This is a genomic window from Pseudomonas sp. MLB6B (genome assembly GCF_054508135.1).
Map to the genome: position 1 here is coordinate 2,952,310 of NZ_CP199313.1, position 230,686 is coordinate 3,182,995.

Here is a 230,686-nt window from a genome sequence, read left to right on the forward strand (position 1 = left end):
GCAGGCGTGCAGGCAATGTTGAAAATCGAAAGGGGCGGCGGGCTCGCTCAAGGTAGGTTCGGTCCTGGTCGTCGCGGGCAGTCGCGGAAACGGTTGCTGCTCAGGGTAGACCAGCGCTGGCAATCTGCCTGCCCGACGCACGCGGGCAGGCATTCGTTCGGCGTGTCAGAGGGGCGTGTGCAAATCTGCGCGGCCGGTCATTTGTCTGCCCAGAAGAGGTAGTCGGCCTGGTACTCGACCACCTGCTTTTCGCCCTTGTTCTGCGCCGTGCAGGCACTGGCCGGTGCGACCCCACCGCGGGTCGCCAGGCGCTGCACGTAGCGCACCGGCTGCATGGCGCCCTTGCCCTCGGCCGGGTTGGTCTTGACCAGTTGATAGGGGATGTCGCCTGTGCCGGCCGGCGCGATGGCTACCTGGGTGCCGGTGATGCTCGAGCCGTCGCTGGCCTTCCAGGTGGCGGGTGGGCCGAAGTATTCGCCGACCGGGTTGCCGCTGCGGTCCTTGAGGGTGGCCTTGGGCCCTACGAAGAACCATTCGGTCTGGCCGGGGGCGTTGGCTTTATCGCGGCACTCATAGGTGATTTCGCCGACCCCGGTGGTCTGGAGCACCATGACGTGCCCGGGCGGCACGGCGACGGCCGCCGGCACCGAGGTCTGGGCCTGGGCGGCGGGTAGGGCGATGCCCAGCGACAGGCCGCCAACGAGCAACAGGGATGCAGGTTTGAAGGTCATGGTGAATCTCCTTGATGGGCGACCGGCGGCTCATCCACCGGCGCTTGGGCATGCGCCTGAGCACGCTGCCTGTAGGGGATACCCGCCAGGATGAAATCTGGATGCAGGCACGGAGAAAAAAACCTTCGCCCAGGGTCAGAGCCTGTGCTTCGACCTGCTGCGCCTTGCGCTGGCGGGCCGCCTTTTCCCCTTGGCCTTCTCCGAGCTTCGCCCATGCCCGCAATCGACCCTGCCGTCGCCATCTGGACCCTTTCCGCCGTTGCCACCGCTGCCGTCATCCTACGCCCCTGGCGCGTACCGGAATGGGTCTGGGCGGTGGGCGGCGCTGTACTGCTGACGCTGTTGGGGCTGGTCCCGCTGAAGACGACCCTGGCGGCCGTGGCCGAGGGTCGCGATGTGTACCTGTTCCTGGTCGGCATGATGGTGCTCGCCGAGCTGTCGCGGCAGCAGGGCCTGTTCGATTGGCTGGCGATGTACGCGGTGCGCCATGCCAAGGGCTCGGGCCAGCGCCTGTTCGACCTGGTGTTTCTGGTCGGTACGCTGGTGACCGTGCTGCTGTCCAACGACGCCACCGCCGTGGTGCTGACCCCTGCGGTGTACGCCGCGTGCCGCGCGGCCAAGGCAGAGCCACTGCCCTATCTGTTCATCTGCGCCTTCATCGCCAACGCCGCGAGTTTCGTCCTGCCGATCTCAAACCCGGCCAACCTGGTGGTGTTCGGCGCGCAGATGCCGCCGTTGCTCGACTGGCTGCGCCTGTTCGGCCTGCCGTCGCTGGCGGCCATCGCCTTGACCTATCTGGTGTTGCGCCTGGCCGTGCGGCGACAGGTGGTACGCCCCTTGGCTACGCACATCGAGGTGCAGCCTCTATCCCGCGGTGGCCGCCTGAGCGCGATCGGTATCGGTGCCACGGCGCTGGTGCTGCTGTTGGCATCGGCCATGGGCTGGGAGCTGGGCCTGCCGACCTTCTGCGCAGGGCTGGCCACCGCCACGTTGATCCATGTGCTCGAGCGGCGCTCGCCGGTGCCGGTGCTCGAGCACGTGGCCTGGGGCGTGCTGCCGCTGGTGGCGGGGTTGTTCGTGCTGGTCGAGGCGGTGGCGCAGACGGGTGTCGTCGAGCGTCTGGCCCTGGCCTTGCAAACCCTGGCGCAGCATTCCCAGGCGCAGGCCAGCTGGACCGCCGGCATGCTGGCGGCCGTCGCCGGCAACCTGATGAACAACTTGCCGACCGGGCTGATCGCCGGGTCCATGGGCCAGTTGGCGGAGCTGCCCAGCCGTACCACCGCCGCGCTGCTGATCGGCGTGGACCTCGGCCCGAACCTGTCGATCACCGGTTCTCTGGCCACCTTGCTGTGGCTGGTGGCGATCCGTCGCGAGGGCGAGCAGGTCAGCGCCTGGGGCTTCATGCGTCTGGGGTTGCTGGTGATGCCGCCGGCACTCATCGCGGCGTTGCTGTTGTTGCAGCTGTGAGTCGCAGGTCTGGGTAGGGCTGGGCAAGACCCGCCCATATCGGTGGAACCCTGCCAGCGGCGCCAGGCTCATAGTCTTTGTGGGCCAGTTGCATGCCTGAAGCGTGCAGCTCGCGGTGGCCGATAGCCTTGAGCCACCCTGCGTGCTCTGGAGGATAAGAGCAAACGCCATAGCCATAGAACGACATGGAATAATCGATAACTTTTGGTTATTGGTAAAAGTTTTTATAGAACAGGAAACTTTGTCCCCCATCCATTCAGTTGATGCATGTCAAAGCCTTGCATTCAAAGGTGTGCCTCTTGAGTATTTCCCTGAGCGGGCAGTTGGCTGACGCGCTTTTACACACCCGACCACGGGACGAACAACGCCAGCAAGCACGCGAGGGTGTGGTCGATTACTTCGCGTGCCTGCTGCCGGTGCAGTTGGGCCTGCTCGACGACGCCAGCCTCGAAGCGGTGCGCCGAGCATTTCCTGCGCAGCCGGGCAGCGACAACCACGCGCTGCAATTGGGCTACATGAGCCATGCGCTGGATTTCGACGACTACCACGCCACCTTCCGCGGGCATCCGAGCACGGTGGTGCTCTCGACGCTGCTGGCGCTCGCGCCTTCGTCGCCGCGCCTGGACTGCGACGCTTTCCTCGATGCCTACGTCATTGGCGTGGAGCTGTGCGGGCGTCTGGGCAAGGCCATCGGTACCCGTCACTACGCCGCCGGTCTGCACAGCACGGCGACCCTCGGTGTCGTCGCGGCCACAGGCGCGGCCTGTCGCCTGCTGCGACTGAGCGTCGAACAGACGCAGATCGCCCTGGGACTTGCCGCCACGCAAGCGGCAGGGCTGCGCGCGCAGTTCGGCAGCGCCGGCAAGGCCTTGCACGCAGGCTTCGCGGCGCGTCAGGCCGTCGACAGCGCACGCCTGGCGCAGAACGGCTTCGCGGCGCAGCCCGATACCGTGTTGGAGGCCTTTCTGGACATTCTCGGGCTGGGCGCGGCGCGGCCCGACGACCTGCTGGCCGAATGGGGCGCACCCTGGCGGATCAGCACGCCGGGCCTGGAGTTCAAGCGCTACCCCACCTGCGGCGGCACCCACAGCGCCATCGAAGCGGCATTCGTACTGCGCGCGGCAGAGGGCTTTTCGCTCGACGCTATCGATGCCGTCGAAGTGAGCTTCCCGCCCGGTGCCGACACGGCGCCGTCGATCCGCCAAGCGCAGACCGGCGTACAGGGCCGTTTCAGCCTCGAATACGTGATCGCCGATGCCTTGCTCAATGGCGTCATCGCGCTGGAGCGCTACGGCGAGCAACCGGTGGAGCCGGCCATCGCCGCACTGGCCGCCAAAGTCCGGCGCGTACCCGACCTCAGCGCACCCGCCGACGAGCTCGACCCCGATCTGCGCTTCCATCGCGTCACATTGCATTTCGCCGATGGCCGCACCTCCAGCCACTGCGTGACCCGCAAGCAGACGGCCGCCGCGCCCACCGACGTCCTCGCCAAGCTGCGCAGCAACCTGCACGCCTTGCCCGCCGAGCGCCTCGATGCGCTGTGCGCCGACCTCCAGTTGGCCGACGATGCCGCGTTGCATCGCCTGGTCGCCCTCATTCGCTGTGATTAAGGAATTCTCCATGTCCCTGCAACAGACGCCACCCCGTCAACTGCGCCTGGGCCTGTTCGTGCAAGCCCTCGGCCATCACGTCGGCGGCTGGCGCGCCGACGGCGCCCAAGGCTCGCCCACCGACGTCCAATGGTTCAGCTGGATCGCCAAGACCGCCGAACAGGGCAAGTTCGACATGTTCTTCGTCGGTGACGCCCTGGCCACCAGCGTGCACCGTCTGCCGTCGACCATGTCGCGTCTGGAGCCGCTGACCCTGCTCTCGGCCCTGGCCGTGCAGACCCAGCACATCGGCCTGGCCGCCACCGCTTCGACCACCTTCGACGAGCCGTTCCACCTGGCCCGCGCCCTGTGCTCGGTCGACCACATCAGCGGCGGCCGCATGGCCTGGAACGTGGTGACCTCGTTCTCCGCCGACGCCGCGCGCAACTTCAGCCGCGAAGACCTGCCATCCCATGCCGATCGCTATGAAGTGGCCCGCGAGTTCCTCGACGTGGCCTTCAAGCTGTGGGACGGCTGGGAGGAGGGCGCCATCGTCCGCGACAAGGCCAGCGGCCGTTACAGCGACGAGAGCAAGATTCACGCGGCCAACCACAAGGGCAAGCACTTCCAGGTGCAGGGCCCGCTGAACATCGCGCGCTCGCCCCAAGGCCGCCCGGTGATCATCGAAGCCGGTTCCTCGCCGGCCGGGCAGCAGTTGGCCGCGCAGACCGCCGAAGTGGTGTTCACCGCCGCCGCTTCGCTGGAAGAAGGCCAAGCCTTCTACCGCAGCCAGAAGCAGTTCGTCCGCGAGGCCGGGCGCAACCCCGACCACCTGCTGATCCTGCCAGGGGTCATGCCCATCGTCGGCCGCACCCGCGAACAGGCCCAGGCGGTGTGGGACCAGCTCAACGAACTGGTGGACATCGACAACGGCATCGAGCAGCTGTCGGCCCGCTTCGGCACCGACATGCGCGCGTATCCGCTGGACGGCCCGGTACCGGAAATCAAGCCCACCGAGGGCAGCCAGAGCCGGGTCAAGCTGCTCACCGAGCTGGCCGCGCGGGAAAACCTCACCCTGCGTCAGCTGGCTGCCGTGGCCGCCGGCTCCCGGGGCCATCGCGTGATCGTCGGCACCGCCGAAGACATCGCCGACGACTTCCAGACCTGGCTCGAACAGGGCGGCGCCGACGGCTTCAACATCATGCCGGCCGTGTTGCCCGAGCAGTTGCAGCTGTTCGTCGAGCTGGTGATTCCCGAGCTGCAACGCCGCGGGCTGTTCCGCACCGAATACCAATACGCCACCCTGCGTGAAAACCTGGGCCTGCCCAGCGTCACCGACAACTTCGCCGCCGTCGCCCCGACGGCCGCCGACAAGGAATGAGCCATGAATAAACCTGCATTGATCAGCGCCGTCGCCGCGCTGCTGGCCGTTCCCGGCGCCTTTGCCGCGCCCGCGCCGGGCAGTGTGCCGTTCGACGCCACCGCCAAACCCGCAGCGGATGCAAAGCTGCACGCCAGCTTGCCCGAGGCGATCCAGAAGCGCGGCTACATCGTCGCCGGTACCAACCCCAACACGCCGCCGACCACCTTCTACCAGGCCGATAACAAGACCCTCGCCGGCCGTGAGATCGACATCATCAGCGCCGTGGCCGACCGCCTGGGCGTGCAGCTGCAACTCAAGGACACCGGCGGCTTCGACAACATCATTCCGGGCCTCAAGTCAGGCCGTTACGACGCTGCCCTGGCGAACATCGACGCCAACGCCAAGCGCCTGGAGCAGGTGGACTTCGTCGGCTACTACAACGCCTCCAAGCTGGCGCTGATCGGCCGCGCCGACGCCAACCTCGGGCCGTTCGACAGCCTCGACGCCCTGTGCGGCCAGACGGTCGGCGCCGGTGCCGGCACCTCCCAGGTGACGCGCCTGCAACAGGCCAGCGACGCCTGTGTGGCCGCCGGCAAGAAAGCCATCAACGTACCGATCTTCCCCGACCGTCCGGCCGGCGTGCAGGCCGTGATCAGCAGCCGCGTACCGATGTTCTTCGGCCCCTACGAGGGTCTGCGTTACCAAGCCAGCCACGTCAAGGCACTGACCCTGGCCGGCGAGATCACCATCGAGGACACCATCGTTTCCATCGCGCTGCCCAAGCAGTCGCCGCTGGGTAAACCGATCCAGGCCGCGCTCAACTCGCTGATCGCCGACGGCACCTACCAGCAGATCCTCGACAAGTGGGAAATCGGCTTCGGTGCGGTCAAATCGGCTGGCCTCAACGAAGAAAACATCAAATGAAGCCAGGGTTCGACGCCGACGGCGCCGGCCTGCGCATCGTCGCCAACCGCCATTGGGGGCGTTGGGCCAGCGCTGCGGTGGTGATCGCGGTGCTGGGTTTGGTGCTGCACTCGATGCTCGACAACCCGCGCTTCGAGTGGGACGTGGTGGCTGCCAACCTCACCGAAACGTCGATCCTCGACGGTGTGCTGATGACCATCAAGCTCACCCTGATTTCGGTGGTGTTCGGCTTCGCCGGGGGCACATTGCTGGCGCTGATGCGCCTGTCGTCCAACCCGGTGCTGGTGGCGGTGAGCTGGGCCTACACTTGGTTCTTCCGCGCGGTGCCGATGCTGGTGCAGCTGTTCCTCTGGTACAACATCGCCGCCCTTTACCCACGCTTGGCCCTGAGCCTGCCGTGGGTGGGCGAGGTGTGGAGCGCGGCCACCAACGAGGTCATCAGCCCGTTCAGCGCAGCGGTGTTGGCGTTGGTGATCCATCAGTCGGCCTATGCCGCTGAGATCATTCGCGCCGGCATCCAGAGCGTGGGCGTCGGCCAATTGGAGGCGGCCAAGGCACTGGGGTATCGCCCCGGGCAGATCTTCCGCCAGACCGTCTTGCCCCAGGCCATGCGCACCATCCTGCCGCCAGCCGGCAACGAGGTGATCGGCCAGTTGAAAACCACCGCCGTGGTCTCGGTGATCGCTTTGCAGGACGTGCTGTACTCGGCGCAGATCATCTACCAGCGCACCTATGAAGTGATTCCGCTGCTGCTGGTGGCCACTGCCTGGTACTTGCTGATGACCTCCGTGCTGTCGGTGCTGCAACACTTCATCGAAGTGCGCTTCAGCCGCGGCAACACCCAAGGCCGGCGCAACTGGCTGGGCCGTAGCGTCACCCGCCAGGAGTCCGAAGCATGAGCGAGTCGATCCACCTGCGCGGGGTGCGCAAACAGTTTTCCGGCAATACGGTGCTCAAGGACATCGACCTCGACATCGCGGCCGGTTCGGTGACGGTGATCCTCGGGCCTTCGGGCTCGGGCAAATCGACCTTGCTGCGCTGCATCAACCATCTGGAGAAGCTCGACGGCGGCACCATCCACGTCGGGGAGATCTTGATCGGCTACACGCGCAAAGGGCAGACGCTGCACGAACTGCCGGAAAAGCGCGTGGCCGCGCAGCGCCAGCGCATCGGCATGGTGTTCCAGCAGTTCAACCTGTTCCCGCACCGCACGGTGTTGCAGAACATCGTCGATGCACCCTTGCGCATCCTTGGGCAGAAACGCAGCGAGGTGCAGGCGCGGGCCATGGCCTTGCTGGAGCAGGTGGGCCTGGCTCACCGCGCCGATGCCTGGCCTCGCGAGCTTTCCGGCGGGCAGCAGCAGCGCGTAGCGATCGCCCGTGCCCTGGCCATGCAGCCGCAAGTGCTGCTGTTCGATGAGCCGACTTCGGCCCTGGACCCGGAACTGGTGGGCGAAGTGCTGCAGGTGATGAAGCAGCTGGCGCACTCGGGCATCACCATGGTGGTGGTGACCCATGAGATCGGTTTTGCCCGTGAAGTGGCGGACAATATCGTGTTCATGGATCAGGGAAAGATCGTCGAGCAGGGCGACGCCCGTTCGTTGCTGGACGACCCGCAGCACCCGCGCTTTCGCGAGTTTCTCGCCAGCGTGCTGTAAAGCCGACTGGCCCTATCTACGGGGTCGGTCATTTCTCACGATTGCGCTCAAGACTCGCCGGGCCTTACCGATAACCGGATAGGCCCTTTTTCTTGTCGCATGGAACGCGATCCCCATCGGATAACGTTTCCATGTCGATACGCAGTTTGAACATCGCCCCCCGCGCCCTGCTGGGCTTTGCTTTCGTCGGTCTGCTGATGCTGGGGCTGGGGATCTTTTCTCTGGTGCAGATGGGTGAGATCCGTCAGGCCGGGCTCAGAATCGAATCGGTCAGCATCCCCAGCATCAAGGCGCTCAACGAACTGACCAGCGTCAACCAGCGCCTGCGCACCCTCGGCTACACCCTGCTCAGCAATCGCGACCCGCAGGCACAGGCCGACACTCTGGCGCGCATGGACGAGCGCCACGCCCAGACCGACAAGGCCCAACAGGCCTACCAGGCCTTGGTGGAAGCGCCGAACGAACAGGTGATCTTCGACCATTTCGGCAAGCTGCTGGGTGAGTACCGGCAACTGGAAAGCCGCGCCCGCGACCTCAGCCGCAACGAGCGCCTCGACGAGCTGCGCGCGCTGCTCAACGGCGACATGCTGCACAACTCCGAAGCCATCAACCAGGTGATGGACGAGCTGGTGCAGTTCAACACGCAAATGAGCCGGCAGAGCAACGCCGCCGCAGAAAGCAGCTACCAATCGGCCATCGAACTGGTGATCGGTCTGTTGATCTTCGCGACCTTGCTGACCTTCGCCTTCGCCTTCCTGCTCACCCGCAGCATCGTCAAACCGGTCGAAAACGCCTTGCGCACCGCCGAATGGATCGCCTCCGGCGACCTGACCCACCCCATCGACGCCAGCGGCACCGACGAGCCTGCGCGCTTGCTGCAGGCCATGGCGACCATGCAGACGCAACTGCGCGACACCGTGCAGCAGATCGCCGGTTCCGCCACGCAGTTGTCGTCGGCTGCCGAAGAGCTCAACAGCGTCACCGACGAAAGCGCCCGGGGCCTGGCCCAGCAGAACGCCGAGATCCAGCAGGCCGCTACTGCCGTGACGGAAATGAGCAGCGCCGTGGAAGAGGTGGCGCGTAACGCCGTGAGCACCTCGCAGGCGTCGGCCGATGCCAACCGCACGGCCGGCGACGGACGCGACCTGGTGCTGGAAACCGTCAGCGCCATCGAGCGCATGAGCGGCGATGTGCAAGCCACTGGGCAACTGGTCGAGGACTTGGCTGGGCAGTCGCGCGACATCGGCAAGGTGCTGGACGTGATCCGCGGCCTGGCCGACCAGACCAACCTGCTGGCGCTCAACGCCGCCATCGAGGCGGCGCGGGCGGGCGAAGCCGGGCGCGGTTTTGCCGTGGTGGCCGACGAGGTACGGGCGCTGGCGCACCGCACGCAGCAGTCCACCAGCGACATCGAACGCATGATCGGCAGCATCCAGGGCGGCACCGAACAGGCCGTGGAATCGATGCGCACCAGCACCGAACGCGCCGAATCGACCTTGAACATGGCCCGCGGTGCGGGTCTGGCCCTGGACACCATCGCCAGCGCCGTCTCGCAGATCAACGAACGCAACCTGGTGATCGCCAGCGCCGCCGAAGAGCAGGCCCAGGTGGCGCGCGAGGTGGACCGCAACCTGGTGAACATCAACGACCTGTCGGTGCAGAGCGCCACGGGGGCGCACCAGACCAGCATGGCCAGTGCGGAGCTGTCGCGGTTGGCGGTGGATTTGAACGGGTTGGTGGGTAAGTTCAGGACGTGAGGGGACGGGGGCTCGGACCAGAACGGCGTTGCCGTCCTGGCACCTGACGTTAGCCTGGTCGACGTGCGTTCGCGGGGGTACTACCACTCGATCGGCGTGTCGTCCCAGGCCCAGAAGCTGCCGCTGTCGGCAGGCCCATGCCGGGCGATCACCTGCAACAGGCGGTCTGCGGTGTAGGCTGGGGTGAATAGTCGTTCGGCCGGCACGTTCGCCTGGAACGGCTGGGACAATGCTGTGTCGGTCGTCCCCGGATGCAACGAAAGCACCGTGGCCTGCGGGTTCAAGCGCTTGAGCTCGATGCTGGCGCTGCGCAGCAGCTGGTTCAGCGCCGCTTTGCTGGCCCGGTAGCTGTACCAGCCGCCCAGATGGTTGTCGCCGATGGAGCCGACCCGCGCCGACAGCGCCGCGAAGGTCGTGGGTTGCTTGCGCAGCAGCGGCAGCAGGTGCTTGAGCAGCAGGATCGGGGCGAAGGCGTTGCTGGCGAACGTGGCTTGCAGACCGGCCAGGTCGAGTTGCGCCAGTGACTTCTCTGCCCGGGCGCCTTGCTGGTGCAGGATGCCTAGCGTGCATACCACCAAATTCGGTGCTGCTCCGTCGGCCCGCAGTGCGGCGGCCAGATCGGCCAACGCTTGCTCATCGCGCGCATCGCAGTCGATGCGTTGCAGTTTCGCACCGTGGCGGACGCCTAGCTGCGCCAGATCGGCGTTGCCGGCCGCCGTCCGCGCGACCGCCCATACCCGCCGCACATCGTCGCGGTCGAGCAGGGCGCGGCACAGCGCCAGGCCGATGCCCTGGCTGGCACCGACGATCACCACTTCGGCAGGACCGTTCAGGTCGGGAATCAGGCTCATGGTCGGTCCTCGTTCTAAAGCTGCGCCGCTGGCAGGCGCCGGGGTGACGTAGCGTGAGGCCCGCGCACGCTGCAATCGTTCCCACAGGATTCCCCAAGCGCCGCGCTTTGCGGCATGCTGCACACCCGCCTGTCATGATTCGACACACCTTCATGTCCGTTTTCTATCTCAAGCTGTTGATCACGCCCATGCTCATGCTGGGCATTTCCCTGGCCGGCAAGCGCTGGGGCACGCAACTGGGCGGCCTGCTGTCCGGCCTGCCGCTGACCTCGGCGCTGGTGATGCTGTTCATCGGCCTGGAACAAGGCCCGGCCTTCGCCCTGCACGCGGTGCCCGGCGCGTTGGCGGGACTGGCCGCGGTGCAGGCGACCTACCTGTGCTATTTCCTCAGCACCCGGCGCTGCGCGGCCTGGCTGGCATGCTGCGTGTCGTTGCCGTTCTACGGTGTCGGCGCCTGGTGCATGAGCCAGCTGGGCGGCCTGGCGTTGCCCGTGGCGGTCACCGTGGCGATGTTGGTCGCCAACCTCGTCGCCACCCGGCCCCATCCCAGCCTTGGCAGTGCCCGCCTGGTGCCGACGCCACGCTGGGTGATCCCCCTGCGCATGGCCACCGCCACCTTGCTGCTGCTGGCCATCACCACCAGCGCCGAGCGGCTGGGGCCGGTGGCGAGCGGCATGCTGGCGCCGATTCCGGTGATCGCCTGGCCGTTGATGGTGTTTGCCCATGTGCAGGGCGGGCGTTTCGAGCTGGCGACCATCGTGCGCGGCAATGCCATTGGCGCGGTGGGGGTGATCGGTTTCTATCTGGCGATGCATGCCACGATCATGGCGTGGGGCACAGGGCCGGCGATCGCGGTGGCGGTAGTGCTGGCGGTGGCCAGTACCTTTGCGCTGGCGCGGGTGGTGAATCGACGTTGAGCGGCGTCGAAACTCCTAGCGACCGCTCGTGCAGCGCAGACCCCACGGCGCGCCCGCTTGCCTATGCGGGTCGATGCCTCGTACAGCGCAGGTTCAATGCAGCACCTGACTCAAGAACAATCGCCCCCGCTCGCTCTGCGGGCGCTCGAAGAACGCCTTGGGCGTCGCCTGCTCGACCACCTCGCCCTGGTCCATGAACACCACGCGATGGGCCACGGTCCGGGCAAAGCCCATTTCGTGTGTCACGCAGACCATGGTCATGCCGTCTTCGGCCAGAGCAACCATGGTGTCGAGCACTTCCTTGACCATCTCCGGGTCCAGCGCCGATGTCGGTTCGTCGAACAGCATGATCTTGGGTTGCATGCACAACGCCCGGGCGATGGCCACGCGTTGCTGCTGGCCACCTGACAGTTGGCCGGGATATTTGTGGGCCTGTTCGGGAATGCGTACCCGTTCCAGGTAATGCATCGCCAGGGCTTGCGCCTCCCGACGTGGCATCTTGCGGGCCCAGACCGGGGCGAGGGTGCAGTTCTGCAGGATGGTCAGGTGCGGAAACAGGTTGAAATGTTGGAACACCATGCCGACTTCGCGGCGGATGGCTTCGACCTGCCGGGCGTCTTGGGTCAGTTCGACGCCGCCGACGACGATGCGGCCTTCCTGGTGCTCCTCAAGACGGTTCAGGCAGCGGAGGGTGGTCGATTTACCCGAGCCGGACGGGCCGCACAGCACGATGCGCTCGCCCTGCTGCACGCTGAGGTTGATGTTCTTGAGCACCTGGAAGTCGCCATACCACTTGTTGACGTTTTCCATCTGGATCATGGGTTGTGGCTGCAGAGGGTTGCGGATCGCTTCGCTCATTTCGAACTCCTTGCCGTTCGCTCAGTGCAGGACGCTGTCCAGGAACTGCCGGGTGCGGGGCTGCTTCGGTGCGGTGAATATCTCGGACGGCGGGCCGCTTTCGACCACCCTGCCGGCGTCGAAGAACACCACGCGGTCGGCCACTTCGCGGGCGAATCCCATTTCGTGGGTAACGACGATCATGGTCATGCCTTCGGCCGCCAGGCCCTTCATCACGTTCAGCACGTCGCCGACGGTTTCCGGGTCGAGGGCGGAGGTGGGTTCGTCGAACAGCATCAGCTTGGGCCTCATGGCCAAGGCGCGCACGATCGCCACCCGCTGTTGCTGGCCGCCCGACAGCGCTGCCGGATAGTGCTCGGCCTTGTGCCGCAGGCCGACGCGGTCGAGCAGGGCGAGGGCATGGGCCTGGGCTTGCGCCTGGGTCGCGCGCCTGAGCTTGACCGGGGCGAGGGTCATGTTGGCCAGCACCGTCATGTGCGGGAACAAGGTGTAGTCCTGGAACACCATGCCCACGTCCTCGCGCAGCCTGGCCAGGGCCTTGCGGTCACCCGCACTGGCCTGGTCGCTACCGCCGATCACCACGCTACCTTGGGAGGGCGGCTCCAGGCTGTTCAGGCAGCGGATGAAAGTGGACTTGCCCGAGCCGCTGGGGCCGATGATGACCACCACTTCGCCTTGGCGAACATCCATGTCCACACCCTTGACCACCTCGTGCGTGCCGAACCGCTTATGCAGGTCGCGAACCGTCAGGATCGTGCTCATAGGCCCGCCCGCGCCCGGGTCAGGGCTTGCAGGTTGAGGTCGGCCGCGCTCATGCGCTCGCGGCGTTGCCGGTTAGCGGTGCGCTCGGCATCCAGGCGTTCGCTGGCGCGCACCAGGCTTGGCAGCAGGACGCCGAGCGAGGGGCCGCCTGCGGAGCGGCGGCCCTGCACATTGCAGACCGGGTCGAGGCACTCGCGCACGTGCTGCTCCGGCAGGTTCAAGGCATGGCCCAGTTGCTCGAGGGCACAGGCATCGACCATCTGCGTGGTGATCCGGTGGGCCGGTAGGCCCTGGTCCATGGCCATGCGCACCACGCCACCGACCACGTGGTGGGCCTCGCGGAACGACAGGTCGACGTTGCGCACCATCAGGTCGGCCAAGCCGGTGGCGGTGGAGAAGTCTTCGCCGGCACGGCGGGCTGCCAGGTCGACGTTGGGGGTGGCGGTGCGCAGCACCAGGTCCAGCAGTTTCAGGCAGCGCAGGCTCTCTTCGGCCGCCTCCCAGAAGCCACGGGTGCCTTCGCGGTTGCCGTCGCCGGTGTGGGAGAAGTTGGTGCCCTTGATGGTCACGCTCGCGCCCATCAACAGGCCGACGATATGCCCGCTGCGGCCTTTGAGGTACTCCAGCACGGTGGGGTTCTTCTTCTGCGGCATGATGCTGGAGGTAGCAGCGACGCTGTCGGGAAAGTCGATGAGGTTGAACTCATGGGTGCTCCAGACGAAGTAGTCCTGCGCGACGCGGCTCCAGAACACCGCCAGGTTGCTCAGGTGCGACAGGCTCTCGAGCAGGAAGTCGCGCGAGCCGATGGCGTCCAGGGCATTGTCCAGGTAGCCGTCGAAGCCCAGCAGTTCGGCGGTGCGCGCGCGGTCGATGTCGAAGGGTGTGCCAGCGAACGCGGCGGCACCGAGCGGGCACTGGTTCATCGAATCGAGGGTCTGGATCAGGCGCTTGCTGTCGCGCTCCAGCGCCTGTTCCACCGCGCTCAGGTAATAACCGTAGGTGATCGGTTGCGCCGGTTGCAGATGGGTGTAGCCGGGCATCACCACGTTGGCGTAGGTCTTGGCGCCGTGCAGGGCCGTGGCGCGCACCGTCGCCAGTTCGTCGATCAGGTCCATCAACAGGTCGCGGCAGCGCAGGCGGTCGAGGGTGGCGAGGATGTCGTTGCGGCTGCGGCCGGTGTGCAGGCGCCCGCCGATGTCGGCACCGATGTGCTCGATCAGGTGCGCCTCGTAGTTGAAATAGGCGTCCTCGCGGGAAGGATCGAGCTCGACCGCCTCCGGCCCGGCCTGCTCCATGTCCAGCACGCCCCTGGCCAGCACACTGGCATGCTCGCCACGGATCAGGCCCTGTTCGGCGAGCATCAGGATGTGCGCCTTGTTGACGTTGCCCAGGTTCGCAAAGCCACTGGCGAAGCCTTCCAGGCGTGGGCGGTAGATGTACTCGTTCACCTCGGGCGCAGTGCTTTCTTTCAGGCGCCGACTGACTTTGGATGCTTGCATTCTGGAACCTCTCCAAGTGAAGGACGTGCCGCCGGGCGACCCAGACGACGTTCGAGATAACGGCTGAGCCAGGTCAGTGCGGAGCAGATGACGAAGTACACCAGCAACACCACGCCGTAGACGGCGAAGGCCGGGCTGACGCCCGTCATGACGGTTTCGCGTTCGATGATGATTTGGCCGACCTTGAGGAATTCCCCCACGCCTACCAGTGCGCCCAAGGAGGTGGCTTGCACCAGGATCGTCAGCAGCCCGGTGTAGGCCGGCAGAATGGCCTTCATCGACTGCGGCACGATCACGTGCAGGTAGATCTGCCAAGGGCGCAGGCCCAGCGCCCAGGCGCTTTTCCACTGGTGCACGGACACCGATTCCAGCCCACCGCGGACGATTTCGATGCCGTTGGCGCTGCCCCACAGGGTCAGGCCCACGGTGACGGCGGCGAAGGGGCTCAGGTCCACGCCGAACATCGGCGCGCCGAAGAAGATGAAGAACACGTTGACGATCAGCGGAATCGAGCGGAACAGCTCGACATAGGCATGGATCGCCCACGCCAGCAGGCGGTGCTTGACCGTGGCCAGCACGCCGAGCACGGCCGAGATCAGCGTGGTGAACAGCAGCACCACCAGCGCCAGATACAGGGTCATCAACAAGCCTTTGCACACGAAGCTCCAGTTTTCGAGGATGAAGTTCATAGGTGCCTCACTGCCTGAAAGGACGTTGCAGGTGGGCGGACAGCCGCGCAGTCAACAGCGCCAGGGCACCGACCAGCACCAGGTACATGACGCAGATGGCGGTGAACATCTCGATGGCGCGAAAGTCCGTGGCGATGCGGTCCACGGCGACGAAGGTCAGCTCCGCCAGGCCGATGGCCTGCAGGTAGGACGAGTTCTTCAACAGCGAAATCGCAGTGTTGAGCATCGCCGGCAGGCTGGTGCGGAACGCGATCGGCATGGCGATCAGGGCGAAGTACTGCAGCGGTTTGAGACTCAGCGCCAGGCTCGCCTCGCGCATGCCGCGCTCCACGGTGGCCAGCCCGCCGCGGATGTTTTCGATCTGGTAGGCCCCGGCCCACAGCGACAGGCACACCACCCCCGACCAGAACAGCGATAGCCCCAAACCGATGGCCGGCAGGCCGTAGAAGATGAAGAACAGCTGCACCAGGATCGGCGTGTTGCGGATCAACTCCACATACAGCGCCGCGACCTGCGACAGCACCGGGATTCGCATGACGCGCACCGCGCCGCCCAGCACGCCGATCAGCAGCGAACAGAGGATGGCCAGCACCGTGACGCGCAGGGTCATGAGCACGCCGTCGAGCAGGGCCGGCCACTGCTCGATCAGGTAATGGATGTCGAAATCCATGGCGGCGGCCGGTCAGAGCGTTTCGGCAGGTTTGGCCTGCTCGAACACACTGATGTAGTAGCCCTGGATGTTCTGGGGCACGAACTGCTCGACCCAGCCGCGGTACAGGTGCTCTTGGCGCATGCGCAGCACCGCTGCGCTGAGGAAGTCGCGCCACTGCGCTTCGTTCTTGCGCACGCCGATGGCCGCATCGGAGATCTGGAACGGCTCGCCGATCAGCCGTGCGTCCTTGTCGTTGTCGGCGACCACCACCAAGGTGGCGGCATCATGGGTGTAGGCGTCGGCACGGCCCTGGCGGAAGGCTTGCAGCGCGTCGGCGGCGCTGTTCATGCGCAGGGTCTTGACGTCGGGCATGTGGTCCTCGAACCACTTGGCCTGCACCGAGCCCTTGAGCGTGGCGAGGGTCTTGCCTTTGAGGTCGGCGATTTTTTGTGCAGGGCTGTCCTGCTTCACCACCACGTCGCTGGCGCCCCAGCGGTAGGGCGTGGTGAAGTCGATCACCCGCTGGCGTTCCGGGGTGACGCCCAGGGTGGCGATCAGGAAGTCGACCTTGCGGCCCAGCAGCTGCGGCACGCGATTTTCAGCCGTTACGCAGGTGAAGCTGACCTTGTCCTTGGAGCCCAGGGCCCACAGGGAAATCTGCTTGGCCATTTCCACTTCCACGCCGGCGAATTCGCCCTTGTTGTCTTGATAGCCATAGGGGGGTTGGTCGCAACGCACGCCGGCCCGTATCTGGCCTGCCTCTTTGATGGCTGTGGGCACGGGCGGCAGGTCGGCGGCTTGCACGGTGCACACTGCGGCCAACGGCATGCACGACAGGGCCAATGCAGCGCTTAGTTTCTTATACGAGAACGACATGATGCCTCCTGATTACCGGTCTGCACCGCGCCAGTGGATCGGGGCGATGCGTGAGTACAAGGGCAGAGCTGAAATGAAGCTGGAGCACCGGTTTTTGTTCGTGTTGTGGCCGGTATGCGCTCGAGGGTATCGCGCCGCGTCGGGGCAGACGTCGATGTAGTGATAGTTATAAAATCTGCGCGTCATGCAATCAAATGACAATACAACAACCCGTCATGCAGAAATGATATGGCCATCAATTTCAAGCAGATCGAAACCTTCCGCGCGGTCATGCTCTGCGGCTCGATGACGGCAGCGGCGCAGGCGCTGCACACCTCGCAGCCCAACGTCAGCCGCCTGATCGCCCAACTGGAACGGGCCAATGGCTTCAAGTTGTTCGAAAGGGTAGGCGGGCGACTGGTCCCCACCGACGAGGGTGCGCAGTTCTTCGCCGACGTGGAGCGCGCGTTCATCGGGCTGCACAGCCTGGAAACCTCCGCCCAGCACCTCAAGCGCGGCGGCACTGGGCGTCTGCGCATCGGCGCGGTGCCCTCGCTGACCCATGGCCTGTTGCCGGCGATCATCCAGCGCTTCCGCCAGCAGAACCCGCACGTGCACATCTCCATCCACACCAACGACTCGCCGAACGTGGCGCATTGGGCGGCGACGCGGTTCTGCGACGTCTGCCTGGTGTCCTATGTGGCCGAGGACATGGCGGGTGTACGTTCGCAGATCATCTGCGACGTGCCTGGCGTGTGCATTTTCCCCAAGGGCCACCGGCTCGGTGCGCTGCAGGTCGTGACCCCTGCGGACTTGAAGGGCGAGGCGTTCATCTCGCTGTCGCACACCGACGGCGCCCGAACGCGGCTCGATCGGCTGTTCGCCGACGAAGACCCCCGCGTGCTCAACCTGGACGCGACCCATGCCGCCACCGTGTGCTCGTTGGTCGGACTTGGCTTGGGGGTGAGCGTGGTCAGCCCGCTGGTGGCCGCCGAGTACTTGCACACCGCCATCGACCTGCGGCCGTTCGCGCCGGAGTTGCGTTTCTATACGTACTTGCTGCTGCCTTCCGACCGACCCGAGAACGTATTGACCCAACGGTTTCGGGTGCTGGCCGAGGCGATGCTGAGGGAAGCGGCGCAAGGCGAGCCATTGGGGCAGGGTAGGGGCTGAGATCGAAGGCGCTCCAGAGGAGCGCTCGGCACCTAACGCCGAGCATTCGCAAAGACGACGGCCTGCCTCTCGCGGGCGAAGGGGTTTAAGCGGCCGGTACCTTAGGTTGGCACCAGTGGTGCGGCTGGTGGTGCTGGATCAGAAAGTCCACGAACACCCGCACCCTGGCCGGCATCGCCGCGCCGCCGACGAACACGGCGTGGATCGGCTCCAGGTCGCCAGGGTTGAAGTCCTCCAGCAACGGCAGCAAACGCCCGCTGGCCAAGTCGTCGGCCACCGAGAAACGGCCGATGCGGGCGATACCGGCCCCCAGCCGGGCGAATTGTGCCAGCGCCTCGCCGCTGCTGCAGGCGATGTTGCCGGCGATCTTCAGGCTGAAGGCCTCGCCGTCGCGGCGAAACGGCCAGTCAGGCGCGGCGCGGCGGAAATTGAAGCGCAGGCAGTTGTGCGCGGCCAGATCCTCAGGCTGCCGAGGCACGCCGCAACGCGCCAGATAATCGGGCGAGGCGACGATGACCTGGCCGGTGGCGCCGATTTGCCGGGCGCTCAGCGAGCTGTCGGGCAGCAGGCCGAAGCGTATCGCCACGTCGGCCTGGCCCCCGAGGATGTCGACCACCTCATCGCCCAAGGCCAGGTCCACCGTCACCTGCGGGTAGCGGGCGCTGAACGCTGCGACCAGCGGCACCACGCTCAAGCGGCCATGCCCGAGCGCCGCGCTGACCCGCAGCCGCCCGCGTGGCACGTCCTGGTCGGTGATCGCCTCTTCGACTTCCAGCAAATCCGCCAGAATGCGCCGCGCCCCGCGCAAGTAAGCCTCGCCTTCAGGCGTCAGGGTGATGGCCCGCGTGGTGCGCAACAGCAACCGCGTGCCCAGACGCTGTTCGGTCCGCGCCACGATCCGGCTGACCGCCGACGGGGTAAGGCCCAAGGCACGGGCGGCGGCGGAAAAGCTCCCCGCTTCGGCCACGCGCGCGAACACCTCCATCTCACCCGAGCGTCCATTGACTTCCATCTGTGCCTCCCATGCAAAAGTCTTTGGCCAAGGCGCCGTCTAGTGCGGCGCAGCGAGGGATCGTAGCATTCGCAGCAAAGATCAGGAGCTATTTCCATGCGTATCAATCCCCCTTTACTTGCCCTGGCCCTCGGTGCCTTCGGCATCGGTGTCAGCGAATTCGCGCCAATGGGCATGCTGCCCGGTATCGCCACCGACCTGGGCGTGACCATCCCGGCCGCCGGCATGCTGGTCAGCGCCTATGCCCTGGGCGTGCTGATCGCCGCGCCTTTGATGACCCTGGCCACTGCGCGGCTGGGCCGCCGCCAGTTGCTGATCGGGCTGATGGCGATCTTCACCTTGGGCAACCTCATGTCGGCGCTGGCCGACGGCTACTTCACCCTGCTTGCCGCACGCCTGGTCACCTCGATGAACCACGGCGCGTTCTTCGGCATCGGCGCCATCGTCGCGGCCAGCGTGGTGCCGGCGGACAAACGCGCTGGCGCGGTGGCGGCCATGTTCATGGGGCTTACGCTGGCCACCATCGGCGGCGTCCCGCTGGCGACCTGGTTCGGCGAGCTGCTGGGCTGGCGCGCTTCGTTCTGGGGCATCGCCGGGTTGGGCCTGGTGGCGATGACCGCCTTATGGTTCGCCTTGCCGTCGCTGCCAGCGCCGGCTGGCGTCGGGGTCAAGACGGAGGTGCGCGTGCTGTGCAAGCCCGAGGTGCTGGCCGCTCTGGCGCTGACGGTAGTGGGTTCGAGCGCGATGTTCACGGTGTTCACCTACATCGCGCCGATCCTGCAGGTCGAGGCGGGCGCGTCGACGGCCTTCGTCACGGCGATGCTGGTGCTGTTCGGCATCGGTCTGACCCTGGGCAACCTGTGGGGCGGCAAGGCGGCGGACCGCTCCATCGACCGCACCTTGATCGTGTCGCTGGTGGTGTTGATCGGCGTATTGCTGGTATTGCCGGCGCTGCTGGATTGGTCGGTGCCGACCGCCATCGCCGTGGTGGTCTGGGGTGCGGCCAGCTTCGCCCTGGTGCCGCCATTGCAGATGCGGGTGATGGAAGCGGCCAAGGACGCGCCCAACCTGGCTTCGGCGGTGAACATCGGTGCGTTCAACCTGGGCAATGCCGTGGGCGCCGCCGTAGGTGGCGGGGTGATTCAGGCAGGCTTTGGGTATGCCGCGCTGCCGGCGGCTGGCGCGGCGATGGCCGGCATCGGCTTGCTGATGGTGCTGGGCTTTGCGCGCCGACAACGGGCGCGCGCGCTGCGCGGCGCTCAGGCGTTGGATGCCTCTGCCTGATGATGAGGCGCTTGCGCCAGGCCCGATGCCGCGCCGGCCGCTGTGCTGCGCAGTGGGCAGGCCAGGGTGAGGCTGTGGCGCAGGGCATCGCGTAGGTGCTCTAGCGCCACCAGGCGTTGTTCGATCACTCCCAGCTTTTCTTGCAACAACAGCGCCACGGCCCGATCTGGGTCGTCGGCCTGCCAAAGGTGGCCGACGTTGCTGCCGATTTCGCCCAGGCTGAAGCCCAAGCGCTGGGCATTGCGGATGAAATCCATCAATTGCACCGTTTGCGCGGGATAGTCGCGGTAGCCGTTGGCCAACCGCTGCGACCGGATCAGCCCGCGTTCTTCGTAGAAGCGCAAGGTATCCCGGCTTACGCCACAGGCCTGCGCCAGTTCGCCGATACGCATCGAAACGTCCTTGTAGGGGGTTGACCTTGGAGCATACCCCAGGCTTTAGCCTGCCGGCTTCATTGATCGAGGAAGCGTGGATATGTGGAGCGAACGTGGTTATCTGAGGCTGGTGCAGGCCAGTGGCGTCTACGATCTGCTGGTAACGTTGGCGTTCGCCACGCCGTGGACGTTCGTGCTGCTGCAGGGGCAATTGTCGGCGCTGCACCAGGCACTTGGCTTGGCGGGCGAGATGCCAGCGTTCGGGCCGTTGCACATGCTGATGGCGAACCTGATGGGGTCGATCGTTTGCGTGTGGGCCTGGTTGCGTATCCGTCACCCGCAGCGGCGGTTCGGACGTTATGACGCGGCGGGGCGGGTGTTGTTCGCGTGCTGGCAGGGGTATGCGCTGGGGCAAGGGGCGACGCAGCTGGTGTGGGGGGTACTGGTGCTGGAGGTGGTGTGGGCGGTGTTGCAGTGGTGGCCAGTGAGAAAGGATGCAGGGGTCGTTGCCATGGCCTAACAGTAGGGCGGAGCGTTTGGTATTTGCGGAAGTTTCCCAGGTGAGGCGTCGATGGTTGCCAATACCCATGCGCTCAATTATCGTGCGCCCTCCTGGGTACCGCTGACATACGGTTTTTGGTGAGGCATTCGGTATAAATGCCTGCCGGAGGCTTCGCCATGTCGCATCGCACGTTCTGGTCAATCGCACTATTGGCGGTCACGGCCATCTGGGGTTGGAGCTTCGTCGCCAAGCACACGCTGCTGGGCAGCATGGCGGCCTCCACGCTGAACGCCTGGATGTTCACCTTGGCGGCGCTGGCACTGTTGCCGTTTTCTATCCGCTCATTCCACAACCTGCAGTGCCGCGATTGGGTGGGTGCTCTGTGTGCGGGTGTGGTGCTCTTCGCCGCGTTCTCGTTGCAAACTTCCGGAACGGCCCTCACCACGCCCTCGAACGCCGGATTCATCACGGGCTTGTGCACGGTCTTCACGCCGCTGTTCGTTTTTCTCATCGGCAGGGGGCGGCCCAGTCTCAAGCAAGCGGTGGGAACGGCCCTCGCCATGCTCGGCCTGGCCCTATTGAGCCTGGACGGGTTCGCCGTGCACCAGGGTGATCTGCTGATTCTGGGCTGTGCCGCCTGCTTCGCGATCCATATCGTGATCGTTTCGACCTTCACGACGCCTGACGTTGCGATGGCCTCGGCTGCCATACAGTTGGGCGTCGTCGGTGTGGCTTCCCTGGCCTGGAGCTTGGGCACCCATCAGTTTTCCTTGCCCGGTACGCTGCCTTCGACACTCACGATTCTGACCCTGGCGCTGGTGGCGACTGCCTTGGCCTACGCCATTCAAAACCGCGTCCAGGCAGTGTTGGCGCCGGAGAAGGTTGCGTTGATCCTTATCTGCGAGCCGGTCTTCAGCGGCGTGTTCGGTTACTTTCTCGCGGGCGATCGCTTGCCCCCTGAACGGCTGGCGGGGGCGGGTTTGATTTTGCTGGGGCTTGCCGTTACGGAGCTTCGGCTCGGGCGCTTGGCTTATTTCTCGTGGCGTCGTTCTTGAGTTCGCTTGGTGGGCGATACCCCTCCTTTTGTGCATCCCCATGCCTCGACCAGCCAAGGGAGTGGGTTCTGTCAGCGATGCACGTCCGCTCAGCTGTTGGCTCCAATAGGAATAGGCAAGGCTCAAATACGAACCGGCATAGGGGGTCGAGTTTTCGATAGCTACCATGGCCTCGTCCCTACTGACCGGAGTTGCCATGAACAGCAGTAAAACCCTCTTCATCACTGGCGTGAGCAGCGGCTTCGGCCACGCGCTGGCGCAAGAAGCGCTCGCAGCAGGCTACCGGGTCATCGGCACGGTGCGCAGTGATGCCGCTTTGCAAACTTTCGAGGCGCTCTGTGCCGAGCGCGCCCATGGGGTGATGCTGGATGTCACCGACTTCGCTCGGATCGACAGCGTAGTGGCGGCCGTCGAAGCGACCCACGGTCCGGTCGACGTGCTGGTCAACAACGCCGGCTACGGCCACGAAGGCGTCCTCGAAGAGTCGCCACTGGAGGAGATGCGTCGCCAGTTCGACGTCAACGTGTTCGGCGCGGTCGCGGTGATCAAAGCGTTTCTGCCTTATTTTCGCGAGCGGCGCGCGGGACGAATTCTGAATGTCACGTCCATGGGCGGCACCATCACGATGCCGGGTATCGCGTACTACTGCGGTAGCAAGTTTGCCCTCGAAGGGATCTCCGATACGCTGAGCAAAGAGCTGCTACCTTTCAACATCTTCGTGACCGCCGTGGCGCCTGGCTCGTTTCGCACCGACTGGGCCGGTCGTTCGATGCAGCGCACCCCCCGCAGCATCGCTGACTACGACGCCAATTTCGACTCGATACGCAAGGCCCGCGAAGAAAAGAGCGGCAGGCAGCTCGGCGACCCACGCAAAGCGGCGCTGGCGATGTTGCAGGTCATCGCCAGTCCGACGCCACCGGCGCATCTGTTGTTGGGTAGCGACGCCCTGGGGCTGGTGCGTGACAGGCTGAGTCGCGCGGCCAAGGAGATCGACCAATGGGAAGCGTTGACCCTGACCACCGATGGTTGAGCGAACAGCAGAGAGGACATCGATGAATCAGGCCGATCCCAGTACCTCGCGCATGGTGCACCTGATGGAAAGGCTAGCGCCCGTCGAGGGCTACAACCTCAGCGCGTTGGAAGACGTCCGCTTCTTGCGGTCGAACCGGGCATTGACGCGCACGCCAGTGCTATACGACCCCGGTATCGTGATCCTGTGCCAGGGACGCAAGCGTGGTTACCTGGGCGATGACGTGTATGTCTACGACGCCCAGCATTACCTGGTGGTGTCGGTGCCTGTGCCTTTCACCATGGAGACCGACGCCAGCGAGGCGCAGCCCATGCTGGCGGTCTACATGCGCCTCGACTTACAGGTCGCCAGCGAGTTGATCCTGCAAATGGACGAACTGCTCGGGCCGAACGATGCCCAGCCCAAAGGCATGTACGCCTCGCCGATGGACGATTCGCTGCGCGCTTCGACGTTGCGCTTTCTCGAGGCGATGAGCGATCCGGCCGAAGCGCACATACTTGGGCCGTCGCTGGTGCGAGAGATCTACTACCGCATTCTGACGGGCGAGCAGGGCGGCTCGATGCGCGCCGCGCTCGATCGCCAGGGGCACTTCGGCAAGATCACCCGGGCGATCCGCAAGATCCACAGCTGCTACCAGGAGCGCCTGGATGTGCTGTCCCTTGCCCAGGAAGCGAGCATGAGCGTGCCCAGTTTCCACTTGCACTTTCGCAGCGTGACGGACGCGTCGCCCATGCAATACCTGAAGTCGACGCGCTTGCATCAGGCGCGACTCCTGATGCTGCGCAATGCGATGAGCGCTTCCACAGCGGCATTCCAGGTGGGCTACGAAAGCGCCTCGCAATTCAGCCGCGAATTCAAACGGTTCTTTGGGCGCACGCCTCAGGCGGAGGTCGAGTGGATGAAGGCGACCTATGCACTGCCTGCGCCGTCCACGCCCTCTGTGTATGTCTCTTCACATTAGCCATGGGCCGATCCGCTGAGCATGCCGCGAACCCGGCTTGCGAGCTCCAGCATCAAGGGGCGATGTTCACGGAGTTACATCCAGGCGCGAGCTTCGCCACTTCGCCAACAGCCACCCCCCTTGGTTTTTGAAGTCGGTATCGAGGCGTGTCAGGGATCGAATTCGATCCAAAAGGAAGTGCCTGAAGTCCCCGCGCGTTTCACACCACGCCGCCAGGATTTCCATATCCTCGAAATAGCCAATTCCCAGCGGCCAAACCGTGCGCTCCGTCTCGACGGCTGTTTTACTCACATAGGCCAAACGCACTTTCTTCTCCAGGCGTATGGCATCGCGCAAGCACCTGCGCATCGAATCCATAGGCATCTCGAGAGTGAGCGGATGCAGCGAACAACGGCGTTTTGAACAATCCATCAGCAACGGCTGATGGCAACACCGCTTCTGCCTTGGACAGTACGCCGAGGGCGGCTTGAGCCAGCGACGTGTCAGGTTGCTGTGCCACCCAACGCATGCCGAGTATCAAGGCATCGAGCTCTTGCTCATTGAACATCAGCGGTGGCAGCACGAAGCCTGGACGAAGCGTATAGCCGATGCCGGCCTCACCCCGAATGTCGGCGCCTTGCGCCTGCAGCGTGGCGATGTCGCGATACACCGTGCGCAAACTGACCGACATCTCCTCCGCGAGCCGTTGCCCCGTCACGGGATGGCGGCGCGCGCGCAGGATTTGCAGGAGGGAAAGGAGTCGTTGAGTGCGGGTCATGCATAGATGCTGACATTTTCTGTCAGTAGCGTCGAATAGCATCGGGCTTTCACCACGCGAGGATATTTCCATGGCAAGCCCGAACTTGTTCCTGTTGTACGTTAAAGACCCTCAGCAAAGCGGCGCCTTTTATGAAAGGTTGCTCGACCGAAAACCGCAGTCGGCATTCCCCAGTTATGTGTCTTTCTTACTTGATGGGGGGACGGCTTTGGGTCTCTGGTCGACCGATGCCAAAGATTACAAAAGCGGCGGCAGCGGCCACCGTAGCGAAGTGGCTTTTCTGGTGGAGACGGAAAGGCAGGTGGAAGATCTGCATCGAAAGTGGGCGGCTGAAGGCGTGCGTATCGAGCAATCGCTTCACCGCGCAGTGTTTGGACTGACATTTGTGGCCCTCGATCCGGATGGCCATCGACTACGGGTGTGCATGCCTGATTGATCGGGTTCTCGGCAAAGGCTCGAGCACTGGCCATGCCTCGTTTCCCTGGCGCGTGCGTGAACGTACAGAAATGACGCACATAAAAGCTATGCGTCAGTTTTCGCTCAGCTGTGTGTTCGCTGGGCCTCTACTTATGGATTGGACTGAAAAGAGCGTTGTCCCGTCTCGAGCCCTATACCAAATGATCCAGCAGCAATCGCCGTACATTTTCCACTAGCGCAGACTCCTCCTTACGCGGAGGGAGTAGCAGGAACTTGGCTTGCGCCAACGCAGGCAAACCAGCCCTATAAGGCTCGACGCCAAGTGGTATGGCACTAGCGTTGAGACACGCAATGCCAAGTCCTGCTCTCAATGCCGATTGCAACCCCGCCACCCCTGAGGTCAAGTAGACGATCTCATAGCCGACACGGCCGCGTTCCAGCACCTGGCAACTGTATTCCGACAAGCCGCAATCGTTGATCGCAAGCAGAGGCAGCGGCCGCCCAGGTTCTGGAGCCCAGCCGGCAGCGGCTATCTAATCATCGAAGAGCCTGGGATTCACAGGCTTACACATCGGGCGTTTGCGTTGTGGATTCGATAAGGTGCTTGAGCTTCTTGCCGACTGCCGGTGTCGCGATCAATTTGGCCAATGCGTTTTCGAGAGAAGCTCGATCCTCACAAAAAACCTCGGAGTCCGGAAATTCTATGCGGCATGGATAGCCGCTGTCTGATACTTTCCATCTGGCCAACTCTTCCTGATGTTCGGGCTGCACAGGATTGAATGCGGTAAGCGCTTCGTAACGCGTGCCGTCAAACGCGTCTTCGATCTGGAATGTGAATCTGTTGATAGGTTCGTTCTGTTGCGTGATTTCGATTTTTATTTTTCCACTACTGGCAATTTCAACTTCATCGCTGAGTTGACTGATGACAGAACCTATTTCTTCGAGATTCCTGGCCGCTTGGTCCGCGGCCTGAATGCCTTGATTGAATGATTCGATGAATTTAGCCATGTTCAGTATTCCTTTTCACTCTGCCATAGACTGGCAAATGATCAAACTTGAATTCAGGGTGCGTGACCAGTTCCATGAGCGGTGCGGGCCCATAAACCAAACCACTGTCTTCCCTGTAGACCCATCTGTTCGAGGTGAGAAAAGCTTGAGAATAAATTATTTGATCGAACGTGCGCCACTTTGTGAGCGTGCCTCCCGCGTGAAAGTAGCTGCCGGCGCTTGAATGGGCTCCAGGTTGGCTGCACAGGTGACGCCAGAAAGGGTTGAAAAGCAGCGTGCGCTTTCGTCGGACCAGTTCTACGTCGCGGCTCGCCAAGACTTGGTCACTGAGCGATTGAGCGAAAGGCTCGTCATTGTAATCGCCTAGCATGATGATATACGGGCAGTCCTTATAGTGGGCGAACAGCTCTTCGACTGAGTCCCTCAATCTCAACCCATAGGTTTGGCGGTCTGCATGATTTTCGGGACACCACATTCGACTAGGCCAATGCGACACGAATATATGAAATACCGTGCCATCGACGAGGCTTGCAATTTCTACCCTTTTGGCAATTTTGAGCGTGGATTCGCTTTTGGTGGAAATGATGTCGGTCGTACGGATTACATCGATCTTGGCCGTGTTCACAAGATAGCAGGTATCGAAGCGCGATCTGCCTGCTCTTGTAAACCCTGGGTGCACACGGTATGAGAATTCCGCGCAGACTTGCGAGATATGTGCCAGGTCTTCTTCCGACATCTCGCCTAGGGCAATAAAGTCAGCTTGAACAATCGTAATTAATTCGATGACGATTCGGCAAGCTATCAGTTTTTCAGTGGCAGTGGATCTGGTTATGGCTGAAGGCGCCAAGCTGGTATTCCACCAAGAAAATACAAGATCATGTTCAGAAGGCACGGAGGTATGATCCCTGGTAAGCCGGTCATGGATGCGTGATATGTTTTGAGGAACGAGCTTACTCCCCTTAATGTCGCCTGTGAATTTATGCCCAGAACCGTATTTCATTACCAAAGATTTTTTATCGCTTGGAAAAAAGCGGCTAAAATCGCGCTTGCGCTTCCAATCAGACGAACCGGACAGAAAGGGCTTTTCAAATTGTGTATTTTTTTCACGCGGGGCGCGAAATATTCTTATGCGTATAGGTCTTCATCGTCGTGTTTAGGAAACGTCTTACGCAACCAGTACTGGTGCATCTGGGACCCATATGTGTCCCTGACATTCAGACCATACCGGCTGTTGAAAACATTAGCTGTCGATAAGACAGTTGTACGCAGAAATCCTTGGCACCTGGCGGCCGCCATTTCCGGTCTTTCCACCTTGCGCACCGCTGTCGTCCCACCGTGGTGGAGCTTTCGCGCTATTGGAACGCTCGCAAGAGCCGTTCTACAGCGGCCGTTTCGACAGATCCTTCGGTCCCGTTCAACGCATACACAGCACAACACGCTGACGCATCACCGATCTGCGCGCGGTAAACGGCAAATGTGCTGCCTGGTCCTTGACCCGTATGCCCGCACAGCGTGATACCACCATCGATCGAACCCTGCATCACACCGAGCCCATAGCCGGCCGTAAACCACGGACGTCCGGCGATGGGGCCTCCCAACATCCGTGCCGTACGCATTTCCCCAATGAGCGTTGGAGGGAGAAAGTCACTGGCGAGAAGTCGCTCCAGGCAAAGCACGGCTTGCGACAGGGGCCCGATAAGTAAGCCGTGGTAGACCCAGGCCGGGTCATAGTCCGGGGTGGCGCCGAGAGGGCTGCTTCGCATGTCTTCACGCGTTCTCGCGAAGCGAACGCTTTGTAGCCCAAATGGTGCCAGAGTGCGGCGATCCACGGCTTCATCGAGTGTCAGTGCTGTCAGACGCTCGATGAGCCGGCCCACCCGCCAGTAGCCGACATTGGAATAGCGCCAACCTGTTCCAGGGTCGTACCTGAGCCTGGTGCCGTCCAAGCGCTGCATCATGTCCTCGACCGGCCACGCGGACTCGCCGTTCGCGACAGCGGCATGGTAGGCCGGGAGCTCGCCGTAATCAGCGAATCCTGCCTCGTGCCTTAGCAACTGCCGCAAGGTGAAAGGCTCATCGGGTACGTGGTCGTCCAAGCCGTTCAACCCGTCTCGCACGAGCGACAGCGCCGTTGCCGCCAGGACCGTTTTCGTGAAACTCCACCAAGGTACGTTCGGTCCGGCTTGATCGGACCCCTGCAGTCGGCCATTGGAGACGAGCGAATAGAGCATTGGATTGTCGTGATAGGGCAGTAGAAGCCGACAAGATAACCCACCTCCAATGCATCTACATTTCCTACGTTAAGCTGGGCACATTCCTACGCCGGCCTGCTGTTCATCACCAGTCCTAGGAAATACCCTACGCAATCTGTCGACTCCCGTCTGATTGCCCACGGAACCCTTGCCCCCTAGGCTCTCTCGGTCGCTGAAACGTTCAGCGGCCGGGTGTGGAAACCCGCGCAAGCATTCAGAAATCGTCTTCAATGGCGGCTGTACGCGGGAGGCCTTGTGCCTACCGGGTTTCTGAATGCGCTCGGGTTTCCACCCCGTGTACAGCTGCCACCCAACGCGTGGAAACGGAAGGTGCAGCGTCCATCCTGCATTCAGGTGACCACATGAAGAAAATCGTCCCCGATCCGCCACGTTTTCCAGGCATCTCCCGCCTACGGAATATGGACTGCCGCAGTCAGTTTTTTTCAAACCGAGGGATTAGCCATGAATGATCCTCAGACCGGACATCCCGCCATAGATCAAGACCTCCGTTCGACGCCAGTCATGACAGTTTTGCCGGCGTTTCGGCTAGCCTCCAGCGTACCAATCACCTGCGCCCACGAGCACGCGTCCATCCTCCTGGGCTACATCACCCATCTGGTTGAGCAGGGCGATCTCGAAGACGACCACAAGCTGCTGGGCGCCGCGACCTATTTGAGCGCATTGGCCAAAACCCTCCTGGATGACGTCGAATTGACCGAGCTGCCTGCGCCTTAGCAATAGCATCACGTCGAGCCGGCCCAGCGACGTCCAGCAAATGAACGGTGGGTGAAAGCCTGGGCAACCATGCGGAGCGCATCGTTCGAGACATCTGCCCCCATCACGCCTGACGCCCTTGGCTTACCGGTACAAACCCACTAGCCTCCACGCTCCCGTGTTTACAGTGGAAACCCTCGCCATGTCCCTCGCTTTCAAGCGCCGCGCCTTGCTGCAAGGCGCCTTGGCCGGTTCGGCACTTCTGGCCTTACCCGCCTGGGCGACACGCTCGATCAACAGCCAGTTCGAGCAGCTCGAACACACCCACGGCATCACCTTGGGCCTCTACGCCCTGGACACCGGCAGCGGCCGCCACCTGGCCTACCGCGCCGACCAGCGCTTCGCGCTGTGCAGCACCTTCAAGGTCATGCTCGCCGGTGCGGTGTTGCACCTGAGCCAAAAACAGCCCGATTTGTTGGCCAAGCGCATCCGCTTCGATGCCAAGACGCTGGTGGTCTACTCGCCCATCACCCAACGGCACGTCGACGCCGGCATGACCGTCGCCGACCTTTGCGCGGCTGCCTTGCAACATAGCGACAACACGGCGGCCAATCTGCTTCTCGAGGTGCTCGGCGGCCCTGCAGCGCTCACGGCTTTCGCCCGGCGTCTGGGCGACGATGTGTTCCGCCTGGACCGCAACGAGCCGAGCCTGAACAGCGCCTTGCCCGACGACCCGCGCGATACCAGCACGCCGCAGGCCATGGCGACCAGCTTGCAGCGTCTGGCGCTTGGCGACGGCTTGCACGGGCCGGCCCAGCAGCAATTGCAGACCTGGCTAAAGGGCAACACCACGGGCGCAAAGCGCATTCGTGCTGGCGTGCCGGGGGATTGGACGGTCGGCGACAAGACCGGCTCGGGCGATTACGGCGTTGCGACCGATGTCGCCGTGATCTGGCCGCCGAACCGTGCGCCCTGGGTGCTGACGCTCTACACCCGCGCCGCTGAAGCGAAGTCGCCCTGGCGAGAGGCGGCGCTGGCCGAGGCCACCGCTATCGTGGTGCGAACCCTCGGTTGAGCGCCAACACCGAGCCACTGGCCCACACCACGGGCAAGGGCGACACACCGTGCGCCGGAAACTGGAACAGGTGCACCGCCGTCGCGGCAGCGCACCTCAAAGGCGGGAACGGGCGCGGGTCGAGATCCGCGCCCGGTTGCATCACTTGAACCCCGTCACCTTGTGCGGCACATACGGCGCTTCCAATCGGGCGATCTCCTCCGCAGTCAGCTTCAACTCGAGTGCTGCAATGGCATCGTCCAGCTGCGCCGGCTTCGACGCCCCGACGATCGGCGCCGACACGCCAGGGTTATTCAGCACCCAGGCCAACGCCACCTGCGCCATCGGCACGCCACGCTCCAGCGCGACTTGCTCGACCACATCGATCACCTTGCCGTCTTCCACTTCGCTGCCGGCGAAGAACGACGCGCCCGACTCGTCGCTGAGGATCCGCGCCGTCTGCTGCCCTTGGGGGCGGGTCAGGCGACCGCGCGCCATGGGGCTCCACGGCATCAGGCCGACGCCCTGGTCGCGGCACAGCGGGATCATTTCGTGCTCTTCCTCGCGGTACAGCAGGTTCAGGTAGTTCTGCATCGACACGAAACGGGTCCAGCCATTGGCGGCGGCCGTTTGCTGGGCCTTGGCGAACTGCCAGGCGAACATCGACGAGGCGCCGATGTAGCGCGCCTTGCCGGCTTTCACCACGTCGTGCAGCGCTTCCATGGTCTCTTCGATGGGCGTGTGGTAGTCCCAGCGGTGGATCTGATACAGGTCGACGTAGTCGGTGCCGAGGCGGCGCAGGCTGGCGTCGATGCCGTTGAAGATGGCTTTGCGTGACAGGCCCTGTTCGTTGGGGCGGGCGTCGCCTTGCCACATGTTGGCGGGGTAGAAGACCTTGGTGGCGATCACGGTTTCGTCGCGGCGGGTATAGGCCTTCAGCCATTTGCCGAGGATTTCCTCGGACGTGCCGGCCGAGTAGCTGTTGGCGGTATCGAAGAAGTTGATCCCCTGCTCGACGGCGTGGCGGATGATCGGCCCGCTGTCGGCTTCGCCCAGGGTCCAGGGGTGGGTGCCGGCGTCCGGTTCGCCAAAGGTCATGCAGCCCAGGCACAGCCGGGAGATGTCCAGACCGGTGTTGCCGAGTTTCACGTATTGCATGCGAGTCTCCTATTGCCAAATGCGCGCCCAGCGGGGGGGGCGTGGAAGTGCTGACTAAGTTAACGACGCGGAGCCTGTAAGGAAATTCCCCGTATGCGCAGATTCCATGTGCAGAAATTCACAAGCGCAACAGCGGCTGCAAACAGCTTTGGACGAAGTCGATCACGGCTCTGATGCGCGGAGTGTTGCGCGCGTCTTCGTGCACGGCCAGCCAGATTTCGATGCTCGTCGAGGCACCTGCGCAGCTGACCGCCTCAAGCTGGTGCTCCTCGGCCATGAACGCCGGCAAGCAGGCGATACCGGCGCCGCCGGCCGCCGCCTCGGCCTGGATGCGCAGGTCGTTGCTGTGCAACACGAAGGTGCCGTCGCCCGCTTGCTGGAGCAGCCAGCGTTGCTGAGGTGACTTGGCCTGGGACGCGTCGTAGCCGATATATACCGGCGTTTGCCCGCTGCGCAGGTAGGCGGGGGCGGCGTACAAACGGTATTCGAGGTGGCCTAGCAACTGCGCCACCAAAGTAGGCTCGGTAGGACGGGTGAGGCTGATGGCAAGGTCCGCCTCGCGACGCGCCAGGGAGGCGCGGGACTTGCTGCCGACCAGCTTCAGCGTCAGCGCGGGGTAGCGTGCGAACAACTCGCCGCAACGTCGGGCGATCAGGCTGCCGAGCAGGGCGGGTGGGGCGCTGAGCACCACTTGGCCCTCCACCTGCGCCTGCCCGGCGCTGGCGAAATGCTCCAGGGCGAAAGACGTCGTGAGCATCTGCTGGGCGAAGGCCGCGACGCGTTGGCCTTGCTCTGTGACCAGGTACACCCGCGCGCGGCGGTCGACGAGTTTGAGGTGCAACGAGGTTTCCAACGAGGCGATGCGCCGAGCCACGGTGGCGTGGTCCACGGCCAAGGCCTTGGCGGCAGCCGACAGCGATCCAGCGCTGACGAAGGCGGAGAAATAACGCAAATCTTCCCAATCGAACATGAGGTGCCCTTGAACGGTGAGCGTCGAGGGTAGCGGATTGATGAGGTCAGGCAAGGGGGGTTGGTTGCGCGGGGGGGCTAAGTGCCGGTCTCAGGAGGCGCCCCCTGGTGTGAAGCATCGTCGGGAAGTGGCCGTGAGTCGGCGGAGAAACGGCTTGGGGGAGGGTATTGACAGCGCACCGTGTGTCACACGGCACGCCATAGGCTAGGCAGGCGTTCAGCGCGAAGTCTTGGCCTCGACCTCGGCCAGACGCTCATTGATCTGGCGGGTCTGCTCTTCGAGTTCCTTGACTTCGGTCGGCGTGATGACCTTGTCGACGATCTTGGTGCTCGGGTCGCCCTGCTCGAGAACCGGATCTGGCGAGCCTTCGCCTTTTTGCGCCTGTTCGGAGGAAATCGGACGTGGGACTTTGTCGGCTGGGTTCGAATCGGTGGGTTTCATGGCGTCTCCTCAAAGATCAGGTGTCTGTTCAACAGAACGCGCACGGGCCTGAAAGTTTGATCGGATCGCGTGGCGTCAAGCCAGGACGACCACCTCAGCTCGCCCGCTGGCCAGGTCGTAACACACCAGCGCTTCATCATCGGTGCCTGCCTGACACAACACCTTGCCATCGCCGTCCCATACGCCGGAACCACCGGCGCAAACGAATCCTTCGACCGGGCCGACAGCGTTTGCCATCACCACCGGCATGGCATGCCGCTGGGCAATCAGTGGGTAATGCCGCAACGACGCCTGCACGCCCTCTGCGGATTTCGCGACGCTGGCCAGATACATCTGAGCGCCCAGGTCGGCCATCGCCTGAGCATGCTCAGGTTGCATCGACTCGAAGCAGATGGCCGGCGCCAACCGATAGCCGCCAGTTTCGAACAGCATCGCCGTATCGCCGGGCACGAAGAATGCCTGCTCGTCCGCATACAGCCATTGCTTGGCATAGCCGAGTCTCGGTCGATCCGGCTGGAAGAATACGAGGCTGATCTGCACACCCGACCCATGCCGGGTCGGCATACCAATGGCGATCGACATCCGATGGCGGTCGCTGGCGTACTGAAACACCTCCAGCCGCGCATCGTCCAGGTGCATGGCCTGTTGCGCCGCCCGGCTCGGAGCGTATCCGGTCAGCGACAACTCAGGGAAGAACAACGCTGCGGCGCCAAGGCCTGCGGCGCGCTCGATCACGGTCAGATGGCGTTCGACGCTGCTGCCGAACGAGCCAGGGGTACAAGCGATCTGTGCGGCCACAATGTTCATCGTCCAGCTCCTTGCAGGCTCTGTTCCCGGTCGAGCCTTCACACGTTGTGTTTCGCTGAAGAGCCATCAGCGTCGATCAGAGCGACGAGTCGGCCACTGCCGCAGGTCTGCTCAGTCCACCACTGGCGCCTGTACGGCCTCGGCCTCGAGCCTGGCGCGGTCCGCCTTGCTGACGTACTTGGGCTTGCTGCTGCGTGGCGCGAGCTTGGCGCTAGCCTTCTTGGCGTTGGCCTTGAGCAGTTGGTTGATTTTCTTGCGACGGTTCATGGCGGGCACTCGGTATACGGGGCATAGGCACCCAGCGCTGGGTGCCTGGGAGGGCGGCCATCATAGCAAAAGCCATCGGCCCGCCGGGCAAGACTTCCCCGGCAAAAATCCGGATAATCGCCGCCACTTTTGTTCAGACGGTACCCGGTAATCGCCCATGGAAATCAAAGTCAACTTTCTCGACAACCTTCGCCTCGAAGCGAAGTTCGACGACTTCACGGTGATCGCCGACCAGCCGATCCGCTACAAGGGCGATGGTTCGGCGCCGGGCCCGTTCGATTATTTCCTCGCGTCTTCGGCGCTGTGCGCGGCGTACTTCGTCAAGCTCTACTGCCAGACCCGCGACATCCCCACGGAAAACATCCGCCTGTCGCAGAACAACATCGTCGACCCGGAAAACCGCTATCAGCAGATCTTCAAGATTCAAGTGGAGCTGCCGGCCGACATTTCCGAGAAGGATCGCCAGGGCATCCTGCGTTCGATCGACCGCTGCACCGTGAAAAAGGTGGTGCAGACCGGCCCCGAGTTCATCATCGAAGAGGTCGAGAACCTCGACGCCAGCGCCCAGTCGCTGCTGATGCTCGACCCGAATTCCACCGCGCGCACGCTGATCCCGGGCAAGGACCTGCCGCTGGAGCAGACCATCGCCAACCTGTCCGGCCTGCTCGAAGGGCTGGGCATGAAGATCGAGATCGCCTCGTGGCGCAACATCGTGCCCAACGTCTGGTCGCTGCACCTGCGCGACGCCCAGTCGCCGATGTGCTTCACCAACGGCAAGGGCGCCACCAAAGAGGCCGCCCTGGCTTCGGCGCTGGGCGAGTTCATCGAGCGGCTGAACTGCAACTTCTTCTACAACGATCAGTTCTGGGGCGAGGAGCTGGCCAACGCGCCGTTCGTGCACTATCCCGACGAGCGCTGGTTCCAGCCGGGCCCCGACGATGAGCTGCCCGGCGAGATTCTCGACGCGCATTGCCTGGCCATCTACAACCCGGACGGCGAGCTGCACGGCTCGAACCTGATCGACACCAACTCCGGCAACCAAGCCCGTGGCATCTGCTCGCTGCCGTTCGTGCGCCAGTCCGACGGCGAGGTGGTGTACTTCCCGTCGAACCTGATCGAAAACCTTTATCTGAGCAACGGCATGAGCGCCGGCAACACCTTGGCCGAAGCCCAGGTGCAATGCCTGTCGGAGATCTTCGAGCGGGCAGTGAAGCGCGAGATTCTCGAAGGCGAGCTGTGCCTGCCGGATGTGCCCGAAGCGGTGCTGGCCAAGTACCCCGGCATCGTCGCCGGCATCAAAGGGCTGGAAGACCAGGGCTTTCCGGTGCTGGTCAAGGACGCGTCCCTGGGCGGCGAATTCCCGGTCATGTGCGTGACCCTGATGAACCCGCGCACCGGCGGCGTATTCGCCTCCTTCGGTGCGCATCCGAGCCTTGAAGTGGCGCTGGAGCGCAGCCTCACCGAACTGCTTCAAGGCCGCAGCTTCGAAGGCCTCAACGACTTGCCGGCGCCGACCTTCGAAAGCCACGCGCTGACCGAGCCCAACAACTTCGTCGAGCATTTCATCGATTCCAGCGGGGTGGTGTCGTGGCGTTTCTTCGGCGCCAAACCCGACTACGACTTTGTCGAGTGGGATTTCTCCGCCCAGGGCGAAGACGCCAACGTCGAAGAAGCCGCCACGCTGTTCGGCATCCTCGAAGCGCTCGGCCACGAAAGCTACATGGCGGTGTACGAGCACCTGGGCGCCCAGGCCTGTCGCATCCTGGTGCCGGGTTACTCGGAGATCTACCCGGTGGACGATCTGGTCTGGGACAACACCAACAAGGCCCTGTACTTCCGCGAAGACATTCTCAACCTGCACCGCCTGAGCGACCGCGAGCTCAAGGCCCTGGTCGAGCGTCTGGAAAACAGCGAGCTGGACGAATACACCGAGATCAAGACGCTGATCGGCATCGAGTTCGACGACAACACCCCTTGGGGCCAGCTCACCGTGCTGGAGCTCAAGCTGCTGATCCACGTGGCGCTCAAGCAGTTCGATCCGGCCAAGGAACTGGTGGAGATGTTCCTGCAATACAACGACAACACCGTCGAACGCGGCTTGTTCTACCAGGCGCTGAACGTAGTGCTGGAAATCGAGCTGGACAACGAGCTGCACCTTGCCGACTACGAAGCCAACCTGCGCCGCATGTTCGGCCAGGCGCGCATGGAAGCGGTGCTGGGCTCGGTACAAGGCAGCGTGCGCTTCCACGGCCTGACCCCGACCAGCATGAAGCTCGAAGGGTTGGAGCGACACCAGCGCCTGCTCGAGAGCTACAAGAAGCTGCACGCGGCGCGGGCGCGCATGTCAGCTCGACAAGGCTGACGCTGAGCGGCGGCGGTGCGGGCCATCGAGCTGACCTTGCTGTGCCACGGCGCGACCGAGGCGCAGCGGGTAGGGCGCTTCCATCGGCCAGACGATGCGCTGCGCGACCCGCCTGCGCCGCGTTCCTGGCCGCACGCCCTGCAATGCCTGGTCGCGCCGGAGCAGCGTGCGCTGCAGACTGCCTCGGCCTTGGGTTTGGCGGGAAAGGTGGAGGCGGCACTGTCCGACATCGACCTGGGGCATTGGTGCGGCCTGACGCTCAAGGACGTGGAGCTTGACGCGCCCGAGGCGTTGGAACGCTGGTTTGACGACCCGCTGGCCGCACCCCATGGCGGCGAGTCGCTCCGGCAGTTGAGCACCCGCGTCGGTGCCTGGCTCGACCAGGGTTTGCCGCCTGGGCAATGGCTGGCCGTTACCCACCCTTGGGTGATGCGCGCAGCCTTGCAGCATGTGCTGGGCGGTGCATTGTCGATGGCGCGGCGCGTCGATGTCCTGCCCTTGGCTGAGCTGCGTCTGAACTGGCACGGGTATTGGCGCTTGCGGGTCGAGTGACCCGCGTCGCCTGCGCCTGACTGCTGGCGCCATCGTTTCCCGGTCGTCAGTTGCACTGACCGACCGTGCACCAGTTCGTCCGCAGCGACGTGGTGCGCGACGTGCATCAGGCACTGACTCGCAGCGGCCTGCCAGCACACCGTCTAGAGCTGGAAATTACCGAAAACGTGATGCTCAACGACATCGAAAGCGCTTTGCAGACCCTCAACGCGCTCAAGGAACTGGGCGTGCGTCTGAGCATGGATGACTTCGGCACCGGTTATTCCTCGCTTGGTTACCTGCGCACCTATCCCTTCGACAGCATCAAGATCGACAAGCGCTTCATCCAGGCCTTGGCCAGCAATACCAACGATCGACGCGTGGTGCAGGCGATCATCAACCTCGGTACTGCGATGAACATGACGGTGACGGCCGAGGGGGTGGAGACGGCCGAGCAACTGGCCGTACTGCGCGCGGACCAATGCCATGAGGTGCAGGGATTCCTGCTCAGCCGGCCTATCGAGCATGAAAGCTTGATGACGCTGATGCTGGCGCGAGCGCCTTCGCGGCCTTGAGTACCGAACTTGCCCATGGGCGAGCGCCATCCGCCTCGGCATGGGCAAGGTCAAGGTCAAGCGGTATCGCCCTGCATGCACGGCAGTTGTGCCGAAGAGACAGCGCGCGATGTGCAGGGCAGGGCCTGAGCGTACAGGTTCAGAGGGCATTCCAGGCCGCCGTCGGGATTGCCGAGCAGCAAGCCGTGCAACAGCCGGCTGTACACCGATCTGAGCGACCCAGCCGTCTGCCGCGATCCGCGCGGCGCCCAGCGCTCGCCGATGGCGCGGCGGCCCAGATGGTTCAGTTTGCCGGGGAGGGTGCCGACCACGTGCATGGAATTAACGTTGCAGTGATCGGCGAATTGCAGTGCACCGTGCAGGGCGGTATTGGCCAGGTCCCAGACATGGCAGACCGAGAGGTGTTCGAGCAGTGACTCGGCCACCGCCTGGCTGCGTTCGCGGGCGCGGAAGGCCAAGCCATGTTCGGCGCAGCGGCGTTCGATCTGCCCGTAGACTTCCTCGACGGCCAGGCTGCGGATCAGTTGGGTCAGCTCGCGGTGCCATTCGGGCTTAGGGCCGCGGGCCAAGTCGCGATGCAGATGTCGATAGACCTCGGTGAGCGTTGCGCGTTGCTGGCCGTCGAGGGTGATGTTGCAGATCCAGTGTACGCGCCCGAGGCGCGGTACAGCGGGGTTGGGCACGAAGGCTTCGAGCGGCGAGTGCGGGTCGACCAGCAGCAGGGTTTGCAGGCGCACGCTTTCGAACAGGGCCGTGTCCATGGTTTCGCTAGGGCTCAACAGCAGGGCACCGTGCCCCGGCTCGACAGGCTCGATACGGTCGCTCCACGCACTGCCGCGCGCTTCGATGATGGCCATGAGTGCGAGTTTGCTGCCGATTCCGAGTGAGGCGTACGGCACCATCGACGCCGACCCGACCGCCCAATGGGCGATGATCTGCTCGCGCAGGCGCGCTTGCTGGTCATGCCGGGCGTGATCGCGCTCCTGACTGCAAGGCGCACAGATGCAGTAGCGTTGCAGCCGGTTGTAGGCGGGAAAGTAGTAGCGGTGCTCGCAGGTCAGGCAGAAGGCTTCGTTGACGCTGCGCGCCGGTTGCGACTTGCCGCGCCGACGGGTATGCAGCGGCCGCTCGCACCAGGGGCAGTTCAGGTCGGTACAGGGTAGGGGCGGGAAGGCCCTGATCAAACCGCTGGCTGGCACATCGACGGCGTACTCGACGAGCAGCGCGGCGATGGGTTCGCCGGCCAAGTAGCGCTGGTACAAGGTTTCGATGTCTTCAGCAGCGAGGTGGCTGAGCTTGTGGTGGTAATCCGTCAATGTCGTTCCCCTTGGGCGCGAGGCGTTTGCACGCATAGGGGGAATGATGGAAGCGGGTAAGGCGCGCAGAAAAGCGCAAGGCCTAGAGGTTTTTCTCTGTCGCTTGTAGTCCTTTTCGGAAAATGGTTGCGGGAAGGGAGACTTACGTCAGGGAGGCATTCAGCGGACTTGAATTGTGCGCCAGCGCGGGGCGGCCGACCTCGTCATGCGAGTTTCTCGGCTACCCGACGATTGCCACAAAAAAACTGCCCGCAGCGTACCGGACATCGTCCGGCGCACCACGGGCAGTTTCGTCTTGCAAGGCCTGGAGCCCACGCCATCGGGGCTCGCCGCTAGCCTTTAGACGGGTGCATCCCAGGCACGATCGCCATGCTCGTCCTTCACCCGGGTAGGCAGGCCCATCACGTCCAGTGCCTTGAGGAACGGCTCGGCCGGCAGCTCTTCGACGTTGACCATGCGCTGCACGTCCCACTCGCCACGGGCGACCAGCAGGGCCGCTGCGACGGGTGGTACGCCCGCGGTGTAGGAGATGCCCTGGCTGTCGGTTTCGGCGAAGGCGTCTTCGTGGTCGGCCACGTTGTAGATGAACACTTCGCGCGGCTGGCCGTCCTTGGTGCCTTTGACCAGATCGCCGATGCAAGTCTTGCCAGTGTAGCCGGGCGCCAGCGAGGCTGGGTCGGGCAGCACGGCCTTGACCACTTTCAGCGGCACGACGTCGAGGCCTTCGGCGGTGCGTACCGGCTGCTCGGAAAGCAGGCCCAGGTTCTTCAGCACGGTGAAGACGTTGATGTAGTGCTCGCCGAAGCTCATCCAGAAGCGCACGTTGGGCACGTCGAGGTTCTTCGACAGTGAGTGCACTTCATCGTGGCCGGTCAGGTACAGGTTCTGCTCGCCCACCACCGGCAGATCGTCGGTGCGCTTGACCTCGAACATGCTGTTGCTGGTCCACTGGCCGTTCTGCCAGCTCCACACTTGCCCGGTGAACTCGCGGAAGTTGATCTCCGGGTCGAAGTTGGTGGCGAAGTACTTGCCATGCGAACCGGCATTGACGTCGAGAATGTCGATCGAGTCGATGCGGTCAAAATACTGCTGCTGCGCGAGTTTCGCGTAGCTGTTGACCACACCCGGGTCGAAACCGACGCCGAGAATGGCCGTGATGTTCTTGTGTTGGCACTCTTCGGTGTGTTTCCACTCGTAGTTGCCGTACCAGGGCGGCGTTTCGCACACCTTGCCGGGTTCTTCGTGGATTGCGGTGTCCAGGTAGGCGACACCGGTATCGATGCAGGCACGCAGCACCGACATGTTGAGGAAGGCGGAGCCGACGTTGATGACGATCTGCGATCCGGTTTCGCGAATCAGCGCTTTGGTCGCTTCGACGTCGAGTGCGTTGAGCGAAAAGGCCTGGATGTCTGCGGGTACCTTGAGGCTACCCTTGGCCTTGACGCTGTCGATGATGGCCTGGCATTTGGAGATGTTCCGTGACGCGATCGCAATACGACCAAGCTCGTCGTTATGCTGTGCGCACTTGTGGGCCACCACCTTGGCGACACCTCCTGCACCAATGATAAGAACGTTCTTCTTCAATTTATCTGTTGCTCCTTACTGAATGCCGTCTTAGGACAGGCTGGAAACGTAGTCTTCAAAACCGAACTCACGGACGACGTCGATACTGCCATCGAGTTGCTTGACGACGATGGACGGCATCTTCAGACCGTTGAACCAATTCTTCTTGACCATGGTGTAGCCGGCCGCGTCGACGAACGAGAGACGGTCGCCGATGGCCAGCGGCTTGGCGAACTGGTATTCGCCGAAGATATCGCCGGCCAGGCACGACTTGCCGCAAATCATGTAGGTGTGCTCGCCCTCGCTCGGCGCCAGCTTGGCGTTGAGGCGGTAGATCAGCAGGTCGAGCAGGTGCGCTTCGATGGAGCTGTCGACCACGGCCAGGTGCTTGCCGTTGTACAGCGTGTCGAGCACGGTGACTTCCAGCGAAGCGCTCTGGGTGATGGCCGCTTCGCCAGGCTCCAGGTACACCTGCACGCCGTAGGTGTCGGAGAACGACTTGAGGCGCTTGCAGAAAGCGTCGACGTCGTAGCCTTCGCCGGTGAAGTGGATGCCGCCACCCAGACTGACCCACTGCACCTTGTGCAGCAGGTGGCCGAAGCGTTGCTCGATGTGCGTGAGCATCTGGTCGAACAGGCCGAAATCGCCGTTCTCGCAGTTGTTGTGGAACATGAAGCCAGAGATGTCGTCGATCACCGCTTCGATCTTTTCCGGGTCCCATTCGCCCAGGCGGCTGAAGGGGCGCGCCGGATCGGCCAGCAGGTAGTCGGAGCTGCTGACCTGCGGGTTGACGCGCAGGCCACGGGTTTTGCCGGCGGACTGCTCGGCGAAGCGCTGCAGCTGGCCGATGGAGTTGAAGATGATCTTGTCGCAGTTGGCGAGCATCTCTTCGATTTCGTCGTCGGCCCAGGCCACGCTGTAGGCGTGGGTCTCGCCGACGAACTTCCCCCGGCCGAGCTTGAGCTCGTAGAGCGAGGACGAAGTGGTGCCGTCCATGTACTGCTGCATCAGGTCGAACACCGACCAGGTGGCGAAGCATTTGAGTGCCAGCAGCGCCTTGGCGCCGGACTGCTCGCGCACGTAGGCGATCTTCTCCATGTTGCTGAGCAGCTTGGTCTTGTCGATGAGGTAGTACGGCGTCTTGATCATGGAAAAGGCCTCCCGGCCCGGCCGGCCAAAAAAAGACACGCATTGTGCCTTCACTGGCCTCGGATCGAAAGGGCGCGCGGCGCTTTTCGTCAGCTCGGGGCGAGTGGGGCTTTGAGAGCGTTGGCGTTGCCGTCACGGCGGGGCCGGTGGCAGGCAGTGTCGCAAGGGGGTGTGACGCAATGATGGCAGGTGGTTTGGGTGCCATGCCATCGGCACAGCCGCTCCCCTTTGCGGGTGCCAGGAGGTTTGCGGCGCGGGGATGGACGGCCCATGGCGCATCCCCTGTGGTAGCTCGGCCGAGATTTCCTGCGGTTAGAAACCGCCGCCCAGCGGGTATTCCACCGCCAAGCGCACCTGATTGCTGTCCAGTTCGGCCTGGGCGGTGTTGCCGCGGTGCACGTCGTGGCGCAGCGAGAAGGTCAGGCCTTTGGCCTGGCCCGACTGCACCACATAGCGCGCTTCCAGGTCGCGCTCCCAGTGCTTGCCGCCTTGACCATAGCCCAGATAGGCATAGCCGCCGCTGGAGTCGACATGGCTGCCGTCGATGTCGAAACCGCGCACGTACAACGCGCTCAGCAGCAGGCCAGGCACACCGACGCTGGACAGGTCGAAGTCATAGCGCGCCTGCCAGGATTTCTCATTGGGCGCGTTGAAGTCCGACAGTTGCACGGCGTTGGTCAGGTAGATGGCGCCGCGGCTGACGTAGTCGAACGGCGTGTCGCCGTGTACCTGCTGCCAGCCCAGGCTCAGGGTGTGGGCATCCTGACGATAGCGCGAGATCAGGCTCCAGGTGACGTTGTCGATGCGCCCGGACAGCGCCTTGCCGGTATCGCGGGTACGGTAAAGGTTCAAATCCAGGTTGAGGCTGCGGTGCGCGTCCAGCGCGTGGCTGAAGGTGCTGCCCAGGTATTGCTGGTTCCAGGTGTCGTCGTAATGCGAAGTATAGAGGCTGGCGCCGAACGCGGCCGTGGGGTTCCACACCGCGCCGGCCACATCGATGCTGTCGCCGCGCTTGCCGTTGGAATAGTTGACTACAAGGCCATTGCCGTGGCTCGACGCGTTGCGGTCGGCATCGTCTGTGAAGTGCCCGCCCACCAGTTTGAGGGTGTCGATCTCGTCACTGTTCAGCCACCAGCCGGTGAAGGTCTCCGGCAACAAGCGGCTGTCGGAGGCGCTGAACACCGGGGTCTTGAGGCGTTGCTCGCCGTAACTCAGGACCGTGTTGGACACGCGCATCTTCACCGCCGCCCCGGCGCGGTCGAAGCTGCGCTGCGGATGGCCGTCGTTGTCCACGGCCAGCAAGCGCACCTTGCCGGCACGGCCGCCGCCGCTATCGAGCCTGACGCCGAGCAAGGCGTGGGCGTCGATGCCGAAGCCTACCTGGCCTTGAGTGAAGCCCGACGTGAAGGTGCCGATCGCCCCATAACCCCATTCCTCGGCCAGGTCGCTGCGCTCGCTGCGAGGCTTGTAGGCGTTGCGCGCCGCGCCGTTGCGGCCTCCATTGTGGTAGTCGCGGCGGTCGTAGACGCTGCGGTTGAGCAGGCTCCAGCGGCTGTCTTCGACGAACCCCCTGGCGGCCGATTGCGCCGACTCGTCGGATTCGGCGGCGGCCAGCGGTGCGATACCCAGCAGCGGCAGGAGCAGGGCGGCGCGGGTCAGATGGCTCATCGTCCGGCCTCCAGCTTCGCGCGTTGCGCTTGAAGACGCGTTGCGGCGCGGGCCGGCAAATCGCTCGGCCATTGCGCCGCGCTCAAGTCGGCATCGCCCACCTGGATCAGCATGACCATGCCCATGGCCAGGTGCGGAATGCACTGAATGCCATACAGCCCCGGCTCGCTGAAGCGTTGTTCGGTGGCCTGATTGAGTTTGCCCTTGAACGGCTCGGTGCCCTTGGGCCAAAGCGCGGGCAGGGTGGCGGCGTTGTGGCTGGCGTGGGTGGGTATGAAGCGCACGCTGTCGCCCGGGGCGATGCGCAGGTGGTCGGGCTCGTAGACCATGGCGCCGTCGCCGCCGCGGTTGAGCATCTTCACTTCATGGATCTCGGCCTGGGCCTGGGGTGCGAACATCAGGCCGGCGAGGCACACGGCAGCGGTGAATCGGAGCATGGGTAGGTTTCCAGCGTCAGGGCGTGCGCAAGCGCAGGATGCGCGCGCCGTCGTAAGGGTCGGTGAGGTAATGGGCGTGCACGCCGAAGGTGCTCAGCAGGCGCGCGGGTGTGAGCACGTCGAAGGGTGCGCCGAGCGCCACCAGGCGGCCTTGGTCGAGTACGGCCAGACGGTCGCAGGTCAGGGCCTGGTTGAGGTCGTGCAAGGCCACCACGGTACTGATCGGCAACGCCTGCACGCAGTGCAGCAGGCTCAGCTGGTGCTGGATGTCGAGGTGGTTGGTCGGCTCGTCGAGCAGCAACACCTGCGGTCGCTGGGCCAGGGCACGAGCGATGTGCACGCGCTGGCGCTCGCCGCCCGACAGCGAGCCCCACACCCGTCGTTGCAGGTGCACGGCATCGACGTCGCGCAGCGCCCGCTCGACGATGGCGCGGTCGGTCTCGCCGAAGGGGGCCAGCGCCGACAGCCAGGGTGTGCGGCCCAGGGCAACGGCTTCGAAGACGCTGATGGCGTCGTGGGTGTCGGCCTGTTGCTCGACCAATGCCAGGGTTTGCGCGACGCGCCGCCGCGGCAAATCTGCGAGCGGCTCGCCGAGCAGTTGCACGCTGCCCTGGCTGGGCGTGCGTAACCCAGCCAGCAGCTTGAGCAAGGTGGACTTGCCAGAACCATTGGGGCCGACCACGCCGAGGGTTTCCCCGGCCAGCAGTTGCAGGTCGATGTCGTGCAGCAGCGGGTGGCCGCGCACGCTCAGGCCCAGACCCGCGCAGCTCAGCGGTGCCAGGCGCACGGCCGCGAGATTGCTCATGAGCGCCCCCGGCGGCTGACCAGAATCAAGGCGAACACCGGCGCGCCGATCAGCGCCGTGACCACGCCTACCGGAATCACCTGCCCAGGTAGCAAGGTGCGCGAGAGGATGTCGGCGCAAATCAGGAACAGCGCGCCGCCCAAGGCACTGGCCGGCAGCAGTCGCGTATGCCCCGGCCCGAGCAGCAGCCGCAGCGCATGAGGAATGACCAGCCCGACGAAGCCGATGGCGCCGACGATCGACACCATCACCGCCGTAACCAGCGCCGCGCAGCTGATCAATAGCAATTGCGTGCGGCGTACTGGCACCCCGAGCGAGGCCGCCGAATCGGCGCCGAAGGTGAAGGCATCGAGGCTGCGCCGATGCCACAGGCACACCGCCAGGCCCAGCAGCGCCACCGGAACCGCCAGGCCTACCGACGGCCAGCGCACCCCGCTGAGGTTGCCCAGCAGCCAGAACAGAATGCCGCGCGCCTGCTCGGCCGTGGCCGACTTGGTGATCAGGAAGGCGGTGATGGCGTTGAACAGCTGCGACCCGGCGATGCCGGCCAGGATCACTTGCGCGTTGTTGTGCGCAGGTCCGGCCGCACGGGACAGCAGCACCACCAGGGCGAAGGCCGCCAGCGCGCCGATGAAGGCCCCGGCCGACAGCGACAGCGCCGCGCCGCCGATACCCAGCAGGCCCACCGCTACCGCACCGGTGGAAGCGCCGGCCGACAAACCCAGCAGGTAGGGTTCGGCGAGGGCGTTGCGCAGCAAGGCTTGCAGGATCACCCCGCAGGTCGCCAGGCCCGCCCCGCACGCCGCTGCCACCAGGGTGCGGGTCAGGCGGTAGTTCCAGACGATGCCGGCATCGATCGGGTCGACCGCGTAGCCGGCTTGCCACAGGTGGTTGGCCAGTACTTGGTAGACCACCCGTGGCGCCACGCTGGTTTCGCCGATGCTGATGCCGGCCAGCAAGGCGCCGACCAGCGCCAGCAGTGCCAGGACACCGCCTGGTAGCAATCGCTGGCTCACGGCGCCGCTTTACCGCTGGCGAAGGCGTCCGACAGCGTCTCCAGCCCCCGGAACAGACGGATCCCGGCCTGCATAGCGTCGGCGTCGAGGATGATGATGCGTCCTTGCTTGACCGCGTCGAGGTTCTTCGCCACCGGGTCGGTGCGCAGGAATTCGAGTTTTTTCCGGTAGTCGTCGGCCGGGAAGCGGCGACGGTCCATGCGCGCGATGATCAGCCAGGTGGGATTGGCCTTGGCCAGAGTCTCCCAGCCGACGGTGGGCCATTCCTCTTGGGACTCGACCACATTGCGCACCCCGAGGGTTTGCAGCATGAAGTCGGCCACCCCTTGGCGCCCGGCCACATAGGGGTCGATGTCGAGGTCTGCGCTGGAGAACCAGAACAGCGCGCTGGTGCCCGACAGGTCCTTGCCGGCCAACTGCGCTCGGGCCTTCTCCAACTGCCCACGCAGTTGGGCATTGAGCGCCTCGCCGCGGGCCTGCACGTCGAAGATTTCGGCCAGCTGGCTGACGCTCTTGTAGATGGAGTCGACCTTGAACGGCTGCAAACGGGTGCCGTCGGCGCCGACCAGGTTGTCCTTGCCTTCGCAGTCGGAGGGCAGCAGGTAGGTGGGAATGTTCAGCTCGTGGAACTGCTGGCGCGTGCCGACCACGCCTTGCTCGCCGACCATCCATTCGAACTGCGCGGTGACCAGTTGCGGACGTTTGCCGACCACGGCCTCGAAGCTCGGGTCGTTGTCGGCCAGACGCGGCACCTTGTCGTTCTGCGCCTTGAACTCGGGCAACACATCGTTGAACCACAGCGAGGTGCCGGCCAGGCGTTCGCCCAGGCCCAAGGCGTAGAGGATTTCGGTGCCGGCCTGGCCGATGGTCACCGCACGTTGCGGCGCCTCGGCGAAAGTCTGCGGCATGCCGCAGTTGTCCACGGTCAGCGGGTAGTGCGTGGCGGCGGCCTGGGCCAAGCCGGAGAAGCCGAGGGCGGTGAGCAGGGCGGTGAAGCGTAGCATTGGAACGATCTCCTATCGTGGTGCAGCGGACCGCGCGCACGGACAGGCATCGTCTGCGCCGCCTGCGCGAGGCAGGCGGTGCCACCCTGGACAGGGTGCCGATGGCCGTCCCGGACACCCCGCCGGTCGGTGAATGTGTGCCGGCAGGTCTCCTGACTGGTGCGTCCTGGCCTGGCTCCGGCCTTCCCGGACAGGTCCAGTGGCATTCGAGGAGCAGGCTCGGCACCTACAGTTGCGGGGGCAGTTTCGTTTGGCCCGCGGCTGGGCGGGCGACGAATTCCCTATTAATTCCTGGGGGGAAACCGGCGGGCGGCATGGTAGACCATCACCCGCTGGCAGGGAACCTCTTCACAGGTATTTGAGCCAGGCGATGTCGCGGCGCCGGGCCTTGAGCCGGGCGAAGGCGCGCACCGGCAGGTACAGCGCCAGCGCCAGCAGGACCGCACACAGCCATACCGCGCCGATGCTGTCGAAGCCGAAGTATTGCCCTTGATTGAGGCCGAACAGCGCCACGCACACCAGATAGGCGAGCTTGAGCACGTACAGGTGCAACAGATAGAAGAACATCGGTGCTGCGCCCAGTACTGCCAGCACACCGATCCAGCGTGCCTGGCCGGCGCGCTCGAAGCCGCGTAGCAACAGCAGGCCCACGCCCAGGGTCAGGCACAGGAACAGCAGCGAAGGCGGGTACTTGGTGATGTTGAGCAGGCTCATGAGGGTTTGCAGGGCGCTAGGGTAGCTGCTCCAGGGCGCTTCGCCGTAACCGTTGAACAGCCGCAACGCGACGAACGCCAGCAGCGCCAGCGCTGCGGTGGTCAACAGCCGACGTTGACGCTGGGCCGCATCGCTACCGCGGGCGAACCAAGGACCCATGGCATAACCCAGGGCGATCACGCCGATCCACGGCAATACCGGGTACGAGGTGCGCAGACGCATGTGCTCGGACACCTCCAGCCAGCCACGGTCATGCAGGATCGCCCATAGCACGTGCAGCGCAGAGCCTTCGCCAAAATGCACGGCGTCGAGCAGGTTGTGCCCGACGACGATCACCAGGCCCAGCGCGATCAGCGCCGCACGCGGCAACCACACCAGCGCCGCCAGCGCGATCATGCTCACGCCGATGGCCCAGATCACCTGCAGGTAGACCACGCTCGGCGGCAGCTGGAAGGTCCAGGCGAAGTTGACCACCGTGAACTCCAGCACCACCAGGAACAGGCCGCGCTTGAACAGGAACGCTGCGACATCGCCCCGGCCCTGGTGTTTCTCACCATAGAGCCAGGCCGAAAGGCCTGTGAGCAGCACGAACACCGGCGCGCACAAATGCGCCAGGGTGCGGCTGAAGAACAGACCGGGTTCGGTCGTGGCGATCGCCATCGGGTCGCCGACCTGATGGTGCAGGAAGAAAGTTTCGCGGACGTGGTCCAATAACATGAACATAATCACCAGGCCACGCAGCGCGTCGATGCTTTGCAGGCGTTGGGTGATCGGGGTTGGGGTGGCGTGTGCGCTTGTCATGGAGGATCGCAGGCAAGGGGATGGGCTTGTAATGAAACGTTATCTTATAACAAATTTCATGTAAGCCACTACCGTTTTCATTTTTTGCCTGCATTGGAATGCGATCCAAATCAATCCGTCGCACCGTTTACGCTGCTACACCTGGGAACGCTATCCTAGGCGCAGCACTCCATACCTCACTCCCTGGAATCGAACGGACGCCATGCTGACCAACCTCGCCATCTTTCTGATCACCCTGGCCGGCATGGAAGTCGTCGCTTGGCTGGCCCACAAGTACCTCATGCACGGCATCGGCTGGGGCTGGCACCGCTCGCACCACGAGCCGCGCCATGGGTGGTTCGAGAAGAACGATCTGTACGCCGCCGTGTTCGCCGTGCTGGCGATCCTATTGATCGCCTTGGGCAATGCCGGCTGGCATCCCCTGGAATGGATCGGTGCCGGCATGACCGGTTACGGGCTGTTGTACTTCATCGCCCACGATGGGCTGGTGCATCGCCGCTGGCCGTTCCGTTACGTGCCACGTAACGGCTACCTCAAACGTCTGTACCAGGCCCACCTGATGCACCACGCGGTGCATGGCCGCGAGGGCTGCGTGTCGTTCGGCTTCATCTACGCGCCGCCCATCGAGCGCCTCAAGGCGCAGCTGCGGGCTCGGCACGACGGGCCGTTGCGTTCGGCATCGGCGCGCGCGTCCACAGCCGAGGGTCGCGCTGCGGATAGCGGCGCAGACGCCGCAGCAGACTCGTCCACAACCCCCCGCTGAGCGCGCCGAGCTTTTCCAGCTTGCCGGTCGAGGCGCGCGTGTCCCAGGCCTGGGCGCCGGCCGTCCGCACGCGGATACCGATACGCCGGTACACGGCCCCGGCGCTCGCCACGGCCCAGGCCGAACGCCAGGGCAGCGCCGCCAGGCCTGCCTCGGCGCTGGCGTAATAGGGCTCGGCCTGATCGATCAGGCGCGTGGCCAGCACCGCCAGCGCCGGTCGATGGCGTGGCTCGGCCAAGGTCGCCAGGGTGATGCCGAACTCGTCCAGCCACTGCTGGGGCAGGTAGCAACGGCCGACTTCGGCGTCGTCGACGATGTCGCGGGCGATGTTGGTCAGTTGCATCGCCAGCCCCAAGTCACAGGCGCGGTCGAGCACCTGCGGGTCCTGGGTGCCCATGATCCGCGCCATCATCAGCCCCACCACGCCGGCGACGTGGTAGCAGTACTGCAAGGTGTCGGCGAGGGTCTGGTAGTGCTGGCCATCGACGTCCATGGCGAAACCCTGCAACAGGTCGAGCGCTTCCTCGCGGGCGATGCCGTGACGCTGCACCACGGCCTGCAAGGCAGCGAAGGCCGGGTCGTCGATGGGTGAAGCGAGGTAGGCGGTCTGCGTGCGGGCGCGCAGCTCGGCCAGACGCAGGCGCGCTTCGGCCGGGCTTAGCGGCACTGCATCATGGCCGGCTTGCTGGCCGTCGATCACGTCGTCGCAATGCCGGCACCAGGCGTACAGCAGTACCGCGCTGCGCCGGGTGTCGGAGTCGAACAGGCGCGAAGCGCTGGCGAAGCTCTTCGAACCCACGGCGATGCTGTCGAGCGCATGTTGCAGCAGCGGATCGGTGGCCGGCTCGGTCATCCGTGCAGGTCCTCGATCATCAATTGCGCGGTGGCCTTGGCCGACGCGATCACGCCCGGTACACCGGCGCCGGGGTGGGTGCCTGCACCGACCAGGTACAGGTTCTTGACCTGCGCATCTCGGTTGTGGGGGCGGAACCAGGCACTTTGCTGCAACACCGGCTCCAGGGAGAAAGCCGAACCCAAATGGGCGTTGAGCTGTTCGCGGAAGTCCACCGGGCTGAAAGTGCGGCAGGTCACCAGATCGTCACGCAGTCCGGGCATGTAGTGCTGCTCCAGATAGCTGAAAATGCGGTCGCGATAACGCGGCGCCTCTTCGTGCCAGTCGACATCGGCATTGCCCAAATGCGGCACCGGCGCCAGCACGTAATGGCTCGAGCAGCCCGGTGGCGCCAGGCTCGGGTCGGTGGCACAGGGCGTGTGCAGGTACAACGAGAAGTCTTCGGGCAGCTGCGGCCCGGCGAAGATCTCCTTGATCAACGGCTTGTAGCGCGCGCCGAAGCAGACGGTGTGATGGCGCAACTGCGGCTGCTCGCGTTTGAGGCCGAAGTGCACGACGAACAGCGAATTGCTGAACCGCTTGCCCTTGAGCCGCTCGCCCTCGCTGCGCCCGCGTGGGTGGGTGCCGAGCAGGTCGCTGTAGGTGTGCACCACGTCGGCGTTGGAGGCGATGGTGTCGGCCGGCCAACGCTGACCGTCGGCGGTGCGCGCAGCGGTCAGGCGGTCGCCTTCGGTGTCGAAGCCGCTGACCTCGGCGTTGAGCACCAGACGCCCACCGATGTCCTCGAAGAGCTTGGCCATGCCTTGGACCAATGCGCCGGTGCCGCCGCGCGGGAACCACACGCCCCACTCACGCTCCAGGGCATGGATCAGGGTGTAGATCGACGAGGTGGAGAACGGATTGCCCCCGACCAGCAAGGCGTGGAACGAAAACGCCTGGCGCAGCTTTTCGTTGCGGATGAACTTGGCGACCATCCCGTACACGCTACGCCAGGCTTGTAGACGGGCCAGCTGCGGGCCGGCCGAGAGCATGTCGCGGAACGACAGGAACGGCACCGCCCCGAGCTTCACGTAACCTTCGGCGAGCACTTCCTTGGAGTAGGCCAGGAAACGCCGATAGCCTTCCACGTCGGCCGGTTCCAGGGCGTGGATCTGCCGTTCCAGGTCGGCCTGGTCGTTGCCGTAGTCGAACTGCGTGCCGTCCTCCCAGCACAGGCGATAGAAGGGTGTGACCGGCAGCAGCTCGACATAGTCGCGCATGGGTTTGCCCGCCGCCTCGAACAGCGCCTCGATGGCCGAAGGGTCGGTGATCACCGTCGGCCCCGCATCGAAGGTGAAGCCCTCGTCCTTGTAGACGTAGGCGCGCCCGCCTGGCAGATCGCGGCGTTCCAGCAAGGTGGTGGCGACGCCAGCGGCTTGCAGGCGGATGGCCAGGGCCAGGCCGCCCAGACCGGCGCCGATGACGACAGCCGTTTTACCAGGGGTCATGAATGTTCCTCGAAATGGCGGGGGGAATGACGCAGCGCGGCGCGCAGCGCTTGACCAACAGGGACCGGCGGTTTGCCGCTGAGGATGCGCAGGCGGTCGGCCCACGTATTGCGCCCGGCGTAGAAACGGGCGATCAGGGGCTCGGACAACCGGTAGAAACGTTGCATGACTTGCCAGCGCTGCTGCGGCAAGCCGGCGAGAAACAGCATGCGGTTGAGCAGGCGGTAGAAACCTTGTTGCTGCCAGCGGCCGCGCTGGTAGTCGGCGAACGCCGGAGCCAGGCTGGCCTGTTCCAGGCGCGGTTGGCGTGCCAGCCAGTCCGCCAGGCGCACGGCCTCGGGGAGCGAGTAGCCGGTGGTGCAATGGAACAGTCCGGCGCGTAGGCCCGCCCTGAGCTGGCCGGATTGTTCGGCCTGCCAAGCAGGAAAGTCGCCGGCCAGGATGATCGGCAACACGCCTTGCTCTTCGCGCAGCACCTGCTTGGGTTGCCAGCCGTGTTGCTGCAGGTACTGCGCGATGTGCTCGCGCAGTTGTTCGGCGCTGAGGGCGTGGCGTTCGACGTAGTGGGTGTCTTCCACCAGCAGCGTGTCTTCGCTGAACGGCAGCACGTAGACGAAGCGATAGCCGTCGCCCTGCGGTACCCGCGCGTCCATGACGATGGGCGCGGCCAGGCCATGGGGCTTGTGCAGTTGCACCACCTGGCCGAGAAACGCCTGCTGGCCCAGCACCATGTGCGGGCTGGGCAGTGGGCCACGCCCGTCGATCACGGCCGCCGCCTGCAGGCGCTCGCCGCTGTCGAGCAGCACGCTGGTGGCGTCGAGCTGCTGGATGCGGCTGTTGCAGCGCAGCGTCGGGCCCAGCGTTTCGCTCAGCAGGCGGGCGAAGCGCGCGCTGTCGATGCTGGCATAGCCGCTGGCCAGATGCCGCGAGAAGCCTGGAAAGTGTACGTGGTAGCTGGGCCAGGTATGGCCCACCAACGGGGCCAACCATTGCCGCTGGCTGTGGTCGAGGTCGGCTTCGTGGAACGACCATGTATGGTTGCCGCCCGGCGCAGCGTCGCCTTCCAGGCAGAGGATGTTCAGCTCGGGGCGCAGTTGGCGCAGGCGCCAGGCGATCAGGCCGTTGGCCAGACCGCCGCCGGCCAGGATCAGGTCGAAGTTCATGGTAGATCGCTATGCAGGACGGGCCGTCCGGTTGTGACGGCCCGCTCGATGATGTCGGCGGCGCTCATCGCACCGCCCGCTGTGTTCAGTGCGTCGCTCAGCGCGGGATGGTCGGTCGCAGGGCGGGCCAGCAAGCGTTCGAGGCTGGCGGCGATGCGCCGTGGCCCGGCCCAGCGCGGCAGCACTTCGCCCAACCCATGGTAGGCGATCCGCGCCGCGACGCCAGGCTGATCGAAGGCGATGGGCATCACCAGCAGCGGTGTATGCGCCGCCACCGCATCGAGCACGGTGTTGAGGCCGCCATGGCTGATCACTACCTGGGCTGCGCGTACCGCCCATTGTTGCGGTGCGAAGTCGGTGACGATGCTCGCGCCGCTGTAGCGCAGGCGCGTCTGCTGCGCGGCGTCCAGGCCGCCGCAGTGGGCCAGCAGCAGCTGCACGTCCAGGGCTTTGCAGGCCTGGGCGATGCGCAGGAACAGGCTGAAACGGTGCCCTTGCAGGGTGCCGAGGCTGGCGAACACCAAGGGGCGCTGCGGGTCGAGCAACCATTCCCCTTCGACGCCGCCATCGCGCCGCCAGGGGCCGACTGCATGGAAATGGGCGGGCAGCGCCTGGCGAGGAAAGTCGAACGGTGCCAGGGTCTGGCTGATCTGTGCGAGTGGCGACAGGCAGGTGTGCATGCCCTGGCGCGACGGCAGGCCATGGCGTTGGCAAGTGGCGTCGATCACCACTTGCAAGGGCTTCATCAGCCAGTCATGGACCTGCTCGGTGCCCTCGTACAGGCGCGCGTCGCGGCCCGGGGCGAAGGGCATGACTGGCAACGGCAGGCCGGGTTCACGGTTGACCGGCAGCGCGCAGGCCATCGACACGGTGGGCAGGCCCAGGGCCTCGCCGATCAGGGCACCGGCCGGCTCCATCTGGTCGCACAGCACGGCGTCCACCTGCGCATGGCGCAGGGCATCGGGCAATTGTTCGCAGAGCATGGCACTGGTGCCTGCCAGTTGGCGGATCAACCGGCGCAGGCGCAGTGGGCCGTTGGGCCGCGCGGCCAGATCGAGTGCCTGGGCCAGGCTGCCGGGGGGATGGCTGGTGGCGCCCAACGCCGTGAAACCGATACGGGCATCGCTGAGCCAATGCGCCGCATCGGCCTGCTGGAAGAAGGTGACGTGATGGCCGCGCGCCAACAGATGCCCGGCCACGGCCTGCAATGCCTGGAAGTGGCTGGGGTAGGGCGGTGCCACGACCGCGAAGTGGCTCATCCCTGGGGTGCTTGCAGACGTGCGCGGCGCAGCGCGTCGAGGTTGCGCGAACCGGTGCAGAAGCAGGCGATGCGCAACTGGCGCAGGAGAATGTCGAAATGCGCCAATACCGCTTCGGTGGATTCCATCGCGGCGGGCAGCACGCGCGCCGCCTGGCCGACCAATTGCGCGCCCAGGCGGATGGCCTTGGCCGCTTCGACCCCGTCGGCGATACCCCCCGAGGCGATCAGCGCCATGCCGGGCAGGGCGCGGTGCACGGCCTGCAGGCAGGTGGCGGTGGGCATGCCCCAATCGGCGAAGGCCATGGCCACCGCACGGTCGCTGGGGTTATGGATGCGTTCGGCTTCGACCGCAGCCCAACTGGTGCCACCGGTGCCGGCCACATCGATCACCTGCACGCCGGCATCGCTCAACGCCATGGCGGTGGCGACGTTGATGCCTGCGCCGACCTCTTTGGCGATCACCGGCACTTCGAGCGCTCGGCACAGCCGTTCGATCAACTGCAACACACCGTGCCAATCGCGATCGCCTTCGGGCTGCACGGCTTCTTGCAGCGGATTGAGGTGCAGGATCAGCGCATCGGCTTGCAGGCTGTCCACCGCCCGGCGGGCGAGTTCCAGGCCATCGGCCTCGCGCAGCTGCACGGCGCCGAGGTTGGCCAGCAACGCCACGTCGGGCGCGTGTCTGCGCAAGGCGCGGGTCAGGCCTTGGTCGAAGCCCTCGCGCAGGCTGACCCGCTGCGAGCCTACGCCCATGGCGATGCCCAGCTGCTGGGCCGCTTCGGCCAGGTGCAGGTTGATCGCCTCGGCGCGTGCCGCACCCCCGGTCATGGAACTGATCAGCAGCGGGGCTTTGAGGCTTTTGCCCAGGAAGCGGGTACGCAGATCGATGTCGTCCAGGGCCAGTTCCGGCAGGGCGCAGTGTTCGAAACGCACGCTCGTCCAACCGCCGTCGGTGCGGGCCGTGGCCCGGGCGGGGTCCAATACGATGTCCAGGTGGTCGTCCTTGCGTTGGCTCAGCGAGGTTTTCTTCATGCCGGGTTCCAGTGGCCGGTGAATCATTTGTCTGGGTGCGTGGTCAGTGCATGAGGTAAGAGTTGTACAACACGGATTAACTTGTATAGCTAAGCTTTGAGTTATTGCATCAGGCAACGGCACGTTCCAGTCGTTCCTTGCTACCGTAGTAAAGCTGCCGCACAACAATGAAGAGGCCAGGATGACGACCACAGCAACCACGCCGCTCACCGCCGAATGCGGCCTTGCGCACTCCCTAGAGCCGTTGCGTGAAGCGTTCGAGGCCCGTCTCGACGCCGTCTTGCCTGCACCCGGCAACGCCCGTGACCTGGTCGCCGCCGCCATGCGCGAATGCAGCCTGGCACCGGGCAAACGCCTGCGCCCGATGCTCTTGGTGCTCACCGCCGAAGGGCTGGGCGCTTCGCGCGCGGCCGCCATGGACGTGGCCTGCGCCGTAGAACTGGTGCATGCCGCCTCGCTGGTGCTCGACGATTTGCCATGCATGGACAACGCCGCGCTGCGCCGTGGCCGCGCCACCCTGCACCTGGCCTTTGGCGAAGACGTGGCCGTGCTCAGCGCCATCGCGCTGCTCAGCCATGCCTTCGGCCTCATGGCGGCCATCGAGGATGTGCGGCCCGAGGTGCGCAACCGTCTGGTCACCACGCTGTCCCAGGCCATCGGTGTACAGGGTCTGGTCAAAGGTCAGTTGCAGGATCTGCGCGATGGCGGCAAGGCGCGGACCGCTGCGCAAATCGCCCAGACCAACCAGCTCAAGACCGGCGTGCTGTTCTCGGCGATCATGGACATGGCCTGCGATCTGGGCGACGCCACGCCGTGCGTGCGTGCACCTCTGCAGAGTTTTGCGCTGGAGCTGGGCCAAGCCTTTCAGTTGCGTGACGACCTGCGCGATCGCGATCCATCGAGCGGCAAGGACCAGGGCAAGGACGATGGCAAGTCGACGCTGGTGGCGCTGTGTGGAGAAAACCAGGTGCGTCGCCGCCTGCAAACCCATGTCGCAGCGGCGCAGGGATACCTGGACCAGGCGATGTTGAGGGAACGGACCCTCAGCGTGATGTTGGAGCGGTTGTTCGCCTGAAGGCGCCCGAGCCCTGCGGTTCACATGGAGATTCAGGGTTGCAGTGAACGCATCCAAGCGCCCACGGCCCTGCGGGAGCGGCCGGTTCGGCGTTCCGATTAGCCGCGATGGCTCTTGACCGAAAACATTGGGTGAAGTCTCGAGCGGAAACAGAGCCTACACACAGGCTGATATCAGCCCTTTTTCTGAATCTGCTTACCGGCCTGCTGCGCCACCTCCGGCGCCTGGCCGTCGCGCTGCTTGCCATGCCGCGCCTGACCCACCAGTTGCGGGATCAGCATGCCTTCGGGCAAATGCCGCCAGAAGCGCCCCGGCATGTGCTGGCGCAGCACTTCGGGGTTGAGGCGGGCAGGGTTGAAGATGTGCCGGTAGTAGGTGCGCCACAATTCCGCACCGGGGTCGTCGGCATGCTGCGCCCACTGTTGCCATTCGGCGGGGCAGTGGCGCCGGTAGTCCATCTTGGCGCCGTCGTACAGCACTCCGTCCCGGTCGGTCGCGATCAGCCAGCGCTGGCGCCCCAGCCGTTCGGCAAAATGCCCGCTGGCGCTTTCCAGGATGTCGTGGGCAGGCACATGCCAGGCCACCAGGTCCAATTGCAGCCGCTCGGCCAAGGGCCCGGGCAAAGGCACGAAGCGCACGAACGCGTGCAAGTGGTGCGCCTCGCGGCTGACCTGCTTGATGCGCCGCTGCAGCTCGCTGCCCAAACGGTCGCCCGCCATCATTGCCGTCCGGTCGCCGTGGGCCACGCGCCACAGCACCTCATACAACAGGTTCCAGCGCTGTTCGCCCTGATAGCGCGCGGCCTGTTGCAGCTGTTCCAACAGCGCCGCCGGTACCGTGGCGCGGAACGGCCCAGGGCCTTCGGGCAAAGGCAACGGCTGCGCCAGCAGGTCGTCCATCGGCCCTTGGTTCCAGGTGACCTGGGACGGGTCGATACCGTGGCCCAACAACACTCGCGCCTGCTTGCGCCATACCCCGAACAGGTCGTCGCAGTCGAGCGCGATCATCCCCACAAACCCATCTGCACCGGCGCCTGCGGCTCGCGCAAGCGTTCGCGCAACAGGCCGCTGCGCAAGTCGCCGTTGGACGGGCGATAGTCGCTGGTGATGATGAACGGCCGCGCCTTGTCCAACACGCAGCGCAATTGGATGAGGTCGTCATAGCGAATGCGCCGCTCACGGCGCAGCGCCACCAGCCGCTGCACGCTGCGCAGGCCGATACCTGGAATGCGCGCCAGCAACGCCGGCTCGGCACGGTTGACGTCCATCGGGAACTGCTCGCGGTTGGCCAGCGCCCAGGCCAGTTTGGGGTCGATGTCCAGCGCCAGGTTCGAGGACTTCGCGAACAGCTCGCCGGCGTTGTAGCCATACCCGCGCAAGAGGAAGTCGGCCTGGTACAGCCGATGCTCGCGCAGCAGCGGCGGGGCGGCCAACGGCACGCTGTCCGGGCTGTCGGGAATGGGGCTGAAGGCCGAATAGTAGACGCGCTTGAGGCCATAGCCCTGGTACAGCGACTCGGCGTTGCGCAGCAAGGTGCTGTCGTCGGTGGCGTCGGCACCGACGATCACCTGGGTGCTCTGCCCGGCAGGCGTGAAGCGCGGCGCCCTGGGTTCGTCGGCCACCGCCAGCTGTTCCTGATGGATGATGCCCATGGCCTGGCGGATGGTGCCACCGTTCTTTTCCGGCGCCAGGCGTTGCAGGCTCTCATCGGTCGGCAATTCGATGTTGACGCTGAGCCGGTCGGCCAGGCGCCCGGCTTCGGCGATCAGCAGCGGGTCGGCATCGGGGATGGTCTTGAGGTGGATGTAGCCGCGGAAGTTGTGCTCTTCACGCAGCAGCCGCGCCACGCGGATCAACTGCTCCATGGTGTAGTCGGCCGAGCGGATGATGCCCGAGCTTAGGAACAGCCCGCTGATGCAGTTGCGCCGGTAGAAGTCCAGGGTCAGGCGCACCACTTCCTCGGGGCTGAAGCGTGCGCGCGGCACATTGCTGGAACGGCGGTTGACGCAGTACTGGCAGTCGTACAGGCAGAAGTTGGTGAGCAGGATCTTGAGCAGCGACACGCAGCGGCCGTCGGGCGTGTAGCTGTGGCAGATGCCCATGCCGTTGGTCGCACCAAGGCCATCACGCCCTTTGGAACTGCGCTTGGGGGCGCCGCTACTGGCGCAGGAAGCATCGTATTTGGCGGCATCGGCAAGGATGCCCAACTTGGCGATCAATTGCATGGCATACACCTGGCACTGAATATTCATACAGTATTATCGGATGGGGCCGCTTGCAAGTGCAGGTGGTCGGATAGTGGCAGATTTGCCCTACGCTCGGCAGGTTGCGGAACTCCTGGGGGGTGAGGCTTTCAACAGCACACGCCGCGGGCGGGTGGGCGTATCCGCCCCCGTGTGCAACCCGTTGCGCGAAGCGACGCGGCGTACTCGTCGTCGGCTTGGAAGGCCGGCGGCCCAGTGACTGGGGTACATCAAAGCAATCGGGGCGTTTTCGACTCCGAGGGAGAACGTATGAAGGGCAGGAAAACGATGCACAAGGCGCTGACGGGCCTGGCGGTGGCGGTGGCGCTGGGCAACGCGCAGGCGGCCGAAACCAAGCAGGTGGACGTCATGCTGGTGGGCGGCGGCATCATGAGCTCCACCCTGGCGGTCTGGCTCAACGAGCTGGAGCCGGAGTGGTCGATGGAGATGGTCGAGCGCCTGGACAAGGTCGCCGAAGAAAGCTCCAACGGTTGGAACAACGCCGGCACCGGCCACTCGGCCCTGGCCGAGCTGAACTACACGCCGGAAAAGAACGGCAAGATCGACATCACCAAAGCGGTGGAGATCAACGAATCGTTCCAGATCACCCGTCAGTTCCTGGCCTGGCAGGTCAAGCAGGGCGTGTTGAAGAACCCGCGCTCGTTCATCAACTCCACGCCGCATATGAGCTTCGTGTGGGGCGACGACAACATCCGCTTCCTCAAGAAGCGTTATGAGGCCTTGCAGGCCAGCCCGCTGTTCCGCCCGATGCAGTACTCCGAAGACCACGCGCAGATCGCCAAGTGGGTCCCACTGATGATGGAAGGGCGCGACCCGAGCCAGAAGCTCGCCGTGACCTGGACGCCCATCGGCACCGACGTCAACTTCGGCGAGATCACCCGCCAGTACGTGAGCTATCTGCAAAGCCGGCCGAACATCGACGTCAAGGTGTCCACCGAAGTGCAGGACATCAGCCGCAACGACGACGGCACCTGGCACGTCGAGTACAAGAACCTCAAGGACGGCAGCACAGGCGCCACCAACGCCAAGTTCCTGTTCATCGGCGCGGGCGGCAAAGCGCTGACCCTGCTGCAGAAATCCGGCATTCCCGAAGCCAAGGAGTACGCAGGCTTCCCGGTCGGCGGCTCGTTCCTGGTCACCGAGAACCAGGACGTCGCCATGCGCCACATGGCCAAGGCCTATGGCATCGCCTCCACCGGCGCGCCGCCCATGTCGGTACCGCACCTGGACACCCGCGTGCTGGACGGCAAGCGCGTGATCCTGTTCGGGCCGTTCGCCACCTTCTCCACCAAGTTCCTGAAGGAAGGCTCGCTGCTCGACCTGTTCGGCAGCATGACCCTGCACAACACCTGGCCGATGGTGCGGGTGGGCGCGCGTGAGTTCGACCTGGTCAAGTACCTGGTCGGCCAGGTCATGCAGTCGGACGACGACCGCTTCGCGGCGCTGCAAACCTACTTCCCCCACGCCAAGAAGGAAGACTGGCGCCTGTGGCAAGCCGGTCAGCGCGTGCAGATCATCAAGAAGGACGAAGAGCAGGGCGGCGTGCTCAAGCTGGGTACCGAAGTGGTGACGTCCAAAGACGGCAGCATCGCTGGCCTGCTCGGCGCCTCGCCAGGTGCCTCCACCGCACCGCCGATCATGCTCGACCTGCTGCAGAAAGTGTTCAAGGACAAGCTGGCGACCCCGGCCTGGCAGGACAAGGTCAAGCAGATCGTGCCGTCCTATGGCACGCACCTGAACGACGACCCGGTCAAGGTGCAGGAGGAGTGGGAGTACACCAGCAAGATCCTCGAGCTGACCCCGCCGCCGCAGATCGACAAGCGTCAGGATCCGGCCAATCCCGAGCACATCGATCCGCTGGGGCAGGACAATGTCGACAAGGACGCCGATTTGAATCTGTAAACGCGTTAAAACAAAAACCCGGTCGCCTGGTGCGCCGGGTTTTTTTGTGCCTTGCCGACACCTTCTTGGCAGCGGTGGTGGGTCGTTCCCATCGGTCGTGGTGGGCCACAAGGGACCCATCACAGCTCGACTGAACGGCTCAGAAAAAACGCCGCTGCGCGCGTAACGTCACCATGCTGTCGCAGGTGCTGTTGATCCCCGAATACGCATCGCAGCCGCTCCCGGTCAGGCTCGAATTGCTGTACTCCAGGTCCAGGTCCACCCCGCGCCAGGGGCGCGAGAACTTCAGCGACCAGTCGTTGAAGCTGTCGACCTGGCCGCTCTCGCCGATGGTGAACGGCGTACCGAGCTGATGGTGGGCGACCTTCAGGGTGAAATCGGCATCGAGCAGGGGCAGGCGCCCCAGATTGGCGAACAGCGTGCCGGTGCGGTTGTCGGGCGAGTCGTTGAAGGCGCCGCCGAAACGGCTGCCTAACAGCGACAGACCGCCGTATAGCGCGTAGCTGTTGGCTTCGGGCTGGTTGGGCTGGGTGTAGTGGATCACGCCCACTTCGTAGCCGAGGCTGTCGGTGAATTCCTGCTTGTAACCGGCGTAGTTGTCCAGCTTCAGGGTCGAGGTCTTGGTCAGGCCCATGCTCGGGGCGTACTGGCCGAAATACACGCCATTGGGGTGGCTGAGGTCCACTCCGCCGTGGAACGAGCCGACTGCGGCGGGCGAGATCAAGCCTTCGGCCATGGTGCGCGAAGGGGTGGTGGCCAGGGTGAAATCGAAATCGCCGAGCTCTCGCTTGATCTGCTGGGCCTGGGTCGTCGGGATCAGCAGCACGACTGCGGTGAGCAGCCAGAAAGGCCTGTTCAAGGTCATCGTCAAGGGGGTCCTTTGCGCGAGTGGGTCAGGATACCTGCCGTAGCCAGCCAGGGCAAAACTGACCGGCGAGCGGCAGGCTAGAGCGATGCCGCAGACGCTGTTCGGTATTGCAGAGGGTAGGCAGTGGCGTAAGGGTCGCATCGCTGGCGGGGTGTATGGCGGGGTCGAGCGAAGCGCTGGCGGCAGCGGGTAGGGCAGGAAAGGGCCGGGCCGCGCAAGGCGGCCCGGGCAGGGTGCGGCAGGTCAGTCGATCCGCGGATGCTGCTGGGCCAGGCTGGCGCGCTTGGTTTCCAGTTCGGCGATCTGCGTGTCGATGTCTTCGATCTTCTGCTCGATGGTGTCGTGGTGCTCTTCGAGCAGCTCACGGGCTTCTTCGATGTTCGAAGCCGAAGGCGCCGCGCCGCGCAGCGGCTTGTTGGCGGTCTCCTTCATGGTGACGGCGGTGATGAAGCCGATCACTGCGATGACCATCAGGTAGTAGGCCGGCATGAACAGGTCGTTGGTGCTCTCCACCAGCCAGGCGGCCAGGGTCGGCGTGATACCGGCGATCAGCACCGAAATGTTGAAGGCGCTGGCCAGGGCGCTGTAGCGGATGTGCGTGGGGAACATCGCCGGCAGGGTGGAGGCCATGACGCCGATGAAGAAGTTCAGCAGGATCGCCAGCATCAGCAAACCGCCGAAGATCATGCCGGTGTCGCCGCTGGTGATCAGTTTGAACGCTGGAATCGACAGCGCGAACAGCCCGATGCTACCGACCAGGATGAAGGGACGGCGGCCCCACTTATCGCTGAGGAAGCCGATCACCGGCTGCACGAAGAGCATGCCGACCATGATCGCGATAATGATCATGACCCCGCTGCTCTCGCTGTATTCCAGATTATGGGTGAGGTAGCTGGGCATGTAGGTGAGCAGCATGTAGTACGTGACGTTGGTCGCGATCACTACGCCGATGCAGGTCAGCAGGCTGCGCCAGTGTTTGGTGGCGATTTCCTTGAACGAGACTTTCGGGCCGGAAGCCAGGCCGTCGCGGTCGCCTTGCTCGAGGCTGTCTACGTGCTGCTGGAAGGCTGGGGTCTCTTCCGCGGCATGGCGCAGGTACAGACCGATGATGCCCAGCGGCAGCGCCAGCAGGAACGGGATGCGCCAGCCCCAGGATTCGAACTGCGCTTCGGTGATCATGCTCTGAATCAGCACCACCAGGCCTGCGCCGAGCACGAAACCTGCGATGGAACCGAAGTCCAGCCAGCTGCCGAGGAAACCGCGACGGCGGTCCGGCGCGTATTCGGCGACGAAGATCGAGGCGCCGGTGTACTCGCCACCGACCGAGAAGCCCTGGGCCATCTTGGCCAGCAGCAACAGGATCGGCGCCCAGATGCCAATGGCCGCGTACGAGGGAATGACACCGATGGCGAAGGTGCTCAGCGACATGATGATGATCGTGGCGGCGAGCACTTTCTGTCGCCCGATGCGGTCACCGATGGCGCCGAACACGATGCCGCCCAGCGGGCGAATGAGGAAGGGCACCGAGAAGGTCGCCAAGGCGGCGATCATTTGTATGCTGGGGTCAGCACCGGGGAAGAACACCTTGCCCAGAACGAAGGCGACGAAGCCGTACACACCGAAGTCGAACCATTCCATTGCGTTGCCCAACGCCGCGGCGGAGATGGCTTTGCGCATCTTCACATCGTCGACGATGGTGATGTCCTTGAGCCCGATCGGGCGGACTTTTTTCTTGCGTAATTTCATTCTGCTGTTTTCCTTTCACGTGCCGGCACGACCGGGCCAATACGTTTAATGGCGGGCCCGGTCTCAGGGGTGAGATACAAATGGACACTAAATAATTCAGCCTTGAACCGCATATTTTTTCAATGGCGGCGGCCTTTGGCGCCTTACCCGAGCAAGTTCTTCCCCGCTATGAGAGGATGACCGCCCATACCCACATGGCCGACCGGACAGGACCCAGACCCGAGCTGATGAAGACGCCAAAAAGAATCGAACCCCTGATCGAAGACGGCCTGGTCGACGAGGTGCTGCGCCCGTTGATGAGCGGCAAGGAAGCGGCGGTGTATGTCGTGCGCTGCGGCCAGCAGGTGCGCTGCGCCAAGGTTTACAAGGAAGCCAACAAACGCAGCTTCCGCCAGGCCGCGCAGTACCAGGAAGGGCGCAAGGTGCGCAACAGCCGTCAGGCGCGGGCCATGAGCAACGGCTCCAAGTACGGCCGCAAGGAAACCGAGCAGGCCTGGCAGAACGCCGAGGTGGCGGCGCTGTTCCGCTTGGCCGGGGCGGGCGTGCGCGTACCCAAGCCCTACGACTTCCTCGACGGCGTGCTGCTCATGGAGCTGGTGGTCGATGCCGACGGTAACGCCGCCCCGCGCCTGAACGATGTGCACCTCGAGGCCGAGCAGGCGCGCGAGTACCACGCGTTCGTCATCCGCCAGATCGTGCTGATGCTCTGTGCGGGGCTGGTGCACGGCGACCTGTCGGAATTCAACGTGCTGCTGGGGCCGGACGGCCCGGTGATCATCGACCTGCCGCAAGCGGTGGATGCCGCGGCGAACAACCATGCCCTGGACATGCTCGAGCGCGACGTGGCGAACATGAGCAGCTATTTCGGCCAGTTCGCGCCGGAACTCAAGCGCACGCGCTACGCCCGCGAAATGTGGGCGCTGTACCAGGCGGGCGAATTGCAGCCCGACTCGCCGCTGACCGGCGAGTTCGCCGACGACGAGCACGACGCCGATGTGCATGGCGTGCTGCGTGAAATCGATGCGGCCCGTGCCGAAGACGCTCGGCGCCGCGCGGCGCGGGAAGATGCAGAGCGTGGCCCGGTCAAGGGCGAGGAACCGCCGCCGCCTTGGTTGCAGTGAGGCGTGGCGAGGCGGGCGGTTCGATCACCTCGCGCTCGCTGAGGGCTCACCCACCGCATTAGGCCTGAGCGCCGTTTTGCCATTAGGCCGGTGAAATCCCCACTCGGCCTCGCAGGCCATGCGCTAGAGCGCCTGCACAGGTGTCGCCGCAAAAAAGATGGAACCCTCGGCAGCCACTGGCTGCCCACTCCTCGTGCATTTCATACATTGATCGCGAACGAGGAGCATGCAATGCCCAACCCAGACCGCAAGATTCGCTACGGTGTCGTCGGCGCAGGCGCCATTTCTCAAGGCGCGTTCATGCCCGGCGTCGGCCAGACCGACAACTCGGTAATCACCGCCATCGTCACCGGCGATCCGGTCAAGGCCGACCAGTTGGCCGAGCTGTACAGCGCCAAGTCCTATTCCTACGAACAGTACGCTGAGCTGCTCGATTCGGGCGAAGTGGACGCCGTATACGTCGCCACTCCCAACTTCCGCCACGTCGAGTTCGTCGTGCCTGCGCTGGAGAAGGGCATCCACGTCCTGCTGGAAAAGCCAATGGCCAGCACCGAAGAGGATTGCCAGAAGATCCTCGAGGCCGAGCGCAATTCCAAGGCCAAGCTGATGATCGCCTACCGCCTGCACAGCGAGCCGGGTACGGTGGACATGATCGAGCGCGTGCAAGGCGGCGATTTCGGCGATCCACGCCTGTTCACTTCGACCTTCACGCAGACGGTCAAACCCAGCAACCACCGCGCCCAGGACGGCTTCGCGGCCGGTCCGGTACTGGACATGGGGCCGTACCCGCTGAACATGGTGCGCCAGCTGTTCAATGCCGAGCCCATCGAAGTGTCGGCCATCGGCGTCAAGTCGCCCGGCAGCGAGATCGCCACGTGGGATACCGTCACCGTCAACCTGCGCTTCCCCGAAGAGCGCCTGGCGCAGTTCACCGTCAGCTACACCCTGCCCGATGCCGAGCACTTCCTGCTGCTGGGCAGCAAGGGTGTGATCGACGCTTCGCCGTGCTTCGGTTATGGAGAAGGGGTGGCGATCAAGTACCACGCTGAAGTAGAGGGCGACAACCGTGTCCACGTAAGCCCCGTGGTGGACCAGTTCGCCGGTGAGACAGCCTACTTCTCCGACTGCATCCTCCAAGGGCAAGACCCGGAGGCCAACGGTGACGAAGGCTGGCGTGACGTGCGGGTGATCATGGCGATCAAGCGCGCGTTGGAGACCGGACAACCCCAGACCCTGGATGCGCTCGCCGCTCGCCCGCACGCCCGTCGCGAGCAACGTCGCACCTTCTCGCTGGGCGAGCACCCGGATTACATCAACACCGAGTCGCCCACCGAGTAAGCGGGCGCTTCGCAGGGTTTCAAGGGTAGCGATAGGTGCTCAAGCGCACCACGCTACCCGGCCCAGTACGCAACGTGCCCTCCAACCTGCCCACCGTCTGACTGCTCAACGTCACCCGAACGCGGCGTGGCTCGCTGCCGTTGTCCGGCAGGTGCAGCAACAGCGCTTTACCCTCACCCAGGCTGGCCTGCGGCGCAGGCTCTACTCGTTCCACGGTCGATTCGCGCAACAGGGTGCCTGCGAGGATCAGCTTGACCATCTTACCGGGTTCGCCACGGACACTGATGTCCAGCGTCTGCTGCGCGCCACTGCGCACGCCGCGGGCGTACTCCACCTGAACCCGTCCGTCGATACTGGTCGCTTGAGCCGTACCCAGCCACGCATGCCCCGCATTCCCGGCGAGCATCGCCAAGGCGATGGCCCCTCCCACCAGCGCAAGCGCACGCCAGCGGCGGGCAGGGCGTTGTGGACGTAGATCGTACGAGGGATGCATCGGCAGGGGGGCTTGGTTCATGGCGGCGGACTCAGGGCTCGTGTGGCGAATTCAGCGATGCGCTGCGGCATCGAACCGCCTTCGACACTCCGCTTGTCCCGGAGGTGCCATCGCGGATGAACTTTATCCTGTCGATTGCCTTCACCTGTAACAGTGGCGGTACGAACCGCCTTGGCCATAGTCATCTGGGAGGACGTTCGGCATGTATGAACTCAACACCTATTTCTGGATCGGTAGCGCGGTGATCGTGTTGCTGGTGGATCTGTGGATCATCGTCAGCGTGTCCCGCAGCGAGAAGTCACCAGGCACCAAGCTGTTCTGGACCTTGCTGGTCGTATTGCTGCCGATCATCGGTATGGTCATCTGGGGCATCGCTGGGCCACGCGGCATCAAGCCCGGTACCGGCCCTTCATCACCCAACCACAGCAAAGGCTAAGGAGCTTCCATGAACGACAGCAAACTACCCGACGCTCGCCCACCCGCCGGTCCATCCAAAGGCGAGCAAGAGCGTGACAACGATGCCCATCGGCCGGATGCGACCCAAGAGGGCCAGCATGAATCCACGGCGCAGCAGACCGGTCGTGAGCAGGGCAAGACACGGCCCGATTGACGGAAAGCCTAGGACCTTGCGGGTTGCCCGGCATGCGACGGCTTGAGCATGGACCGGGCAACCGCACTGAATCTTTCCCAGGCGCGCTGTTCTATTCAGCATCTCAGGTGTCTGCGATGGACGCAGGCGCCCCTCTAGGCAGGCACAACCTGCAGGAGCTCTACCGTGTCACTGATCATCACGCCCTCCACTCCCGAAGACGAGATCGAGGCGCGTAACACCCATGTCTTCGGCACCCTCAAAGAGCGCCTGGATTTCTACCGCAGCGAAATCCAGTACGAGACCAGCATCCTTGCCAACCGCACTGACGCCTACCTGGCTGCCCAGTCCTTTCTGGTGATCGCTTTCGTCTCGGCCATGGGCAACCTCAACCCTGAGTGGGGCAAGATGTTCACCATGATCGTTCCGGCCTTTCTGGCGTTGCTAGGCGTGCTCAGTTCCCTCAACGCCTGGCCTGGCATTCGCGCCGCCTACAAGATCATCGACCACTGGCAGATCAAGCAGAGCCACCTGCTGCGCAGCCAACCGATGATGACCTTGATGTATGACGAAACGCCGCTGTTCAGTGAAACCGAAACTTCCCGTGCCGGGCACAAGAAGTCATTGCTGTTCTCGCTGCGTACGCCTTGGATCTTCCTGGTGTTCTGGGTGCTGCTAGGCAGTTACGCCGTGTACATCCAGGTCACTTGATACCGCTTGCACCGAGGTGCCGCTTTTTTATTGAACACCGAGGTGCAAAGCCGACCTGATCTTGGGTAGGGCGCAGATCGTCGCCCAGGTTCAGGAGAGCACCATGCAAAGACACTGTTATCTGGCCGCGGCGACCTTGCTAGGGCTGGCAGTCGCCGTCGGCGGCTGCGCCCGTGACCCGCAAAAGCGCTCAGTGCCCGAATTGGCTGTGAGCGGCACCAAAAGCCTGCTGCGCGCGGACGCCGACATGCAGACCGTACTCAATAAACTCGCCAGCCTCGACGGCAAAGCCATCGAGAAGATCGCCCCGCCCGAAGCACGGCAACAGCCGACTCTGGCTGACGCTGTCAAGGGCGTCCTCACCGACGACAAGCGCAGCACCGACCCGCAGGTACTGGTGCCCGGCGTCACCAGTCGCGATGTGACCATCCCCGGCGCTGCGGGAAGCCTGCCCGCGACGGTCTATACCCCGGTAGGCACCGGTCCGCATCCTGTGGTGCTGTACTTCCACGGCGGTGGCTGGGTGATCGCCGACCGCACCGTGTATGACGCCGGCGCACGCGGCCTGGCCAAGCAGGCCGACGCCGTAGTGGTCTCGATCGACTACCGCCGTGCCCCCGAATACAAATTTCCTGCCGCCCATGACGATGCCTTGGCCGCCTACAAATGGCTGACCACCCATGCGCAAACCCTCCAAGGCGACCCAAAACGCTTGGCCCTGGCCGGAGAGAGTGCGGGCGGCAACTTGGCCGTGGCGACTGCGGTCGCCGCCCGCGACGCCGGCCTGCCCGCGCCGCGCCACATCCTCGCGGTCTACCCGGTGGCTCAGGCCGACACGCACACCGCATCCTACGAAAAATACGCCGACGCCATGCCGCTGAACCGGCCGATGATGCTCTGGTTCGTCAAACAGATCAGCCGCACACCCGCTGACGTGCAGGACCCACGCATTAGCCTGGTCAAGGCCAACCTGCGCGGCTTGGCGCCTGTCACGTTGATCAATGCCGAGATCGACCCCCTGCGCGACGATGGCGCGCAGCTGCAGCAGGCACTCGAGCAAGCCGGCGTCAGCGTCGAGCGCAAGGTGTATGAAGGCGTCACCCATGAGTTCTTCGGCGCCGCTGCAGTGGTTGAAAAGGCCCAGCAAGCCCAGGGCTACGCAGGACAGCGCCTCAAAGCCGACCTGACCGTTCCGTAACGCTCAAAAAACCTGAACCCCGCGCTTTGGGCGCGGGTCAGACCCCATAACACCTCACTGTTCAATGGAATCAAGCCCAAGGAGTTACGCATGAACACCAAACTCAAAGCCGGTATCTGCGGTGTCCTGTTCGCCTTCGCCAGCCATGCAGCATTGGCAGCCACCAGCGCCGCCGACTTCGTCGACGAAGCTTCTGCCAAGGGCATTGCAGAAGTGGAAGCGGGCAAGCTGGCACTGGAAAAGAGCCAATCGGCCGACATCAAGACCTTCGCTCAGATGATGATCGACGACCACACCAAGGCCAACGAGCAGCTCAAGGCCATCGCTCAGCAGAAGAACATCAAGGTCGCGACCGACGCAGAGCTGTTGGACAAAGCCAAGAAGCTGATCCTCGACATTCGTGAAGAGTCCTTCGACCGCTCCTACGCCAACAACCAGGTCAAGGCGCACGAAGACACCATCAAGCTGTTCCAGGAAGAAGTGAACGAAGGCAAAGACGCCGAAGTGAAAGCTTTCGCCGGCGACACGCTGCCCAAGCTGAAAGAGCATCTGGAAGCCGCGCGTAAGCTGGCCGCCGCCCACGGTGGCGACGCTGCTCACGACAAGGAAGCTGTCAAGCAGGACGCTGCCAAGCAGTGATCCCGTGATGGCATGACCCAGTAGTGGTGCTTTTTTAGGTTGTGCCGGTCAGTACAGCAATCGGGACCGCTCTGCGGTCCATCGCGGCTGAAGCCGCTCCTACAGGCTGATGCTTATCCTGTAGGAGCGGCTTCAGCCGCGATGGGCTGTGAAGCAGCCCCAAATAGGGTTACCTCGGTTCGATGGACCGACGTTAACAGGGGCCAGTAATTTTTTAGTCAGCGCCCCAGCCCTATACAAGTAGTGTAAGAATCGCCGCCCTTGCTGAAAGGGCGGCGCCGGTCTTAACGCTCGTGACGGCCGATCGATACGCCGATGAGCAAACCTATTGCAAGACCGGCGATGCCGGTCAACAGCAGGTTGGTGGATTGACTGACCGGGCAGGCGCTGGCTTCGGACTTGTCCGACTCCAGGGCGTCATTTGTCCCGTCTGTACCATCTGCATCATCTGCATCACCATCGTCATCGCCGCCGCCTGCTTCGCGCTCGTCACTAGTGCCCTCGTTCTCACCAGTTTCGCCGGAATCATCGGCGTCGGCCGCTTCATCGGACTGCCCGGTTGCATGCTCTGTGGAAGCCCCCTTTTGCTGTGATCCATGCGCGTCGGCATCGGCATCCACTGCTTGACCCTGCTCGTCCTTACTTGACCCAGTCGCGGCTTGGTCCTCTATCTCATCCATAGGCGTCAACGCGAGCACCGGCCCATCGACCACGGTTAGGTTCAGGTCGCTGATGTCCCCCGCATGGCGCTCGGCGAACACTGGCTCGCCCTTGCCATCGACCTGGTCGTAGACGAAGCGCTGGCCTTCGAGCCAGCCCACGGCTGTCAGCAGGTCGGCGTTGAGGAAGTATTTGCCGTCGAGGAAGAAACCTTCGAAAGGGTGACCGCTTTCGGTAGGCTCCACCCGGTAACGTTGGCCAAGCTTCATGCCAGTGGCCGGGTCGAGCGAAGGGATGGCGGACTTGGCGTGTTCAGGCGTGGACATAGTCATCTCCCATAGTGCCCGCGGCGGCGCCTGGAACCAGGATCACCTTGCGGCAGTTGTCTTCCTGTTTGTCGAACAGTTTATAGCCCAGCTCCGCTTCCTCGAGGGCTAGGGTGTGCGTGACGATCTCTTCGGGCTTGAGGCTGCCGTCCTCGATGTAGCCGAGCAACTCTGGCAGGTAGCGCTGCACGTGGGTCTGGCCCATCTTGAAGGTCAGGCCCTTGTCGAAGGCGTCGCCGAACAGGAAGCCGTGGATGAACCCGGCATACACGCCTGGCACGCTCACCACACCGCCCCGGCGCACGGCCGCGATGCACTGGCGCAAGACCTTGCCGCTGCTGCCTTCGAGTTTGAGGGTGGTCAGTATGGTTTCGGTGGTACTGCCCTTGGCTTCGAAACCTACCGCGTCGATGACGGCTGCCACGCCGCGCTTGCCGTCGGTCAGCTCGATGATGGTGCGGGCCGGATCGTCGTCTTCGGCGAAGTTGATCGGAATCACCCCATATGCCCGATTGGCATAAGTCAAGCGATAGTCGTTGTCGTCGACCATGAAGATCTGTTCGGCGCCGAGTTTGCGTGCGCAGGCGGCGCTGAGCAGCCCTACGGGGCCGGCACCGTAAATGGCTAGGCTGGAGCCCTTGGTGACACCGGCGTTGAGGACCGCCTGCCAGGCAGTGGGCAGGATGTCGGAAAGGAACAGGACTTTGTCGTTCGGCAAGGTTTTGGGCACTTTGAAGGGGCCGACATTGCCTTTGGGCACTCGCACGTATTCGGCTTGGCCGCCTGGAATGCCGCCATAGAGGTGGCTGAAGCCGAACAGCGCGGCGCCTGGTGGGATCTGCTTCTTGTTGAGGATCGCGCCACGTCCGGTGTTGGTGGTCTCGCAGGCAGCGAACTGGTCCAGCGCACAGAAGAAACAGCTGCCACAGGCGATCACGAATGGGATCACCACGTTGTCGCCGGGCTGTACGGCCGTTACGTCACGGCCGACTTCCACCACTTCGCCCATGAATTCATGGCCGAAGATGTCGCCGTGTTCGGTGTGGGGGATCTTGCCGCGGTAGAGGTGCAGGTCGGACCCGCAAATGGCCGTGGCGGTGACCTTGAGAATGATGTCGTCCGTTTCTTGGAGTTCGGGGTCGGGCACGCTGTCGACCTTTACGTCATTTGCCCCGTGGTACGTCAATGCTCTCATGGTGCATAGCTCCTGCTCAGGCGTAGAGACGAAATCGTCTAATGCAGAGGAAGCCTTGGCGGTGGGCAAAGTTCAGGTCGAGGGGGCGAGCGGTCCCAAAAGGGTATCGGGTTGTACTGGGTAAGTGCAGCGTCGGACCAGGGTCCGGCGGATCGCGACCCTACCGGCCGCCGCGCGCCCGGTCGCACCGGGCGATGCGCCGCCTGAAAATCTAGGCGAAGGGTCTAGGCACCGCCCTTGCTGATCCAGGCGCGATAGTCGGCCACCAACGGCGCCGGCAGTTCGGGCAGCAGGCGGTCGATCGCGTCGGCCTCGGCCTCGCTGTGCAGGTGTTCGGCCAACCAGGTCACCAGCAGCAGGCGCGACGTGGGGCAGGGGGCCACGGTTTGCAAGGCGTCGGCCAGACGGCCAAGGCGCTCGATGTTCTGTTCAAGCTGATCGATTGGGTTCATGCAGCGGCTCTCGTGGTGCTCGGTCGATGAAACGTCGGGTAGGCGCAGGGTGAAGGTGGTCCCTGCCGCCGCGCTGGAATGAACGCCGATCGCTCCGCCATGGGCCGAGACGATCTCTTTGACGATGAACAGCCCCAACCCCACCGAGCGAACCCCTGCGCTGCGTTCGGTGGCACGGGTCATGGGCTCGAAGAGCTGCTGGACGAGAGGCTCCGGGATCACCGGGCCGTGGTTGTGCACGCACAGCGTGACGAAGCCTTCGGCGATGTCGCTGGTCAGGGTGATGCAGTGCCGCAGGTCGCCATAGGCGGCAGCGTTGCCCACCAAGTTGCCCAAAGCCTGATGCAGCCTGTCGGAATCTATCCAGGCGACGCCTCTGCCTTTGGCGAGATGGCGGATGCAGGCATGGGGCAGAGCGACGCGCCATTCGTCGACACTGTCGTCGATCAGCCGTCGCAGGTCCGTCCGTTGCTGTTGGATGTGGATGCCCTGGCCCAAGCGCACCGAGGCCAGGTCGAGCAGGTCGGCGATCATCCGCTCGGCCCGGTCGCACGACTGGCTGATGGTGCTGATCAGTTGCGTCTGGCGAGCCGCCCAGCCGCCCCGGGCCAGCAGCCCGGTGGCCATCTTGATCGCGGTCAGTGGGTTCTTCAGGTCGTGGCTGGCGACCGCGACCATCTGCTCGGCCAAGGTGGCACGGCGTTCGGCATGCTCGTAGGCTTCGGCCAGCTCGGCGCGGGTCTCCTGCAAGGCGAGGTCGGCGGCGGTGCGCTCGGCCAACAGCTGCTCTGCACGTTTGCGGGCGCCCAGCAGCTCGCGCTCATAGCGGTCGCGGTCGACCGTGCCGAACATCGCCAGCTCGTAATGCACGCCATGCTGGGTTTCGCGGCGCACGCCATTGAGCAGCATGGTAATCAGGCGACCATCGGCATGCCGCATCTCCAGCTTGACCTCGGCGACCGAGCCTTGCATGCGCATCAGCGGCGCCCAGTGGGTCTGGTGGAAAATCCGCCCACCGACGGTCAGCAGGTCTTGGAAGCGTTTACCCAGCACCACAGGCGGTTCGAGCCCGAGCCAGCGCGAGAACGTCTGGTTGTGGCGCAAGATGGTGCCGTCCTCGGCCGTGACCACCAGCGCACAAGGGGCTTGATCGAGCAGCGCCTCGGCGTCCGGCAGGCAGTGTTCACCGACCAGCATGGTGGCCAACCCGATTGGCCAGGAAGGCGTCCATGGCGGCTGCGCAGGCGCTGGGCGCGCTCATGTGCGGGCAGTGCCCGATGTTGGGCACGACGGCCAGCTCGCTGTTGGGCAGCACCTCGTGCAAATAGTGACCCACGGCCTGCGGAGCGATGATGTCGTCGGTCGATTGCAGGATCAGCGTGGGCGTCGGCAGCCCGGCCACGTCCTCGCGGTTGTCCGACAGAAAGGTCACGCGGGCGAAATGGCGTGCGATGTCCGGGTCGGTACGGCAGAAGCTGTTGGCTAGCTCCTGGCCCAGCTCGGGTTCGCCAGGCGCGCCCATGATCACGGGGGCCATGGTGCTCGACCAGCCCAGGTAGTTGCTGTCGAGCGTGTCGAGCAGCGAATCGATGTCCGCGCGGCTGAAACCGCCGACGTAGCCTTCATCGTCGATGTAGCAGGGCGAAGGGCCGATCATCACATGGGCCGCGACCCGACCCGGGTGCAGACGGTCGGCCAGAGCGCCGATCATTGCACTGACCGAGTGGCCGACGAGCACTACCATGCCCTCGGCGAACCGGTCGATCAGGGCGTTGAGGTCGGTGGCGTAGCCCCACAGTTCACCGTAGCGGTGCGGGTCGTAGGCGCTGAGGTCGGAACCGCCGGCGCCGATCAGGTCGTAGCTGATGGTGCGGTAGCGCTGGGCGAAGTGTGGGAGCAGAAAGCGCCACATGGCCTGGTCGCAGCCGAAACCGTGGGAGAAGATCAACGTAGCGTCGCCGCTGCCAGAGACGTGCACATTGTGACGACGTTGCAGATCCATGGGATGTTCCAACACGCAAGACAGTGAAAAGGCGCGATACGGGTCGCGCCGACAGACGGCAATTGTTCACCGGGCAGGCTGTCCGGTGCAATGGTCAGGCTGCGGGGCGCAGCGAGGGACGCCGGGCCAGTTGGCCTTCGATCACCTGGTAGAACTGATCGATCGACCACGGTTTGGGCAGGAACACGGCCCCTTCCGGCAGCGGCATGTTGAAGCCATCGTGGTAGCCACTCATTACGACCAAACCCAGGCCTGGGGAACGCTCCTGGGCACGCCAGGCCAGTTGCATGCCGTCGAGTTCACCAGGGGTTTGTACATCCGTCAGCAATAGTGACCAAGGGGCCATTTCCAGTGCGGCAAAGCCTTCGTCGGCGGTTTCCACCGCTTTGACGGTCGCGCCCAGGTCTTCCAATGCGAATACGATCAGATCACGGATCATACGTTCGTCCTCCACCAGGAGGATGTGCGGTGCGCGGGCCGGCGATGAGGCTTCGATCATTGCGGATGCTCTATGTACGGGTACTTGCAGGGTGATCAGGGCCTGTGAATGGTCCTACGAAAACCCCTCCGATCTCGCTATGACATCACAGCACCACAGGAATTCCTCGGCCATCCAGTGTTTGCCCCTTCGACCCAGCCGAAGGGGCAAGTCACGACTCAGGCCAGCGCCTTGGTGATGGCGTCGTTGAAGGCATCCAGGTCCTTCGGCGTGCGCGAGGTGATGAGATGCCAGCCGTTCGCGTCGCAGGTTTGAACCTCGACATCGACCCACTTGCCTTTGGCGTTGACCAGATCGGTCTTCACGCTGGCGAACGAGGTCAAGGTTTTGCCTTCGATCACACCGGCATCGATCAGAGCCCACGGGCCGTGGCAGATGGCAGCCACCACTTTGCCGGCGCTGCTGAATGCCTTGATCAGACGCAGGGCGTCTTGGTCCTGGCGCAGATTGTCGGCGTTGACGGTGCCGCCGGGGATGACCAGGGCGTGGTAGTCGTCGGCTTTCACGTCGGCCAGCTTGGCGTCGGATTTGACCACGCGGTCCTTCTCGGTGTCTTGCAGGAAGGTCTGCGTGTCGGCGCCCCCGATCGATGCGTGGGTCACTTCAGCGCCTTGGGCCTTCAGGGCTTCGAGCGGCTTGAGCAGTTCATCGCGCTCGATGCCGGTGTCGGAGGTGATGATCAGTACGCGTTTGCCTGTCAGTGTCGAGCTCATGGTGTCTCCAAAAGGGTGTGTTCATGAAGCCGCCTATGCTCAGCGTTGCGATGAGGCAGGGGCAAAAACGGTGCCTCTGGTTGATCCGCGCAATGGAGCGAAGGTTTAAATTTATTTGCGCGGTTCATGCATCGGGCAGCCGTTATGGGTCGCCCGGAAGCCCGACGACATTTCGTAGGAAGGCTTGCGCGAGCGCATGACACCGCCGAGCGGGCGGTGCGCCGCCAGGCCGTGCCACGGGCTGAACGCCATGCCGTCGTCGATGGCACGCACTTTCTCGTCCGACCAGGTCGGCTGCGCCGCTACGTCGAGGCGCGCGACGGTCACGTACGGGCTGAGGTCTTCGGGCCATTGCACCGAGGCGTCTTCGATCGGCATGTGCTCCAGGTCGGTCGCCAACTGCACACGCACTTCCCAGGTGCCGCCGTGCTGCCCGAAGAACGCGCTGACGGCGGCGCGCAAGCCATCGGGGTTGCCCTCGAAGTCGACGTGCTGGTCGGTCAGGGCGGTCAGCGCCGGGGCTACCGGCACCAGCGCCACCTTGGCGTAGTAAGGGCCGTACAACACGGGCACCACGGTGGAAAAGCTTTCACCCAAGATGTGTGTCTGCGGGTGGCCGCCCATGCTCTTGAGCGTGCCGCTTTCGCCACCTACGGCTTCGATCGTGGCTTCCACGCCGCGCAGCACCGCCGACATCACCTGCTTGGTACGCGGCATCTTGTCGGTGGTCTTGGCCAGCAGCTTCAAAGTCTTGAGAAAGTCCTTGGGCGTTGCGGCGGTGAAGGCCTTGGCGTTCTGCATGACGAAATCCTGGGTCACGTCGCCCTCGCTGCCTGCAAGGCGTGCGCCTTCGACGCCGACCATCTTCAGGGCCAAGCCACGGGGTGTAGAGACCTTGTCGTCGAGGATGTCGCCCGGGTTGGTCGAAAAGCGCAGATACGCCTGGAACGTACCCGGCTTGGCGAACGCACCCTGGGCCAGATGGGGCGGCAGGTTGTCCGCGACCGTCACCTTGCCCTCGAGCAGACCGTGGCCTTTGGCATGCACGCTGCGGTCGGCATGGCCGCGGTGTTCGAAGGTGGTTTGCATGATGGTGCGCAGGGTGTCGGCCAATTCCTGGCTGGTCTGCGCTTCGTCGTCGGGAATCTGCTCGAAACCGGGCTCGAAGACCAACGGCACGGCAGGGGGAGTAGGGGCGCTCATCGGTATCTCCTCGGCTGGGGGCTCAGCGCACGGGCGCTGACTGCGCCTCTGATTGCGGTGATTGATCAGCAGAGTCTGGCCATAAGCCATGAGTTCCGGACTGCCCATCCTTGCCGACCACCGGGGGCGATGCCGCAATCTCACCGCTCGGCGGCGTGCACCGTCGATAACCAGGCAGCGCATAGTTGGCCGGCCACCGTGGCGCTTGAACTTTAGTGGGTGCGGCACCTTCGAAACCATGATCCCCCCTCACATCGCCCGAGGCGTGCCATGTCGCTCATCCACCCCACCGCTCATTTCAAGCCCTACTCGTCTGCCTCCGGTGGCTGGGGTTCGGCGCGCTCGGTCATGCAGATTCTGTGGCGCGAGCAGGCGCTGGCGCAGGGACCGCTGGCGTTGTTCAAGCAGAACAAGCCCAAAGGCTTCGCCTGCGTCAGCTGCGCCTGGGGCAAGCCGGGCGACCCGCATGCCCTGGAGTTCTGCGAAAACGGCGCCAAGGCCACGGCCTGGGAAATCACGCGCCTGCGCACGGGGCCGGACTTTTTCGAACGGCACACCCTGAGCGAACTGCGCACCTGGAACGACCACGACCTGGAACAGCACGGGCGCCTGACCCACCCACTGCGCTATGACCCGGCCACGGACCGCTACCGCACTACTACGTGGGCCGACGCCTACGCAGGCATCGGCGAGCAGCTGAAGCGTCTGCCGCCTGAACAGGTGGTGTTCTACGCCTCCGGTCGTGCCTCGCTCGAAGCTTCGTTCATGTACCAGCTGTTCGCCCGTGCCTACGGCAGCAACAACCTGCCCGACAGCTCCAACATGTGCCACGAGAGCACGTCGGTGGGCCTGCAAGAGAGCATCGGCGTGCCCGTGGGCACCGTGACCCTGGAAGACTTCGAACACACCGATTGCATCTTCTTCTTCGGGCAGAACGTGGGCAGCAACAGCCCGCGCATGCTTCACCCGCTTCAGGAAGCGCGCAAGCGTCATGTGCCCATCATCACCTTCAACCCGTTGCGCGAGCGTGGGCTGGAGCGCTTCGTCAACCCGCAGTCGCCGCTGGAAATGCTCGGGCCGGACTCTACCGTGATCAGCACCCAGTACCATCAAGTGCGCATCGGCGGCGACCTGGCGGCGATCACCGGCATCATCAAAGCGGTGTTCGAGCTGGACAGACAGGCACGCGACGCTGGCCGCGCGGCGGTGCTGGACGACGCGTTCATCGCTCAGCACACCGATGGGCTCGAAGCGTTGCGCGCCTGGGTCGAGGCGCAAGGCTGGACCGACCTGGAGCGGCACAGCGGCTTGAGCCGCGCCGCCCTGGAGGCAGCGGCCACCGTGTATGCCCGCAGCCAGCGGGTGCTGGTGATCTGGGGCATGGGCATGACCCAACACCGCAAGGGTGTGGAAAACGTGCAGATGATGGTCAACCTGCTCCTGCTGCGCGGCAACATCGGTAAGACCGGTGCAGGCGCATGCCCGGTGCGTGGCCATTCCAACGTGCAGGGCCAGCGCACGGTGGGCATCACCGAAGACCCGCAGAAGGTGCCGGCAGACAAACTGCATGCGCTGTTCAACATCAAGGTTCCGGAACAGAAAGGCCTGGCCACCGTCGACACCTGCGAGGGCATCCTCAAAGGTACGGTCAAAGGCTTCATCGGCCTGGGCGGCAACTTCCTGCGCGCCGTACCCGACACCGATCGCATGGAGCCGGCATGGGCCGACCTAGCGCTGAACGTGCAGGTGGCCACCAAGCTCAACCGCACTCACCTGGTGCCCGGCGGGCAGACCTGGCTGCTGCCTTGCCTGGGCCACATCGAAATCGACCGTCAGGACGGTCAGGCGCAGGTCTATAGCACCGAAGACAGCACCGGCTGCATGCGCGCCTGGCAGGGCACCACCGAGCCTGCCGGCGACATGCTGCGCTCGGAGGTGGCGATCATCGCAGGCATTGCCGAACAGACCTTGGGCGCCGAGTGCCAAGTGCCGTGGGACGCCTGGCGGCGCGACTACGCGCTGATTCGCAAAGGCATCAGCGACACCTACCCGGAAATCTTCCACGACATGGAAACCCGCATGTGGCAGCGCGGCGGCTTCCACCGGCCGCTGGGCGCCTGCAAGCGTGAGTGGCACACCGAAACCGGCAAGGCCCGCTTCACCACCCCAACGGACCTCGAAGAGAATCCGGACGCCGCGCTCGCTGGCGAGCGCCGCGAAGTGCTGAACCTGATGACGCTGCGCAGCAACGACCAGTTCAACACCACCGTGTACGGCTACGACGACCGCTTCCGCGGCGTCAGCGGCACGCGCAGCGTGGTGTTCATGAACCGTGACGACGTGGTGCGGCTGGGCTTCGCGCCAGGCGACTGGGTCAACGTGCGCACGGCCGTCGAGCCCGAAGTGCGCCGCGAGGTCGGCCCTTTGCAGATCATCGCCTACGACATCCCCCAAGGGTGCGCGGCCGGGTATTACCCGGAATGCAATCCGCTGGTGCCGCTCTGGCACCATGCCGAGCGCAGCAAGGTCCCTGCGTCCAAAGCGGTGCCGGTGACCTTCCATCGGGTGGAGCCGAGCCGGGCCGATCTGGCCCATGCCGTGCCTGCCCACGACCAGGTGCAGTGAACCTGACCGGTCGGCGCTGCGTGCAGCGTTGACCGGCTGTACGGACTTTGGATAAGGGCTAAGCGGCTTTGCATCCGGGCATGGGCCTGTCCGCCAGTGGATCCGCCCAGGTGAATTCCGCGGCGGCTCGGCACGTCAGAGGGGCGATCGCCACCGATTTCATAAATATTCATTCGAGGGCGAAGAACGTTCGTTTCAGCGCTCAGGTCTACGCTGAAACCACCCCCCGAGTGCCCTCCATCATGCAACGTCGCGACCAACGTTCCCTCGATTGGCTCAACTTCTTCCTGGCCGATGTGCGCGACGGCCTGGGGCCGTACTTGGCCATCTACCTGCTTGCGGTGCACAAATGGGAGCCGGCCAGCATCGGCCTGGTGATGAGCCTGGCCGGCATCGCCGCCTTGCTCACGCAAACGCCGGCCGGCGCACTGATCGACCGTACCTGCGCCAAGCGCACGGTGGTCGTGGTGGCCGCCCTGGTGGTCACTGGGAGCTGCCTGCTGCTGCCTTTCGTGACCTCGTTCAGCCTGGTGGCCATCACCCAGACCTTGAGCGCCATGGCGGGCTCGGTATTCGCGCCGGCCATCGCCGCCATTTCCTTGGGGATCACCGGCCCGAAAGCCTTCACCCGCCGTACCGGCCGCAACGAAACCTTCAACCATGCCGGCAATGCCTTTTCGGCGTTGTTGGCCGGGGGGCTGGCGTGGCTGTATGGGCCTGTGGTGGTGTTCTATCTGATGGCCGCGATGACCCTGGGCAGCATCGTCGCTGTAAGCCTGGTACGAGGCGAGGCCATCGACCACGACGTGGCGCGCGGCTTCACTGCCAGCGAAGGTGACAGCCACCAGGCATCGGGCTTCAAGGTGCTGCTCGCCAACCGGCCGTTGCTGGTGTTCGCCGTATGCTGCGCGCTGTTCCACCTGGCCAATGCGGCAATGCTGCCGTTGGTGAGCCAGAAGCTGGCGCAGGTCAACCTGCACTTGGCCACACCCTTGACGTCCGCCTGCATCGTCGCCGCGCAGCTGGTGATGGTGCCGGTCGCCATGCTGGTCGGGCTCAAAGCCGACGCTTGGGGGCGCAAGCCGCTGCTGTTGGCCGGTTTCCTGATTCTGCCGTTGCGCGGCGCGCTCTATGTGTTCTCCGACAACCCGTTCTGGCTGGTCGGTGTGCAACTGCTCGACGGTATCGGTGCTGGCGTTTTCGGTGCGCTGTTCCCGGTGGTGGTCAAGGACCTGACCCAGGGCACAGGGCGTTTCAACGTCAGCCTTGGGGCGCTGTCGGCGGCGTTCGGTCTAGGGGCCGCGTTGAGCCCTGGCTTGGCAGGGCTGGTGGTGCAGAGCCAAGGCTACGACGCTGCTTTCCTGACGTTAGCGGCCATCGCCGCCGTCGCCTTCTGCCTGGTCTGGCTGGGCATGCCGGAAACCCGCAACTATCGCGAGGATCTGCAACAGACGCCGCGCTCGGCCATGACGCCGAGCGCAAGCTGATCGGGCTCGGATCGGAGCGGAGCGAATCGACCGGTTACCTCAGGCGGTCGAGCGGTCCAGAGTGACCGCCGCTCGCCCCAGCGCCACCACTACGCCAAGGGCGCCTGCCAGTGCCCAGAACGCTCCGTGCAGCGAGGACCACTGCGCCAAGTGGCCGATGAACCCTGGCCCGAGCAGGATGCCCAGGTAACCGAGGGTCGCTACGGCGCTGAGGCTACTCGCGGCGGCCATGCGTTTCTGGCGCAGGGCCGCGCGGAACAGCACCGGCACCGCATTGGCCAGCCCCAGTCCCGCCAGGCCGAAGCCCAGCAAGGCGCCGGGGAGCGAAAGGGTCTGCGCCATCACCAGACCCACTAACGCCAACAACGCGCCACCGACCAGCAGCCGGGTGTCGCTCAGCCAATGCGCCAGGCGATCGCCCACTAGACGCACGCAGGCCATGGCCAGGGTGAACAGGCTGTAGGCAATGCCTGCCGAGGCCAGGTCGACGTCATGCACGTCGTTCAGGTACAGCGCGCTCCAGTCGAGCATCGCCCCTTCGACCAGCAGGGCGATGAACGCCAGCAGCGACAACAGCACCACCACGCCTTTGGGCCATTGGAAGCGCGCATCGTCCAGCGCGTCCAACCGGGGAATCTGGTAGCGATACGCCAAGCCCAAGAGCGCCAGCGCCAGCAAGGCCGCGCACAAGGCCGCCTGCCAGGGCGTCATGCCCTGCTTGAGCAGTGCCGTCACGCCTGCCGCACCGGCAAAAGCGCCCACGCTGAACACGCCGTGAAAGCCCGACATCAGCGGTGTGTCGGCGGCTTTTTCGACCATGGCGGCGTGCAGGTTCATGCAGATGTCGCCCACCCCCAGGCAGGCACCGAACACCAACAACGTCAGCGCAAATGCCCATGGCGATTCGATCAGCGCCAGCGCCACCAGCGACGCGCTGAACACGACACCCGCCAGTTGCATGACCTTGCGCAAGCCCAGCGCCTGGGCCAAGCGTCCGGCGAACGGCATGGCCAGCAACGAACCCAAGCCGATGCACAGCAGCAGGCTGCCGAAGGCGCCGTCGCCCAGGCCCAGGCGCTGCTTGGCGTAAGCCACCAGCGGCGCCCAGGCGGCCATGGTCAGGCCCAATGTGAAGAAGGTCAGGCGGGTGGCGTGGCGATAGGCGCTAGCGCCATGTGAACTAGGCATGCGGACTCCCTGTATGCGCAGCTGTGCCGAAAGCTCGGCGAGAGCTCAACAGACCCATTCGAAATTGCCCAGTTCGAAACCTGGATAAAAGCGAGCGTCACCGCCGAGCGGATCGAAGCATCGCGCGCTTGGCAAGGCTCGGCGCGCACCCGCGCCGCAGCCTGGGCTAGCGGCGCGGCCCGCTGCCGTGTGGGGCAGTCACCGCCCAGCATCGGCCGCCTTGAGCGCCGAGCCATAGGGCTGCGTCGTCGAGCGCATCCAACAGCGACCGCCGCTCGCCCGAGGCCGGACTGGCGTGTTGCCATTACTTGCTCTGGATCAACGTTCGGTACCTGCCGACGGCCCATCCTCAGCGCCCCACCCGTCGCTTCGAGGACCGCGTCATGAGCAGCACGTTTTTCATTCCCGCCGTCAACATCATGGGGCTGGGCTGCCTCGATGAAGCGATCGCCGCCATCGCCGGCCTGAGCCTGCGCAAAGCGCTGATCGTCACCGACCAGGGCCTGGCGCGTGCCGGCGTGGCGACGCGCATCGCCGGGCTGCTGGCCGAGCGCGACATCGATTCGCGGGTCTACGACGGCGCCCGACCCAACCCCACCGTCGCCAACGTCGAGGCAGGTCTGGCGCTGTTGCAGCGCGAACGCTGCGATTGCGTGATCTCCCTGGGCGGCGGCTCGCCCCACGATTGCGCCAAGGGTATCGCCCTGTGCGCGACCAATGGTGGGCACATCGGTGACTACGAGGGCGTCGACCGTTCGGGCAAACCGCAACTGCCGCTGATCGCGATCAACACCACGGCCGGCACTGCCAGCGAAATGACCCGCTTCTGCATCATCACCGACGAGGTGCGCCACGTGAAAATGGCCATCGTCGACCGTAACGTCACGCCCATCCTTTCGGTCAACGACCCATCGTTGATGGTCGGCATGCCGCGCTCACTGACCGCTGCGACCGGCATGGACGCCTTGACCCATGCCGTCGAAGCCTACGTTTCCACCGCCGCCACGCCGATCACCGACGCCTGCGCGCTGAAGGCCGTGAGCCTGATCGGCCAGCACCTGCGCCAGGCGGTCAGGCAGGGCGACGACCTCCAGGCCCGCGAGCAGATGGCCTATGCCCAGTTCCTCGCCGGCATGGCCTTCAACAATGCTTCGTTGGGCTACGTGCACGCCATGGCGCACCAGCTCGGCGGCTTCTACGACTTGCCTCATGGTGTGTGCAACGCAGTGCTGCTGCCCCACGTGCAGCGCTTCAACGCCCAGGTGAGCGCCGCGCGCCTGCGCGATGTGGCCCAGGCCATGGGCGTCGACATTGCGGGCTTGGACGAAGGCCAGGGCGCAGCGGCGGCCATCGCGGCGATCGAGCGGCTGTCGGCCGAAGTGGAGATTCCCAATGGGCTGCGCGCCTTGGGCGTGAAGGTCGAGGATGTGCCCTTGCTGGCTGCCAACGCGCTCAAGGACGCCTGTGGCCTGACCAACCCGCGCAGCGCGGTGCAAAGCGAGATCGAGGCGATTTTCAAGGCCGCCTTCTGAGCCATGGCTCGATGAACGTGGCGGCTCACACCGTCCTGCCTGCACGGCGCCGCTTGCTGTCGGCGCCCCTGCCATGAACGCCGAGCGATCCATGTCTCAGCGTTCGCGCATGAAGAAGCCGGCCACGTACTTGCGGAAGGTCTCCAGGCTTTTGAAGTCGGCGTAGCGCTTGAAGGTATCCACCTCCGGCTCCGGGCCGATCGGCTGTTCGAGCAGCGACACCGACAGTACCCGGTCCTGGTCGGACGTCAGCACCAGCTCATCCATCACTTGGCCGCCGATCACCGGCCGGCGCATCTGCACCTTGACGCCTTTGCCGGCCATCCAGTCGATCAGCGACACCAGCGCTTTGAGCGGTTCGCGTTCTTCGTCGCGGTACACCGGAAACAAATGCGCGCGCGACAGCACCGGCACGCTGGCGATGTGGATCAGTTCGTAGAACTGGCTGCCTGCCGTGGTCGGCGAGTACAGCGCCAAGGCCAGCAAAGGCCCTTCGGTACGGCTGCCGCCCCAGTACAGGTGATGGCCCTGGAAGTCGAAGCCGTCCTCGCTGCGGGTGGTGAAAACCTTGCGCCCCTGGATGCGCTCGACGCAATCGAGCAGCAGGCCGTGGCGGCGGTGGGCGCCGAACACCGTGGCGTCGCGCAGACGGGCCTTGAGCATCATCATGTGCTTCATGTCCAGGCGCGTTTCCAGGTAGTTGCTGGCCGGCACCCGTGCCAGTAGCGGGTAGCGCGCAGCGACGGCGCGCAGGGCGGCGAACTGCGCGGTGAGGTCGTGCTTCAGGTGAGTGGCGTAAAGGTTCAAGCCGCTGGTTTCGATCCAGGTCAGCAGCAGCGAGACCAACTGCGAGCTGTCCTGGGGCGTGCCGATGCGGCCACGCGGTGCGACTGGCGTGGACGAAGCAGGGGCGGCGAAGTCGCCCAACAGGCGCAGCGGCGTATCGGGTGCGAGCCAAGCCGGGGGCGGCGTGCTGCCGGTATTGCCGTCGTGAGTATCGCGCATGGCTTTGCTGAACGGGCAGCCAGGGGCATGTTCGGCGGTGCCAGGGTTGTTCTTCAGAAACAGCGTGCCGGTGCTGCCGTTCAGGCTGACGTTGAGCACCGGCAGTGCATCGGTGCGGCACTCGCACGCCAGCCACTGGTTGGCGCTGCGCACCTTCATCAGCCATTGGTTGGCATGCAGCACCTGCGGGCCGATCAGGCTGGCCTCGACGAAGCCCGTCAACAGCACGTCTTCGGCGGGGGTGAGGGTGCGCACCAGCGCGGCATTCTTGTCGATGATTCGCATGTCGGATTCCAGGCAACGTGCCATCAGCTTCGGCCAAAGCCGCCGAGCTTTCAAGCCGGCGGCGGGTGGCGCTGCCCGAACGCGGTCAGAACAGGTAGTCGGTGGTCAGGAAACTCGAAGTGCGCTGCTTGAGAATGTCGCCGATCAGCGCCTTGTTGGCAGGTTGCAAGCGAGTCGCCACCAGGGTGCGGATGGAAAAAACCCGCAGCGCGTCGTGTACCGACAAGGTGCCTTCGGCGCTGTTCTTGCGTCCGTTGAAGGGGTAAGTGTCGGGGCCGCGCTGGCATTGGGTATTGAGGTTGATGCGCCCGACCTGGTTGGCGAAGGTGTCGATCAGCCGGCCGGTGGTGGCCGGGTCGTTGCCGAACAGGCTCAACTGCTGGCCGTAGTCCGAATCGAGCACGTAGTCGATCACCGTGTCGAGGTCGCGGAAGGGCACCACGGGCACCAGCGGGCCGAACTGCTCCTCGTGGTACACGCGCATGGCCGGGCTGACCGGATAGAGCAGCGCCGGATAGAAGAACGAACCGCGGCTGGAGCCGCCTGCGGAGTTGAGCACGCGTGCGCCGTGTTCGCAGGCATCGGCCACCAAGCCTTGCAGGTAGTCGATCTTGCCGGGTTCGGGCAGGGGCGTTAGGGCCACGCCTGGGGTCCAGGGCATACCCGGCATAAGTGCGGCGAGCTTGCGCTGAAGACGCTCCAAAAACGCATCGACCACGTCTTCGTGAACGAACAGGATCTTCAGCGCCGTGCAGCGCTGGCCATTGAACGACAAGGCGCCGGTCAGGGCTTCGTCGACCGCATTGTCCAGGTCCACCTGGGGCAGGACGATGCCAGGGTTCTTGGCATCCAGGCCCAGCGCGGCGCGCAGGCGATGCGGGCGCGGGTGGAGCTTTTTCAGGGCAGCCGCCGCCTTGTGCGTGCCGATGAAAGCGAACACGTCGATCTTGCCGCTGGCCATCAAGGCGCTGACGGTGTCGTGGCCGCGGCCGTAGATGACGTTGATCACGCCGGGCGGAAAGCTGTCGCGGAAGGCTTCGAGCAGCGGGCGGATCAGCAGGACGCCGAACTTGGCCGGTTTGAAGACCACGGTATTGCCCATGATCAGCGCAGGAATCAGCGTGGTGAAGGTCTCGTTGAGCGGGTAGTTGTAAGGCCCCATGCACAGCGCCACGCCCAGTGGCGCGCGACGGATCTGGCCAAGCGTGCCCTGTTCGAGCTCGAAGCGGCTGGAGCGGCGGTCCAGCGCCTTGAGCGCGTCGATGGTGTCGGTGATGTAGTCGCAGGTGCGGTCGAATTCCTTTTCTGCATCCTTCAGGTGCTTGCCGATCTCCCACATCAGCAGCTTGACCACCGCTGCGCGCTGTTCGCGCATGAGCCCGAGGAATCGCTCGACGTGTTCGATGCGCTCGCCCACGCGCATCGTCGGCCAGACGCCGCGGCCCTTGTCGTAAGCCTGCACGGCAGCGTCCAAGGCGGTCAGGGCGGTGTCGGCGTCGAGCAGCGGGGCGCTGCCCAGGACCACCTGGCGCTCGCCGTCGGGGTGTTTCAGCCAGACCGGGCTGCGCACCGTGGCAAGCGGCCCGTCCCAGTGCCGCAGCTCGCCGGCGACCAGGTAATCGCGCTGTTCCAGCGGCTCGCCCAGGCGCCATTGTTCGGGGATGTCGTGGGGGGTGGGGTAGAGCGTATCGAGCAGATGATCCATCGGTCAGACACCTCGCAGTCAGCTACCGTGTAACGATTCAGCTGGAGCATGGCCCCAGCTTGGAAAAAACACCAGTGTGGCTCAACATTCGCGTTCCGCTGCCGATACACAGGCAATCGAGTGATCAGCAGGCCTATGAGCACCCCGACCCCAACGCCGTCCATCGACACGCCCGTGCCCGGTGCCCGCCGCCCTCTGCAACGCCTGTTTCCGGTGGCCTTCGCCGTGGCGGGGCTGGGCCTGTCGCTGCTGCTCGGGCACCTGGACACCCAGCGTGATCAGAGTGAACGACTGGCCATGCTCAACGCGCGGCTTTCGAGCCTGGGTGCTGGCTTGCAGGCGCAACTGCGCGCCACCTTCGGCGAGACCGAAGGGCTGGCGCAACTGATCATCGCCGACGGCCGGATCAGCACGGCGCACTTCCAGAGCATGGCCCGCGAGGCGCTGCGGGTGTCGCCTTACATGCGCAGCATCACTCTGGCGCCGGACGATGTGATCACCGAGGTCTATCCGCTCGACGACAACCAGGCGGTGGTCGGCCTGGACTATCGGCTGTTGCCCGACCAATACCCCTTGGTCAAGCTGGCCCGCGATCGCCGAGAGGCGGTGCTGGCCGGCCCTGTGACGCTGCGTGAAGGCGGGACGGGGCTGATCTACCGGCGACCGGTGTTCCTGCACGGCCACCGCGGCGTGAAGTTCTACTGGGGCAGTGTGTCGGTAGTGGCCGACATCGACCGCCTGCTGCGCGCTGCGGGGTTGAGCACTTATCAGGATTTCGAGCTGTCCATCCGCGGCGCCGACGCGCGCGGCGCCGAAGGCGGAATGATCTGGGGCGCCGCAGAGGGTTTCGAGGCGCCCAAAGCCAGCTTGCTGCTGGAGGTACCGGGCGGCGATTGGCAGATGGTGGCCGCGCCCCTGGGAGGCTGGCCGCAGCCCAACCCGGTACGCTCGCCGCTGTTTCTCCTGGCCATGGGCTGCACCTTGCTGTTCAGCCTGTTCGTGGCGCAGTTGACCCGTGGCCAGCGACTCCTGGCCGAACGCAACCTGGCCCTGGACGAGTCCCGAGCCAAGCTGGAACGCCTTGCGCATTTCGATGTGATCACCGGTTCGCCCAACCGCGTGCTGTTCCAGCAGCGCTTGGCGGTCGCGCTCGGGCAGGGTCAGGGCCTGGCGGTATTGATGCTGGACATCGACGGCTTCAAGCAGGTCAACGACAGTTTGGGCCACGCCATGGGCGACTTGCTGTTGGCACAAGCCGCACAGCGCTTCATGCAGGCGCTGGCCCCCGAAGACGCGCTGTGCCGCCTGGGTGGCGACGAGTTCGCATTCATGTTGCGGGGCAATCACGATCCGGTCGTGGCGCGCGTCGAGGCCTTGCTCGCGGGGCTGCAACGTCCGTTCGACCTGCACGGCACCGCCACCCTCATCACCGGCAGCGTGGGCCTGGCCTGGTACCCCCAGCACGGTGTGGAAGTCGACAGCCTGCTGCGCCACGCCGACACCGCGATGTACGTGGCCAAGGAAGGCGGACGCAACGGCTGGCGCACTTACCACGCCGACATGACCGCACGCTTGCAGGGGCGCCTCGAGCTGGAGCGCAACCTGCGCCGGGCCGTGCAACACGACGAGTTCGAGTTGTGGTACCAGCCGAAACTGGCCTTCGATGGGCGCCTGACCGGTGTCGAGGCGCTGCTGCGCTGGCGCGACCCGGAGCGCGGCTTGATTTCACCAGGGGAATTCATCCCCCTGGCCGAACGCACCGGGCTGATCATCCCCATAGGCGAGCAAGTGCTGACCCTGGCCTGCGCGCAACTGGCGCAGTGGCGCGAGGCCGGATGCCTGCCCGGCACCCTGGCGATCAACGTCGCAGCCTTGCAGATCGAGCGCAGCGACTACGTTGCCAGCCTGCGCAACGCCCTGGATCGGCATGGCCTGTCTGCCAGCCTACTGGAGGTCGAGATCACCGAGAGCGTGTTGATGGAAAGCCAGCAGCAAGCGTTCGCCGTGCTCGAGCGCTTGCAGGCCCTGGGCGTGGCCACTGCGGTGGACGACTTCGGTACCGGCTATTCGTCCTTGGCCTACCTGCGCGCCTTGCCCATCGACCACCTGAAGATCGACCGCGCGTTCGTCAAGGACCTGCCGGACGACGCCGATGCGGTGGCGATCGCTCGGGCCATCATCGACCTGGGCCATGCGTTGGGCTTTCGCATCACCGCCGAAGGCATCGAAACGCCGGGGCAGTACGCATTCCTGTGCGAGGCCGGTTGCGACGAAGGGCAGGGCTACCTGTTGGGTCGGCCAATGCCGGCGGCCGATCTGCAGCGCTGGATGGGCGAGCACCGTGCGCGGCAGGCATTGCCGGACGTGGCCGACTGAACCTACTCGCCGAGGCGCTGCTCGCGCGAAGGCGGGTAGCCGAAATAGGCGGCGTAGCACTTGCTGAAGTGCGATACCGAAACGAAGCCGCAGGCGACCGCCACTTCCATCACCGACAGGTCCGAGTACTGCAGCAGGCGCCGGCTCTTGGTGATGCGCAACTCCATGTAGTAGCGGCGCGGCGAAGTGCCGAGCTGGGCCTGGAACAAGCGGTCGATCTGCCGCCGTGAACGGCCACTGTAGGCCGCCAGTTGGTCGAGGCTGAGGGTTTCTTCGAGGTTGTTCTCCATCAGTTCGACGATGGTGCGCAGATGCAAGCTCATGGACTTCTTCGCCCCCGGCCCGACCTGCCGGTAGCGCGCGCCGGAGAACGACAGGATTTCCTCCACGCCTTCGGCCAGGGCGTCGCCGTGCAAGCGCCGGACCAGGCCCAGCATCAATTCCATCGCGCCGTTGGGGCTCGCGGCCGTGAGCCGGTCGCGGTCGAGGGTGAAACTGGCCGGGGTGATGCGGGTCTGCGGGCTGCGCTCGGCGAGACTCGCGCGTTGCTCGGGGTGGATGCTGCAGCCATAGTCGGCCAACACGCCGGCGCGGCCGAGAAACCAGGCGCCGCTCCACAGCCCGCCCAGGGCCACGCCACGGTGCACGCAATCGTCCAGCAGCCGGTCGAGTTCCGGGTACTTCAGAGGCGTGCGCAGGCCGCCGCACACTACCAGCAGGTCATGCCCCTCCAGCGCGCGGGACTGCAGGGGGGTGGCGATCAACTCCAGGCCCAGGTCGCTGAGCACCCGATCGCCTGACATCGACAGCGGCGTGAAACTGAAGCTGCCGGCGCGCAGCAGATTGGCCGTGACCAGCACATCCATCGCTACCGTAAAGCTGGCCATGGAGAAGTGTTCGAGCAACACGAAATCGACGCGGTAGGGCGCCTGCGCATCGGCCACGCCGGGCTTGAGCCGTAGCATGTTGCTGGTAATGGCCTTCTTGCTGAACTGACGGGGGATTGTGGCCACTCTGGACTCCGCTGGCACGTGACGGCGCTGAGTGTGCGATGGGCATCAGGGAAAGACAACATCGGCGAATGGCATGGCGCTGGCAGCTATGTGAGGGGCGTCGAGATGTGTGCGAAGGGGAGCGATGTGGGGTATTCAAGCAGCCTATCGACTCGAAATACCCCGCGTGCACGACGCTACGGCTTGACCGGTCCGTGGGGTAGCGCAACGCATGAGCAAGATCGGCCATCGATCGCTGTAAGCGAACGCTCTTCGGATCCGGTGGCCGCAGACGCGACGAAAGCATGCCTGCGTGCGGCAATGACCCTATGGGCTGTAACTGGAAGGGAACCCTTGGCGTTTCTTGCGACCGAATGTACTACTCGCTCATTGGGAGAACGTATATGGAAATCGGAACGATCTGGATCATCATCGCGGCAGTGATCATCCTGCTGGACATCTGGGCCATCTGGCACATCATCGGCAGCGAACGCCGCGCCGAACGCAAGATGCTATGGATCGTGTTCGTGGTCTGGGCGCCGATTCTGGGCCTGCTCTGCTGGCTGGTCAAAGGCCCGCGGGCCGTCAAGGGCCGTGACGTGCTGGAAGAGAAGTAATCCGATACGCTCCGCGTTTTTTCCGCTTTCGCAAGGCCGCCCCGGCGGCCCGAACACCAAGGTCGTTCGATCCACCCGGCTCCATGGCTGGCAGATCGACGGCCTCCTTCATTGTAGGAGCGGCCCTGCGACACTCCAGATGTTGCATCCGGCTCCGCTTCAAGCGCTGACACTGTCTGACCTTCGAGGAATGTGGTCTCATGTCCACCTTCGAATGTTTCAGTGAGCGATCTCAACATGGATGTTTCAGCTTTTCGCCTTACCAATCCAGCCGGGCTCTACGACCCGAGTGCCAATGCCTATTCCCATGTCGCCGATGTACGAGCGGGCAGCCGCCTGTTGTTCGTCGCGGGGCAGGGTGGCGAAGAGGCGGACGGTCATCTGTCACCGACATTCGCCGCGCAAGCCAGGCAGGCCTTGGGCAACCTCACCACGGCCCTGGCCTCCAAAGGCGCCGGCCTTGAGCATGTATGCAAGTTGACCTTGCTGGTGGTCGACCACAGTCAGGCGCGGCTGGCCGAATGGGTCGAGGTGGCCGGCCAAGCCTGGGCGGGGCGCCTGGCACCGGTCTGTACGCTGATTCCCGTGCCGCGCCTGGCCTTGGACGGCATGCTGGTGGAAGTGGATGCGGTCGCCGCATTGCCTTGAACCTCACTGGCCGCACATCAACCCCTCAATATGCGGCCACTGGCTCGACTGGCTCGGACGCAGCCAAATTTACCAGGTAGTCGCCAAAGCCCTCACGCGCCCGGGCGTCGCCGCGGCTACTGGTGGCCACGCTGTGGCGTGCGGTCCAGACGATCTGCGCGCCGCTGGCCTGTAGTGCTTGCACCAGATGTACGTCTTCATGGGCCGCCAGCGGTTGAAAACCGCCTACGCGTTCATAGGCCTGCGCACATATGCCCAGGTTTGCGCCATGGATGTGTCGATGACCCTCGCGTGCCTCGTAGCGGCTGCGGTACAGCGCGCGCAACGAAGCTGTTTGCCAGGGCTGCCAGCGCTCGATGTGCACGGTGCCGCAGACCGCATCGGCGGCGCATTGCATCTGCCAACTCAGCCAATGGGGCGGGACCTTGCTGTCGGCGTCGGTACAGGCCAGCCAGCGCGCGCCGCGCTCGAGCATGTACCGGGCGCCAGCCTGGCGGGCGATGCCGACATTGCCGGCGTCTACGCTCAGGGTCGCTACGCCGTAGCGCTTGGCGACCGCTGCAGTACCGTCCTGGCAGCGGTCGAGCACCACCAGGATTTCCACCTCGTACCCCAAAGTCTGCGCCTGCGCGGCGGCGGCCTGTACGGCGCGTAGGCAGTGGCCCAGGCGCCGGGCTTCGTTGTGTGCGGGAATCACCACGGCAATCATGGGCAGGTCTCCTCAAGGTCGACGGCGCGCGGTTGGCGGGCCCAATAGGCCATTTGAAAATCGACTTCCTCGTGCAGCACCACCTGGTGCAGGTCCAGATGCTCGGCCAGGGCGGCTTGTACTTGAGGTCCGACCTGCGGGCAGCCTTCGATGGGGTGGCGGTAGTGGCAGGCCAATAGACCGCCGTCGTCGGTGAGGCTTGCACGCGATCGTTCGATCACTTGCAGCCAATCCTGCACCGACAGGTAATAACCCACTTCGCTGAGCACGATCAGGTCGAAACGCTCCTGCGGCCAGTCCCCGGGCATCCGTGCCTGTTGCACGCTGACGTGCTCGAAACCGCTCAAGCGTGCGTGTGCCAGCGCGACGGCCCGGGGGTCGAGGTCCTGGCAGACCAATCGCTCGCAACGCTCGGCCAGCAATGCGCTCAGCTCACCGTTGGCGCAGGCCGGCTCGAAGATGCGGGTGTAGTGCTGGCGTGGCAGGCAGGCCATGATCAGGTCGCGCTTGCGCCGTTCGTACCAGCGGGTACGGAAGGCCCAAGGGTCGTCGTTGTCGGTGTAGAGGCTGGCGAAATAATCGGCATCGACGCTCATAGCGACCAGTCTCCCGAGGCGCTCTGCGCGAGCTGTTGTCCCAAGGCGGCGAGGTCGCGCTCGGCATGGCTTTGTCTCAAGTACACCGGCAGGTCGGCGCTGAGTCTGGCGAAATGAGCGGTACGGCAGAAGGGCGTTGCCCCCAGGGCGCGACCCACATGGCGAATGACCACCTCGGCAGCTGCTTCCACCACCGCGCGAGTGCGCCGCACCGGCAGCTCCGCATTGGCCGTGGGGTAGCGGTCGATCCAGCGCGCGCAATCGTGCAAGGCAAGCCGAGCGCTTTGCAAAGCGACGTCCACCGCCCCCAAATGCGCCAAGGCATGGGCATCGGCGCGCGGCGTGCGACAGTGCTCGCGCAGGTAGCACGCCAGTGCCTCGGCGGCACCGTACCAACAGGCTGCTATGCCGCCGCCGCCCTGCCAGAAGCCTGGTCGGTCGAGGTACTGGCCGGGAGCGCCGATGGCGATGCCGGGGCTGTGGTCGAAGTCGATCTCGACGCTTGCCGTGCTGGCCATGCCCACTGCCTGCCAGCCCTGAGTGGTGACGCGCTGCGTGGAATGCTTGAGGTCGATGGCCACCAGTTGCGGTAGATCGTCACTGCCCCAGGCCGTGATCAGCGCGCGGTCGATCTGCAGTGCGCCCGAGCACCAGGCCTTGCGCCCACTTAGACGCACCTGGTCGCCATCACGGGCGACGATCCGCGCACGTGCGTCCGGCGGTTCGGCTGCCCATACGCCCCAGATACCCTCGCGAGCGAAGCCAGCCGGTGCGCATTCGGCCAGGATGGCCAGGGCATCCGTATGACCTTCGTACAGCTTGGCCAAGCCCAAGTCGCAGCCCGCCACCCGTGCGAGGGTCTGCCAGCGTTGCAAGGTGCGGCCCTGGCCGGGCAGTGGCAAGGTGTCGTAATGGCTGCCGCAGAGCGAGCGCATCAGGGTTTCGTGCGCAGCGTCGAGTCCTGGTGCGACGGCCCGTGCGGCGAAGTCGTCGAGCAGCGTGTCGAGCGACGGTGTGGCGGTAGCGGTGGAACGCATCGGCTCAATTCCATTGTCCGTGGAGCGGTGTTTGAGGGCGGTGTCGGTGTCGAGCGCAGCGGTCATCGCTCCACGCCCAACTGGCGGCGCATACCTTTGGTAATCGATTGGCGCGTGCTGGCGAAGTCGGCCCACGGGTCTTCGAAGTCGGTCAGGCGTTCGAGCACCGTGTCGATGTTCCACTGATCGGCGCCCTTCAAACCCGTGAGTTCTTCACGGGCGATCGGCACCGACACGCTCATGCCCGGTCGGGCACGCAAGGAATAAGCGCACACGGTGGTCGCGCCCAAGCCATTGCGCAGATAGTCGATGTAAATCCTGCCGACCCGGTTCTTGGGGCCAGCCACCGCGCTCAGGCGGTCAGGGAACAGCCCGGCCAGGTGCTCGACGATGGCCTGGGTGAAGGCTTTGACTTCATCCCACCCGGCGCGTCGGGTCAGGGGTACGACCAGGTGCAAACCTTTGCCGCCGCTGGTTTTGATGAAACTCTTCAGCCCCAGCGCGTCGAGCAGGGTCAAGGTCAGTTGGGTGGCTTCGATCATGGCCTTCCATGGCAAGGCCGGGTCGGGATCGAGGTCGAGCACGAAGCGGTCGGGCTTGTCGAAGGACGTCTCGGTAGCGTTCCAGGTGTGCAGCTCGACGGTGTTCATCTGCACCGCGCCCAACAGGGCAGTGGTGCTGCCGAGCACCATGGCCGCTTGGCCGGCTTCGCCCTTGGCGTAGGTGCGGATGTCAGGAATTTTGAGGTGCGCGGCGTGCTTCTGAAAGAACAGCTCACCGCCCAGCCCCTCTGGCGCACGTACCAGCGCCACGGGGCGGCGTTGCAGGTGCGGCATCATCCAAGGCGCGACTTGGGCGTAGTACTCTGCGATACGGCGCTTGGTCACGCCCGTGCTTGGGTCGATGACGCGATCGGGATGGGTGAGGTGCAGCTCGCCGTTGTATGCCTGTCGACGGTTGGCTGTCGCAGATCCGTTGGAAGCGGCCTTGCCGGGCCGTTGTTCGTTCGCGGCTGGCACGGCCCGTTCATGGCTGATGCCTTGCGCGGGCTTGTCTTCGCGCAGGCCATGGAATACCGCATGGCGCACGATGCCGTCGCGGGTCATCTGCGTGTAGGCGACTTCGACCAGCTGTGCCGGGCTGAGCCAATGCACGCCCCGTGCGGCCGCGCCGACAGGCGGGTTGAGCAGAACGGGCTGCTCGGCCCGCAAAGGTTGCAAGCGATCGTGCAGGTGTTCGAGCGTCTGCGCGTTGAAACCGGTGCCGACCCGCCCGGCATAGCGCAGCCGGCCTTGGTCGTCGTGCAGCGCCAGCAGCAGGGCGCCCAGGCCCTGGCGACTGCCCTTGGGGTCGGTATAGCCGACGACGATGAATTCCTGGCGCTGCTGGCATTTGAGTTTGATCCAATCGCGGCTGCGCTGTTCGCGGTAAGGGCTGTCGGCACGTTTGCCGATCAGGCCTTCGAGCTGCAACTGGCAGGCACTCGCCAACAAAGAATCGACCGGCGCTTCGAAATCCTCGGAGTAGCGCAGGGCGTCCGAGTCGTTGCCTCGCAACGCATCCGCCAGGGCGGCACGGCGTTCGTGCAGTGGCGCATCGCGCAGGTCCTGGCCGTTGAGCCAAGGGGCGTCGAACAGGTAGTAGGTCAGGGCGCTGTCGTCGCTCTCGTCGAAAGCGTTTTGCAGCGCCTGAAAGTCGGCTACGCCTTCGTCGTCGATGACCACCACTTCGCCGTCGAGCCATCCCGACTTGAGCCTCAGTTTGCGCAGTGCCTCGACCTGGCGCGGCATCTTGGCGCTCCAGTCATGGCCGTTGCGGGTGTACAAGCGGATGTCCTTGCCATCGATTCGAGCGAGCAGGCGGTAACCGTCGAACTTCACTTCGTAACGCCAATCGCCCGCAGGCGGCTCGTCCACCAGGGTCGCCAGTTGCGGGCTCATCTGCTCGGGCAAGGAAGCTTTGCGTCGTCCGGGCTTGGCGGTGGCTTTGGGCTTGGCGGTAGCCTTGGTATTGGACGTCGCTGCGACCTGTGCCTCAGCGCCCAGACCTGGCAGAACGGCATCGCTCAGTACGCTGTCAGGCAACGCTTCGACGATGCGGTAATCGTCTTCGCTACGCGCCTGCTCGTCGTTGGACTTGATCAGCAGCCACTGCTCCTTCTTGCCCGCCAGGTGCGTGCGGAACAGGTTCCAGGTGCCCGACAGCTTTTCCCCTTGCAGACGGAAACGCAGTTTGCCTTTCTCGTAGGCTGCCCGGGCGTCGCCTTCCGGCTCCCAGATACCGCGGTCCCAGACGATGACGTCGCCTGCGCCGTAATGGCCTTCGGGAATGGAGCCCTCGAAGCTGGCGTAGTCGAGCGGATGGTCTTCCACGTGCACGGCCAGGCGGCGCTGTTTGGGGTCTAGAGAAGGGCCCTTGGGGATCGCCCAGCTTTTCAGGGTGCCATCGAGTTCCAGGCGGAAGTCGTAATGCAGGTGGCTCGCATCGTGTTTCTGGATGCAGAACTGCAACGCGTGAGCCTTGCGCGTCTTACGGCCTGTGCCGGCAGGTTCGGGCGTGGCGGCGAAATTCCGCTTGCGCTGGTATTCCTGCAACGGCTTGGCCATGGCGATAGGCTCCGTAAGGGAATGGACGTCCACTGGGTAGGAGCGCGGCTGCGTCAGGGGAGTTCAATAAAACGGTCGAGCAGAGAGAGTGCGAGAAACTGAATCATTCGACCCCTGGTGCAGTCGACCGTATGGACTAAATTCGATGGAGTGCCTCCCATGGCCCAAGCAGACGAAAAGCGCGCATATACCCCGACCGAGATCGACACCATCGAGGACCGTATCGGCAGTGTCCACCCTCTCGATTTCAACGAGGACGACGATGCGCCCAAAGGCCGCATCGGCGATGAGCTTCCTGAAGCCGAGGCCGACCTGGAGTTTCCGCAGGAGCGTGCCGCCGAAGCCGGTATGACCGGCGGCGAGGCGCTGAGCGAAGGCGTGCACGAAGATGGCGTCACCGACGACGACATGAGCCCGGAGACGCTGCTGCCCGACGACGGCGCGCTCGACCAGCACGACCTGGGCAGCGCCGAGACGCCTGCCGACCAGGATCTGACCGAGGTGGATGCCGAGGAAATCGGTGCCGGCCACGGCCAGGACGAAGCCGAACTGGCCCATACCCATCCGCTGGATGGCAAGCCATGGTCGGACGACGAGATTCCGGACGACCGGAATAACGCGTGACACCGGACCACCGGCCACGCGCACAACCCTTGGAGGAAAGTACGATGACCAGCCAGACCTGTGCCTGCCCGCACTGCAACTGCGAACTCGACAACCATGCCGTCGAGCGCGGTGGCAAGCGCTACTGCTGCGATGCTTGCGCCAGTGGCCATGCCCACGGCGAAGCCTGCCAGATGGGCCAATGCGGCTGCGCCAAGAGCGCCAGCGGTGGCGACCGACGCTCTAGCTGATTCTGCGCAGCGGGGTTGATACGAAAAAAGCAGCCGTATGGCTGCTTTTTTGTGTGCGGAGCATGGAGGTGGCCTGCAAGGGAGCCGTAAGAACGGCTCCACCAATCGCACAAGCCTTCAATGTTTACGCTCGCCCTCCGGCAGCGCATAGGCGATCACATAATCCCCACGGTCCGTCGACTGGCGTGCACCGCCTGCGGTGACCACGACGTATTGCTTGCCGGTCTTTGGCGATACGTAGGTCATCGGGCCGCCTTGGCTGCCTACGGGCAGACGGGCTTTCCAGATTTCCTCGCCATTGGCGCTGTTGTAGGCGCGCAGGTAGAAGTCCTGAGTCCCGGCGATGAACACCAGGCCGCCCTGGGTCGACAGGGTGCCGCCCAGCGTCGGCAGGCCGATGTTGATCGGCAGGTGCATGCGGATGCCCAAGGGGCCGGTGTCTTCCACGGTGCCAACCGGCACTTGCCACGCGACCTGACGGGTCTTCATGTCGATGGCGGTCAGGGTGCCGAAAGGTGGCGCCTGGCAAGGGATGCCGGCGATCGACAGGAAGCGGTTCTTGTTCACGGCATACGGAGTGCCCTTGAGCGGCACGGCGCCCATGCCGGTGTTCAGCGCTTCGCCGCCGGACGAGGCGGGCGTGTTTTTCTGCGCCGGCACCATCTGCACCCATAGGCCGAGGCGCATGTCGTTGACGAAGATGAAGCCATGCACCGGGTCGGTCGACAGGCTGCCCCAGTTCATGCCGCCCAACGAGCCCGGGAAGCTCAGCGAGCGGTCGGTGCCGGGTGCGGTGTACAAGCCGTCGTAGCGCATGCCCTCGAAGTCGATGCGGCACAGCAGTTGGTCGTAGGGCGTGGCGCCCCACATGTCCGACTCGGTGAGGGTCTGTGCGCCGATCTGCGGCATACCTACCGATTTGGGCTGAGTCGGCGAGTAGGGCTCATTGGGAATGTTACCGGGCTTGACCGGCACGTCCTCGACCTTGGTCAGCGGCTGGCCGGTGGCGCGGTCGAGCACGTAGATCTGCCCGGCCTTGGTGCCGATCACCACGGCAGGCACGGTGGTGCCGTCGTCGCGGGTGAAGTCGATCAGGCTCGGCTGCATGGGCAGGTCGAAGTCCCAGAGGTCGTTGTGTACGGTCTGGTACACCCACTTCTGGTTGCCGGTGGTGGCGTCGAGCGCCAGCACCGAGGCGCCGTAGGTGTGGTCCAGGCGCGTGCGTTCGACGCCATAGATGTCGGTCGACGACGAGCCCATAGGCAGGAACACCGTGTTCATCGCCGGATCGTAAGACATCGGCGCCCAGCTGTTGGGGGTGCTGCGCACGTAGGTCTGCCCGGCCTGCGGCGCCTCGCGCCGTTCGGGGTTGCCAGGGTCGAAGGCCCAGCGCATCTGCCCGGTGATGACGTCGAAGCCGCGCAGCACACCGCCCGGCATGTCGGTCTGCACGTTGTCGGCCACGCGGCCGCCGACCACTACCGTAGTCCCGGCCATCAGCGGCGCCGACGACAGTTGGTAGTAGGAGTCAGGGACATTGCCCAAGCCTTCCAGCAGGTTGACCTGGCCGTCGTTGCCGAAGCCTTCGCAGAACGCACCGGTATCGGCATCCACGGCGATCAGGCGGCCGTCGATGGTGTTGGTCAGCAGGCGGCGCTGGCAATTGGCGCCAGGCGCCACTTGGGCAGCGGCCACCGGAGTGCTGTCGGGCTGGGTCGGCTGCGCCAGCGGCGCGCTGGCGTCGAAGTAGGCCAGGCCACGGCAACGCTGCCAGACCTTGGACTGGGCGTTGATGGCGTTTTTCCACAGCTCCTTGCCAGTGTCGGCATCGAGCGCGATCAGGTTGTTGTGAGGCGTGCAGAGGAACACCTTGTTGCCGATCTGCAGAGGCGTGAGCTGGTCTTCGGCACCGTTGCCGTCGCTGATCGCCACATCGCCGGTGTGGTAGGTCCAGGCGACCTTGAGTTTGTCGACGGTGTTTCGGTTGATCTGGTCCAGCGCCGCGAAGCGGCTGCCGCCTTCGGTGTTGCCGTAGTGGGCCCAGTCCTTCTGCGCAATGGCGGGGTCGACCGGGGTCAGGCCGGGGCCGTTGCCGGTGGGCGCGACACTGGGGTGAGCGACGAACATGTTGACCACGGTGACCGCGAGCAGCACGGCCATGACGCCCGCAACGCCGTAGGCGCCGCGCCCGGCTTCACCGCCGTTGGCACGTACCAGCAGTGGATAGACCAATGCAATCACCAAGCCGATGGCGCTGAACATGAACAGCCGCGAGAACAGCGGCCAGAATGCCAGGCCGGCATCGGCCACAGCCCAGACAGCGGTGGCGGCCAGAAAGGCGGCGAACAGCCAGGCGCCGAGCGGTTTGCGTAGGGCGATCAGTACGCCGGCCAGGGCCATGGCCGCGCCGCCGAGCAGAAAGTACCAGGAGCCGCCGCGGCTGATCAGTTTGATGCCGCCAGCGGCCAGGAGCAGGCCGAGCAGGGCGATGACCACGCCCAGGCCGACCAGAAGCAGGAGAGAAACGCCCGAAGGGCGCGATGTGGGTTTCATGCCAAGAGTTCTCGCAGGTGGAATGGGCGAGAGTCTAAGCGCTTAGCAAGCTAATTAACAAGTTGGTACATAAAATTTGGTGACCAATTGTCGCAGGGTATTTGGCCTACTGCGGCGTGCCGAACAGCCCGGTCCAGTAGATCCCGGCGTCGCTCTTCGGGTCGACGGCATACGCGGCGCCCAGCTCGTGGAAAGCCGGATTCATCAGGGTGGCGCAATGCCCGGGGCTGGCCAGCCAGCCATCGACCACCTTGCGTGGCGTGTCGCGGCCGGCGGCGATGTTCTCGCCGATCTGCCGATACAGGTAGCCGGCCAGCTCGGCACGGTCGCCAGGAGTGCGGCCGTCTCGGTCGATGTGGTCGAAGAAGTTTTGGTTGGCCATGGCCCGGGTGTGGTTGGCGGCGACGCCTGCCAGCACGTCGTTCCAGGTCAGCGGCGGCGCTTCGGCAAAAGGCTGGCCGCCACATTGGCGCGGCAGCTTGCGCGCGGCGTTGACCTCTTGCAGCAGCTTCTGCCCTTCGGCCTGCCAATCGCCGAGGCGGCCGCTGAGCAGGGGGCGCGCCAGCACGATGCGCCAATCGCGGCCTTCTTGGCTGACGCCGATGTCGACGAACTGCGGGTCGAGCACCACTTGGCAGAAGCTTTCCTTGATCACGTTCATCGCCGCATTGGCATCGCGCGGCCCGGACAGGCTGATGGCCTGCACGTTGACCATCGGGTAGGCCGCGCGGCTCATGGCTTGTTGCAGGTCGCGGGTGCCCTCGGGGGAAAGCGCCAGGCGCGTGTCGCTGTTGAGCGGCGGCAGCTCGAGGGAGGCCTCGCCACCACAGGGCTGGGCCTGGCTGCGCCAGGTGTTGATGGCGTCGATCAGGTGCGCTTCTTCGCCGCTGACCGCCAGCGCCTGGGGCGACAGGGTCAGGCCGAGCGACAAGGCGGCGCAACAGGCCGCTGAGGTGAGGACGCGCATGGTGATCTCCCTATGACTGACAGCGGCCCTTTCCCAGGGACGCGCTGCCATCCTACACAAGCACCGGGCGTTTGGCCCTGCGCCGTGCATCGAGCTGAAGGCGCCGCCGGTAAGCGGCTAAAGGAGGCAGTAGACCGGCTTCACCGGGAAAAGTGCGACGCAACGCACAAATGGCGGAGGTGACGGCCCGGCACACGAGGCGTCCGTCTTCGCTTCGGTGGCGACGCGGTTCACGCACGTGGCCGCACCCCGCGCCCGCGTGCCCCCGCATGGCCATATCCCTGGCTGATACGGTCGATGACCATGGCCAGTGCCACGATGGTCAGGCCCGCTTGCAGCCCTTGGCCGACGTTGAGGGTCTGAATACCGGCCAGCACGTCCTCGCCCAGGCCGCGGGCGCCGATCATCGAGGCCACGACCACCATCGACAGAGCCATCATTACCGATTGGTTGAGCCCGGCCATGATGCTCGGCATGGCCAGTGGCAAGGCGATCCGGCGCAAGCCTTGCCAGCGGCTGGCACCCAGCCCGCGTGCTGCCTTGAGCAGTGACGGGTCGATCTGCGCGAGACCCAGGTGGGTCAGGCGCACCAGCGGAGGCAGGGCGTAGATCAGCGTGGCGAACACCGCCGGCACCTTGCCCAGGCCGAACAGCATCAGCACCGGAATCAGATAGACGAAAGCCGGTAGGGTCTGCATGACGTCCAGCACCGGCAACAGCAGCCGCCGCGCCAGCGGGCGGGTGGCCAGGAGCACGCCCAGCGGCACGCCGATCAGCACGCACAGGCCGGTGCTCACCAGGACCAGGGCCAAGGTCTGCAACAGTTTGTCCCACAAGCCGAGCATGCCGATGCCGGTCACCAGCGCCATCAGCAGCAGTGCCCGCAGCACGCTGCGGTTGGCATGCCAGGCCAGCGCGCCGACCACGGCCACCAGCAGCCACCAGGGCATCATCCGCAACAGGTCTTCCAACCCCACCAGCAGGCCCAGCAATTGGTTGGACACGCTGCGCAGATGGTCGCCGTAATGCACTACCAGCCAATCGACCCAGGCGTTGATGCCGTCGGCGAAGGAGAACTGCAGGCTTTCGGGAAAGCCGCCGCTCACAGTGCGGCCTCGACCCTTGCCGCCCGTTCGGCGGGCAGCCAGGCTTTCCACACCTGCGGATGAGCCTTGAGGAATGCCCTGGCGGCCTCGCGGGCAGGCTGGCGGGTGTTGCTCATGTCGGCCAGGGTCTTGTTCAGCACGTCGATGGGCAGGTCGACCTTTTCGAACACCGCGACCAAGTCCGGGTACTGCTCGCGAAACGCTGCCGACACACCGATCGACAACTTGGCCGGCAGCGAGCGGCTGCCGCGTGGCGCGGCATTGCGCGGATCGGTCAGCGTGGCCCAGGCGGCCGCATCGTAAGGCGGTTCCTCCAGGCGCACCAGGTCATACCGGCCCATCAGCGGCGTGGGGCTCCAGTAATAGAACAGCACCGGCTTACCCAGTTTGATGGCCGAAGTCACTTCGGCGTCCAGCGCGGCGCCCGAACCGCTGCGGAAATTGTTGTACTGGCCGTCGAGGCCATAGGCCTTGAGTTTCTGGCTGTTGACGGTTTCCGAGGTCCAGCCGCTGGGGCTGTTGAGAAAGCGGCCTTTGTCGGGCTGCTCCGGATCTTTGAACACCTGGGGGTAGCGCTTGAGGTCGGTCACGCTGCGCAGGTCGGGTGCCAGAGCGGGCAAGCCGCGTTCCGGATCGCCCTTGATCACGTAGGCCGGTACCCACCAGCCTTCTTCGGCGTTCTTCACCGTGTCGCCCAGCGCGAACACCTGGCCGGCCTGCTCGGCCTTGACCCACGCCGGGCTGCGGCCGGCCCATTCTTCGGCGATCACCTGCAGGTCATTGCGCGCCAGTGCCACCTCCATGCTCACCGTGCTGCCTGGCAGGGTGTCGGTGCTGTAGCCATACCCCAGCTCGGCGATCAGGCGCAGGACCTCGGTGGTCAGCGCGCCGCTTTCCCAGCCGATGGCGCCGAAATGGATGGGCGCGGCGGGTGTGGCGGCTGTGGCGCGCTCGGTGCCGAGCAGGCCCAGGCCCAGCGCAAGGCTGGCCAGCAAGACGGAAAGGGTTTTCATGGTGGGGTGTCCTGGGGCAAAGGTGAGGGCAAGTGTAGACGAGCTGCCATCTTTCCCAACAAGCCCCGGGGTCGGGCCTTGCGCTTGGGCTGAATCGTCTCGTCCAGCGCCCGGCCCGCCTCAGTGCGGCAGTTGTGCCAACGCCGTACGCAATTGCTCGACATCGCCGAAGCGGCGCTGCTGCACCATCTGCCCCCCTTCGAGTTGCACCCATTGCACGGTGTCGCGGTCGCCGCCGTAGCGACCGGCCACCGCGCCGGTCTGGTCGAGCACGATGCGGTAGCTGGCCGAACGCATCGCCGGCACCATCACCATCTTCGCCACCGACGGCATGCGTTCGACGTCGGCCACGTAGATCACCTTGCGCGCCTCCAGGTAACCGGCAGGTGCGTCGCCGACCGCCGCATTGACCATTTTGGCGCTGGCCATGCTGCGTGCCACCAGCAACACCTGGGTCGTGTCGTCCAAGGTATAGGGCGTGTCGTGTTGGTCGAGCAACGTCCAGGGCGCGCGCGCGTCGCTGCCGTCGGCATTGCTTTCGGGGTCGGCGAGGGCAGGGGCGGACAGGCACAGGGTCAACAGCAGGGGGAACCACTTCATGGCAGGCCACTCAGGTCGAAATGGCTGAACGATAATGGCTGGGCGCAGGATTGCCAACTCATGCTTTACCGGTCGGCCGGACGCCTTGTGCTGGCAGGAGTGGGTGCCCGGTCTCATGCGCTAATAGCAATGTGCCTTCGCTGCATTGAACTTAGGCGGCTTGGCGCAGGTCATTCGCACAGGCGCGCAAGACCCGGGCCTGTGTTCAGGCGATTGTCAAAGGGGATGCCGAATGGCCTTGAAGAAACAGCATGAAACCAAATTGCGAGCCACCATCCTTTGCCTGCGTAGCCGACAGGTGCTGCTGGTGAAGAAGAAAGGCGGCAAGTGGAATTTCCCAGGTGGTGCGATCGAACCGGGGGAGACGGCCGAGCAGGCTGCGGCGCGCGAACTCGAAGAAGAGGTCAGCCTAGGCGACCAAGGCCTGCTGGCCCTGTGTTGCGTGACCACCGACAGTACGCTCCACCATGTGTTTACCGCACAATTCGACGGTCGCTCCAAGCCGATCCCTGCCAACGAGATAGCCCAATGCAAGTGGGTCGGGTTGCAGGCGCTGCAACGCACGCCCTTGACCGCAGCCGCCATGGCGCTGCTGTCGATGCAGCTGCCCGCGCTGGTGGATTTTCTGTAGCCAGGCGAATCGTTTAAGCCAATTGGCGTACTTTGGCACGAATTTCTCATTCCTACGGTAGCTGTACCGATGGTGAGTTGATTCGCACACTTTCCTTTCCCCAACAACACAATAAGGGGGTTCCATGAGCTGTTTGATCTGTGCTGGCCAGGCGGAGTCCGTCGAGTGTTCCTCCGGTTGGGAGGAAAGAAGCTGCTCGCACTGTGGTTGTTACCGAATGTCCCAAGCCCTCATTCTGCAGATGATGGAAGAGGGGCAGATCTTCGATTCCTCCAAGATGCGCGACTGGTTGACCCGCCAGCGAAGCCTGGTGGCCGTGCCGTCGATCGAGTTTTCCCATGCGATCCTGATGCAATGAGCCTGTCTGTCGCAACGCGCGGCGTACTCGCCCGAGACGCCGCCTCACGCCCTTGACAGCCTGGCGTTCACAAACCCTGCAGCACGCATGAACCCCCATGCCGGCAAACGGTCAGACAGTCCAGAGTCAGGACCGAGGCAAACGATGGACCTCTTCGACAAGCCCCCCGTCGATCCCCATGAAAGCGATGAACCCGAGCCGCGTGCCCCGAGCGAAGCACAGGAGTGCCTGCAACTGGCACTCGACGCTGGCGCGATCATCGGCACCTGGGTATGGAGCGTGCCCGATGACCGCCTGACCGCCGACGAGCGCTTTGCCGAAGCCTTCGGGCTGTGCCCGGATCGTTGCGCTGCTGGCATTTGCGTGGGGGAAGCCTTCGCCTCGATCCACCCCGACGACCGTAATCACGTCACCGCCTTGATGAACGCTTCGATGCAACGCGGCGGCACTTTCCGCTGTGAGTACCGCGTGTTGCGCAGCGATGGCCAGTACCACTGGACCGAAGGCAGCGGTCGCGCCGAACTCGACGCGCAGGGGCGCGCCGTGCGTTTCCCCGGCGTTCTGCTGGACATCGAAGCACGGCGTGCCGCCGAAGCCGAACGCGATCGGGTCACGGCCATGCTGCACACCTTCACCTCGGCCGTGCCGGGTGTGGTCTACGCCAAGGACCGGCAAGGTCGCATGCTGGTGGCCAACCATGGCACCACGCTGTTGATCGGCAAACCGCCGAGCTTCTATCTGGGCAAGACCGATCTGGAGTTTCTCGAGGACGAGGGACAGGCGCGGCAGATCATGCAAACCGACCAGCGCATCATGCGCCAGGGCCGGCCCGAGCAGGTCGAAGAGCGCGTTAACATGCCCGATGGCACCGAGGGCATCTGGCTGTCGAACAAAGCGCCGCTGTTCGACAAGCAAGGCGTGGTGGTCGGGCTGATCGGCTCGTCCATGGACGTCACCGAACGCAAGGCCACCGAAGCGGCCTTGCAGGAACTCAACCGTGAGCTGGAAACCCGTGTCGACCAGGCGGTGGCTGAGCGCGAGGCTGCACAGGCCGCATTGCGCCAGTCGCAGAAGATGGAAGCGGTGGGCCAGTTGACCGGCGGCATCGCCCATGACTTCAACAACCTGCTGGCGGGGATCAGCGGCAGCCTCGACCTGATCAAGCTGCGCCTGGGCCAAGGCCGTCTGGCCGATGCCGAGCGCTACCTGAGCGTGGCCCAAGGCGCGGCGCAGCGCGCGGCGGCACTGACCCATCGCTTGCTGGCCTTTTCGCGGCGGCAGAACCTGATGCCGGTGCCTACTGACGTCAACGCGCTGATCCGTGGGCTGGAGGATCTGGTGCGACGCACGGTCGGCCCGTCCATCACGGTCAAGGTCGACCTCAGCGCCAGCGCCGTCACTTGCCTGGTGGACCCGGCGCAGCTGGAAAATACGCTGCTCAACCTCTGCATCAACGCCCGTGACGCGCTCAAAGGCGGGGGTTGCATGACCATCAGCACCTTCGACCAGTGGCTCGAAGCGGGGCCTGGATTGGACCCCGAGCTGGCCGCCGGTCGCTACTTCACCCTGTGCGTGGCCGACGACGGTACTGGTATGAGCCCCCAAGTGCTGGCCAAGGCGTTCGAGCCGTTCTTCACCACCAAGGCGGTAGGCGCCGGCACCGGCCTTGGCCTGTCGATGATCTATGGCTTCGCCAAACAGTCGGGTGGGCAGGTGCGCATCGAGTCGGTGGAAGGCGAGGGCACACGCGTCTACCTGCAGTTGCCGAGCCAGGCGATGGCCGCCACGCCCGTCGCTGAGATACCGCCGATCCTGCCCGAGGCCATGGCGGCCCAGGGCGAAACGGTCTTGGTGGTCGATGACGAACCTTCGGTACGCATGTTCGTCAGCGAATTGCTGGTCAGCCATGGCTACCGCGTCATGGAGGCTGCCGACAGCCAATCCGGTTTGCAATTGCTGCGCTCGGACGTGCACATCGACCTGTTGGTGACCGATATCGGCTTGCCGGGCACCCTCGACGGCCGCCAGATGGCCGACGCCGGTCGCCTGTGCCGGCCCGCGCTGCCGGTGCTGTTCATGACCGGCTTCGCCCAGCCCCATGTGCTCGAAGATCGGCCCCTGGAGACGGCCATGGCCGTGTTGACCAAGCCTTTCGCACTCGAGCGATTCTTCAATGGCGTCAACACCCTGTTGGGTAAAAGCGCGGAGCCCGACGACGCGCCTGGCTGAGCGACCCATTCACCTGGAAATAACCTACACGGTAGCGCCCTGGCGGCGTGCCGTTCTGATACCCTCATGCACACTTCGCCACCTACACCGATCGGCATGCGAGCTGCGCCGATAGCACAACGACCTCATCGAGGAAAGGGAGATTCACCATGACCGTTACAGACCGTCTGAGCCTGCTTCAGTACGAGCATTTGAGCCTGGGTGGGTCCGCAGCGGCTCAGTTCACCCAATCCCTCGACGCACTGCGCGTACTCAGCCTGGCCGAGCGATACGAGCATCCGGCGGCGTTGTACCTGGGCGACATCGCCGATGTCGAAGACCGTGACGAACTGCTGTGTGCCAAGAGCCTGGCGCTGGGCTTCGCTCATGGCCTGATCGTCGCCAAGGTCATCAGCGAGACCCAGGGTGAGGCCTTGCGCCAAGTGTTCCAGGACGCCGCCGACCGCGCCTTGGCAGCGCTCTCCGATCCGAACTAATTGTCGACCCCGCTTGCAGGTCGTTTTCTAGCGCAACCCCTATTCCGCCACGTATCTGTCTGGAACCTTCGCGCATGTATCCCACCACCCCCGACGGACGTTATTTCGTGGTCAAGGGGCAGCTGTGGCGTTGCACCAACCCTGGACTGAGCGAGGCAGAGCGCCAACGCCTGGTCAAGGCGTTGATGGCCGCGCGCCGCGCCGTGAAGACCGCTAAAACCAGCGAAGATCCCGAAGCCATGCGCCGTGCCCGCGCTTCGGTGGATGCCGCCAAGGTCGCACTGGGCGAGCGCGGACCGGTGTGGTGGGAGGACGGCAGCCCCGACTACAACCGCAAGCACGTGGCCAATAGCCCTTACGCGCAATGGTTCAGCGACGAAGTCGAAGGCGTCGACCCTTCATAGTGTCGACCTGCCGCTGTACCTAGTGCTTGTTGGAGCGGCTTCAGCCGCGATGGCCGGCACCGCCGGCCTAAAGGCAACATTGCCTGGATCGGGGCCTTTGATCGGAGGTAAGTGAAAGACAGTCGGCAGATACCTTCAAGCCCCTCGGTAGAATGCTCAAGGCGAGCTTGACGAACTAATTGCTGACTAATGGGTCAGCATTTTGGTGTTCGCTTTCGTCTTTCCACTTTTGGAGCGCTTTCCATGCCCCTCTATACCCTCGACTATCGCGTGGCCGGCCAACCTCACAGCCATCGCCTGGAGCTGCAACAAACGCACCTCGCCGCGCACGAAGCGGCGATGCACCTGATCCTGCTGCACTTCGGCGACAGCGAGAACAGCCTGTTGATCCCGGCGGCAGACGCCACTGCGCAAGAGATCATGGCCCAGGCGCAGCTTTTGGGGCTGAGCCACATCGAGGTCGCAGAAGCGTGCGCCTGACGTGGCCCAGCTCTGCCTCGCATGGGATGCGAGTCGGCCTGGCATGACCGACGTCTGCGCCACGCGCCTGCACCTGTGGCAGGCCTTGTCCGAGCTGTTTCTGGACACCGAAGTCGGTGAGGCGACCCTCGACGGCATCGCGCGGACCCTGTGCACGACCGGCTACACGCTGGCGGAAGCCGAACGCATCCTTTGGGCGGAGGTGTATCCGGTGCTCAGGCACAACCTCTATAGCCCGGCCGGTGAATGGGCGGGGTGGAGCGATGCCTGGCTATTGGCCCACCTACGCGTCAACGGCTCATCCCGGCGCCCGCGCAGCACCGCTGTGACTCGGGAGATCGAACGCTGCTGGCGCTGCGTAGTGGATCGAGTCGAGGGCAAGAGGTGACTGCTTGGCGCTTCCGACACCCTGCAATCGTGCATCCGCACAAATCCGATCAAACTTTGCCGCACCACTTCGGGTCATTGTTCAGTAGCCATCGCTCACCAAGGGCTGGCAGCTTGAATCAAGGAGAATGACATGAGCTTGTTCCGTTCCATCCTGGAAAAACTCGGTTTGGGTTCGCACGCTGCACCGTCCGCCGATGCCGCGCCTGCGCCGCAAAACACTGGCACCGCGCCAACTGCTGGCAACGCCAGTGCCCCACAGACCTCCGGTGCCGCGCCAGCCGGCGCGAGCCAGGTCGACATCGCCCAGCATCTGGATTCGCTGCCCGGCGCCCAACAGCTGAACTGGCGCACCTCGATCGTCGACCTGCTCAAACTGCTGGGCCTGGATAGCAGCCTGACGTCGCGTAAAGACCTGGCCAACGAGCTGCACTACACCGGCTCTACTGACGACTCCGCTGCCATGAACACCTGGCTGCACGCCCAAGTCCTGAAGAAACTGGCCGAGAACGGCGGCAAAGTACCGGCTGATCTGCTGGATTAAGCCTCTGCAGATGCACCAGCGAGGGGCTACGGCCCTTGCTGGTGAAGTCCACCGTTCGCAGCCAGGGTGAGTCCCTGTCGCGGCCCCCTCGGCAAATCGACCCATCCCCACGCCGTTTGGCGGCCCGCCCCAGCAAATTTCCTATACGCCGAACTTTCCTTGTACAACTCGCGTCCGAACGTTGATGTCTATCGAATATCGAAAAGCCATGCCCTACGGCCATCACGCGGCTGCGCACCCATGACCTGCTGGACCTCAGGCACGACCGCACCCAGCCTTTACATCGCCGGCGAACCCCGGCACTACCCCGGCCGATCCGGGGGCGAGCGTAGAAGGAGCGCGCCTGTATGAACAAGATCTATGACGCCTTGCGTGGCTTGTTCGGCCACGACCCGGCCAACCCTGACGCACCTGGACCGGTGTTGGTCGATCCGGGCGAAGTCCTGTTCACGCTGCCGACGCTGGCCGACGATGCACCCGTGGTGGAACCGCTGACCGACGCGCCGCCTCGGCATGGTCTGGTGCTGCACGAAGACGACTGGCGTCAGCTGGAATTTCTGCCTGCCGCGCAGTTGCCGGAAAGCCAGCGCCTGTTGCGTGATTTCAAAATCTTCGAAGCCGCACACCGCGAAGCTTCGGGCTGGCGCCAGGCCTACCCGCGGGTGTTGAGCGACGGCATCGTCATTCCGGGCGTGGCGGCCGAAGCCGAGTTGGTCGCCGAGCTGGGCGCCAGTCCCGAGCCGACGCCACTGATCTGTACGAGTGAAGCCATATTGGGCTGTCTGGCCGGCGGCTTCAGCGTCCCTATCGGCAATGAGGTCACCTTGTACGGCTATACCAACGCCGACGGCATTGCCGTATTGGGCGCTTCGCTGGGCGAGCACGCCGACCACCAGTGCCTCGTGCAGGCGTTCTGTGCGCTCAATGCGCGCTATGGCGTGGTGTTGGTGGATTGGTGCCAGCAGCGAGTGATCGTGGGCCAGGGCAAACAGGGCCTCAGCGTGTGGCAAGCTTGATGCAACCGATGGGTCGCTGACCCAGCGCGTAGCCATGGCCAAGCGCTATACCGCGCACCCCGCCGCAGCATTGTATGACACACTGCCGACCCTTCCTGCCGCCGCTGTCACCGATCTATGACCCAGCCCCTGTTCGTCGCCGTCGACGGCCCAAAAGGCGTCGGCAAGACCACGCTGCTCGAAGCCGTCGCCCAGGCGCTCAGAGTCGAAGGCCATACGGTGGTTCGCCTCAGCGAACGCAACCACGACCCGCACCGCGCGGCCACCATGGCGCTGGTCAACGCCCTGGCCAGAACGCCCTGCGCCGAGCTGGAGTGGCAAGTCTGCGAGCGCCTGGCCGACAGCCGCGCCTGGATATCGCAGCAGGTGTTGCCCAAGCAACCGCCGGGCAGTCTCATCCTCATGGACCGCTGGTATGCCTCCGATGCCGCGTTTCGTCGCAGCGTGCCGTTCGCCGACGTGCTGCGCCTGAACCTGGCGCGCGGCGTCAGCGTGCCGGACCTGCAGATAGGGGTGACCACCGCACCGCAGGTGTCATGGGCGAGGGCGGCGGCACGCCGTCAAGGTTTGCGCAGTACGGTCGTGCATAGCTTCGAAGCGCACGCGGCCTGCACGGCGGCATTCGAGCGGGCGATGGCGGAGCACGGTGGATGGCTATGTCGCAATGAAGGCGCGCTGGCATCGGCCACTGCCGAGGTCACTGCCGCCATCGCCAGGCTGCTCGACGCCAGCCGCTAACATCCGCAGGTGCCATTGCCCGGCCCGATGCAGCCTTGGGCATGCACCACACCTGGCCTTGAACCCGCAGGAGTCTCCAAGTGAGCTCAAAGGCTGCCGCCGTATGGCAGCAACGCCTTGGCCAACGACCGCAACCGCACCTTGTCTTCTTCCAGCGGCAACGCCAATTCGGCGCGTTTGAGCAGCAGGCCGGCATGCACTTGGCATTCGCGGCCAAACCGCTCGGGCGCCACGTGCGCGAGACTTGCCAGCGCCTTGACGAAGCGGATGTCGATCTCCAGCAGCCCCGCGCCGTCGCGGGCGATCAGGGTGAAGAAATCGTCGAACAGGTCCTGCACGTCGATGCCGCGCACGTGCACCCGGCGGCAGTCCGGTTCGATGCCTTCGACCGCGGGTGCCTGCAACGCCCACGCGGAAAAGCAGCGCACGCCGCGGCCGATCACGTCGATCACCGTGCCGGAGTCGTTGGTGGCCGGCGACAGCGCCCGCGAGGCGATCTCGGCCAGCACCGACAGGCCAAAGCGCGGGTCCTGGTCGAACGATCGACGCAGGCCGATGGTCAAGGCGGTCAGTACGTCGTCGTCCAACGCTGCAGCGGCCGTGCTGTCCTGGTCCCAGACGATACGTGCCAATGGCGCGCCGATATGCACGAAGCTGCCCGGCAGCACGTCCAGATAGACCTCGACCCGGTGCGCCTTGGCCACGGCGGCCAGGGCGCTCACATCGACGTGCTGGACATAGCCCGTATCCCTACTCAACACCCTGGTGGCGGTGGCCGGCGGGGTGAAATCGCTCGGATAGGCTGCGGCCCCGAGAAACGGCCATTCGGCCCGGCGCCGCAGAGCGACCAAGGTCGCGCTCTCGACCCGGTCGATGGTTTCGCCGACCCTGCCCAGCTTGGACAGATGGTCGATCCAGCGCAGCAGCGTGTACACGATCAGGATCACCACCAGGATCGTCACCGCGAACAGCACTACGCGCCCTTGGGCCCCGTAGGCGCCCGTGCTCAACGCGATGATGCCGACCAGGCTGAACAGGAACGAGCCGATGAAGGTCGCCAACGCGTTCTGCGTGGTCGAGTCTTCCATCACCAAGGTGGTGGCGCGCGGGGTGACGCCGCTGCTGGCGGCGCTGTAGGCCGAGACCATCGTGCTCAATGAAAAGGTGGTCACCGCCAGCATGCTCGACGCGATGATGCCGAGGATCTTGTCCACCGAATCGGCCCCCACCTTGGCCGGCAACGAGGGCGGCACGAAGTCTCTGAAGACGATGGCCAGCAGCGCCGTCAGCACGCCCGCCAGGGAGAACAGCGTGGCGCGGAACCAGAGCCGTTTCGTGGTTTGGCCTAAGGCCCAGCGCCAGCGAGCGATCATGGAGATACCTTCGAGATGAGTGCGTTGGCCGATTGAGTGGATTTGCGGCGCGATAGTTTCATTGCCGCCTGGGAAGGAGGGCCACGTCGAACGACTCTGGCCACCTGTGCTTTGGAACATATGGCTGCGCGACCTTATCCAATGACCCACCCACTGGAGGAAACACGCATGCAACCGCAAACCGAAGGCCTCGAAGAGCAAGGTCCAAGCAAAGTCCCTTACGTGAACGATCCGCACAAACCTGCCAATCCTCCCAGCAAAACCGAGGAAGACGACGAGGTCGATGGCGAGGGGGAAGGTGAGGCCCATTGAGTCAGCCGGGTCCGGCCAGGCTGGATTGGGCTGGGCCCAGCCTGGCTCGCCCTTGGTCGGTACAGGACTGAGCATCATTAAGGTCCTAGGCTCTGTGTGAAAAGCCTTGATACTCGGTGATGCTGCGTTGAAAACAGCCTCGGAATGCTCATTTACAACCTGTAAACTCCGCTTCCTCGGCTGTTTTCGCCTTGCCTGACCTTCGTCTCAAGGCTTTTCACACAGACCCTAAGGCGACACGGGGCGCCAACCTGACGATTCAGCGACTCGCCCCGTTCAAGGGTTCCAACAGGTCGAGCACCGCCTGCGCGAACACCCGCGGCGCCTCCTGCGGCACGTTGTGGCCTACGCCATCCAAACGCGTGCGCCGCACCGGCCCCTTGAACCGCTGCAAGGACAGCGTCTCAGGCTGCGGCGGGGCCACCCCGTCGCTGTTGCCCGAGAGGATCACGCTGGGCACGGTGATCTCCGGCTGCTGCGCGAGCCTGGCCTCGATGTCGGCGTAACGTGGGTCGCCTTCCACCAGGCCAAAGCGGTGCCGATAGGAATGGACCACCACGTCGACGAAATCAGGATTGTGGAAAGCGTCTGCTGTCGCCTGGAATTGCGCCTCGGTGAAGCGCCAGGTCGGCGACCACTGCGACCAGAGCAGGCGGCACAGCGCCTCGCGATGCGCCGTCAGGCCAGCCTGGCCGCGTGCGCCGTGGAAGTAGTACTGGTACCACAGCCGGGCTTCGGTTTCCGGCGCGGCGGGTTGCTGGCCGTGGGCGATATCCTGGATGTTGTAGCCCGGCTCGCAGCTCACCAAGCCTGCCACGCGCTCCGGCCACAGCGCCGCCACCACGCAGGCCGCGCGTCCGCCCCAGTCGTAGCCGGCGAGCACGGCCTTGGGCAGGTTCAGCGCATCCATCAACGCCAGCAGGTCGGCGCCGAGCGCGGCTTGCTCGCCCGACCGGGGGGTAGCCGGGTCGAGAAAGCGGGTCGCACCGTAGCCACGCAGGAAGGGCACGATGCAGCGGCAGCCGGCGGCAGCCAGCAGGTCGGCGACCTCGTCGTAGGCGTGGGGGTCGTAGGGAAAGCCGTGCAGCAGGATGACGACAGGCGCGTCGGCGGCGCCGGTTTCCCGGTAAGCGACGTCGAGGACGCCGGCGTGGATGGTGTTCATGGAAGCCTCACGTTACTGGAGTGGGTGGCGTCACGGCGTAGCGCATGAGGGTATGACCCGCGCGAGGGGGTGGATCGTTCAATGGCGCGAGAGGCCTGCGGATCGGTCAGAGTGTCTGCTCTTGGGGAGGGGCATGCCCAGCCTCTGTGGTGCTGTGGCGGCCAACGTCTGTGCGCGAAACCCCCGAACTGCGACTGGCGAATGGAGTCCGATGCAGGGCTCGAAGCTCCACCTTCGGGCCTTCCTTCAAGGCCGCCGACCGGAGACAGGCAACGTGAAAAAAAGCGAGCTTCCCGAGAAAATCTGTGTGGTCTGCCAGCGGCCTTTCACCTGGCGCAAGAAATGGGAGCGTTGCTGGGGCGAGGTGCGCTACTGCTCAGAGCGCTGCCGTCGACAGCGCAGCGCGGCGCAGACGCCGCTCTAGCATGACTGCGAGCCGTCAAGTTCAGAAAGACGGAAAGGCCGCTCAGACGGCAAAGGCGCCTGCGACCTAGGCGCTAGACCGTCGATGGCCTCTTCGGCTATCGCTCAGGCGCAGAAGAAGGGTGGTAGTGCTGAAAATGCCGTGGTGTGAGACGTTGCCGTCGCTCAGATGGTCTTGCCCAACACCTCGAGCAACTGCGCGACCTTCTCTTCGTTACGCTTGTAGTAAGTCCATGGCCCGATGCGCTGCGAAGTCACCAGTTGCGCGCGTTGCAGCGCCGCCAGGTAGTTCGACACCGTCGACTGGGACAACTTGACCCGCTCCTGGATGATCCCCACGCACACGCCGATCTGCTCCGGGTCCGCCTGTTGCTCGGGGAAGTTCTCCCGCGGGTTCTTCAGCAGGGTCAGGATGGTCAGCCGAGTGGGATTGTCCAGGGCCTTGAGCGCTTCAATGAGATCGATGGGCATGACGAGACATAAATAGCGGGGGAATGGGCGCGATGTTACCGGTTTTCCGCACGGTGTGCTGCACGCATCCCCAGGATGCGTGCAGCAGGTGCTTCAACCCTGGTAACGCGGGTAGTCGATGTAGCCGATTTCGGTGCCGCCGTACATGCTGGTCGGATCGACCGGGTTCAGCGGCCAGTCATTGGCGATGCGCGCAGGCAGGTCGGGGTTGGCGATGAACGGCCGGCCGAAACCGGCGAGGTCCGCCCAGCCGCCTTGGATGGCCGCCGCCGCACGCTCGGCCGTGTACTTGCCGGCATACAGGATGCGCCCGCTGAAGGCTGCGCGCACCGCTTGGCGGAACGCGGCCGGCAGCTCGGGGGCGCCGTCCCAGTCGGCCTCGGCGAGCGAAAGGTAGGCGATGCCCACCTGTTCGAGGATCTTCACCGCTTCGACGTAGGTTTGCTGCGGATCGGCTTCCACCAGGCCCAGGTAGGCGCGCGCCTCGTCGGTGGTGGCGAACAGCGGCGAGAAGCGCACGCCCAGACGTTCGGCACCGACCACCTCGGCCACCGCTTCGGTGATCTCGCGCAGGAACCGCAGGCGGTTCTGCAGCGAGCCACCGTATTCGTCGGTGCGCTGGTTGGTGTGCGCCGAGATGAACTGGTTGACCAGATAACCGTTGGCGCAGTGCAGCTCGACGCCGTCGAAGCCGGCCGCCAGCGCGTTGCGTGCGGCTTGGGCGTACAGCTGCACCAGGTCTTTCACTTCGGCGGTAGACAAGGCCCTGGGCGTGGACGGATCAGCCAGCGCACCGGCACCCGGACCGGTTTCGACGAACACCTGGACCCGCGTGGTGCCCATCGCGGACGGCGCGACCGGCGCGTCGCCGTTGGGTTGCAGCGAGGTGTGCGAAACCCGGCCCACGTGCCACAACTGGGCGAAGATCACGCCGCCTTCGGTATGTACGGCCTGGGTGACTTTCTTCCAGCCCTCGATCTGCTCGGCGGTGTAGATGCCGGGGGTCCAGGCATAGCCCTGGCCACGGGGTTCGATCTGGGTACCTTCGGTGACGATAAAGCCGGCACTGGCGCGCTGGCGGTAGTAGTCGGCCATCAGGTCGTTGGGCACATCGCCCGGTTGGCTGCTGCGCGAGCGGGTCAGCGGGGGCATGACGATGCGGTTGCGCAGGGTGTAGGGGCCGAGGGTGGTAGGAGTGAAGAGGCAAGCGTGGTTCATTTCAGAAATCTACATATCGAAAATTACAGATATGACAGGGCGTAAGCCTTGTCCAGGTCATGCGGCGGCAGTGGGCGGTGGTGTGCGGACAACACCGCCTAGGGGCGACCGAAGGGGCACAGCCTACACGTCATATCTATAAATGCAAATATCCAAATATCCAGTTAATAACCAAAAGCTGCCGCCGCTCGCGAGGCACCGGCGGGGCCACCGGATCGGCCGACTCCGCACCGTGGCCGGGCGGTTCGAACCGACAGCACCCGCAGCAACGCTCGCGCTCAGTCTCTACGAGCAGGCGGGCTCCCGGCGCCTGCACGGGCAACGGCAAGGCTGGCCATGCGCTCGCCAGGCGCGCCACGGGCAGCTACGGTCGGCGCCAACCAGCCGCCGCCCAGCGCGGCATACAGGTTCACCTCGGTGAGCAGTTGTGCCAGCCGGTCGTCGATCAACCCCTGCTGGGCGGCGAACAGCGCGCGCTGTGCGTCGAGCAAGGTCAGGCGGCCGTCCAGACCGCTACGGTAGCGGCGCTCGGCCAGCGTGTAATAGCGCAGGCTCGAGGCCACCAGATCGCGCCGAGCACCCAGTTGTCGCCGGTAGGTCGAGCGTGCCGCCAAGCCGTTGGCGACTTCCTGGAACGCGGTCTGGATGGCTTTTTCGTATTCGGCCACCTGGATGTTCTTTTGCAGCCGCGCGTAGTCCAGGCTGGCGCGCAGGCTGCCGGCGTTGAAAATCTGCAGCGTGACTTGGGGTTGGAACAGCCAGGTGCCGCTGTCCGCGGCGAACAGGCCATCGAGTTGCGGGCTGGTGCTGCCCGCATTGGCGGTCAGGCTGATGCTGGGAAAGAACGCCGCCCGCGCTGCGCCAATGTCGGCATGGGCGGCGCGTAGCTGGTATTCGGCCTGGAGGATGTCCGGGCGACGCTCCAGTAATTCGGAAGGCATCCCCGCTGACAGGCCGACGATCTGCTCCTGTGCCAGCGGCACGGCGTCCAGGTCGTCGGCCACCGGCACGCCCACCAGAACGCTCAATTGGTTGAGGTCCTGCGCTGCCTGGCGCTTGTAACGCGCCGCAGCAGCGCGCGTGGTGTCGACGCGGGTGCGGGCCTGGATGAGGTCCAGTGCCGATACGGTCCCGATACGGCGCTGATGGGCGGTCAGGCTCAGGTCGCGTTCGTCCACGGCCAGGGTGTCCAGCGCTAGCGCGAGCGATTCCTGGTCGGCGCGCCAGGTCAGGTAGAGGCTGGCGACGCCTGTCACCAGGCTCAATTGCGCGCTGCGCCGGGCTTGGTCGCTGGCCAGATAGGTGAGCGCCGCCCGCTCGCTGAGGCTGCGCACGCGGCCGAACAGGTCCAACTCGTAAGCACTGACGCCCAGGGTCGCTGACGACGTCGAGGTGATCGCGCCCTGGTCGGTGCCGGTCATGCGCCGCGGCAGGTAACGGCGTTGTGTCTGGGCGTCGGCCGACACCTTGGGCAGCAGGTCGGCACGCTGAATGCGGTACTGGGCACGGTAGGCCTCCACGTTCAGCACGGCGGTGCGCAGGTCGCGGTTGTTGACCAAAGCCATGTCGATCAATCGGCTCAATGCGGGGTCGAGGAACACCTGCCGCCAATCCTGCGCGGGCTGATCCGTACCCTCATCGTGCAGGTAGGCCGGGCCGCTCGGAAACCGCTCGGCGACCGGCGCGGCCGGGCGTCGGTAGTCGGGCGCCAGGGAGCAGCCGTACAGCAGCGCGACGCATAAGCTCCAGGCCAGACGAGCCGTGGGCTGTCGCGCCACGCTCAAGCGCCCGCCATCCATTTGGCCAGGCCGTGGCGCCCGCTGACGCCCAGTTTGGCGGTAGCGCGTTTGAGGTAGGTTTCCGCGGAGCTGTTCTTCACGCTCAAACGCTGCGCCATTTCCGGCACGGTGGCCCCGGTGAGCAGCCCCAGGCAGACCTCCTGCTCGCGCAGGGAAAGTTTCACCGCGTGCTGTGCCAGGCGCTCGGCGAAGGCGCGGCGCAGGGAGCCGGCGTCCGGGTCGGCGATCTGTGGTCCGTGCTCGGCGACGCTATGCGCCAACCACTGGCCATGGTGCTCGAGCAACGGCAGCAACGTGTCGGAAAGGGCCTTGAGCCGCGACAGCTCGGCCAGGCTGAACGCCTGCCGATCCGGTAGCCGCTGGACGCAGATCACCCAGCGGCGGTCGCCGCTGCGCGACACCAAGTGGCACTGGTGGGCCGCGTGCCGCATGTGCAATGGGGCCTTGAGCTTGATCAACAGCGGGTCGTCCATGCGCAGGATGCTGGGCAGCAGGGGGGAGCGCGGGCTGTCGCGACCTACGACGGGCGTGCCGGCGCTGCCCAGCGCCTTGACCTGGCTGAGGCAGGCCTGACCAGGGTCGAGTGTCCACTCGCTGAACTCGAGCCGGTCGATCGGCACTTGGGCGTCGACCAGGCGCAACATCCGCTCGGCGAAGTCATGGGCGCCACTGCTGGCGATCAACTCGCCCAGGCGCAGGTACAGCTCGGGGTTGGGGCGGTATTGCGGGGCGGCGGTCGAGTGCATGTCCTTATCATCCATGAAGAGGGTTACTTACGGGGCAGAGAGTCGGTTCGATGGGCAGTGGCGGACCTGCCTTGACAACGCGAGGGCCCCTCGAGCGGAGCGAAACATGCAGTAATAAGCGCCCGCTGGACAGATGGGTCGAGCGGCCGCGTGCGGGATGGTGGCCAGTAGATTGACGCCATAATCCCGGCGACGCTCGGCGTGCCTCCAGCCGGGGGCGAATTTGTAGGTCATTGGCCTATGCAACCTATGGCCATTGGCTTACAGGCATTTCAGCGACCCAGGACAGGACGGCGCATGTCCGGGTTTCGGGGGCCAGACGCCGGGGCATGGCAGTGCTTGAATCGGGCGATCTCCCCCCTCAGATGGATCTGACCCGCCCATGCCCGCCGCCCAAACCTTTGCCTTGACCGTTGCCCAGCGCGACATCTGGTTGGACCAGATCAGCCATGGTCCTTCGCCGCTGTACAACATTGGCGCTTATGTGCAGCTCGACGGCGCGCTGGACGTGGCTCGCCTGCGCGCCGCGCTGGCGCACCTGGTGGCGTTGCACGATGGACTGCGCACGGTGTTGGTGGCGACCGACGGCATGCCGCGCCAGTACTTCGCCGAGGGGCTGGACGTAGCGCTGACCGAGCACGACTTCAGCGGCGAGCACGATCCCGTCGCCGCTGCCCAGGCCCTGTTGCGCGCACGCATGCAGGCGCCTTTCGTATTGGAAGGCGGCGCCTTGTGGGGCACGCAGTTGATCAAGCTGGGCAAGCAGCGCTACTTTTTTGCCTTGCAAGCCCATCACCTGATCCTCGACGGCTGGGGCGTCGACCTGTGGTTCAAGCAGATCGCCGACCATTACGGCCTGCTTGGGCAGGGCCTGCCGTTGCCGGCCACGGCACCGTCGTACCGTGAGTTCATCGAAGACGACGCGCAGTATCAGACGTCGGCCCGCCACAGCCGCGACCGCGACTACTGGTTGAGCCAGTACCAGCGCTTGCCCGATGCGCTGCTGGTCAAGCGCGAGCGCGGCGCAGCGCCGGACGGCACCCCCAGCGCAGTGCTCGAACGACCCTTCGATGCGCGCCTGCTGGCACGCATGCGCCAGCTGGGCAGCGACCTGCAAGCCTCGGCGTTCCATGTGCTGCTCGCCGCCATGCACGTGTGCTGCGCACGCACCTGGCAACGTGACGAATGGGTGCTCGGCGTGCCGGTGCGCAACCGCGGCAATGCCCGCTGCAAGTCGACCCTGGGGCTGTTCACCCAGGTCAGCGCCCTGCGCATGGCCTCAGGTCGCGAGCGCTCGTTCGCCGAGGTGGTGCAAGGCATCCGCGATACGCTCAAGCAGGATTTCCGCCACCAGCGTTTCGCCCTCAGCGAACTGAACCGCACCCTCGGCGCGCTGCGTGAGGAACGGCCACAGTTGTTCGAGCTGATGGTGTCGTTCGAAGAGGACGACAACGACCTGCGCTTCGGCGCCGCCAGCGGCCACACCGTGATGGTGTGCAACGGCCACGAGCCGACGCCGTTGAGCGTGCATCTGCGCAGCAACAGCCATTGCGACAAAGCCCACCTGCACCTGGTGTACAGCCGCGCCTGGTTCGGCGCTGATGAGGTCGAGGCGCTCGCCGCGCGACTGCTGCATGTGCTCGAACAAGGGTTGCGCCAGCCGGCCCTGAGCGTCGCCGCCTTCGACCTGCCGACCGCCAGCGAGCATGCGCAGTTGCAGCGCTGGAACGACGCCGCCGTGGCGCCGCAGTCGACACCTGCGCTGATCCATCGGCGCATCGAGGCCCAGGCCCAGGCCAGGCCCGATGCGATAGCAGCGCAGCACGAAGGCCAGACCCTGAGCTATGGCGAGCTGAACCGACGCGCCAACCACTTGGCACGGCGTCTGCTCGACCTGGGGGCCGGGCCCGACGAGCGCGTGGCGGTGGTCGCCCAGCGCGGCCTCGACACCCTGGTCGGTCTGCTGGCCGTGCTCAAAGCCGGGGCCGCCTATGTGCCGATCGACCCCAGCCACCCGCCGGAGCGGCTGGCCTACCTGCTGCAGGACAGCGCGCCGCGGGTGCTGCTGACCCTCGCCCGATTGAGCGATCGACTGCCCGCGCACGACCTGCCGCACATCGAACTCGACCGCTGCACTTGGCAGGGGGCGAGCGACGAGGCGCCCGTCGTGGCAGGGCTCACGCCGCAGCACCTGGTCTATGTCATCTACACCTCGGGCTCCACCGGTCTGCCCAAAGGCGTTATGGTCGAACACCGCATGTTGGCCAACCTGGTCGATTGGCACTGCGCCAGTTTCGAGGTAGGGCCTGGCCGGCACCAATCGAGCCTGGCGGGCTTCGGCTTCGATGCCATGGCCTGGGAGGTCTGGCCGGCCTTGTGCAGCGGCGCGACCCTGCATCTGGCGCCGGCCCGCGACGGCGCCGAAGACATCGACGCCCTGCTGCGCTGGTGGCGGGCGCAGCCGTTGGACGTGAGCTTCCTGCCGACCCCGGTGGCCGAACGGGCCTTCGCCCAGGGCGAGCCGCACCCGACCCTGCACACCCTGCTTATCGGCGGCGACCGCCTGCGCCGTCTTTCCCGCGAGCGCAGCTACCGGATCGTCAACAACTACGGACCGACCGAGGCCAGCGTGGTGGCGACCTCGGGCGAAGTGCACGCCGGTGGGGCGCTGCATATCGGCAAGGCCGTGGCCAACACCCGCCTGTACGTGCTGGACGAACAACGCCAACTGTTGCCGATCGGTGCGGTCGGCGAGCTGTACATCGGTGGCCAGGGCGTGGCCCGTGGCTACCTGAACCGGCCGGAACTGACAGCCGAACGCTTTCTCGACGACCCCTACAGCGCCGAGCCCGGCGCTCGGCTGTACCGCACCGGCGACCTGGTGCGCTGGTTGGCCGACGGCACCCTGGAATACCTGGGGCGCAACGACGACCAGGTGAAGGTGCGTGGCGTACGGGTCGAACTGGCTGAAATCGAAGCGGCCTTGGTCTGCCACCCGGCACTGCGCGAAGCCGTGGTGCTGCTGCGCGACGGCCAACTGCAAGCGTGGTTCGTCGCCCAGGCACCGGTGGCGCCGCGGGCGCTGCACGACCACCTGCACGAGCGGTTGCCCGCCGCCTTGCTGCCGGTGGCCTACGTCGGCCTGGAGCACTGGCCGCTGACCGCCAACGGCAAACTCGACCGCCGTGCCTTGCCGGCCGCCGACGAAGCGGCCAAGGTGCGCCGCGAGCACGCGCCTCCCGAGGGTGAAATCGAGCGACGCCTGGCGCTGCTGTGGGCCGAGCTGCTCCAGGTCGAGCGGGTAGGGCGGCACGACCACTTTTTCGAATTGGGCGGCCATTCGCTGATGGCGGTGCAGTTGATCGAGCGCATGCGCCAGCAAGGCCTGCAGGCCAACGTGCAGGTGTTGTTCGGCCAACCGACCCTGGCCAGCCTCGCGGCCGCCGTCGTGCAGGGCGAGTCCGCCGCGGTGCCCGGCAACGGCGTACCGCCGGGCTGCCAGCGGATCACCCCGGCGATGCTCAGGCTGACGACGCTCGATCCGGCCGCCATCGACGGCATCGTCGCGGGCGTACCGGGCGGCGCCGGCAACGTGCAGGAGATCTACCCGCTGGCACCGTTGCAGCAAGGCCTGCTGTACCACCATGTCACCGACGCCCAAGACCCCTACCAGCAGCACGTGCTGTTCGCCTTCGCCAGCCGCGAGCGTCAGGAGGCCTTCGCCGAGGCGTTGCAGCAGGTGATCGACCGGCATGACATCCTGCGCACCAGCTTGGCCTGGGAAGGCCTGGCGCAGCCGCAGCAAGTGGTGTGGCGCCAGGCGCGCCTAGCCATCGAAGCGTGGGTGCCCGAACGACCCGGCACGGACGTCGCGGCACAATTGCGCGCGGCCTACGACCCGCAACGCCGCCCCCTGGACCTGCGCCAGGCGCCCTTGCTGGCCTGGGTGAGCGCCGAGGACCCGGCGCAGGGCCGTTGGCTGGGCGTGCTGCGCTTCCACCACCTGGTCAACGATGCCGTCTCCCTGCAAGTGCTGCTCGGCGAGCTCGACGCGCTCATGCACGGGCGCGGCGGGCATTTGCCAACGCCTGTGGCCTACCGCGATTACGTAGCGCGCAGTGGCGCCAGCGAACGCCTGGCCCGGCACGAGGCTTTCTTCAGTGAAGGATTGGCCAGCATCGAACCGCCCGCGCCTCTGCCAGGGCTGGGCGGCGCAGCGGTGGACGAGCACGCGCTGCACAGCCATGCGACGGCCCTGGACAGCAGCTTGACCGGCCTGCTGCGCACGCGGGCGCGGGAGCAGGGCATCAGCCTGGCCAGCGTGCTGCACCTGGCCTGGGCCCAGGTGCTCGGCAGCCTGTCGGGGCGCGACGAAGTGGTGGTCGGTACGGTGCTGTTGGGCCGGGCCGTGGCCGGTGCGGGCGCCGACCGCGCATTGGGCATGTTCATCAACAGCCTGCCGTTGCGGGTCGGCCTGGCCGGCCGCTCGCTGGGGCAGGCGCTGGCACAGACCCAGGCCGGCCTGGCCGCCTTGCTCGGCCACGAAGACGCCCCCTTGCTGCTGGCCCAGCGTTGCAGCGGCTTGCCCGCCGCCACACCGTTGTTCAACGGCTTGATCAACTACCGCCAGGGCGCCTTGCCCCAGGGCGAGGTGCTACCCGGTGTGCAGCTGCTGAGCGCCAGCGAAGTGCTGAGCCACAGCCTGGTGCTGACCGTCGATGACGTGGGCGATGCCTTGCAGCTGGGCTTGCGCGCCCCGCAAGCGGTCGGCGCGCCCCGTCTGCTGGACGCGCTGCTGACCACGTTGCGCCAGTTCGCCGAACCGCAAGCAGTCGATCGCCCGCTGGAAGCCACGTGCAGCGTGCCGGCCGCCGAATTGCAGCGCCTGCTGCACACCTTCAACCAGACCGAAGACCCCCAGAGCCCGCTGGGCAGTACGCTGCCCGCGCTGTTCGAAGCCCAGGTGCGGCGCACGCCTCTGGCCACCGCTTTGCAAAGCGAAGACGCCAGCCTCGACTACCGCACGCTCAACGGCCAGGCCAATCGCCTGGCCCATCGCCTGATCGCCTTGGGCGTGAAGCCCGATGCGCGGGTGGCCATCTGCGTGGAGCGCGGTGTGCCGATGCTGGTGGCGCTGCTCGGCGTGCTCAAGGCCGGTGGCGCCTACGTGCCGCTCGACCCGGGCTACCCGGCGGCGCGCCTGCGCTTCATGCTCGACGACAGCGCGCCGACCGTGGTGCTGGTGCAGGGTGCGACCCGTGGCCTGTTCGACCCGCAGTCGACACCGCTCCTGGACCTGGACCACGACGCCTGGCCGGCCTGTAGCGCCGAAAACCCGCAGGTGCCTGGCCTCGGGCCGGCGCAGCTGGCCTACGTGATGTACACCTCCGGCTCGACCGGCACGCCCAAGGGCGTGATGGTCGAGCATCGCGGGCTGTGCAACCTCATGCACTGGGGCTCGCTGATCTGCCCGCCGAAACCGGGCGATGCTCTGTTGCAGCGCGCGCCCTTCGGCTTCGACGGCTCGGTGTGGGAGCTTTTCTGGCCGCTGTGCGCCGGCTTGCGTCTGGTGCTGGCGAGCCCCGACGGCCACCGCGACCCGGCGTATCTGGTCGGATTGATCCAGGCGCAGCGCGTCACCACGGTGAAGTTCGTGCCGGCCCTGCTGCATCAGTTCCTCGAACAGCCGGGGGTGGAGCGCTGCACTAGCCTGACCGATGTCTTCTGCGGCGGCGGCGAGCTGACCCTGGCGCTGCTGCGCCAGGTGCGTGCGCGTTTGCCGGCGGTGCGCGTGCACAACGTCTACGGCCCCACCGAAGCGACGGTCGATAGCACCGCCTGGACGTTGCACGCGCATGAGCCGCTCCCTGCGCAGGCACCGCCCATCGGTTGGCCCATCGCCAACACCCGCCTGTACGTGCTCGACGCGCACGACCGCCCGTTGCCGTTGGGCGCGGTTGGGCAGTTGCACATCGGTGGCGTGGGCGTCGCCCGCGGCTACCTCGGCTTGCCGACGCTGCAGGCCGAGCGCTTCATCGCCAGCCCGTTCGTCGCAGGGGATAGGCTGTACCGCACCGGCGATCTGGTGCGCTACCGCGCAGACGGTGCCTTGGACTTCGTCGGCCGCAACGACTTCCAGGTCAAGCTGCGCGGCCTGCGCGTCGAACTGGGCGAGATCGAAGCGGCCTTGATGGCGCACCCGGACATCGGGCAAAGCGTGGTGCTCATGCGCGAGGAGCGCCTGGTGGCCTATTTCACCTGTGCTCAAGCCGGGCCGTTGCCCGCCCTGGAAGCGCTGCGCAGCCACCTGCTGGCGCGCATGCCCGAGTACCTGGTGCCTCAGGCTTTCGTCGCCTTGGCGCAACTGCCCCTGAGCGCCAACGGCAAGGTCGATCGCCAGGCGCTGCCGGCCCCTGGCCCGGACGCGGTGATCAGCCGCGAGTACCAGGCGCCGCAAGGCGAGCTGGAGACGGCGCTGGCGGCCATCTGGACCGAGGTGCTGAAGATCGAACAGGTCGGCCGCGAAGACAATTTCTTCGAGCTGGGTGGCCATTCGCTGCTGGCGGTGGGGCTGGTGGCGCGCATGCGCCAGGCCGGCCTGCACGTCGACGCGCGCACGCTGTTCAGCCAGCCGACCCTGGCGGGGCTGGCGGCCAGCACACGCCGCGAGCAGGTCGCGGTGGTGATACCGCAGACCACCATTCCCAGCCTGGGCAAGCGCCGGCGCCTCTAACCCCCGCAGGCGACGGCCGGCGCGGTGCGCCACCGCCAGCGGCATGTGGGCGGGCCTCTCGGCCTGCCTGCACAGCCGGCTGCCGGCGTGCCGCTGTGCGCGGTTGTCCCTGCTTCCCCTGTCAGACCGTGCGGTCACGCTCCTTTAGCCTGTCCGCGACTCCTATTTCCAGGCAAAGCAGGATGCTTACCGATGCTCTTCAGTGAATTGATGGCCGCTCTTTCCCTCCTTGCGATCCGACTCCAGCGCGAAGACCAGGACCTGATCGTCCTGGGCGACGACGACACCTTGGACGATGCCCTGTGGGACGCCCTGTCACGGCACAAACCGGCCTTGCTGGAGATGCTCGCCGAGCGCGACGACGACTGGCTCAGCCCGGCGTTCCAGATCACCCCCGACATGCTGCCGTTGGTGCGGCTCGACCAACAAGCCATCGACCGTATCGTCGCCAGCGTGCCGGGCGGCGCGGCCAACGTGCAGGACGTCTACCCGCTGGCGCCGTTGCAGCAAGGCATGCTCTACCAGCACCTGGCAGCCGGTGACGGCGATCCGTACCTGGCCCAGGTGCAACTGCGCTTCGCCAGCAAGGCGCACTTGGACGCCTTCGCCGATGCGCTGCAATGGGTGATCCAGCGCCACGACATCCTGCGCACCGCGCTGCACTGGCAGTACCTCGACGAGCCGGTGCAGGTGGTGTGGCGGCAGGCGACGCTGGTGCGCGAGGCCATCGCGGTCGACGGCAGCCAGGCGCTGACGCGTCTGTGCGAGCGCTTCGACCCCCGCCAATACCGCCTCGACCTGCGCCAAGCCCCGCTGATGCAATTGATGCACGCCCGCGGCGAAGGCCAGACCTGGGTCGCCCTGCTGATGTTCCACCACGTGGTGATGGACCATACCGCGCTGGACATCGTGCGCCGCGAGATCCAGGCGCACCTGGCCGGCGAGTCGGCGCAGCTGCCGGCGCCCATGCCGTTTCGCAACGTGCTGGCCGCCGCGCGCCTGGCCTTGGACGAGCAGGCCCACGAACGCTTCTTCCGCGACATGCTCGCCGACATCGACGAGCCGACCCTGGCCTTCGCCCAGCAAGACGCCGGCGACCAGGTGCTGCAGCAGGCGCGGCTGACCCTGCCTGTCGCCCTCAGCCAGCGCCTGCGCAGCCAGGCCCGGGCCTTGGGAGTGAGCCCGGCGAGCGTGCTGCACCTGGGCTTCGCCCGCCTGGTGGGGCAGTTGTCGGCGCGCCAGAGCGTGGTGTTCGGCAGCGTCCTGCTGGGGCGCATGACCACCGGCGACGGCAGCGAGCACGCCCTGGGCATGTTCATCAACACCTTGCCGCTGCGCATCGACCTCGGCGCGCAGGGCGTGCGCGAGGCGCTGCTGACCACGCACCGGCGCCTGACCGCCTTGCTCGGCCATGAGCAGGCCTCCTTGGCCCTGGCCCAACGTTGCAGCGGGGTCGCGGCGCCGGCCGCGCTGTTCAACAGCATGCTCAACTACCGTCACAGCGCGGCGGGCGATGCGGCCGAGGTGATCCCGGTGGCCCCAGGCATCGACATCGTCGGTGCCGAGGAGCGTACCGACTATCCGTTGACCGTCAGCGTCGACGACCTCGGCGACGACCTGCGCCTGACCGTGCAGAGCTTGCCGCAGTGGGGTGCGACGCGCCTATGCGAGCAGTTCGAGCAGGTACTGGCCCGCCTGGTCGAGGCACTGGAGCACGACCCCGGCGCGCCCCTGCAAGGCCTGGCTGTGCTGCCGGCGGCCGAACGCGAGCAGGTCTTGCAACGCTTCAACGACACCGCGCAGCGCTATGCGCAGGGCCAGACCGTGCATGGGTTGGTCGAAGCCCAGGCTGCACGTGCACCTGCGGCGCTCGCGCTGGTGCAGGGCGAGCAGACCCTGAGCTATGGCGAACTGAACCGGCGCGCCAACCAATTGGCCCATCGTCTGATCGAGCAGGGCGTGCAGGTCGGCGATCGGGTCGCCTTGTGTCTGCCGCGCGTCGCCGAGCGCATCCTCGGCCTGCTGGCGACCCTCAAGGCCGGCGCCGCCTACGTGCCGGTGGACCCGACGTATCCCGCCGAGCGCATCGCCTATCTGCTGAGCGACAGCGCGCCAGCCCTGGTCCTGGCGACCACGGCCATCGACGGTCTGCCGGAGCTGCCACGGCTGGACCTGGACCAGCCCAGCGCATTCGCGCCGGATGACAGCGATCCACTGTTGCCCGACCTCGACGCGCAGCACTTGGCCTACCTGGTCTACACCTCCGGCTCCACTGGCCAGCCCAAAGGCGTGATGATCGAACACCACGCCCTGGCCAATCTGGTGCACTGGCATGGCCAGGCGTTCGCGCTGACGGCCGAGTCGCATTGCTCCAGCGTGGCCGGTTTCGGCTTCGACGCCCTGGCCTGGGAGGTCTGGCCGACCCTGTGCGCGGGGGCGACCCTGCACTTGCCGCCTGCGCACATCGGCAACGAGCACGTCGACGAACTGCTCGACTGGTGGCTGTGCCAGCCGTTGCAGGTCAGCTTCCTGCCCACGCCGGTCGCCGAACAGGCGCTGCGCCGGGACCGGCAGCACCCGACCCTGCGTACCCTGCTGGTCGGCGGCGACCGCCTGCGCCAGTTCGACCGCGATCCAGGCTTTGCCGTGGTCAACAACTACGGGCCGACCGAAACCACCGTGGTCGCCACGTCCGGGCAGCTCAGCCCGGGCGGTGCCCTGCACATCGGCCGCCCCATAGCCAACACCCAGGTCTATGTGCTCGACGAAGGCCTGCAACCGGTGCCGGTCGGCGTGGCCGGTGAGCTGTACATCGGCGGCGCGCAGGTGGCGCGTGGCTATTTCAACCGGCCGGAGCTGACCGAGCGCAGCTTCCTCGCCGACCCTTTCAGCGACGCGGCCGGCGCGCGCCTGTACCGCAGCGGCGACCGGGTGCGCTGGAACGCCGACGGCACGCTGGATTTCCTGGGCCGTAACGACGACCAGGTGAAGGTGCGCGGTGTGCGCGTGGAGCTTGGCGAAATCCAGGCCGCGCTCAACGCGCAGCCAGGCATCGCCGATGCCGTGGTGCTGGTGCGCGAGGGGCGCCTGCTGGCCTGGTTCACCGAGGCCGCGCCGGTCGATCCCGAACGCCTGCGCCAAGCCTTGCAGGCCAGCCTGCCTGCGCAGCTGGTGCCGCTGGCCTTCGTGCGTCTGGAGCAACTGCCGCTGACGGCCCATGGCAAGCTCGATCGCCGCGCCTTGCCCGACCCCGACGCCGGTTCGCTGGCCAGCTGGCACTACGCCGCGCCGCAAAGCCCGACCGAAGCGGCCATGGCCGCGATCTGGGCCGAAGTGCTGGGGGTCGAGCGCGTCGGGCGGCACGACGACTTCTTCGAGCTGGGCGGCCATTCGCTGCTCGCCGTAACCCTGGTCGAACGCCTGCGCAAAGCGGGCCTGGTGATCGATGTGCGGGTGCTGTTCGCCCAGCCGACCGTGGCGGCGCTCGCCAGCGCGGCGGCCATCGGCGTCGATGCCGCCGTGCCGGCCAACCGCGTGGTGCCCGGTACATCGCGCATCACCCCCGAGATGCTCAGCCTGGTCGACCTGGACCAGGCGACGATCGATGCCCTGGTGGCCGGCGTGCCCGGCGGCGCTGCCAACGTGCAGGAGATCTACCCGCTCGCACCCTTGCAGGAAGGCATCCTCTACCACCACCTGAGCGCCGAGCAGGGCGACCCCTACCTGTTGCAGACGCGCCTGGCGTTCGACAGCGTCGAGCGGCTGCTGGCCTGGGCCGGCGCCTTGCAGCAGGTCGTCGACCGCCACGACATCCTGCGCACCTCGGTGCATTGGCAAGGCCTGGATCGACCGCTGCAAGTGGTGTGGCGCAAGGCCGAGCTGGTGGTGGGAGAAATCGACGACCTGGCGGATGAGCCGGGTACGGCCCGCATCGAGCAACTGCACGCGCGTTTCGATGCCCGCCATCACCGCCTGGACCTTGCCCAAGCGCCGCTCACCCGCCTGTACTACAGCCTCGACCCCGCCAATCATCAGGTAGTGGCGATCCTGCTGTTCCACCACCTGACCCTCGACCACACCGCCGTGGACGTGGTCACTCGGGAGATGCGCGCCCTGTTGTTCGGCCAGGGCGACACGCTGCCGGCCGCCGTGCCGTACCGCAACTACGTGGCCCAGGCGCGCCTGGCGGACCCGGCAGGCCAGGAAGCGTTCTTCCGCGGGATGCTGGCCGACGTCGACGAACCCACCCTGCCGCTGGGCCTGGCCGACGTGCAAGGCGATGGCCGCGACATCGAGACCGCTTTCCAGACGCTGGACACCGCGCTCGGCCAACGCCTGCGCAGCCAGGCTCGTCAGTTGGGCGTCAGTGCCGCAAGCCTGATGCACCTGGCCTGGGCACGGGTGCTCGGGGCGCTCGCCGGCCGCCACGACGTGGTGTTCGGCACCGTGCTGATGGGCCGCCTGCAAGGCGGCGAGGGCGCCGAGCGGGCGTTGGGCATGTTCATCAACACCTTGCCGCTGCGGGTCGATACCCGCGCCACGGCACAGGCCGCCGTACGCGCCACGCACCGCAGCCTGTCGGCGCTGTTGGCCCATGAGCACGCGCCCCTGGCGCTGGCCCAGCGTTGCAGCGGCGTGGCGGCTGGGGCGCCGCTGTTCAGCGCCTTGCTCAACTACCGCCACAGCGGCGCCGACGCACCGCACGAGGGCGAAGGCCTGTGGGAAGGCGTGCGCCTGCTCGGCGGCGAAGAGCGCAGCAACTACCCGCTGACCCTGAGCGTCAACGACCTGAGCGAAGGTTTCAGCTTCAACGTGCTGGCGGTCGAAGGCATCGGCGCGCAACGGGTGATCGGGTGGATGGGCGCCGCACTTGGCCAGTTGCTGGAGGCGCTGGAGCAAGGTGCGGCCCATACGCTGGACAGCCTGCCAATCCTCGACGAGACGGCGCGCCGACAGTTGCTCGGCGACTTCAACGCCACCGCTCGCAGCTTCCCGCGCGGGCAGACCGTGCATGCCCTGGTCGAAGCCCAGGCGGCGCAGACGCCGGATGCCTCGGCGCTGAGCCAGGACGGCCAGGCGCTGAGCTATGGCGAGCTCAACCGACGCGCCAACCGCGTGGCGCATCGCCTGATCGAGCGCGGTGTGCGGTGCGGCGATCGGGTCGCGCTGTGCCTGCCGCGCAGCGTCGAACGGATCGTCGCCCTGCTGGCCGTGCTCAAGGCCGGTGCTGCCTACGTGCCGGTCGATCCCGACTACCCGGCCGAACGCATCGCCTACCTGCTCGGCGACAGCGCGCCGGCCTTGCTCCTGGCCGACGCCAGCCTCGGCGGCCTGCCCAGCGCGGTGCCGCGCCTGGACCTCGACCAGGCGGACGTCTGGCACACACTCGACAGCGACCCGCAGGTGGCGGGCCTGGACGCCCAGCGACTGGCCTACGTGGTGTACACCTCCGGGTCCACCGGCCAGCCCAAGGGCGTGATGATCGAACACCACACCCTGGCCAACCTGGTGCACTGGCACTGCGAGGCCTTCGCCCTGCAAGCCGGGGAGCGCACCTCGAGCGTCGCCGGCTTCGGTTTCGACGCCCTGGCCTGGGAGGTCTGGCCGGCCCTGTGCGCCGGCGCCACCCTGCACCTGCCTCCGGCGCACATAGGCAACGAGCACGTCGACGAGCTGCTCGACTGGTGGCTGGAGCAGCCTCTGGCGGTCAGCTTCCTGCCGACGCCGGTGGCCGAGCAGGCACTGCGCCGCGAACGCCAGCACCCGACCTTGCGCACACTGCTGATCGGCGGCGACCGCCTGCGCCAGTTCGACCGCGATCCCGGCTTCGCACTGGTCAACAACTACGGGCCGACCGAAACCACCGTGGTGGCCACTTCCGGCACGGTGTTGCCGGGTGCGACGCTGCACATCGGTCGGCCCATCGCCAACACCCGTGTCTACGTGCTGGACGCGCAACGCCAACCGGTGCCGATCGGCGTGGCCGGCGAGCTGTACATCGGCGGGGCGCAGGTGGCCCGCGGCTACTTCAACCGGCCCGAACTGACCGCCGAACGCTTCCTCGACGACCCCTTCAGCCGCCAGCCGGGCGCACGTCTGTACCGCAGCGGCGATCTGGTGCGCTGGAACGCCGATGGCACCCTGGATTACCTGGGCCGCAACGACGACCAGGTGAAAGTGCGCGGTGTACGCGTGGAATTGGGCGAGATCGAAGCCGCCCTGCGCGCGCAGCCCGGCATCGACGATGCCGTGGTGCTGGTGCGCGGCGAGCGGCTGTTGGCCTGGTTCAGCGAAACCGTGCCGGTGCCGCTCGAGCGACTGCGCCAGGGCCTGCTCGCCAGCCTGCCGGCGCACCTGCAACCGCAAGCCTTGGTGCGGGTGGCGCAATGGCCGTTGACCGCCCACGGCAAGCTCGACCGCCGGGCACTGCCCGAACCCGATGCCCTCGACCTGCTCGGCGAAGGCTACGTGGCGCCGCAAGGCGAGACCGAAACCCGCATGGCGGCCGTCTGGGCCGAGGTGCTGGGCGTCGAGCGGGTAGGGCGCCACGACGACTTCTTCGCGCTGGGGGGCCATTCCCTCTTGGCTGTGACCCTGATCGAGCGCCTGCGCCAGCAGGGCCTGGCGACCGACGTGCGGGTGCTGTTCAGCCAGCCCAGCGTGGCCGCGCTCGCCGCCGCCCTGGGCAGCGACCGCCAAGTCAGGGTGCCGGAAAACCGCATTGCGCCCGACTGCACGCAGATCACCCCGGCGATGCTGCCGTTGATCGACCTCGACGAGGCCAGCCTGGCCCGCATCGTCGCCACGGTGCCCGGTGGCGCAGCCAACGTGCAGGACATCTACCCGCTGGCACCGCTGCAAGAAGGCATTCTCTACCACCACCTGAGCGCCGTCGGCGCGGACCCGTACCTGTTGCAATGGCGCATCGCCTTCGATGGCCCGGCGCGCCTGCGGGCCTTCGCCGAGGCCCTGGACAAGGTCGTCGCCCGGCATGACGTGCTGCGTACCGCCGTGCTCTGGGACGGCCTGGCACAGCCGGTGCAGGTGGTGTGGCGCCAGGCACCGCTCGCGGTGATCGAACAAGGCGCGTCGACAGCGGCGTCCGCCCCGGCTCTGGAGCTGAGCCAAGCGCCGTTGATCCGCCTGCTGTACGGCCAAGGTGACGCTGGCCAGCGCATCGAAGCCACCTTGCAGTTCCACCACATCGTGCTCGACCACACCGCCATGAAAGTGGTGCTCGAAGAAATCCGCGACCACCTGCGCGGCCAGGCCCCGACCCAGCCTCCGGTGCCGTACCGCAACTACGTGGCCCAGGCGCGCCTGGCCATCAGCGAAGCCGAGCACGAAACCTTCTTCCGCGCCGCACTGGGCGACATCGACGCGCCGACCCTGCCGTACGGCCTGACCGACACCCAGGCCCAGGCCGGCGCGTTCGAACTGGCCACCGTGCAGCTGGACACCGACCATTACCAGCGCCTGCGCCGACAGGCCCAGCAATTGGGCGTCAGCGCCGCCAGCCTGGTGCACCTGGCCTGGGCAAGGCTGGTGTCGGCCACCAGCGGCCAGGACAGCGTGGTGTTCGGCACCGTGCTGCTCGGCCGCCTGCAAGGCGGCGAGGGCGCCGACCGCGGCCTGGGCATGTTCATCAACACCTTGCCGTTGCGTCTGGACCTCAATGGCCTGGGCGTGCGCGACGGTGTGCGCCTGGCGCACCAGCGCCTTGGCGCGCTGCTCGTGCACGAACACGCTTCCCTCGCCCTGGCCCAGCGCTGCAGCGGCGTGGCGGCGCCGTTGCCGCTGTTCAGCGCGATGCTCAACTACCGCCACGGTGCCAGCGCCGCCGAGCAGCAGGTGCAGCGCGAAGCCCTGGAAGGCATCGAAGCCTTGCCCAGCGGCGGGCATGGCAACTACCCGCTGAGCGTCAACGTCGATGACCTGGGCGACGGCCTGCGCCTGACCGCGCAAGTCACTTCGCACGTGGGCGCGCAGCGCGTCTGCGCGCAACTGCAACAGGTGTTGCTCGGCCTGCTGGATGCCCTGGAGCGGCAGCCCGACTTGCCCGTCCAGCACCTGACGGTGCTGCCCGCCGAAGCGCGCCAGCGGTTGCTCGACGCCGCTGCCGGCAGCCTGCGTGCGCAGTCTGAACAGCAGCCTCTGCACCAGCTGTTCGAAGCGCAGGTGCGGCACGCTCCCGACGCGCTGGCCCTGGTGGGCGAAGAAGGCGAGCTGAGCTATCGCCAGCTCGACGAACAGGCCAACCGACTGGCCCACCACCTGATCGCGCTGGGGGTCGAACCCGACCAACGTGTGGCGATCTGTGTCGAGCGCGGCCTGTCGCTGGTGGTCGGCCTGCTCGCCATCCTCAAGGCGGGCGGGGCCTACGTGCCGGTCGATCCTGGCTACCCAGCGGCGCGCATCGCGCACATGCTGGCCGACAGCGCGCCCCTGGCGGTGCTGGCCCACGCAGCGACCCGTACGCACGTGCAGTCGTCGTCGATCCCGGTGATCGACCTGGACGCGCCGACCTGGGGCGAGCAGCCGATCAACAACCCCCGCGTGCCGGGCCTCGGCGCGCAGCACCTGGCCTATGTGATCTACACCTCCGGCTCCACCGGCCTGCCCAAGGGTGTGATGGTCGAGCACCGCAACCTGGTCAACCTGGTGCAATGGAGCCAGGGCTTGTGCACCGGCAGTGTGCTGCACAAGACCCCGGTCAGCTTCGATGCCTCGGTGTGGGAACTGTTCTGGCCGCTGTGCAGCGGCCAGCGCCTGGTCCTGGCGCGCCCGGACGGCCAGCGCGACCCGCACTATCTGGCGCAACTGATCCAGGCGCAGCAGGTCAACGTGGTGCAGTTCGTGCCCGTGTTGCTGCGCCAATTCCTCGACCAGGCGCAGAGTGCCGCGTGCACCAGCCTGACCGACATCGTATGCGGCGGCGGCGAGCTGACGCCGGCCCTGGCGGCCCTGGTGCGCCAGCGTCTGCCGGGCGTGCGCCTGCACAACGTCTACGGCCCCACCGAAGCCACCGTCGATTGCAGCCTGTGGACCCTGGAGCCCTACGCGCCGTTGCCGCACGACGTGCTGCCGATCGGCCGCGCCATCGACAACACCCAGCTCTACGTGCTCGACCGCTACGACCAGCCGGTGCCGTGGGGCGTGGTCGGCCATCTGCACATCGGCGGCGCCGGGGTCGCCCGCGGCTACCTGGGCCTGCCCGAGCAACAGGCCGAACGCTTCATCGCCAGCCCGTTCGCGGCCGGCGAGCGGCTGTACCGCAGCGGCGACCTGGTGCGCCAGCGGGCCGACGGCAACCTCGAATTCCTCGGCCGTAACGACCACCAGGTGAAAATCCGTGGCTTGCGCATCGAGCTGGGCGAAATCGAGGCCTGCCTGCTGCGCGAGGCCGCAGCGCGCGACGCCGTGGTGCTGGCCTTCGACGAACGCCTGGTGGCGTACTACACCGGTGCGCCACAGGCGGCCGACAGCCTGCGCCAGACGCTGCTCGCGCACCTGCCCGACTACATGGTCCCGGGGCTGTACGTCCACCTCGACGCGCTGCCGCTGACCCCCAACGGCAAGCTCGACCGCCAGGCACTGCCAGCGCCGGACGCCAGCCTCCAGCAAACGACGTACGAGGCGCCGCAAGACGGCACCGAACGCCTGCTAGCCCATCTGTGGGCCGAGCTGCTCGGCGTCGAGCGGGTGGGGCGGCACGACAACTTCTTCGCCCTCGGCGGCCATTCGCTGTTGGCCGTGAGCCTCACCGCACGCCTGCGCCTGGAAGGGTTGCAGGTCGATGTGCGGACTCTGTTCGGCCAGCCGACCATCGCCGCATTGGCGGCCACCCTGGGCCGCAACCGGCAGGTCGCCGTGCCCGAGAACCGTATTCCGGCCGATTGCGCGCACATCACGCCCGCGCTGCTCAGCCTGATCGACCTCGACCAGGCCGCCATCGACCGTATCGTCGCCAGCGTGCCGGGCGGCGCCGCCAACGTGCAGGACATCTACCCGTTGGCGCCGTTGCAGGAGGGGATTCTCTACCACCACCTGAGCGCGCCCGAGCACGACCCCTACGTGCTCTATTCACGCATGCGCTTCGACAGCGCCGAGCGCTTGCAGGCCTTCGCCGATGCGCTGGAGCAGGTGATCGCGCGGCATGACGTGCTGCGCACCAGCGTGCTGTGGGACGGCCTGCCGCAGCCGGTGCAGGTGGTCTGGCGCCAGGCACCGCTCGCAGTCATCGAAACGCCCGTTGGCGCTGAGGACGCAGGCGTCGCTTGCGACAGCCGCCTGGACCTGGCCCGCGCGCCCCTCATGCGCTTGCTGCACACCTGCGACGATGGCCGTATCGAAGCCACGCTGCAGTTCCACCACATCGTGCTCGACCACACCGCCCTTGAGGTCATCGGCCAGGAGCTGCTGGCCTTCATGCAGGGTCAGCCCGCCCCGGCGCCGGCTCCTGCGCCTTACCGCAACTACGTGGCCCAGGCGCGCCTGGGCATCAGCGCGGCCGAGCACGAAGCCTTCTTCCGCGCGCAGTTGGGCGACATCGATGCGCCGACGCTGCCGTACGGCTTGAACGATGTGCAGGGCGACGGCCGCGACATGCAGGAGGCCAAGCAGGCGTTGGCGCCCGCACTGGCAACCGGCCTGCGCCAGCAGGCGCGCGTACTCGGCATCAGCGTCGCCAGCCTGTTCCACCTGGCCTGGGCCCGCGTGCTGGGCGCGGCCAGCGGCCAGGACCGCGTGGTCTTCGGCAGCGTGCTGCTCGGCCGCCTGGAAGGCGGCGAGGGCGCCGAACGGGCCTTGGGCATGTTCATCAACACCCTGCCGCTGCGCGTCGACCTGGGCCAGGTCGGCGTGCGCGACGCAGCGCTGGCCACGCACCAGCGCCTGAGCGCGCTGCTTGCCCACGAGCATGCTTCGCTGGCCTTGGCCCAGCGCTGCAGTGGCGTGGCGGCGCCGTTGCCGTTGTTCAGCGCGATGCTCAACTACCGCCACGGCGCCGAACGCAGTGCCGAGCAGCAGCAGGCCTGGGAAGGCATCGAGGTGCTGGACGCCCAGGAACGCACCAACTACCCGCTGAGCCTGAACGTGGACGACCTGGGCGAAGATTTTCGCCTGGTGGCCATGGCCCCGGCGCAGGTGGGCGCGGCGCGGGTCTGCGCGCAGATGGGCCAGGTGCTCGAAGCCATGCTCGCGGCGCTGGAGCACGACCCGCAGTTGCCAGCGCAGCGCCTGTCGGTGCTCGACGCACCGGAACGTCGGCGCGTGCTGGTCGAATTCAACGACACCCAGGTCGCCTATGAAATGGAGCGCACGCTGCATGGCCTGATCGAAGCGCAGGTCGAACGCACGCCGGAGGCGTTGGCGGTCAATGCGCAAGAAGGCGCATTGAGCTACCGCCAACTCAACGAGCAGGCCAACCGCCTGGCCCACCACCTGATCGACCTCGGGGTCAAGCCGGACGACCGCGTGGCGATCTGCGTCGAACGCGGCCTGTCCATGGTGGTGGGCCTGCTGGCCGTGCTCAAGGCGGGCGGTGCCTATGTGCCGGTCGACCCGGAGTATCCGGCCGAACGCGTGCGGCACATGCTCGAAGACAGCGCGCCGGTGGCGGTGCTGGTGCATGCCGCCACCCGCCACGTGCCGGGCGACGCCCAGGTGATCGACCTGGACCTGCCGACCTGGCACGCATACCCCGCCAGCAACCCCGTGGTCGCTGGCCTGACGCCACGCCACCTGGCCTACGTGATCTACACGTCGGGCTCGACCGGGCTGCCCAAGGGCGTGATGAACGAACACCGCGCGGTGGTCAACCGCCTGCTGTGGATGCAGGACGCCTACGGCCTGGAAGCGGACGATGTGGTCTTGCAGAAAACGCCGTTCAGTTTCGACGTGTCGGTATGGGAATTCCTCTGGCCGCTGCAAACCGGTGCGCGCCTGGTCATGGCCCGCCCAGGCGGCCACCGCGACCCCGAGTACCTGCGCGAGACCCTGCACCGCGAGGGCGTGACCACGCTGCACTTCGTGCCGTCGATGCTCGACGTGTTCCTCGCCCATGGCGAGGGCTCGGCAAGCGCCCTGTACAAGGGGCGCCTGGCGCGCGTGCTGTGCAGTGGCGAAGCCCTGCCGGGCAGCCTGGTGCGCAGGTTCCACGCGCACCTGCCGGACGTGGCCCTGCACAACCTCTACGGCCCGACCGAAGCGGCGGTGGACGTCAGCGCCTGGCCCTGCGCCACGGCACCGGACAACACGCCGATCGGCAAGCCGATCGCCAACACCACCCTTTACGTGCTCGATGCCGAGGGCCAGCCGGTGCCGCAGGGTGTGGTCGGCGAGCTGTTCATCGGCGGCGTGCAGGTAGCCCGCGGTTACCTGAACCGCGCCGCGCTCACCGCCGAGCGTTTCGTCGACGATCCGTTCGCCCCGCATGCCGACGCACGCCTGTACCGCACGGGCGATCTGGCCCGGCACCTGCCCGACGGCAACCTCGAGTACCTGGGCCGCAACGACGACCAGGTCAAGCTGCGCGGCCTGCGCATCGAACTGGGCGAGATCCAGGCAGGCCTGACCGCCATCGATGGCGTGCAGGAGGCGGTGGTGGTCGCCCGCGACCAGCGCCTGATCGCCTACCACACCGGCACGCCGCACTGCAGCGAAACGCTGCGCGAGGCCCTGCTGGCGCACCTGCCCGAATTCATGGTGCCGGCGCAGTTCATGCACCTCGACGCGCTGCCGCTCAGCCCCAACGGCAAACTCGACCGCAAGGCGCTGCCTGCGCCGGGCGCGGTCGAGGAGCGCCCGTTCGAGGCGCCGATTGGCGCCACGGAAACCTTGTTGGCCGCGCTCTGGAGCGAACTGCTGGGGGTGACGCGCGTTGGCCGTCACGACAACTTCTTCGAGCTGGGCGGCCACTCGCTGCTGGCGGTCAGCCTCACCTCGCGCCTGCGCCAGCAGGGCTTGCAGGCCGACATCCGCGTGCTGTTCGGCCAGCCGACCCTGGCCGCTTTGGCGGCGGCCATCGGCGACGACTGCGCGTTGCAAGTGCCGGCCAACGGCATTGCGGCCGGCTGCACGCACATCACCCCGGCCATGCTGCCGCTCGCGGAGCTGTCGCAGGCCTCGCTCGACGGGCTGGTCGCACAGATTCCGGGCGGTGCGCGCAACGTGCAGGACATCTACGGCCTGGCGCCGTTGCAGCAGGGCATCCTCTACCATCACCTGGCCAGCGAAGGGACCGACCCTTACATCTTGCACGCCCGCTTCGCCTTCCCCGACCAGGCCACCCTGGAGGCGTTCGCCGCGGCCCTGGACCAGGTCATCGCGCACCATGATGTGCTGCGCACCAGCCTGCACTGGCAGCATCTCGAAGAGCCCGTACAGGTCGTCTGGCGCGAGGTGCCTTCGGTCCGAGCCGGTTGGGCGCTTGAGGACGCCACGCCCCTCAGTCTGGGCAGTGCGCCCTTGATCCGCCTTCACCCTCTGCAAGCCGATGGGCGCCTCGAAGCGACCCTGTCGATCCACCACATCATCCTCGACCACGCCGCCGTGGCGCAGCTGGTGGCGCAGGTCACCGCCGTACTGCACGGCCAGGCGCTGCCGCTCGACAGCGTGCCGTACCGCAACTACGTGGCCCAGGCACGTCTGGGCGGCGACAGCCAAGCCGAGCAGGCGCTGTTCCACGAGCTGCTGGGCGACATCGACGCACCGACCGAAGTCTTCGGTCTGCGCTCCGCGCACAGCGATGGCCAACCCGTGTTCGACGCCCGCCAGGCGCTCGACCTCGACCTGTCCGCCCGGTTGCGTGAGCAGGCGCGGCGGTTGGGCATCAGCGTTGCCAGCCTGCTTCACCAGGCCTGGGGGCAGGTGCTGGCCACGCTGTCCGGGCGTGAGGAGGTGGTGTTCGGCACCGTGCTGCTCGGCCGCCTGCGAGGCGGCGAGGGCGCCGAACGGGCGCTGGGCATGTTCATCAACACCTTGCCGCTGCGCGTCAGCGTGGGTGCGCAAGGGGTCGCCGAGGGCGTGCGCCTGACCCACCAGCGCCTGGCCCGGTTGCTCGCCCACGAGCAGGCCTCCCTGGCCGCCGCGCAGCGTTGCAGCGGCGTGCCGACCACCCAGCCGTTGTTCACCAGCCTGCTCAACGTGCGCCACAGCGTGCCGGCCGAGACCGGGCTGCGCGACGCCTGGCAGGGCATCGAACAACTGGCGGCGCACGAGCGCAGCCACTACCCGCTGGTGGTCAACGTCGACGACCTGGGCGATGCCTTCGTGCTCACCGTACAGGCCGTGGCGCAGGTGGACGGCAGCCACGTCTGCCGCCTGCTCGAGGCCGCTCTCGACCAATTGGCCAAGGCCCTGGAGCAGGCGCCGACAACGGCCCTGGCACAGCTCGGGTGCCTGCCACCCGCCGAGCGCGAGCAAGTGCTGCACGGCTTCAACGCCACGCGCCGCGACTACCCGCGCGACCAGGCCGTGCACCGGCTGTTCGAGGCCTGCGTCGCACGCAGCCCGGACGCGCTCGCGGTGGTGCACGGGCAGCGGCAGCTCAGCTACCGGCAGCTCGCCCAGCAGGCCAACCGCCTGGCCCATCACCTGCTGAGCCTGGGCGTGGGCCCAGGCGACCGCGTCGCACTGCTGCTGCCGCGTGGGTTCGAGCTGCTGGCGGCGCAGCTGGCGGCGAGCCAATGCGCGGCGGTCTACGTGCCGCTCGACGGCAATGCACCGGCCGAGCGTCAAGCCTTCATGGTCGCCGACAGCCAGGCCAAGGTGCTGCTGACCCACAGCGGCGAACCGCACCTGGGCGAGGCCTTGCGCGTCGAACTCGACCGGCATGACTTCGCCGAGTACCCGACGCATTCGCCAGACATCGCGGTCGATGCCGATAGCGCGGCGTACGTCATGTACACCTCCGGCTCCACCGGCGCGCCGAAGGGCGTGCAGGTGCCGCACCGGGCCATCGTGCGCCTGGTGATCAACAACGGTTTCGCCACCTTCACCGCCCAGGACCGGGTGGCCTTCGCCTCCAACCCGGCGTTCGACGCCAGTACCCTGGAAGTCTGGGCGGCGCTGCTCAACGGCGGCGCGCTGGTGGTCATCGACCAGGACCAGGTGCTGTCGCGCCAGGCCTTGCGCGAGGTGCTGCTGGAACGGGCGGTCAGCGTGCTGTGGCTGACCGCGGGGCTGTTCCACCAGTTCGCCGACGACCTGCTGCCGGCGCTGGCCAGGCTGCGCTACCTGATGGTCGGCGGCGACGTGCTCGACCCGGCGGTGATCGCCCGGGTCCTGCGCGAAGGCGCGCCGGCCCACCTGCTCAACGGCTATGGCCCGACCGAAGCCACCACCTTCAGCACCACCCATGCGATCGCCAGCGTCGGCGAGGGCAGCATTCCCATCGGCAGACCGGTCGGCAACGGCCGTTGCTACGTGCTCGATGCCCGCCAGCAGCCGCTGCCGGTCGGCGCGGTCGGCGAGCTGTACATCGGCGGCGACGGCGTGGCCCTGGGCTACCTCGGCCAGCCGGCGCTGACTGCCGAGCGCTTCCTCGACGATCCGTTCAGCGCCGAGCCAGGCGCACGGATGTACCGCAGCGGCGACCTGGTGTGCTGGCAGGCCGACGGCAGCCTGCGCTACCTGGGCCGCGCCGATCAGCAGATCAAACTGCGCGGTTTCCGCATCGAATTGGGCGAGATCGAGGCGTGCCTGGGCCGTTGCGCCGGTGTCCGCGACACCGTCGTGGTGCTGCGCGAAGACACCCCTGGCGACAAGCGCCTGGTGGCCTACTTCACGGCCGACGCACCCGTGCCGGCCCTCGCCACGTTGCACGAACACCTGCAAGGCCAGTTGCCGGACTACATGCTGCCGGCGGCCTACGTGCGCCTGGACGCACTGCCGTTGACCGCCAACGGCAAGCTCGATCGCCGGGCGCTGCCGCTAACGGACGCCCACGCCGTGCTCAGCCGCACCTTCGAAGCGCCGCAGGGCGAGGTGGAGCGCACACTGGCAGCCATCTGGGCAGCCGTGCTCAAGGTCGAGCAGGTCGGCCGCCACGACCACTTCTTCGAACTGGGCGGCCATTCGCTGCTCGCCGTGACTCTGGTCGAGCGCATGCGCAACGCCGGGCTGAGCGCCGATGTGCGCGTGCTGTTCGCCCAACCGACCCTGGCGGCGCTGGCCGCGGCGGTGGGCAGCGGGCGCGAAGTGCAGGTGCCGGCCAACCGGGTGCCATGCGATGCCGTGCGGATCACCCCGGCCATGCTCAGCCTGATCGAGCTCGACCCGGCAGCCATCGAGCGAATCGTCGCCAGTGTTCCGGGCGGTGCCGCCAACGTGCAGGAAATCTACCCATTGGCCCCGTTGCAGGAGGGCATCCTCTACCACCACTTGAGCGCCGAACGCGGCGACCCGTACCTGCTGCAATCGCGCCTGGCCTTCGACAGCCTGGCTCAGTTGCGGACGTGGGCCGGGGCGTTGCAGCAGGTCATCGACCGCCACGACATTCTGCGCACCGCGGTGGTCAGCGATGGGCTGGAGCAACCCGTGCAGGTGGTGTGGCGCGAGGCGCAAATGGCCGTGACGGCGATCGACGACCTGGTCGGCGACGACGTGATCGGCGCCCTGCAAGCGCGCTTCGACGCCCGTCACCAGCGCCTGGACCTCGCGCACGCCCCGCTGATGCGCCTGGTGCATGCCGACGATCCGAGCAACGCCCGCGTGGTGGCGATCCTGCAATTCCACCATTTGGTCCTCGACCACACCGCCATGGAGGTGATCGCCGACGAAATGCAGGCCTTGTTGGCCGGCGACGGCGGGCGACTGCCTGCGCCGGTGCCGTACCGCACCTATGTCGCGCAAGCGCGTCTGGGCGCGGACGCGGCTGGTCACGAGGCGTTCTTCCGCGACATGCTGGGCGACCTCGACGCCCCCACGCTGCCGTTCGGCCTGGCCGATGTGCGCGGCGACGGCGGCGCCATCGAAGAGGCGCACTTGCCGGTCGCGCCCGCCGTGGCCCGGCAATTGCGCGAGCAGGCCCGGCGCCTGGGCGTGAGCGCCGCGAGCCTGGCGCACCTGGCCTGGGCGCGGGTGCTCGGGGTGCTGGCCAACCGTACGGACGTGGTCTTCGGCACCGTACTGATGGGCCGCCTGCAGGGCGGCGAGGGCGCCGACCGTGCCCTGGGGGTGTTCATCAACACGCTGCCGCTGCGCATCGACCTGACCGCCCCCGTGGCGCAGGCCGTGCAGGTCACCCACCAGCGCCTGTCGGCCTTGCTCGGCCATGAGCATGCATCCCTGGCGCTGGCCCAGCGTTGCAGTGGCGTGGCGGCTTCGATGCCGCTGTTCAGCGCCTTGTTCAACTACCGCCACAGTAGCGCCGGCACGCCCGCCAGGAACGATGCCCACCTGCAAGGCGTGCGCCTGTTGGGGGGCGAGGAACGCAGCAACTATCCGCTGACGCTCAGCGTCGACGACCTGGGCGAAGGCTTCGCCCTGAGCGTGCTGGCCCAGGAGGGCATCGGCGCCGAACGTGTCGCGCAGTGGATGGACCAGGCCCTGACGCAACTGGGCCAGGCCCTGGCGCAGGCCGCCGATACCCCGGTCGAGGGGCTGTCGATCCTCGATGGGCCGGCCCGCCGGCAACTGCTCGAAGCCTTCAACGCCACGACCCGCGCGTATCCACAAGGCCGCAGCGTGCATGCCCTGGTCGAAGCCCAGGCCGCGCGAGCCCCGCAAGCGGCGGCCCTGGTGCAGGACGGCCAGGTGCTCAGCTATGGCGAACTCAACCGCAGCGCCAACCGCCTGGCACACCACCTGCTGCGCCGTGGCGTGCGCCTGGGCGACCGGGTCGCGGTGTGCCTGCCGCGCAGCTTCGAGCGCCTGGTCGCTGTGCTGGCCGTGCTCAAGGCCGGCGCCGCCTACGTGCCGGTGGACCCCGGCTACCCGGGCGAGCGCATCGCCTATTTGCTGCACGACAGCGCGCCCACGCTGGTGCTGGCCGATGCCAGCACCACGCACCTGCTCGGCGACGCCGCGCAGGTGCTGCTGGACCGCGACGCCTGGCAGGGCGAGGTGCAGGACGACCCGCACATCGCCGGGTTGGATGCGCAGCAACTGGCCTACGTGGTCTACACCTCCGGCTCCACCGGCCAGCCCAAGGGCGTGATGGTCGAGCACCACACCTTGTGCAACCTGGTGCATTGGCACTGCGAGGCCTTCGAGCTGGGCGCCGGCAGCCACACCAGTACGGTGGCCGGCTTCGGCTTCGACGCGGTGGCCTGGGAAGTGTGGCCGGCGCTGAGCAGCGGCGCGGTGCTGCACCTGCCGCCCGCGCGCATTGCCGGCGAGCACGTCGACGAACTGCTCGACTGGTGGCTGGAGCAGCCCTTGCAGGTCAGCTTCCTGCCCACTCCAGTGGCCGAGCAGGCCCTGCGCCGCGAGCGTCAGCACCCGACCCTGCGCACCTTGCTGGTGGGCGGCGACCGACTGCGCCACTTCGACCGGGATCCAGGCTTTGCGCTGGTCAACAACTACGGCCCGACCGAAACCACCGTGGTGGCGACCTCCGGGCAGTTGCAACCTGGCGCCGCCTTGCACATCGGCCGACCGATCGCCAACACCCGCGTGTACGTGCTCGACGGCCAACGCCAGCCGGTGCCGGTCGGCGCGGTCGGCGAGCTGTACATCGGTGGCGCAGGCGTCGCCCGTGGCTACCTGAACCGCGCGGACCTCACCGAGCAGCGTTTCTTCGCCGACCCCTTCGACAGCGAGGCCCAGGCGCGCATGTACCGCAGCGGCGACCTGGTGCGCTGGCAGGCCGACGGCACCCTCGAATTCCTCGGGCGCAACGACGACCAGGTGAAAATCCGCGGTGTGCGCGTGGAGCTTGGCGAAATCGAAGCCGCACTGGCCGCGCAGCCTGGCATACGCGAAGCCGTGGTGCTGGTGCGCGACGAGCGGCTGCTGGCTTGGTTCACCGAGGCCGCGCCGGTGGCCGTCGAAACGTTGCGCGGCGCATTGCAGGCGAGCCTGCCGTCGCACCTGGTGCCATTGGCGTTCATGCGCCTCGAGGCCCTGCCGCTGACCCAGCACGGCAAGCTCGACCGCCAGGCCTTGCCGGACCCGGACCCGCAGTGGCTGGTCGGCCAGGCCTACGCCGCTCCGCAGGGCGCGGTGGAGACCGCCCTGGCCCAGGTCTGGGCCGACATGCTGGGCGTGCCGCAGGTGGGCCGCCACGACAACTTCTTCGAACTGGGCGGCCACTCGCTGCTGGCGGTCAACCTCACCGCGCGCTTGCGCCGCGAAGGCTTGCCGGTCGATGTGCGCACCTTGTTCGGCCAGCCGACCATCGCCGCCCTGGCGACCACCCTCGGCGCGGCGCGGCAGGTCCCGGTGCCGGACAACCTGATTCCAGCCGGCTGCACCCACATCACCCCGGACCTGCTGCCGCTGGTGGCGCTGGACGCCGACGCCATCGAGCGCATCGTCGCCCAGGTGCCGGGCGGCGCCGCCAACGTGCAGGACATCTACCCCCTGGCCCCCTTGCAGGAAGGGATTCTCTACCACCACCTGAGCGCGGCGGAGCATGACCCCTACGTGCTGCAATCGCGCTTCGCCTTCGCCAGCCGCGAGCACCTGAGCCGCTTCGCCGCGGCGTTGGACAAGGTCATTGCCCGCCACGACGTGCTGCGCACCGCGATCCTCTGGGACGGCTTGCCGCAGCCGCTGCAAGTGGTCTGGCGCACGGCGCCGCTCGCGCTGATCGACACCGCTGCGAGCCCTGGCGAAGCGGCCAAGGGCAAGCTCGATCTGTCTCGCGCGCCGCTGCTGCGTCTGCTGCACAGCGAGGTCGCAGGGCGCATCGAAGCCACCTTGCAGTTCCACCACATCGTCCTCGACCACACCGCCATGGCGGTGGTCGGCGAAGAGCTGGTCGGTTACCTGCAAGGCGACGCGGAGCCTGCCCAGCCGTCGGTGCCTTACCGCAACTACGTGGCCCAGGCGCGCCTGGGCGTCAGCCAGGCCGAGCACGAGGCGTTCTTCCGTGCGCAACTGGCCGACATCGACGAGCCGACCCTGCCGTTCGGCCTGAGCGACGTACAGGGCGACGGCCGCGACATCGAGGAGGCCCAGCTGTGGCTGCCCGACGACCTGGCCCAGCGCCTGCGCCAGCAGGCGCGGCTACTGGGCGTCAGTGTGGCCAGCCTGTTCCACCTGGCCTGGGCCCGCTTGCTAAGCGCGGCCAGCGGCCAGGACCGCGTAGTGTTCGGCACCGTGCTGCTCGGCCGTCTGCAAGGCGGTGAGGGCGCCGAGCGGGCGCTGGGCATGTTCATCAACACCTTGCCGCTGCGCATCGACCTGGCAGGCACCGGCCTGCGCGAAGGGGCGCAGATGGCCCATCGGCGCCTCAGCGCGCTGCTGGCCCACGAACACGCGCCCCTGGCCGTGGCCCAGCGTTGCAGTGGCGTGGCCGCGCCACTGCCGCTGTTCAGCGCGATGCTCAACTACCGTCACAGCACCCAGGCCAGTGCCAGCCAGCGCCAGGCGAGCCAGGGCATGGAGACCCTCGAAAGCCAGGAGCGCAGCAACTACCCGCTGGGCTTGAACGTGGACGACCTGGGCGACGGCTTGCGTCTGGTGGCCATGACCCCGGCGCACATCGGCGCGGCGCGCATCTGCGGGCAGATGCACCAGGTGCTCGCAGCCATGGTCACAGCCCTCGAAGACCAGCCGGAACTCGCCTTGCAGCACGTGCCGGTGCTCGACGCCCAGGAGCGCCAGCGCGTGCTGGTGGACTTCAACGCCACCGCCGTGCCCTACGACCTGGAGCACACCTTGCACGGCCTGATCGAGCGCCAGGTGGCGCGCACGCCGGATGCGTTGGCGCTACGTGCCGAGGAGGGCGACCTGAGCTATCGCCAGCTAAACGAGCAGGCCAACCGCCTGGCGCATCACCTGATCGACGTGGGGGTCAAACCCGACGAACGCGTCGCGATCTGCGTGGAACGCGGCGTGTCGATGGTGGTAGGGCTGCTGGCCATCCTCAAGGCGGGCGGCGCCTACGTGCCGGTCGACCCCGACTATCCGGCCGAGCGCGTCAGGCACATGCTCGACGACAGCGCGCCCGTGGCGCTGCTGGTGCATGCCGCGACCCGCGAGGTGGCGTCGCATGCGCACGTCATCGACCTGGATCGGCCGACCTGGCAGGCGCAGCCGGCGACCGATCCGGTGGTCGTGGCCTTGACCCCGCGGCACTTGGCCTACGTGATCTACACCTCGGGCTCCACCGGCTTGCCCAAAGGCGTGATGAACGAGCATCGCGCAGTGGTCAACCGACTGCTGTGGATGCAGGACGCCTACGGCCTGACGGCCGACGACGTGGTCCTGCAGAAGACTCCGTTCAGCTTCGACGTCTCGGTGTGGGAGTTCCTCTGGCCGTTGCAGACCGGCGCGCGCCTGGTCATGGCCCGGCCGGGCGGGCACCGTGATCCTGAGTACCTGCGCACGGCCATCCGCCGCGAAGGCGTGACCACACTGCACTTCGTGCCCTCGATGCTGGACGTCTTCCTCGCCCATGGCGAGGCGGCGGCCGACGGCCTCAAGCGCGTGCTGTGCAGCGGCGAAGCCCTGCCGGGCAGCCTGGTGAGCCGATTCCACGCGCAGTTGCCCGACGTCGAGTTGCACAACCTCTACGGTCCGACCGAGGCCGCAGTGGACGTCAGCGCCTGGCCGTGCGTCACGGCGCCGGACGACACCCCGATCGGCACGCCCATCGCCAACACCACCCTGTACGTGCTCGATGGCCAAGGCCAGCCGGTGCCGCAGGGCGTGGCCGGGGAGCTGTTCATCGGCGGCGTGCAGGTGGCCCGCGGCTACCTGAATCGGCCCGAACTCACCGCCGAGCGCTTCCTCGACGACCCGTTCAGCACCCGGCCGGGCGCACGGATGTACCGCACCGGCGACCTGGCGCGGCATGCGCCCGACGGCACGCTGCATTACCTGGGGCGCAACGACGACCAGGTGAAGGTGCGCGGCCTGCGCATCGAGCTGGGCGAAATCCAGGCGCGGCTGACCGCCGTCACCGGGGTCAAGGAGGCCGTGGTGGTCGCCCGCGAACACCGCCTGATCGCGTACTACACCGGTGCACCGCAGACCAGTGACACCCTGCGCGCCGCGCTGCTCGCGCATCTGCCCGAGTTCATGGTGCCGGCGCAGTTCATGCACCTGGACGCGCTGCCGCTCAGCCCCAACGGCAAGCTCGACCGCAAGGCGCTGCCCGACTCGGGCGTGGCGCAGGAGCGCCCGTTCGAAGCGCCCGAAGGCGACACCGAAACCCTGCTGGCCGCCATCTGGAGCGAGCTGCTGGGCGTGGCGCGGGTAGGGCGCCACGACAACTTCTTCGAACTGGGCGGCCACTCGCTGCTGGCGGTGACCCTGACCTCGCGCTTGCGCGAACAGGGCCTGGAAGCCGACGTGCGCGCCCTGTTCGAACAACCCACTTTGGCCGGCTACGCAGCCATCACAGACAGAATGGAGATCGTCCTGTGAGCATCAACCAACTACTTACGACCCTCACGGCCAACAACGTGCAACTGGCGCTCAAGGACGGCCAGCTGATAGTGCAGGGCAACCGCCAGGCATTGACCGACGCGGCCCTGGTGGCGCGCCTGCGCGAGCACAAGCCCGCGCTGGTGGCGATGATCGAGCGCGGCGAGTACGTGGCCGTCAAACAAGGCGCGGTGCAGGTGCCGGACAACCTCATCGCACCCGGCTGCACCCACCTCACGCCGGCGCTGCTCAACCTGATCGAGCTCGACCAGGCCAGCCTCGACGGGCTGGTCGCCGGCATCCCCGGCGGCGCCCCCAACGTGCAGGACATCTACCCCTTGGCGCCGCTGCAACAGGGCATGTTGTTCCACCATGCCAGCGCCACCGGGCACGACCCCTACGTGATGCAGGCGCGCTTCGAATTCGCCAGCGAACAGCGCTTGCAGGACTTCGCCGAGGCCTTGCGCGGCGTGATCGCCCGCCACGACATCCTGCGCACCTCGGTGCATTGGCAGGGCCTGGAGACCCCGCTGCAAGTGGTCTGGCGGCAGGTCGAGCTGCCGATCCTGACGCTGGTGCAGGACGATCCCGCGCGCCACCGTTTCGACCTGACCCAGGCGCCGCTGATCCGTCTGCTGCGCGAGCCGGCGCAGGCCGACGGCCCCTTGAGCGCGACGCTGCAGTTCCACCACATCGCCATGGACCACAGTGCCCTGGAGGTGGTGCGCCAGGAACTGATCGCCTTCCTCACCGGCCAGGCGCAGCACCTGGGCACCCCGGTGCCGTTTCGCAACTATGTGGCGCAAGCGGTGCTGGGCATCGGCCAGGCGCAGCACGAAGCGTTCTTCCGCGACATGCTCGGCGACATCGACGAGGCGACCCTGGCCTATGGCCTCCAGGACGTACAGGGCGACGGCGCCGTACACCACGAGCATGCGCTCGATCTGCCCCTTGAGCTGTGCCGGGGCCTGCGTGCCTATGCGCGGGCACAGGGCGTCAGCCTCGCCAGCCTGTTCCACCTGGCCTGGGGCCGGGTGCTGGGCGGTCTGACCGGCCGTTCCCAGGTGGTGTTCGGCACGGTGCTGATGGGCCGGCTGCAAGGCGCCGAGGCCACGGACCGGGCCTTGGGCATCTTCATCAACACCTTGCCGCTCAGGGTCGACCTCGAGGAGGTGGACCTGCTGACGGCGCTGCGCGACACCCACCAGCGCCTGAGCGCGCTGATGCGCCACGAGCATGCGCCACTGGCGTTGGCCCAGCGGTGCAGCGGCGTGGCGGCCCCGGCGCCGCTGTTCAACGCGCTGCTCAACTACCGCCACAGCACGGCGGCCACCCATGCGCCACGGCGCGCAGCGCTGGCCGGGATCGACGTGGTCGATTCGGTCGAGGCGACCAACTACCCGCTGACCCTCAGCGTCGACGACCTGGGCGAGGCCTTGCGCCTGACCCTGCTGGCCAGTGTCGAGGTGCCGGCGCAGCGGGTCTGCGCCTACCTGCGGCAGACCCTGGAAAGCCTGCTGCGCACGCCGCAGGCCCAAGTGGCGACGCTCCAGATGCTGCCGGACAGCGAACGCCAGACACTGCTGGAAGGCTTCAATGCCTGCCAGGCCCCCTACGCCGGCGACCTGACCTTGCAGCGACGCATCGAGCGTCAGGCCCAGGCGCATCCGCACGCCACGGCCGCCACCCAGGATGGCGCCTGTCTGAGCTATGCCGAACTCAACCGCCAGGCCAATGCGCTGGCCCATCACCTGATCGGCCTCGGCGTAGTGCCCGACGACCGCATCGCGGTGGTGGCCCGGCGCGGCCTGGAGACCTTGGTCGGTCTGCTGGCCGTGCTCAAGGCCGGTGCCGGCTACGTGCCGGTAGACCCCGCCCACCCGGACGAGCGCGTGCAGTACCTGCTCGACGACAGCGCGCCGGTGGCGATCCTGACCCAGCACGCCCTGTGTGGGCGCTTGGGCGCGCGGCAAGTGCCCGTGCTGCTGCTCGACCGGCCCGAATGGCCGGTACGCGACCACGACCCGGTCGTGCCGGGCCTCGACGCGCACCGCCTGGCCTATGTGATCTACACCTCCGGCTCCACCGGCCAGCCCAAGGGCGTGATGGTCGAGCACCAGAGCGTCGACAACCTGGTCGACTGGCACTGCCGCGCCTTCGACCTGCGCCAGGGCCGGCACACCTCGTGCCTGGCGGGTTTCGGCTTCGACGCCATGGCCTGGGAGGTCTGGCCCGCCCTGTGCGCCGGCGCCACCTTGCACCTGGCGCCGAACGCCGACGGCCACGAAGCGCTCGACGCCATGCTCGCCTGGTGGCAGGCCCAGCCACTGGATGTCAGCTTTCTGCCCACACCCGTCGCCGAGTACGCCTTCAGCCACCAGCTCGACCACCCGACCTTGCGCACCCTGCTGGTTGGCGGCGACCGCCTGCGCCCGTTCAACCGCACCCAGCGCTTCGACGTGGTCAACAACTACGGCCCGACCGAGGCCACCGTCGTGGCCAGCTCGGGCGTGGTCGAGGCGGGCGGGACGCTGCACATCGGCCGGCCGGTGGACAACGCCCGCCTGTACGTGCTCGACGCGCGTCGCCAGCCCGTGGCGCTGGGCGTGCCGGGCGAACTGTACATCGGCGGCGCCGGCGTGGCGCGGGGCTACCTCAAGCGCCCGGCGCTGACCGCCGAGCGTTTCCTCCAGGACCCGTTCACGACCACACCGGGCGCACGCATGTACCGCACCGGCGACCTGGTGCGCTGGCTGGCCGACGGCACCCTGGAGTACCTGGGCCGCAACGACGACCAGGTGAAGATCCGCGGCGTGCGCATCGAGCTGGGCGAGATCGAAAGCCGCCTGGCCGGCTTGCCCGGCATCAACGAAAGCGTGGTACTGGCCCGTGAGGACCAGCCCGGGCAACTGCGCCTGGTGGCGTACTTCACACCGCAGTCGGGGGTCGAAGCGGCGACGCCCGAGGGCCTGCGAGCCCAGCTGCAAGCGCACCTGCCGGAATACATGGTGCCGGTGGCCTTCGTCGAGATAGCGGCCTTGCCGCTGACCGCCAACGGCAAACTCGACCGCCGCGCGCTGCCCATGCCAGATCGTTCGACGTCGTTCGAGCAGGGTTTCGAAGCCCCCGAGGGCGACATCGAACAGGCCCTGGCGCAGATCTGGGCGCAACTGCTGCACGTCGAGCGGATCGGTCGGCGCGATCACTTCTTCGCCCTCGGCGGCCATTCGCTGTTGGCCATGCGCATGGTCTCGCAGGTGCGCCTGCGTCTGGGCGTGGAGCTGGCCTTGGCCGAACTGTTCGCCAACGCCGAACTGGCGGCGGTGGCCGCCGTGCTGGCCAGCGCCGGACGCAGCGCGCTGCCGGCGATCGTGCCGGCGCCGCGCCAGCAGGCCTTGCCGATGTCGTTCGCCCAGCAGCGGCTGTGGTTCCTCGCACAGATGGAAGGCGGCAACCAGGCCTACAACGTGCCGCTGGCGCTGGGCCTGCGTGGGCCGCTGGATGCCGACGCGCTGGAGCGTGCGTTGCGGCGCATCGTCGAGCGCCACGAAACCCTGCGCAGCCGCTTCGTGCCTTGTGGCGACAGCGCCGAGGTGAGCCTCGCCGCCGATGCCGGGGACGGCTGGTTCCAACGCCAGACATCGAACCCGGAGGCATTGGCGGCGCAGTTGCACGAGGCGGCCGGCGCACCCTTCGACCTGATCCGCGGCCCGCTGCTGCGTGCCCGTCTGTTGTGCCTGGACGCCGACTACCATGTGCTGGCCTTGACCGTGCACCATATCGTCGCCGATGGCTGGTCGCTCGGTGTGCTCACCCAGGAACTGAGCGCGCTGTACTCGGCCTATCGGCAAGGCCTGGACGACCCGCTGCCGGCGCTTGCCATCCAGTACGGCGACTATGCCGTGTGGCAACGGCGCTGGCTGGCCGGCGAGCAGTTGCAGCGCCAGGCCGACTATTGGCGCGAGGCGCTGGACGGGGCGCCGAGCCTGCTCAAGCTACCGACCGACCGGCCACGCCCCGAGCGCCAGGACTTCACCGGCGCGAGCCTGCCGTTGCAGCTCGAACCGCGTCTGGGCGCAGGCCTGCGTGCTTTGGCCAGGCGCCATGGGCTGACGCTGTACATGGTCGTGCTAGGCGCCTGGGCGGCACTGCTGGCCAGGCTGTCGGGGCAGGGCGAGGTCGTGATCGGCTGCCCGATGGCCGGCCGCAACCGCGCCGAGTTGGAAGCCTTGTCGGGGTTGTTCGTCAACACCCTGGCGATCCGCATCGACACGCAAGCGGCGCTTACCGCCCAGGCATTGCTCGAACAGGTGCGCGCACGTGTGCTGGAGGCCCAGGCCCATCAGGACCTGCCTTTCGAACAAGTGGTCGAGCTCGTGCGCCCGCTACGCAGCCTGGCGCACACGCCGCTGTTCCAGACCACCCTCAACTGGCAGGCCACCCAGGGTTCGGCCCTGCAACTTCCAGGGTTGCGGCTTGAAGCCGTGGCCCAGCCCGAACCGGTGGCCAAGTTCGACCTCGCACTGAACCTGGGCGAGCAGGGCGACGCGCTGGCCGGCAGCCTCGACTACGCCACGGCGTTGTTCGACGAAAGCACCGTGCGCCGCTATCTGGGCTATTTCGACACACTGCTGTGGGCGATGGTGGACAACGACCAGGCCAGCGTGGAGCAGGTGCCACTGCCCGACGAGCAGGAGCGCCAGCTGCTGCTGCGCACGCTCAACGCCACCGAGCGCGACTATCCCCGCGAGCAGAGCGTGGAGCGCCTCTTCGAACGCCAGGCGGCCCGCCATCCCCAGGCGACTGCGGCGGTGCACGGCGAGCAGGCCCTGAGCTATGCCGAGCTCAACGCGCGCGCCAACCGCCTGGCCCACCACCTGGTCGGCGCAGGCGTGGCGCCGGGCGCCTGTGTCGCGATCCTGCTGCCCCGTTCGTTGCCGCTGCTGGTGGCGCAACTGGCCGTGCTCAAATGCGCTGCGGCCTATGTGCCGCTGGACATCCACGCTCCGGTCGAACGCCAGGCGTTCATGGTCGAAGACTGTCAGGCCGCCGTTCTGCTGACTCAGAGCGACACGGTCGCGCCGCTTGCGGCCCCCCGCATCGACCTCGACCGGCTCATGCTCGACGACCAGCCCGCGCATGACCCCGCGCTGCCTCGCGCGGCCGATGCGATGGCCTGCGTGATGTACACCTCGGGCACCACCGGCATGCCCAAAGGGGTGTGCGTGCCGCACCGGGGCATTGCGCGGCTGGTGCTGAACAACGGCTATGCCGACTTCAACGCCCAGGACCGCGTGGCCCTGGCCGCCAACCCGGCCTTCGACGCCAGCACCCTGGAAGTCTGGGGCGCGCTGCTCAACGGCGGCCAGGTGCGGGTGGTCGACCACGCGACCCTGCTCGACCCGCAGCGCTTCGCGGCCGCGCTGGTGGAGCAGGGCATCACTGTGCTGTTCCTGACCACGGCGCTGTTCAACCAGTATGTGCACCTGCTGCCCGAAGCGCTGTGCGGGCTGCGCCTGTTGCTCAGTGGCGGCGAGCGGGCCGAGCCGGCCGCGTTCCGTGCGCTGCTGGCGCAGCCATCGGGCGTACGCCTGATCAACGGCTACGGCCCGACCGAAACCACCACCTTCGCCGTCACCTGCGAAGTGGCCGAGCTGGACGCCCAGGCCAGCCACGTACCGATCGGCCACCCCATCGGCAACACCCAGGCGTACGTGCTCGATGCCCACGGGCATTTGGCGCCCTTTGGCGCAGTCGGCGAGCTGTACCTCGGCGGCGACGGCGTGGCCTTGGGTTACCTCGACCGTCCGGCGCTGACCGCCGAGCGCTTCGTCGACGACCCGTTCAGCACCGTGCCCGGTGCCCGGCTGTACCGTACCGGCGACCTGGTGCGCTGGCAGGCCGATGGCCGGCTCGAATGCCTGGGGCGCAACGACGATCAGGTGAAGATCCGCGGCTTTCGCATCGAGCTGGGCGAGATCCAGCAGCAACTGGCGCAATGCCCGGGCATCGGCGACGTCGTGGTCATGGCCGTGCCTGCGTCCCAGGGGCCGTCGCGCCTGGTGGCCTGGTTCACGCGCCTGGACGAGGCGTTGCAGGCGAGCGACCTGCGCAGCTACCTGCGCGCGCGCTTGCCCGACTACATGGTGCCGGCCGCCTACGTGGCGCTGGCGCAGATGCCGTTGAGCAACAACGGCAAGGTCGCGCGCGCCGCGCTGCCGCTACCCGGCCCGGAGGATTTCGCGGCGGCGGCCTATGAGGCGCCGCAAGGCCAGCTGGAGCAGGCCCTGGCCGAGCTTTGGCAGGCGTTGTTGCAAGTGCCGCAGGTCGGGCGTGACGACCGTTTCTTCGAGCTGGGCGGCCATTCGCTGCTGGCCATGCGCATGCTGGGCCAGGTACGCGAGCGCCTGGGCGTGGAACTGGCGTTGGCCGACCTGTTCGCCGACGACCGCCTGGCGGCCGTCGCCGCCTGCCTCGCCGAGCGCCCGGCCGAGGCGTTGCCGGTGATTCAACCGAGCCCGCGCGTAGCGCCGCTGCCGTTGTCCTTCGCCCAGCAGCGCCTGTGGTTCCTGGCGCGCATGGCGCCGGATAGCGCGGCCTACCACATTCCCCTGGGCCTGCGTTTGCGCGGGGCGCTGGACACGCCGGCGCTGGAGCGGGCGTTGCAGCGACTGGTGGCGCGGCACGAGAGCTTGCGCAGCCGTTTCGTCGAGCGGGATGGCGAAGCGCAAGTACTGTTGACGCACGAAAGCTTCAGCTTGACCAAGGTCCAGTTGCCTGCCCAGGACGACGAAGCACTGGCAACACTGGTCGAGCAAGAAGCCGAGCAGGAAGCCCGACGACCCTTCGCGCTGGAGCGGGACCTGCCGATCCGCGGCCGGTTGCTGCAACTGGCGCCGCAGCACCATGTGCTGCTGCTGACCTTGCACCATCTGGTGGCCGACGGCTGGTCGCTGGGCGTGCTGGTGCGCGAACTGGGCGAGCTGTACGCCGCCTTCAGTCAGGGCCGCGACGATCCGTTGCCGGCGCTGGCCGTGCAGTACCTGGACTACGCCCATTGGCAGCGCACCACGCTGGATGGCGAGACCTTGCGCCAGCAAGCGGCCTACTGGACGGCGCAGTTGCAAGGCGCGCCGACCCTTATCAGCCTGCCTTGGGACCGACCACGGCCCGACCGTCAGGACTACAGCGGCGACAGCGTGCCGATCGGCCTCGATCCGGGCCTGAGCGCTGCGCTCAAGGCGCTGTGCCGCGAACAGGGCGTCACTCCCTACATGCTGTTCATGGCGGCCTGGGCGGTGTTGCTGGCGCGGCTGGCGGCCCAGGACGAAGTGGTCGTCGGCTCGCCCCTGGCCAACCGTCGGCAGGCCGAAGTGGATGGCCTGATCGGCATGTTCGTCAATTCCATCGCCGTGCGCGTGGACACCGCCGGCGCGCCGGACGTCGCCACCCTGCTGGCGCGGGTCAAGACCACGGTGCTGGCGGCCCAGGCGCACCAGGACCTGCCGTTCGAACAGGTGGTCGAGGCCGTGCGCCCGCCGCGCAGCCTGGCCCATACACCCATCTATCAGGTGTCGCTGGACTGGGACGGCAGCCCCGACCGGCAGGCGCTGCGACTGGGCGACGTGGAAGCGACCGCGCTGGGCGGCCAGGCCCGCGTCGCCAAGTTCGACCTGAGCCTGAGCATGGGCGAGGGGCGCGAGGGCTTCGCCGGCGGCATCGTCTACGCCACGGCCCTGTTCGACCGGGCCACGGTGGAGCGCCATGCCGGCTACCTGGAGCGACTGCTGCGCACCTTCGCTGAAGGTGCCCAGGCCATTGCCGCCCACACCGTCCTACCCGATGCCCACGAGCGCGAGCGGCTGTTGCGCAGCTACAACGACACTGCGGTGGGCTACGACCTTGAGCAAAGCCTGCACGGGCTGATCGAAGCGCAGGTCGAACGCACGCCCCAGGCCGTGGCGGTGAGCGCCGAAGAAGACGCGTTGAGCTACCGGCAATTGAATGAGCGGGCCAATCGCCTGGCGCACCACCTGATCGGGCTTGGGGTGAAACCGGACGATCGCGTGGCGATCTGCGTCGAGCGCGGGCTGTCGATGGTGGTCGGCTTGCTGGCCATCCTCAAGGCGGGCGGCGCCTACGTGCCGGTCGACCCGGACTATCCGGCCGAACGCGTGCGACACATGCTGGACGACAGCGCGCCGGTGGCGGTCCTGGTGCACGCGGCGACGCGCGAAGTGCCGCAGGGCGGCCGGATCGTCGACCTGGACCGGCCGACCTGGGACGCGCAGCCGGCCAGCAACCCGCAGGTTGCAGGTTTCACCTCGCGGCATCTGGCCTACGTGATCTACACCTCCGGCTCCACCGGCCTGCCGAAGGGGGTGATGAACGAGCACCGCGGGGTGCTCAACCGGCTGTTGTGGATGCAGGACGCCTACGGCCTCGGTGCCGAGGATGTGGTGCTGCAGAAGACCCCGTTCAGCTTCGACGTCTCGGTGTGGGAATTCCTCTGGCCGTTGCAGACCGGCGCCCGGCTGGTCATGGCGCGGCCGGGTGGGCACCGCGAGCCGCAGTACCTGGGCGAGGTGATGCGCCGCGAAGGCGTGACCACCCTGCATTTCGTGCCGTCGATGCTGGACGTGTTCCTGGCCCATGGCGAAGCGCTGGCCGAGGAGGGCGCTGGCGAGGGTTTCGACGCTGGGCGCCTGGAGCGGGTGATGTGCAGCGGCGAAGCCCTGCCGGGCAGCCTGGTGCGCAGATTCCACGCGCACCTGCCGGACGTCGCCCTGCACAACCTCTACGGCCCGACCGAGGCGGCGGTGGACGTGAGCGCCTGGCACTGCGTCGGCGCGCCGGACAACACGCCGATCGGCACGCCCATCGCCAACACCACCTTGTACGTGCTCGACGCGCGGCTGCAGCCGGTGCCGCAAGGGGTGACCGGTGAGCTGTACATCGGCGGCGTGCAGGTGGCCCGTGGCTACCTCAACCGCGCCGAGCTGAGCGCCGAACGCTTCATCGAAGACCCGTTCGCCACCCAACCTGGCGCACGCCTGTACCGCACCGGCGATCTGGCGCGGCATCGGCCCGACGGCAACCTCGAGTACCTGGGGCGCAACGACGATCAGGTGAAGGTCCGCGGTCTGCGCATCGAGCTGGGCGAGATTCAGGCCGGGCTGACCGCCATCGCCGGCATTCAGGAAGCGGTGGTGGTCGCCCGCGACCAAGGTCTGGTCGCGTACTACACCGGCTTGCCCCACGAGGGCGAAACGCTGCGCGCCGCGCTGCTGGCGCACTTGCCGGCCTTCATGGTGCCGGCGCTGTTCGTGCACTTGCCTGCGTTGCCGCTGAGCCCTAACGGCAAGCTGGACCGCAAGGCACTGCCCATGCCCCTGGCAGGTCAGGAGCGAGCGTACGAGAGCCCTGAAGGCGACACCGAAACCTTGCTGGCCACCCTCTGGGGCGAGCTGCTGGACGTGCAGCGGGTAGGGCGTCACGACAACTTCTTCGAACTCGGCGGCCACTCCCTGGCGGCCATCCGCTTGCTTGACCGTCTCGCCAAGGCTGGACTGCACGCCGTCCTCAACGACGTGTTCCAACAGCCGAGCGTCGCGGCCCTGGCCCGCCAGTTGGACGCCAACCGGGCCGCACAAGCGCCGAGCGTGGTCACCGTCAGGGCCACCGGCAGCCAGCCAGCCGTGTTCCTGGTGCACGAATTCACCGGCCTGGACTTCTATTTCCCGGTCCTGGGCCAGCACCTGGCCGGCGACTACCCGGTGTACGGCTTGCCGGGTGTGCCCTGCGGCGAACCGCAGCCACGCACCCTGCAATGCCTGGCGCGTTACCAGATCGAGCAACTGCGCAAGATCCAGCCGCACGGGCCGTATCGCCTGGCCGGCTGGTCGTTCGGCGGGGTGCTGGCGTGGGAGATGGCCAACCAGTTGCTGGGCGCGGACGAGCCCGTGGAGTTCCTCGGCCTGATCGACACCTACGTGCCGCGCCTGGCCGACCAGGGCAAATCACGCTGGCAGGGGCCGCGCGCACTGGAGCGGCAGCTGCTGCTCAACTGCGAGGCCTTCTGGCGTACCCAAGGCGAAGCGGGGCAGGCGCCTCTGGCCGAGCTGCAACGCCTGCACACCGAGCCGGCCGACTTTGCCACCCTGATCGCCCGCTGCCGCGAGCAGCACCTGCTGTACGGCTTGTGGTCCAGCATGAGCGACGAACAACTGCACCACTATTTCGCTCGCGAATTGGCCCACGGCCACGCCCTGGCCCACTACCGCCTGGCGCCCCTAGGCATGCCGGTGCACCTGTTGCGCGCCGAGCAGGGCAGCGACAGCCTGGCCGATCTTGGCTGGAACGCGGCGTTGCCGAACCAGCCCCTGATCGAAATCGGCGTGCCTGGCGACCACCGCAGCCTCATGCAGGCACCGCAGGTGGCCGCGCTTGGCGCGGCCATCGACCGAGCGCTCGAAGGCGTCGCCGCCGGCCCAGGCCCACAGGCGGCCACTTACCAGCCGCTGGTGGCCATCCAGACCGGTCAACCGGGCCATGCCCCGCTGTTCTGCGTGCCTGGCGCCGGCGACAGCATCACCAGCTTCATCGGCCTGGCCGATGCGCTGGGGCCGGACTGGCCGTTGTACGGTTTGCAGGCCCGTGGGCTGGATGGCCTCTCGGTGCCGCACGCCTCGGTCGAAGCCGCGGCCGATTGCCATGTGCGGGCCATCGAAGCGCTGTACCCGCAAGGGCCGCTGAACCTGGTGGGCCATTCGTTCGGCGGTTGGGTCGCTCATGCGTTGGCGGCGCGTTTGCAGGCCAAGGGGCGCGTCGTCGGCTCCTTGACCCTGATCGACAGCGAAGCGCCGGGCGAGGGCGCCACCTGTGGCCAGGCGCATACCTTCGAGCAAGCGTTGCAACGGCTGATCGAGGCGCTGCAATGGTCGACCGGCAAAACCCTGGGCATCGAGCCGCGCGCCTTCGTCCAGGCCAGCGACGACGAGCAACTGCGCCAAGTGCACGCGGCCATGGTGCGGGTCGGGCTGCTGCCGGCGCGCTCGCAGCCCAGGATCCTCGATGGGACCGTGCGCACCTTCGCCACGGCGCTGCGCACCGGCTATCGACCGACCCTGCCTTACCACGGCCCGGTCGGCCTGGTGCTGGTCGAGGACCCGAGCCTGGATGCGGCCGGCAACGCGCGCGAACAGGTGGCGATGGAAGTCGGCTGGCGGCAACTGATGCCGCAATTGGCGCTGTGGCGCGGGCCCGGCAACCACTTCAGCATCCTCAAGGTGCCGGATGTGTTCAGCCTGGCGGCCTGGTGGCAGGACGGCCAGGCGCGACCGGTGGGCAAGGTCGCGCAATAGGGTGGGCATTACCGCGAGCGGGCGATGCGACGGGCATCGCGCTCGCGGCTCGGGGCGCGCCTGCGCAGGCAGGTGCGGCCGTTCAACGACAAAGTGAGCATGCATGGACAAGTCCAGGTTTCGCAGATACGGCCTTGGCGCCGCGCTGGCGCTGGTCGCCGGTATTACGCTGTACGCAGTGCAGGCGCCGGCCAAGGCGCCGCAATACATCACCGCCACGGTCGTGCGCGGCGACATCGAGAATGCGGTGCTGGCCACCGGCACGCTCGAAGGCATCAAGCAGGTGGACGTCGGTGTGCAGGTGTCGGGGCAGTTGAAGTCGCTCAAGGTCAAACTGGGCGACAAGGTGAAGCAAGGCCAGTGGCTGGCCGAAATCGACCCGCTGGTGCTGCGCAACACACTGCGCCAGGCCGAAGTCGACGAAGAAAAGCTCCAGGCCGAACGGCGCTCGGCCCAGGCCCAGCTGCAGCAGGCCAGGCGCGTGTACGAGCGCTACCGCGACTTGCAGAGCGACGAGTCGGTCTCGCGCCAGGATTTCGAAAGCGCCGAAGCGGAGTTTGAAGTCCGCCAGGCGGCCGTGCGCTCGCTCGACGCGCAGATCCAGAGCGCCCGGGTGGAGATCGACACGGCCCGGGTCAACCTCGGCTACACCCGCATCAACGCCCCGATCACCGGTCATGTGGTGGGGATCGTCACGCAACAGGGGCAGACCGTGATCGCCAACCAACTGGCCCCGGTGCTGCTCAAGCTGGCCGACCTGGACACCATGACGGTCAAGGCGCAGGTCTCGGAAGCCGACGTGATCCACATCACGCCGGGCCAGGCGGTGTACTTCACCATTCTGGGCGAGGACACGCGCTACCACGCCACCCTGCGCGGCACCGAACCGGCCCCGCAACACTATGCGCAAAGCACCGACAAGGGCGAGGGAGGTATCGGCAAGCCCAACAGCGCGGTGTTCTACAACGCGCTGTTCGACGTGCCCAACCCCGAACATCGCCTGCGCATCTCCATGACCGCCCAGGCGCACATCGTGCTCGACACCGCCGCTGCGGTGCTGAGCGTGCCGGTGGCGGCCCTGGGCCTGCGCAACGACGACGGCAGCTTCCCGGTGCGGGTGCTCGACGCCAAGGGTTTCGCCCAGGCGCGCAACGTGCGCACTGGCATCAACAACAACGTCAGGGTGCAGATCGAAGACGGCCTGGCCGAAGGCGACCGGGTGGTGATCGGTGAGCCGGTGGCCGGCCAGGCAGGGGCATGAGCGTGAACATGACGGTCGAGTTCAATCCGCATACAGCCGTCTCCAGCGGCCACGACGAACCCTTGCTGCGCCTGCACGGCGTCAGCCGCAGCTTCACCGCGGGCGACCGCCAATTCCTGGCGCTGCAAGGCATCGACCTGGAGATCCGCAGCGGCGAGCTGGTGGCGATCATCGGTGCCTCCGGCTCAGGCAAATCGACGCTGATGAACATCCTCGGTTGCCTGGACAACGCCAGCAGCGGCAGCTACCGGGTGGGCGGGCAGGAAACCCGCGAGCTGGACGACGACGCCCTGGCTGCATTGCGCCGCGACCATTTCGGCTTCATCTTCCAGCGCTACCACCTGCTGCCGCACCTCGACGCGCTGCACAACGTCGAGATACCGGCGGTGTACGCCGGCACCGCCCAGGGGCAGCGGCATGCGCGGGCGCATGAGCTGCTGGCGCGCCTGGGCCTGGCGGGACACCTCACGCACCGTCCCAGCCAGTTGTCCGGCGGTCAGCAGCAACGGGTGAGCATTTGCCGCGCCTTGATGAACGGCGGGCAGGTGATCCTCGCCGACGAACCCACCGGCGCCCTGGACACCGCCAGCGGCAAGGAAGTGATGAACATCCTCCTGGAACTGCACGCTGCCGGGCACACGGTGATCCTGGTCACCCATGACCCCAAGGTGGCTGCCCATGCCCAGCGCATCATCGAAGTCAGCGATGGGCGGATCGTCAGCGACCGGCGTAATGCAGTTCCGGTGCTGCCCGACGCGCTGGCCGACACGGCCCCGCAGCCACAGCCCGCGCAGCGCTTGCTGGCGCGCCTGGGCATGTTCCGCGAAGCCTTCAAGATGGCCTGGATCGCGCTGGTGTCGCACCGCATGCGCACCTTGCTGACCATGCTCGGCATCGTCATCGGCATCACTTCGGTGGTGTCCATCTCGGCCATCGGCGAAGGCGCCAAAGGCTATGTGCTCAAGGACATCCAGGCGATCGGCAGCAACACCATCGACGTCTATTCGGGCAGCAACTTCGGCGACAGCCGGGCCAAGACCATCCAGACCCTGCTACCGGCCGATGCCGCCGCGCTCAACGCGCTGTACTACGTCGACAGCGCCACCCCGGTGATCGGCCAGAGCACGTTGGTGCGCTACCGCAACCTGGATGTCGACGTGCAGCTCAATGGCGTCAGCGAGCATTACTTCCAGGTGCGCAACATCCCCCTGGCTTCGGGCATCGTATTCAGCGCCGACGACGCCCGTCGTCAGGCCCAGGTGGTGGTGATCGACCACAACACGCGCACGCGGCTGTTCGGCGGCAACGTCGATCCGCTCGGGCAAGTGATTCTGGTCGGCAACCTGCCGTGCACGGTGATCGGCGTCACCGCCGAGAACAACAACCTGTTCCTCGCCAGCAATCAACTGAACATCTGGATGCCCTACGAGACCGCCGCCGGGCGCGTGCTGGGCCAGCGCCATCTGGACAGCATCAGCGTGCGCATCAAGGACGGCGTGCCGAGCAAGCGCGTGGAAGAGGAGGTGACCAAGCTGCTGTTGCAGCGCCATGGCAGCAAGGATTTCTTCACCAACAACCTCGACAGCATCATGCAGACCGTGCAGAAGACCAGCCGCTCGCTGACCTTGCTGCTGTCGCTGATCGCGGTGATCTCGCTGGTGGTGGGCGGCATCGGCGTGATGAACATCATGCTGGTGTCGGTGACCGAGCGCACCCGCGAGATCGGCATCCGCATGGCGGTGGGCGCGCGGCAGTCGGACATTCGCCAGCAATTTCTGGTGGAGGCGGTGATGGTCTGCCTGTTCGGCGGGGTGGTAGGGATCGCGCTGTCGTACGGAATCGGTTCGCTCTTCGAGCTGTTCGTCAAACAGTGGGAGATGGTCTTCTCGCCCGGGTCGATCGTGATGGCGTTCGCCTGTTCGACGCTGATCGGCGTGGTGTTCGGCTTCGTTCCGGCACGCAACGCGGCGCGTCTGGACCCGATCGAGGCGCTGGCGCGGGATTGAGCGAGGTCCGTCGGGGAGGGGGCGGCCGTGGCATCTGGCGGGGCGCCCAGGTAGGGCCGCCCAAGTGATCCCGCCAAGGTGGCCCCCGATACAGCGCAGGGCGTCAACCTACTCCGTACATCCAACGCATCAGCGAATGGCGCCCGCCGATGTTCAGTTTGATCGCCGCGCGGCGCAGGTAGCTTTCCACCGTGTTGACCTTGAGCTGCAACCGTTCGGCCTGTTGCGGCGCCGTGTGGCCGGCCAGCAGGCCCAGGCAGACCTGGCACTCGCGCTCGGACAAGCTCAGTCCCGATTGCGCCAGGCGTTCGAGGAAGCGCTGGCGCAGGCGCTCTGGTCCGGGCGGACCGGCACACGGCCGCAGCGCGTCGACGTGCTTCTCCAGCATGGGCAGCAGCAATGGCGTGATGGCGTCCAGTTGGCTGCGTTCCTGGGCCGAAAAGCCGAAGGCCGAGCCTGCGCGGCGCAGTTGGATTTCGTAGCGGGCATCGCCATTGGGTCTGATCAGGTGCAGCCGTGATGGGTCGTCCAAGCCATCCTCAAGGCCATAGCCTGAGGAGAACACCGTCTCGTCGATCAGCGGCGAGCCGCTGGCCAGCGCGGCGGACGCGGTGCTCGACGGGCGTATGTGCATGGCGTCGATGGTCAGGTGCGCCTGGATCAAGTTGTGCAGCAAGCGGGAGAACTGGCGGCTGCCGGCGCTGGCAATCACCTGACCGATCTGCGGATAGAGCAAGTGCGAATTCATCGTGTCGTCCCTGAGGTGTGTGGTGCGGTGTTTCGCCGTGGTACGGGCCTGCATCCTGAGGCCGTATTGCGGGTGGAAGGTATGCTAGTACAACGATTGGGCCGGGCAGAAAGCAAACCTCAGTAATGCCAACCGGGTGGCATTTTTTTGCGGTTCGGCGCTCGATCCGCGTGTGGCGGCGCGTCTGCTGCGCAGTATCTGGAGCAGCAGCGGGTCATAGCGCGCGTGCCGACCCGACCGCAAGTCATGCCCAGAGCAGCGGTTCGGTGCCCTGTCAGACGCCTCCATCGCTGCAAGAGCGAGCCACAGGGCCCGGACCCCTGTGGCAGCTCAGGGGTTTCAGTAGCGCACTTCCACCGCCACATAAGCGCCGATGCCATCGCCGGGATACAGCGCCGCCGTGTCCTGGCCGTTGGCGTTGTAGATCGGCTGTACGGCCGTGACGTACTTCTTGTTGGCCAGGTTCTTCACGTCCAACGACACTTTCCAGTCTTTGTTCGGCGCCTCGAAGCCAACGTTGGCGCCGAAGAGGGTGTAGGAGGGCGCATAGAAGGTGTTGGCGTAGTCGACGGCGGTGCGCGACGCCGATTGCACGTTCACCCCGGTGTAGAAGCCGCTGGGGTGTTCATATTGCAACTCGCCCTGATAGATGTGCTTGGGAATGCCAGGCAACTGGTTGTCGCCGAAAGTCGGGTCATGACGGTAGTAGAAGTCGTTGTAGGTATAGACCTGGCGGAGGGTGATCTGCTCGCCAGACTGGTTTTCCCACAGGCGGGTATCGAGGCCGGCCTCCACACCCTGGTGGATGGTCGGTGTGGCATTGAAGGCGCCGGTAACTGCCGCCGCCGTAGCGGTCGGGGCGATGATCTGCACGTTGAGCAATTCGTCGCGCACCCACGAGCGGTACAGCGCCAGGCTGCCGTCGAAGATGCCTGCCGAGCCCTTCACGCCGATTTCGACGGTGTTGGCTTTCTGTTCCACCAGCGGTCGCACATAAGGCAGCGCCGGACCGGAACCCGAATACTCCCAAGACGCTGGCGGGTCGATCGAGCGGCTGACGTTGGCGAAGGCCTGCAACTGCGGGGTGAACTCGTAGCGCAAGCCTAGGCGCGGGGCCAGGCTCCAGTTGTCATAGGTCACATCGCTGGGGTAGTTGGTGGTGTTGGCCTGCAAGGCTTGTTTCACGTCGGCGTGGCGACGCACGTTGACCGCGGAAACGCCGCTGGTCAGCCACAGGCCGTCGACCAACTGCAGATCGTTGCCCAGCGAGAACACGTGGTCGAACGACGAACCGTAGTCGACGAACTTGCGGGTTTGCTTGCTGGCGAACGTGGAGTTGACCTCGCCTTTGAGGTGTTCGGTGGAGGTGAACGCCAGATTGCTGCGGCTCTCGTGACCGAACAGCTGATCGGTGCGCTCGTAGCCGAGCACGAACGAGAGATCGTGCCAGTCCCAGTAACTGGGGTTGGACGGGCTGTTGGGGCTGTTGTTGTGAGCGTACTCGTAGTAGGACGCACCGACGCTCAGTTTCGAGTCGTCGTCGAAGGTGTAGGTGGTCTTGCTGCCCACCCAAACGCTGCCCGGACGGCGGCTGCCAGCACCGCTACTGGCGGCCGTGGTGCTGGCGTCGCGGGTGTGGTGCTTGACGGCGTCGAGCGTGGTGGGGCTAGGGTCGTTGTGATATTCGTCGCGGTAGCGCAGCAGCAGCTGGGTTTCCAGTTTCGGGCTGAACCTGTAGCCGAAATTGGCGACGATGCCCTGACTCTTCGACAGGCTGTAGTCGCGGTAACCGTCGTTGCGGTAGTTGTCGGCGTTGAGGTAGTAGTCGAAGTCTCCTTCCACGCCGCCCAGGCTCAGGCTTTGCTTCTGGTAGCCATAGCTGCCGGCTTCGGCGCGCAGGCGCAGGCCCGGCGCCGTGTAGCCGGTGTGGTTGACGAAGTTGATCCCGCCGCCCAAGGCCAGTGCGCCGTATTGGAAAGCGTTGGCCCCGCGCAGAATTTCGGTGTAGTTCACCCCGGAGGCGTTGAGGAATTCGTAAGGGGTGCCGCCTGGCCCGGTGATGGGCAGGCCATCGAACAGGAACTTGATGCCCTCGCGGAAATACCCAGGCGAGGTGTTGGCGCCCGAACCGCGAATCGAAATCTTGGCCGCATCGTTACCGCCCGTGGACTGCACGAACACACCGGGTTGGTAAGCCAGCGTGTCCTGCAAGGTGGCCGTGCGTCCTTTGCCCACCTGTTCGCTGTCGACCACGCTGGTGGCACCCGGCACTTCGGCCAGTTGGCTCCTGGCGCTCTGTGCTTCGCTAAGTTTGCGCGCCTGTACGGTGACGGTATTGAGCCGTGGTGTGGCGGTCTGGAGGGTGTCGGTCTCAGGTGTTTGCTCGTCGGCGTGTACGCCGGGGGCCAGCAGCAGGGCCGAGCCCAATCCCAGTGTCAGCCAGGTGGCCTTGCGAATGGCCACCGGCAATCTGTGCAACGCTCCGCGAAAAGCTGAATACATCTAACGTGTTCCCCAATGAATAGATAAATGAGCATCAGCTTTCTATTCGTATAGTCATGCTTGCAGTGCTTACAGCAGTTTCCATGCCAACGCTTCCTGGGCGATAAATCAGGGCCTCGGTTAATGCCATCGATAAAACCGCTTGCTGGTGGGCAGCTTTTTTTTTGAAACGGTGTTTGTTTTGAAACAGTGGCGCAGCTGTGGAATATGTCGAAAATCCAACAGTAAAAACACAGTCTGTAAGTTATCCAGCAGGCCGACTAAGGCCTCGGGTTATATCGTTAGATTAAGATCTCGCAGACGCGCGGGTGGCCAACGAAAGTCAAGCGCTTCAACAGGCCAGGGGCAGCGCCCGATCTATACGGCCTCGCGCGGAATATATCTACGGCGGACAGGCATTCGATACCGTTTAAATGAATGGGCAAATCAGCCTGGCATGCTCACTGCATAGTCCCTATACGGGCTGCTATCGAAAAGACTTCAGCCGGAATAACTAGGGAACTTGCTGTGGTCGCACGTTACAACACACTGCCAATCTTATCTATTTGCCTGGCGCTCATGGCCTGTTCGCCGGCGCCTGCGCCAACGTCCGCCCAGGCACACGCAGACGGCGATCGGGTCGACGGCGTGGTCACCTATCCCGCGTCGGACTTCCACGAACAGGCGCCTGGGCGCAGAGGCGGAACGTTGCGGGTATCGGCGGCCGCCGATGCCGGCAGTTTCGATATCCATGCGTTGTCCCACGGCAACATGCAGTGGATGGGGCGGCTCCTGTTCGACTGCCTGGTGGCGCAGGACGAACAAGGCAACATCTCGCCGTGGCTGGCCACCTCCTGGGACATTTCCGCCGACGGCAAGACCTACACCTTCCACCTTCGTCAGGGCGTCACCTTCAGCGACGGCGAGCGCTTCGACGCTGCGGCCTTGCAGGCCAACCTCGAGCACATGCGCGACCCGGCCACCAAGTCGCCCCTGGCCGCCGCCTACATCGCGCCCTACATCGGCGGCAAGGTCATCGACGAATACACCTTCCAAGCCCATCTGCGCGAACCCTACACCCCATTTCTCGACGTGCTGGCGCAGTCGTGGCTGGGCATGGTCTCACCCAGACAGATCCGTGAAGCGCCCAAGCGCATCGCCCAACACCCGGTAGGCAGCGGGCCGTTCGTGCTGCAGAGCTACACCCGCGACCAGCGTGCGGTGTTCGTCAAACGCAAGGGCTACGACTGGGCGCCAGCGGTCACCCGGCACGTCGGTGAGGCCTACCTGGATCGCATCGAACTCAGTTACGTGCCCGAGGCGATGATCCGTTTCACGGCGCTGGAGTCGGGGCAATCGGATTTCGCCCTGGATGCGCCGCCGCAAAATGCCGCCGCCATTCGCGCCAACCCCGACCTGGTGCTGCGCAGCCGCATCCGCAAAGGCAATCCGAGCCGCAGCATGACCTTCAACGTGGAGCAGCCGCCCTTCGACGATGTGCGGGTTCGCCGAGCCGTGGCCAAAGCCATCGACCGCGATGGGTTGGCCTGGATTTCCGGGTTCGGCGAGTTCATCGGCAAGGCCGACTACTTGGCGGCCAATACGCGCTTCTATCAGCCCAATGGCGCTGCGCTGGCCTACGACGTCGCGGCAGCCAACGCCTTGCTCGACCAGGCCGGCTGGACCGGACGCGACGCCCAGGGCTATCGCACGCGCAACGGCCAGCGCCTGAAGGCCACGCTGCTGACCTACGACAATCCAGCTTTTCCCGCCAGCGTTTCGGTGGCGATCCAGGCCGACCTGAAGAAGGTCGGCTTCGACATGCCGATCGAAGTGCTGCCGGTGACCCGCGTCACCGAGCGCCGTTACGCCGGCAAGTTCCAGGCCTTGGCGGCGGGGTACTGGCACACCAACACGCCGGACGGTCTGTTCGTGCTCTATCACAGCCAATCGATCAGTACGGCCAAGCTCATCGGCCAGAATTCGGGCAACTTCCGCGATGCCGAACTGGACCGCCTGCTCAGCGCCGCCCGACGCTCACGTGACCCGGACGAGCTGCGACGGCTGTACGGCGCCGCGCAAAAGCGCCTGACCGAAACGGTGCCCGCCGTGCCCTCGGTCGAGAGCCAAGTGCTGGCTGCGTATCGACGCGAGGTCAAGGGCCTGATCTTCGACGCCTCCCACAACGTGCCGTATTTCCCCAGCGTGTGGCTGGACAGGGGGCGGCCATGAATCCGTTCGCCAGTGTCGCCCTGCGCCTGCTGGCCGGGGTCGGCGTGCTCTGGGGGGCGGCGACGCTGACGTTTCTGGCGGTGAACTTCAGCGGCGGCGATACGGCGCTGGCGATTCTCGGCGGCCCCGAGGCGCTGCCTACCCCCGAAGCGTTGGCTCGGGTTCGCGCCGAATACGGCCTGGACCAACCGCTGATCGTGCAGTACGGCCATTACCTGGGGCGTCTGCTGCACGGCGATCTGGGCGAGTCGTACCGCTTGCGCATCCCGGTCGCGCAGGCCATCGGCGAGCAGATCGGTGCGACCGTGCAACTGTCGATCAGCGCAGGCGTATTGGCCGTGATCCTGGCGCTGGTCGTCGCGACATTCACGGCCAACCGCTCGCGCTGGGTCCGGTCGCTGGTCTCGGGGACCGAGCTGGTGGTCTCGTCGTCGCCGTCTTTCGTCATCGGCATCCTGCTGTTGCTGGTGTTCTCCTTCCATTGGCACTGGCTGCCGCCGTCCGGCTCCGACAGCTGGCGTGCGCTGATCCTGCCCACCGTGGCGCTGGCCCTGCCCGTGGCGGCGGTGCTGGCCCAACTGCTGCGCCAGTCTCTGGAGGACACCCTGGAGCAGTCCTTCATCGCCATGGCCCGGGCGCGCGGCCTTTCTGAAACGGCCGTGCGCCTGCGTCACGCGCTACGGCATGCGCTGGTGCCGCTGGTGACCCTGGCCGGGTTCATGTTCGCCAGCCTGTTGGGCGGCGCAGTGGTCATCGAGCTGCTGTTCGCCCGCCAGGGGCTGGGCCGCCTGATGCTCGAGGCCGCCAGCAACAAGGACGTGCCGATGGTGTTGGGCGTGACCCTGCTGGCCGCTGCCGTGTACGTACTGGTCAACCTGGCCGTCGACCTGATCAACCGCTGGATCGACCCGCGAGGCGCCCATGCGTGAGCGTCGCCTACCGGACGAAGCCTCTTTCGACAAGGAAAAAACATGACTACTGCCATTTCCGATCCCGTGACCGACGAGCAATTGCAGGCGCGTTTCGGCGCAATCTTCGCGCGCATCGCCGAGGGCGCTGTGGCCCGCGAGCAAGAACGGGCGTTGGCCCATGACGCCGTTTCGTGGCTGCGCGAGGCGCGCTTCGGCGCCCTGCGCGTGCCCAAGGCCCAGGGCGGGCTGGGCGCCAGCCTGCCGCAGCTGTTTCGCTTGCTGATCGACCTGGGCGAGGCCGACTCCAACCTGCCGCAGATCCTGCGCGCGCACTTCGGTTTCGTTGAAGGCCGGCTGTCCAGCCTCGACCCGGCATCCCAGGCCTACTGGCTAGCCAAAGTGGCGGACGGCCAGTTGTGGGGCGCGGCGATGGCGGAGCGCACGGACACCACGCGCAATTCGGTGACCCTCGACGCCCAGGAGCCCGGCAACCCCGACACGGCCTGGTCGCTCAACGGCGAGAAGTTCTATTGCAGCGGCACCCTGTACGCCGATTGGATTGCCGCGGTGGCCCTGGACGGTGAGGACTTCGTCAGTCTGTCGGTGCCCACCGATGCGCAGGGCGTGTCGGTGGAGGACGACTGGGACGGATTCGGCCAGCGCCTGACGGGCAGCGGCACCACGCGCTTCGCCTCGGTGCAGGTGCCGACCCAGCACATCGTGCGTCGCTTCAAGAAGGACGAACTGCGCGCCGAGTCGTACCTGAGTGCGTTCTACCAGCTGTTCCACCTGGCGACCCTGGCCGGCATCGCCAACGCGGTGTTGCGCGACGCGACCGCGTTCGTCAAGGGCCGGACCCGTACCTTCGGCGTTCCGGGGCAATCCAGCCCCAAGGACGATCCGCTGGTGCAACGGGTCATCGGGCGCCTGTCCAGCCTGGCCTATGCGGCGCGCGCGCAAGTCCTCGCCGTGGCGCAGGTACTGCAGGAGGTGCATGAGGCGGAGCAGGGCGGCTACGTGGCCGAGCAGCACTACACCGAGGCCGAGATCCGCGCCTACCAGGCCCAGCAGATCGTGCTGGAACAGGTACTGGAGGCCACCACGCTGCTGTTCGAAGTCGGCGGTGCCTCGGCCACCCGCGAAAGCCAGCGCTTCGACCGCCACTGGCGCAACGCGCGCACGCTGGCCTCGCACAATCCGGCGATCCACCGCGAGCGGGCGCTGGGCAACTACTACCTCAACGACATCACCCCGAACGCGGCGTGGCGCAGTCTGCAGGCGGCCGACGCCGAAAAGCAGGCGGCCAGCGTGCGCGACGAAGCGAGCGCAGTATGAGCACGAGCAGCAGCAACATCCGCGCCGGGCAGATGAGCCTGGGCATGAACATCCTTGGCTTCGGCGCGCACGCCGGAGCCTGGCGCACGGCCGAGGTGGCCGCCAACGCCTATCTGGATGTCGAGTACTACCGCAACATCGCGCGGATTTCCGAGCGGGGTTGCCTCGACGCCATCTTCCTTGCCGACGGCCCGGCGCTGGTCGGCGATGTGTCCAAGCAACCGGCCGGCCGCCTGGAACCGACTGTGCTGCTGACCGCCGTGGCCCTGGCCACGCAGCGCATCGGCGTGATCGCCACCGCCTCGAGCACCTACAACGACCCGTTCAACCTCGCCCGGCGATTCGCTTCGCTCGACCACATCAGTGGCGGCCGGGCCGCCTGGAACGTGGTGACCAACGCAGGCGATGCGGCTGCGCAGAATTTCGGCCTGGCCGGTGCGCCGTTGCACGTCGACCGCTACGCCCGCGCCGACGAGTTCATCGACGTCGCCCTCAAACTGTGGGACAGCTGGGAAGACGACGCCGTGATCGGCGACGCCCGGGGTGGGCGCTTTGCCGATCCGGGCAAGGTGCACAGCATCGACTTCGTCGGCCAGCATTTCTCGGTGAAGGGGCCGCTGAACGTGCCACGCTCGCCCCAGGGCCGGCCGGTGCTGGTGCAGGCCGGGTCGTCCGAAGGCGGCAAGGCCCTCGGCTCGCGCTACGCCGATGCCATCTTCACCACCCAGACCACCCTGGAGGACGGCCAGCAGTTCTACCGCGAGATGAAAGGCCGCGCCGCCGCCTGGGGGCGCAACCCCGACCACCTGAAGATCATGCCGGGGCTCTCCACGGTGATCGGCAGTACCGAGGCCGAAGCCCATGCGCGTTTCGACGAGCTCAACGCCTGGCACGGCGAGCACGGTTTGCTGGAACAGGTAGCGGGGCGCATCGGCATCGCGGCCCATGAGCTCGACCCGGACGCACCGCTGCCGTGGCAGCGCATTGGCGCCGTGGCGGATTTCGAGCGCGGCTCGCAGGGCTTTCTCGAAGCGCAACTGAACCTGGCACGCCGGGAAAACCTCAGCATCCGCCAGTTGTCGCGGCGGATTCTGGTCGGTCACCGCCTGTTGGTCGGCACCCCCGAGCAGGTCGCCCAGACCCTGAGCCATTGGTACCTGGCGCACGCGGCGGACGGCTTCAACATCATGCCGGACATGTTCCCCTCCGGCGTGGAGGTCTTCGTCGACCAAGTGGTACCGCTGCTGCAGCGGCAAGGGCTGTTCCGTCGCGAGTACACCGGCAGCACCCTGCGCGAGCACCTGGGGTTGCCGTTTCCCACCAACCAATACGCGCTGCGGGCCTGACCTGCGGCGTCGGTTCTCTTTCGATAAGGATCCACCATGCGTTACCGCCAATTGGGCAACAGCGACATCAACGTGAGCGTTTTCGGCCTGGGCAGCATGACCTGGGGCCATCAGAACAGCGAAAGCGATGCCCACCAGCAGATCGGGCTGGCGCTGGAGCACGGCGTCAACCTGATCGACACCGCCGAGATGTACCCCACACCGACCCAGGCCGAGACCTGGCGCACCACCGAGCGCTACATCGGCAGCTGGCTGGCCGCCAGTGGGCGGCGCGACGACGTGGTGCTGGCGAGCAAGATCGTCGGGCCGGCGCGCGACGCCAACGGCCAGCGGCACATCCGCGACGGTTTGAGCCGTCTGGACGAACGCAACATCGTCGAGGCGTTGGAAGGCAGCCTCAAGCGCTTGAACACCGACTACCTGGACCTCTACCAGCTGCACTGGCCCGACCGCACCACCAACATCTTCGGCCAGCGCGAATACCCCTACCAGGACGATACGGGCAGCGTCGCCATCGAGGAGACCCTGGCGGTGCTGGCCGAGCAGGTCAAGGCTGGCAAGGTCCGTCATATCGGCGTGTCCAACGAAACGCCGTGGGGCGTCGCGCAGTTCCTCAAGCACAGCGAACGCCTGGGCCTGCCGCGCATCGTCAGCATCCAGAACCCCTACAGCCTGCTCAATCGCCTCTTCGAAGGTGGGCTGTCGGAGTTCAGCCACCGCGAAGGCGTGGGGCTGCTGGCCTATTCGCCCCTGGCCTTCGGCGCACTCACCGGCAAATACCTCAATGGCGCACGCCCGGAAGGCTCGCGGCTCTCGGCGGTGTACCGCACGTTCAACCGCTACGACAGCCCATCGGCCCAGGAGGCGGTCGCCGGCTACGTCGAGATCGCCCGTCAACATGGCCTGACGCCGGCGCAATTGGGCTTGGCCTACGTCCTCGACAAGCCTTTCGTCACCAGCGCCCTGACCGGGCAGACCACGCTGGCGCAATTGCGCGACAACCTCAGCGCGTTGGACGTGACCCTGAGCGACGAAATCAAGGCGCAGGTGCAGGCCGTGCACAACCGCACGCCCAATCCGGCGCCCTGAGCCCCTATGCCCGGCCTACGCACCTGAGCGTGGGGCGGTACGTCTGACAATGCGCGGTTCGCAGCGCGCAAGCGCCGTAGCGCCACCGTTTGAAGGTGCAGAAGGAGATCGCAATGTCTCAGTCAATCGAAACCGTCGTCATCGGGCCTGCCCTCGGCAACGGCGGCCATCGCGCGCTGGGCCTGGGTCAGTGGACACGGCTGCGTCCGGGTTTGTGGATCGCCGGGGCGTTCGTGCTGCTGTTGCTGGTGGCCGCCGCCGTACCGCAGTGGCTGGCGCCGTACGATCCGCTGGACGCTACGGCGCGGCTGGCCTTTCAGCCGCCTTCGGCCGGCTACTGGCTGGGTACCGACGAAAATGGCCGTGACGTGCTGAGCCGGCTGATTTTCGGCGTTCGCCCGTCGCTCCTGATGGGCCTGGCGGCCACGGCGCTGGGCTTGGCCTGGGGCACGCTGCTCGGTTTGCTGGCGGGGCTCGGGCCGCGCTGGCTCGACGCATCGTTGATGCGCGGCATCGACGTGTTGCTGGCGTTCCCGGACCTGCTGTTGGCGCTGGTGATCATCACCTTCTTCGGCCAAGGCACCGCCAACCTGATCCTTGCCGTGGGCATCGCGGCCGTGCCGCGTTATGCGCGCCTGGTGCGCGCCCAGACCCTCAACGTGCGCCAGGCCGGGTACGTCGAAGCGGCGACGACGCTTGGGCAGTCGCCGTTGGCCGTGGTGTGGCGGCATGTCCTGCCCAATGCGTTCAAGCCGGTGCTGATCCTGGCCATCATCGGTGTCGGCGGCACCATCACGGCCGGCGCCGCCTTGAGTTTCCTGGGCTTCGGCGCGCCGCCACCGGCCCCGGAATGGGGCGGGATGATGGCCATCGGCCGCAGCTTTCTGGCCAATGCGCCGTGGCTGGTCGCCTGGCCTGCGTTACTCATCATCCTCACCGTCGTTTCCATCAGCGCCATTGGCCGCGAACTGCTGCGTCGCAGCGAAGGAAAACCGTTATGAACACGCACATCCATGCCCTTGGGCCGTTGGTGGACGTCCGCGACCTGAGCGTGCGCTTCGGCCAGGCAAAGCCGGTGCTGCACGGCGTCAGCCTGCGGATCGAACGCGGGGAGTGCCTGGCCATCGTCGGCGAGTCGGGGTCGGGCAAGAGCGTGACGGCACGCACCCTGGCCGGCCTCACCGGCCCCGGCGCGCAGATCGACGCCGCCAAACTGGCGTTCCAGGGCATCGACCTGCGCCGTCTCGACGAACGCGCCTGGCAACGCCTGCGCGGTGCCAGTGTCGGCTTCGTCATGCAGGATGCGCTAGGTGCGCTCGATCCGTTGCGACGGGTCGGCGCGGAAATCGAGGAGCCATTGCAGGTGCATACCACGCTCGACGCACACGCGCGGCGCTCGCGTGTGCTGGAGCTGCTGCGCGCGGTCGGCGTGCCCGAACCCGAACTGCGCGCAAGCCAGTACCCCTGGCAGCTGTCCGGCGGCTTGCGCCAGCGTGCGCTGATCGCCTCGGCGATCGCCTGCAATCCGCGGCTGATCATCGCCGACGAACCCACCACAGCGTTGGACGCCACGGTACAGGCGCAGGTGATCGCCCTGCTGGAAAGCTTGCGCGGTGAAGACAACGCGTTGTTGATGGTCAGCCACGACCTGTCGGTGGTGGCACGCCTGGCCGACCGCGTGGCGGTGATGCACCACGGCGTGATCGTCGAACAGGGCACGACCGAGCAGATACTGCACGATCCGCAGCATGCCTATACCCAGTCGCTGTTGCAGGCCGCACGCGCCGTGCATTTCCAGCCTCAGCCCCATCGGCAACCCTTGGCGCTGGTGGCCGCGCAGGCGCCGGCTACGACCGAGGTGTTGCTGGAAGCCCGGTCGCTGAGCAAGTCGTTCGTCGGCCCGGACGGGCACAGGCGCACGGTGCTCAAAGCGGCGTCGCTGCAACTGCGACGCGGCGAAACCCTGGGGGTGGTCGGCGAATCCGGCTCCGGAAAGACCACCCTGACCCGGTTGATCCTGGGTCTGGAAAGCCCTGACAGCGGTGAGGTCCGCATCGCCGGTCGGCCGTGGTCGCAACTCGATCGCGCGCAGAAGCGCCAGGCGCGGCGAGCGGTGCAGGTGGTGTTCCAGGACCCGTTGAGTTCGTTCGATCCGCGCTACAGCGTGCAGCGCGTGCTGTTCGAGGCCTTGGCCGTCGCCGATGTGCCGCGCAAGGCCTGGCGCGCCCGCGCGCAGCAGTTGCTGGCGCTGGTGCGTCTGGACGCGGCGGTGCTGGCACGGCGCCCGATCGAACTGTCCGGTGGCCAGCGGCAGCGCATCGCCATCGCCCGGGCGCTGGCCAGCGAGCCGCAGATCCTGATCTGCGACGAACCGGTGTCGGCGCTGGACGTGTCGGTGCAGGCGCAGATCCTGGCGTTGCTGGACGACCTGAAGCAGCGTCTGGGCTTGGCCTGCCTATTCATCTCCCACGATCTGGGCGTGATCAACCATGTCAGCGAGCGGGTGCTGGTGATGAAGGACGGCCAGGTGGTGGAAACCGGTTCCGTGCGCGCGGTGTTCGACCGACCCCAGCACCCGTACACCCGCACGCTGATCGCGGCGATCCCGAACCTGGATATTCGGCACCCGGCAACGCGACGTCGGCCCGACGAGCGACCTGCGCCAGGGTTCTATCTGCAAATCGCCATTTGAGCACGAGCCGAGCAGGGCGGCAGCGCCTGAGCGGTCCCACGCCAACCTTGCTGACGGCATCGGACGTAACCTGGGTTGGGACCGCTTTGCGGTCCATCGCGGCTAAAGCCGCTCCAACAGTGAGTATCCAGGTGATCGGGGTGCCAAACGGGCTGGCCTGACAACGCGCAGCACTGTCGAAGCGGCCGGTTCGGCGCTACGATCAGCCGCCATGGCCGGCACCGCCGGCCTGACGAGCACTGTTATGTTGGAGCGGCTGGCGTGGCCGAGCCTTGCTGTTCGGCCAGCCGCATCGGTCGATGTTGGGCATCCAACAGTACATCCACAGATTGTCGCTCCCGACATCGCTCGTAGCCGCCCAGCCCCGTATTTACGGGCCGAAAAAGCGGCACGCCCTGTGCAATGGTTCAATCCCCGAACCATAGGCATCAGGATCCATGCGAGAACCCGATCTGTATTTGCGCCCCCCTGGCGGCCCGGCACGCTCGCGGCTCGGCCAGGCTCCCCTCATCGGTCTGTTGGCGTTCTGCGGGATGCTTGCGGGCTGCGGCCAGGACAGCGCCCAGGTGGCGCGCAGCGACACGCCGGTACGTGGCGGTACGCTGGTGTACGCCACGGACCGCGAGCCGACTTGCCTGGACCCGCACGTGGCAGGCGACATGCCGCAAGTCTTCATCGGCCAGCAATACCTGGACTCGCTGGTGTCGATGGACGACCAAGGGCGTATCGGGCCTTGGCTGGCCGAGCGCTGGGAGGTCTCGCCGGACGGCCTGTCGTATACCTTCCACTTGCGCACCGACGTGCATTTCACCGACGGCACGCCGTTCAATGCGGCGGCGGTCAAGGCCAACCTCGACCATATGGCCAACCCCAAGACCCAGTCCAGCACCGCAGGCGGGTACATCCGCCAGTACCGCCGCACCGAGGTGATCGACGACAGCACGGCGGTGGTCCACCTGGCCACCCCCTATGCGGCGTTTCTGGAAGTGCTGGCGCAAGGGTTCCTCGGCATCGAGTCGCCGACCGCGCTGGCCCGGCCACGGGACGAGAACTGCGAAAGCCCGGTGGGCAGCGGCCCGTTCAAGGTCGTGCGCTGGGACCGGCAAAGCCAGGTCGAGCTGGTGCGCAACCCCGACTACAACTGGGCACCACCGACCGCCAAACACCAAGGCCCGGCCTGGCTCGACCGGGTGATCTGGAAGTTCATCCAGGAACCGTCGGTACGCTTCGCCTCGTTGCAGGCCGGCGAGGTGGACGTGATCGAGGCGCTGCCCCCCGAATCCCACGAAGCGGCGCGGCGCAACCCCGACCTTCAGGTGCTGGTCGCCCTGCGTCCCGGCAACCCCACCAATGGCACCCTCAACACCACCCGGGCGCCGTTCGACGACCTGCGGGTACGTGAAGCCTTCGTGCGCAGTGCGGACATCGAAGGCGCGCTCAAGAGCGTGTACTTCGACGAGTTCCCGCGCGCCGGCGGCCCGCTGAGTTCGGCCACGCGCTTCTACAGTCCGGCCTTCGAAGGCGCCCAGGACTACGACCCGGCGCGCGCCGGCCAACTGCTCGACCAGGCCGGGTGGACGCAACGCGACGGCGAAGGCTATCGGGTCAAGGACGGCAAGCGGCTGAGCGTCCACGTGGTGATGGGCAACCGCACGCCACCGTCGGAATACACGCTGTGGGAGCAGGTGCAGGCCACCACGCGCCTGGCCGGGTTCGATCTGATCGTCGACCAGATGAGCGACGTGCAGGCCACCAAGCGCCAGGCCGACTGGGACTATGACGTCCGTCTGGGGTACTGGAACACCAACACCGCCGATGTGCTGCGCATCATCTTCGGCGCTGATTTCATCCAGCCAGCCGGTGTCGGTGGCTACCACCAGAACACTGCCGGTTACACCGATCCGGCGTTGGAGAAGCTGCTGCAGGACGCCTTGGCGACCCAGGACCCGGAGCAGCGCAAGACGCTGTACGACAAAGCCCAGCAGATCGCCTCGAGCAAGTACCTGCAACTGACCACCTACCCGCAAAGCACGCGCCTTGGCATCTACAAGACCACTCAAGGGGTGCGCTTGGAGCCTTCGCTGGCGGTGACCTACCTCTATGACGCATGGGTGAACAAATGAGCGGAGTGAGCGTGAACGATGTACCGGCCCAGCCGCGCCGCGAACGTCTGCAGCAGCTGGGGCGCCGTGCCCTGTGGCGCCTGGGCGGCGGGTTGGTGGTGCTGTGGGCCGTGGCGACCCTGACCTTCTTCGCCTTGCGCCTGATGCCCGGCGACCCGGTACAGGCCATCCTCGGCGGCCCCAGCGGCAACCCCACCCCGGAAACCATCGCCGAAGTCACCCGCGAGTATGGGCTGGACAAGCCCTTGGCGGTGCAGTACGGGCTCTATCTGCTGCGCTTGGTGCAGGGCGATCTGGGCGTGTCCTACTCCCAGCATCTGCCGGTGACCCGCGTGCTTGCCGAGCAAGCGGGGCCGACGCTGGAGCTGATGTTCTCCGCGCTGCTGCTGTCCTGGCTGTTGGTCCTGGTCTTGACGGTGTGGACCGCCGGGCGGCGGCGCTGGGTCGGCCGCCTGGCCTCGCTGGCGGAAACGCTGTCGGCGGCGTTGCCGCACTTCTGGCTCGGCATCGTGCTGCTGGCGGTGTTCGCCTTTGGCCTGCGCTGGTTTCCGCCAGCGGGCAGCGACGGCTGGCGCACGCTGGTACTGCCGTCGTTCGCGCTGGCCATTCCGCTGGCAGGGTTCATCGCCCAAGTCACCCGCGAGTCGCTGGAACTGACCCTCGAACAACCCTTCGTGCTGACCGCACGCACCCGCGGCCTGGGCGACCTGGCGGTGCGTTACCGACATGCCTTGCGCCACGCCGTGCTGCCGGGCATTTCCCTGTCGGGCTGGGCCATCGGCGCGCTGATCAGTGGCGCGGTGGTGATCGAAGTGATCTTTTCCCGCAAGGGCCTGGGCCGTCAGCTGTACCAGGCGGTGCAGACCCAGGACCTGCCGCTGACCATCGGCATCAGTCTGGTGGTCGCCGCCGGCTACGTGCTGGCCAACATTCTGGTCGACCTCCTGTACCTGTGGGTCGACCCTCGGCAAAAAGGGGCTGTGGCATGAGCGAACTGACGTTGGAGAACTCCCAGGCCAGGGTACGCGTACAGCGCACCCCGCGGCGCCTGCGCGTCGGGCCACTGCTGGCGCTGGCGTTCCTGTCGCTGGTCATCGTCGCGGCCATTGCGCCGCAGTGGTTCGCCCACAGCGATCCGCTGGCCATCGTGCCGCGCGATGCCTTCCACCCGCCGGGCTGGTCGCACTGGTTCGGCACCGACCAGTCCGGGCGCGACATCTTTTCCCGGGTCATCCACGGCACCCGCCAGTCGCTGCTGATCGGCATCGCGGCCACCGCCATCGCCATGGGCATCGCCATCGTGCTAGGGCTGCTCAGCGGCCTGGGCGGGGCGAAACTCGACCGCAGCGTGGGCTGGTTGCTGGAGGTGCTGTTCGCCTTTCCCAGCCTGATCCTGGCGCTGCTGTTCGTGGCCATCTTCGGCAGTGGCATCGGCCCGTTGATCGTGGCCACCGGTCTGGGCGCCGCACCGGGTTACGCGCGCATGGTGCGCGGTCAGATCCTGGCAGTGCGCAACGCCGGTTACATCGAGTCGGCGCGGGCACTGGGGCATGCGCCGCTGCGCATCATCACGCGGCAACTGTTGCCCAACGCCATGCGGCCTTTGATCGTGACCCTGACCATGGGCGTAGGTCAGGCCATCGTCTGGGCGTCGGCCTTGAGCTTTCTCGGCCTGGGCGCCCGGCCTCCGGCTCCGGAGTGGGGGACCATGCTGTCGATGGGCCGCGACTTCATCGCCCATGCCTGGTGGCTGACCTTCTTTCCAGGGCTGTTCATCGTCCTGACCACGCTGTCGACCACCGTGGCCGGCCGCTACCTGCAACAACGCCTCGAGGGCCGTCTGTCATGAGCGAGAGCAAACGCTTGATCGTCGAAGGATTGTCCATCGAGTTCGCCGGGCAGTCGGTGGTGCGCAACCTGTCCTTCACCCTGGAGCCGGGCCGGACCTTGGCCCTGGTCGGGGAGTCCGGCTCGGGCAAGAGCGTGACCGCGCGCAGCCTGATCGGGCTGGCGGGCGAGGGCGCGCGGATCACCGCGCGGCGTCTGAACTATGCCGGGCGCGACCTGCTCAGCCTCTCCGAGCGCGGCTGGCAGGCGCTGCGCGGCAAGGACATCGGCGTGGTATTGCAGGATGCCTTGGTGTCGCTGGACCCGCTGCGGCCGGTGGGCAAGGAAATCCTCGAAGTGTTGCAGACCCATCGTTGGGGCGACTCGCACAGCCGCCACGAGCGTGTGGTCGAGCTGCTGGAGCTGGTGGGGGTCCCCGAGCCGCGCCTGCGCGCCCGGCAACGCCCCGACCAGCTGTCCGGCGGCCTGCGCCAGCGCGCGCTGATCGCCAGCGCACTGGCGCTCGATCCGGGCCTGGTGATCGCCGACGAGCCGACCACGGCGCTGGACGCCACGGTGCAGGCGCAGATCCTGCAAGTGTTGCAGCAGATCAAGGCCCGCGGCGATTCGCTGCTGATCATCAGCCACGACCTGGCCGTGGTGGCGCAACTGGCCGACGAGGTCCTGGTGCTGCGGCACGGCGAGACGGTGGAGCAAGGCCCCATGGAGCAGGTGCTGCGCGCACCGCGCCACCCCTATACACGGTCACTGCTCGATGCCGTGCCCGCCGAGCACGCGCGCGGTACGCGCCTGTCGCCGGGACAGTCCACCGCCCTCCAGGCGCCGCGCACGCGACAGGACGCGCCGGTGCTGCTCAAGGCCGTCGGGCTGGGCAAGCGCTACCTGGGCCCGGATCGACAGGTGCTGCAGGTCGTCGAGGGGGTCGGCTTCGAGCTGCGCGCCGGCAGAACGCTGGGCATCGTCGGCGAGTCCGGGTCGGGCAAGACCACCGTGGCGCGCATCGTCCTGGGCCTGTTGCAACCCGACGCCGGGGAAGTGCGCTTTCTCGACCGGCTCTGGGCCGCGGCGGGCGATCGGCAGGTGCCGGAAAAGGAGCGGCGCCTGCACCGGCGCGACATCAGCGTGATCTATCAAGACCCACTCAGCTCGTTCGACCCGCGTTGGAGCGTGGGGCAGATTCTGGCCGATGCGCTGGACGTCGCCGGTGTCGAGCCCGCGCAGCAACCGGCGCGCATCGCACAGTTGCTGGAACAAGTACGGCTGCACCCGCATCTGCAGGGTCGGCGGCCTTTGCAACTGTCCGGCGGCCAGCGCCAGCGGGTGGCCATCGCCCGGGCCATCGCCAGCAATCCCAAGGTGATCGTCTGCGACGAGCCGGTGTCGGCGCTGGACGTTTCGGTGCAGGCGCAAGTGCTCGATCTGCTGGCCGACCTGCAGGCGCAATTGGGCCTGGCGTACCTGTTCATTTCCCATGACCTGGGTGTGATCCGCCATGTCAGCGACGACGTGCTGGTGATGCGTCACGGCCAGGTGGTGGAAAGCGCCGAGGTCGAGACGCTGTTCGACCACCCGCAACACGAATACACCCGTCGTCTGCTCGGGGTCGTGCCGCGCCTGCCCGGCTCGGGCGCCGCGCTGGTGGTGCCGCCCCTGGAACCCGAGCACCCGACGTCGCTGTTCGACGAATCCCGCCTGTGGAAAATCGCTATCTAGTGCTGCCAAGCCGCAGCCTGCACAAGGAACTGTCATGAGTACGTTGTCCGCTGTCGCCCAACCCGTCGCCCTCACGGTCGAAACACTCAACGCCCGCGCCGACCTGCTGTTGCCGCAGATCGCCGCCGGTGCTGCGCAACGCGAACGCGAGCGGCAGCTCCCTTATGAGGCGGTCGCGCAGATCGCCGCTGCGGGGCTGTTCACCACGCGCATCCCCACGCGCTACGGCGGTGCCGGGGGGGCGGTCAAGGACGTCGTCGCGCTGTTGGTGCGCATCGCCGCCGCCGACTCCAACGTCGCCCAGGCGTTGCGCCCCGGTTTCGGTTTCGTCGAAGGCTTGCTGGCCTCGACTGCCGAAGGCGCCGAGGCAGAGCGCGAACGCTGGTTCGCCCGTTACCTAGAGGGGGCGGTGGTGGGCAACGCCGGCTGGGAAATCGGCGGCGCCAACGGGTCGGTCAGCGCGCGCATCGTGCGTGAGGGTGACCACTACCGGGCCAGTGGCAGCAAGTATTACAGCACCGGCTCCCTGTACGCCGACTGGGTCAGTGCGGTGGCGCTGGACGAGAACGACCAGCCGGTGTCGTTCATCCTGCCGCGCGACCGCCAGGGCCTGGAGTTGCTCGACGATTTCGATGCCATGGGGCAGCGCCTGACGGCCAGTGGCACCACGCACTTGCATGACGTGCTGGTCAGGCCTGAAGAAATCCGCACCCGCACGGTAGAGGAAGGCAAGCGCACCATTGTCACGCCCTTCCTGCAATTGTTCCTGGCCTCGGTGCAGGCCGGGATCGCCCGCAACGCCCTGAACGATGCCGTCGATTTCGCCAATCGGCATGCACGGCCGATCAAGCACAGTACGGCCACCCGTTCGGTCGACGATCCCTATGTGGAGCTGAGCGTGGGCGACATCTCGGCCCGGGCCTTCACGGCCGAGGCCGTGGTGCTGCGCGCGGCCGAGTCCATCGACCGCGCCTGGGCGGCGGACCTGCTGCCACAGGCCGTCGACCAGGCCGCAGTGGAAGTCGCCCAGGCGCAGTACATCGCCGCCGAATCCGCGCTCAAGGCCGCCGAGTGGCTGTTCGATGTGGGCGGGGCGTCCACCACCGGGCGCAGCCACAACCTGGATCGCCACTGGCGCAACGCGCGCACCGTGGCCAACCACAACCCGCGGCAATGGAAAGCCGCAGCGGTGGGTGCCTGGCAGCTCAAAGGCACGCCGCCGCCGACCTCGGGGTTGTTCTGACGCGCAAGCGGTGCACACCGACCATGGGCATCGAGCACAGCCTGGCTGCGCGGGCCGACCCGACGAGCGCCGTCGCGACCGCCACGCCCCTCTGGCGCATCCCGATGATCATCGGCTGCGCGTTGTTCATGGAGCTGATCGACGCGACGGCCGTGCTCACCGCACTGCCGCAGATGGCTACGGAATTTTCCGAGCCCAGTGTGCGCATGAACCTGGTGGTGTCCCTGTATCTGCTGGCCGCTGCGCTGTTCGTGCCGATCAGCAGTTGGGCGGCGGAGCGGTTCGGGCCGCGGCGGGTGTTCGTGGTCGCCATCGGGCTGTTCACCGTGGCGTCCGTGGCCTGCGCCTGTTCGACCTCGTTGTTGCAGCTGTCGCTGGCGCGCATGGCCCAAGGCGCGGCCGGGGCGATGATGGTGCCGGTGGGGCAGGTGATCCTGTTGCGTTGGTCGCCGCGCGAACATCTGCTGCGGACCATGTCGTACCTGACCATCCCGGCGTTGATCGGGCCGGTGCTGGGCCCGCCCTTGGGTGGCCTGCTGGTGACCCTGCTGTCCTGGCAATGGATCTTTCTGATCAATCTGCCCATCGGCGTGCTTGGGGTGGGGTTGGTGTTGCGGCATGTTCCCGACTATCCCGGCCTGGATGCCAGGCCTCTGGACAAGCCGGGCCTGTTGCTGAGCGCTGTGGGGCTGGCAGGGCTAGTGTTCGGCTGCGAAGCGCTGGGCCATGGTCTGCTACCGCGCGCGTGGGCCGTGCTGCTGATCGTCGGTGGCCTGCTCGGCGCGCTGGGGTATGTGCGGCACGCCCGACGTGCCGCCCACCCGTTGATCGACCTGCGTTTGCTGCGGATTCCAACCTTCGGGATCGCCTTCTGGGGCGGCAACCTGATGCGCATCGGCAGTGCTGCGCAGCCCTTTCTGCTGGTGCTGTTGTTCCAGGTCTGTTTCGGCTTGAGCCCATTGCAGGCCGGTCTGTTGAGCTTCGTCGGCGGCGTCGGCGCATTCGTCATGAAGCTGCTGGCAGTGGGCATCGTCAACCGCTTCGGCTTCAAGCGCACGCTGATCGGCAATGCCGTGCTGACCGGCCTGAGCCTGGCGGCCACCGCGCTGTTCGATCCGTCGACGCCGTATTGGGTGATCGTGCTCGTACTGTTCGTCAGCGGCGTGATCCGTTCCCTGCAGTTCAGCACCCTGGGTGCGCTGACCTACGCCGACGTGCCACCTGAGCGGTCGAGCGGCGCCAGTAGCCTCTCGGCGATGAGTGTGCAACTGACGATGAGCGTCTCGGTGGGCCTGGCCGCTGCCGGACTGAGCCTGGTCATGGCCGTGCGCGGCCACGCCGCGGTCACCCAGAGCGACGTCGCCTGGGTCATGGGGTTGGCCGGCGGGTTGTGCATGGCCTCGGCGCTGGTCTATCGCCGCTTGGCGGGCAACGCCGGAAGTGCGGTGTTGGGCCGGCGCACGCGCTGAACTGTCGGTTTGCGCACAGCGGACGTGCAGCCAGTGTCGCAAACCAGACTGATGCGCGTTGGCTCAGGTGCCATGCGGCGCGCAATTCCGGGCCTGCAGGGGCTGGCACGAATCCTGATAACGGTTAGTGCTCAAGCTCCGTCAGGCACAGCCTCGATCGACTACTGCGTACCTGCGCTGCGGACGGCGGACAGTTGCCCCTATCCTGCCTGGAAGCTGCGCGGCCACAGGCGTCATCCAGGAACCCCCTCGCCATGTATTCGTTCTTCTCGTCTTTCTTGCCCCGTGACCGACAGCTGCGCGGCTGGGACGTCCAGCATCTACCGGCGACGCCGGCTGCGTTCGTGCGTTTTTTCGTCAGTTGCTTCAAGGGCTGGTACGTGGCGATTCTGCTGTTGCAGATCGCGGCCGTGGTCTGCGCCGTCTCGATCCCCTACGGGCTGGGGCTGATCACCCGCACGGTGAGCAACGGGCTGCAAGCCGATCAGGCCTATGATCTGTTGCAAGGGCCGCTGGCCCTGTTCGCCGCCTTGTTGGTCTGCGAGATGCTCTTCACCCGCGGTGCTGCCAGTTGCCACATCCATGTGCTGCCCTTGCAACGGCGCACGGTGACCCACACGGTCTATGCCTACCTGCAACGGCACTCGCACCGGTTCATCAGCAACGAGTTCGCCGGCGCGCTCGCCCACCGGGTGTCGGAGGTGGCGTTGGGCGTGACGCAGACCTTGAGCATCGTATTGTTCGACCTCATCCCCCTGGTGCTGACCTTGAGCCTGGCAACGGTGTTGCTATGGACCGTATCGCCTCTGATGGCGGCGTTCATGGTCGGCTGGTCGACGGTGTTCGTCGCCGTGTGCTACCTGCTGGCGCGGCGCAGCCATCCGCTGGCGCAACAGTATTCGGCGGCGCGCAGCACGAGCTCGGGCAAGGTGGTGGATGCGGTGTCGAACCTGGCCAACATCCGCCTGTTCGCTCGGCATGCCTTCGAGCACAGCTACCTGGGCCGCTTTCTCGACCGCGAGGTGACCGCGGCCCATCGCTCCTTGGGCTACATGGAAAAGTTTCGCTGGTTTCAGACCGCTTGCGGTGTAGTGCTCAAGCTGGGTCTGCTCTTGCTGGCCCTGTACCTGTGGCGCAATCAGCGCATCGACATCGCCGGTTTCGTGATGTCCACCAGCCTTTCGCTGTTGATCGTCGGCGACGTGGGCAACCTGTCCCGGCGCTTCCTGGATTTCTTCGAGGCCACCGGCAACATTTCCAACGGCGTGCGTACGCTCATCCGGCCCCATGAAGTGGTCGATCGACCCCACGCCAAGGCGCTGAAGGTCGAGCACGGTGCCATCGAATTCCGCGATGTGGGTTTCGCCTACGGTGGCGACGTGGGGATCTTTCAGCACTTGAACCTGGTCATTCCCGCCGGGCAGAAGGTCGGCCTCGTCGGCACCTCGGGTTCGGGCAAGTCGACGCTGTTGAGCCTGCTGCTGCGCCTGTACGACGTGCGCGAAGGCGCTGTGCTGGTCGATGGCGTGGACGTACGCCATGTCACGCAGCATTCGCTGCACCAGCAGATCGGCCTGATACCCCAGGAACCGGGTCTGTTCCACCGCAGCATTCGCGAAAACATCCACTATGGGCGGCCAGATGCTTCGATGGAGGAGGTCGACGAAGCGATCCATCGGGCCGGAGCCCAGGAATTCATCGACAGCATGAAAGAGGGGTATGAGTCGCTGGTGGGCGAACGCGGCGTGAAGCTGTCCGGCGGCCAGCGCCAGCGCATCGCCATCGCCCGGGTGCTGCTCAAGAACGCGCCGATTCTGGTGATGGACGAAGCCACGTCCAGTCTGGATTCGATCACCGAGCGCTACATCCAGGACAAGCTCGATGAAATCATGGGCGACAAGACCGTATTGGTGGTCGCCCACCGGCTGTCCACGGTGGCGCACCTGGACCGGATTCTGGTGTTCGACAAGGGTCGGGTGGTGGAGGACGGCAGCCATCGGCAATTGCTGCGCCAGGGCGGTCACTACGCCAGGTTGTGGAGCCAGCAGTTCAGCGATGAGTTGGGCGAGGCGATCTGACTTAGCGTAGGCGGGTACTGCCCTGACCCTGCCGATGGGTCAGGGCGGGTGGCGGGCTCATATCGACAAGTGCAGCGTGCGCTCATCGATCGCGGCCTGCGCTTGGCGGCGCTTGTTGACCTTGAGTTCGCCGAGGTTGATCAGCAGCGTACGCGTGACGTTGCGGCTCAAGCCCAGCAGTTCGGCAGTGTGCACCTGATTGTGGTGGCAAAAGCGGTAGGCTGCGCCCAGTAGCGTGCGCTCGACGTGCTCGTGCAGATTGTCCACCTGCTCTTCGAACAGGCGCTGCATGGCCTGTTCGAGCAACCCGAACGCCGACTGGCCGCTGTCGGGCGACGCCTCGTGGCGCTCCAGGCGCAGGTTGGACAGGCGCAGGTCATCGCTGTGGATCACGCCGTCCTTGCAGACCAGCAAGGTATGGTGGATGACGTTCTCCAGCTCACGGATGTTGCCGGGCCAGCTGTAGCCGGCCAACTTGCGCTCGGCCTCGGGGCTCAGCACGATCGGGCCATAGTTCAGGCGGCGGCTGTAGCTGTCGATGAAGTGCCGCACCAGGGGGAGGATGTCGCCCGGGCGTTCGCGCAATGGGCTCAGCTCCAGATTGACCACGTTCAGGCGATAGAACAGGTCTTCGCGAAAGTGACCGGCGTTGATGGCTTTTTCCAGCTCCACATTGGTGGCGGCCAGCACCCGCACGTTGATCGGAACGCTCTTGCGCGAGCCCAGGCGCACGACTTCGCGCTCCTGCAGCACACGCAGCAGCTTGACCTGGATGGACATCGGCAGGTCGCCGATCTCGTCGAGGAACAGCGTGCCGCCGTTGGCTTCTTCGAACCAGCCCGCCTTGGCGCTGAGCGCGCCGGTGAAGGCGCCTTTCTCATGGCCGAACAGCTCGGCTTCGACCAGCGATTCGGAAAAGGCTCCGCAGTTGACGGCCACGAACGGTTGGCCCTTGCGCGCGCTCAGGTTGTGGATGTGCCTGGCCACCAGTTCCTTGCCGGTGCCGGTTTCGCCGATGATCAACACGCTGGCCTCGCTGGGCGCGACCTGTTGCAGGTGCTTGAGCAGGGCTTTGGAGGTGGGATCTTCGAAGACTTGCGCAGTGGCGCGGATCGATGTGGCCAGTGCGGGAGAGGGAGGGAGGGTAAGTAGATGCATGGGTGTGCCTCTGGATGAGGGTCGGGGGGCAGGGCATCGCTCGATGACCTGCCCCCCGACCCGCGATGGGGTGCGCGCCTGCAGCCGCGGCAGGCTCAGGCTCACTTGGCGGTGATCACCGACAGCTTGGTGATACCGGCCTTTTCGATCGACGCCATGGCCCGCGCCACTTCGCCATAGTTCACGCCGTCGTCGGCTTGCAGTTGCACACGCACGTCGGCGTTCTTGTCCTTGGCCGCCTTGAGGTTGACCTCCAGCAGGTCCGGCTGGATCTCGTCCTTGTCGATGAACAGCTTGCCCTTGCCATCGATGCTCACCACCAGCGGATCCTTCTGTTCCACAGGGGCCACCGACTCGGTCTTGGGCAGGTTAATCGGGATCGAGTTGGTCAGCAGTGGCGCTGTGACGATGAACACCACCAGCAGCACCAGCATCACATCCACCAAGGGCGTGACGTTGATTTCGCTGAGCACTTCATCGCTGTCTTGGGTAGAGAAGGCCATGTCAGGAGGCCTCCTTCACTTTCTGCCCGGCTGCGGTGGCACCGGCTTTGTTCAGCACCGGGTGCAGCAGCACGCGGAAGGCATTCTTCTGCGCCAGGCTGTAGAAGTCGTGGGCGAAGTCGTCGAGGTCGGCGACGGTCAGTTTCAGACGACGCAGGTAGTAGTTGTAAACCAGCACTGCCGGTACGGCGACCGCGATGCCCACGCCCGTGGCGACCAATGCCGCACCGATCGGGCCCGCCACGGTCTCGAGGCTGGCCGAGCCTGCTGCGCTGATGCCCTTGAGCGCCGACATGATGCCCCAGACCGTGCCGAACAGGCCGATGAAGGGCGAGGTGCTGCCGATACTGGCGAGGATCGCCAGCCCGCTTTCCAGCGAGCGGCGTTCGCGCACGATCTGCTGACGCAGCGCGCGCTCCAGGCGGTCCTGGTGGTTGATCGACTGGCTCAGGTCGACGGCCTGGGTGCCTGCCGGCACCTGTTGGATGGCGGCATAACCGGCCAAGGCGACGCGGGCGGCGGCGCCAGGCTGGGTATGGGCCAGGTCGGCCGCCGAGTCCAGGCTCGATGCGGCCCAGAATTGCTTGTGAAAGCGCTTGTCCTGGCCTTTCAGGCGAGCGAACTGCACGCCCTTGAGCAGCGTCAGCCCCCAGGTGGCGACGGAAAAGACGATCAACAGCCAGATGACGGCGTGTTCGATGGATTCGAAAGGTGAGGCGATAAGGTTCATGTGGCGCTCTCCGGCAAGGCATTGAATTCGTTATAGCGATGCGCCTTTGGTGAGGTAGCCCGCGTAGGGTTGGAACGTTCGAAGGGTTTAGTTGAGCTTGAAGTCGATCGGCACGCTGACGTAGCCGTCCACGGGTTGGTTGCCCTGTTTGGCCGGGGCGAAGCTCCAGCGTTTGACGGCCGCCAGCGCAGCGTCGTCGAGTTGACTGCGACCGCTGCTCTTCTGGATCTGCACGTCACCCGGCTTGCCGTTGGCCAGCACATGCACGCGCAGCAGCACGGTGCCTTCCCAGTTACGGCGCATGGCCAGGGCCGGGTATTGCGGGGCTGGGTTGTTCAGGTAACCAGCGTTGGCCGAAGCCGGAGTGACTGGTTCCGGCGCTGGTGCCGGTTTGGGCGGCGCGGGAGGTGCTGGCGCGGCGACTGGCTGTGGCGGCGGCGCAGGCTGCACCGCGGGCTTGGGCACGGGTTTGGGCGGCGTCTTCTTGACCACCGGCTTGGGTTTGGGTTTGGGTTTGGGCACAGGTTTGGGCGGCGCAGGCTTGCTCGCCAGCTCGTCCACCACGGGCGGTGGTGGCTCCTCGGGCTGCACGACCGGCTCCGGCGCAGGAGGAGGCGTTTCGACCACCGGCGGCGCCGGCTGGGAAAACTCGATGGTCATCGGCGGAATTTCCGGCGGCACCACCGGCAGCGCCGGGGTAGGCGTGCTGTTGATCCAGTAGATCACCGCACCGTGCAACGCCAGCGCAAAAATACCGAGCAGCGCGGCCTCGCGACGGCTGAGGACACGCTTGGGCGTGGTGTGCAGCTTCGACTGGGACAACGGACCCCGATAGACCCGGCCTAAGTCGAGCACCTCGCCGCTCGGCGCTTGGCGCCGGAACGTGTCCAGTGCGCCCACTGCTTGGGCATTGGCCATTGATTGACTCCTTGGCTGTTTGACGAAACGCGAATGCAATGTGGCGTCATGGAATGAACGTGAGGACATAACCGCATTCGACTCGAACGTGAGTAGAGAATGAAGAGCAAGAGCCGTACCAAGTTGCAAGTGCTTGAAAAGACGCGGGGTTGTAAAGGTCAGGGGCAGGTGAACATGCGCGGTGTGCCACTTATTGTTTGAGGTGTGTTGCAGTGCAAACAGTGGCGGTTATGAGGGAGCAACATTCTGTTATAAGCGTGCGCGCCGTCTAGCGCGGGCCTTAGCAGGTATTTTTTGAAAATTGAACTGATTCTTTCTGCTAAGCATAGACCTGAATGTATGTGGAGGTCGTTAGACCGAATGTCCAAGGTCGAAACATATGATGATGCGCTTATTGCACTGTTTGTTAATGAACAGTTGACCAGCAAAGTGTCGGGCTTATATATGACTGAGGCTAATAGAGTTGCCGAAATTGGCCGATTTCGCTTGGCATGAACCCTGCTTAGTTGCCTGTTCATTCAAAACTTATAACTAGCCGTGCACACGTTTCAACATGGGGAGTAGGCGAATTGAAGGTGCAACCGTTCGATAGACAGTCTCGACGACGAGACGCCCTGGCCACCGCTTCGAGCCTGGGGTTGTTACTGATGGCGGTACAGGGCGCTGCGATGGCCGCCGACCAAGACACCGCCCAGGCGCCAAGGCTGGCCACGGTCACCGTGACCGGCTCCGAGGTCCGCGAGGCACAGAAAGCCGAAAGACAACTGGCCAAGGTGCCAGGCAAAACGGCGGTCATCGACAACAAGGACGTGGAGAAGGGCCGTGCTTCCAATGCCGAAGACGTACTGGCGCTACAGCCGGGCGTCTTCGCTCAGGCCACCAGCGGCTCGGGCGCCAACAAGATCTCGATCCGCGGTTCGGGCCTCAACAGTTTCTATCAGGGCTATGTGCTGGGCATCAAATTCCTCTACGACGGCCTGCCGCTCACCGGCCCCGGCGGCACCCAGGAAGACATGTTGGACATGGCGGCGGTGGACCACACCGAAGTGCTCTACGGGGCCAATGCCTTCAACTACGCGGCGCTATCACTCGGTGGGGCGATCAATTTCGTCAGCAAGACCGGCCGTACCGACCCTGGCAACTATGCACGCTTGGAGGCCGGCAGCTTCGGTTATCGCAAGCAGGTGCTGAGCACCGGCGGTGTGGTCGGCGACGCTGACTACTATGTCAGCGTCAACCACAACGAGCGCGATGGCTACCAGCACAATACGCCCAACGAAGGGCAGGGGATCGCCGCCAATTTCGGCTATGTGTTCAGCCCGAAACTGCAGACGCGGTTCTTCCTGCGTTATCGCGAAGAAACCCTGACCCAGGGCAACACCCTGACCAAATACCAGCTCAAACACGACCCCAGAAGCAACGCCGTGCCGTTCGGCCGCAAGAAGGACGGTTCGACCCTGCTGGGCAGCAAGACCCTCTACACCTTCGACGACGACGCCAAACTGGAAATCGGCTTGGGCTACAACGACTATCCGTTGTTGAACGGCTGGCGTTATTCGGCGACGCCTCAACAGTGGCGCTCCAAGGACATCAACCTGACCCTGCGCTATCAGCGTCAGGGCGACACCTTCCTGGGCCTGCCCAGCGACAGCACGGTGGCCCTCAGCACCACGCGCGCCTACCTGGCCGACGTGAACTCGCATTTTCGCAGCACCGGGCGCAAACAGCAGGAAACCGATTACACCGGCTCGCGCGACACCGTCTTTTCCCTGGGCAACGAGTTGCAGCTGACCGATGACCTGTGGCTGTCCAGCGGCCTGTCGTTCAGCGAAATCCGCCGACGGGCCGACATTCAATATTCCAGCAGTACCAACACGACCGCGTTCGCCAGTGGGGTCGATTACCAAGAGCATGACATCGCGCCTCGTATCGGCTTGCGCTATCAGCTGACCCCGGCATTCGAGCTGTTCGGCAACGTCAGTCGCTCGGTCGATCCGCCGGTGACCTGGCAGTTGGGCAGCACCGGCACGCCGTACATCCGCGACGTGCGTCCGCAGAAGGCCAATACGGTGGAGTTCGGGATCCGAGGCGGGCAGGGCATCTTCGACGGCAGCCTGACGCTGTATCGGTCCTGGGTCCAGAAAGAGCTGCTGTCGGTGGTGGTGCGCCAGGCCAGCGCTACGCAAGACCAGCTGGTCGCGACGTCCAACGGCAGCTCGACCCTCCACCAGGGCATCGAAGCCGGCCTCAATGCACTGCTGTGGGACGGCCCCGAAGGCGACACCGTGACGTTGCGGCAGGCCTACACCTATAACGACTTCCACTATCGCCACGACGCGACCTTCGGCGACAACGAGCTGCCCAGCCTGCCGCGGCAGGTGTATCAAGCCGAGCTGGAGTATCGGCAGGCCAGCGGCTTCTATGCGCAGCTCAACGCGCGCACAGCGTCCAGCTACTACGTGGATTTCGCCAACAGCTGGAGCGCGCCGTCCTATACGTTGTGGGGCGTCAAATTCGGCTACCAGGCGCCGAGCGAGAAGTGGGAAGTGTTCGTCGACGCGCGCAACCTGACCAACGAGCGCTATGCCACTGCGTCCAACACCGCATACGACGCCAAGGGGCAGGATTCTGCGAACTTCTATCCTGGAGATCCGATCAACGTCACCACGGGAGTGGCGTTCCGGTTCTGATCGGTAGGGCCTCGGTCATCGTCTTCGTGGCGGTGACCGAGGCCCCCCGGCCCCATCAGCCCAGTAAACGACGCAGGAGTCCTTCGATCTGGGTGTCCTTATGCTGGGCACACAGCGCATCGAGTTTCACACGTCGCCGTTCACCACTCGCCAGGCTCAGCCCATGCAGCGCGTTGACCAGTTGCTGCTGCTGTTCGATACCTTCGCGAACGTCTTGCCACATCGCATTGACCCTCTTGGCCATGAGCCCCAGCTCGGTGGCCAGGGCCTGTGAATCGGGTAGGGCGTTACCGTTCGCCACCCCTTGGAGAGCCCCGGCACGTTGCTCGAGCGACCGCAGTTGTTCGCCCAAGCACTCGGCCTGTTCGATCGAGGCAGCGATGCCGTCGACGAACACCTTGTCTTCTTGAACGTCGAAAATGGCCAATGGGCCCTCGGCGCCACCGTTGATGTCCAGCGCCAGCACGTTGCCCAGCCTGAGCGGCTGTGGCGTCCAAGTGTGGCCGACGCACACGCGCCATGCACCCGGTACGCCACCACGGTGGTGCCCGATGATGCGATCGCGGCCCCACAAGGCGATGTGCTCAAGGTCGGGGTTACCAAGCTGCTCCACGAAGGTGGGCCAGGCCATGCCTGCCGGCACATCGGCATGGACGACGCCAACGATGCCTCGATCCGACTCGATTTGAATGGCGATCGGCAAGCTTTTGAGTTTGCCGATGATCATCGCCTTGGACTCGTCGGCGATGGTCATCCACCAACCGGCGCCATGGGCCGAGTAGCGTGCTTCGGGGGCAGCTTCATAGGCATCGATCAGCATTCGTTCGTGGTTGCCTTGGACGCAGAAGAACCAGGGTTCGCCGAGCAGCTTCAGGCCATCCAGTACACCACGGCCACGGTCGATCAGATCGCCCACGGCGATCAGCCGGTCCTTGGTTTCGTCGAAGCCGAGTGCGTGAAGCGCGCGGTGGAGATCGGTGGTTTTGAAGTGGATGTCGCCGACGACGAAGTCGCGGCCGTGGGAGTTTTTGGGGAGCTGGAGGACGTTGGGACGCATGGGGGAGGGTGTGGCTCCGTGCTCGGGTGGAGGCTGTCTATTTTCCGCTTTCCAGGTGTAGACGTCGATGAAAAATGTCGTTTCGGCAACCATTCCCCGTGACGCTTTGGCACACGAATATCAAGGCTTCTTCATTGGATAATGCGCTTGTAGAACCGCAGCGACATTGCGCTTGCTAGCGGCGTTGAAAAACGTGGCATAGGTGGAGTCCGTTAGGTGATCGACCGCCATAAACAGAGGCTGCTTGCCGCCCGTAAGGCCTGACTCCGAGCTATCGCTATGCAGACTACCGGGACGCTGAGTGAGCACCACGACTTTCTGGCGCTGAACACCTAGGAAAAAACCTACACACTTCGCAGTTAAAGGCTATTCTCCCGCCTGAACGCTCGACACGAGCGCTCATCACTTGGAAGGGCGACCGCTCGGCGCGCCCGGCGCGAGTGGCATGGACATCTGTCCAGATAGCGGCAGACAGGAGCACAGGATGTTCGCTCAACCTCTGGTGATACCTCGATGTAACGCGTGGGTGCCGTGCTCAGCGGTTCCTGTGCTTTGTGTCGCCCCTGCCGCACCCCTAGGACGTCTGCATAACCGTACCGAGTGCTGAACGCGCGCCTGCGTGTCGCGTCGAGCCTGCAATGAAAACGTTTCATCATCCGATTCACGGAAACACCGGTGTCACGCGGCTGCGTATTGAAATAACGGTCTGCCTCTGCAACTTGCCTAAAGGAATCTGCGCAAGATGAAATACCCATTGCCCACCTCAGTTTCTGTGTTAACCCTGGCCACCGCTTTCGGCTTACTGGCCTGGAGCCCCTCGAGTGTTGCCTGTACGCCCGAACCTTTCATCGCCAGCGTGTGCGTCATGGCGTTTCCAGGCGGGACCAGCTACATGCAGGGTTTCGCTGGCAACCAGTATCTGCAGGCCGCCGGGCAGGCGCTTAGCGTCAGCCAATACACCCCCCTCTTCGCGCTGATCGGTACGACCTATGGCGGCGATGGACGCACCACCTTCAACCTGCCCGATTTGCGCGGTAAGGTCATCGTCGGCTTCGACGCCCGTTCCAGCCAACTGCCGGTCGGCGCGACGGGGGGCGCCATGTCCGTCAAGCTGAGCATCGCGCAACTGCCCGCACATGCGATGACGCTGGACAAATTGCCGGTATCGATGAGCACCGTGACCGCCACCACCACGCTGGCCAGCCTCAGCGCCACCGCCAACCTGTCGGGCGTGACGCTGGCTGGGCCGGCCAGCGGTCTGCAGCTCAAAGGCTCCTCCACCGGTGGGGTAGGTACGGCGGGCGGCAATTTGCTGGGCAAGAGTGGCGGTGCGCAGGGCAACCTCTACAGCACCGGGGCGCCTGACGTGACGCTCAACGCTGCGTCCATCTCGGGCAATCTGTCCATGCAGGTGAACAACGGCATCACCGCCCCGGTGACCGTGACAGGCAACGCCACCACCACCCTGAGCGGCAATGCCCTGGTGTCTGGCACCTCCAGCACGATCGGAGGCGGTGCCGAGGTGCCGACCATGCCGCCTTATCTGGTGATGCCGTATTTCATCGCCGTCAACGGCTTCTATCCGAGCCCCAACAACTAGCCTTGAGACCGGCCGGGACGCGTTTTTGCGCGCTCCGGCCCGAGTCCCAGACAAGGAGCCGTCGTGCGTCCGATCCTTATGTTGTTTTTGCTGTTGAGCATGGGCGCGAACGCAGCGGCGATCCCTTCCCCCGTGCGCGACTTGCGTCAGGGCCTTGAGCGTGCAGATCAGGCCTTGGCCGAACGCAACTTCGAGGTGGCTTTTCAAGAATACCAACGGCACGCCGCTAGCAATGGACTTGCCCAGTTTTCCTTGGGCCTGATGGAGCGGGGCGGTTGGGGTCGGTTGCCCGATCCCGCAGCGGCCTGTCGTTGGTTCGGTCGTGCGGCGCACGCCTCGATCCCGGCAGCGCAACAGTTCTACGGTGATTGCAACGCCCAGGGCATTGGAATGCCGGTGGACGGCCAGGCCGCCGTGAAGTGGTACCAGGCGGCCGTGGACGGTGGGCTCGTCGCGGCGGCGTGTGCAGCCGGCGAGCTGTACATCGCAGGCCGGTCGGTCGCCAAGGATGTGCCCAGGGGCCTGGCCCTGTGCACCTTGACAGCCCAGGCCCAGTCGACGCCAGCGATGATGGCCCTGGCCAACTACTATCGTGAAGGTAGCGCAGTCCCGCAAAACCTGGGGTTGGCCAGATTCTGGTACGAACAGGCGGCCGAACGGCATGTCCTCGAGGCGCAATTCCAGCTCGGCATGATGCAGAGCGAGGGGGTGGGCGGTGACGCCGATCCGCAAAAGGCCAGGTTCTGGTTGGAGCACGCGGCGGGACAGGGATATGCCCCGGCCTATCTGGCCACGGCCATCGTCTACGCCAACGCGCCGCTCGATCCGCAAACCGGGGCCCTTACGCCCCAGGACTTGGCTAAGGTGTACATGTGGAACAGCGCCGCGAAGTCTGCGCCGCACACGCGCCAGCAACTGGCCGAAATCGAACGTATCGAACACTTGGTGCTGGCCGTCATGCCGGCGCAATGGCAACCGGCGCTCGACCGTCGAGTGGCGGAGCATCTGGCCGCTTTCAGCAGGCCCGAGGCGAACCGACGGTGAGCCCCGACGTACAACAATCAGCGCTCGCACGCGCATGGGATATCGACCATGAACCACGTCTACCGTCTTATCTGGAGCCCGGCGCATCAAACCCTGATCGCGGTGTCCGAACTCACCCTCGGGCCGGGCAAGAAGAGCCTGCGCAAACTGTCCCTGGGCGTGATGGCCGTGGCCAGCGTCGCCACGCCGCTGGCGCAGGCGGGGCCACAAGGCGGTGAGATCACGGCGGGCAATGGCAGCATCAGCCAGGCAGGCGCCACCACGACCATCACCCAGGGCAGCCAGAACCTCTCGGTGAACTGGCAGTCGTTCAACACCAGCAGTGCCGAATCGGTCAAGTTCGTCCAGCCTTCCACCAGCGCGGTCGCCGTCAACCGCATCGCCGATGCGAACCCCACGCAGTTCTTCGGCCAGCTCGACGCCAACGGCAAGGTCTATCTGGTCAACCCCAACGGCATCGTGTTCGGCGCAGGGTCGCAGGTGAACGTGGGCGCGCTGGTGGCGTCCACCCTCGACATCAGCGACCGGGCGTTGTCCGCGTCCAACCAGACCTTCAGTGGCTCGGGCACGGGCACTGTCGTCAACCAGGGCAACATCGCGACCAAGCAGGGCGGCTACGTCGCTTTCGTGGGCAACAAGGTCGAGAACCAGGGCACGATCAAGACGCCCGGCGGCGCGACGGCACTGGGTGCAGGCAGCGAAGTCACCTTGTCCTTCACCGGCGACAAGCTGGTCAACCTTCAGGTGGACAAGAGCACGCTGCAGGGGCTGGCGCAGAACGGCGGGCTGATTCAGGCCGACGGCGGCGCAGTGGTGATGTCGGCAGGGGCCAAGGACGCAGTGCTGGCCAGCGTGGTCAACAACACCGGCATCGTTCAAGCGCGCAGCGTGCAGAACGTCAACGGCACCATCGTGCTGGGTGGCGGTGCGCAAAGTGTCGTCAGCAATAGCGGCACGCTCGACGCTTCAGGCCGCAACCCTGGCGAAATTGGGGGCGTCGTGAAGGTGCTCGGCGATACCGTCAACCTTGAGGCCCACAGCTCGATCGACGTCAGTGCGGACTTGGCTGGCGGCACGGCACTGGTGGGCGGCAACTTCCTGGGCGCCGGGCCCGAGCGTAATGCCAAGACGGTCTCCGTGGCGGCGGGCAGCACCCTCAAGGCCGATGCCCTCGGCCAGGGCAAGGGCGGCAAGGTCGCCGTCTGGTCCGATGGCAGCACCACGTTCGAGGGCGCGATCAGTGCCCGAGCCGGACAGCGCGGCGGTGACGGCGGTGCCGTGGAAACGTCGGGCAAGCGATTGAAGGTGGGCGCTGCAGCGACGGTGGACACCTCGGCCGCCCAGGGGCGGACGGGCGAGTGGTTGCTCGACCCGCAGGACCTGAGAATCGGCGGCTTCAGTGGCGAAGCCTACGACATCGGGTACGACCAGATCACCCAGGCGCTGGAGACCTCGAACGTCACCATCAAGACCGGACAGAACGTCTCCTGCACGGTCGTCGTCTGCGGACCTGGCGTCAGCGGCAACGGTGACATCATCCTGCAAGACGGTATCGCCATCGGCAGCTGGAGCAGCTCGACGACCTTGACCTTGAGCGCCTTGCGCAACGTCCAATTCCAGGGCAACGCCGTCATCGACGCCAGCGGCGGTGGGGGCAACATCGTCTTGCGTGCCGATAACACGGGTACCGGCATCGGCACCATCGACCTGGGTAGGAACGGTGCGGTGTATGCCGACACCGGCTCGGTCGATTTCTACTACAACCCCACCTTCTACAGCAGGCCCACCGACTATGCGGGGCTGGTCGATCCCGACAATGGCAACAACCAGGTCAATGCCGCCAACTTCAAGGCCTACATGCTGGTGAACTTCACCGCCAACGTGGCAAGCAAAACCTACGATGGCACGGCGGCGACCTCCATCAGCAATATCGCCGGGCGCGGCAGCCTGCCCTCCGATGCCTTCTTCGATTTCAGCCGTGCCAGCGTGGCCTTTGCGGACCAGAATGCGGGCACCGGCAAGGCCGTGACCATCAGCGGCGTCAACATTGGCGGAGGCGGCGCGAGCAAGTATGCGGTCAACGGTCTGGATAGCCTGACCGCAGACATTTTCAAGGCCGACGCGCTGTTGACTGGCATCGCCGCCAACAGCAAAACCTATGACGGGACGACGTTGGCCACGTTGAGCGGGTCGGCAGTGGCCTCCGGGATCGTCGCCGGCGATGCGGTGGCGGTCGCGGGAAGCGGCATGGGCAGCACGTTCGACTCCAAGAACGTCGGCACCCTGAAACCGATGAACGTGACGGGCTATACGCTGACCGGCGCATCGGCTGGCAACTACAACCTGGTCCTGCCCACCGGGCTCAGTGCCGAGATCACGCCGGCCAGCCTGCAGGTTGTGGGCATCGCTGCCGCAGACAAGGTCTACGACAGCACGACGGGCGCCACGCTCAGCGGGACTGCAACGGTCGCAGCGCTGGGCAGCGATGTAGTTTCGGTCGCCGGCACCGGTATCGGTACTTTCGCCAGCAAGAACGTGGCGAACAACCAGGCGGTCAGCGTCACGGGTTATACGCTCAGCGGCGCGGACGCGGGCAACTACAGCATCGTCCAGCCCACCGGCCTGAGCGCGGCCATCACCCGAGCCAGCCTGACGTTGTCGGGCGTGTCCGCTGCGGACAAGGTCTACGATGGCACTACGGCAGCAACGCTGACCGGCACTGCGGCCGTCGCTGCACTGGGGAGCGACGACGTTTCGGTGGGCGGAACCGGGAGCGCGAGCTTTTTCGACAAGAACGCTGGGGCCGACAAGGCGGTCGACGTTTCCGGCTACGCCCTCGGCGGCCTGGACGCCGGCAACTATGAGCTGGTTCAACCTGCAGGGCTGACTGCCAGCATCGGCAAGGCCGATCTGGCTCTCTCCGGGATCGTGGCCAACAACAAAACCTACGATGGGACCACTGCAGCCACTTTGAGCGGTACGGCCAGCGTCTCGCCCATCGGGTCCGATGTCGTCGCCGTAACCGGCAGTGCAAGCGGCAACTTCCTCGACAAGAACGCTGGGGTGGGCAAGGCGGTGTCTGTCTCGGGTTTCACGCTGGCCGGTGCCGATGCCGGGAATTACAACCTGGTGCAACCGACCAACCTCAGCGCCACTATCGCCAAGGCCGACCTTGCCATCACGGGCGTCGCGGCCGCCGACAAAGTCTACGATGCGACCACGGCCGCGACACTGGTCGGGACCGCAGCGGTCGCAGCCTTGGGCAGCGATGTGGTGACGGTGGACGGAACAGGCAATGCCACGTTCGCCGATAAAAACGCTGGCGTGGGCAAGGCCGTCACGACGACGGGCTATACCCTGGCCGGCGCCGACGCGGGTAACTACAACGCCATTCAGCCGACAGGGCTGACTGCCGACATTCTCAAGGCCGATCTCGCCCTAGACGGATTGACCGTCGCCGACAAGACCTACGACGGCACCACTTCCGCCACATTGACGGGCAGCGCCTCGGTCACGGGCTACGGTGGCGATGTACTCAACCTCACGGGCAGCGGCTCAGCGGCCTTCGACGACAAGAACGCGGGCATCGGCAAGGCTGTGAGCGTCAGCGGGTACACCCTCGGCGGCGCCGATGCCGGCAACTACAATCTGGTGCCATCGACCGGCCTGACGGCCACCATCGGCAAGGCCAGCCTGGCAGTGGTCGGGCTTGGCGCCAATGGCAAAACCTACGACGGCACCACGGCTGCTGCGCTCAATGGCACAGCCAGCGTCACGCCCATCGGCGCCGATGCCGTTACTCTGAGTGGCAACGCAAGCGGCACCTTCGCCGACAAAAATGCCGGGGCCGGCAAATCGGTCTTCGTTTCGGGCCTCATGCTGACCGGCCTTGATGCCGGTAACTACACCTTGATACAGCCGGCGCTCGTCGCCGATATCGCCAAGGCTAGCCTTGGCATCACAGGGCTTGTAGCCGCCGACAAGACATATGACGGCACCACTTCGGCGACCCTGGACGGTCTCGCATCGGTCAACGCATTCGGCAGCGATGTCGTGTCGGTCGCCGGTACCGGCACCGCCACCTTCGCCGACAAGAATGCCGGCGTAGGCAAGGCCGTCGCCGTGAGCGGTTATACCCTGGTGGGTGCCGACGCCGACAACTACGATGTGGTCCAGCCTGCCGGCCTCAGCGCCAGCATCGCCAGGGCGGATATCACCGTCGCAGGCGTGGGCGCGGGCGACAAGACCTACGACGGCACCACGGCTGCGACCTTGACCGGCAACGCCTCGGTCACGGGTTTGGGCAGCGACGTGCTTACCCTCGCTGGTTCCGGTACGGGCGCGTTCGACGACAAGAATGTGGGCGTCGGCAAGGCCGTGACCGTCAGCGGCTACAGCCTTGGCGGTACGGACGCCGGCAACTACACCCTGCTCCAGCCAACGGGCCTGACCGCGACGATCGGTAGGGCGCTTCTGGCCCTGACGGGCCTGGGCGCCAACAGCAAGGTCTACGACGGCACCGCAGCCGCTACGCTGAACGGCACCGCGAGCGTATCGCCATTGGGCGCCGATGCGGTCTCCCTCGTCGGGAGTGCTACTGGTCAGTTCGTCGATAAGAATGCAGGCAGCGGCAAAGCCGTGACGGTCACCGGTTATGCCTTGAGCGGTGCCGACGCCGGCAATTACACGCTGGTACAGTCGAGCAACCTGACGGCGGATATTGCGAAAGCCAACCTGGCGGTCACTGGCGTCACCGCTGCCGACAAAGTCTATGACGGCACCACTGCGGCGACTTTGAACGGCACTGCGCAGGTCAACGCCTTTGGCAACGATGCTGTAGCGTTGAGCGGTACCGGTACCGCTGCTTTCGCGGACAAGAATGCTGGTACGGGCAAGGCCGTCACTGCCAGTGGCTATACCCTGACCGGGAGCGATGCCGGCAACTACACACTGGTACAGCCGAACAACCTGACGGCGGATATCTCGAAAGCCAACCTGGCGGTCACTGGCGTCACCGCTGCCGACAAAGTCTATGACGGCACCACTGCGGCGACTTTGAACGGCACTGCGCAGGTCAACGCCTTTGGCAACGATGCTGTAGCGTTGAGCGGTACCGGTACCGCTGCTTTCGCGGACAAGAATGCTGGTACGGGCAAGGCCGTCACTGCCAGTGGCTATACCCTGACCGGGAGCGATGCCGGCAACTACACACTGGTACAGCCGAACAACCTGACTGCGGATATCTCGAAAGCCAATCTGGCGGTCACTGGCGTCACCGCTGCCGACAAAGTCTACGACGGCACCACTGCGGCGACTTTGAACGGCACTGCGCAGGTCAATGCCTTTGGCAACGATGCTGTAGCGTTGAGCGGTACCGGTACCGCTGCTTTCGCGGACAAGAATGCTGGTACGGGCAAGGCCGTCACTGCCAGTGGCTATACCCTGACCGGGAGCGATGCTGGCAATTACAACCTCGTCCAACCGATCGGTCTCAACGCTTCTATCAGCAGAGCGGATCTCGCAGTCACTGGGGTTGCAGTTGACGATAAGGTCTATGACGGCACCGCCGCCGCCACGCTGAACGGTACCGCGAGCGTGTCGCCACTAGGCGCCGATGCGGTCTCACTCGTCGGGAGCGCCGATGGTCAGTTCGTCGACAAGAATGCAGGCACTGGCAAAGCCGTGACGGTCACCGGTTATGCCTTGAGCGGCGCCGACGCCGGCAACTACACCTTGGTACAGCCGAGCAACCTGACGGCGGATATCGCGAAAGCCAATCTGGCGGTCACTGGCGTTGCCGCTGTCGATAAGGTTTATGACGGGACAACCGCGGCGACTTTGAACGGCACTGCGCAGGTCAATGCGTTCGGCAACGATGCCGTGGTGCTAAGCGGTACCGGAACCGCTGCCTTCGCGGACAAGAATGTCGGCACGGGCAAAGCCGTGACCGTCAGCGGCTACAGCCTTGGCGGTGCAGACGCCGGTAATTATAACCTGCTCCAGCCAACGTCCCTCACCGCGACGATCGGCAAGGCGCTTCTGGTCCTGACGGGCCTGGGCGCCAATAGCAAGGTCTACGACGGCACCGCAGTCGCTACGCTGAACGGCACCGCGAGCGTATCGCCATTAGGCGCCGATGCGGTCTCACTCGTCGGGAGCGCCGATGGTCAGTTCGTCGACAAGAACGCAGGCACTGGCAAAGCCGTGACGGTCACCGGTTATGCCTTGAGCGGCGCCGACGCCGGCAACTACACCTTGGTACAGCCGAGCAACCTGACGGCGGATATCGCGAAAGCCAATCTGGCGGTCACTGGCGTTGCCGCTGTCGATAAGGTTTATGACGGGACAACCGCGGCGACTTTGAACGGCACTGCGCAGGTCAATGCGTTCGGCAACGATGCCGTTGCGCTAAGCGGTACCGGTACCGCTGCCTTCGCGGACAAGAATGTCGGCACGGGCAAAGCCGTGACCGTCAGCGGCTACAGCCTTGGCGGTGCAGACGCCGGTAATTACAACCTGCTCCAGCCAACGTCCCTCACCGCCACGATCGGCAAGGCGCTTCTGGCCCTGACGGGCCTGGGCGCCAATAGCAAGGTCTACGACGGCACCGCAGCCGCTACGCTGAACGGCACCGCGAGCGTATCGCCATTAGGCGCCGATGCGGTCTCCCTCGTCGGGAGTGCTACTGGCTTATTCGTCGACAAGAACGCAGGCATCGGTAAAGCCGTGACGGTCACCGGTTATGCCTTGAGCGGTGCCGACGCCGGCAATTACACCCTGGTACAGCCGAGCAACCTGACTGCGGATATTACGAAAGCTAATCTGGCGATCACTGGTATAGCCGCTGCCGATAAGGTTTATGACGGCACCACTGCCGCAACCTTGAACGGCACCGCGCAGGTCAATGCGTTCGGCAACGACGCCGTGGTGCTAAGCGGTACCGGCACCGCCGCCTTTGTCGACAAAAATGCCGGCACAGGCAAGGCCGTTACGGCCAGTGGCTACACCCTAAGCGGAAGCGATGCGGGCAACTACGACCTCGTCCAACCGGTCGGCCTCAGCGCTTCGATTAGCAGAGCGACTCTGGCGGTCACTGGGGTTGCCGCTGCCGACAAGGTCTATGACGGCACTACCGCAGCGACTCTAAACGGTACCGCGCAGGTCAATGCGTTCGGTAACGACGCCGTGTCGCTAAGCAATACCGGCATCGCCGCCTTTGCGGACAAGAATGCCGGTACGGGCAAGACCGTCACTGCCAGTGGCTATACCCTGACCGGCAGCGACGCCGGCAACTACAACCTCGTCCAACCGATCGGCCTCAACGCTTCGATCAGCAGAGCGAGTCTGGCGATCACTGGCGTCACTGCGAGCGATAAGACCTATGACGGCACCACCCTTGCGGCCTTGGCGGGCAACGCTTTGGTCACAGGGTTTGGCAACGACGTGCTGCGTCTCGATGGTTCCGGCGTAGGTGCGTTCAGCGACAAACAGGCAGGCATGGGTAAGTCCGTGCTGGTCAGTGGATACACCCTTGCAGGAGCCGACGCCGGTAACTACACGCTGATCCAACCCGCCGGGCTGACCGCCACCATTGCCAAAGCCGACTTGGCCTTGGCCGGGCTCAGCGCCAACGGCAAAGTCTACGACGGCACCACCGCCGCCACGTTGAGCGGGACGGCCAGCGTCTCGGCCCTGACGGGCGATTCCGTTACCCTGAGCGGAAATGCCAGCGGCAACTTTGCCGACAAGCAGGTTGGGGTGGGGAAAGCGGTTAGGGTTTCGGGCTACTCGTTGAGCGGTGCCGATGCCGGCAACTACAACTTGGTGCAGCCGACCGCGCTTACTGCCGACATCCGCAAAGCCACACTGGACCTCTCAGGCCTCGCCGCCGCCAACAAAATCTACGATGGCACGACAGCTGCGACCTTGATTGGCGCCGCGTCGATCAACCCATTGGGTAACGACAGCGTTTTCCTCAGCGGCCCAGGGACCGCTGCGTTCGCCGACAAGAACGTTGGTGCGGGCAAGGCCGTCAGGGTCGACGGCTTCGGCCTCACCGGCGCTGACGCACAGAACTACACGCTTGTGTTACCCACGGGCCTTTCGGCGGACGTCACCCCGGCCAGTCTCTTGGTGTCGGGCATCAGCGCCAGCTCCAAGCTCTTCGACGGGGGCAGGGCGGCGGCGGTCGACGCCAGTGGCGCACGCCTCAATGGGCTCGTTGCGGGAGACGACGTGAAGCTGGCGTCGGCAGGTACCTTCGCCGACGCCTCCGTGGGCACGGGTAAAACGGTCACTCTGAACAACGAACTGCTAGGCGCCGACAGCCGTAACTACCTGCTGGCCGGCCAGACCACGGCATTGGCTGACATCCTGGCGCTGCCCATCGTATCGCCTTTGCCGATCGAACCGGTGCTGACGGTACAGGACGCGGTTGCCCAGGTGCAGTCGTTCATCCTCGCCCCGCAGGCGAAAGTGCAGCCCAGGGCGCTGAGTTTCTCTTCGACCCTCGACGTGCGCAACGTTCAGCAGGTCGGCGACGAGCCACGTAGCGGGGAGGGCGACCGCGACGACGTCCTCCTTGAGGCTACGCCCGCGTTCGCAGCCCCTGCGCCTCTACTGACTATCCAGAACGGTGGTGTTCAATTGCCGCCATTCGCCGCCAGTGACAAGCGATAATCCAATGAAAAAAATGACCGTATCGCCATTCCTTCACAATCCCATGGCCGCCGCACTGGCGCTGGCCTGTTTCGCCCATCCGGCCGTCGCGCAGACGTTGCCGGATGCGGGTGTGATCTTGCAGCAGGTCGAACCCAGCCTGCCATCCCCGACGCCCTCGGCGGCGCCGGCGGTAGAGGTGCAGTCAGGTGGCCAGGCGCCGCTGCCCGAGTCGCCGCCGTTTCTGGTGAACAAGCTGCTCATCACCGGTAACACCCTCTTTTCTGTCGATGAGCTGCACGGCTTGGTCGCACAGGAGGAGGGCAGGCCGATGACGCTGTCGCAGATCGACGCGTTGGCCGGCCGCATCACAGCCTTCTACCAGCAGCAAGGATACCCCCTGGCTCGGGCCATCATTCCCGCCCAGACGGTCAGCGAAGGCGCCGTGAAAATCCTGGTAGTCGAAGCGCGCTATGGCCAAGTGCAACTGAACAACCGAAGCGACGTGCGCGACAGCTTGCTCGATTCCACCTTGGCTCCGCTGCGCAGTGGGGCGGTCATCGATGACGCGTCCCTCAATCGCAGCCTTTTGCTGTTGTCTGACATTCCAGGTGTCGGCGTGGCGGCAACACTCAAGCCGGGCGCTGCCGTAGGGACGTCCGACTTGGACGTCGCTACAGTCGACAACCCGGTGCCGCTGGCCACCGTCGCTGTGGACAATTTCGGCAACCGCTACGTCGGCCGCGAGCGTCTGTCGGCCAACCTGACGCTGCTCAATCCGCTGCACCTTGGCGATGTCTTCACGACTACCCTGGTGACGTCCGGCAGCGGCATGAACTTCGGGCGACTGTCTTATGAGGCACTGCTCAACGGCGCGGGCACTCGGGCCGGCGCTGCCTACTCGCACTTGAACTACAGGCTCGGCGACAGTTTCAGCGACCTGGACGCCAACGGCACTGCTGAATTGGCCAGTGTCTGGCTCAGCCAACCGTTGCTGCGCAGTCGAAACGCCAACCTCTATGCCCAGGCGCAATTCGACAACAAGCGCCTGCGCGACGACATCGATGCCACCGACCTCAGTAACGATCGCGACCTGAACAATTGGGTGCTCAGCCTCAACGGCGATGTCCGCGACGATCTTCTGGGCGGCGCGATCAGCGCCTGGAGCATCGGCCTGACCAGCGGCCGCGTGAACGTCAAGAGCGGACCGGTCACGAGCCAACCCGAAGGAGGCTTTTCCAAGCTCAACGCCAACTTCTCCCGCCTGCAGGGCCTGACGCCGGCCGATGCGATTTACCTGAGCCTGGCCGCTCAGTGGAGCGACGTGAACCTGGATTCCGCCGAGAAAGTCACCGTCGGTGGGCCCTACAGTGTCCGTGCCTATGACGTTGGCGTGCTGTCGGGCGATATTGGCTATGCGGGCACGCTCGAATTGCGTCACGACCTTGGGACGGGATGGGCAGGGCGCTGGCAGGCGATTGGCTTCTTCGACAGCGCCTACGTGAAGATCAACCGTCGTCCCATTGGCGTGACGGACAACAGTGCGACGTTGTCCGGTGCTGGTGTCGGTCTGAACTGGAGCGGACCGCAGCAATGGCGCGCGTCGGCCTCATTGGCGACTCCAGTGGGCAACGAGCCTTCGGTAGCGGGTAGCCAGTCTACGGTGCGGGCTTGGGCGACGTTGAGCAAGGCGTTTTGAGTAGGATTCAGGGGCATCAGGGGCTCATGTGCAATATCCGAGACGGTGTGATGCGGCCATAGGATTCCGCCTCGCTCGAACCCGGATGCTCGAGATCGAACCGCCACGCCAGGTCTGGTGTGGCGGTACTGCAAGCCATGGCCTGTGCTTCGGGGAAATCGTGACTGTTCATCGCCGGTTCGAAAACCTCGGTACGCTACCCAGGCGCGTGAAGTCGCTCACTCAACCATTCGGTCTGCTCGATCGATACAGCAACGTCATCAATGGACACATCGTGGTCCTGAATCCTGAAAATAGCCAAGGGTCATCAAGCTCCGGAGTTTGCCGGTGATCATGGCTTTGGATTTGTCTGCGATCGTCATTCACTGACCGGATCCAGGCGTCGAAGAGTGGGCTCGCGGTCGGCTTCATATGCATCGATCAGCATTCGCTTGTGGCTGCCTTGGGCGTTGAAGAGTCAGGGTTCGTCGAGCAGTTTCAATCCATCCAGTGCAGTCAGTGCGCTAAGCCTGGGATTGATCATGTTGCCAACTGGGATCAGGCGATCCTTGCTTTATCGAAGCTCCATTCAATGCAGGCATCAGGTTGTGGAATCTGGCGCTGAATAACCGAAGGGAAGGATCGAAATAAAGCTTAATTTAACAAGTGGGCGATGTTATATGTTCATAAGGAGCTCACGGACCTGAGATTTACTGACTCAAGCTCTCGAAATGAATGCGACTGTTCATCGTTTGATGTTCATAGCTAGTTCTCCCTACCCGTCTTAGCCTCGCCGCCCCGACCACTGAAGGTCGCAGTCCAAAGGGTGATGGATGCTGGTTTTCAAAAAACATGTTTCGGGATCTGGTTGGAAATCGGGTAGTCCCTGGCAAGCTCAGAATTGAGCGGTGTGATTCATCCCGGATCTGATTGCTCATGGCACCTCCTAAGAGCCTCAATTGTGAGGCTCGGAGGTCTCTATGGAAGCGGGGCCTATTCACCTGGACGCTTACAGATATTTTAGCGATTTGGCGAATCTCTGAATTATGCGGACTTCCTAAAAAAATCTTCGGATCAACCTTGCGGAACAAACCCCTGTTTACTAGCTTGAAATTCGCACATGGCATGTTGCTACTAAACAACCCAATGGAAGGCCAAGGATGAGCACATTCGTACGTTCCCTTACCATCGAAATCTTCAATGCAAGCGGCGCTGACATCACCGTCAACTACGGCCTCCTGACTGGCGGAGAGTGGGCGTCGGCGCCGGTTCCCGGCACGGTGATTGAAGCAACTACCCAGCAATCCTACGTTAACGGTGTACCCAACACCCTGACGGCTCTCGGAGGCCAGCTCTTACTGACTCCAGCCGCTGGGGGCACCATCAATCCAACCTGGAACTGGCCGTCGGGCTCCCCAGTCTCCGGTAGCGTGAGCAACACGGCAACTGATCTGGCTGTCAGTAATCAGATCATCAACGCCCAGACCAATAATCCCACTCTGCAAGTGATCATCTCCAATGCAAGTACGAGCGCCAGGATCATAGCAGCAGTCAAGAGCGGCGATTTCTGATCGTCTCTGAAAGAGAGGGCCGGCACTGAAGTGTCGGCCCTCTCTTGCGCTGTGGGAGGATCAGGATCATGCCGATTGAGCAAGCGGACGGCGTTTATGTCGTTCAAGTTGCGATACAAAATTCAAGTGACACCGCTTTAACGCTGACCGTTGGAGTGCTGAACCCTCACCAGCCCGACATGGACGACATGGTCTCCGCCGTATTCCAACTCCGGGCCACAAGCCCAGTTCTCTGATTCCGACTTCTTTAACGACAGTTTCGAGGCGCTCGGGAAATCCGCCGCTGAGCTATTGGTTTCAGGCCTTCCCCAAAGGTGTGACGACCAATACCCATCTGCCGGAGGGCACCACTGACGGCGGTAACAGCTCGACTTTTTCGGCTGCCTGGGCCGGTATCGGCGATATCATCGGTTACAACAACCTGTAGTACTTCAACAGCGTCAATATCTATCAAGTCGGGGAGGGCCTGACCACGATGTTGGGCCAGTACGAAAACTGGTCCAGTCACTCGACGAGTAACAAGAATCGCTCGACGCTCGCGATCAATGGCCGGCCTACAGTGAAATCCTGATCCACGAAATCACTGTGAGATTCAAAAATTGGCCGGGGAGTGCAGGGCATCTTACTTACCGTAATGGGCTGTCATACGTCAGCAATTGAAACTTCCTAATCTGGCTGTTTATAGGAAGTTTTCACTTCCTACACCGCCCGCTTCAATTACTTACTTCAGTCGACTAGCCATGGTTAATGGGAATTGCCGGATAGTAGCGCCAAGTTTGGCCGGCTGCAACCTCGGCAATTTTTTAGCTCACTCACTCCATCCGTCAGTGACTTTCAGGCTTGCTTGACATATGACCAGAAAAGAATTAGCGATATTCGCATTTGCGGATCTGCCTGGCTGGGCCACATATAAGAAAACCGCTTCTGCAGCATCGAGCAATGGTAACGCGCTGGTCGCTAAATGATTTTCGGTTTATAGGAATATTGCTGTTTTCGCTTCAGTCTTCACCATTGGGCGCAGAACTTATGGAGTTATGCGAATTTTTACTATATTGGCAGCAGGATGACGAATTTCTTTCAAAGCTCTTTAGGCACTCGCATGAGGTGGCAATATACGTAGAAATACGCTTCATCTTTCTAATGTCCATGTCGCTCCCGAAGGTTTCCGCATTACAAGCTTGTTTATACGAGAGTGTCCGCATTATTGTCGAGCAGGTCTATTTCGGAAAGTGTCCGCATTAACCGAGAATAACACCAAAGGCAGCAGAATCGGGGAACCCACCTGGTGGCTGCTCAGGGCAGGCCTTGGAAAGTGTCCGTATTATCGTCGCGTTCGCAGGAAAACGGCTCGGAGCGTCGTTTGCGTATGAGCTGCGTGAACGCTTCGCTGCTAAAGAGTTACCGGGGCGCTGGATTCCAGTGTCGGAATCGCGGGAACGGCTGTAAGGCCCGGAGCGCATGGCTTGAAGAGATTATCCACTCTGAGGTTTGCTGGCATTCGGAGGCCGTCCCGTGTGGCTGGAGGCCTTGCGGGCTGGGGGTTGTGGGGGTTCAAGGGGGCGGAGTGTCCGTGATTCGCAACGGTGACAATCAGATTGTGGAGTCTGGGGCTGAATACCCGGAGGGAAAGAGCAAAATAATTCTTAATTTAACATAATGCACATTATGCGCATCCGGCCGTTGTGCTTCAATGTGGGTATGGGTAGACCGTGAAAGCCCAGAGATCAACTGGCACCCGTGTCATCTCTGCAAAACACCCATACAGATCCTAGATCTATTCAAACCGAAGAATCGCTCATTCCTACACGTGCCATGGTCATCAAGCGCTTCGGCTGCCTCAAGACTGTTTGTCTAACCCCAAACGACCCACTGCTTCCAAATTCCCAACGTCACCCAATACAACCCGCCGTTCGTTCAAGCACCAACACAAACATGTCCACCCAAGTGCGCAGACTCAAACACGATTCTAGTGCTGCATGCCGATCAGGCCTCGGGTTAGGCCGCTCAACCCAAGTCAAGCGCCTTGTCGGATGCCTACTGCATTTAGAAGGCATACAACCGATAGACCTACTCGAACAAACCCAACGCATCATCCGCCCATTGATGTCCAGACTCAGACCAGGACGTGCCCGAAGATTCAGGAAATCCACTGCGGCAATACCCGCGCATTGCCTCAAAATCGAACACTGCATGGGGGTAATCGTTGATCAATAGCACGGCTTTCTCATGGTCTTTCGACCAACCCACGCGCAGGTTTGAAGGCTTGTCGCGGTCTGAAATCTGCTGTACGTCATAGATGTGTAAGGCATCCTGTATGGGGTTGTCGCCGTTGGCGATGTCGAGTGCATAGAAATAACCGGTTTCCCCGTCGTCTTCGAATACCACTACATTCGGGCCTTCGTGCGCCGGAGCCTCTACTACCAAACCGGTGCCGGGCAGCAGTTCGGCGTCGACAGCTAGATAAATTGGCACGTACAGCATCCTTGTTCAGTAGTTTGAAGACACTTCGGCTATCCATGAACGGATGATTGATGCCGTTCGCGGCTAGACGGCATCTCGCCCTCGCTGGTTTCACTCCCCTGCACATAGGGCCATTCATGGCTAACTCAACTAAATATTCATTTAGTCGAATTAACTGATTACCGCTCGACATTACGTCTGAGGGCTTTCAAAGCGTCTCTTACCCTAGCCTCTTATTCGAGTGGCTACCACCGCACGATTAAGCATTACCGCTGCGTAATGGCCCAGTCCGGTCAACTCACGTAAAGTCAGCCCCCATCCTTCAGCCTCCAGCGCGCGACCGCCCCCATGTCCCTCAACTTCGATCTGAACGACCTCCTGGCCTTCCGCGCCGTCGTCGAGCACGGCAGCTTCCGCAAGGCCGCCGAAGCGATCTCCATCACCCAACCGGCGCTGAGCCGGCGTATCGAAAAGCTGGAAACCGCCCTCAACGTCAAGCTTCTGGTGCGCACCACCCGCCGAGTCGATCTCACCAGCGTCGGCCGCGCTTTCCTTCCGCGCGCCGAGCGCATCCTCGATGAGGTCGACACCGCGCTGATGACCCTGGGCGACAGCAGCTTCATGATGACCGGCAAGGTCACCATCGCCTGCGTGCCCTCCACCGCCTACTATTTCATGCCCACGGTGATCAGCGCCTTCCACCGCACCTATCCCAACATCAACGTACGCGTCTTCGATGCCAGTGCCAACGACGTCAACACGGCCGTGGCGTTCGGCGAAGCGGATTTCGGTTTGAGTTTCACCGGCAACCTGGCACCGGAGCTGGAGTTCGAGCGCCTGCTTCGCGAGCGCTACGTGTTGGCCTGCCGCAAGGACCACGCCTTGGCGGGCCACGACAACGTCACGTGGGAAGAGATGTTCAACCATGAATACATCGGCCTGGACAACACTTCCGGCAACCGTCTGCTGCTCGATCAGGCGCTCTCGACCCTACGCCCTGCCCGTCCTTGCGTGTGCATGACGCGGCACGTCACCACAATGTTGGGCTTGGTCGAAGCAGGTCTTGGCGTGGCGGCGGTGCCCTCCATCGCCATGCCCATCGGCGACCACCCGATGCTGGTGAGCGTGCCGCTGGTGGAGCCGGAGGTGTATCGCGATGTGGGCGTGATCAAGCGCCGGGGTCGAACCCTGACCCCGGCGGCGTTGGAGCTGGAAACGCGGATCCGTGCGATGCAGCCTGTCTCAGCGGGGGACTGAATCCAGGCCAGTAGCTTGCACGGTCGGCTGTACGGCAGGCGACGCCAAGTAATCGAGCAGTGCCTTGGCCTCTTTGGGGTGGTCGGCATTGACTGGGATACCGGCCGCGAAGCGGGTTACCGATTGCAGGTCTTCAGGGATCTTGCTCACGAAATCGGCCCCTTTCACCGGCAGCAACTCCGCAACCTGTTGGAAACCGAGCTGATAATCGCCCTTCGCGACCACCGAGCCTACCGGCGTACGCTCGATCATCTTGCTCTTGGGCTTGAGTTGCGCCTCGATGCCCAACTTCTTGAACAGTTCTTTCTCGATGTACACGCCGCTGGCGCTGTCCGAATAGGCGACCGATTTGGCATCGAGCAACACTTGCTTGAGCTCGGCATCGGTGGCGATCGACGGCTTGGGCGCACCGGCCTTGACCGACATGCCGATGCGCGAATCGGCCAGTTCCACTCGCGACGCAGGGTCGACCTTACCTTGCTTGATCAGCTCGTCCAGCGCATAGCCGACCATGATCACGACGTCGGCGTGCTCGCCACGGGCCAGACGGTTGGGGATCGCCTCGGCGGCCTGGCCCATGGAAGGCCCGGAAATGGTGGTCAGGGTGTCACCCGACAGCTTGGCATATTCCGGCCCCAGACGCTGGTAGGCGGCAGAGAAACCACCCGAAGTCATGACGTTCAGCGATTCGGCTTGGGCCGTACCGGCAAGCGCCGTGCAGGCAAGAAACAGTGTAGCCAGTGAGGATCTGTGCAGTGCGTGCATAACGATTTTTCCTGATGATCAAACGGCAAGACGAGGTTGCGCGGCCAGGCGGCGGTACAGCACCAGCGTGGCGCACAAGGCACAGGCGGCGGCGAAGGTCACCCAGTAGGCAGGCGCCGCTTTGTCGCCAGTCAGGTGGATCAGCCAGGTCGACATGGCCGGAGTGAAGCCGCCGAACAGTGCCGTGGCCAGGCTGTAGGCCAGAGAGAAGCCAGCCACCTTCACTTCCGGCGGCATGATTTCGGTAAGTGCCGGGATCATCGCGCCGTTGTACATCGCATAGAGGAACGAGAACCACAGCAGCACTTCGAGCATGTGCGCGAAGCTTGCGGCCTGGGCCAGGTACGACAGCGCCGGGTAGGCGGTGAGCACGGTCATCACAGTCATGGCCACCAGCATCGGTTTGCGGCCGACGCGGTCGCTGAGCATGCCGCCGATGGGCAACCAGAAAAAGTTCGAGACGCCGACCAGCAACGTCACCAGCAAGGCGTCGGTGGTGCTGAGGTTGAGCACGGTCTTGCCGAAGGTCGGCGCGTACACGGTGATCAGGTAGAAGGCGCTGGTGGTCATCGCTACCATGAGCATGCCGGCCAGCACGATGCCCCAGTTGCTGGCCAAGGTCGCCATCACCTGTTTCATGGTTGGACGGTGGGTGCGCTTGGCGAAAGCTTCGGTTTCCTGCAAGTTGCGACGCAGCAGGAAGATGAACGGGATGATCATGCAGCCCACGGCGAACGGAATCCGCCAGCCGCCGTCGGTGATCTGGGCGGGCGTCATCCACTGGTTCAAGCCATAGCCCAGTGCGGCGGCGACGATGATCGCCACTTGCTGGCTGCCGGACTGCCAACTGGTGTAGAAACCTTTGCGACCAGGTGTAGCCATTTCCGCCAGGTACACCGAGACGCCGCCCAGTTCCGCACCGGCCGAGAAGCCTTGCAGCAACCGCCCGATCAGCACCAGTGCCGGTGCCCACAGGCCGATGCTGGCATAACCGGGCACCAGAACGATCAACAGCGTACCGCTGGCCATGATCGACAAGGTGACGATCAGGCCTTTGCGCCGGCCGACGTCGTCGATGTAAGAACCCAGTACCACGGCGCCCAGCGGACGCATCAGGAACCCTGCGCCGAACACGGCAAAGGTCATCATCAACGAGGCGAACTCGCTGGAAGCAGGGAAGAACGCGGTGGCGATCTGCGTGGCATAGAAGCCGAACAGGAAGAAGTCGAATTGTTCGAGGAAGTTGCCTGAGGTAACGCGGAATACGGCTGCGGCTCGGGATCGGGCAGAACCCGCAGCAGAAGGTGAAGCATGCATGGTCATTCTCCAGCGATATTTTTGAAATGCTTGTTACGCTTGATGCGGAAGTATGAATGACACATCTTGAAACGATTAGTGCTAGTTTTTCATCGATTGATGCATGCTGATTATCAATAGCAGCGCCAATTTAGCCTCGACTTTCCCTTACGAGATGACAATCCACCTCGCTACCCTCCCCGCCATCATCTCTTCCCTTGGCTATCAAATTGCTCGATTGAAGATGCCTGGTCACCACGGCCATGCGCCGACTCGACATGCGTCGTGCCCCAGGTGCCAGACACACAGGTACCCCAGCCGAATACGGCGTGGAGATGGACAAAGCTCAATCGAACGCGATCGTTACGCCAAGGCGTACTGGTGATGAAGGAAATTGTTTGGGTTCGCCCCTGCGGGTAACCCGGCAGAGATGAGCAAAGATACGAACGGAGCGCTGCGTGGACAGCATCGAAAGGTTTGCAACATCAGGCCTCTGCCAAGGCGGGGAATATGCCGAACACATGCATATTCGCAGAGGCCAGGAACACTAGGCCAGAACGGTCGTCTCACCACCGCTGGATACGTCTTCACCACCACCGCGCTTGTGCGCCCCATGGGCTTGACCGCCCGGTGGGGTTTCCCGGCTGCCGGACAGACGCCAGTGCACCTCAGTGATGCCATAGCGCTCGGCCATCGGCCGGCTGACCTTGCGGATCTTTTCCCTACCGAACTTGGGAATGATACCGATCCCGGCGTCACAGCTTGCCCAGTGCCACGCCTCTGCATTGTCCATGCGCTCCAGACGGATGATGAAGCTGCGCTCTTGGTCGTGCAGTCGGTAGTCGATGATGTAAAGCTGTGGAGCTGGCATCGAAGGGCCCTCCTAATTCTCCATGGATGACGTGTGGTTGATCGACGAAGTTCGGGAAAATTCAAAAGAAATCGACGCGCCTATACCAAAGGCCTGATGGCGATGTGCCGATTGTCAGGCCATGGTGTAGAGCAAGTGGAAAATCAGCTGCCCAATTGCAGCACGACCTTGCAGCAACCTTCGCGTTTTTCGTCGTACATCTCATAGCCGCGCACGGCATCCTTGAGCGGCAACCGGTTAGTGATCAGCCGTTCAGGATGCAGCTTGCCCGCTAGCAGGTGCTCGCACAGCTCCGGCAGGTGCTTGTGCACGTGGGTCTTGCCCATGTGGAACGACAGCCCTTTGTCGAACGCCGCACCCAGTTGCAGGCTGTGCATCAAGCCCGAATACATACCCGCCACACTGACGATGCCACCGCGGCGCACGGCCTCGATGCATTGGCGCAGCGCCTTGCCGCTGCTGCCCTCGAAGCCGAACATGTTCATCACCGACTCCAGCGTGGTGCCGCTGGCTTCGAAGCCCACTGCGTCGATGACCGCATCGACGCCCCGCTCGCCTTGGGTCTGTTTGAGGATGGTCCGTGCCGCATCCTTGTCGTGATAGAAGTTGACCGGAATCACGCCATAGGTATCAGCGGCGAACTTGAGCCGGTAACTGTATTCGTCCACCAGGAATATCTGCCCGGCGCCCAGCATGCGTGCGCACTCGGCAGCCAGCAGGCCGACCGGGCCGGCGCCAAAGATCGCCAGCGAAGAGCCTTCCCCGACCTTGGCATTGAGCACGGCCTGCCAAGCGGTCGGCAGGGTATCGGAGAGCAGCAGTGCCGCCTCGTCGGAGATGCCGGCCGGCACCTTGAAGGCATTGACGTTGCCCTTGGGCACCCGCACGTATTCGGCCTGGCCGCCCGCCACGCCACCATATAGATGTCCGTAACCGAACAATGCGGCCCCGCTATGGGTGGGGTGCTCGCCGGAAATGACCGTAGGCGTAGGGTTGGTGGTTTCGCAAGCCGCATACAGCTGTTGCTTGCAGAAGTAGCACTCGCCGCAGGCGATGATGAACGGCACCACCACCCGGTCGCCTTTGGCCACCTCCGTCACCGCGCTGCCCACTTCGACCACGGTGCCCATGAACTCATGGCCGAGAATGTCGCCTTTCTGAACGCTGGGGATCTTGTCGTGGTAAAGGTGCAAGTCCGATCCGCAGATACCCGACAGCGTCACCCGCACCAGCACGTCGTCGTCCTGCTGAAGGACGGGGTCGGGCACGGACAGCAACTGCAACTCACCTGCGCCTTGGTAGGTCAATGCGAGCATCGTGATTCTCCTTCAGACGAAAAAGAAACGACCCCACGGGAAACAGATCCACGTGGGGTCTTCCATCCAGCCTAGCAAAGGCTCGGACGTTGCGTAGTAGGCTATTGCGCGCCACTGCCCCGATGGCTGTTCCGACCGCCCTTGCGGCCGGCTTGGGACGCGCGCTGCGGGTCGTTGGCGAAATTGCCGCCCGACACCTTGCCGCCTTTCTGGCCTGCGCGGGCGGCACGGTCCGGGTCGTTGGCGAAATTGCCGGCGTTGGTCTCCTTGGTGCCGCCACGTTGGCTGGGCTGTTGTGTATCGCGCGCCATGGTGTTCTCCCTACTGGCTATGAGGTCGAAGGCAGCGGCCGGCTGCGGACGCTGTACAGGGTGTGAGCGCGATAGGGACAGGATGTTTGCATGACGCCCGAGGCCAGCTGACAAACGGTGCCAGGCCGCTTGCGCTGGCTGCTCGATACGGTCAACTGTGCGACCTTTACCCGGATCCTGAGTCCCAGGTGGCTTGTGGCGAATGTTTACCTCCGGCTGTCGTCGATCGATCTGCGACAGGCCTATACTCGCAGTCATTTTGCCTGGTGACTGCTTCCAGGACCCTCTTCGCTCGCCCAAGGCATTGCCGATGACCCCACGCTCTCCAAAGTCCACCCTTGCGGGCCCCAAGAATAAATACCTGAGCCCCAGCCACCTGGCCTTTCCCGTGGTGGGCATCGGTGCTTCGGCTGGCGGCCTGAAAGCCATCTGCAGCTTTGTCGAGCACACCCCGCCCGACACCGGCATGGCCTTCGTCGTGGTCCTGCACCTGTCGCCTGACCACCACAGCCAGGCCGATCTGATCATCCAGCGCCATACCTCGATGCCGGTGCGACAGGTCACCGAACCGGTGCCGATCCAGGCGAACCACATCTACGTGATCTCACCCGCCAACCGGCTGTCCACCAACGACGGTTACCTGCGTGTACGCCGCGCCGAGCGGCCTGGCGGCGCGCACACGGCCATCGACCTGTTCTTCCGTGACCTGGCCGATGTGCACCAGGAGCATGCCTTCTGCGTCGTGCTGTCGGGCACCGGCAGCGACGGCGCCGTAGGGCTCTCACGAATAAAGGAACAAGGCGGTGTGACGCTGGTCCAGAGCCCTGACGATGCCGAATTCGACGGCATGCCGCGCGCTGCGCTGGAAACCGGGCTGGTGGACATGGTCCTGCCGGTGGCGCAGATCCCTCAAAAACTCATGGAGCTGTGGCGCACTGCGCGGCAGGTGAACTTGCCCAGAATCGACGACGACCAACGCCCTCCCGCCATGGGCACCGAGCAGGCCGACCCGGAACGCGCCGACCCCCTGCTCGACGACATCCTCGCGCAGTTGCACAACAGCACGGGTCACGACTTCCATCACTACAAGCGCGCCACCGTGTTGCGCCGCCTGGAGCGTCGCCTGCACGTCACCGGCCAGACCGACCTGCGCGGCTACCTGAGCTACCTGGAAGGCGAACCCGAAGAGGCCCAGGCCTTGCTGGCCGACATGCTCATCGGCGTGACCAACTTCTTCCGCGACCGCGAGGCCTTCGAAGCGCTGGAGCGCCATGTGCTGCCGTCGCTGGTCAGTGACCGCGACGACCCGCTCGAGCACCACGAGATGCGCATCTGGTCGGCCGGTTGCTCATCAGGCGAGGAAGCCTATAGCGTGGCCATGATGGTCATTGAGCAGTTGGCCATGGAGCAGCGCAGTGCCAAGGTCCAGGTGTTCGCCACCGACCTCGACGAGCGCGCCATCGCCCAGGGCCGGGCCGGGCTGTACACCGAGTCGATCGCAGCCGACGTCACGCCCGCGCGCATTCGCCAGTTCTTCGTCAAGGAAGAGCAGCACCTGCGGGTGCGCAAGGAAGTGCGCGAAAAGGTGCTGTTCGCCCGCCACAACCTGCTGTCCGACCCGCCGTTCTCGCATCTGGATCTGGTGGTCTGCCGCAACCTGCTGATCTACCTCGACCGCGACGTGCAGCGCGAGATCCTGCGCATGTTCCACTACGCCCTGCGGCCAGGCGGCTACCTGTTCCTCGGCAGTTCCGAGTCGGCCGACGTCGCCGCCGAGTTGTTCACGCCCATCGACAAGCGCAACCGCATCTTCCGTGCGCGCAACGTGCAAAGCCGCGCGCGGCGCTCCAGCCAACTGCCCGCGTCGAGCGACAGCCTGACCAGTAGCGAGCCGGCAAAGGCCAAGGGACGTCCAGGTCGCAAGCTGTCCTACGCCGAAATCCATCACCGTGCCCTGGCCCGGCGCACCCCGCCAAGTCTGATCGTCGACCCCGACGGCCATATCCTGCACATGAGCGATGGCGCCGGGCGCTTCCTGCGGCACATGGGCGGCGAACCCAGCCGCACCCTGCTGAATCTGGTGCTGGCACCCTTGCGCCCGGCCTTGCGCAGTACGCTTCTGCAAGCCCAACACACCGGGCAGGCCGTGACCTCGCGGTCGGTCAACCTCGACAGCAGCCAGGTCGACATCCTGGTTCAGCCGCATACCGACGAGCCCAGCGGCAGCGAATGCCTGTTGGTGGTGTTCGAAGAGCGCGAACCTGATCGTCCGGTAGCGGTGACCACCGGTATCCAGCAGACCGACGACATGATCCTCGCCACCCTCGAAGGCGAGCTGCAGCGCACGCGTTTGCAATTGCAGGAAACCATCGAGCAATCGGAGATATCCAGCGAAGAGCTGACCGCCTCCAACCAAGAAATGCAGGCCATCAACGAAGAGCTGCGCTCGGCCAGCGAAGAGCTGGAGACCAGCAAGGAAGAGTTGCAGTCGATCAACGAAGAACTGCTCACGGTCAACTACGAACTCAAGACCAAGGTCGAGGAAACCGACAAGGTCAACGACTACCTGAGCAACCTGATCGCCTCCACCGACATCGCCACGGTGTTCGTCGATCGCAATCTGCACATCCGCTGGTTCACCCCGCGCGCCACCGACATCTTCAGCATGCTGCCCGTCGACACCGGCCGCTCGCTGCTCGACATCACCCACCGCCTGGAATACCCGGAGCTCGCCGACGACGCACGCGCCGTGGCCGAGCGCGAGACCACCATCGAACGCGAGGTCGTCGGACGCAACCAGCGCTGGTACCTGGCACGCCTGTTGCCGTACCGCTCCAGCGAGCAGCACATCGACGGCACCGTACTGACCTTCATCGACATCAGCCAGAGCCGCGCTGCGGAAGAGAACCTGCGACTGGGCGAAGAGCGCATGCGCCTGGTAGCCGAAAGCACCCATGAGTTCGCCATCATCCTGCTCGATGAACATGGTGTGATCACCGACTGGAACACCGGCGCTGCGCTGATCTTCGGTTATGCCAAGGACGAAGTGATCGGTCGTCATTTCGAACTGATCTTCACCTCGGACGATCGCCGCGACGGCATACCCGAGCGCGAGTTGCGCGAAGCCAGGCGTCAGGGCCGTGGCCAGGACGAACGCTGGCACGTGCGCAAAGACGGCAGCCGCTTCTACTGCAGTGGCGAAGTCACCCAACTGGCCGGCAACCGTCTGGCCTATGTCAAGATCGCCCGTGACCTGACCGGGCACAAGCGCCTGCACGACGAGCAGAGCAAGCGCCTGGCCGAATCGCAGAGCAGTAGTCATTTGAAGGACGAGTTCTTCGCGGTCATGTCCCACGAGCTCAAGCACCCGCTCAACCTGATCCAGCTCAACGCCGAAATCCTGCGTCGCCTGCCGCTGCTGAGCGGTTCCAGCTCAGCCAGCAAGGCGGTGGGGGTGATTTGCGAAGCGGTCACCAGCCAGGCGCGGATCATCGACGATCTGCTCGACGTGGCACGTATCCGCACAGGCAAGCTCAAGCTCAAGACCCAGCCAGTGGACCTATGCGCCACCTTGCGTGGTATTCATGCCGTAGTGCAGAGCGAGCAGTACCCGTGCAATGTCATCCTCGAACTGCCACCCAGCGACGTCGAGGTGTACATCGACGGTGACAACACACGCCTGGAGCAGATCATCTGGAACCTGCTCAACAACGCCATGAAGTTCAGCCCTGCCCACAGTGACATCCACTTGGCCCTATCGAGCCACGACGGCTGGGCGCAACTGGACGTGATCGACCATGGCATCGGGCTCAACCCCGAGAGTCTCGAAAACATTTTCGAGCTGTTCAGCCAGGCCGAGCCGCAGGTTGCACAGCCCGGCCGCGAGGGGTTGGGCATCGGCCTGTCGCTGGTGCGCCAACTGGTCGAAGCGCATGGAGGCAGTGTGGTGGCCCGCTCGGCAGGCTTGGGCCAGGGCTGCACCTTCACCGTACGTCTCGAATGTTGCAACAACGACCGGCAGGCGTACGCAGCCGTTACTGAAGAGCAAGAGCTCGGACGCCTGAGTGGCGTGCATGTGCTGCTGGTGGACGATTCGCCCGATGTGCTCGACGTCATGCAACAACTGTTGGAGATGGAGAGCGCCCAGGTCACCGCGTTCAGTGATCCCATCCGGGCCTTGGCGGCAGCGGGCACGGGCAGTTACGACATCATCCTCTCGGATATCGGTATGCCCGGTATGGACGGCCATGCGCTGATCAAGGCGTTGCGCAAGTTGCCGAACCTGCGCAGCACGCCCGCGATCGCCTTGACCGGCTACGGCGCCAGCGCGGACCAGCACAAGTCGCGGCAGTCCGGCTTCGACCGGCATCTGAACAAGCCGGTGGGCTATGACGAGCTGATCGACACCATCGAGTCGCTGAGTGCCAGCGAACCTTACTGAGCCCGGGCAACGCGGCCGCACATGCGGCCCCTGCTGCACCGCACCCCATTCCTAGACTCAGGCATGCACGCTCCACTGCACCGCATCCGCCTCGATCGGCAATTCGTCGATTTCGGTCAGCATGCCGCTGGCCAGGCCCTCTTTGGGGCTGAGAATGCGCGGGTGGGACATCAGGTAGCGCGGCACGTCCAACGGCTCGGCCGCACCCGCCGTGCGCTCGGCCACGATATCGGCGTACAGGCGCAGGTCGTAGTCCAGGCTCATGGCGTATTCGGCCATGCGGCCATGGTCGACCGAGCCGTGTAGTGTCCAGTGGAACGGGTGGAAGAGGAACTTGCTGTAGGTGCAGGCCGTACGGCGTTCGCCGGCCAGGAACAGGATGTTGCCCATCGACTCCACGGTGCCCAGGTTGTGAGTGTGCACCGGAATCGGCAGCGAGCGCAGGAAGTTGTAGAGGGTGAAGCCGTAGCTGCACTCGCCGCCCATGGTCGCTACGTTGATCTGGATGAGCGTCGCCTCTTGGTGCAGCGCTTTGGCACAGGTGTTGATGAGGTTGCCGCAGGTCGATGAGTTGATCGGCCCGGTGTAGTGGATGATGTGTCTGGCCATGGGGGCCTCCGTCAGGGCGGGTGGCGCGAATGCGTCTTCGGTGGAATCGCGGGGCCGGGCAAAGTTCCACCGGCCCTGCCCTGCACAGCGCTCGGGCGTGGCGCTGTGTGACCGACGCCGCTTGCCCTGGGCACTGCTCACGAAGGCTTTTGACAACGGGGTTTACAGCCCGCAGCTGATTACGTCGTCCGGTGAACCTCGCGGACCCGCCACAGGTCGATTCCATATCGACTTTTGGAGACTTCCCGCGTGCGCGAACCCCGCCTCGACTCCCGCCGCTGCCCAGCAGCCATACATTCTGTGCGAACGTGGCCAACAGCTACGCGCATGCTCGGAGTAGCACCATGACTGTCCGCAGCACGCAATCCAGTCCCGCTGCGGCCGCCGTTACGGCGGTCAACCGCCTGAACGTCCTGACGCTCAACGTGCACAAGGGTTTCACCCCCTTCAACCGACGCTTCATCCTGCCCGAGCTGCGCGACGCGGCCCGTGCCACCGACGCGGACCTAGTGTTCCTGCAAGAAGTGCACGGCAGCCATCGCGAGCACGCCGAACGCCATCCGACCTGGCCCGAGGCGCCGCAATACGAGTTTCTGGCCGACAGCATGTGGCCGCAGTTCGCCTATGGCCGCAATGCCGTGTACCCCCATGGCGACCATGGCAACGCGCTGCTGTCGAAATTCCCCATCACGTCCTACGACAACCTCGACGTGTCGGTAGAAGGCAATGAGCAACGTGGGCTGTTGCACTGTCGCCTGGAAGTGCCGGGCCATGACGAAGTGCATGCCGTCTGCGTGCATCTGGGGCTGCGCGAAGCGCACCGCCAGCGCCAGGTCCGGCTGCTGCTGGAGTTGCTCGACAGCCTGCCGTCCAACGCGCCGGTGATCATCGCCGGCGACTTCAACGACTGGCGCCTCAAGGCCGACGCGGTGCTCTCCGAGCGTTTGGTCGAAGCCTTCGGCGAGCGGTATGGCACGCCGGCGCGCAGCTTCCCGGCACGCCTGCCGCTGCTGCGCCTGGACCGCATCTACCTGCGCAATGCCATGCCCAGCCACGCGCAGGTCCTGTCCAAATACCCCTGGTCGCACCTTTCCGACCATGCTCCCCTCGCTGCGCAGGTGATCCTATGAAACGCCCATGGGCACAAGGCAACAAAGTCGACCTACTGATCAACGGCGAGCAATTCTATCCCCGGGTGTTCGAGGCGATCGCCCAGGCGCGGGAAGAGGTGCTGTTGGAAACCTTCATCATCTACGACGACAAGGTCGGCCAGCAGCTACGCCAGGCGCTGATCGACGCCGCCAACCGTGGTGTGCGGGTCGAAGTGGCGGTGGATGGTTATGGCTCGGCTTCGCTGAGCGATGCCTTCGTCTCGTCCATGACCCAGGCCGGCGTAGGCTTTCATGCCTTCGACCCGCAACCGCGGGTGGCCGGCATGCGCACCAACCTGTTCCGCCGCCTGCATCGCAAGATCGTGGTGATCGACGGCGTGCGCGCCTTCATCGGTGGCATCAACTTCAGCATCGACCACCTGGGCGAGTTCGGGGCCATGGCCAAGCAGGACTATGCGGTGGAGGTCACCGGCCCCGTGGTGACCCAACTGCATTCGGCCAGCAAGCGCCTGATGAGTGGGGTTTTGCAGCCGCCCAGCCAAGTCCATCCGCAGCTCGAACCCACCGGCGAGGTGACGTGCGTGGTGGCCGAGCGCGACAACGGCATGCACCGCAAGGACATCGAGGCCTACTACATCGAAGGCATCCGCATGGCGCGCGAGCGCATCGTCATCGCCAACGCCTATTTCTTCCCGGGTTATCGCCTGCTGCGCGAACTGCGCAATGCGGCGCAGCGTGGCGTGGAGGTGATCCTGATCCTGCAGGGCCAGCCGGACATGCGCTGGGTGCGCGCGGTGTCGCGCCTGCTCTACAACTACCTGCTGCGCCACGGCGTGCACGTCTACGAATACATCCAGCGGCCTCTGCACGGCAAGGTGGCGCTGATCGACGACGAGTGGGCGACCGTGGGCTCTAGCAACCTCGACCCGCTCAGCCTGTCGTTGAACCTGGAAGCCAACCTGATGATCCGCGACCGGGCTTTCAACCAGCAGTTGCATACGCACTTGCAGGAGCTGCTCGACCACCACTGCAAGACCGTGACCCTGGAGCGCATGATCCGCGGTTACTGGTGGCGCGCGCCCCTGATCTTCATCGGTTTCCATGTCACGCGCTTCTTCCCCCGTGTGGCCGGTTGGCTGCCGGCGCATCGCCAACGCCTGCAATCGTTGCAACCGGAGGTCCAGCACAGCACCAATACCCACCCCAACAACACCGACCTGCACGAGGGGCCGACCTGATGCCAGCCAAGCAAACCTGGATGACCTGGGGCAAGCGCGTGCTGACCCTGCTGTTCATCGTCCTCATCCCCGCCTTGCTCTATTCCCTGGCGCGCAACCTGGACTGGAACGAAGTGCGCGATTCATTGATGGCTTACAAGCCCAGCACACTGGCGATCGGACTGGGCATCGCCGCGTGCAGCTACGGGGTGTTCGCCAGCTACGACTTGCTGGCGCGGGCCTATACCGGGCACAAGCTGCCCGCACGGCAAGTGTTACCGGTGGCGTTCGTCTGCTACGCCTTCAACCTGAACTTCACCACGTGGGTGGGTGGCGTGGCCTTGCGCTATCGGCTGTACGGTCGCCTGGGCCTGGATAACGCCACCATCACGCGCATTCTCACGCTGGGGATCTTGACCAACTGGATGGGCTACATGCTGGTCGCAGGCAGCGTATTCGCCTTGCGCCAGGTGCAGTTACCGGACAACTGGGCGGTGGGCGTGACCGGTCTGCAATTGATCGGTGTGGCGATGCTGGCGGTGGTCGCGGCCTATCTGCTGGCTTGCGGGTTGGCCAAGCGCCGCGAATGGTCGGTACGCGGGCACGAGATCACCTTGCCGTCGCTGCGTCTGGCGCTGTGCCAGGTGGCCCTGGGTGGCAGCAACTGGCTGCTGATGGCCGCGCTGATCTGGTGGTTGATGCCGCAGGAAGTGTTCTTCCCCTCGGTGTTCGGCGTCCTGATGATCAGTTGCGTGGCCGGCGTGGTGGCGCACATTCCGGCGGGCCTGGGCGTGCTGGAGACGGTGTTCCTCGCGCTGCTGCAAGGCCAGTTGAGCCAGGGCAATCTGGTCGCGGCCCTGCTGGGCTACCGCACCCTGTACTACCTGATCCCGTTGGTGATCGCCGTGGTCGCCTACCTGGTGTTGGAGAAACGCGCCAAGGCGCTGCGCAAGCAGACCGAAACCCACCCCGCACGTTCTTGAGCCCGCCTGGGCTGGCCTTGGCCGAGGTCAGCCCAGCAGCTCGGTGATCCATTGCACCTGCTGCCCGACTTCCTGCCTTTTCGCTTCCGACACATCGCGTGCTTTGGGCCAGCTGGCCATCACCCGCTGCTTGCGTTGCAGGTTCAACCGCCACTTGGCCAGGAACAGCGGGCTGCGCTGGGCCATCAACAGCGGGCCGAAGTAGCATTCCTGCGGTGTATAGCGTGGTCCGTCGCCCCGTTGTGCCACGACGATCTCATAGGTGAATGCGTTCTCTTCGAGCATTTCCTCATGAACGATGCGGTAGCCATGGTCGTTCAGCCAGCCACGGGTGACCCATTCGCGCACGTTGGGTTGCAGCACCAGCAACTCGCTGCCGTTCAGACGCTGGTGGTCGGCTGCGAGGATGTCGCGGATGGTTTCACCGCCCATGCCGCACATCGTGACGGCGCTGACCGCATCGTCCGGTCGCAGCACGCTCAGGCCGCTGCCCAGGCGCACATCGATGACGTCTTGCAGTTCGTGCTTACGCACCATGCGCTGGGCCGACTCGAACGGCGTGCGCGCCACCTCGCCGGCGATGGCGCCGACGAGGGTGCCGCGCAGCGTCAGGGCGATGGGCAGATAGCCATGGTCCGAGCCGATATCGGCCAGGCGCGCGCCCTGCGGGACGTGTGCAGCGACCCGTTCCAGGCGCTGCGACAGTGTGTTCTCGTTCAACCCTGACCTCGGTATGCGCTTCGACTCTGTGGGGGCGCGATTCTGCGGATGCGGGGCGCGCATTACAAGCCATCACAGTCCACAGCCTCGACCGCGACGGGCCGCTGCAGTAGGCTTGGCGGCTTTCCACCTTCAGCCGGCAAGGATTTCCATGGCCCATCACGACATCACCTTCACCCCGGACAGCGATGCCGAGTCGATCTCCTCCGACGTCGCCGAATTCAACGGACTGCTGGTCACCACGCAGATCCCGACCCGCGCCGACGGCAGCCTGGAGCTGGGCGACATCGTCACCCAGTGCGAATGCACCTTGCAGGCGCTCAAGGATGCCCTGGAACGTGCTGGCAGCGGCCTGGACCGTGTGCTGCACCTGACCATCTACCTCACCGACATGGCCGACCGCGCGGCCTTCAACGCCGTGTACCAGCGCTTTTTCGCCAAACCTTGGCCGGTGCGCGCTGCGGTTGGCGTGGCGTCGCTGGCCTTCGACGGTATGCGCGTGGAAGTGACCGCCATGGCTGCCAAAGCCTGATCGGCCCCCAGTAATCGCTGCGGCGGCCGAAGCCACGGCCGCCTTTTTCCTCGGCGCTCGGCGCTGCTGTCACACCGCTTTCGCAGGATCCCCTTCGCATGCCCTTTTGTTTCTCCTGGCGCCGTCCGCTCACGGCGCTGCTGCCGGGCCTCGGCCTGTGCGGCGCCGCCTGGGCGCAGACGCCTGGAACCGTGACCTTGCTCGACCCTTTGGTGGTGACCGGCAGTTATGCGCCGAGCGCCAGCTTCGCCCTGCCGTTTTCGGTCGATACCGTCGAGCGTGAGCAGTTCGCCGACGGCCAGTTGGGGGTGAACCTGTCCGAGGCGTTGAATCGGGTGCCGGGCCTGGTGGTGCAGAACCGGCAGAACTATGCCCAGGATCTGCAGATTTCCTCGCGTGGCTATGGCGCCCGTTCGGCCTTCGGCATCCGCGGCTTGAAGCTGATCAGCGACGGCATCCCGGCCAGCACCCCGGACGGCCAGGGCCAGGCCGCTTCGTTGAACCTCGACGTGGCCGAACGAATCGAGGTCTTGCGGGGTCCGGCTTCGGCCATCTATGGCAGCAATGCCGGTGGCGTGATCCAGATGTTCTCCCGCGACGGCAGCGGCGCGCCCAAGGTCGGCGCGGCCACCACGGTGGGCAGCGACGGTTTCGTCAAGAATCGTCTGTACGGCGAAGGCGGCAACGACCAGGCGGGTTTCCTCCTCGATGCCTCGCGCATGGACACCGATGGCTACCGCGACCACAGTGCCGCGCGCCGCGACCAGACCTTCGCCAAGGTGCATGTGCGTCCCGACGAGGACAGCCGCCTGGCGTTGATCGCCAGTACCCTTGAGCAGAACGGCACGCAGGATCCGCTCGGGCAGAGCTGGGACGCCTACCGGCACGACCCGCGCTCGGTCGCCGCCGTGGCCGAGCAGTACGACACGCGCAAGAGCATCCATCACCAGCAACTGGGCATGAACTACGAACGTGCGTTCGGCGATGCGACCTTGCAGTTCAATCTGTATGGCGGGCAGCGCAGTGTGATCCAGTACCTGTCGATTCCAAGACGCGTCAATGGCAAGCCAAATCCTGCCAACGAACGCGGCGGCGGCGTGATCGACTTCGACCGCGCCTTCCACGGCGGTACCCTGCGCTGGATCCAACCGATCGCCAGCGCGCCTGGCGAGTTGAGCCTGACCACGGGTTTGGACTACGACCAGAGCCGCGACGACCGCCGCGGCTTCCAGAACTTCAGCGGCGACACCCTGGGCGTCAAAGGCGAACTGCGGCGCAAGGAAACCGACACCGCCACCAGCCTCGACCCTTACGTCCAAGCCCATTGGCAGTTCGACCGCTGGACCTTCGACGCCGGGCTGCGCCACAGCAGCATGCGCATGGAGGTGGACGACCGCTTCCTCGGCGACGGTGATTCCAGCGGCTCGAAAACCTATCAAAACACGTTGCCCAGCATCTCGGCGATGTACGCCTTCACCCCCGAGCTGCAAGGCTACGTCAGCCTGGGCAAGGCCGTTGAAACTCCGACCCAGGCCGAGATGGCCTATGCGCCGGGCGCTGGCGGAGCGTTCAATTTCGGCTTGCAGCCGGCCACCAGCACGCAATACGAGTTGGGCCTCAAGGCGCGTCCCGATGCGCAGACCCGTGTGAACCTGGCCGTATTCGAAATCCGCACCCGCGACGAAATCGTGGTCGCTGCCGCCAGCGATGGCCGTACCAGCTACCGCAACGCCGGCAAGACCTTGCGCCGGGGTCTGGAGTTGAGCGTGCAGCGCGAGCTGGACGAGCACTGGCAGGCCAACCTGGCCTATACCCTGCTCGACGCCACCTATGCTCAAGCCTTCGAGCAGAGCGGCGCGGTGATCGACAAGGGCAACCGGCTGCCCGGTGTGCCACGCGACAACCTGTTCGCCGAATTGCTGTGGAAGCCAAGCACGGGTATCAGCATGGGCCTGGAGGGCCAGCTGCGCAGCAAGGTGCAGGTCGAGGACAGCAACCAGTCCCGTGCCGCGCCCGGCTACGCGGTGTTCAACTGGCGCACGCGCTTCGAGCAGCACCTCGGACCGTGGACCTTCAACCAGATGGTGCGCCTGGACAACCTGCTGGACCGCCAGTACGTCGGCTCCGTCATCGTCGGCGACCGCAACGGGCGCTTCTACGAAGCGGCGCCGGGGCGTTCCTGGTACGCGGGCGCCGGGCTCGAATACCAGTTCTGAACGCCGCTTCGCAGGCACGGGCCGGTCGCTATACGGCAGCCCGGCCTGCAACTGGGCAGCTCGAGGGTGCCCCACACGCATTTCGCCGCTACAATCCCCCGCCTCGACCGTGACCAGCCTCTAAAAACGATATGTCCCTTCCCAAGCACCACCTCGAATTGCTCAGCCCCGCCCGCGACGTAGCCATCGCCCGTGAAGCGATCCTGCACGGCGCCGACGCCATCTACATCGGCGGCCCCAGCTTCGGCGCGCGGCACAACGCCTGCAACGAGGTCAAAGACATCGCCGAGCTGGTGACCTTCGCCCGTCGCTACCACGCGCGGGTGTTCACCACCATCAACACCATCCTTCACGACAACGAGCTGGAGCCGGCCCGCGCGCTGATCCACCAGCTCTACGACGCCGGCGTCGATGCGCTGATCGTGCAGGACCTGGGGGTCATGGAGCTGGACATTCCGCCCATCGAGCTGCACGCCAGCACCCAGACCGACATCCGCACCCTGGAACGCGCGCGCTTCCTCGACCAGGCCGGGTTCTCGCAACTGGTCCTGGCCCGTGAGCTGAACCTGCAACAGATCCGCGAGATCGCCAGCCAGACCGATGCGGCCATCGAGTTCTTCATCCACGGTGCGCTGTGCGTGGCCTTCTCCGGCCAGTGCAACATCTCCCATGCGCAGACCGGGCGCAGCGCCAACCGCGGCGACTGCTCCCAGGCCTGCCGCCTGCCCTACACCCTCAAGGACGACCAGGGCCGGGTGGTGGCGTTCGAAAAGCACTTGCTGTCGATGAAGGACAACAACCAGACCGCCAACCTGCGCGACCTGGTCGATGCCGGCGTTCGCTCGTTCAAGATCGAGGGCCGCTACAAGGACATGGGTTATGTGAAGAACATCACCGCCCATTACCGCCGCGAGCTCGACGCCATCCTCGAAGACCGCCCGGAGCTGGCGCGGGCTTCGAGCGGGCGTACCGAACACTTCTTCGTGCCCGACCCGGACAAGACCTTCCACCGCGGCAGCACCGACTATTTCGTCAGCGACCGCAAGATCGACATCGGCGCCTTCGATTCGCCGACCTTCACCGGTTTGCCGGTGGGCGTGGTGGAAAAGGTCGGCAAGCGCGACCTGCAGGTACTGACCGAGGTGCCGTTGAGCAATGGCGACGGCCTCAACGTGCTGGTCAAACGTGAAGTGGTGGGTTTCCGCGCCAACATCGCCGAGCTGCGCTCCACCTCGGAGCAGGACGGCGTCACCCAGTACCGCTACCGCGTGGAGCCCAACGAAATGCCGGCCGGGCTGCACGCCTTGCGCTCCAACCACCCGTTGTCGCGCAACCTCGACCACAACTGGCAGCAGGCCTTGCAACGCACCTCGGCCGAGCGCCGGGTGGGCGTGAGCTGGCAGGCCGAGCTGCGCGAGTCGCACCTGCAACTGACCGCCACCAGCGAAGAAGGCATCCGCGCGCAGGTGCGTCTGGACGGTCCGTTCGGCCCCGCTAACAAGCCGCAGCAGGCGCTGGAGCAGTTGCACGACCTGCTCGGCCAGTTGGGCACCACCCAGTACCACGCCAGCGCCATCGCGCTGGACGCCCCAGAGGCGTTTTTCATTCCCAACTCGCAGCTCAAGGCCCTGCGCCGCGAAGCGGTCGAGGCGCTGACCGAGGCGCGCGTGCAGGCTCACCCCCGTGGGTCGCGCAAGGCCGAAACCGTACCGGCGCCGGTCTATCCGGAAGCGCACCTGTCGTTCCTGGCCAACGTCTACAACCAGAAGGCCCGCGACTTCTACCACCGGCATGGTGTGCAGTTGATCGATGCCGCCTACGAGGCACATGAAGAGCATGGCGAGGTGCCGGTGATGATCACCAAGCATTGCCTGCGGTTCTCCTTCAACCTGTGCCCCAAGCAGGCCAAAGGCGTGACCGGCGTACGCACCAAGGTAGCGCCCATGCAGCTGGTGCAGGGCGATGAGGTGTTGACCTTGAAATTCGATTGCAAGCCGTGCGAGATGCATGTGATCGGCAAGATGAAGGGCCACATCATCGACCTGCCGACCCCCGGCAGCGGTGGCGTGCATCAGGTGGTGGGGCATATCAGCCCGGAAGACCTGCTCAAGACCATTCACCGCGCGCCGCACTGATGCTGCCAGCCGACCAGCGATAAGCACTCCCTCTTCGGCCCGTCCGTGCCCAGCATGGACGGGCCGAATCGTTTATCGGCAACCGATGAGGGCGCAAACGCTAGCGTCGAGTCTCCTGTGCGGTTTCCAACAGGCGTTGACGGCGTCCCAACCAACGCCCGGTCAATCCCCAACCCAGTGCCAACACGGCACCGATCAGCATGGCGGCTTGCGGGTGGTCGCCGAGCACGTCCAGGGCTCGCTTCACCCAACCGCTGAGCGCATCGCCGCCGCGGTAGACGACGGTGTCGATGAAGTTCTTGGCTTTGTACTTGTCTTCGGCCGGTAGCACGGTGAACAGCATTTCCCGGCCCGGCCGTACCAGGGCGTACTCGCCGGCGCGCCGGGCGACCATCACCAGAACGAACAGAGTAAAGGTCGGCAACAGTGCCAGCGCCACGAACCCGACCGCCATCAGCAGCGGTACGCCCATCAGCAGCACCCCTACGCCAAGGCGCTTCGCCAGGCGGCCGGTAAAGAACAGTTGCGTGAGGATGGCCAGCGTCTGCACCGCGATATCGATCAAGCCGAACACTTGGGTTTGCCGGGTACGGTCGGTGAAGGTCTCGCTGACGATGCGCGCCTGTTCGAAATACAGGAAGGTGCTGACGCTGGCCAACAGCAGCACGAACAGCGCGATGCCCAGCAGGAATGGCGAGCGCAGCACCGCACTCGCGCCGGCCCAGGGATTGCCGCCCAGTGGCCGTGAAGGCGGTTGTTCGCTATTGGACGGCAGTGGATGACGCACCCGCCAGCGTTGCAGGTACAGTGCCGCGCCGATGCTGCCCAGCAGAAACCCCGCCGCCAGCAGGAGCAGGCCCGCGTGCCCCAGCGGTGCCACCAACGGCGTGCCCAGAATCGGCCCGCTCAGTCCGCCCAGGCTGGCACCGGCGGCGAGCACACCGAACAGGCGCTTGCTCTGCTCGCTGGAAAAAAGGTCGGCCAATACGCTCCAGGCCAGCGAGATCGCCAGCAGGTTGAACACCGACAGCCAGATATAAAACGCTCTGGCCTGCCCTACGCCATCCGGGTCCTGGGCCAGGAGCCAGGCGAACACCAGCAGGTGGCTGGCGAACAGGCCGTAGGTCCAAGGCAGGATGCGCTGGCGCCGCACCTTGGACACCAGCCAGCCGAATAGCGGCAGGCACACCAGCGTGGCAATGAAGGTGCCGGTGAACAGCCATTGCAGATTGTCGACGCCGCCCGCCACGCCCATGGTTTCGCGCACCGGGCGCAGCATGAAGTAGCCGCAGAACAGCAGGTAGAACAAGACGAGCCCCGCACACACCGGTCGGCCTTCGCCGGGCTCGAGGTTCAGCCAGCGGTGCAGGCGCTGAGGCAGCGTACGCATCGGCTCAGGCGAACTGCTTGATCAGCGCGCGGCGCTGCGTTTCATCGAGCATTGGGCCTTGGCCGGCCTTGAGCTGGTCGAGCTGACGGTCCAGCCGTCCCGTGGCGGGGATCACCGCCGTGACCGCCGGGTGGCTGAGGGCGAATTTGAGGAACAGTTGCGACCAACTGCCGATGCCCATTTCAACGGCCCAGTCAGGCAGCGCCTGGCCTTTGACCTGGGCGAACAGGCGACCGTCGTCGAAGGCGCGGTTGATCAGCACGGCGACGCCTTTGGCTTGGCACAGCGGCAGCAAGGTCTCGGCGGCGTGGGGAGCATTGACGGCATAGTTGATCTGGACGAAATCCAACGGCTCCTGGCGCACGATCCGCTCGACGTCGGCGTGGCCGCTGTCGAGGTAATGGGTGATGCCGACGTAGCGCGTTTTGCCTTGGGCTTTGAGTTCGCGGGCGTAGGGCAGTTGCCGCTTCCAGTCGCGTAGGTTGTGGACTTGCAACAGATCGACCTTGTCGGTGCGCAGGCTTTGCAAGGTGCCAGCCCATTGCCGTTCGGCGGCCTCGCGGCTGTCGGCGGCGATCTTTGTGGCCAGGAAGCATTGCGAGCGCCAGCCACCTTGTTGCAAAAGCTGGCCAAGCACGGCGTCGGCGCCGCCATAGTTGGGCGAGGTGTCGATGATCCGCCCGCCCCCGGCGAAGAACGCGGCTACCGCCTGTTGCAGTTGCTGATAGGCCGCCGAATCCGGTTCCACTTCGAAACTGCCCGAGGTACCGGCACCGATGACCGGCAACGCCTCACCGCTGCCGGGGATGGTGCGGGTGAGCAAGCCGCTGCCGCTGGACGCGGCGGCCAACCAAGGACTGGCGGCTAGCAGGCCGAGCGCAGCACTGGCGCGTAGGACATCGCGGCGCCCATACATAGGAAATCTCCGAAAATGTGGCGGAAATTTCTAAGGCTAGCCGTTGAGCATTCAACGAGCCCGCTGCTGTGTGTCTGGATGTGTATGTTCAATGCAGTCGCGCTCGTGCAGCCGCGCTCGTTACCGGATGCGCCTGCGCAATTGGCGCCGCAACACATTCAAGGGCGGCGCGTAGAAAAACCCGAACGACACGCTGTTACGGCCCTTGACCGCATGGTGCAGGCAGTGGGCACGGTGCAGGCGCTTGAGGTACCGGTTGAGCGCCTTGGGCGCGCGCGGCCAGTGGCGGTGGAACAGGCCGTCGTGCAGCACGACATACAGCACACCGTAGCCGGCCACGCCCCCGCCCACCCATTGCAGCGGCGCATACCCGGTCCGGCCCAATGCCACCAGCCCGACAGCAATCAAGGCCAGCGCCAGCAGGTAGACATCATTGAGCTCGAGCATGCCGAGCTGGGGTTGGTGATGGGAGCGGTGCAGCCACCAACCCCAACCGTGCATGACGTACTTGTGGGCCAGGGTGCCGACACCCTCCATCGCCAGCAGAGTGCCGAACAGGACGGCGAGGTTGTACAGCATGGGACGGGTCCGCGAAAAAGCGAGGGTTGGCAAGGTTACCACCCTGGTGGTCGGCCCCGCCAATGCGCTTGTCGTGTAGGACATTTCTGTGTTTGCCCGGCAACCTGAAATGGCCGTTGACCTCCCCCCTAGGTATCCCTAACGTGCGCCTCGCACTTTCGCATCCCCC

General features: G+C 65.4%; 166 protein-coding genes, 4 pseudogenes and 1 riboswitch (1 of these 171 cut by a window edge). Of the genes and pseudogenes, 86 read left to right on the forward strand and 84 right to left on the reverse strand.

Annotation, left to right across the window (positions count from 1 at the left end; genetic code table 11):
• Positions 1 to 51, reverse strand: partial view of a sigma-70 family RNA polymerase sigma factor gene (locus ACSMEV_RS13205; RefSeq protein ID WP_459205544.1) — the beginning only. The gene continues 498 nt to the left of window position 1, outside the view; only the first 51 of its 549 coding nucleotides appear in the window; the start codon lies at positions 49 to 51; its stop codon lies beyond the left edge, outside the window.
• Positions 52 to 197: 146 nt separating this feature from the next.
• Positions 198 to 731, reverse strand: coding sequence for a DUF3455 domain-containing protein (locus tag ACSMEV_RS13210; protein WP_459205545.1), 534 nt, complete (start codon positions 729 to 731; stop codon positions 198 to 200).
• A gap of 213 nt (positions 732 to 944) precedes the next feature.
• Between ACSMEV_RS13210 and ACSMEV_RS13215 the strand changes: the two genes are divergently transcribed.
• From ACSMEV_RS13215 to ACSMEV_RS13250, 8 genes and pseudogenes are all read left to right on the forward strand, one after another.
• Positions 945 to 2,198 carry an arsenic transporter gene (locus tag ACSMEV_RS13215; RefSeq protein ID WP_459205546.1) on the forward strand — a complete coding sequence of 418 codons (1,254 nt, stop codon included), beginning with the start codon at positions 945 to 947 and terminating at the stop codon, positions 2,196 to 2,198.
• Positions 2,199 to 2,497: 299 nt separating this feature from the next.
• Positions 2,498 to 3,808, forward strand: coding sequence for an MmgE/PrpD family protein (locus ACSMEV_RS13220; RefSeq protein WP_459205547.1), 1,311 nt, complete (start codon positions 2,498 to 2,500; stop codon positions 3,806 to 3,808).
• A gap of 10 nt (positions 3,809 to 3,818) precedes the next feature.
• A complete protein-coding gene (locus ACSMEV_RS13225) occupies positions 3,819 to 5,168 on the forward strand; it encodes an LLM class flavin-dependent oxidoreductase (RefSeq protein WP_296267889.1) in 1,350 nt (449 codons plus the stop codon).
• A gap of 3 nt (positions 5,169 to 5,171) precedes the next feature.
• The gene (locus ACSMEV_RS13230) at positions 5,172 to 6,074 is read left to right on the forward strand and encodes an ABC transporter substrate-binding protein (RefSeq protein WP_459205548.1); all 903 of its coding nucleotides are present in this window, start codon (positions 5,172 to 5,174) and stop codon (positions 6,072 to 6,074) included.
• The gene (locus ACSMEV_RS13235; protein WP_459205549.1) at positions 6,071 to 6,973 is read left to right on the forward strand and encodes an amino acid ABC transporter permease; all 903 of its coding nucleotides are present in this window, start codon (positions 6,071 to 6,073) and stop codon (positions 6,971 to 6,973) included. Before ACSMEV_RS13230 ends, ACSMEV_RS13235 begins: the two co-directional genes overlap by 4 nt.
• Positions 6,970 to 7,731, forward strand: coding sequence for an amino acid ABC transporter ATP-binding protein (locus tag ACSMEV_RS13240; RefSeq protein WP_459205550.1), 762 nt, complete (start codon positions 6,970 to 6,972; stop codon positions 7,729 to 7,731). The genes ACSMEV_RS13235 and ACSMEV_RS13240 overlap by 4 nt, the downstream gene beginning before the upstream one ends.
• Positions 7,732 to 7,862: 131 nt before the next feature.
• Positions 7,863 to 8,633, forward strand: a pseudogene (locus ACSMEV_RS13245) (MCP four helix bundle domain-containing protein); the annotation flags it as partial.
• Complete coding sequence (locus ACSMEV_RS13250; RefSeq protein WP_459208344.1) at positions 8,625 to 9,488, forward strand: methyl-accepting chemotaxis protein; 864 nt, start codon at positions 8,625 to 8,627, stop codon at positions 9,486 to 9,488. The pseudogene ACSMEV_RS13245 and the gene ACSMEV_RS13250, both read left to right, overlap by 9 nt.
• An 80-nt stretch (positions 9,489 to 9,568) precedes the next feature.
• On the opposite strand, the gene ACSMEV_RS13255 is transcribed toward ACSMEV_RS13250, so the two are convergent.
• Positions 9,569 to 10,339, reverse strand: a complete 771-nt coding sequence (locus ACSMEV_RS13255) for an SDR family NAD(P)-dependent oxidoreductase (RefSeq protein WP_459205551.1) — start codon at positions 10,337 to 10,339, stop codon at positions 9,569 to 9,571.
• 152 nt (positions 10,340 to 10,491) lie between these two features.
• Between ACSMEV_RS13255 and ACSMEV_RS13260 the strand changes: the two genes are divergently transcribed.
• A complete protein-coding gene (locus ACSMEV_RS13260; protein WP_459205552.1) occupies positions 10,492 to 11,256 on the forward strand; it encodes a hypothetical protein in 765 nt (254 codons plus the stop codon).
• A 93-nt stretch (positions 11,257 to 11,349) separates the two neighbouring features.
• On the opposite strand, the gene ACSMEV_RS13265 is transcribed toward ACSMEV_RS13260, so the two are convergent.
• Genes ACSMEV_RS13265 through ACSMEV_RS13290 form a run of 6 tightly spaced genes read right to left on the reverse strand, consistent with a single transcriptional unit; the run spans position 11,350 to position 16,592 of the window.
• Complete coding sequence (locus tag ACSMEV_RS13265) at positions 11,350 to 12,114, reverse strand: amino acid ABC transporter ATP-binding protein (protein ID WP_459205553.1); 765 nt, start codon at positions 12,112 to 12,114, stop codon at positions 11,350 to 11,352.
• A gap of 21 nt (positions 12,115 to 12,135) precedes the next feature.
• Entirely contained in the window at positions 12,136 to 12,876 is a 741-nt protein-coding gene (locus ACSMEV_RS13270) for an amino acid ABC transporter ATP-binding protein (protein WP_459205554.1), read from the reverse strand.
• Complete coding sequence (gene argH / locus ACSMEV_RS13275) at positions 12,873 to 14,375, reverse strand: argininosuccinate lyase (RefSeq protein ID WP_459205555.1); 1,503 nt, start codon at positions 14,373 to 14,375, stop codon at positions 12,873 to 12,875. Before argH ends, ACSMEV_RS13270 begins: the two co-directional genes overlap by 4 nt.
• On the reverse strand, positions 14,345 to 15,064 hold the full coding sequence (locus tag ACSMEV_RS13280; RefSeq protein WP_459205556.1) for an amino acid ABC transporter permease: 720 nt from the start codon (positions 15,062 to 15,064) through the stop codon (positions 14,345 to 14,347). Before ACSMEV_RS13280 ends, argH begins: the two co-directional genes overlap by 31 nt.
• Positions 15,065 to 15,071: 7 nt before the next feature.
• Entirely contained in the window at positions 15,072 to 15,734 is a 663-nt protein-coding gene (locus ACSMEV_RS13285) for an amino acid ABC transporter permease (RefSeq protein ID WP_459205557.1), read from the reverse strand.
• Between the two features lie 12 nt (positions 15,735 to 15,746).
• Positions 15,747 to 16,592, reverse strand: a complete 846-nt coding sequence (locus ACSMEV_RS13290; protein ID WP_459205558.1) for a transporter substrate-binding domain-containing protein — start codon at positions 16,590 to 16,592, stop codon at positions 15,747 to 15,749.
• 228 nt (positions 16,593 to 16,820) lie between these two features.
• Between ACSMEV_RS13290 and ACSMEV_RS13295 the strand changes: the two genes are divergently transcribed.
• Positions 16,821 to 17,744, forward strand: coding sequence for a LysR substrate-binding domain-containing protein (locus ACSMEV_RS13295; protein WP_313739024.1), 924 nt, complete (start codon positions 16,821 to 16,823; stop codon positions 17,742 to 17,744).
• Between the two features lie 85 nt (positions 17,745 to 17,829).
• Here ACSMEV_RS13295 and ACSMEV_RS13300 read toward each other — a convergent pair whose 3' ends face one another.
• Positions 17,830 to 18,756, reverse strand: coding sequence for a LysR family transcriptional regulator (locus tag ACSMEV_RS13300; protein ID WP_459205559.1), 927 nt, complete (start codon positions 18,754 to 18,756; stop codon positions 17,830 to 17,832).
• A 96-nt stretch (positions 18,757 to 18,852) separates the two neighbouring features.
• Here ACSMEV_RS13300 and ACSMEV_RS13305 point away from each other — a divergent pair, with 96 nt between their 5' ends.
• Positions 18,853 to 20,040, forward strand: a complete 1,188-nt coding sequence (locus ACSMEV_RS13305) for an MFS transporter (RefSeq protein ID WP_459205560.1) — start codon at positions 18,853 to 18,855, stop codon at positions 20,038 to 20,040.
• On the opposite strand, the gene ACSMEV_RS13310 is transcribed toward ACSMEV_RS13305, so the two are convergent.
• Positions 20,016 to 20,432, reverse strand: a complete 417-nt coding sequence (locus ACSMEV_RS13310) for a MerR family transcriptional regulator (RefSeq protein ID WP_459205561.1) — start codon at positions 20,430 to 20,432, stop codon at positions 20,016 to 20,018. The two genes, ACSMEV_RS13305 and ACSMEV_RS13310, sit on opposite strands and share 25 nt — an antisense overlap.
• Before the next feature lie 82 nt (positions 20,433 to 20,514).
• Between ACSMEV_RS13310 and ACSMEV_RS13315 the strand changes: the two genes are divergently transcribed.
• From ACSMEV_RS13315 to ACSMEV_RS13330, 4 genes are all read left to right on the forward strand, one after another.
• Entirely contained in the window at positions 20,515 to 20,934 is a 420-nt protein-coding gene (locus ACSMEV_RS13315) for a hypothetical protein (protein ID WP_459205562.1), read from the forward strand.
• 158 nt (positions 20,935 to 21,092) lie between these two features.
• Positions 21,093 to 21,971 carry a DMT family transporter gene (locus ACSMEV_RS13320; protein ID WP_459205563.1) on the forward strand — a complete coding sequence of 293 codons (879 nt, stop codon included), beginning with the start codon at positions 21,093 to 21,095 and terminating at the stop codon, positions 21,969 to 21,971.
• Between the two features lie 196 nt (positions 21,972 to 22,167).
• A complete protein-coding gene (locus ACSMEV_RS13325; RefSeq protein ID WP_459205564.1) occupies positions 22,168 to 23,001 on the forward strand; it encodes an oxidoreductase in 834 nt (277 codons plus the stop codon).
• Between the two features lie 22 nt (positions 23,002 to 23,023).
• The gene (locus ACSMEV_RS13330) at positions 23,024 to 23,962 is read left to right on the forward strand and encodes an AraC family transcriptional regulator (protein ID WP_459205565.1); all 939 of its coding nucleotides are present in this window, start codon (positions 23,024 to 23,026) and stop codon (positions 23,960 to 23,962) included.
• A 66-nt stretch (positions 23,963 to 24,028) separates the two neighbouring features.
• On the opposite strand, the gene ACSMEV_RS13335 is transcribed toward ACSMEV_RS13330, so the two are convergent.
• Complete coding sequence (locus tag ACSMEV_RS13335) at positions 24,029 to 24,325, reverse strand: helix-turn-helix transcriptional regulator (protein ID WP_459205566.1); 297 nt, start codon at positions 24,323 to 24,325, stop codon at positions 24,029 to 24,031.
• Positions 24,246 to 24,719 carry a helix-turn-helix transcriptional regulator gene (locus tag ACSMEV_RS13340; RefSeq protein ID WP_459205567.1) on the reverse strand — a complete coding sequence of 158 codons (474 nt, stop codon included), beginning with the start codon at positions 24,717 to 24,719 and terminating at the stop codon, positions 24,246 to 24,248. Before ACSMEV_RS13340 ends, ACSMEV_RS13335 begins: the two co-directional genes overlap by 80 nt.
• Positions 24,720 to 24,789: 70 nt before the next feature.
• Here ACSMEV_RS13340 and ACSMEV_RS13345 point away from each other — a divergent pair, with 70 nt between their 5' ends.
• Positions 24,790 to 25,155, forward strand: a complete 366-nt coding sequence (locus tag ACSMEV_RS13345; protein ID WP_459205568.1) for a VOC family protein — start codon at positions 24,790 to 24,792, stop codon at positions 25,153 to 25,155.
• 545 nt (positions 25,156 to 25,700) lie between these two features.
• Here the strand turns inward: ACSMEV_RS13345 and ACSMEV_RS13350 are convergent.
• The 3 genes from ACSMEV_RS13350 to ACSMEV_RS13360 all read right to left on the reverse strand — a co-directional run bounded on the left by ACSMEV_RS13350 (position 25,701) and on the right by ACSMEV_RS13360 (position 28,375).
• Positions 25,701 to 26,144, reverse strand: coding sequence for a hypothetical protein (locus ACSMEV_RS13350; protein WP_459205569.1), 444 nt, complete (start codon positions 26,142 to 26,144; stop codon positions 25,701 to 25,703).
• Complete coding sequence (locus ACSMEV_RS13355) at positions 26,137 to 27,144, reverse strand: endonuclease/exonuclease/phosphatase family protein (RefSeq protein WP_459205570.1); 1,008 nt, start codon at positions 27,142 to 27,144, stop codon at positions 26,137 to 26,139. The genes ACSMEV_RS13350 and ACSMEV_RS13355 overlap by 8 nt, the downstream gene beginning before the upstream one ends.
• A gap of 352 nt (positions 27,145 to 27,496) precedes the next feature.
• Positions 27,497 to 28,375: a serine hydrolase domain-containing protein gene (locus ACSMEV_RS13360; protein ID WP_459205571.1), complete on the reverse strand. Its 879-nt coding sequence runs from the start codon at positions 28,373 to 28,375 to the stop codon at positions 27,497 to 27,499.
• 543 nt (positions 28,376 to 28,918) lie between these two features.
• Between ACSMEV_RS13360 and ACSMEV_RS13365 the strand changes: the two genes are divergently transcribed.
• On the forward strand, positions 28,919 to 29,131 hold the full coding sequence (locus ACSMEV_RS13365; protein ID WP_459208345.1) for a DUF3077 domain-containing protein: 213 nt from the start codon (positions 28,919 to 28,921) through the stop codon (positions 29,129 to 29,131).
• A gap of 181 nt (positions 29,132 to 29,312) precedes the next feature.
• Positions 29,313 to 30,185, forward strand: coding sequence for a class A beta-lactamase (bla, locus tag ACSMEV_RS13370; protein ID WP_459205572.1), 873 nt, complete (start codon positions 29,313 to 29,315; stop codon positions 30,183 to 30,185).
• Between the two features lie 141 nt (positions 30,186 to 30,326).
• Here bla and ACSMEV_RS13375 read toward each other — a convergent pair whose 3' ends face one another.
• From ACSMEV_RS13375 to ACSMEV_RS13395, 5 genes are all read right to left on the reverse strand, one after another.
• A complete protein-coding gene (locus ACSMEV_RS13375) occupies positions 30,327 to 31,322 on the reverse strand; it encodes an aldo/keto reductase (RefSeq protein ID WP_459205573.1) in 996 nt (331 codons plus the stop codon).
• A 118-nt stretch (positions 31,323 to 31,440) separates the two neighbouring features.
• Positions 31,441 to 32,292: a LysR family transcriptional regulator gene (locus ACSMEV_RS13380; RefSeq protein WP_459205574.1), complete on the reverse strand. Its 852-nt coding sequence runs from the start codon at positions 32,290 to 32,292 to the stop codon at positions 31,441 to 31,443.
• 216 nt (positions 32,293 to 32,508) lie between these two features.
• Positions 32,509 to 32,733 (reverse strand): hypothetical protein, encoded by a 225-nt coding sequence (locus tag ACSMEV_RS13385; protein WP_459205575.1) that lies wholly within the window; start codon positions 32,731 to 32,733, stop codon positions 32,509 to 32,511.
• A 75-nt stretch (positions 32,734 to 32,808) separates the two neighbouring features.
• Positions 32,809 to 33,540 carry a carbon-nitrogen hydrolase family protein gene (locus ACSMEV_RS13390; protein WP_459205576.1) on the reverse strand — a complete coding sequence of 244 codons (732 nt, stop codon included), beginning with the start codon at positions 33,538 to 33,540 and terminating at the stop codon, positions 32,809 to 32,811.
• 111 nt (positions 33,541 to 33,651) lie between these two features.
• Positions 33,652 to 33,807 carry a DUF2986 domain-containing protein gene (locus ACSMEV_RS13395; RefSeq protein WP_459205577.1) on the reverse strand — a complete coding sequence of 52 codons (156 nt, stop codon included), beginning with the start codon at positions 33,805 to 33,807 and terminating at the stop codon, positions 33,652 to 33,654.
• A 157-nt stretch (positions 33,808 to 33,964) separates the two neighbouring features.
• Between ACSMEV_RS13395 and ACSMEV_RS13400 the strand changes: the two genes are divergently transcribed.
• From ACSMEV_RS13400 to ACSMEV_RS13410, 3 genes and pseudogenes are all read left to right on the forward strand, one after another.
• Positions 33,965 to 36,169 carry an OsmC domain/YcaO domain-containing protein gene (locus tag ACSMEV_RS13400; RefSeq protein WP_459205578.1) on the forward strand — a complete coding sequence of 735 codons (2,205 nt, stop codon included), beginning with the start codon at positions 33,965 to 33,967 and terminating at the stop codon, positions 36,167 to 36,169.
• A gap of 15 nt (positions 36,170 to 36,184) precedes the next feature.
• The gene (locus tag ACSMEV_RS13405) at positions 36,185 to 36,721 is read left to right on the forward strand and encodes a histidine phosphatase family protein (RefSeq protein WP_459205579.1); all 537 of its coding nucleotides are present in this window, start codon (positions 36,185 to 36,187) and stop codon (positions 36,719 to 36,721) included.
• 71 nt (positions 36,722 to 36,792) lie between these two features.
• Positions 36,793 to 37,275 (forward strand): annotated as a pseudogene (locus ACSMEV_RS13410) (EAL domain-containing protein); the annotation flags it as partial.
• Positions 37,276 to 37,331: 56 nt separating this feature from the next.
• Here ACSMEV_RS13410 and ACSMEV_RS13415 read toward each other — a convergent pair.
• The 9 genes from ACSMEV_RS13415 to ACSMEV_RS13455 form a co-directional block, all read right to left on the reverse strand.
• Entirely contained in the window at positions 37,332 to 38,591 is a 1,260-nt protein-coding gene (locus ACSMEV_RS13415; protein ID WP_459205580.1) for a hypothetical protein, read from the reverse strand.
• A 339-nt stretch (positions 38,592 to 38,930) separates the two neighbouring features.
• Positions 38,931 to 40,175: a saccharopine dehydrogenase family protein gene (locus ACSMEV_RS13420; RefSeq protein ID WP_459205581.1), complete on the reverse strand. Its 1,245-nt coding sequence runs from the start codon at positions 40,173 to 40,175 to the stop codon at positions 38,931 to 38,933.
• Positions 40,176 to 40,205: 30 nt separating this feature from the next.
• On the reverse strand, positions 40,206 to 41,303 hold the full coding sequence (locus ACSMEV_RS13425) for a carboxynorspermidine decarboxylase (protein ID WP_459205582.1): 1,098 nt from the start codon (positions 41,301 to 41,303) through the stop codon (positions 40,206 to 40,208).
• A 312-nt stretch (positions 41,304 to 41,615) separates the two neighbouring features.
• Positions 41,616 to 42,971, reverse strand: a complete 1,356-nt coding sequence (locus ACSMEV_RS13430) for an OprD family porin (protein ID WP_459205583.1) — start codon at positions 42,969 to 42,971, stop codon at positions 41,616 to 41,618.
• A complete protein-coding gene (locus tag ACSMEV_RS13435; RefSeq protein ID WP_459205584.1) occupies positions 42,968 to 43,408 on the reverse strand; it encodes a pseudoazurin in 441 nt (146 codons plus the stop codon). The genes ACSMEV_RS13430 and ACSMEV_RS13435 overlap by 4 nt, the downstream gene beginning before the upstream one ends.
• A gap of 16 nt (positions 43,409 to 43,424) precedes the next feature.
• Positions 43,425 to 44,213 carry an ABC transporter ATP-binding protein gene (locus tag ACSMEV_RS13440; RefSeq protein WP_459205585.1) on the reverse strand — a complete coding sequence of 263 codons (789 nt, stop codon included), beginning with the start codon at positions 44,211 to 44,213 and terminating at the stop codon, positions 43,425 to 43,427.
• Entirely contained in the window at positions 44,210 to 45,229 is a 1,020-nt protein-coding gene (locus tag ACSMEV_RS13445; protein WP_459205586.1) for a FecCD family ABC transporter permease, read from the reverse strand. Before ACSMEV_RS13445 ends, ACSMEV_RS13440 begins: the two co-directional genes overlap by 4 nt.
• The gene (locus ACSMEV_RS13450) at positions 45,226 to 46,233 is read right to left on the reverse strand and encodes an ABC transporter substrate-binding protein (protein WP_459205587.1); all 1,008 of its coding nucleotides are present in this window, start codon (positions 46,231 to 46,233) and stop codon (positions 45,226 to 45,228) included. The genes ACSMEV_RS13445 and ACSMEV_RS13450 overlap by 4 nt, the downstream gene beginning before the upstream one ends.
• 125 nt (positions 46,234 to 46,358) lie before the next feature.
• A riboswitch (cobalamin riboswitch) is annotated at positions 46,359 to 46,555 on the reverse strand.
• 26 nt (positions 46,556 to 46,581) lie between these two features.
• Complete coding sequence (locus tag ACSMEV_RS13455) at positions 46,582 to 47,748, reverse strand: DUF1624 domain-containing protein (protein ID WP_459205588.1); 1,167 nt, start codon at positions 47,746 to 47,748, stop codon at positions 46,582 to 46,584.
• A gap of 202 nt (positions 47,749 to 47,950) precedes the next feature.
• Between ACSMEV_RS13455 and ACSMEV_RS13460 the strand changes: the two genes are divergently transcribed.
• On the forward strand, positions 47,951 to 48,511 hold the full coding sequence (locus ACSMEV_RS13460; protein ID WP_459205589.1) for a sterol desaturase family protein: 561 nt from the start codon (positions 47,951 to 47,953) through the stop codon (positions 48,509 to 48,511).
• Here the strand turns inward: ACSMEV_RS13460 and ACSMEV_RS13465 are convergent.
• From ACSMEV_RS13465 to fni, 5 genes and pseudogenes are all read right to left on the reverse strand, one after another.
• Positions 48,435 to 49,364: pseudogene (locus ACSMEV_RS13465) on the reverse strand (phytoene/squalene synthase family protein); the annotation flags it as partial. The gene ACSMEV_RS13460 and the pseudogene ACSMEV_RS13465 overlap by 77 nt on opposite strands.
• On the reverse strand, positions 49,361 to 50,851 hold the full coding sequence (locus ACSMEV_RS13470; protein WP_459205590.1) for a phytoene desaturase: 1,491 nt from the start codon (positions 50,849 to 50,851) through the stop codon (positions 49,361 to 49,363). The gene ACSMEV_RS13470 and the pseudogene ACSMEV_RS13465, both read right to left, overlap by 4 nt.
• On the reverse strand, positions 50,848 to 52,014 hold the full coding sequence (gene crtY / locus ACSMEV_RS13475) for a lycopene beta-cyclase CrtY (RefSeq protein WP_459205591.1): 1,167 nt from the start codon (positions 52,012 to 52,014) through the stop codon (positions 50,848 to 50,850). Before crtY ends, ACSMEV_RS13470 begins: the two co-directional genes overlap by 4 nt.
• Entirely contained in the window at positions 52,011 to 53,273 is a 1,263-nt protein-coding gene (locus ACSMEV_RS13480) for a glycosyltransferase (protein WP_459205592.1), read from the reverse strand. Before ACSMEV_RS13480 ends, crtY begins: the two co-directional genes overlap by 4 nt.
• Positions 53,270 to 54,307: a type 2 isopentenyl-diphosphate Delta-isomerase gene (gene fni, locus ACSMEV_RS13485; RefSeq protein ID WP_459205593.1), complete on the reverse strand. Its 1,038-nt coding sequence runs from the start codon at positions 54,305 to 54,307 to the stop codon at positions 53,270 to 53,272. The genes ACSMEV_RS13480 and fni overlap by 4 nt, the downstream gene beginning before the upstream one ends.
• Before the next feature lie 181 nt (positions 54,308 to 54,488).
• Between fni and ACSMEV_RS13490 the strand changes: the two genes are divergently transcribed.
• On the forward strand, positions 54,489 to 55,382 hold the full coding sequence (locus ACSMEV_RS13490; RefSeq protein ID WP_459205594.1) for a polyprenyl synthetase family protein: 894 nt from the start codon (positions 54,489 to 54,491) through the stop codon (positions 55,380 to 55,382).
• A gap of 173 nt (positions 55,383 to 55,555) precedes the next feature.
• On the opposite strand, the gene ACSMEV_RS13495 is transcribed toward ACSMEV_RS13490, so the two are convergent.
• The gene (locus ACSMEV_RS13495) at positions 55,556 to 56,395 is read right to left on the reverse strand and encodes a TIGR03915 family putative DNA repair protein (protein WP_314486981.1); all 840 of its coding nucleotides are present in this window, start codon (positions 56,393 to 56,395) and stop codon (positions 55,556 to 55,558) included.
• Positions 56,386 to 57,606: a putative DNA modification/repair radical SAM protein gene (locus ACSMEV_RS13500; RefSeq protein WP_459205595.1), complete on the reverse strand. Its 1,221-nt coding sequence runs from the start codon at positions 57,604 to 57,606 to the stop codon at positions 56,386 to 56,388. The genes ACSMEV_RS13495 and ACSMEV_RS13500 overlap by 10 nt, the downstream gene beginning before the upstream one ends.
• Before the next feature lie 306 nt (positions 57,607 to 57,912).
• On the opposite strand from ACSMEV_RS13500, the gene mqo reads away from it, so the two are divergent.
• Positions 57,913 to 59,547 carry a malate dehydrogenase (quinone) gene (gene mqo / locus ACSMEV_RS13505; protein ID WP_459205596.1) on the forward strand — a complete coding sequence of 545 codons (1,635 nt, stop codon included), beginning with the start codon at positions 57,913 to 57,915 and terminating at the stop codon, positions 59,545 to 59,547.
• A gap of 139 nt (positions 59,548 to 59,686) precedes the next feature.
• Here mqo and ACSMEV_RS13510 read toward each other — a convergent pair whose 3' ends face one another.
• Both ACSMEV_RS13510 and proP read right to left on the reverse strand, forming a co-directional pair.
• A complete protein-coding gene (locus ACSMEV_RS13510) occupies positions 59,687 to 60,406 on the reverse strand; it encodes a TorF family putative porin (protein WP_459208346.1) in 720 nt (239 codons plus the stop codon).
• A gap of 252 nt (positions 60,407 to 60,658) precedes the next feature.
• The gene (proP, locus tag ACSMEV_RS13515) at positions 60,659 to 62,161 is read right to left on the reverse strand and encodes a glycine betaine/L-proline transporter ProP (protein WP_459205597.1); all 1,503 of its coding nucleotides are present in this window, start codon (positions 62,159 to 62,161) and stop codon (positions 60,659 to 60,661) included.
• Positions 62,162 to 62,388: 227 nt separating this feature from the next.
• On the opposite strand from proP, the gene ACSMEV_RS13520 reads away from it, so the two are divergent.
• Both ACSMEV_RS13520 and ACSMEV_RS13525 read left to right on the forward strand, forming a co-directional pair.
• The gene (locus ACSMEV_RS13520; RefSeq protein WP_459205598.1) at positions 62,389 to 63,282 is read left to right on the forward strand and encodes a PA4780 family RIO1-like protein kinase; all 894 of its coding nucleotides are present in this window, start codon (positions 62,389 to 62,391) and stop codon (positions 63,280 to 63,282) included.
• A gap of 231 nt (positions 63,283 to 63,513) precedes the next feature.
• Positions 63,514 to 64,620: a Gfo/Idh/MocA family protein gene (locus ACSMEV_RS13525; RefSeq protein WP_459205599.1), complete on the forward strand. Its 1,107-nt coding sequence runs from the start codon at positions 63,514 to 63,516 to the stop codon at positions 64,618 to 64,620.
• Between the two features lie 19 nt (positions 64,621 to 64,639).
• Here ACSMEV_RS13525 and ACSMEV_RS13530 read toward each other — a convergent pair whose 3' ends face one another.
• On the reverse strand, positions 64,640 to 65,134 hold the full coding sequence (locus ACSMEV_RS13530; protein ID WP_459205600.1) for a hypothetical protein: 495 nt from the start codon (positions 65,132 to 65,134) through the stop codon (positions 64,640 to 64,642).
• A gap of 181 nt (positions 65,135 to 65,315) precedes the next feature.
• Between ACSMEV_RS13530 and ACSMEV_RS13535 the strand changes: the two genes are divergently transcribed.
• The 5 genes from ACSMEV_RS13535 (at position 65,316) to ACSMEV_RS13555 (ending at position 68,250) form a co-directional block, all read left to right on the forward strand.
• Complete coding sequence (locus ACSMEV_RS13535) at positions 65,316 to 65,549, forward strand: PLD nuclease N-terminal domain-containing protein (RefSeq protein WP_459205601.1); 234 nt, start codon at positions 65,316 to 65,318, stop codon at positions 65,547 to 65,549.
• Between the two features lie 9 nt (positions 65,550 to 65,558).
• A complete protein-coding gene (locus tag ACSMEV_RS13540) occupies positions 65,559 to 65,723 on the forward strand; it encodes a hypothetical protein (RefSeq protein WP_459205602.1) in 165 nt (54 codons plus the stop codon).
• Between the two features lie 165 nt (positions 65,724 to 65,888).
• The gene (locus ACSMEV_RS13545; RefSeq protein ID WP_296267996.1) at positions 65,889 to 66,413 is read left to right on the forward strand and encodes a hypothetical protein; all 525 of its coding nucleotides are present in this window, start codon (positions 65,889 to 65,891) and stop codon (positions 66,411 to 66,413) included.
• A 103-nt stretch (positions 66,414 to 66,516) separates the two neighbouring features.
• Positions 66,517 to 67,611: an alpha/beta hydrolase gene (locus ACSMEV_RS13550; RefSeq protein ID WP_459205603.1), complete on the forward strand. Its 1,095-nt coding sequence runs from the start codon at positions 66,517 to 66,519 to the stop codon at positions 67,609 to 67,611.
• Between the two features lie 90 nt (positions 67,612 to 67,701).
• A complete protein-coding gene (locus ACSMEV_RS13555; RefSeq protein ID WP_459205604.1) occupies positions 67,702 to 68,250 on the forward strand; it encodes a DUF4142 domain-containing protein in 549 nt (182 codons plus the stop codon).
• A gap of 284 nt (positions 68,251 to 68,534) precedes the next feature.
• On the opposite strand, the gene ACSMEV_RS13560 is transcribed toward ACSMEV_RS13555, so the two are convergent.
• From ACSMEV_RS13560 to ACSMEV_RS13590, 7 genes are all read right to left on the reverse strand, one after another.
• Positions 68,535 to 69,236: a hypothetical protein gene (locus ACSMEV_RS13560; protein ID WP_459205605.1), complete on the reverse strand. Its 702-nt coding sequence runs from the start codon at positions 69,234 to 69,236 to the stop codon at positions 68,535 to 68,537.
• Complete coding sequence (locus ACSMEV_RS13565) at positions 69,223 to 70,431, reverse strand: zinc-dependent alcohol dehydrogenase (protein WP_459205606.1); 1,209 nt, start codon at positions 70,429 to 70,431, stop codon at positions 69,223 to 69,225. The genes ACSMEV_RS13560 and ACSMEV_RS13565 overlap by 14 nt, the downstream gene beginning before the upstream one ends.
• A 224-nt stretch (positions 70,432 to 70,655) precedes the next feature.
• The gene (locus tag ACSMEV_RS13570) at positions 70,656 to 72,080 is read right to left on the reverse strand and encodes a PAS domain-containing sensor histidine kinase (RefSeq protein ID WP_459205607.1); all 1,425 of its coding nucleotides are present in this window, start codon (positions 72,078 to 72,080) and stop codon (positions 70,656 to 70,658) included.
• Positions 72,067 to 72,885 carry an alpha/beta fold hydrolase gene (locus ACSMEV_RS13575; protein ID WP_459205608.1) on the reverse strand — a complete coding sequence of 273 codons (819 nt, stop codon included), beginning with the start codon at positions 72,883 to 72,885 and terminating at the stop codon, positions 72,067 to 72,069. The genes ACSMEV_RS13570 and ACSMEV_RS13575 overlap by 14 nt, the downstream gene beginning before the upstream one ends.
• Positions 72,886 to 72,979: 94 nt before the next feature.
• The gene (locus ACSMEV_RS13580; protein ID WP_459205609.1) at positions 72,980 to 73,384 is read right to left on the reverse strand and encodes a response regulator; all 405 of its coding nucleotides are present in this window, start codon (positions 73,382 to 73,384) and stop codon (positions 72,980 to 72,982) included.
• Between the two features lie 158 nt (positions 73,385 to 73,542).
• Positions 73,543 to 74,097 carry a type 1 glutamine amidotransferase domain-containing protein gene (locus ACSMEV_RS13585; protein ID WP_459205610.1) on the reverse strand — a complete coding sequence of 185 codons (555 nt, stop codon included), beginning with the start codon at positions 74,095 to 74,097 and terminating at the stop codon, positions 73,543 to 73,545.
• A 111-nt stretch (positions 74,098 to 74,208) separates the two neighbouring features.
• Positions 74,209 to 75,300, reverse strand: coding sequence for a catalase family protein (locus tag ACSMEV_RS13590; RefSeq protein WP_459205611.1), 1,092 nt, complete (start codon positions 75,298 to 75,300; stop codon positions 74,209 to 74,211).
• Between the two features lie 270 nt (positions 75,301 to 75,570).
• Here ACSMEV_RS13590 and ACSMEV_RS13595 point away from each other — a divergent pair, with 270 nt between their 5' ends.
• Together ACSMEV_RS13595 and ACSMEV_RS13600 are read left to right on the forward strand one after the other, a co-directional pair.
• Entirely contained in the window at positions 75,571 to 77,925 is a 2,355-nt protein-coding gene (locus tag ACSMEV_RS13595) for an FdhF/YdeP family oxidoreductase (RefSeq protein WP_459205612.1), read from the forward strand.
• A gap of 242 nt (positions 77,926 to 78,167) precedes the next feature.
• A complete protein-coding gene (locus ACSMEV_RS13600; RefSeq protein ID WP_459205613.1) occupies positions 78,168 to 79,412 on the forward strand; it encodes an MFS transporter in 1,245 nt (414 codons plus the stop codon).
• A gap of 39 nt (positions 79,413 to 79,451) precedes the next feature.
• On the opposite strand, the gene ACSMEV_RS13605 is transcribed toward ACSMEV_RS13600, so the two are convergent.
• A complete protein-coding gene (locus ACSMEV_RS13605; protein ID WP_459205614.1) occupies positions 79,452 to 80,600 on the reverse strand; it encodes an MFS transporter in 1,149 nt (382 codons plus the stop codon).
• 383 nt (positions 80,601 to 80,983) lie between these two features.
• Here ACSMEV_RS13605 and yiaY point away from each other — a divergent pair, with 383 nt between their 5' ends.
• Positions 80,984 to 82,132, forward strand: a complete 1,149-nt coding sequence (gene yiaY, locus ACSMEV_RS13610; protein WP_459205615.1) for an L-threonine dehydrogenase — start codon at positions 80,984 to 80,986, stop codon at positions 82,130 to 82,132.
• Positions 82,133 to 82,228: 96 nt separating this feature from the next.
• Here yiaY and ACSMEV_RS13615 read toward each other — a convergent pair whose 3' ends face one another.
• Positions 82,229 to 83,422, reverse strand: coding sequence for a hypothetical protein (locus ACSMEV_RS13615; protein WP_459205616.1), 1,194 nt, complete (start codon positions 83,420 to 83,422; stop codon positions 82,229 to 82,231).
• Positions 83,423 to 83,507: 85 nt separating this feature from the next.
• The gene (locus tag ACSMEV_RS13620; RefSeq protein ID WP_459205617.1) at positions 83,508 to 85,127 is read right to left on the reverse strand and encodes an NADP-dependent glyceraldehyde-3-phosphate dehydrogenase; all 1,620 of its coding nucleotides are present in this window, start codon (positions 85,125 to 85,127) and stop codon (positions 83,508 to 83,510) included.
• Between the two features lie 135 nt (positions 85,128 to 85,262).
• On the opposite strand from ACSMEV_RS13620, the gene ACSMEV_RS13625 reads away from it, so the two are divergent.
• The gene (locus ACSMEV_RS13625) at positions 85,263 to 87,503 is read left to right on the forward strand and encodes a putative bifunctional diguanylate cyclase/phosphodiesterase (RefSeq protein ID WP_459205618.1); all 2,241 of its coding nucleotides are present in this window, start codon (positions 85,263 to 85,265) and stop codon (positions 87,501 to 87,503) included.
• A 2-nt stretch (positions 87,504 to 87,505) separates the two neighbouring features.
• Here ACSMEV_RS13625 and ACSMEV_RS13630 read toward each other — a convergent pair whose 3' ends face one another.
• Complete coding sequence (locus ACSMEV_RS13630) at positions 87,506 to 88,468, reverse strand: GlxA family transcriptional regulator (protein ID WP_459208347.1); 963 nt, start codon at positions 88,466 to 88,468, stop codon at positions 87,506 to 87,508.
• 431 nt (positions 88,469 to 88,899) lie between these two features.
• Between ACSMEV_RS13630 and ACSMEV_RS13635 the strand changes: the two genes are divergently transcribed.
• Both ACSMEV_RS13635 and ACSMEV_RS13640 read left to right on the forward strand, forming a co-directional pair.
• Positions 88,900 to 89,112: a PLD nuclease N-terminal domain-containing protein gene (locus ACSMEV_RS13635; protein WP_296268027.1), complete on the forward strand. Its 213-nt coding sequence runs from the start codon at positions 88,900 to 88,902 to the stop codon at positions 89,110 to 89,112.
• 237 nt (positions 89,113 to 89,349) lie between these two features.
• Entirely contained in the window at positions 89,350 to 89,760 is a 411-nt protein-coding gene (locus tag ACSMEV_RS13640; RefSeq protein WP_459205619.1) for a RidA family protein, read from the forward strand.
• 25 nt (positions 89,761 to 89,785) lie between these two features.
• Here ACSMEV_RS13640 and ACSMEV_RS13645 read toward each other — a convergent pair whose 3' ends face one another.
• From ACSMEV_RS13645 to ligD, 4 genes are all read right to left on the reverse strand, one after another.
• Complete coding sequence (locus ACSMEV_RS13645; RefSeq protein ID WP_459205620.1) at positions 89,786 to 90,469, reverse strand: glycosyltransferase family 2 protein; 684 nt, start codon at positions 90,467 to 90,469, stop codon at positions 89,786 to 89,788.
• On the reverse strand, positions 90,466 to 91,065 hold the full coding sequence (locus ACSMEV_RS13650; RefSeq protein WP_459205621.1) for a class I SAM-dependent methyltransferase: 600 nt from the start codon (positions 91,063 to 91,065) through the stop codon (positions 90,466 to 90,468). The genes ACSMEV_RS13645 and ACSMEV_RS13650 overlap by 4 nt, the downstream gene beginning before the upstream one ends.
• A complete protein-coding gene (locus ACSMEV_RS13655) occupies positions 91,062 to 92,102 on the reverse strand; it encodes an acyl-CoA dehydrogenase (RefSeq protein ID WP_459205622.1) in 1,041 nt (346 codons plus the stop codon). Before ACSMEV_RS13655 ends, ACSMEV_RS13650 begins: the two co-directional genes overlap by 4 nt.
• 62 nt (positions 92,103 to 92,164) lie before the next feature.
• A complete protein-coding gene (gene ligD / locus ACSMEV_RS13660; protein WP_459205623.1) occupies positions 92,165 to 94,708 on the reverse strand; it encodes a DNA ligase D in 2,544 nt (847 codons plus the stop codon).
• A 159-nt stretch (positions 94,709 to 94,867) separates the two neighbouring features.
• Between ligD and ACSMEV_RS13665 the strand changes: the two genes are divergently transcribed.
• Both ACSMEV_RS13665 and ACSMEV_RS13670 read left to right on the forward strand, forming a co-directional pair.
• Positions 94,868 to 95,332: a phosphotransferase system, HPr-related protein gene (locus tag ACSMEV_RS13665; RefSeq protein ID WP_459205624.1), complete on the forward strand. Its 465-nt coding sequence runs from the start codon at positions 94,868 to 94,870 to the stop codon at positions 95,330 to 95,332.
• 44 nt (positions 95,333 to 95,376) lie between these two features.
• Positions 95,377 to 95,562 carry a metallothionein gene (locus ACSMEV_RS13670; protein ID WP_296268033.1) on the forward strand — a complete coding sequence of 62 codons (186 nt, stop codon included), beginning with the start codon at positions 95,377 to 95,379 and terminating at the stop codon, positions 95,560 to 95,562.
• Positions 95,563 to 95,679: 117 nt separating this feature from the next.
• On the opposite strand, the gene ACSMEV_RS13675 is transcribed toward ACSMEV_RS13670, so the two are convergent.
• From ACSMEV_RS13675 to ACSMEV_RS13695, 5 genes are all read right to left on the reverse strand, one after another.
• Entirely contained in the window at positions 95,680 to 98,115 is a 2,436-nt protein-coding gene (locus tag ACSMEV_RS13675; protein ID WP_459205625.1) for a glucose/quinate/shikimate family membrane-bound PQQ-dependent dehydrogenase, read from the reverse strand.
• 106 nt (positions 98,116 to 98,221) lie between these two features.
• Positions 98,222 to 99,082 carry a CAP domain-containing protein gene (locus ACSMEV_RS13680; protein WP_459205626.1) on the reverse strand — a complete coding sequence of 287 codons (861 nt, stop codon included), beginning with the start codon at positions 99,080 to 99,082 and terminating at the stop codon, positions 98,222 to 98,224.
• 230 nt (positions 99,083 to 99,312) lie between these two features.
• On the reverse strand, positions 99,313 to 100,188 hold the full coding sequence (locus tag ACSMEV_RS13685; protein ID WP_459205627.1) for an ABC transporter permease: 876 nt from the start codon (positions 100,186 to 100,188) through the stop codon (positions 99,313 to 99,315).
• On the reverse strand, positions 100,185 to 101,201 hold the full coding sequence (locus ACSMEV_RS13690) for an ABC transporter substrate-binding protein (RefSeq protein ID WP_459205628.1): 1,017 nt from the start codon (positions 101,199 to 101,201) through the stop codon (positions 100,185 to 100,187). The genes ACSMEV_RS13685 and ACSMEV_RS13690 overlap by 4 nt, the downstream gene beginning before the upstream one ends.
• Before the next feature lie 120 nt (positions 101,202 to 101,321).
• Positions 101,322 to 101,801: a hypothetical protein gene (locus tag ACSMEV_RS13695; protein WP_459205629.1), complete on the reverse strand. Its 480-nt coding sequence runs from the start codon at positions 101,799 to 101,801 to the stop codon at positions 101,322 to 101,324.
• A gap of 232 nt (positions 101,802 to 102,033) precedes the next feature.
• On the opposite strand from ACSMEV_RS13695, the gene ACSMEV_RS13700 reads away from it, so the two are divergent.
• From ACSMEV_RS13700 to ACSMEV_RS13745, 10 genes are all read left to right on the forward strand, one after another.
• A complete protein-coding gene (locus tag ACSMEV_RS13700) occupies positions 102,034 to 102,432 on the forward strand; it encodes an NUDIX domain-containing protein (protein WP_459205630.1) in 399 nt (132 codons plus the stop codon).
• Positions 102,433 to 102,649: 217 nt separating this feature from the next.
• A complete protein-coding gene (locus ACSMEV_RS13705) occupies positions 102,650 to 102,790 on the forward strand; it encodes a hypothetical protein (protein ID WP_459205631.1) in 141 nt (46 codons plus the stop codon).
• 144 nt (positions 102,791 to 102,934) lie between these two features.
• Positions 102,935 to 105,019: a hybrid sensor histidine kinase/response regulator gene (locus tag ACSMEV_RS13710; RefSeq protein WP_459205632.1), complete on the forward strand. Its 2,085-nt coding sequence runs from the start codon at positions 102,935 to 102,937 to the stop codon at positions 105,017 to 105,019.
• A gap of 149 nt (positions 105,020 to 105,168) precedes the next feature.
• A complete protein-coding gene (locus ACSMEV_RS13715) occupies positions 105,169 to 105,495 on the forward strand; it encodes a hypothetical protein (protein WP_459205633.1) in 327 nt (108 codons plus the stop codon).
• A 74-nt stretch (positions 105,496 to 105,569) separates the two neighbouring features.
• Positions 105,570 to 105,899, forward strand: coding sequence for a hypothetical protein (locus tag ACSMEV_RS13720; RefSeq protein ID WP_459205634.1), 330 nt, complete (start codon positions 105,570 to 105,572; stop codon positions 105,897 to 105,899).
• A gap of 243 nt (positions 105,900 to 106,142) precedes the next feature.
• Positions 106,143 to 106,379: a hypothetical protein gene (locus ACSMEV_RS13725; RefSeq protein ID WP_459205635.1), complete on the forward strand. Its 237-nt coding sequence runs from the start codon at positions 106,143 to 106,145 to the stop codon at positions 106,377 to 106,379.
• Between the two features lie 43 nt (positions 106,380 to 106,422).
• Positions 106,423 to 106,767, forward strand: coding sequence for a DUF7079 family protein (locus tag ACSMEV_RS13730; RefSeq protein WP_459205636.1), 345 nt, complete (start codon positions 106,423 to 106,425; stop codon positions 106,765 to 106,767).
• 132 nt (positions 106,768 to 106,899) lie between these two features.
• A complete protein-coding gene (locus ACSMEV_RS13735) occupies positions 106,900 to 107,310 on the forward strand; it encodes a DUF3597 domain-containing protein (RefSeq protein ID WP_459205637.1) in 411 nt (136 codons plus the stop codon).
• A 347-nt stretch (positions 107,311 to 107,657) separates the two neighbouring features.
• The gene (locus ACSMEV_RS13740) at positions 107,658 to 108,326 is read left to right on the forward strand and encodes a hypothetical protein (protein ID WP_459205638.1); all 669 of its coding nucleotides are present in this window, start codon (positions 107,658 to 107,660) and stop codon (positions 108,324 to 108,326) included.
• Between the two features lie 117 nt (positions 108,327 to 108,443).
• Complete coding sequence (locus ACSMEV_RS13745) at positions 108,444 to 109,064, forward strand: dTMP kinase (protein ID WP_459205639.1); 621 nt, start codon at positions 108,444 to 108,446, stop codon at positions 109,062 to 109,064.
• Positions 109,065 to 109,150: 86 nt separating this feature from the next.
• Here the strand turns inward: ACSMEV_RS13745 and ACSMEV_RS13750 are convergent, their stop codons facing one another.
• The gene (locus ACSMEV_RS13750; RefSeq protein WP_459205640.1) at positions 109,151 to 110,437 is read right to left on the reverse strand and encodes a DUF2254 domain-containing protein; all 1,287 of its coding nucleotides are present in this window, start codon (positions 110,435 to 110,437) and stop codon (positions 109,151 to 109,153) included.
• 168 nt (positions 110,438 to 110,605) lie between these two features.
• Between ACSMEV_RS13750 and ACSMEV_RS13755 the strand changes: the two genes are divergently transcribed.
• Positions 110,606 to 110,749 carry a hypothetical protein gene (locus ACSMEV_RS13755; protein ID WP_459205641.1) on the forward strand — a complete coding sequence of 48 codons (144 nt, stop codon included), beginning with the start codon at positions 110,606 to 110,608 and terminating at the stop codon, positions 110,747 to 110,749.
• Between the two features lie 259 nt (positions 110,750 to 111,008).
• Here ACSMEV_RS13755 and ACSMEV_RS13760 read toward each other — a convergent pair whose 3' ends face one another.
• Positions 111,009 to 111,914 (reverse strand): alpha/beta fold hydrolase, encoded by a 906-nt coding sequence (locus ACSMEV_RS13760; protein WP_459205642.1) that lies wholly within the window; start codon positions 111,912 to 111,914, stop codon positions 111,009 to 111,011.
• A gap of 274 nt (positions 111,915 to 112,188) precedes the next feature.
• Here ACSMEV_RS13760 and ACSMEV_RS13765 point away from each other — a divergent pair, with 274 nt between their 5' ends.
• The gene (locus tag ACSMEV_RS13765; protein ID WP_459205643.1) at positions 112,189 to 112,338 is read left to right on the forward strand and encodes a DUF2256 domain-containing protein; all 150 of its coding nucleotides are present in this window, start codon (positions 112,189 to 112,191) and stop codon (positions 112,336 to 112,338) included.
• A 164-nt stretch (positions 112,339 to 112,502) separates the two neighbouring features.
• Here the strand turns inward: ACSMEV_RS13765 and ACSMEV_RS13770 are convergent, their stop codons facing one another.
• The 4 genes from ACSMEV_RS13770 to ACSMEV_RS13785 form a co-directional block, all read right to left on the reverse strand.
• Positions 112,503 to 112,808 (reverse strand): ArsR/SmtB family transcription factor, encoded by a 306-nt coding sequence (locus tag ACSMEV_RS13770; RefSeq protein WP_413047464.1) that lies wholly within the window; start codon positions 112,806 to 112,808, stop codon positions 112,503 to 112,505.
• A 93-nt stretch (positions 112,809 to 112,901) separates the two neighbouring features.
• The gene (locus ACSMEV_RS13775) at positions 112,902 to 114,026 is read right to left on the reverse strand and encodes an alkene reductase (RefSeq protein ID WP_459205644.1); all 1,125 of its coding nucleotides are present in this window, start codon (positions 114,024 to 114,026) and stop codon (positions 112,902 to 112,904) included.
• 278 nt (positions 114,027 to 114,304) lie between these two features.
• Entirely contained in the window at positions 114,305 to 115,804 is a 1,500-nt protein-coding gene (locus ACSMEV_RS13780; RefSeq protein ID WP_459208348.1) for an efflux transporter outer membrane subunit, read from the reverse strand.
• Positions 115,805 to 115,806: 2 nt separating this feature from the next.
• Entirely contained in the window at positions 115,807 to 116,571 is a 765-nt protein-coding gene (locus ACSMEV_RS13785) for a helix-turn-helix transcriptional regulator (RefSeq protein WP_459205645.1), read from the reverse strand.
• A gap of 382 nt (positions 116,572 to 116,953) precedes the next feature.
• Here ACSMEV_RS13785 and ACSMEV_RS13790 point away from each other — a divergent pair, with 382 nt between their 5' ends.
• The 6 genes and pseudogenes from ACSMEV_RS13790 to ACSMEV_RS13815 all read left to right on the forward strand — a co-directional run bounded on the left by ACSMEV_RS13790 (position 116,954) and on the right by ACSMEV_RS13815 (position 160,476).
• Positions 116,954 to 123,304 carry an amino acid adenylation domain-containing protein gene (locus tag ACSMEV_RS13790; protein ID WP_459205646.1) on the forward strand — a complete coding sequence of 2,117 codons (6,351 nt, stop codon included), beginning with the start codon at positions 116,954 to 116,956 and terminating at the stop codon, positions 123,302 to 123,304.
• Positions 123,305 to 123,703: 399 nt separating this feature from the next.
• A pseudogene (locus ACSMEV_RS13795) lies at positions 123,704 to 126,736 on the forward strand (non-ribosomal peptide synthetase); the annotation flags it as partial.
• 87 nt (positions 126,737 to 126,823) lie between these two features.
• Positions 126,824 to 145,846 (forward strand): amino acid adenylation domain-containing protein, encoded by a 19,023-nt coding sequence (locus ACSMEV_RS13800; RefSeq protein WP_459208349.1) that lies wholly within the window; start codon positions 126,824 to 126,826, stop codon positions 145,844 to 145,846.
• Positions 145,843 to 157,209, forward strand: a complete 11,367-nt coding sequence (locus ACSMEV_RS13805) for an amino acid adenylation domain-containing protein (RefSeq protein ID WP_459205647.1) — start codon at positions 145,843 to 145,845, stop codon at positions 157,207 to 157,209. Before ACSMEV_RS13800 ends, ACSMEV_RS13805 begins: the two co-directional genes overlap by 4 nt.
• A 103-nt stretch (positions 157,210 to 157,312) precedes the next feature.
• Complete coding sequence (gene macA, locus ACSMEV_RS13810) at positions 157,313 to 158,470, forward strand: macrolide transporter subunit MacA (protein ID WP_459205648.1); 1,158 nt, start codon at positions 157,313 to 157,315, stop codon at positions 158,468 to 158,470.
• The gene (locus ACSMEV_RS13815) at positions 158,467 to 160,476 is read left to right on the forward strand and encodes a MacB family efflux pump subunit (RefSeq protein ID WP_459205649.1); all 2,010 of its coding nucleotides are present in this window, start codon (positions 158,467 to 158,469) and stop codon (positions 160,474 to 160,476) included. The genes macA and ACSMEV_RS13815 overlap by 4 nt, the downstream gene beginning before the upstream one ends.
• Before the next feature lie 103 nt (positions 160,477 to 160,579).
• On the opposite strand, the gene ACSMEV_RS13820 is transcribed toward ACSMEV_RS13815, so the two are convergent.
• Both ACSMEV_RS13820 and ACSMEV_RS13825 read right to left on the reverse strand, forming a co-directional pair.
• Positions 160,580 to 161,224 (reverse strand): helix-turn-helix transcriptional regulator, encoded by a 645-nt coding sequence (locus tag ACSMEV_RS13820; protein WP_459205650.1) that lies wholly within the window; start codon positions 161,222 to 161,224, stop codon positions 160,580 to 160,582.
• Positions 161,225 to 161,563: 339 nt separating this feature from the next.
• On the reverse strand, positions 161,564 to 163,726 hold the full coding sequence (locus ACSMEV_RS13825; protein WP_459205651.1) for a TonB-dependent receptor family protein: 2,163 nt from the start codon (positions 163,724 to 163,726) through the stop codon (positions 161,564 to 161,566).
• 558 nt (positions 163,727 to 164,284) lie between these two features.
• On the opposite strand from ACSMEV_RS13825, the gene ACSMEV_RS13830 reads away from it, so the two are divergent.
• The 14 genes from ACSMEV_RS13830 to ACSMEV_RS13895 all read left to right on the forward strand — a co-directional run bounded on the left by ACSMEV_RS13830 (position 164,285) and on the right by ACSMEV_RS13895 (position 183,784).
• Positions 164,285 to 165,937 carry an ABC transporter substrate-binding protein gene (locus tag ACSMEV_RS13830; protein ID WP_459205652.1) on the forward strand — a complete coding sequence of 551 codons (1,653 nt, stop codon included), beginning with the start codon at positions 164,285 to 164,287 and terminating at the stop codon, positions 165,935 to 165,937.
• On the forward strand, positions 165,934 to 166,866 hold the full coding sequence (locus tag ACSMEV_RS13835; RefSeq protein WP_459205653.1) for an ABC transporter permease: 933 nt from the start codon (positions 165,934 to 165,936) through the stop codon (positions 166,864 to 166,866). The genes ACSMEV_RS13830 and ACSMEV_RS13835 overlap by 4 nt, the downstream gene beginning before the upstream one ends.
• Before the next feature lie 42 nt (positions 166,867 to 166,908).
• Entirely contained in the window at positions 166,909 to 168,183 is a 1,275-nt protein-coding gene (locus tag ACSMEV_RS13840) for an acyl-CoA dehydrogenase family protein (RefSeq protein ID WP_459205654.1), read from the forward strand.
• On the forward strand, positions 168,180 to 169,529 hold the full coding sequence (locus ACSMEV_RS13845) for an LLM class flavin-dependent oxidoreductase (protein WP_459205655.1): 1,350 nt from the start codon (positions 168,180 to 168,182) through the stop codon (positions 169,527 to 169,529). Before ACSMEV_RS13840 ends, ACSMEV_RS13845 begins: the two co-directional genes overlap by 4 nt.
• A gap of 36 nt (positions 169,530 to 169,565) precedes the next feature.
• Positions 169,566 to 170,618 carry an NADP(H)-dependent aldo-keto reductase gene (locus ACSMEV_RS13850; RefSeq protein WP_459205656.1) on the forward strand — a complete coding sequence of 351 codons (1,053 nt, stop codon included), beginning with the start codon at positions 169,566 to 169,568 and terminating at the stop codon, positions 170,616 to 170,618.
• A gap of 113 nt (positions 170,619 to 170,731) precedes the next feature.
• Positions 170,732 to 171,619, forward strand: a complete 888-nt coding sequence (locus ACSMEV_RS13855; protein ID WP_459205657.1) for an ABC transporter permease — start codon at positions 170,732 to 170,734, stop codon at positions 171,617 to 171,619.
• On the forward strand, positions 171,616 to 173,310 hold the full coding sequence (locus ACSMEV_RS13860; RefSeq protein ID WP_459205658.1) for a dipeptide ABC transporter ATP-binding protein: 1,695 nt from the start codon (positions 171,616 to 171,618) through the stop codon (positions 173,308 to 173,310). The genes ACSMEV_RS13855 and ACSMEV_RS13860 overlap by 4 nt, the downstream gene beginning before the upstream one ends.
• A gap of 533 nt (positions 173,311 to 173,843) precedes the next feature.
• A complete protein-coding gene (locus ACSMEV_RS13865) occupies positions 173,844 to 175,433 on the forward strand; it encodes an ABC transporter substrate-binding protein (RefSeq protein ID WP_459208350.1) in 1,590 nt (529 codons plus the stop codon).
• Positions 175,418 to 176,422, forward strand: a complete 1,005-nt coding sequence (locus tag ACSMEV_RS13870) for an ABC transporter permease (protein ID WP_459205659.1) — start codon at positions 175,418 to 175,420, stop codon at positions 176,420 to 176,422. Before ACSMEV_RS13865 ends, ACSMEV_RS13870 begins: the two co-directional genes overlap by 16 nt.
• The gene (locus tag ACSMEV_RS13875) at positions 176,419 to 177,282 is read left to right on the forward strand and encodes an ABC transporter permease (RefSeq protein WP_459205660.1); all 864 of its coding nucleotides are present in this window, start codon (positions 176,419 to 176,421) and stop codon (positions 177,280 to 177,282) included. Before ACSMEV_RS13870 ends, ACSMEV_RS13875 begins: the two co-directional genes overlap by 4 nt.
• Positions 177,279 to 178,994 (forward strand): dipeptide ABC transporter ATP-binding protein, encoded by a 1,716-nt coding sequence (locus ACSMEV_RS13880; protein ID WP_459205661.1) that lies wholly within the window; start codon positions 177,279 to 177,281, stop codon positions 178,992 to 178,994. Before ACSMEV_RS13875 ends, ACSMEV_RS13880 begins: the two co-directional genes overlap by 4 nt.
• Positions 178,995 to 179,028: 34 nt before the next feature.
• Entirely contained in the window at positions 179,029 to 180,237 is a 1,209-nt protein-coding gene (locus ACSMEV_RS13885) for an acyl-CoA dehydrogenase family protein (RefSeq protein ID WP_459205662.1), read from the forward strand.
• A gap of 104 nt (positions 180,238 to 180,341) precedes the next feature.
• Positions 180,342 to 181,706, forward strand: coding sequence for an MFS transporter (locus ACSMEV_RS13890; protein ID WP_459208351.1), 1,365 nt, complete (start codon positions 180,342 to 180,344; stop codon positions 181,704 to 181,706).
• Between the two features lie 254 nt (positions 181,707 to 181,960).
• Positions 181,961 to 183,784 carry an ABC transporter ATP-binding protein gene (locus tag ACSMEV_RS13895; protein WP_459205663.1) on the forward strand — a complete coding sequence of 608 codons (1,824 nt, stop codon included), beginning with the start codon at positions 181,961 to 181,963 and terminating at the stop codon, positions 183,782 to 183,784.
• 57 nt (positions 183,785 to 183,841) lie between these two features.
• Here ACSMEV_RS13895 and ACSMEV_RS13900 read toward each other — a convergent pair whose 3' ends face one another.
• The 4 genes from ACSMEV_RS13900 to ACSMEV_RS13915 form a co-directional block, all read right to left on the reverse strand.
• Complete coding sequence (locus tag ACSMEV_RS13900) at positions 183,842 to 184,942, reverse strand: sigma-54 interaction domain-containing protein (protein WP_459205664.1); 1,101 nt, start codon at positions 184,940 to 184,942, stop codon at positions 183,842 to 183,844.
• A gap of 101 nt (positions 184,943 to 185,043) precedes the next feature.
• Complete coding sequence (locus ACSMEV_RS13905) at positions 185,044 to 185,445, reverse strand: ExbD/TolR family protein (protein ID WP_459205665.1); 402 nt, start codon at positions 185,443 to 185,445, stop codon at positions 185,044 to 185,046.
• A 1-nt stretch (position 185,446) separates the two neighbouring features.
• Positions 185,447 to 186,175 carry a MotA/TolQ/ExbB proton channel family protein gene (locus tag ACSMEV_RS13910; RefSeq protein ID WP_459205666.1) on the reverse strand — a complete coding sequence of 243 codons (729 nt, stop codon included), beginning with the start codon at positions 186,173 to 186,175 and terminating at the stop codon, positions 185,447 to 185,449.
• Between the two features lie 87 nt (positions 186,176 to 186,262).
• On the reverse strand, positions 186,263 to 187,093 hold the full coding sequence (locus ACSMEV_RS13915) for an energy transducer TonB (protein WP_459205667.1): 831 nt from the start codon (positions 187,091 to 187,093) through the stop codon (positions 186,263 to 186,265).
• Positions 187,094 to 187,761: 668 nt separating this feature from the next.
• Here ACSMEV_RS13915 and ACSMEV_RS13920 point away from each other — a divergent pair.
• Positions 187,762 to 189,783 (forward strand): TonB-dependent receptor family protein, encoded by a 2,022-nt coding sequence (locus ACSMEV_RS13920; protein ID WP_459205668.1) that lies wholly within the window; start codon positions 187,762 to 187,764, stop codon positions 189,781 to 189,783.
• Positions 189,784 to 189,838: 55 nt separating this feature from the next.
• Here ACSMEV_RS13920 and ACSMEV_RS13925 read toward each other — a convergent pair whose 3' ends face one another.
• Entirely contained in the window at positions 189,839 to 190,933 is a 1,095-nt protein-coding gene (locus ACSMEV_RS13925; RefSeq protein ID WP_459205669.1) for a metallophosphoesterase, read from the reverse strand.
• 799 nt (positions 190,934 to 191,732) lie between these two features.
• Here ACSMEV_RS13925 and ACSMEV_RS13930 point away from each other — a divergent pair.
• The 6 genes from ACSMEV_RS13930 to ACSMEV_RS13955 all read left to right on the forward strand — a co-directional run bounded on the left by ACSMEV_RS13930 (position 191,733) and on the right by ACSMEV_RS13955 (position 205,391).
• Positions 191,733 to 192,440 carry a phage tail protein gene (locus tag ACSMEV_RS13930; RefSeq protein ID WP_349681652.1) on the forward strand — a complete coding sequence of 236 codons (708 nt, stop codon included), beginning with the start codon at positions 191,733 to 191,735 and terminating at the stop codon, positions 192,438 to 192,440.
• 63 nt (positions 192,441 to 192,503) lie between these two features.
• Positions 192,504 to 193,484, forward strand: coding sequence for a tetratricopeptide repeat protein (locus ACSMEV_RS13935; RefSeq protein WP_459205670.1), 981 nt, complete (start codon positions 192,504 to 192,506; stop codon positions 193,482 to 193,484).
• Positions 193,485 to 193,532: 48 nt separating this feature from the next.
• Positions 193,533 to 202,163 carry a YDG domain-containing protein gene (locus tag ACSMEV_RS13940; RefSeq protein ID WP_459205671.1) on the forward strand — a complete coding sequence of 2,877 codons (8,631 nt, stop codon included), beginning with the start codon at positions 193,533 to 193,535 and terminating at the stop codon, positions 202,161 to 202,163.
• Positions 202,164 to 202,176: 13 nt separating this feature from the next.
• On the forward strand, positions 202,177 to 203,841 hold the full coding sequence (locus tag ACSMEV_RS13945; RefSeq protein ID WP_459205672.1) for a ShlB/FhaC/HecB family hemolysin secretion/activation protein: 1,665 nt from the start codon (positions 202,177 to 202,179) through the stop codon (positions 203,839 to 203,841).
• Between the two features lie 85 nt (positions 203,842 to 203,926).
• A complete protein-coding gene (locus tag ACSMEV_RS13950) occupies positions 203,927 to 204,172 on the forward strand; it encodes a hypothetical protein (protein WP_459205673.1) in 246 nt (81 codons plus the stop codon).
• An 808-nt stretch (positions 204,173 to 204,980) separates the two neighbouring features.
• Positions 204,981 to 205,391: a hypothetical protein gene (locus ACSMEV_RS13955; protein ID WP_459205674.1), complete on the forward strand. Its 411-nt coding sequence runs from the start codon at positions 204,981 to 204,983 to the stop codon at positions 205,389 to 205,391.
• A gap of 2,067 nt (positions 205,392 to 207,458) precedes the next feature.
• On the opposite strand, the gene ACSMEV_RS13960 is transcribed toward ACSMEV_RS13955, so the two are convergent.
• The gene (locus tag ACSMEV_RS13960; RefSeq protein ID WP_459205675.1) at positions 207,459 to 207,863 is read right to left on the reverse strand and encodes a DUF2251 domain-containing protein; all 405 of its coding nucleotides are present in this window, start codon (positions 207,861 to 207,863) and stop codon (positions 207,459 to 207,461) included.
• Positions 207,864 to 208,199: 336 nt separating this feature from the next.
• On the opposite strand from ACSMEV_RS13960, the gene ACSMEV_RS13965 reads away from it, so the two are divergent.
• Complete coding sequence (locus ACSMEV_RS13965) at positions 208,200 to 209,108, forward strand: LysR family transcriptional regulator (protein WP_459205676.1); 909 nt, start codon at positions 208,200 to 208,202, stop codon at positions 209,106 to 209,108.
• On the opposite strand, the gene ACSMEV_RS13970 is transcribed toward ACSMEV_RS13965, so the two are convergent.
• From ACSMEV_RS13970 to ACSMEV_RS13990, 5 genes are all read right to left on the reverse strand, one after another.
• A complete protein-coding gene (locus ACSMEV_RS13970; protein WP_459205677.1) occupies positions 209,094 to 209,873 on the reverse strand; it encodes a substrate-binding domain-containing protein in 780 nt (259 codons plus the stop codon). The genes ACSMEV_RS13965 and ACSMEV_RS13970 overlap by 15 nt on opposite strands.
• A gap of 18 nt (positions 209,874 to 209,891) precedes the next feature.
• A complete protein-coding gene (tcuC, locus tag ACSMEV_RS13975) occupies positions 209,892 to 211,190 on the reverse strand; it encodes a tricarballylate/proton symporter TcuC (RefSeq protein WP_459205678.1) in 1,299 nt (432 codons plus the stop codon).
• 526 nt (positions 211,191 to 211,716) lie between these two features.
• The gene (locus ACSMEV_RS13980) at positions 211,717 to 212,040 is read right to left on the reverse strand and encodes a DUF6555 family protein (RefSeq protein WP_459205679.1); all 324 of its coding nucleotides are present in this window, start codon (positions 212,038 to 212,040) and stop codon (positions 211,717 to 211,719) included.
• 143 nt (positions 212,041 to 212,183) lie between these two features.
• Positions 212,184 to 213,356 carry a zinc-dependent alcohol dehydrogenase gene (locus ACSMEV_RS13985; RefSeq protein ID WP_459205680.1) on the reverse strand — a complete coding sequence of 391 codons (1,173 nt, stop codon included), beginning with the start codon at positions 213,354 to 213,356 and terminating at the stop codon, positions 212,184 to 212,186.
• Positions 213,357 to 213,457: 101 nt separating this feature from the next.
• Positions 213,458 to 213,667, reverse strand: a complete 210-nt coding sequence (locus ACSMEV_RS13990; RefSeq protein ID WP_459205681.1) for a con-10 family general stress protein — start codon at positions 213,665 to 213,667, stop codon at positions 213,458 to 213,460.
• Between the two features lie 310 nt (positions 213,668 to 213,977).
• Here ACSMEV_RS13990 and ACSMEV_RS13995 point away from each other — a divergent pair, with 310 nt between their 5' ends.
• Positions 213,978 to 218,108, forward strand: a complete 4,131-nt coding sequence (locus ACSMEV_RS13995; RefSeq protein WP_459205682.1) for a CheR family methyltransferase — start codon at positions 213,978 to 213,980, stop codon at positions 218,106 to 218,108.
• 57 nt (positions 218,109 to 218,165) lie between these two features.
• Here the strand turns inward: ACSMEV_RS13995 and ACSMEV_RS14000 are convergent, their stop codons facing one another.
• Positions 218,166 to 218,717, reverse strand: a complete 552-nt coding sequence (locus tag ACSMEV_RS14000; protein ID WP_459205683.1) for an ATP-dependent Clp protease proteolytic subunit — start codon at positions 218,715 to 218,717, stop codon at positions 218,166 to 218,168.
• Positions 218,718 to 219,061: 344 nt separating this feature from the next.
• Here ACSMEV_RS14000 and ACSMEV_RS14005 point away from each other — a divergent pair, with 344 nt between their 5' ends.
• From ACSMEV_RS14005 to ACSMEV_RS14015, 3 genes are read left to right on the forward strand one after another with little or no spacing between them, the layout of a single operon-like run.
• Complete coding sequence (locus tag ACSMEV_RS14005; RefSeq protein WP_459205684.1) at positions 219,062 to 219,847, forward strand: endonuclease/exonuclease/phosphatase family protein; 786 nt, start codon at positions 219,062 to 219,064, stop codon at positions 219,845 to 219,847.
• The gene (gene clsB, locus ACSMEV_RS14010) at positions 219,844 to 221,067 is read left to right on the forward strand and encodes a cardiolipin synthase ClsB (RefSeq protein ID WP_459205685.1); all 1,224 of its coding nucleotides are present in this window, start codon (positions 219,844 to 219,846) and stop codon (positions 221,065 to 221,067) included. Before ACSMEV_RS14005 ends, clsB begins: the two co-directional genes overlap by 4 nt.
• Positions 221,067 to 222,029, forward strand: coding sequence for a lysylphosphatidylglycerol synthase domain-containing protein (locus ACSMEV_RS14015; protein ID WP_459205686.1), 963 nt, complete (start codon positions 221,067 to 221,069; stop codon positions 222,027 to 222,029). The genes clsB and ACSMEV_RS14015 overlap by 1 nt, the downstream gene beginning before the upstream one ends.
• Before the next feature lie 27 nt (positions 222,030 to 222,056).
• Here ACSMEV_RS14015 and ACSMEV_RS14020 read toward each other — a convergent pair whose 3' ends face one another.
• Positions 222,057 to 222,749: a tRNA (adenine(22)-N(1))-methyltransferase gene (locus tag ACSMEV_RS14020; protein ID WP_459205687.1), complete on the reverse strand. Its 693-nt coding sequence runs from the start codon at positions 222,747 to 222,749 to the stop codon at positions 222,057 to 222,059.
• 151 nt (positions 222,750 to 222,900) lie between these two features.
• On the opposite strand from ACSMEV_RS14020, the gene ACSMEV_RS14025 reads away from it, so the two are divergent.
• From ACSMEV_RS14025 to ACSMEV_RS14035, 3 genes are all read left to right on the forward strand, one after another.
• Positions 222,901 to 223,281: a RidA family protein gene (locus ACSMEV_RS14025; protein WP_459205688.1), complete on the forward strand. Its 381-nt coding sequence runs from the start codon at positions 222,901 to 222,903 to the stop codon at positions 223,279 to 223,281.
• Between the two features lie 98 nt (positions 223,282 to 223,379).
• A complete protein-coding gene (locus ACSMEV_RS14030) occupies positions 223,380 to 225,497 on the forward strand; it encodes a TonB-dependent receptor family protein (protein ID WP_459205689.1) in 2,118 nt (705 codons plus the stop codon).
• Positions 225,498 to 225,628: 131 nt separating this feature from the next.
• Positions 225,629 to 227,632 (forward strand): peptidase U32 family protein, encoded by a 2,004-nt coding sequence (locus ACSMEV_RS14035; protein ID WP_459205690.1) that lies wholly within the window; start codon positions 225,629 to 225,631, stop codon positions 227,630 to 227,632.
• Between the two features lie 100 nt (positions 227,633 to 227,732).
• On the opposite strand, the gene ACSMEV_RS14040 is transcribed toward ACSMEV_RS14035, so the two are convergent.
• From ACSMEV_RS14040 to ACSMEV_RS14050, 3 genes are all read right to left on the reverse strand, one after another.
• Entirely contained in the window at positions 227,733 to 229,022 is a 1,290-nt protein-coding gene (locus ACSMEV_RS14040) for an NTP/NDP exchange transporter (protein WP_459205691.1), read from the reverse strand.
• A 4-nt stretch (positions 229,023 to 229,026) separates the two neighbouring features.
• Positions 229,027 to 229,938: an aldo/keto reductase gene (locus tag ACSMEV_RS14045; RefSeq protein ID WP_459205692.1), complete on the reverse strand. Its 912-nt coding sequence runs from the start codon at positions 229,936 to 229,938 to the stop codon at positions 229,027 to 229,029.
• Between the two features lie 120 nt (positions 229,939 to 230,058).
• Positions 230,059 to 230,517, reverse strand: a complete 459-nt coding sequence (locus tag ACSMEV_RS14050; protein WP_459205693.1) for a sterol desaturase family protein — start codon at positions 230,515 to 230,517, stop codon at positions 230,059 to 230,061.
• Positions 230,518 to 230,686: the final 169 nt, after the last annotated feature.

Coding starts and splice junctions, on each gene's coding strand:
- ACSMEV_RS13210 (WP_459205545.1), bottom strand. CDS start 731: ATGACCTTCAAACCTGCATCCCTGTTGCTCGTTGGCGGCCTGTCGCTG.
- ACSMEV_RS13215 (WP_459205546.1), top strand. CDS start 945: ATGCCCGCAATCGACCCTGCCGTCGCCATCTGGACCCTTTCCGCCGTT.
- ACSMEV_RS13225 (WP_296267889.1), top strand. CDS start 3,819: ATGTCCCTGCAACAGACGCCACCCCGTCAACTGCGCCTGGGCCTGTTC.
- ACSMEV_RS13230 (WP_459205548.1), top strand. CDS start 5,172: ATGAATAAACCTGCATTGATCAGCGCCGTCGCCGCGCTGCTGGCCGTT.
- ACSMEV_RS13235 (WP_459205549.1), top strand. CDS start 6,071: ATGAAGCCAGGGTTCGACGCCGACGGCGCCGGCCTGCGCATCGTCGCC.
- ACSMEV_RS13240 (WP_459205550.1), top strand. CDS start 6,970: ATGAGCGAGTCGATCCACCTGCGCGGGGTGCGCAAACAGTTTTCCGGC.
- ACSMEV_RS13250 (WP_459208344.1), top strand. CDS start 8,625: ATGCAGACGCAACTGCGCGACACCGTGCAGCAGATCGCCGGTTCCGCC.
- ACSMEV_RS13255 (WP_459205551.1), bottom strand. CDS start 10,339: ATGAGCCTGATTCCCGACCTGAACGGTCCTGCCGAAGTGGTGATCGTC.
- ACSMEV_RS13260 (WP_459205552.1), top strand. CDS start 10,492: ATGTCCGTTTTCTATCTCAAGCTGTTGATCACGCCCATGCTCATGCTG.
- ACSMEV_RS13265 (WP_459205553.1), bottom strand. CDS start 12,114: ATGAGCGAAGCGATCCGCAACCCTCTGCAGCCACAACCCATGATCCAG.
- ACSMEV_RS13270 (WP_459205554.1), bottom strand. CDS start 12,876: ATGAGCACGATCCTGACGGTTCGCGACCTGCATAAGCGGTTCGGCACG.
- argH (WP_459205555.1), bottom strand. CDS start 14,375: ATGCAAGCATCCAAAGTCAGTCGGCGCCTGAAAGAAAGCACTGCGCCC.
- ACSMEV_RS13280 (WP_459205556.1), bottom strand. CDS start 15,064: ATGAACTTCATCCTCGAAAACTGGAGCTTCGTGTGCAAAGGCTTGTTG.
- ACSMEV_RS13285 (WP_459205557.1), bottom strand. CDS start 15,734: ATGGATTTCGACATCCATTACCTGATCGAGCAGTGGCCGGCCCTGCTC.
- ACSMEV_RS13290 (WP_459205558.1), bottom strand. CDS start 16,592: ATGTCGTTCTCGTATAAGAAACTAAGCGCTGCATTGGCCCTGTCGTGC.
- ACSMEV_RS13295 (WP_313739024.1), top strand. CDS start 16,821: ATGGCCATCAATTTCAAGCAGATCGAAACCTTCCGCGCGGTCATGCTC.
- ACSMEV_RS13300 (WP_459205559.1), bottom strand. CDS start 18,756: ATGGAAGTCAATGGACGCTCGGGTGAGATGGAGGTGTTCGCGCGCGTG.
- ACSMEV_RS13305 (WP_459205560.1), top strand. CDS start 18,853: ATGCGTATCAATCCCCCTTTACTTGCCCTGGCCCTCGGTGCCTTCGGC.
- ACSMEV_RS13310 (WP_459205561.1), bottom strand. CDS start 20,432: ATGCGTATCGGCGAACTGGCGCAGGCCTGTGGCGTAAGCCGGGATACC.
- ACSMEV_RS13315 (WP_459205562.1), top strand. CDS start 20,515: ATGTGGAGCGAACGTGGTTATCTGAGGCTGGTGCAGGCCAGTGGCGTC.
- ACSMEV_RS13320 (WP_459205563.1), top strand. CDS start 21,093: ATGTCGCATCGCACGTTCTGGTCAATCGCACTATTGGCGGTCACGGCC.
- ACSMEV_RS13325 (WP_459205564.1), top strand. CDS start 22,168: ATGAACAGCAGTAAAACCCTCTTCATCACTGGCGTGAGCAGCGGCTTC.
- ACSMEV_RS13330 (WP_459205565.1), top strand. CDS start 23,024: ATGAATCAGGCCGATCCCAGTACCTCGCGCATGGTGCACCTGATGGAA.
- ACSMEV_RS13335 (WP_459205566.1), bottom strand. CDS start 24,325: ATGCCTATGGATTCGATGCGCAGGTGCTTGCGCGATGCCATACGCCTG.
- ACSMEV_RS13340 (WP_459205567.1), bottom strand. CDS start 24,719: ATGACCCGCACTCAACGACTCCTTTCCCTCCTGCAAATCCTGCGCGCG.
- ACSMEV_RS13345 (WP_459205568.1), top strand. CDS start 24,790: ATGGCAAGCCCGAACTTGTTCCTGTTGTACGTTAAAGACCCTCAGCAA.
- ACSMEV_RS13350 (WP_459205569.1), bottom strand. CDS start 26,144: ATGGCTAAATTCATCGAATCATTCAATCAAGGCATTCAGGCCGCGGAC.
- ACSMEV_RS13355 (WP_459205570.1), bottom strand. CDS start 27,144: ATGAAATACGGTTCTGGGCATAAATTCACAGGCGACATTAAGGGGAGT.
- ACSMEV_RS13360 (WP_459205571.1), bottom strand. CDS start 28,375: ATGCTCTATTCGCTCGTCTCCAATGGCCGACTGCAGGGGTCCGATCAA.
- ACSMEV_RS13365 (WP_459208345.1), top strand. CDS start 28,919: ATGACAGTTTTGCCGGCGTTTCGGCTAGCCTCCAGCGTACCAATCACC.
- bla (WP_459205572.1), top strand. CDS start 29,313: ATGTCCCTCGCTTTCAAGCGCCGCGCCTTGCTGCAAGGCGCCTTGGCC.
- ACSMEV_RS13375 (WP_459205573.1), bottom strand. CDS start 31,322: ATGCAATACGTGAAACTCGGCAACACCGGTCTGGACATCTCCCGGCTG.
- ACSMEV_RS13380 (WP_459205574.1), bottom strand. CDS start 32,292: ATGTTCGATTGGGAAGATTTGCGTTATTTCTCCGCCTTCGTCAGCGCT.
- ACSMEV_RS13385 (WP_459205575.1), bottom strand. CDS start 32,733: ATGAAACCCACCGATTCGAACCCAGCCGACAAAGTCCCACGTCCGATT.
- ACSMEV_RS13390 (WP_459205576.1), bottom strand. CDS start 33,540: ATGAACATTGTGGCCGCACAGATCGCTTGTACCCCTGGCTCGTTCGGC.
- ACSMEV_RS13395 (WP_459205577.1), bottom strand. CDS start 33,807: ATGAACCGTCGCAAGAAAATCAACCAACTGCTCAAGGCCAACGCCAAG.
- ACSMEV_RS13400 (WP_459205578.1), top strand. CDS start 33,965: ATGGAAATCAAAGTCAACTTTCTCGACAACCTTCGCCTCGAAGCGAAG.
- ACSMEV_RS13425 (WP_459205582.1), bottom strand. CDS start 41,303: ATGATCAAGACGCCGTACTACCTCATCGACAAGACCAAGCTGCTCAGC.
- ACSMEV_RS13430 (WP_459205583.1), bottom strand. CDS start 42,971: ATGAGCCATCTGACCCGCGCCGCCCTGCTCCTGCCGCTGCTGGGTATC.
- ACSMEV_RS13435 (WP_459205584.1), bottom strand. CDS start 43,408: ATGCTCCGATTCACCGCTGCCGTGTGCCTCGCCGGCCTGATGTTCGCA.
- ACSMEV_RS13440 (WP_459205585.1), bottom strand. CDS start 44,213: ATGAGCAATCTCGCGGCCGTGCGCCTGGCACCGCTGAGCTGCGCGGGT.
- ACSMEV_RS13450 (WP_459205587.1), bottom strand. CDS start 46,233: ATGCTACGCTTCACCGCCCTGCTCACCGCCCTCGGCTTCTCCGGCTTG.
- ACSMEV_RS13455 (WP_459205588.1), bottom strand. CDS start 47,748: ATGACAAGCGCACACGCCACCCCAACCCCGATCACCCAACGCCTGCAA.
- ACSMEV_RS13460 (WP_459205589.1), top strand. CDS start 47,951: ATGCTGACCAACCTCGCCATCTTTCTGATCACCCTGGCCGGCATGGAA.
- ACSMEV_RS13470 (WP_459205590.1), bottom strand. CDS start 50,851: ATGACCCCTGGTAAAACGGCTGTCGTCATCGGCGCCGGTCTGGGCGGC.
- crtY (WP_459205591.1), bottom strand. CDS start 52,014: ATGAACTTCGACCTGATCCTGGCCGGCGGCGGTCTGGCCAACGGCCTG.
- ACSMEV_RS13480 (WP_459205592.1), bottom strand. CDS start 53,273: ATGAGCCACTTCGCGGTCGTGGCACCGCCCTACCCCAGCCACTTCCAG.
- fni (WP_459205593.1), bottom strand. CDS start 54,307: ATGAAGAAAACCTCGCTGAGCCAACGCAAGGACGACCACCTGGACATC.
- ACSMEV_RS13490 (WP_459205594.1), top strand. CDS start 54,489: ATGACGACCACAGCAACCACGCCGCTCACCGCCGAATGCGGCCTTGCG.
- ACSMEV_RS13500 (WP_459205595.1), bottom strand. CDS start 57,606: ATGCAATTGATCGCCAAGTTGGGCATCCTTGCCGATGCCGCCAAATAC.
- mqo (WP_459205596.1), top strand. CDS start 57,913: ATGCACAAGGCGCTGACGGGCCTGGCGGTGGCGGTGGCGCTGGGCAAC.
- proP (WP_459205597.1), bottom strand. CDS start 62,161: ATGAAATTACGCAAGAAAAAAGTCCGCCCGATCGGGCTCAAGGACATC.
- ACSMEV_RS13520 (WP_459205598.1), top strand. CDS start 62,389: ATGAAGACGCCAAAAAGAATCGAACCCCTGATCGAAGACGGCCTGGTC.
- ACSMEV_RS13525 (WP_459205599.1), top strand. CDS start 63,514: ATGCCCAACCCAGACCGCAAGATTCGCTACGGTGTCGTCGGCGCAGGC.
- ACSMEV_RS13530 (WP_459205600.1), bottom strand. CDS start 65,134: ATGAACCAAGCCCCCCTGCCGATGCATCCCTCGTACGATCTACGTCCA.
- ACSMEV_RS13535 (WP_459205601.1), top strand. CDS start 65,316: ATGTATGAACTCAACACCTATTTCTGGATCGGTAGCGCGGTGATCGTG.
- ACSMEV_RS13540 (WP_459205602.1), top strand. CDS start 65,559: ATGAACGACAGCAAACTACCCGACGCTCGCCCACCCGCCGGTCCATCC.
- ACSMEV_RS13550 (WP_459205603.1), top strand. CDS start 66,517: ATGCAAAGACACTGTTATCTGGCCGCGGCGACCTTGCTAGGGCTGGCA.
- ACSMEV_RS13555 (WP_459205604.1), top strand. CDS start 67,702: ATGAACACCAAACTCAAAGCCGGTATCTGCGGTGTCCTGTTCGCCTTC.
- ACSMEV_RS13560 (WP_459205605.1), bottom strand. CDS start 69,236: ATGTCCACGCCTGAACACGCCAAGTCCGCCATCCCTTCGCTCGACCCG.
- ACSMEV_RS13565 (WP_459205606.1), bottom strand. CDS start 70,431: ATGAGAGCATTGACGTACCACGGGGCAAATGACGTAAAGGTCGACAGC.
- ACSMEV_RS13570 (WP_459205607.1), bottom strand. CDS start 72,080: ATGCTGGTCGGTGAACACTGCCTGCCGGACGCCGAGGCGCTGCTCGAT.
- ACSMEV_RS13575 (WP_459205608.1), bottom strand. CDS start 72,885: ATGGATCTGCAACGTCGTCACAATGTGCACGTCTCTGGCAGCGGCGAC.
- ACSMEV_RS13580 (WP_459205609.1), bottom strand. CDS start 73,384: ATGATCGAAGCCTCATCGCCGGCCCGCGCACCGCACATCCTCCTGGTG.
- ACSMEV_RS13585 (WP_459205610.1), bottom strand. CDS start 74,097: ATGAGCTCGACACTGACAGGCAAACGCGTACTGATCATCACCTCCGAC.
- ACSMEV_RS13590 (WP_459205611.1), bottom strand. CDS start 75,300: ATGAGCGCCCCTACTCCCCCTGCCGTGCCGTTGGTCTTCGAGCCCGGT.
- ACSMEV_RS13595 (WP_459205612.1), top strand. CDS start 75,571: ATGTCGCTCATCCACCCCACCGCTCATTTCAAGCCCTACTCGTCTGCC.
- ACSMEV_RS13600 (WP_459205613.1), top strand. CDS start 78,168: ATGCAACGTCGCGACCAACGTTCCCTCGATTGGCTCAACTTCTTCCTG.
- ACSMEV_RS13605 (WP_459205614.1), bottom strand. CDS start 80,600: ATGCCTAGTTCACATGGCGCTAGCGCCTATCGCCACGCCACCCGCCTG.
- yiaY (WP_459205615.1), top strand. CDS start 80,984: ATGAGCAGCACGTTTTTCATTCCCGCCGTCAACATCATGGGGCTGGGC.
- ACSMEV_RS13615 (WP_459205616.1), bottom strand. CDS start 83,422: ATGCGAATCATCGACAAGAATGCCGCGCTGGTGCGCACCCTCACCCCC.
- ACSMEV_RS13620 (WP_459205617.1), bottom strand. CDS start 85,127: ATGGATCATCTGCTCGATACGCTCTACCCCACCCCCCACGACATCCCC.
- ACSMEV_RS13625 (WP_459205618.1), top strand. CDS start 85,263: ATGAGCACCCCGACCCCAACGCCGTCCATCGACACGCCCGTGCCCGGT.
- ACSMEV_RS13630 (WP_459208347.1), bottom strand. CDS start 88,468: ATGCTACGGCTCAAGCCCGGCGTGGCCGATGCGCAGGCGCCCTACCGC.
- ACSMEV_RS13635 (WP_296268027.1), top strand. CDS start 88,900: ATGGAAATCGGAACGATCTGGATCATCATCGCGGCAGTGATCATCCTG.
- ACSMEV_RS13640 (WP_459205619.1), top strand. CDS start 89,350: ATGGATGTTTCAGCTTTTCGCCTTACCAATCCAGCCGGGCTCTACGAC.
- ACSMEV_RS13645 (WP_459205620.1), bottom strand. CDS start 90,469: ATGATTGCCGTGGTGATTCCCGCACACAACGAAGCCCGGCGCCTGGGC.
- ACSMEV_RS13650 (WP_459205621.1), bottom strand. CDS start 91,065: ATGAGCGTCGATGCCGATTATTTCGCCAGCCTCTACACCGACAACGAC.
- ACSMEV_RS13655 (WP_459205622.1), bottom strand. CDS start 92,102: ATGCGTTCCACCGCTACCGCCACACCGTCGCTCGACACGCTGCTCGAC.
- ligD (WP_459205623.1), bottom strand. CDS start 94,708: ATGGCCAAGCCGTTGCAGGAATACCAGCGCAAGCGGAATTTCGCCGCC.
- ACSMEV_RS13665 (WP_459205624.1), top strand. CDS start 94,868: ATGGCCCAAGCAGACGAAAAGCGCGCATATACCCCGACCGAGATCGAC.
- ACSMEV_RS13670 (WP_296268033.1), top strand. CDS start 95,377: ATGACCAGCCAGACCTGTGCCTGCCCGCACTGCAACTGCGAACTCGAC.
- ACSMEV_RS13675 (WP_459205625.1), bottom strand. CDS start 98,115: ATGAAACCCACATCGCGCCCTTCGGGCGTTTCTCTCCTGCTTCTGGTC.
- ACSMEV_RS13680 (WP_459205626.1), bottom strand. CDS start 99,082: ATGCGCGTCCTCACCTCAGCGGCCTGTTGCGCCGCCTTGTCGCTCGGC.
- ACSMEV_RS13690 (WP_459205628.1), bottom strand. CDS start 101,201: ATGAAAACCCTTTCCGTCTTGCTGGCCAGCCTTGCGCTGGGCCTGGGC.
- ACSMEV_RS13695 (WP_459205629.1), bottom strand. CDS start 101,801: ATGAAGTGGTTCCCCCTGCTGTTGACCCTGTGCCTGTCCGCCCCTGCC.
- ACSMEV_RS13700 (WP_459205630.1), top strand. CDS start 102,034: ATGGCCTTGAAGAAACAGCATGAAACCAAATTGCGAGCCACCATCCTT.
- ACSMEV_RS13705 (WP_459205631.1), top strand. CDS start 102,650: ATGTCCCAAGCCCTCATTCTGCAGATGATGGAAGAGGGGCAGATCTTC.
- ACSMEV_RS13710 (WP_459205632.1), top strand. CDS start 102,935: ATGGACCTCTTCGACAAGCCCCCCGTCGATCCCCATGAAAGCGATGAA.
- ACSMEV_RS13715 (WP_459205633.1), top strand. CDS start 105,169: ATGACCGTTACAGACCGTCTGAGCCTGCTTCAGTACGAGCATTTGAGC.
- ACSMEV_RS13720 (WP_459205634.1), top strand. CDS start 105,570: ATGTATCCCACCACCCCCGACGGACGTTATTTCGTGGTCAAGGGGCAG.
- ACSMEV_RS13725 (WP_459205635.1), top strand. CDS start 106,143: ATGCCCCTCTATACCCTCGACTATCGCGTGGCCGGCCAACCTCACAGC.
- ACSMEV_RS13730 (WP_459205636.1), top strand. CDS start 106,423: ATGACCGACGTCTGCGCCACGCGCCTGCACCTGTGGCAGGCCTTGTCC.
- ACSMEV_RS13735 (WP_459205637.1), top strand. CDS start 106,900: ATGAGCTTGTTCCGTTCCATCCTGGAAAAACTCGGTTTGGGTTCGCAC.
- ACSMEV_RS13740 (WP_459205638.1), top strand. CDS start 107,658: ATGAACAAGATCTATGACGCCTTGCGTGGCTTGTTCGGCCACGACCCG.
- ACSMEV_RS13745 (WP_459205639.1), top strand. CDS start 108,444: ATGACCCAGCCCCTGTTCGTCGCCGTCGACGGCCCAAAAGGCGTCGGC.
- ACSMEV_RS13750 (WP_459205640.1), bottom strand. CDS start 110,437: ATGATCGCTCGCTGGCGCTGGGCCTTAGGCCAAACCACGAAACGGCTC.
- ACSMEV_RS13755 (WP_459205641.1), top strand. CDS start 110,606: ATGCAACCGCAAACCGAAGGCCTCGAAGAGCAAGGTCCAAGCAAAGTC.
- ACSMEV_RS13760 (WP_459205642.1), bottom strand. CDS start 111,914: ATGAACACCATCCACGCCGGCGTCCTCGACGTCGCTTACCGGGAAACC.
- ACSMEV_RS13770 (WP_413047464.1), bottom strand. CDS start 112,808: ATGCCCATCGATCTCATTGAAGCGCTCAAGGCCCTGGACAATCCCACT.
- ACSMEV_RS13775 (WP_459205644.1), bottom strand. CDS start 114,026: ATGAACCACGCTTGCCTCTTCACTCCTACCACCCTCGGCCCCTACACC.
- ACSMEV_RS13785 (WP_459205645.1), bottom strand. CDS start 116,571: ATGCACTCGACCGCCGCCCCGCAATACCGCCCCAACCCCGAGCTGTAC.
- ACSMEV_RS13790 (WP_459205646.1), top strand. CDS start 116,954: ATGCCCGCCGCCCAAACCTTTGCCTTGACCGTTGCCCAGCGCGACATC.
- macA (WP_459205648.1), top strand. CDS start 157,313: ATGGACAAGTCCAGGTTTCGCAGATACGGCCTTGGCGCCGCGCTGGCG.
- ACSMEV_RS13815 (WP_459205649.1), top strand. CDS start 158,467: ATGAGCGTGAACATGACGGTCGAGTTCAATCCGCATACAGCCGTCTCC.
- ACSMEV_RS13820 (WP_459205650.1), bottom strand. CDS start 161,224: ATGAATTCGCACTTGCTCTATCCGCAGATCGGTCAGGTGATTGCCAGC.
- ACSMEV_RS13825 (WP_459205651.1), bottom strand. CDS start 163,726: ATGTATTCAGCTTTTCGCGGAGCGTTGCACAGATTGCCGGTGGCCATT.
- ACSMEV_RS13830 (WP_459205652.1), top strand. CDS start 164,285: ATGGCCTGTTCGCCGGCGCCTGCGCCAACGTCCGCCCAGGCACACGCA.
- ACSMEV_RS13835 (WP_459205653.1), top strand. CDS start 165,934: ATGAATCCGTTCGCCAGTGTCGCCCTGCGCCTGCTGGCCGGGGTCGGC.
- ACSMEV_RS13840 (WP_459205654.1), top strand. CDS start 166,909: ATGACTACTGCCATTTCCGATCCCGTGACCGACGAGCAATTGCAGGCG.
- ACSMEV_RS13845 (WP_459205655.1), top strand. CDS start 168,180: ATGAGCACGAGCAGCAGCAACATCCGCGCCGGGCAGATGAGCCTGGGC.
- ACSMEV_RS13850 (WP_459205656.1), top strand. CDS start 169,566: ATGCGTTACCGCCAATTGGGCAACAGCGACATCAACGTGAGCGTTTTC.
- ACSMEV_RS13855 (WP_459205657.1), top strand. CDS start 170,732: ATGTCTCAGTCAATCGAAACCGTCGTCATCGGGCCTGCCCTCGGCAAC.
- ACSMEV_RS13860 (WP_459205658.1), top strand. CDS start 171,616: ATGAACACGCACATCCATGCCCTTGGGCCGTTGGTGGACGTCCGCGAC.
- ACSMEV_RS13865 (WP_459208350.1), top strand. CDS start 173,844: ATGCTTGCGGGCTGCGGCCAGGACAGCGCCCAGGTGGCGCGCAGCGAC.
- ACSMEV_RS13870 (WP_459205659.1), top strand. CDS start 175,418: ATGGGTGAACAAATGAGCGGAGTGAGCGTGAACGATGTACCGGCCCAG.
- ACSMEV_RS13875 (WP_459205660.1), top strand. CDS start 176,419: ATGAGCGAACTGACGTTGGAGAACTCCCAGGCCAGGGTACGCGTACAG.
- ACSMEV_RS13880 (WP_459205661.1), top strand. CDS start 177,279: ATGAGCGAGAGCAAACGCTTGATCGTCGAAGGATTGTCCATCGAGTTC.
- ACSMEV_RS13885 (WP_459205662.1), top strand. CDS start 179,029: ATGAGTACGTTGTCCGCTGTCGCCCAACCCGTCGCCCTCACGGTCGAA.
- ACSMEV_RS13890 (WP_459208351.1), top strand. CDS start 180,342: ATGATCATCGGCTGCGCGTTGTTCATGGAGCTGATCGACGCGACGGCC.
- ACSMEV_RS13895 (WP_459205663.1), top strand. CDS start 181,961: ATGTATTCGTTCTTCTCGTCTTTCTTGCCCCGTGACCGACAGCTGCGC.
- ACSMEV_RS13900 (WP_459205664.1), bottom strand. CDS start 184,942: ATGCATCTACTTACCCTCCCTCCCTCTCCCGCACTGGCCACATCGATC.
- ACSMEV_RS13905 (WP_459205665.1), bottom strand. CDS start 185,445: ATGGCCTTCTCTACCCAAGACAGCGATGAAGTGCTCAGCGAAATCAAC.
- ACSMEV_RS13910 (WP_459205666.1), bottom strand. CDS start 186,175: ATGAACCTTATCGCCTCACCTTTCGAATCCATCGAACACGCCGTCATC.
- ACSMEV_RS13915 (WP_459205667.1), bottom strand. CDS start 187,093: ATGGCCAATGCCCAAGCAGTGGGCGCACTGGACACGTTCCGGCGCCAA.
- ACSMEV_RS13920 (WP_459205668.1), top strand. CDS start 187,762: ATGGCCGCCGACCAAGACACCGCCCAGGCGCCAAGGCTGGCCACGGTC.
- ACSMEV_RS13925 (WP_459205669.1), bottom strand. CDS start 190,933: ATGGTTGCCGAAACGACATTTTTCATCGACGTCTACACCTGGAAAGCG.
- ACSMEV_RS13930 (WP_349681652.1), top strand. CDS start 191,733: ATGCAGGGTTTCGCTGGCAACCAGTATCTGCAGGCCGCCGGGCAGGCG.
- ACSMEV_RS13940 (WP_459205671.1), top strand. CDS start 193,533: ATGAACCACGTCTACCGTCTTATCTGGAGCCCGGCGCATCAAACCCTG.
- ACSMEV_RS13945 (WP_459205672.1), top strand. CDS start 202,177: ATGACCGTATCGCCATTCCTTCACAATCCCATGGCCGCCGCACTGGCG.
- ACSMEV_RS13950 (WP_459205673.1), top strand. CDS start 203,927: ATGCTCGAGATCGAACCGCCACGCCAGGTCTGGTGTGGCGGTACTGCA.
- ACSMEV_RS13955 (WP_459205674.1), top strand. CDS start 204,981: ATGAGCACATTCGTACGTTCCCTTACCATCGAAATCTTCAATGCAAGC.
- ACSMEV_RS13965 (WP_459205676.1), top strand. CDS start 208,200: ATGTCCCTCAACTTCGATCTGAACGACCTCCTGGCCTTCCGCGCCGTC.
- ACSMEV_RS13970 (WP_459205677.1), bottom strand. CDS start 209,873: ATGCACGCACTGCACAGATCCTCACTGGCTACACTGTTTCTTGCCTGC.
- tcuC (WP_459205678.1), bottom strand. CDS start 211,190: ATGCATGCTTCACCTTCTGCTGCGGGTTCTGCCCGATCCCGAGCCGCA.
- ACSMEV_RS13980 (WP_459205679.1), bottom strand. CDS start 212,040: ATGCCAGCTCCACAGCTTTACATCATCGACTACCGACTGCACGACCAA.
- ACSMEV_RS13985 (WP_459205680.1), bottom strand. CDS start 213,356: ATGCTCGCATTGACCTACCAAGGCGCAGGTGAGTTGCAGTTGCTGTCC.
- ACSMEV_RS13990 (WP_459205681.1), bottom strand. CDS start 213,667: ATGGCGCGCGATACACAACAGCCCAGCCAACGTGGCGGCACCAAGGAG.
- ACSMEV_RS13995 (WP_459205682.1), top strand. CDS start 213,978: ATGACCCCACGCTCTCCAAAGTCCACCCTTGCGGGCCCCAAGAATAAA.
- ACSMEV_RS14000 (WP_459205683.1), bottom strand. CDS start 218,717: ATGGCCAGACACATCATCCACTACACCGGGCCGATCAACTCATCGACC.
- ACSMEV_RS14005 (WP_459205684.1), top strand. CDS start 219,062: ATGACTGTCCGCAGCACGCAATCCAGTCCCGCTGCGGCCGCCGTTACG.
- clsB (WP_459205685.1), top strand. CDS start 219,844: ATGAAACGCCCATGGGCACAAGGCAACAAAGTCGACCTACTGATCAAC.
- ACSMEV_RS14015 (WP_459205686.1), top strand. CDS start 221,067: ATGCCAGCCAAGCAAACCTGGATGACCTGGGGCAAGCGCGTGCTGACC.
- ACSMEV_RS14025 (WP_459205688.1), top strand. CDS start 222,901: ATGGCCCATCACGACATCACCTTCACCCCGGACAGCGATGCCGAGTCG.
- ACSMEV_RS14030 (WP_459205689.1), top strand. CDS start 223,380: ATGCCCTTTTGTTTCTCCTGGCGCCGTCCGCTCACGGCGCTGCTGCCG.
- ACSMEV_RS14035 (WP_459205690.1), top strand. CDS start 225,629: ATGTCCCTTCCCAAGCACCACCTCGAATTGCTCAGCCCCGCCCGCGAC.
- ACSMEV_RS14040 (WP_459205691.1), bottom strand. CDS start 229,022: ATGCGTACGCTGCCTCAGCGCCTGCACCGCTGGCTGAACCTCGAGCCC.
- ACSMEV_RS14045 (WP_459205692.1), bottom strand. CDS start 229,938: ATGTATGGGCGCCGCGATGTCCTACGCGCCAGTGCTGCGCTCGGCCTG.
- ACSMEV_RS14050 (WP_459205693.1), bottom strand. CDS start 230,517: ATGCTGTACAACCTCGCCGTCCTGTTCGGCACTCTGCTGGCGATGGAG.